The sequence below is a fragment of the Qipengyuania sp. CAU 1752 genome, assembly GCF_054482615.1.
On record NZ_JBTLRE010000001.1, the window covers coordinates 57042 to 284360 of the forward strand.

Genomic DNA, 227319 nt, shown 5'->3' on the forward strand with positions numbered 1-227319 from the left:
CGGCCATGCGTGCGGCGATCGCCGAGAAAGAGCTCGACGAGACCTTTTCCGGCCAGGGCCGTGCCGCGATCGAGCTTGACGTGCGCGAGAGAATGCAGGCGACTCTCGATGCCTACAATGCCGGCATCCAGGTGCTTGGTGTCGAAATCGAGAAAGCCGACCCGCCGGCCGAGGTCGTCGACGCCTTCCGCGATGTTCAGGTGGCCGAGCAGCAGGCCGATGCTGCACGCAACCAGGCGCGCGGCTATGCCGAGCAGCAGCTTTCCATCGCAAAGGGTGAAGCTGAAGCCTTCGACAAGGTATTCGAACAGTACCGGCTCGCCCCCGAAGTCACCCGCAAACGGCTTTATTACGAAACAATGGAGCGCGTTCTGAGTCAGACCGACAAGACGATCGTCGAACCCAGCGGCGTGACGCCCTATTTGTCGCTGCCCGAGATCCAACGACGCTCGCAAAGGCCCGCTGTACCCGCCGTCACCACGAATGGAGGGCAGTGATCATGCAGGACATCTGGCAAAATTATAGGCTGGTCTTCGTTGCCCTTGCGATTGTGCTGATAGCGTTTCTTTTTAGCGCCTTCGTGGTCCCCGAAGAAGAGCAGGTCGTCATCGTTCGGACGGGTGAACCGAAGTACGTGATCAACACGCCCGGTGGCACCACCGGCGCCGGCCTCTATCTGCGCGTGCCGTTGATCGACCGCGTTGTGCGGATCGAGAAACGCCTGCTCGACCTCACGATGACCGACGAGGAAGTGCTGTCGAACGATCAGCAGCGCCTGCTCGTCAATGCCTATGCGCGGTTCCGCATTACCGACCCTGTCCGGATGGTCGAACGCGCCGGCTCTACCGACGGCGTGCGCACCGCCCTGCAGCCGATCCTCAATTCGGTGTTGAGGCAGGAACTCGGCCGCCGCACCTTCCAGGCGATGCTGACTGCAGAGCGCGGTTCGGCACTGGCAACGGTGCGCGAGAACCTGGACCGCCAGGCCCGCCAGTACGGCGCCGAGGTTGTCGATGTGCAGATCAAGCGCACCGATCTTCCCGACGCCCCCCTGCAATCGGCCTTCCGTCGCATGGAATCGGACCGCGAGCGCGAAGCGCGCGCAATCCGCGCCGATGGCGAGCGTGATGCCGTGGTGATCCGCGCCGAAGCCGATGCGGAAGCTGCCCGGATCTACGCGCAGAGCTTCGGCAAGGATGCGAATTTCTACGATTTCTATCGCGCAATGAAGAGTTACGAGACGACATTCGTCAGCAACAAGGACGCGGGCGAAAGTTCGATCATACTGGCGCCGGACAACGAATATCTGCGCCAGTTCCGCGGTCGCTGACGAACGTCCCTTGTCGCTCGACGAGGGACTTCGACTACAGCCGTCGTTAAAGGCCCGTTCAGTGGCGAAACGCTGAATTGGCAGGTCTAGGCTGACAGGCTGAAACCAGAGACGCACGCTGTGCGTATCTGCATGCGAGAAAGAAGAGGAACGAGAGAAGGTGAAACCCGTGCGATATGCATATGGCCTGAGCACCGCGCTGCTCCTGGGTGGCGCAACGATTTCCCTGGTGACCGGACAGCCGGCAGGGGCGCAGGTTGCGGTCAACGACGATCGCGCCATGGCGACAATGGTTCCGCGCGCCGGTGCACCGGCGAGCTTTGCCGATCTGACGGCACAATTGCAGCCGGCGGTGGTCAATATCTCGACCCGCCAGCGAGTGCAGGTGGATACCAGAAACCCCTTCCAGGGTACCCCCTTTGCGGACCTGTTCAACCGCCGCGGCCAGTCCCAGCCGCAGACCCGCGAGGCACAATCGCTAGGGTCCGGCTTCTTTATTTCGGCCGATGGCTATGTCGTTACCAACAATCACGTCGTCAGCCCGACTGGCCGCGGTACGGTTGAAGAAATCACCGTAACCATGCCCGACGGTACCGAATACGCAGCCGAACTGGTCGGGGCCGATGCACAGTCGGATCTGGCAGTACTCAAGGTCAGCCGCGCTGCGGACTTCCCGTTCGTCAAATTCGGTGATTCGACCAAGACCCGGGCCGGTGACTGGGTGATCGCCATCGGCAATCCCTTCGGCCTCGGCGGCACGGTCACCTCCGGCATAGTCTCGGCGCAATTGCGCAACACCGGTGGGGGCGCCTACGATCGCTATATCCAGACCGATGCCAGCATCAATCGCGGCAATTCGGGTGGCCCGCTGTTCGACATGCAGGGCAATGTCATCGGCATCAATAACGCGATCTTCTCTCCGTCGGGTGGCAGTGTCGGGATCGGCTTCGCCATTCCCGCCGAAATCGCGGCCCCGATTGTCGATCAGTTGCGCAAGGGGGCCGTGATCGAGCGCGGCTATCTCGGCGTGCAGATCCAACCGGTGACCGAAGATGTCGCCGATTCGCTCGGGCTGCCCAAGAACCGCGGCGAGTTCGTGCAGATCGTGGTCGAAGGCGAGGCCGCTGCGCGTGCCGGATTGCGTCCGGGCGACATCGTGATGAAGATCAACGGGCGTGAGGTGACGCCCGACCAGACCTTGTCCTTCCTGATCGCCAATATCTCTCCAGGCACAACCGTGCCGGTCGAGATCATTCGTGACGGCAGCCGTCGCACGCTCAACGTAAAGGTTGGCAAGCGACCCAGCGAAGAGCAGATTCGCCAGGCGCAAGTCTTCTCGCAAGACGAATCTGAAGATTCGACGGGTACGCCCGACATGAGTGAAAGCGAGATGATCGCGGACCGGCTTGGCCTTGGCGTCATCCCCGTCTCCGAGGAAATCGCCCGCCAGCTGGGCATCCCCGCCAATACTTCCGGCCTTGCCATCGCGGTTGTCGATCCCAATTCTGATGCTGCCCGCAAGGGCTTGCGCCGGCGCGACATCGTGCTCACCGCCAACTACCAGCCGGTCCCAGACGTCGCGGCGCTCGAGCGGATCATCAGCGAAGCTCGTGCCGCCGGACGCGGCTCGGTCCTGCTCCAGGTCAAGCGCGGGGCACAGCCTGCTCGCTATGTCGGGATCCGCCTGCAGGACTGACCCCAAACTTTTGCCGTTGAACGAAAACCCCCGCCGGATGTCCCGGCGGGGGCTTTTTGTTTGATCGCCGCAACGCCCTGCGAGGTGCCGATGGTCGGCTAACGAGGAGGCGGGTTTTGCCGTGGCGGCGGCGTTTGCTGCGGCTGCGCGGGAGTGATGATCCGCGGCCCGGGCGGACGAGGTGTGCTACGCGGCTGGGCCGGTTCCCCCCCTGTCGCCCGGTTCAGGAAATCGTCGCTGGCGGCCTGGGGGCCGCCATCGGCCGACGAGTCTGCAGGCTGGCGCGGCCGGATTGCTTCACCCGGCCGGCTAGCTTCGGAGGGCGCGTTCTCGCTCGGCCCTTCGATCCGGCCTGGCTCGATCAGATTGCCCTGCTCATCGATGTAGTAATAGTCTTCCGGGTCGCCAAAGTAGAATTCGTCATCGGGCTCGAGCTGCCATTCAGGCAGTTTTAGATCGGTGTCGAATTTCTCAGGGGGGCGATCTTTCACGGCATAGCGCATGTAGGCGGCAAAGGCCTGCGCCGGTGCCCGCCCGCCCTGCAGGCCGGCAACACGGGCATTGTCATCGCGCCCCATCCAAACGCCGGTCGTGATACCGCTGGAAAAGCCGACAAAATAGCCGTCCTTGTTCGAACTGGTGGTCCCCGTCTTGCCCGCCACCGGGCGCCCGATCTGGGCCGCACGCCCGGTGCCGGTGGCCACTGCTGCCTGCAGGAGATCCGTCATCCCGGCCGCGACATAGTCAGGCACCAGCTGCACGCTGCGCGATCCCTCGTGCTTGTAGATCGTCTCTCCATCGGCGGTTGTCACCTTGACGATGCCAAACGGTTCGACGCTCTTACCCTTGGCAGAAACGCCGGCAAATGCGCGCGTCATGTCGATCAGCCGCACCTCGTTTGATCCCAGAACCATCGACGGATAGGTCGAAATCTCGGTGGTGATACCAAACCTCCGGGCCATCGAGGCAACCGTGCCGAAGCCTACTTCGTAGCCGAGTTGCGCGGCCACGGTGTTGCGCGAAGTTGCAAACGCCGTCCGCAAGTTCATTTCCCCGGCATAGCCGCCGCCCGAATTGCGCGGGCTCCACCCGTCGATCGTGGTCTCGGTATCGACCACCCGGTCCTCGGGCGTGTAGCCGGCCTCGAGCGCGGCGAGGTAGACAAACAGTTTCCATGAAGAACCGGGCTGGCGCAGTGCAGTGGTGGCGCGGTTGAAGCTGGTCTCGACATAGTCGCTGCCGCCGACCAGGGCGAGCACCGCTCCGTCGCGGTCGAGGCTGACCAGCGCACCTTGTGCACCGGCGGGAGCATTTGCCTCGATCGCGGCCTGTGCCGCTCTTTGCATCCCGACATCGATCGTCGTCCAGACCGTAATCGGTTCGAATGTTTCGGGCAGCAGGATGTCGAGCTGTGGCAGGGCCCAGTCGGTGAAATAGCGCACCGAGTTCTGGCCCGCCTCCTGCTTCAGCTTGACCGCAGCGACATCGACTGAAGCTTCGCTGGCCGAGATCCGGCCCTGTTCGCGCATCAGCCGCAGCACGACCTTGGCGCGGTCCACAGCAGCATCGACATCCGCGGTCGGCGAATAACGGCTCGGTGCCTTGACGAGACCGGCGATGATAGCCGCTTCGGCAACGCTCAACTCGGTACCCGGATGGCTGAAGAATTTCCGGCTGGCGCTATCGATGCCGTACGCGCCGCCGCCGAAATAAACCTTGTTGAGATAGAGCTCGAGGATTTGCTCCTTGGAGAACTTGGTCTCCAGAGCAAGCGCCAGCACTGCCTCGCGCAGCTTCCGGTCGAGGGTGCGGTTGGAATTGAGAAAAATGTTGCGCGCGAGCTGCTGGGTGATGGTGGAGGTGGCGGAGATACGTCCATTGCCCGAGGCCGCATCCCACACCGCACGGGCAAGGCCGTAGGGATCAATCCCGATATGCGATTGATAGCGGCGGTCCTCGACCGCGATCATTGCATCTTTCATCACCGCAGGAATCTCGCGATGCGGGATCCATTGGCCGAAGCTGGGTCCGAGCTCGAGAATTTCGCTGCCGTCGCGAGCACGCACGACGATTGTCTGCGCGGTCTGCGTTGCTTTCAACTGGCTGAAACTGGGCAGGGATCGAGCTGCGAACAATACTGCAAGGGCCAGGAACAATGCGGCCAGGATGGCCGATGCACCGCCCCATAAGACGATCCGCTTTACCACCCTGCGGAACCGGCCCTGCGGATTGGCGGCGGCGTGCCTTCTTGCCTTTTGCGCCGCTTTGCGGCGGCTGCCTCTCTTGGCCATGCGGTTACGCTATCCCGTCACGCATGCGACGCGCATGCAATTGCGATATACCCTGCATAGGCGATGCGTAACGTGCCGTGAACGGTCTAATCGCCTTTGTTGTCAGTTGTATCATTCGAGAATTCGAGCGCTGCACTGTTGATGCAATAGCGCAAGCCGCCCTGATCGGCTGGACCATCGGGAAACACATGGCCAAGATGGCCGTCGCATTTTGCACAGGTAACCTCGGTGCGGATCATGCCGTGCGCGGTGTCCCTGTGTTCGGCCACGGCATCGCCCAAAGCGGGCTTGGTAAAGGCCGGCCATCCGCATCCACTGTTATATTTGGCATCGCTCGCGAACAGCTTCTGGCCACAACCTGCGCAGACATATTCGCCCTGTTCGAAGAACTCGTCATACTCACCACTGAAGGGGCGCTCGGTCCCTTTCTCGCGCAATACGTGATATTGCTCGGGGGTCAGTTCCTCGCTCCATTCGCGTTCGGACTTTTGTTTGGGATCGGTCATCGAGCAACTCCTTCGCCAAGGATATGGTGTCCGGCCGTCCGCGCCTCAAGCATCGACGGTCAGGCGTCGAGCATGGCGTAGTGCGTGGGCGGCTGAATCACTTCCATTCGTTCGCTCAACAGCGGACCGAAACTGGGGCGGCTCTTGAACGCAGTATACCAGTCGCGGGTCTGATCATGCCCCTTCCAGTCGATCCCGCCGAGATAATCGGCGACCGAGATTTGCGCCGCCGCGGCGAGATCGGCCAGGCTCATCTGCGGCCCGGCGAGCCACGGCCGCGTGTCGATTAGATAGTCGATGTAGTCGAGATGTCCGTGAGCCAGCTTCATCGCTTCACGCAAGGCGCGGCTATCGGGCGGCTGGCGCAGGATCAGCCGCTTCTTCATCCGTTCGTGCAACAGCGGCAAGGTGACATCGCCGAAGAAATTCTCGTCGAACAGAGCGACCAGACGGCGGATCTCGGCGCGGTTGGTGGCGGTGCCGTTGATCATCGGCGACTTGTCGACTGTCTCTTCGAAATATTCGCAGATCGCGCGGCTGTCGGCGAGCGATAAGCGGCGCTCCGGATCGTGCAGAACCGGGGTTCGACCGGCCGGGTTCATGGCCCAGAATTCATCGTCGGCCGCCCACGGATCGGCGCGCCACAACTCGTAGCCCACGCCTTTTTCGCTCAGCAGCAGGCGCACCTTGCGGCTGAACGGGCAGAGCGGGAATTGATAGAGGCGCCACATGGGATACGTCTTTGCCGCAATGCTGACGCTGCGTCCATACGGCGGAGCAGCTTATCGGACGGAATCGGCACCATCTTCGATGGCAGTCTCCATCTGGGCTGCCATGTCGCGCAAGGCCGGCAGCATGGCCGCCAGGGCGCCGCTCATTCCAGCAAGCCTGTCCATCGCTTGTGGCACTTCGCGGTGAATATCCTGCGGCAAATATTCCGCCTCCGGAGCAAGGTCGCGCACCGTCTGGTCGGGATCGATATCATCGATAGGTTCGCCTGCGATTTCCGCCATCGCTTCGGCCAGCGGCGCAACCTTCAGGTTGAGCAGGACCTGCGACATCGCCGCCAGCATCTCGCTAGCTTGCACCTGCACGACCGGATCGCGCAAGGTTTCGACCATTGCGCCGAGTTCTGCGTCGGATTCAGGCGCAATCTGGGCCAGGGCGGGAGTGGGAACGGCGAGCGACAAGGCCGCGCCGAAGGCTAATATGGTTCGCATGGGCTTTCCTCGGTTGGAAGAAGAGGAACCCACCTCCTAGTTCATCTGCAGTGACCCGAAGCTGAACGGTCGGTCAGAGACCCGAGGCGTCAAGCAGCAGCAGGCAGCCGGGCATGACATTGGCGAGGGTGCCGTCATCCCACAATGTGTGCGCTTCGGCCGACAGGACGGCGCTGATCTGGTCGCGGGTCAGGCCAGCCTCTTCCATCGTTTGCGCGCTGGCGCGAACGAAGAACTCCTTCCCGCGCTCGGAGAGATCAGGATAGGCCAGCGCCTCGCTGTTGCCGGCCTCCTGCCCCTTGGCCACGATAGCGAAAGCAGCCGAACAGCGAATGCTTGTCCGCTGTTGCAGCGAAAGTTGCGGTTCGGCAGGAGCCTGCGCCGTGAAAGCCAGGGTCGAAGCGATGAGGGTCGTTATCATGGGTCGGCCCTATAGCTGACAATCTGAACGGATGCTGCCCCCTCGGCAATTTCATGCAAGGCTTTACCGAATCACATCCTGTCCCCAAACCGACCAGACATATTCAAAGGACCCCAGATGACCGATTACCCCCAATTGAGCCTGCTGATCGGCGGAGAAATCATCAACTCGGGCCGGGAAGCCGTTGACGTGCTCGATCCGGCCACTGGTGAAGCCTTCGCTGCCCTGCCCCGCGCCACCCGTGACGATCTCGACACTGCACTCGGTCACGCAGAAGCAGGCTTTGCCAGATGGCGGGCGACTTCGGCCGACGAACGCGAAGCGATTTTGCGCAAGGCCGCGGGCCTGATCCGCGAGCGCGCCAAGGATATCGGTACGGCCATCACCCGCGAGCAGGGCAAGCCAGTCAAGGAAGCGATTGGCGAGACGATCTATTGTGCCATGCTGCTCGAATTCTATGCCGGCGAGTGCAAGCGCAATTATGGCCGCACGCTGGTGCGCCCGGATGGTCAGCGGGCCGACGTCCGGCACGAACCGGTCGGCCCCATCGCCGGCTTCAGCGCTTGGAATTTCCCCGCCTTGAACGTGATGCGCAAAATCGGCGGAGCGCTGGCAGCGGGCTGCTCGGTCATCGTCAAACCGAGCGAGGAGACCCCTGCTGGCGGGCTGGCGATGGTCCAGGCCATGCTCGATGCGGGCGTGCCGGGCGATGCCTGCCAGGCGGTGTTCGGCGTCCCTGACGAGATCAGCCGTCACCTGCTGGGCTCGCCTGTCATTCGCAAGATGACCTTCACCGGCTCAACCGCGGTCGGCAAGCACCTCGCCGCGCTGGCGGCCGAAAACCTGCAGCGCGCAACGCTCGAACTGGGTGGCCACGGCCCCGTGCTGGTGTTCGAGGATGCCGATATCGACAAGGCGCTCGACACAATGGCGGCGAACAAGTTCCGCAATGCCGGCCAGGTTTGTGTCAGCCCGACCCGCTTCCTGGTCGAAGAAGGCGTGTTCGAACGCTTCCGTGACGGCTTTGTCGAGCGTGCGAAAGCCATCACGGTCGGCAATGGCATTGACAAGGAAACCCAGATGGGGCCGATGGCGAGCGAGCGCGGTCCCGACGGCATCCAGTCCAAGATCGCCAACGCCAAAGACAAGGGCGGCAAGTTGCTGGCCGGTGGCGAGCGGATCGGTAACCAGGGCTTCTTCCACCAACCCACCGTGCTCGCCGAAGTGCCAATCGATGCCGAGATCATGAACGAGGAGCCGTTCGGCCCTGTCGCCATCATCAACTCGATGCCGGGATATGATGCGATGATCAAAGAGGCCAACCGCCTGCCTTACGGCCTCGCCGCCTATGCCTGGACGCGGGACGCTGGCAAGCGCGCGCAGCTCGCCAGCGAAATCGAGAGTGGGATGATCGCCATCAATGGCGGCGGTGTCAGCGCCGTCGATGCTCCGTTCGGCGGGGTCAAATGGTCGGGCTATGGGCTGGAAGACGGTGCCGAAGGCGTCGCCGCCTGCATGGTCTCAAAGACCGTCCACGAAACATTCTGAAGGAGACGCAAGCGATGAAGACTCGCGCCGCCGTCGCATTCGAAGCCAACCAGCCGCTCGAGATCGTCGAGCTCGATCTCGAAGGTCCAAAGGCAGGTGAAGTGCTGGTCGAAATCATGGCGACCGGCATCTGCCATACCGATGCCTACACGCTCGACGGGCTCGATTCAGAGGGGATATTCCCTTCTGTGTTGGGGCATGAGGGCTGCGGCGTGGTCCGTGAAGTGGGTGCCGGAGTAACATCGGTGGTACCGGGCGATCACGTCATCCCGCTTTACACGCCCGAATGTCGCCAGTGCAAAATGTGCCTGTCGGGCAAGACCAATTTGTGCAACGCGATCCGTGCGACGCAAGGCCAGGGGCTGATGCCCGACGGAACCAGCCGGTTTTCCTACAAGGGCGAGACAATCTACCACTACATGGGCTGCTCGACCTTCTCCAACTTCACCGTCCTCCCCGAAATCGCTGTCGCCAAGATCCGCGAGGACGCGCCGTTCGATACCACTTGCTACGTCGGCTGCGGAGTCACCACGGGCGTAGGCGCGGTGGTCAACACCGCCAAGGTCCAGCCAGGCGACAATGTCGTGGTCTTTGGCCTCGGGGGGATCGGGCTCAATGTCTTGCAAGGCGCGAAGATGGCCGGGGCCGACCGGATCGTCGGCGTCGACATCAATCCCGATCGCGAGGAGTGGGGCCTCAAGTTTGGCATGACCGATTTCGTGAATCCGAAAGAGACCAGCGACATCGTGGGTCATCTTGTCGAAATGCTCGATGGCGGGGCCGATTACAGCTTCGACTGCACCGGCAACACCGATGTGATGCGCCAGGCCCTTGAATGCTGCCACAAGGGCTGGGGCACCTCCATCATCATCGGCGTGGCCGAGGCGGGTAAGGAAATCGCTACCCGACCGTTCCAGCTGGTGACAGGACGCAACTGGCGCGGGACCGCTTTCGGCGGGGCGAAGGGACGCACCGACGTGCCCAAGATCGTCGACTGTTATATGAACGGCAAGATTGCCATCGACCCGATGATCACCCACCGGCTCAGCCTCGACGAGATCAACAAGGGCTTCGACCTGATGCATGCCGGCGAGAGCATCCGGGCGGTCGTTGTATATTGACGGTGCAATACGCAGACTCGCAGTCTCTGGACGACGAAGTTCGTTTGCCCGTCACCAAAGCAGGCGATACGGCCCGTACCGATAACCACCAGACCGCCACCAAGGCAGTCGATCTAGAGGAGAATGGATGATGTTCAGTCACGTGATGTTGGGGGCCGACGATATCGATGCCGCCAAGAAATTCTACGATGCCACTTTCAAGGCGCTGGGCGGTCGTGAAGCCTCGGTCGATCCCAAGGGTCGGCTGATCTACATGCACAACGGCGGCGTTTTCCTCGTCTCCAAACCGATCGACGGGCAGCCCGCCACATGCGCCAATGGCGGCACGATCGGCTTTGCGGTTGATAGCGAGGAGCAGGGCCAGGCCTGGCACGATGCCGGGGTCGCCAATGGCGGCACCGCGATTGAAGACCCGCCCGGGATCCGCGAAAGCGAGATCGGCAAGATGTACCTGGCCTACCTGCGCGATCCGGCGGGCAACAAGATCTGCGTCATGAAGCGCATGGGCTAACACTGCGCACCATGGAAAGACTGATTGAAACCCGCAGCTTCGGCGGAGTGCAGGGAGTTTACTCCCACGTCTCCGCCGAAACCGGCACCGAGATGACGTTCTCGGTCTTCCTCCCGCCGCAGGCGCAGGAAGGCGCGGTCCCGGTTCTGTGGTTCTTGTCCGGCCTCACCTGCACACATGCCAATGTCACCGAGAAGGGTGAATTCCGTGCTGCCTGCTCTAAAGCCGGGATCGCCTTCATTGCGCCTGACACTTCGCCGCGCGGCGACGATGTGCCCGATGCCGATGGCGAGTATGATTTCGGCAAGGGTGCGGGCTTCTATGTTGATGCGACGCGTGAACCGTGGTGCAAGAACTACCGGATGCGCAGCTATATCGAGCGCGAATTGCCTGAACTGATCGCGTCCGAGTTCCCCTTGGATATGGATCGGCAATCGATCTCGGGCCATTCGATGGGCGGGCATGGCGCGCTCACCATTGGCTTGCGGAACCCCGAGCGGTTTCGTGCCATCAGCGCCTTTAGCCCGATCGTCGCGCCGAGCCACGTTCCGTGGGGCAACAAGGCGTTGGGCCGCTATTTGGGGGAAGATCGCGATAGCTGGCGCGAATATGATGCTATCGCGCTGATCGAAGGCGGTGCTCGCCACGAGCATTTGCTAGTCGACCAGGGCACAGCCGACGATTTCCTGCATGAACAGCTCAAGACCGGCTTGCTGGCGCTCGCTGCCAAGAAAGCCGGGATGAATGCGACGATCCGGATGCAGGAGGGCTACGACCACTCCTACTACTTCATCTCGACCTTCATGGCCGAGCATGTCGCGTGGCACGCCGAGCGGTTGAGTTAGATCAGGGACACCTGGTGTAGGTCCGCGCCCCAAGGACCGCATCGTCGCCAAATTCTTCCAGCACCAGTTTCCGGTCTTCAGGCTGAGCTTCGAGCGAAAGCTCTCGCGTCCATTCCATACCCTCGCCTTTGAATGCGAAATCGCCGCGCAAGGCGTGGTCGCCCGTTTGCCTGGCATAGCCAAGTGTCGCCACCGATTCGTAGAAGCGGATGGAATTGGCAGAGATTTCCGCCAACCCCTTGGTGTCGCCTCTGCGGGACGTACAATCGGCGGGCACCAGGCCCCACCGACCCTGCATCGCCGCAGGAATTGTCGATAGGGTCTCGCTATCCGTTTGCGGTGGTGCGCCGGCATTTTCGGCATCTGCAGTAATGGTCTCGCTGGCGCCGGTTTCGTCAGTCGAGACCTGCTCGTCCGATTGCGGCGAGCACGCCGCGACGGTCAGTGTGGTCGCTGCCAGCACGATGATTGATTGTCTCATGGGATCTGTCCGCTTGAACCGCTACGAGCGCGACGGGCTGTCTGCACTCACCTCGAAAAGCGCGTATTCCGCGCGCCAATTGGCTCCGCTTGCGCTCACTTCACGCTCATTGGTGAAGAACCATTGGCGCTCGATAGAAACGCCAAGTTCGGCGGCCAGTTCCACGAAATCGGTTACCGTCACGTGGTGGATATTGGCGGTTTCGTACCAGCTCACCGGCAGGTGTCGCGTTACCGGCATTCGGCCGCTGCTCGCCAGCGCCCAGCGCATTCGCCAATAGGCGAAATTGGGAAAGCTGATGAAGGCGCGGCGGCCCACGCGCAGCAATTCTGACAACATGTGATCGGGCCGGGCTGCTGTTTGCAGGGTCTGGCTCAGGATCGCGTAGTCGAATGCCCCGTCGGGATAGAAGGCAAGGTCGCGGTCGGCATCGCCCTGCACCACGCTCAGCCCCCGCGCGACACAGGCCGCGACGCACCCCCCATCAATCTCGATCCCGCGCGCGTCGACACCCTTTTGGTCTCGCAAGGCCGCCATCATCACGCCATCGCCGCATCCCACATCCAGGGCGCGTGTGTCCGGCTCTACCCGGTGGAGGATCGCGGCAAGGTCGGGGCGAAGCGTTTCAACCATCGAGGAATCCCTTTACGACCCGGTCGAGCGCGGGCACATCGAGCAGGAAGCTGTCATGGCCATAGGGCGCTGCAAGTTCGACGAAGCTGACCGGCGCGCCAACCGCGTTGAGCGCGTGGACTACGTGCCGGCTTTCCGCAGTTGGGTAGAGCCAATCGGTGTCGAAGCTGACCAGGCAAAAACGCGATGATGTGCCGTGGAACGCGTCAGCCAGCCGCCCGCCGTGTTCCTCCGCCAGGTCAAAATAATCCATCGCGCGGGTAATGTAGAGATAGCTATTGGCGTCGAACCGTCGAGTGAACCCGCTGCCCTGATAGCGCAGGTAGCTTTCGACCTGGAAATCGGCATCGAAGCCAAAGGTGCGAGCGCCGGGCGTGCCATCGGGGCGATCCTGCAGCCGTCGGCCAAATTTCTCGGTCAGCCCCTCTTCGGAAAGATAGGTGATATGCGCCGCCATCCGCGCCACCGCGAGGCCGGCGTCGGGTGAAAGCTCGCCGCCGTAATAATCGCCGCCTTGCCAGTTCGGATCGGCCATGATCGCCTGGCGGCCCAGTTCGTGAAAGGCGATGTTCTGGGCCGAGTGGCGGCTCGTCGACGCGATCGCCAGCACCCGCGCAGCGCGATCGGGGAAATTGGCCGCAAGGCTCAGCGCCTGCATCCCGCCCATCGATCCACCCACCACCGTGTGCAAGCGCGCGATCCCCAGCGCATCGAGCAACGCCACTGTTGCCCGCACCATGTCGCGAATAGTGATGACCGGAAACCGCATGGCGTAGGGCGCGCCATCGGGTGACGCGCTGCCCGGCCCGGTCGATCCAAGGCAACTGCCGATGACGTTGGGGCAAATAACGTGATAACGCGCGGTATCGATCGGCTTGCCGGGGCCAACCATCCGTTCCCACCAGCCGGGCTTTCCGGTTACGGGATGCTGCGAGGCAACATATTGATCGCCGGTCAGTGCATGACAGACAAGCACCGCGTTGGACCCGTCCGCGTTGAGCTCGCCATAAGTCTCATATGCTATCTCAACGCCGTCCAGCGCCTGCCCGCTGTCGAGCGGCAACGGGTCTGGAAGCGCAAGGGTTTGGGGCGTGTGAGACACTTGAGATATTGCCACGAGAGGGAGGGGAAAGACTTTCTCGTCTCTTACCGCGTCGCCTAACGCTTGTCGAAGGGCGGTATTTCTTTAAGGCCCCATAGCCGAGATGACACAGCGCCCGACAATGAAACCCTGGATCGAAGCGATCCACGCCTATGTGCCGGGCCGCGCCACCAGCAAGGGTGGACAGGTTCTGACCAAGCTGTCGGCCAATGAAAATCCACTTGGCTGCTCGGACAGGGCGCTTGAAGCACTGGGGCAGCCGGCCGGCCCTGCGATCTATCCCGATCCCGATGCTACGGCTCTGCGCGCCGCGCTCGGAAAGATGCACAGCCTCGCGCCCGAGCGGATCGTGTGCGGCACCGGGTCGGACGAATTGCTCAACCTGGCGGCACAAGCTTTCGCGGGGACCGGTCCCGACGGTCCCGACGAAGTCCTGTTCAGCCGCTACAGCTTCGCGGTCTATGATATCGCCGCCCGGCGCTGCGGCGCGGTGCCGGTCGAGGCACCCGATGCCGATTATGGCGCCGACGTCGATGCGTTGCTGGCAGCGGTGACCGAGCGAACCCGCGTCCTCTTCCTCGCCAACCCCAACAATCCGACCGGCAGCTTCCTCCCGCGCGAAGAGATCGAACGGCTTCATGCGGGCCTGCCGTCCGACGTGCTGTTCGTGCTCGATCAGGCTTATGCCGAGTATCTTGGCCCTGACGAGGACGATGGCGGGTTTGCGCTGGCTGAAGCGCATGACAACGTGCTCGTCACCCGCACCTTTTCCAAGGCCTATGGTCTGGCCGGTGAACGGATCGGCTGGGCCACCGGAGCTCCGCACCTGGTCGCTGCGCTCAATCGCATTCGGGGCCCCTTCAATGTCACCGGCAGCGGTCAGCGCGCGGCGCTCGCCGCGCTGGAGCACCAGGGATTCCTTGCCGAGACCCGCGCTCACAACACGCGCGAACTGGCGCGTTTCAGCGAAGCGATGCGGGCCCTCGGCAACCATGGCATCCGTCCCCTGCCGAGCAAGGCCAATTTCGTCCTTGTCCTGTTCGAAGGGTCTCTGACGGCCGAAGTTGCACTCGAAGCGCTAGTCGAGGGGGGCTACGCCGTCCGGCATCTTCCCGGCCAGGGCTTGCCGCAGGCATTGCGCATCACGGTCGGCATGGCTGACGATATGAACGCGATCGCTGCGATCATTTCCGCCGCAGCCGAGGAAGCACAATGAGTTTCTCGCGGGTAGCCATTATCGGACTTGGCCTGCTAGGCGGTTCGCTCGGCCTGGCGCTGCGGGAAAGATTGCCTGGCGTGGGAACCGTCGGATACGACCGCGATCCTACCACCAGGGCTCGCGCTGCCGAGCGTGGATTGGTGGCGCAAATTGCCGAGAGCGCGGAGGAGGCAGTCCTCGGCTGCGATCTCGTAATCCTGTGCGTGCCCGTTGGTGCAATGCAGGAGGCGGCCCGCGAAATTGCGGCATCCTTGCCCGCAGGAGCGATCGTCAGTGATGTCGGCTCGTCCAAGCGATCGGTCCAGCAGGCCTTGGCCCAGGCGCTGCCCGACCATGTTGCCATCCCTGCACACCCGGTTGCCGGGACCGAGCAAAGCGGTCCCGATGCCGGATTTTCAAGCCTGTTCGATGGGCGCTGGTGCATCCTGACCCCGCCCGCGGATGCGCCAGAAGACGCGGTCCAGCGGCTGGCCGAGCTATGGCGTCTTCTGGGTGCGCGGGTCGAAATCATGGACGCCGAACACCACGACCTGGTGTTGGCGGTGACCAGTCATATCCCCCATTTGATCGCTTACACGATCGTCGGCACGGCGTCGGACATGGAAGACGTGACCAGGAGCGAAGTCATCAAATATTCGGCCGGTGGTTTTCGCGATTTTACCCGCATCGCCGCCAGCGATCCGGTAATGTGGCGCGACGTGTTCCTTAACAATCGCGACGCAGTGCTGGAAATGCTCGGCCGCTTCACCGAGGACCTCACCGCTTTGCAGCGCGCCATCCGTGCAGGAGACGGCGACACGCTGCACGATCTGTTCAGCCGGACCCGCGATATCCGCCGTTCGATCATCGACGAGGGACAGGACGACGCGGCGCCCGATTTTGGCCGCGATCACTGATCAGACGCTGTTCAGCGCGTTGATCGCTGCCTCGGTCCGTCTTTCTACTTCGTCGCGTGGCAACCCGGCGGGGATTGGCTCGCCGAAGCGGTAGGTAATGGTGCCGGGTCGTTTCCATGTCCGGTGGTAAAGCGGCCCGCTGTTCACCGCGACCGGGATTACCGGCAGCTTGACCATCTTGTAGATCCCCGAAAACCCCGATTGCAGCTTGCCGTGGTGGCCGTGCGGGACACGGGTGCCTTCTGGGAAGATCACCAATGGGCGCCCTTCCTCGGCTTTGGCCCGAGCTTCACGCATGATCATCATCAGCGCTTTGGCGCCTTCGTTGCGGGCGACCGGTACAAGGCCATAGCGGCGGGCGAGATAGCCCCAGACCGGAATGGCAAACAGTTCCTTCTTGGCGAAGACCACGGGGTTGGTGAACATGTAAGGCGCATCAAGCGCCTCGAAAAAGCTTTCATGCTTCACCGCATAGAGGGTCGGCGTATCGACCGGTCCGCTACCTTCGATGACGATCCTGATGCCGAGGATATGGCGCAGGCACCAGCGATGCCAGCTCCCCCAGTTCTTCACCGCGCGGCGAAAAGCCGCCTTGCCGACGAAGGCACCCAGCAGCGAGATCAGCACGCAGATTGTGCTGCCGATATAATAAACCGGGTAGAAAACGATATTGCGCAGCGTAATCATGGCCGGGCCTTATAGCGGGACGAACCGCGAGAGCCAGCTTGCCAGCAGCTTGTTGTATTCGAGGAACAGGGTGAACAGCGATGGCTCGGTCGCCACTGCATCCTCGACGATGCGGATATTGGTCGGCAATTGCCGCCGCAATTCGGACGCCGCACGGCGCATGTGCCAGTCGGAGGTTACCAACCGCAATGAGCGGATCTTGTTGCGGGCGACCCAATCCGCGGTTTCCACCGCATTGCCGCGGGTATTCATCGCCTCGAAGCCGAGCACGACGCAGCACTGCATCTGGTCCATCGAAACGTTGAACTCTTCCGCAAACTCTACCGGCCGGACATCGGTATCGACACCGGTCACCAACACCAGCCTCGCCTTACCCTGATCAAGGATCTGCAATCCGTGCGCGATCCGCCCGGCTCCGCCCGTCGGCACTATGACTGCATCGGTTTCCTGCTCGGACAATGGCTGCGGCAGGGTCACGGCAAACCACATGAAGCCGAGCACCCAGCTCACGAAGAGAAGGAGGAAAAGTCGCCAGATCACAGCATCTTCCTCAGTGCAGCGACAACGGTCAGCCGCGCGGTCACCATGGCCAGCAATACGGTGATCAACGGCACAAGGGCGATTGCCAGCCAATCATGCCAACCGAGGCCGCCACCGGCCACCATGCCGCTATCGAGTGCGGCAAAACGTTGCCCAAGGAACAGCACTGCCGCCGCCCCCAGAACCAGCCCGACCGCTCCGCCAAGCGCCGCATCCGCCGCCACGGTCCGCTGGAATACACGCGCGATCTGGGTGTCGGTCCCGCCCAGCAGGTGGACGACCTCGATTGTCTCGCGATTGCTGCCGAGCGCACTACGGGCAGCAAGGAACACCGCTGCAAGGCTGGTCGTGGCAAGCAGCACGACCAGCGCCAGAGCCAGATATTGCAGCGAGGCAATCGCCGAGAAGACCGGGCCGAGCCATGTCGCCTGGGCATCAATCCGCGCATCGGGCGCAACTTGCAGGAGGGCCGCGCGCATCCGCCGCAACTTGTCCGGAGTTGCTTCTTCACGCAGGCGGACGTCTATCAACGCGGGCACCGGCACCGTCTCGCCATCGATCCCGGCACCAAGCCACGGCTCTAGCAGACCTTCCAGCTCGCTCTGGGGTACGCGCCGAATGGTAGCCACCTCCGGGAATCCGGCCAGCACTTCTTCCACCGCCTGCGCCTGTCGCGTGCGTTCGGTTGGGTCAGCCTCGACCACTTGGATCGTGGCGCCGCCCGAAAGCTCCGCCTGTGCGCCATCGGCAAGATTGCTCAAGGCCAGCCCTGAAGCAGTCGCGATGACCGTCAAGGCGACCATGATGGCGATGACCCACGGCACCGGTCCGGCCAGGCTGCCCTGCGGCAACAACTGGCTGGCCCGTTCGCCCCGAAACGGTACCAACCCACGACCCAGACGGCTTTTGACAGGCGGTGTCTTGCTCATCGCGGGCGCGCCTCTGCCGCCTTGTGGCGCGGGGGATTGCGCAGCATTCCCGTGGGATCGGACAGGCGCCCCTTGTCGAGCCGCATGATCATCGATTGCGGCACTTTTTGCAGCAGGTGCAGGTCATGGGTCGCCACCACTACCGTGGTTCCGAGGCGGTTGAGCGCCTCGAACAGGCGCAGCAGCTTGACCGCCATCTCCGGATCGACGTTACCGGTTGGCTCGTCCGCCACCAGCACGTCGGGCCGACCGATCACCGCGCGGGCGATGGCCACACGCTGTTGTTCACCGCCGGAAAGTGTCGCTGGTCGCGCTTCGGCACGGTGGGCAAGGCCTACCCATTCGAGCATGTCGGCGACGGGCTTGGCCAAATCCGCCTCCGAGACGCCTGACACCCTGAGCGGCAGAGCAATGTTGTCATGCGCCGACATGTGCGGAACCAGCCGGAAGTCCTGGAAAACCACGCCGAGCCGACGGCGATAGCTGGGCAACCGGGCGCGGGGCAGAGTGATGACATCGGTACCGAACATGCGGATGACCCCGCGCGAGGGACGCTGGGCCAGATAGAGCAGCTTGAGCAGAGAGGTCTTGCCCGCGCCGCTGGCACCGGTGAGGAAATAGAAACTGCCCGGCCACAAGGTGAAAGAGATGTCGCTTAACACCTCCTTGCCCTGGCCGTAGCGTAGGCCGACGTTGTCAAAGGTCACGACCTCTTCGTCACCTTCGGACATCGGCAGACCTTTCGAATGGGGGCATTGTGGCGGAAAACATCAGTACTCGAGGGCTATAGCGGCCCTTCGATGTGGAAAAAAGCGGCAAGCGCAATTGCTTCCCCCACAAGCGACCTTGCCAGTGATTCCCCAGCAGGCCTAAGGCTAGGCTTCGATGATCATCGCCTGTCCAGCCTGTTCAACCCGCTATGTGGTACCCGATAGCGCTATCGGCGTGGAGGGACGCACGGTCCGCTGTGCCAAGTGCAAGCATAGCTGGTTCCAGGATGGGCCGCAGATCGACACTGGGGAAGATGCGAGGCCCGCCCCGCTGCCGACCCCTCCACCCGCGCCGCCCCCTCCGCCACCTGTGCCCGAGGATGAGACCCAGCCGGAGAATCAATCGACTCCTGCGACCGATCCCGCTGCTGAGAGCTCTGAACAAGCTGAGGTGGACGAAGCACCCAAAGCGGCGCCGCCGCCCGTTCCGTCGCAGCAATTTCCTGCCGATGAGGCAGCCGAAAGCGATCCCTACGCGGACACTTCTCTTGAGGGGCCTCCTCCGGTCAGCGAGGCGGCTCCCACTCCGCCACCCGTAGCCGAATCCGAAGACGATTATTCGCAGTTCGACTACGAACCACCGTTCCGGTCGCGCCGCAACCCGCTCAAGATGTGGACTGCGGTTGCGGCGGTCTTTGCGCTGCTCGCTGTCGGGGTCATTGCGACACTATCCTATTACGGCACGCCTGACTGGTTGCCGGTTCAGCAGCCGACCTTCGGGGTCGAGCAGCCCGATCTCGTGCTCGATTTTCCCGAGGATCGACAAGATCGGCGCACCTTGCCCGATGAAAGCATCCTGTTCGCCGTCAGCGGGACGATAACCAATGTCGGCCGCGAATCCCGCCGGGTCCCCGATGTGCTGATCGCCTTCTACGACGAGACCGATACCCGCGTCTGGCGCTGGGTCATCGATCCGGAGAAAGACACGCTTGCCCCCGGCGAAAGCCTGACCATCAACGAGGCCAGCAACGAGATACCCAAGCGGGCCCGGAAAGCCCGCATCGGCTGGAGCCCGAGCTGACTGATCGCGCCAAGCGCCAAGGAAGCTCTCGCCGCCTGTGTGAAAGCGTCTTGCAGGTGCCTCCACTCGCTGCTAGTGGCGCGCTCCTACCTCCCCGGGGCCGCTGATTTGAACGGCCCTGACTGTGTGCGGTCGTGGCGGAACTGGTAGACGCGCAACGTTGAGGTCGTTGTGGGCTAACGCCCGTGGAAGTTCGAGTCTTCTCGACCGCACCAACAGGTCCCTTTCAAAGCCGATACCGCCTCCATGTGGAGCGACGCCGTCGAAGGTCCTGCCGTTCCGGCTGGTCATCATCCCCTGCATTCGATTACCGCTGTCCACTTTGTTTACGACAATCTGGCGCTGGGGGATTGATTCGATACAAAAGGGAGCGGAACCCGAAAAGAATGGCAGATTCGTTTGAAGAGAAACTGACAGCCGTCCTCGCGCACGCGATCGCCGGGTTCGAAACACTTGTCAGCTGTGTCCGATTGAGCGGCGGTGCCAGTCAGGAAACGTACCGTATCGAAATCTTGAGTGGCGGCAGGAAGCGCTTGCTGGCAATGCGCCGGGCGACAGGCGGTGAAGACGATGCCGGATTTTCCGGTGCTCCCGGTCTCGCAGTCGAGGCCATGCTGTTCGACATCGCCCGCAAGGCAGGCGTGCCTGAGCCTGAGGTTCACTACACTCTGAAACCCGAGAACGGCCTGGGCGCAGGCTTCATCATGGAGTGGCTCGACGGCGAGACACTGGGCGCGCGGATCAACAAGCTCCCCGAGCTCGATCAAGTCCGCCCGAAGCTCGCTCGTGAGTGCGGACGGATTCTCGCGCGTATCCACGACATCGATCTCGACGCTTCCGGGCTGCGCGATGTCCTGACCGAAACAGCGACCGGTGAGCTGGTCCGGAAGATGTGGGACGAATACCAGACGTTCGAAACACCGCAGCCCATGATCGACTTCACTGCACGATGGCTGCTGGACAATCTTCCCCCGCAAACGGGGCATTGGCTGACGCACAGCGATTTCCGCAATGGCAACATCATGGTAGCACCCGAAGGCATCGTCGCCGTGCTCGATTGGGAATTGGCCTATATCGGCGATCCGGTCCGCGATCTGGGCTGGATCTGCACCAATTCATGGCGCTTCGGTCGCTACGAATTACCCGTCGGCGGGTTCGGCACTCGCGACGAATTGCTGGCCGGCTATGAAGCGGAATGCGGGCGAAAGATCGACCCGAACCACCTCCGCTTTTGGGAAGTCTTCGGCTCTTTCTGGTGGGCTATCGGCTGCCTCAAGATGCAGGACAGCTGGCGGCACGGGCCGGAGCCGAGCGTCGAGCGTCCCGGCATCGCCAGGCGATCCTCCGAATGCCAGACCGATTGCGTCAATCTGATAATCCCCGGACCTGTCGAACTGCTGCGACCGAGCATTGCGACCACGACCGTCGACATGCCCAGCAGCGAGGAATTACTGGCCAGCGTCCGCGACTTCCTGCGCAAGGATGTCCGGGGCGCTCTGGATGATCGCAATGGATTCATGGCACTGGTGGCTTCCAACTCGCTCGACATAGTCATTCGCGAACTCAAGCTTGGTCGCATCACGCGCGAAGCCGAGCAGGACAGGTTGTCGAGGCTCGTCGGTTCGACCGGATCGCTCGATGAGCTTCGCTGGCAGCTCGTCATGGGCTTGCGCAGCGGCGAGATAGCGCTGGACCATCCCGGACTGGCCGACCATCTCCGAAATACGGTGGTCAACCAGCTTGCGATCGACCAGCCGAAATATTCGGGCCTTGCTGCAGCGCTTGGCCAAGGGGGGATTGCAGATGATGAACTTCGACATTCCAGCGAGCACGCAAGCCTATCTCGACCGGCTGGATGCCTTCATCGAGGCTGAGATCATGCCGCTCCAGATGCAGGACGACAACAATCGCTTCTTCGACCATCGCCGCGAGGATGCGCGCACCAATTGGGAGGACGGCGGCCGACCGATCGAAGACTGGGAATCGCTGATGGCCAAGGCGAAGCGCATAGCCGACAGGGCTGGGTTCTATCGTTTCGCACTGCCCGAAAAATGGGGCGGCCAGAACGGCAGCAATCTCGACATGGCGATCATCCGCGAGCATCTGGCGGCGAAGGGGCTGGGTCTTTTCAACGATCTCCAGACCGAACACTCGGTTGTCGGTAATCTGGTCGGGCCGCTGCTGATGGATGCCTATGGCTCCGATGTGCAAAAGGAAGAATGGCTCGAACCCATGCTGAAAGGCGAAGGCGGCTTCACCTTCGGCATCACCGAGGCTGCGCACGGGTCCGACGCAACCCACATGGAAACCACTGCTGTGCGCAACGGCGACGAGTGGATCATAAATGGCGAAAAATCCTGGAACACGGGCATCCACAAGGCATCGCATGCGATGATCATGGCCCGAACCAGCGGCAAGGCCGGCGACGGGGCAGGCATCACTGCATTCCTGGTGCCGACCGACGCGCCCGGTTTCAAGCTCGAGGAACTGCTCTGGACCTTCAACATGCCGACCGATCATGGCAGCATTTCGCTGAAAGATGTGCGCGTTCCCCACGGCACCATCTTTGGTGAAGAGGGACGCGGCCTCGAGATCGTCCAGCATTTCTTCAATGAAAACCGTATCAGGCAGGCGGCCTCTTCGCTCGGAGCGGCTCAGTTCTGCATCGATGAATCTGTTAAATACGCCCGGGAACGCAAACCCTTCGGCAAACCGCTAGCGACGAACCAGGGCATCCAGTTTCCACTGGTGGAGTTGCAGACCCAGTGCGAAATGCTGCGCGCGCTGATCCACAAGACCGCTTGGCAGATGGATACTTACGGCGCGTTCTCGGTGTCGGACAAGGTTTCCATGTGCAATTACTGGTCCAACCGGCTGTGTTGCGAAGCCGCCGATCGGGCAATGCAGGTACATGGCGGCCTCGGCTACTCTCGCCACAAGCCGTTCGAACATATCTATCGCCACCACCGCCGCTATCGCATCACCGAAGGCGCGGAAGAAATCCAGATGCGCCGCGTGGCTGGCTATATGTTCGGCTTCATGGACCAACGTGCACCCAAGGGCGTGCGCCAGTAGTTTTCAGGTCTGGCCCTGGGCGCGCAAGGTGCCGCGGCCGATCACCTGGGCCTGGATCTCTCCGGCTCCTTCAAAGATGTTGAGGATCCGCGCATCGCACAGCACCCGGCTGATGGGGTATTCGAGCGCGTAACCATTGCCGCCGTGAATTTGCAGCGCATTGTCGGCATTGGCCCAGGCGACGCGGGCGGCGAGCAACTTGGCCATGCCAGCCTCGATATCGCAGCGTTCGCCCTTGTCCTTGTGGCGGGCGGCCGAATAGGTCAGCTCGCGCGCCATCACCAGTTCGGCAACCATCAGCGCCAGCTTGTCCGCCACCCGCGGGAAGGCAATCAATGGCTTGCAGAACTGCTTGCGTTCGAGCGCATAGGACAGGCCGAGGTCGAAGGCGTTCCATCCCACCCCTACTGCGCGCGCAGCGGTCTGGATGCGCGCGCTTTCAAAGGTCCGCATGAGCTGTTTGAATCCCTGCCCCTCGACCCCGCCCAGCAGGCCGTCGGCGGCGACCGGGAAGCCGTCGAAGCCAAGCGCATATTCCTTCATTCCGCGATAGCCGAGCACCCCGATCTCGCTGCCCTCGATACCGGAATCGGGAAACGGTGCGGCATCTGTTCCGCGGGTTTTCTCCGCCAGCAGCATCGATAGTCCGCCATATCCGGGGGTGCCGGGATCGGTGCGGCACAGCACCGTCATCAGATCGGCCCGGGCGGCATGGGTGATCCAGGTCTTGGCACCGCTAATCTGCCAACCGCCACCCGCCTGCCGCGCAGCGCGGGTGGCGACTGAGGCAAGGTCGGAGCCGGTATCGGGCTCGGTGAAGACAGCTGTTGGCAGCACTGAGCCATCGGCCAGCCGCGGTAACCACGTCGCTTTTTGCTCCGGCGTGCCATTTTCCCCGATCAACTCGGCGGCGATTTCCGATCTAGTCCCAAGCGAGCCTGCGCAGATCCACCCGCGAGAAAGCTCTTCCGAAACAAGGCACATGGCGGTCTTGCCCAGTCCCAGTCCGCCGAATTCCTCGCCAATGCAAACGCCGAACACGCCAAGATCGGCCATCTCGCGCACGGTTTCGATCGGTATCAACGTATCTTCCAGATGCCAGCGATGCGCGTGTGGTGCGATCCGATCGGCTGTGAATGCGCGGAACTGCGCGCGGATCATGTCGAGAGTTTCGTCGCCGAAAGCCTCGTCCGGCACGGTCCTTTCACCGAGCGCACGAGCCAATGCAGCGCGGTTGGCGGCGATGTTCCCATGCTCGAGAAAATGCCGCACCTCGCTGTCGGCGGCCAGCGTCTCGGCCGCCTCGCGAATGCCGAGATCGGCGGGACGCACCATCTCGTTTTGGCTCATCGGCAGGGCGCTGACTAGCTGGTGCAGGTACTCACCAAAGCCGATCTGCAGGACCAGCGCCTCGACCTCGCCGAACCGACCGCCGGCGGAACCGCGCGCAGCCCAGTCGGCTGTGGCTTCGAGCGCGGCGACGAGTGTACCGATCCATCCGAAGCCGTGGACCTGGCGCTGTTCGCGCTCAACCAGCGCTGGGACGGGCGTGCCATCGGGCGCAACTTCGCGAGCGACAGCTTCGCGGGCGACATCGCGATAGGCGCTGGCCGCCCGGCAAGCCGCTCTGGCTCGCTCGATCCACTCGCTCATTACTGCTGCTCCTCACCGCCCGCGCCAGCTTGGGCCTAGCGTGATCTGGTAACCGCTGTGCATGGCGGGTCAACCACGGCTTCGGTCGGTATGGCGCGGTGAACCCCGGTCATGTAGCACTGGCCATGTAATGCGAGGGGGATGACCACATGAATGGCAAGTCGATCAAGAGCCTGGTGACAGTTTTCATTGCCGCCGCAGGCGGGCTCGTATTCGGCTGGCTGGCGGGAACCGACAGCCTGCGGGTGGCAGGGATGACCGTGTTCTTCTTCTGCACGCTCGTTGCACTGGCAGTGAACTGGCTTGCTTTCATTCCTGCCGCCGCCGCGCAGACCGAGAAATATTACGACCTGACCGGTTCAATCACTTACATCGCCATGGTCGTCACCGCGCTCGTGCTGGCCCCACCTCACGATATCCGCGCGCTTGTGGTCGCAGGCATGGTGCTGGTCTGGACCGGTCGGCTCGGCATCTTCCTGTTCCGGCGGATCAGCGATACCGGAGGCGATTCACGCTTCGACAAGATCAAGACCCATCCGGCCCGCTTCCTCGTCGCCTGGACGCTGCAGGCGTTGTGGGGCATCTTCACCGCCGCTGCCGCCATTGCCATCATCACCACCAGCGACCCGGAGCCTATCGGCGCGTTCTTCTGGATCGGCGCAGGCCTGTGGCTGACCGGCTTCGTCATCGAAATCGTTGCCGACGGACAGAAATCCGCCTTCCGGAAAGACAAGGCCAATGACGGCGAGTTCATTTCCAGCGGGCTGTGGGCATGGTCTCAGCACCCCAATTATTTCGGAGAAATCCTGCTGTGGACCGGCATCGCGGTAATGGCGCTCCCGCTACTGTCAGGGTGGTCGTGGCTGGTGCTTATCTCGCCCGTCTTCGTCTACGTCCTGCTGACCGGGGTCAGCGGCATCCCGATGCTCGATGCGAAGGCCGAGAAGCGCTGGGGGATGCGCGAGGATTTCCGCCGCTATCGGGCGCAGACCCCGAAGCTGATCCTGATGCCGCCGAAAGCTCAGTAATCAAAGCGGGCGGTGGTGCACAGCCGCCCGCCCTGGCTGACCTCGGCCTCGATCGAAGTGGCGGCATCGGTCCCTTCGCTCAGGCTGACGGTGATCGGCACACCCAGCTCCACATAATGGCTGAAGCGCATCTCGCCGCTCTTGGGTAATCGCTTCTCGCCGCCTCGCAGCAGCGTGTCGAACTGACGTATGACTTCAGCAAGGTGGGTCGCGTTTACATGGTCGCCCGAGCCGCTGAGATAGGGATTGGCAGGTGCGAGCCCATTTTCCGGAGTGATAAGACCACGGGTCGACCGCGCCTCCGAGCCATCCAGTTCGGCCAGCAGGCTGCCTTTATCGCTCGCAGCGCCCACCTTTTCCGTTGACGCGAAAACGAATTGGCTTGTCGGACGCTCCCCGGCCAGGCGTTCTTTTTCCTTCGCGCGCCAGCCTTCGAAATCTCGGTTGCGGAAGACCACGCCGGTCCCGCTCATCCGGGCAACCAATGCGCCGGCATCGTCGAAGAAGGTCAGGCGATAGGTTTGCTTGCCCTCACTCTCGAAGACATCCTCGACACCATGAGTAGCGTGGCCGCAGCCTGGCTTGCCTGTTTCCCATTCCATGAAGGTCAGCGCGGTCCACTGGCCCGGCTCCCAACCGCCGCGTGCCTGCCCGGCCTGGTAGCTGGCCCAGAAATTTATCGTCTGGATGACAGCCGGTTCGTGCGGATCGAGCGCTAGCCAGGGCCACTGCTTTCGGTCGCGCGAGCAGGTGAAGCTCACCGCGCCGTCCGCCAGCACATCTTCTGCCTGCGCCCATGGCGCCATTGTCACCTGTGCCATGGTTCAGGTCGTCCTTTGCGCCTTGTCCCTGGCATTGGTGCCTTTGATGGATTCGCGCATTCGCTGCCAGTCCTCATCTCCCATCGGGGCGAGCGACTGGTAGAAATTGCCCGAATTGGCCTGATAGCCCGCGCCGTCGATAGCGATGGTCTGTCCGTTCACCCACTCCGCGCCGGGCCCCATCAGGAATATCGCCAGATTGGCAAGCTCATGCATCTCGCCATGGCGCCCCATCGGGTTCATGCGATCGACCGAATTGCCGCCGCGTCCTTCCGGACTGAGCCGTGCGCTCATTCCCTCGGTCGGGAAAAGACCCGGCGCGATGGCATTGAAGCGCAGGCCATAGCGCCCCCATTCGACCGCGAGGCTCTGCGTCATCACGTTGATGCCGGCCTTGCTCATGGCAGAGGGCACCACGAACGGCCCGCCATTCCAGATCCAGGTGGTGAGGATCGACAGGACATTGCCGCGCAGCCCCTGCTCTATCCAGCGCGTGCCGCAGGCATGGGTCATGTAGAAGGTGCCCCGAAAGACCGTGTCAGCGATAGCGTTGAAGCCATTGACCGAAAGGTCCTCTGTCCGGCTGACGAAATTGCCCGCGGCATTGTTGACAAGGCCGGTCAACGGCCCCTCCTTCCAGATTTCCGAAATCATCTCGTCGATCGATTCATGGCTGCGAATATCACAGGCGTGGCTCGAAACGTTGCCGCCGTGGCGGCGCATCAATTCGTCCGCAGTCTCCTGCAGCTTGCCTTCGCGCCGGCCGCAGATGTGGACATTGGCGCCCAGCTTGAGGAAGGCTTCGGCCATAACCTTGCCAAGTCCGGTGCCACCGCCGGTCACAAGGATTCGCTCCCCCTCCATCAGCCCCTCGCGATACATCAGTTTCGCAATATCCATGCAGCATCCCCTCGGTCCCGGGTTCGAATATTGCCCTCAGGATAGCGTGTCAGCCAAGGCTTGGCGACTTCTCTTGATTGATAGTCGCAACGGGTCCAACGCGAGCCCCATCGACCCCGAGTCACCTTTCCCGGAAACAAATCGAAGCATTCTATGAGCACGCTGGCCCCCCTGAACCGTACGACTTTTCGCCAGGCCTACCGCCAGGACGAAGATGCCTGCATCGCCGAACGCCTGCGTCAGGCAGCACCCGCATCTAAAGTGCATGACGAGGCACATGACCTGGCCGTCCGCCTGGTCGAGGATGCGCGTTCGCGCAAGGCCAGTGGGATCGATGCGTTCCTGCACACCTATGGCCTCGCAACTGAGGAAGGTATCGCGCTGATGTGCCTCGCCGAGGCACTCCTGCGGGTGCCCGATGCGCATACCGCGGATGCGCTAATCCGCGACAAGTTGGGCGAAATCGACTGGAGCGAACATCTGGGCGAGAGCTCGTCCACCTTCGTCAACGCCGCGACGTTCTCGCTCATGCTGACCGGCGAAGTCCTCGAAAGGCCCGAGCAGCACCAGCGTGGCATGGGCAAGACGCTCAAGCGCACGGTCAACCGGCTCGGCGAACCGGTGGTCCGCAAGGCGACGTTGCAGGCCATGCGCATCCTGGGCGGTCAATTCGTCTACGGCCGCACTATTGGCGAAGCGCTCAAGCGCGCCAAGCCCGAGCGGGCCAAGGGGCTAACCCACAGCTTCGATATGCTCGGCGAAGCCGCCATGACCTTTGCCGACGCCGAGCGTTATCGGCGCGCCTACGAAAACGCCATCGAGCGCCTGCAGGGCGAGACCGACGGCACCGTGCAGTCGAGCCCCGGCATTTCGGTCAAGCTGTCGGCGCTCTATCCGCGTTACGATGTCTTCCACCAGCAGGAGGCGACCGATGCGCTGGTGCCGATCCTGCGCGATCTCGCCGCCAAGGCGCGCGACGCCAACATGCACTTCACTATCGATGCCGAGGAAGCGGAACGGCTCGAAATTTCGCTCGACATCATCGAACAATTGATGGCCGACGACGGGCTGTTCACCAAGCCCGACGGTTCGCCCTGGAGCGGTTTCGGCATTGTAATCCAAGCCTATCAGAAACGCGCCGCGCCGCTTTGCGACTGGGTCGTCAAGCTCGCCCGCCGGCACGATCGGCGGCTGATGGTGCGGCTGGTCAAGGGTGCCTATTGGGATACCGAGATCAAGCTTAGCCAGGTGGGCGGCTATAAGGATTTTCCGGTCTTCACCCGCAAGGTGGCGACCGATGTCTCCTACCTCGCCTGCGCAGCCAAGCTGCTTGAAGCAAACGAGGTGATCTATCCGGCCTTCGCCACCCACAACGCCTATACAGTCGGCGCGGTGAAGGCGCTGGCAGGCGACAAGTCCTTCGAATTCCAGCGCCTCCACGGCATGGGCGAAGAACTTTACGACGCCCTGGCCGCCTACGAGGGCAATGAGAAAACGCCAGTGCGCATCTACGCGCCGGTCGGGGTGCACAAGGACCTGCTCGCCTATCTCGTGCGCCGCCTGCTCGAAAACGGCGCCAACAGCTCCTTCGTCAACCGTATGGCCGATGCCGAGGTCCCCGCGGCCGAACTGGCGGGCGATCCGGTCAGGGAACTGGCTGCGCTCGAACCCAAGCGGAATCCCGACATCCCGCTGCCAGGTGACATTTTTCCGGGCCGTGCCAACAGCGCGGGCACCGACTTGGCCGATCCGTTGGTCCGCGAACCGCTGCTCGAGCGGCTTGAGCGCCTGGAAAGCAAACGCTGGTATGCCGGGCCCACCTTCCCCTCCACCGAAATGGGCGAGGAAGCACCGATCAACGCCCCGCAGGACCTGACTCACGAAGTTGGCACCCGGCGCGACACCACCGAGGAAGAGGTCGCCGACGGGATTGGCCGGGCCTTGGCCATCCAGCCGGGCTGGAACGCGCTTGGTGGAGAGAAACGCGCGCTTATACTCGAGGCAGCCGCCGACCTGTTCGAAGACCATACTGACGATTTCCTGAGCCTGTGCCGGCGCGAAGCCGGCAAGACCGTGCTCGACGGGGTTCTCGAAGTGCGCGAAGCGGTCGATTTCCTGCGTTATTACGCATCCGAGGCGCGGCGCCAGTTCGCCGCCCCGATCATTCTGCCGGGACCGACCGGCGAGGAAAACCGCCTGCATCTTGCCGGGCGAGGCGTCATCGCCACCATCAGCCCGTGGAACTTCCCGCTGGCGATCTTCATTGGTCCAGCCGCCGCCGCAATGGCAGCCGGAAATACTGTGGTTGCGAAGCCCGCCGAACAGACCCCATTGATCGCCGCGCTGGCGGTACGTCTTTGCCACGAGGCGGGGATTCCCCCGGAGGTCTTCCAGCTGATGCCGGGCGCGGGGGATGTCGGACAGATGATCACCAGCGATCCGCGTATCGCCGGGGTCGCTTTCACCGGATCGACCGACACGGCGCAGGCCATCAATCGCTCGCTCGCCGCACGCGAGGGGCCGATCGCGACCCTCATCGCCGAGACCGGCGGACAAAATGCGATGATTGTCGATAGTTCGGCCCTGCCCGAGCAAGTAGCCCGCGACGTCGTCGCCTCGGCATTCCAGAGCGCCGGACAGCGCTGCTCGGCGCAGCGGATGTTGTACATCCAGGACGACGTCTACGACGAAATGCTGGAGATAATCCGCGGCGCTTTCGAGGCGCTGACAATCGGCGATCCTGCCGATTTCTCCTGCGATGTCGGGCCGGTCATTGATCCCGATGCACGCGCCGCACTCGAACGCCATGTCGCACGCCGCAAGAAGGCCGGGCGACAGGTATGGCGACGCAAGCTGCCGCGCGGTGCCGGCAAGGGCTGCTTCGTTGCGCCGACTATCATCGAGCTGGATACGATCCTCGACCTGCGGCGCGAGAACTTCGGGCCGATCCTGCATGTTGCGCGTTTCAAGGCGCACGAGCTCGACCAGGTCGTGGCCGACATCAACTCGACCGGCTTTGGCCTGACCCTCGGCCTGCACAGCCGGATCGAGGCGACAAGGCGCTTTGTCGAGGCCCGTGCGCAAGTCGGCAATTTCTACGTCAATCGCAACCAGATCGGGGCGGTAGTGGAAAGCCAGCCGTTTGGCGGAGAAGGCTTGTCCGGGACCGGTCCCAAGGCGGGTGGACCGCATTATGTCGCCCGTTTCGCCACCGAGCGGGTTGTTTGCATCGACACTACCGCTGCCGGTGGTAACGCAACCTTGCTGGCAGGCTGAGTGCAAAAGACGCCCAAGCGACTAGAATCGGGGGTTATCATACCCCGATTCGCCCGCTAAACACCGCCGTCATGGGTCGATTTCTAAAGCTGTTCGTCGCTGTTTTCGCACTGGCATGGTCGCATGCCGCCTTTGCCGAAGTGCAAATGCATTTCCACTCGGTCAACGGCTCGGTCATGTTCGGTCGTTACCCGCACGCCTTCGTGGTGCTCGAAGGCACATTGAGAGATGGCACACGGATCGACGAGAATTACGGATTCTCTGCCGAGAAGACGACGCCGGCGATCCTCAACGGCCCGGTTAAGCATGCTGTCATCAGCGAAGAAGCCAAGTTCATCCCCAAGACCAACCGGCACTTCACGATGACGCTGACCGATGCGCAATATCGTCGGATCAAACAGGAAGTCGTCGCCTGGCGCGATGCGCCGGGCAAGTATTACGACCTCGAGAAGCGCAACTGCATCCATTTCGTGGGCCGAATGGCCCAGTTGGTTGGCCTGAAGGTCGAATATCCCGACAAGATGCTGCGACGGCCCAAGAAATGGCTCGATTATGTCACGTCGCTCAACCCTCGCATCCGTACCGCCTCGTTGAACTGATCGCATCGATCAGGGGACAATCCGCGCGACGGCTTGCCGTGGCGCTCGCGCTGGGGAATGTTGCCCGTCATGGCAATTCTCAGCGACAAATGGATTCGCGAAGCAGCGACCACCCGGGGCATGATCGAACCTTTCGAGGAAGCGCAGCGGCGCGATGGCTGCATTTCGTACGGACTCAGTTCCTACGGCTATGATGCCCGGGTAGCCCCCGAGTTCAAGATATTCACCAATGTCGACAGCGCCGTGGTCGATCCCAAGGATTTCGCCAGCAACAGCTTCGTCGATCGCGAGACCGACGTGTGCGTCATTCCTCCCAATTCCTTCGCCCTGGCGCGAACGGTCGAATATTTTCGCGTGCCCGAGGACATACTGGTCATCTGCCTTGGCAAAAGCACCTATGCCCGCTGCGGTATCATTGTGAATGTCACCCCGCTCGAGCCCGGCTGGGAAGGGCATGTGACGCTGGAATTCTCTAACACCACGCCGCTGCCGGCCAAGATCTACGCCAATGAAGGCGCCTGCCAATTCCTGTTCCTGCAGGGCAACGAGCGGTGCGAGACCAGCTACAAGGATCGCGCCGGCAAATACATGGGCCAGCGCGGCGTGACCCTGCCCCGACTTTGATGCACGTCGGGAGGCGGTAACAGCCCCGGTTACCGTAGCGGCTTTGACTCAAGACCTTTGTGCGCCCAATCATGCCCACAAAGGAGAAGCTCATGTCAGACCGCGAATTCGATATCATCGTCTATGGTGCCACCGGCTACACCGGACGCCTCGTTGCCGAGCATTTCGTGCGCCATTACGGCGACCGCGACGATGCGCCGAAATGGGCGATGGCAGGACGCAGCCTCGACAAGCTGGAAGCCGTCCGCGACGAGATCGGTGCGCCAGGCACCACGCCGCTGGTGGTCGCCGATGCTGACGATCCCGACAGCCTCGAAGCGATGTGCAAGCGGACTCGCGTGGTCCTGACCACTGTTGGGCCATACCAACTCTATGGTGACGAACTGGTCGCCACCTGCGTCGCCACCGGCACGGACTATGCCGATCTTTGCGGCGAACCCGGCTGGATGCGCGAAAAGATCGACCAGCACCACGAGATGGCCAAGACCAGCGGAGCACGGATCTGTTTTTCGAGCGGGTTTGATTCAATCCCCTTCGATCTCGGCGTCTTTATGCTGCAAAAAGAAGCGCAAAAGCGTTTCGGCAAGCCGGCTTCGCGCGTGAAGGGGCGCGTTCGCGCCATGCAGGGTACGTTCTCAGGCGGCACTGCGGCCAGCCTCACCGCGACCATGAAATCGGTGGCCAAGAATCCCAAGTTGATCCCGATCCTGTCCAGCCCTTTCGGCCTTACTCCTGGCTTCGAGGGCCCCAATCAGCCTAGCGGATTGGTGCCTGAGCATGACGAAGATACCGGCAAGTGGGCTGCGCCATTCATCATGGCGACGATCAACACCAAGAACGTCCACCGCACCAATTTCCTGCTGGGCCATCCCTATGGCGAGAACTTCAAATATGACGAAATGATGCTGACCAGCCCCGGCGATGCGGGCAAGGCCGCTGCCAATGCGGTTGCGGAAATGCTCAAGAACCCGTTCGGGGCCAAGCCGCCCAAGCCCGGCGAAGGCCCGAGCAAGGAAGAACGCGAGAACGGCTTCTACGACATCCTGTTTATCGGCAAGACCGGCCACGATGGCGAGGAAATCCGTTACGGCGTGAAGGGCAAGTACGATCCGGGCTACGGCTCGACCAGCCGGATGCTCGCCGAAACCGGCATGGCCCTGCTCGATAGCAAGGCCGAAGGCGGCGTCGGCACGCCTGGTTCGTTTCTTGGCGAGGACCTAGTCAAGCGACTGGAAGAGAACGCCGAACTGACCTTCTCGGTTGAGAACTAGGGGACCAAAGGCGGGTGCCGGCCAGTGCCGGCACCCGCCTGGACCTAAAGGCTGAATCGGATGCTGGCCTGAATGTTGCGCCCGGCCAGCGGAACGTAATCCTTGGTGAAGCTGGCATGGCGACGACCGGTGACGTCGAAGATGTTCTCAGCCTTGAGCAACACGGTGACATTCTCGTTGCCGCGAAGAGGGCGCCACGCGATCGAGGCATTGACCAGCGTGAATGCGTCCGTGGCGGTTTCGAACGGTGCGGTCTGGTCCTGTCCATCGAACCACTGCACCTCGCCGCGGATGTTGATCGCATCGAAATCGGCGTCGAGGGCGCCCAACAGGCTCAGCGGCGGGATGCGCGGCAACGGGGTACCGTCATCGAGCTCGGCTTCGATAAACTCGCCACGCACATCAGCAACCAATCGCATGGGGCCGCTATCGATTAGCGGCAACTTCAGTTCGCCCTCCAGACCCCAATAGGTGGCGTCGTCCTGGCGATAGAAGAATACCGGCAGGTCATCCTGGTCCAGGCCCGTCCCGGTCAGGTAGATATAGTCGTCGAACCAGCTGTGGAACGCTGCGATGCTGACATCGACCGCCCCAAGCTTACCCCGCAGGAATGCCTCGACCCCCCAAACGCTTTCCGTTCCCAGGTTCGGATCGCCGATCTCGAAGGCCTGGGTGGCGATATGCGGTCCGTTCGACAGCAGTTCTTCAGCGCTCGGTGCGCGTTCGGCGCGGCTTGCGTTGATGCCGAACCGCAGCCCGCTTTCAGTCTCGCGCGCCAGGCTGACAGCGCCCGACAGCGTGCCGAAGGTGCGGTCGAAGCCGGTTGGCGTAGAATCGATGCTGGAGTTTTCATAGCGGCCGGCCAATTCTAGCTGCACGCCGTCAAAATCGAATTCCTGCAGGCTGAAAAGCGCCAGTTGCTCGGTGCGGTTCTTGGGCACGTAGGCTTCCGCCCCGAAGGCATCGAAATCGCGGAAATAATACTGGACGCCGGTGCCCCCGCCCCAGCCGCCGCGGCGGTTCTGGGTGAGTTCGGCACGCGCTTCGAGTCCCTGTACATCGAACACGGTGCCGACTTCGCGGCCTTCGAACTCGGTGTGGGTATAGTTGCTGAACCCCACCCGTGTGACGAAAGTATCGAGGAACCCTTCGCCGAGGTCGAGCTCTCCGCGCAGGTCAGTGCGGAACTGGCGCAGGTCGATGCTGACGAATTCCTCGCCTTCGGCTTCGCCCTCTTCTTCGCCGTGATGGCCGCCGGCGCCTGGGCGGTTAGGCACGCCATAGCGCGTATCGTACCAGCCGACAGCGACCCCGAGACTGCTCTCGCCGGAAAAGAAGGTGATCCCGCTGTTGGCGGTCCAGGTTTCGGTTGCCGTGCTCGGCACCACCTCGCGCTGGTTTGCTGCCGCGCGCAGATCGGCCGCCTCATCCACCGCGCCTTCGCCCTCTTCCTCCGCCGCTAGGTCGAGCAGGTCTTGTCGCAGCCGCGATGCGACCTGGAAGCCGGGGATCTCGAGATCATTCGAGTTGCGATACGAGCCGTCGACATGGAACGCGAAGCTTGGCCCCAACGGCAGGTCGAGCGACAACCCGGCCTCGCGCGTATCGAGCGCGGTATCGGCGCGGACCAGCCCATCGAGGTGGAACGGTTCTTCCAATTGGCGGCGCGGGATGCGCTTGTCGATAATATTGACTGCCCCGCCGATAGCCTGGCTGCCGTAAAGCAACACCGCCGGGCCGCGCAGCACCTCGATGCTTTCAGCGGTCAAGGGATCGATAGTGACGGCGTGGTCGACCGAGGTGTTGGAGACGTCGATTGCGCCCAACCCATCGACCAGCACACGCACCCGCTCACCTGAAAAGCCGCGCAGGACCGGGCGCGACGATCCGGGCGCAAAACCGGTGGCGCTGACCCCGGGTAGCTTGACCAGCGTCTCGCCGATCGTGCCCTCGAGAGAGCGTTGCAATTCAAACCCCTCGACGATGGAAGTGCCCGCGAGAACATCTAACTGGGTCAGGCCAGTCGCCGTGACGACGATTTCGGGTGGCCCATCACGCCGGCGATCGTGAAAATCGTCATCGGATTGCTCGCGCGCAGCCGGCTCCTGTTGTTGTCCGTCCTGGGCCGACACTGGCGTGGCAGCGAGCAAGGTGGCGATGACAACGGACGAAGCGGTAAGGTATGGGGCAAATGACTTTGAAGACATCGTGATTCTGGTTTCCTGACAGGACTTGGCTGCCTCATGCCCGGCCCGACCTGAACCGGAGCCGAAGATCATGATACGAAATATCATTCCTGCTGGTTCCAAGAACAAGGTTGGCAGCGCAATGCAAGCTCGAAACAGCCGAAAGCACCCTGATGCGGGTGATTCGCGCAGTCGCGCTATGATGTCTGGAAGAAAATGGAGCGGGCGAGGCGATTCGAACGCCCGACCCCAACCTTGGCAAGGTTGTGCTCTACCCCTGAGCTACGCCCGCTCACTGGCGCTCAATGACGTGACCTCGAAAATGGTCCTCGTCACTGGGGAAGCGGGCGATTAGCAGCGCCCCCTGCCCCTCGCAAGGGGAAAATTCGATTCCGCACCCGCCCTTCACAAATCCGCCAAAAGCCCCACATTGCCGAGGCACCGAATCGCAATTCAACAGCGCACATCAAGGAGAAGGTTCTTGGCCAGCATGGGTCTCAATATCGACGAACAGAAGGCTGTCGACCGCTTCCGCAAACAGGTGGTCGAACCGTCGATGTCGAAGCTGGTCATCCTCGACTTCTGGGCCGAATGGTGCGGTCCGTGCAAGGCGCTAACCCCGACTCTCGAGAAGGTGGCGGCCGAATATGCCGACAAGGGTGTGGTGCTGGAAAAGGTCAATGTCGACGAGGAACAGTTCATCGCCGCGCAATTCCAGGTCAAGTCGATCCCGACGGTGTATGCAATGTTTCAGGGGCAGCCAGTTGCCGACCTGACACCGGCGCGCACCGAATCACAGTTGAAGCAGTCGATCGACCAGATCCTCGCCCAGCTGCCGATCCAGCCCGGTGAGGATGGCGCCACCCCGCAAGGGCCGTCGGACGAGGAAATCGCGCAGTTCATCGCCATGGGCGAAAAGGCTCTCGGCGATGGCGATGCCGAGCGCGCCGCCGGCATTTTCCAGCAGGTCGTCGAAATGGCTCCGACAAATGCCGCGGCGATGTCCGGGTATTTGCGCGCCCTCATCGAGGCCGGCCATGCCGAACAGGCCCAGGCCATGCTCGACCAGATGCCCGAAGACGTTGCCCAGGACCCGGCGATCGAGCGCGCCCGGGCCGCACTGGAGCTCGCCGGAAAGAAAGTCGATGACGGCGAATTGGCCGCCTTGCGCGAGAAAGCCGCCGCAAATCCGCAGGACATGGAAGTGCGACATGCTTTTGCCGAAGCGGCCTTTGCCGCCGGTGATCGCGACGCCGCCGCCGACGAGTTGCTGGGCATGATCGAAGCCGACCGCGATTGGAACGAGGGTGCGGCACGCAGCCGCCTGTTGCAGATCTTCGAGGCCATCGGGCTGGAGGACGAGTGGGTCGTTGCTACGCGCCGCCGCCTTTCCAAACTGCTGTTCGGGTAGGCGACGCGGCTATGCGCCTGTCCATATTCCCCCTCTCAGGCGCGATCCTGTTTCCCGGCTTGCAATTGCCGCTGCACATTTTCGAACCCCGCTATCGCGCTCTGGTTGGCGATGCGCTGGCGCGTGACCGCCGGATCGCCATGATCCAGCCGCAGGAGGCGCGTGATGGCGCACCGCTCTATACGATCGGTTGCGTTGGCAAGATTGAAGAGATCGAGGCGCTCGACGACGGACGCTACAACCTGATCCTTGACGGCGAGAGCCGCTTCAAGGTTCTGCGCGAACTCGATGTCGAAACCCCGTTCCGCCAGATCGAGGCCGAACTGATCCCCGAAGATGGCGACCAGGTGCTGAGCCACATCGAGCGCGCCGGCTTCGAACGCGAGGCCCGCCGGTTTGCCGATGCGCAGGGCTATTCGGTCGATTGGGATTCGGTCCAGAACCTCGATGACCAATCGCTTATCAACGGGGTTTCCCAGATTGCCCCGTTCGACCAGGCCAGCAAGCAGGCACTGCTAGAAGCGCCCGATCTTGCGGCGCGCTGCGAGTTGCTGATCCAGTTGATGTATTTCTTCGGTCGCCGCGATGGCGATGACGACAAGGTTACCCTGCAGTAGGGTTCAGCCCGAAACTGCCGATAAGACCATCGATAACATATTGGGTGGCCAGTGCTGCAAGCAGCACCCCGAGCAGGCGGGTGATGACTGCCTCCACCCGATCGCCCAGCACACGGATGAGCGGGCGCGCGGCGACAAGCGCGACCGCAGTAAGCAGCAGGACCGCGCCGAGCGCCCCGAACACGACAAGCGACTGGTCCAGTCCGTCGGCCTCGTTCATCAGCAGCATGACAGCCGCGATGGCCCCTGGACCTGCCAGCATCGGCATCGCCATAGGGAAGACCGAGACATCCTCCACCTCGGGTGTGGCGGCTACGCGCTCGGCCCGCTCCTCTCGCCGCTGGGTGCGTTTTTCGAACACCATTTCAAAGGCGATGAAGAACAGCATCAGCCCGCCGGCGATGCGAAAACTGTCGAGCTCGATATGCAGCGCACCGAGCAGGTCTTCACCGAAAAGTGCGAAGATCAGCAGGATGACCGACGCGATCACCGTAGCGCGAATCGCCATGCTTCGCGCCTGCAAAGGCGTCGCGCCCTTGGTCAGCCCTGCATAGATCGGCGCACAACCAGGCGGGTCGATGACGACAAAGAGCGTGATGAAGGCGGAGATGAAGAGTTCGATCATAGCTTACTCAGAAGCCGGAGCCGCGACCGTGCTTTCGAGCATCAGCCGTTTCTCACCGTTTTGCCACAAGTAGACGCGCAACAGGCGCGAAAGATCCGGTTCGACGCTAGCTGCCCATTCGAGCGTACTGTCACGCGATTTGCCTGCATAGGCGCGAAACCCGGTGGCAGGATTTGAGATCGGGTCTGCCATTTCCGCCAGCACTTCGTCGCAGTCGGCAATTTCAGTGGAGATTACATCGGGTTCGACCAGCGGTTCTATCAGCTCGTCGCCCTGGTCCAGAACCCATTTGTATTCGCCGTCTCTCTGGCGCTTCCACAGGGTGGTGAAATAGCCGTGCGTACCATCAGGACGCTGCCATGCGCCCCTGGTCGCGGCGAGCGAACCATCGCAGCTCATCCAGACTTCGTGCGGCTGCCATTGAACAGGGGCTGGTGGATCGTTCTGCTGGCGCAGCCAGTCACGCGCGACGACTGCTTGCGGCACGAACATCACCGCGTCGTCCGTCGCGAATTCGCGGAATGCGGTCCATTGCCCCTTCTCGCGCGCCATCCGGGCGAAGGCGATCTCGGCCGCCACGATCTTGCCCGGCGATGCCACGTCGCGCACTATCCGCTCACGATAATCGCGCGGACCGGCGCAGGCGGCGAGGGCAAAACACGCCAAGAAGGCCGTTAGAATTCTCAAATCGCATCCTCGGGCAGGTCGATGTTTTCGTTGCGATGGGCTGCGACAACGGTGTTGCGCAGCAGCACGGCAATGGTCATTGGGCCTACCCCGCCCGGCACCGGAGTGATCGCTCCTGCTTTTTGCTGTGCGCCAGCAAAATCGACGTCGCCGACCAGCCGACCCTTTTCCTTGCCTGGTTCGGGCGGAAGCCGGTTGATACCGACATCAATGATGGTCGCACCATCCTTCAGCCAGTCGGGCTGGACCATCTCTGCGCGGCCGACAGCAGCGACGACGATATCGGCGCGGCGCACCACTTCGGGCAGATTCTTTGTCCGGCTGTGGGCGATGGTGACGGTCGCATTGGCGTCGAGCAGCAATTGCGCCATCGGCTTGCCGACGATGTTGGAGCGACCGATCACGACCGCCTCAAGCCCCGAGAGATCTCCCAGCCTGTCGGTCAACAACATCATGCACCCCAGCGGCGTGCAGGGCACGAAACTGCGCTGGCCGACCGCTAGCCGACCGGCATTGATCACGTGGAAGCCGTCGACGTCCTTGTCGGGCGCGATTGCCGCGATCACGGCCTGCTCGTCGATATGGTCGGGCAGCGGGAGCTGGACCAGGATACCGTCGACGGCCGGATCGGCGTTCAGCTTTTCGACCAGGGCAAGCAGGTCCGCTTCTTCGGTATCGTCGGGCAGCCTGTGCTCGAAGCTCTCCATATTGGCTTCGATCGTGGCCTTGCCCTTGCTGCGGACATAGACTTGGCTGGCAGGATCCTCGCCCACGAGCACCACGGCAAGGCCGGGCTTGCGACCGGCTTTCTCGGCAAAGGAAGCGGCGAATTCGCCGACCCGCTCGCGCAGGCGCGCGGCGAAGGCTTTTCCGTCAATGATCTGTGCGGTCATAGGTTCGCAATGGCGGCATTCTCGAGCACGATCAACATGACCTGCAACAGAATGATGACGACGAGCGGCGAGAAGTCGATCGCTCCAGTGCTCGGCAGCACGCGACGGATCGGATTGAGAATAGGTTCGAGCAGCGCGTTGATCGATTGATATATCTGCACCACGAAAGCGTTCGACTGGTTGATGACATTAAAAGCCAGCAGCAGTCCGATTACGAACTGGACGATCACCAGCATGATGAAGGCGCTCGCGAGCACGCTGACAATCTGGTAAAGTGTATATAAAACCACGGTTTTTCCTGCCTTTCGAGCAAGTTTCGGGGCGGCTGTTCGGGTAGGTATCTATCCGAGTCTGCCTAGGTGTATCAACCACATAATACGCATGGGCCGCCGGTCAACGGGACAGCTCAGGCCGCCGCCGGACTTTCGGCGCTGATGAGCGTACCAGCGCCTCGTGCAGTGAAGAATTCCAGAAGCATCGCATGGGCGACGCGGCCATCGAGCACCACCGCAGCATCGCAACCAGACTCGACCGCGTGGACGCAGGTTTCCAGCTTGGGGATCATGCCGCCACTGATCGTGCCATCGGCCTTGAGTTCAGCAATCCGCGCAGGTGACAGATCGGTGAGCAATTCGCCGTCTTTTCCCAGCACTCCCTCGACATCGGTGAGGAGAAACAGCCGCGCCGCGCCCAGCGCCGCCGCGATAGCCCCGGCCATGGTGTCGGCGTTGATATTGTAGGTCTCGCCGTCGACCCCCGCCCCGATTGGCGCAACCACCGGGATCATTCCGGCAGTGACGGCGGTATCGAGGATGGTGGTGTCGATCACGCTTGGTTCGCCAACGAAACCCAGATCGACCACTCGCTCGATATTGCTTTCCGGGTCTTTGGTCGTGCGCTGAACCTTGGTGGCGGTAACAAGACCGCCATCCTTGCCTGATACACCCATGGCCTTGCCACCGGCCTGGACGATCCAGCCGACCAGCTGTTTGTTGATCGCGCCCGACAGTACCATCTCGGCGACTTCGGCGGTCTGCCTGTCAGTCACGCGCAGTCCGTCGACAAAAGTGCTTTCAACGCCGAGCTTTTCGAGCATCGCGCCGATCTGCGGGCCGCCGCCATGCACCACCACAGGATTGATTCCGACCGCCTTGAGCAGGACGATGTCCTCGGCAAACTCTCTTGCTGCCTGCGGGTTGCCCATGGCGTGGCCGCCATATTTGACCACGAATGTACGGCCAGCGTAGCGCTGGAAATAGGGCAGCGCCTCGATCAGCACTTCGGCCTTGGCCAGCATCTGTGAATTGTCGGACCGGTCAGCCACGCACATTGCTCCTCGCAAACTCAGGCTGCCCGTAGCCGAGGAATCAGCGTGGCGAAAGTGCGCCCATCGCAACCAGGCGCCGCGGTTAGTCCAGCCGGAAGGGCCGCGAGGACAAGATCTCGCCGGGTTCGTAGGTTGCGAGGCGCTCATCGCGTTCGATCAGGATCGCCTCGATATCCTCGCGGGAGGCTTCCAACGCCAGCGTCAGCCAGCGACCGACCCCGGCAATGCCCTGTTTCTCTCCCGCCCTGTCGAGCCGCAGTTGGTCGAGGCGAGCGATAATGGCTTCAGCGGGCATTGCGTAATCGTCAGTGATCCGGTGGGCAACGGTCGACCATTCGGTCGGAAGCCCGTCAGTGTCGAAACCCAGGCTGGCAACATGAACCACCGCAGGAGCATCGCTTTCCTTGGGTTTCGCCATGGGATTCACCCCCGCAAAGGCGGAAAGCGGGAGGAAGATATGGAAATGCCCGTGCTCGGACTCGCCGCGCTGCTCGGGCGGGTGGGCATGATAATACCAGCGCGCGCCGCTCACCGGGTCGATGGCGTCGCCCGGCGGATAATGCGTCCACTGCTGAAACTTGGAGCGATCTTCCGGCAGCACCCTCGTAATCAGCGGGGTGCCCTGGCGGGCCATGTCCCCGCTGATCGCAAGAAGCGTTTGGCGTGCCCTAGCTGGCATCGGCCCCTGTGCCATCAGCTACCTCTGCCGGGGCTTCGTCCTTGTGAGCCCCGCAGGCTCCGCAACCGGCGCCTTCGCCATTATGCGCCTTGCAGCTATAGGCTGAGCAAGCACCGCAGGCACCGCAAATTGCGTCACACGCGGCAAGGCCGGGGGCTGCAAGCGCGAGACCGCCGGCCACCTTCAACAGTGATGCAAGTTTGCCCTTCGCCATGATCTTCTCCTTTTCGTTTTGATCGTTTGCCGGTTCGTGGCGAGCGCCACGCGGGTTACACCGAGCACCTGGGCCTTGCGGCGCTCCCCAAGGGGTAATGATCTTGCTAGGAAGCTCCCATGCGGCGCAGTTTCAGTTCCAGGGGGCGAGGTCGCCGGGTGAAACCCTGGCTTTTCTGGCTGGCGACAGCGGTGATGCTTGCCGCCACCTGGTGGCTGATTGGGCGTCCAGCCGCGCGAGGAGATGCCACCAGTATCGAACACCAATGGACCATTTGCGGACAAGGCCGCAGCGCCGCCTGTGTCGTCGACGGCGATACGGTGGCCATTGGCAATCGGCGTATCCGCCTGACCGGATATGACGCGCCCGAACTCGACGGTGCCTGCGCCGAGGAAAGCGCCCGTGCCCGTGATGCCCGCGCCCGCTTGGCCGATTGGTTGAACCGGGGTCCCGTCCTTGTCGACGGCGGCAATTCTCCGCCGCGTGATCGATATGGGCGTGAGCTTCGCGCCGCGCGGCGTATCACACCCGATGGCGAGGAATGGCTGGCAGACTGGATGGTTGAGCGCGGTCTTGCCGAGGGTGATGGATGGACCGCCGCTCGAGTGGACTGGTGCGAATAAATCCAGCGCTGAACCGGTCAGTATGCATTCCTGCTTGGCTTGCAGCGAAGCCGGTGCCACGCTGACGCCATGAACAACACGATCCTTCGCTTCGCGGGCATAGCCCCCTTCCTGCTGCTCGGCTGCACGGACACCGAACCTGCCGAAACCGAAAATCCCTATGATGCTTTCTGGAGCAATCTTTCGAGCCATTGCGGCAAGGCCTATAACGGCACCCTGACCAGCAAAGACGAGGTCGATGTTGCCTTTCGCGATGCCGAACTGGTGATGCATGTGCGCGAGTGCAGCGACACCGAGATCAGGGTTCCGTTTCACGTGCGCGAAGCCGGCGGTGAATGGGACCGATCGCGTACATGGGTCTTCACCCGCACCGACAAGGGGCTCCGGCTGAAGCACGACCATCGTCATGCCGACGGTGCACCCGACGCGGTTACCATGTATGGCGGAGATACATCGATGGGCGGCACCGGGCGGCGACATAGCTTTCCCGTCGACCGCGAAAGCATCGAGATGTTCAAGCGCGAAGGCCTCGACGCCTCCGTGACCAATGTCTGGTCAGTGGGCGTCGACCCGGCCAGCGATCCCGAGGCCAAGTTCTCCTATCGACTGCAGCGCAAACAGGCTGGCGGTGCACCAGAGGACCGCGATTTTCGCGTCGAGTTCGATGCTACCAAGCCGGCCACGCCACCTCCGGCACCATGGGGATCTGAAGACGCGCCCAGCAGCTAGGCTGAGGGCGCATCCATCACTGCGTCCAGCTCCGACGCGAGCGACGTGAAATCCGCATGGCCTGTCACGGGTTGCACTCTCTCCACCCAAAGGTTGTCGATCCGCTCGGCAATTGCTGGCGGCAGGACCCGTGAGTCGCTGCCGGCTGCCTGGACCTTGCTGGAATCGCTGCTGGCGGGAATGCCGAGCTTTTCCTCCATGACAGCACAGACCATGGCATCGTCAAAGCGGTCCATGTAATCGCGCATGAAAGCGCGGTCGGTCATGATTTCGATGGTTGCGATTCCCTCTCCCTTGACCGAAAGGTCAAGGAATGCGGCCATGCGTGCGATCATCTCCCGCCTGTTCCTTGCCGCCCAGCGATAGGTTGTCAGCAGCGTATCGGGTTCATCGCGGCGAGCCCACCAACTCAGCAGATGGGTGGCGTAGTCGCATCCGCCGGGGCCGCCGCTCATGAAAAGATCCCAGAATTCTTCCAACGGCAAGGCGCCGCGCTCGATATGCCAACCGTCAAAAAAGCGATGAAAAGAGACGTAGCATTCCTTCGGGTCCCGCAGGGTAACGACATAGCGCTGGCCCGCAGGAAGCCGCTCATATTCGCGGTGCGACTTGAAACCGCGCGGCAATGCCCGTTGTGGGGCCGTCATGTCGAGGTCGAGCATCATCGCCGTATCCTCCCACGGCGTCATACGGCTGATGTCATCGAAATCCATGTCACCCCTGCCGGATGATGCAACCATGCGTAGCTGGTGGAACATCTGCTGCATCATCGTGGTACCGCTCTTGGCCCAACTAGCGATGAAGACATCGCGCGGACCGTCGTCTCCGGGCGGGGCATAGGGCTTGAAATGCACAGGTTCATGCGCGTGCAGCGCGGCCATGTTCTGACCGAACTCCTCGACAGTGCGCGCGCGGCGCCCCAGTCCACCATTCATCGCAGCAAGCTCCTTCATGCCTTCAGGAGCGACCCGGTGGGGATGCTGGCAGACAACGCAACCTCCGGCAAGATAGCGAAAAAGCGTAGGGCAAGCCGGTTTCAGCATCGTGGCAAGGCGCGTTCCCCCTTCCGATGCGCGGCTTCATGTGCAAAGGCGCGCGCAACAAGCCAGGACGTGTGAGTGATGACCCAACTTTTGAAAATCAGCCTGCCCGATGGTTCGGTGCGCGAAGTGGAACTGGGTGCAACCCCGGCCGATATCGCCGCTGCGATCGGCCCCGGTCTTGCGAAGGCCGCGCTTGCCGCGAAGGTCGATGGCGAAGTGCGCGATCTCGAACGCCCGTTCGAAGGCGATGCCGAATTGGCGCTGATCACCGCCCGCGACGAAGCCGATGCGCTTGAACTGGTGCGGCACGATTTCGCGCACGTCCTAGCCGAGGCGGTTCAGGCACTGTGGCCGGGCACCCAGATCACCTTCGGCCCGGCGACCGACGATGGCTTTTATTACGACGTAAAGGCTCCCGAGACGCGCGAACCGTTCGGCATGGACGACCTGCCCGCGATCGAAGAAAAAATGCGCGAGATCATCAAGGCCGACAAGCCGCTGCGGCGCGAGGTCTGGAGCCGCGAGCAATTGATCGAAAAGTGGAAAGCCGAAGGCGAGACCTTCAAGGCCGAATGGGCCCAGGAACTGCCCGAGGACGAGGAACTGACGGTCTATTGGTCGGGCGAACCTGGCTCGGACGGGGCCTGGCTCGACATGTGTCGCGGGCCCCACCTGCCCAGCACCGGCAAACTCGATCCGCAGGCATTCAAGCTGATGCGCGTTGCCGGGGCCTACTGGCGCGGCGACCAGCGCAATCCTCAGCTTACCCGCATCTATGGCACTGGCTGGCTCAACAAGAAGCAGTTGGCCGCCCATCTGCACCGGCTGGAAGAAGCCGCCAAGCGTGACCATCGCAAGCTGGGGCGCGAAATGGACCTGTTCCATTTGCAGGAGGAGGCCCATGGCAGCGTCTTCTGGCATCCGCAGGGCTACAAGATCTGGCGCGAGCTCGAGGCCTATATGCGTCGCAAGATGGACGGTGCCGGCTATCAGGAGATCAAGACCCCGCAGGTCATGGACGCGCGCCAGTGGGAGCAATCGGGCCACTGGGGCAAGTATCGCGAGAACATGTTCGTCATTCCCGACGAGGTGCCCAATACCGAAGACGAGGGCGAACTGGTCTCGCGGGATGTCGACTGGATGGCGCTCAAGCCGATGAACTGTCCGGCGCACGTGCTGGTCTTCAAGCAGGGCATCACGTCCTATCGGGACCTACCGATCCGGCTGGGCGAGATGGGCTGCTGCCACCGCAACGAACCGCATGGTGCGCTGCACGGGTTGATGCGGGTGCGCCAGTTCACGCAGGACGATGCCCATATCTTCTGCACCGAAGACCAGATTGTTGGCGAAGTGCGCCGATTCTGCGAATTGGCCGACCGCGTCTACCAGGATTTCGGATTCACCTATCACATCAAGCTGGCGCTGCGGCCCGAACAGCGGTTCGGGTCCGATGCCGACTGGGACAAGGCCGAGCAGGAGCTGCGTGACGCCGTATTCGAGGCTGGCATGGCGACGGATGATTATGGCTGGGAAGAGCTGCCCGGCGAAGGCGCGTTCTATGCGCCCAAGCTCGAATGGCATCTCACCGACGCCATCGGCCGCACCTGGCAGGTTGGCACGATCCAGTCGGACCGCGTGCTGCCCGAACGGCTCGATGCGGCCTATATCGGCGAGGATGGCGACAAGCATCGCCCTGTCATGCTGCACCGCGCCATCTTCGGCTCCTACGAGCGCTTCATCGGCATCATTATCGAGCATTTCGCCGGACGCTTGCCCGTGTGGCTGGCTCCAACACAGGCGGTTGTGGCGACGATCGTCTCCGACGCCGACGAGTACGCCAAGGACGTGGTCGCTACGCTCGAGAAGGCCGGCATTCGGGTCGAGGGCGATCTGCGCAACGAGAAGATCAACTTCAAGGTGCGCGAGCATTCGGTTGCCAAGGTCCCGCACATGCTGGTGGTCGGCAAGCGCGAAGCGGAAGAAGGCACCGTTGCGGTCCGCACTCTGGGCGACAAGGAGCAACAGGTGATGAGCCTCGACGAGGCTGTCGCCATGCTGAAATCGGCGGCAACGCCGCCCGATCTCGCTTAGGCGCAAAGCTCATGGAACTGCTGGCAGGCTTCAGCGCGCTCCAGATTGTTGTCGCGGCGCTTGCGACCTTTGCGTCGGCTTTCGTGCGCGGACTAACCGGGTTCGGCATGGCGATCCTGCTGGTGCCGGTGCTGGCGCTAGCATTGTCGCCGGTCGAAGCCGTTTTGACGGTCAATTTCCTCGCCCTGTTCATCGGGTTGAGCGAGATACGCTTGTTCCTTCAACATGCCGAGCGTTCGGCCTGGGTCATCGGCGCACTGGTGGTGCTGACTACCGCGCCGGGACTTGTCGCGCTGGCCGCGACTCCGCCCGATATCGCCCGTCTGTTGATCGCGCTGGTGGCGCTGTCTGCGTTCGTGGCCATCCTGTTTCCCACCCGCCCAGAGACGGCACCGGGTCCGCTCACGACCGGTGCTACCGGCATAGCCAGTGGCCTGTTGACGGGGTTTTCCGGCATGCCCGGTCCGCCGGTCGTGCCCTATTATGTCGGGCGCAAGATCCCGCGCATCGTCGCCAAGGCATCCATGCTGTTGATCTTCACGATCGCGGCCATGGCAGGCCTTGGTTCGGGACTTGCCATCGGAGTGCTCGAATGGCGCCTGCTCGGCCTAGCGCTGATGCTGTTCCCGGTCGTGCTGGCCGGCAATTGGGTGGGGGCACACGCATCGGGCCGGGTCAGCGACTTTGCATGGCGTGCGTTCACGGGATTCGTATTGGGGGCAGCCGCAATCGCGGCGCTGGTCAAGCTGGCGCAGTAATCACCCGAGCGATCAGAATGGCTGCCAACTCGCCGCGAAGATGAGGCTGAACGCGCAGGCACACACAATCGCCCCGCGCAGCTCTTCGGCGGCAGTATGGGCGATGGCGATCGCGCGAGCATGTGTCATACCCTGCAAGGTGACGGCTTCGCCCTAACAAGCAGTTAAGAATTCGGCTCCAGCCTGGGCATCTGCTGGCTGGCACAATGGAAGCCACCGCCCCCTGCCAATACCGCATCCGCCGGTAAGCCGATCGTGTGACGGTCCGGAAAGAGGGCGGCCACTGCGGCGACCCCGTCAGTGTCATGCCGCGACCCGAATGTCGGCACCACGACGAGTTGCGTGGTGATGGCAAAATTAGCGTAGCTGGCTGGCTCGATACGGCCTGCGCGCTCGATCCGCCCGGGCGAAGGAATTTCAACCGCCACTACTCCAGCGGCCTCGGCCCGCTCCTTGGCATTGCGATAAATCGCGGCATTGGGATCGTCATCGCCGGTCGCGCGCGGCAGGCACAGGCAGCCCGGGGCGACGAAGCGCGCCAAATTGTCGACATGGCCATCAGTGTGATCATTGACCAGTCCCTCGCCAAGCCAGAGAAGCCGGTCGAAGCCAAGGTCCCTTGCCAGCGCCGCCTCGATATCGGCGCGTGTCATATCAGGATTGCGATTGGAGTTGAGCAGGCATTGCTCGGTGGTAACGGCAAGTCCGGTGCCATCGCCATCGACCGCGCCACCCTCCAGGATCCAGTCGCGTTCGACTACAGGCAAATGAGCTTCGCGCGCCAGGTCGGCACCGATGACCTCGTCGCCCGGCATTTCGTATTTGCCACCCCAGCCATTGAACCCGCAACGCAGCGCCGACCCGTCGCCGCGCACCAGTGGCCCGGTATCGCGCAGCCATATATCGCCGAACCTGCGCCGTTCGAGCTGCACCTTGTCTGAAACGAGGGCCCGGGCGCGCAGCTCGTTGCTCTCGTCACGGACCAGCAACCGCACTTCCTGCCCGCTGTCCGCGACAGCATTGGCGAAAGCCACGATCTGCTCTTGCGCCCGCTCGAGGCTGTCCGGCCATTCCTCGGCCAGATGCGGGAAGCCGATCCACAACCATTCCTGCGGCGCCCATTCGGGCGGCATGAGGATTGACATGGATCGGCTCCCTGCTGTGTTCTGCGAATTCGGTCTTAGCAACCTTGGCTGGCAGCACAGCTTTCGTCGCGCGTGGCCTTGAACTCGTCACCGTCGTTCCAATTGGGCCAGCTCTCGCTCACCGCCAACATCCGACCAATGCGGTAGAACAATTGCAGGTCCTGCATCACGCCCGACCAGTCCCAGTCCTCGCTAAACTCGTCCTTGGGGCCGTGATAACGATTGTCACGATAGTCCTTGGCGAGTGCCTCGCCAGCTTCACGCCCGCCTTCCTTCAGGTCTTCGCCGCCATCGACATAGAGCATCGGCACACCGCGCTTGGCGAAGGCGAAATGATCGGACCGGTAATAATAGCCGGCCTCCGGCGAAGGATTGGGCGTCGCAACCCGGCCATCGGCATCAAGCGCCTTGTTGAGGAAGTCGTCGAGCTTCGACTTGCCTGGACCGACCACGGTCACGTCATTCGACGGACCGCCGATTAGGAAAGCATCCATGTTGATGCCACCAACCGTCTGGTTGAGCGGGAATACCGGGTTGGCGGCGTAGTAATCGGCGCCAAGAAGGCCTGATTCTTCCGCTGTCACGGCCAGAAACACCAGGCTGCGCGCGGGTGCACCAGCCTTGGCGTGAGCCTCGGCGAGGGCAACGAGCGCCGCGGTGCCGGTAGCGTTATCTACCGCGCCGTTGCAGATATCGTCGCCATCGTCGGCCGGGGTACAGCGCCCCAGGTGATCCCAGTGCGCGGTGTGCAGTACATATTCGTCCGGCCGCTCGGAGCCGGGCAGGACACCGATCACGTTCTGCGATTTGAAGGTGCGGATGTCGTTGCGGAAAGCGGTCGATGCGGTCACACCCAGCGGCACCGGCTTGAAACCCGGCTTTTTCGCTGCCTCCATCAAGGCATCGAAATCCTTGCCCGCAGCTTCGATGATCTGGCGCGCAGCATCGTTCTGCACCCAGCCGTTCATCTGCGTCATCTTGGGCGCATTGGCACCGCGCTGGGCGTAGGCTTGCGGCCCTGACCACGAGCTTTCGACCACGTTCCAGCCATAGGATGCAGGCTCGGTGTCGTGAATCACCAGCGCAGCGGTCGCCCCCTGCTTGCCGGCTTCTTCGTACTTGTAGGTCCAGCGGCCATAATAGGTCATCGCCTTGCCATTGAAGGTACCTTCCAGCCCTTCGGTATCGAAATCGGGGTCATTGACAAGAATGAGGGCAGTCTTGCCCTTCATGTCGACGCCTTGATAATCGTTCCACTCACGCTCGGGCGCATTGATGCCGTAGCCGACGAACACGATCTCGCTGTCATTGACCGATGTCTTGACCTGCTCCTGGTAGGTCACACCGACCCAGTCTTTCGCAAAATCCAGCGACAGGTCGAAGCCAGTGCCCTTGATCTTTAGCGGCGAAAAATCCTTACCGGTAATCTCGACCAGCGGCACTTCCTGAACCCAGCTGTCGCCATTGCCCGGCTGCAGGCCAGCCTGCTGGAACTTCTCGATCAGCAGCGCAACGGTCTTCTCTTCGCCTGGTGTACCCGGCATCCGGCCTTCGAATTCGTCTGATGACAGCGTGCGGGTGATGTCGACCATCGTCTGCTGGCTGATATCGCCGTCCTCGACATCGGGCAGGTCGAGTGAAGCGTCGCCGGCGCTAGACAAATCGCCATTGCAGGCCGCGAGCGAAAGCGCTGCCGAAGCAGCAAGTATCAAGCGTTTCATGAAGGCATCCCATGTTCTTGTGTTTGCTGGCGGCCTTGTCGCAAAGCCGCGAAGGCAGCGCAAGAGCGCTTGCGCCTCGTCCGATGCCGAGGCAGGGCATGGTAATGCAAGGCGATTGGCAATCCGCTCTCGAACGGGCCCGGGCACACGCTCCCTTCCTTGCCCGCGGGCTCGAACGCCAGCCGGAGTTGACGAAGCTATTGGAAGCTGGCGAGGGCGAGGCAGCGCTGGTCCGCGCGCTGGAACATGGTGCCCATGACGATGCCGCCATCGGCCTGCGGCGCGAGCGGCTGGCCTATGCCGTCGCACTTGCCATTGGCGACCTGGCGGGCGCGTTTTCGCTGGCGCGCGTGATGGAGGAACTGTCAGCGCTCGCCGACCGCGCGCTCGACCGGGCCATAGCTTCGGTCATCGCACAGCGCGTCGAGGGCGGCGGCACGGACGGCTTTATCGCCCTGGCGCTGGGCAAGCACGGCGCGCGCGAACTCAATTACAGTTCCGATATCGACCCCATTCTCCTGTTCGATCCCGAAACCCTGCCGCGCCGCGAGCGCGATGGACCGGGGGAAGCCGCGCAGCGATATGCCCGCGACATCGTCAAACTGCTCTCTGATGTGACCGACGAGGGCTATGTTTTCCGAGTCGACCTGCGTTTGCGCCCCGCGGCCGAGGTCACTCCTCTGGCCATATCGCGCAATGCCGCCCTGTCCCATTATGAAAGCTCAGCCTTGGCGTGGGAACGGGCCGCATTCATCCGTGCGCGGGCTTGCGCTGGCGATATGGCAGCGGGGAGGGACTTCCTCCATGATATCATCCCCTTCGTCTGGCGACGCAGTCTCGATTTCAACGCAATCGAGGATATCGGACGGCTGACCAGCCGTATTCGCGAAGTCTATGCAGGGCCCAAGACGCCAGGTCCGGGCTTTGACCTGAAAAAGGGCCGTGGCGGAATCCGCGAAATCGAGTTTTTCGCCCAGACCCATCAACTCATCCATGGGGGGCGCAACCCAGCCCTGCGCCAGCGAGAAACCCGCGCCGCGCTCGACGCTCTGGCCGAGGCCGGAATCGTCTCGGTCGACGACGCTGAAAGCTTGGGGTCAGCCTATGACCGACTCCGCGTGATCGAACACCGTTTGCAGATGATCAATGACCGCCAGACCCACAGCCTGCCTGAAGGCGAACGGCTCGATGCGGTGGCCCGGCTCGATGGACTGGCGGATGGACGGGCGCTGGTCGTTGAACTTGCCGAATTGACCGACCGCGTTGGCACCCGGTTCGACCGCCTGCTCGAAACCACCACTAGCCCCGAGCGTGCACGGCCGGTGGCCGAGATCACTGCCGCGCTGAGCGCTGCCGACGAAGATGGCGCCCGCCGGCTGGCAACCCGGATTGAGGGCTGGCTCGATGGTCGCTATCGAACCTTGCGATCGAGCAGCGCACTCGACGCGTTTCGGGCGATCTTGCCGGCCATGGTCAGCGCGCTGGAAACGGCGCCCGAACCGGACCGCGCCCTGTTGCGGTTCGAACGGCTGCTGGAAAACCTGCCTAGCGCGATCAACCTGTTCCGCCTGCTCGATGCCCGTCCGGGCCTGCTCGAGCAAATGTTGCGCATCCTCGCCTTCGCGCCGCCGCTGGCTGATGAATTGGCGCGCAACGCGACGCTGCTCGATACGCTGATCGACCGGACCGTGCTCGACCTGCCGCCTCCCGTGCCGGACCTTGCTGCGGCGATGCGGCGCGGCGATCAGGCCATGCCCTATGAACGCCTCCTCGACCGGATTCGCATCGTTACGGGTGAACAGCGGTTCGCTCTCGGCGTGCAATTGATCGAGGCGGCCAACGATCCGCTTGAAATCGCTGCTGGTCTGTCCCGCGTGGCAGAGGCCGCGCTGCAGGTTGCGGTCGAGGAGACTGCGGAGGAGTTTGCTCGCACCCATGGCAAGGTTGCAGGCGGGGAAATGGTGGTGCTGGGCCTCGGTCGGCTCGGAGGCCGGGCACTGACCCACGCCTCCGATCTCGACCTTGTCTACCTGTTCACCGGAGACACGGCGACCGAATCAGATGGCGAGCGCCCACTTGGCGCAACGCTCTATTTCAACCGGCTGGCCCAGCGCGTCAGCGCCGCGCTGAGCGTGCCCACCGCCGAAGGAGCACTGTACGAAATCGACACGCGGTTGCGCCCGCAGGGAACACAGGGTCCGCTGGCGGTGAGCGTCGAGAGTTTCGCCAAATACCAGCGCGAGGCGGCCTGGACCTGGGAACACATGGCACTCACCCGGGCCAGGGTAGTGGCCGGACCGAACGACGCTGCGGCCGAGGTCGACGCGATTCTGGCAGAGGTGCTGACCGCTCCTCGCGACGCAGCGGCGTTGCGCGACGCGGTCCTGACGATGCGCGGGGAGATGGCGCTCCACAAACCGGCTAAGGGTCCGCTCGATGCCAAGCTGCTGCGCGGTGGACTCGTCGATTTAGAATTCCTGGTTCACTTCCTGCAATTGCGGGATGGCCTTGCCCTGACACCGGACCTGAGCGAAGCCTGCCGCTCGCTAGCCCGAGAAGGGATGCTGAGCGATCCGCAGGTCGAGGCGCATGACCTCCTGACGCGGCTGATCGTCGGTGCCCGCCTACTCGCGCCGGGTCTCGAAATGCCCGCCGGGCGCGGCGGCGATATCCTTGCCGAGGCCTGCGGCTGCTCTGGACCCGAAGCCCTCATGACGGCATTGGGCGATGCTCGGCGCGAAATCGCCGCTGGTTGGCAATCGGTTCTGGGCGAGACATTGGAGATCGACTGATGAGTACGCGACCACACGAAGGTGACCCGGTACCCGATATCGCAATGGAAACGCCCGATGGAGGTAGCGTGCGACCTTCCGACTATCGCGGGCGCAAGCTGGTGCTGTTTTTCTATCCCAGGGACAACACACCCGGTTGCACCACCGAAGCAAAGGAGTTTTCGGCGACGAAGGCCGACTTCGAACAGGCCGGCTGCGCGCTCTTGGGTATCAGCAAGGACTCGCCCAAGAAGCACCAGAACTTCATTGCCAAGCATGATTTGACGGTAGACCTGGCCACCGACGCGCAGGATGGCGGGCTATCCGATGCTCTCGAGGTCTGGACCGAAAAAAAGATGTACGGAAAGACCTTCATGGGCATGGTCCGCACGACCTACCTCGTCGATGCCGATGGTCGCATCGCGCGGGTCTGGGACAAGGTGCGCGTCAAGGGCCATGTCGACGAGGTCCTGGCCGCCGCGCAGGCGCTTTGAGCGCGACCAGTTCCTCGATTGCTGCAGCCATACGTGCTGCGCTGCTGACGGCCGAGCCCGCCGCCAAGGTCTTCGCCACCCGAGATGTCGCGCGCAGCTGGCGGCAAGGACGGCTACATTGGTCGTTCGACATTGCGATGCCGGAACGTCCAGCTTGGCCTGACTGCCCCCAATTGCTTCCGCCCAACCAGATGCCAAGACGCGGACGCGGCGGATCGGTCCGGTCACGCCTGGCGCTGTGGCACGCGCTGGCCCATATCGAATTTGTCGCTATCGATCTCGCGCTCGACATCGTCGGCCGGTTCGGAGCTGGAATGCCACGCGACTTCACCGACGATTTCCTGTCGGTTGCCGCTGACGAGGCGATGCACTTCGCGCTGCTGGATCGCAAATTGCGTTCGCTCGGCAGCCATTACGGGGCTCTGCCCGCTCATGCAGGATTATGGGAAGCGGCCGAGGCAACTAGCCATGACGTCATGGCACGGTTGGCAATCGTCCCGATGGTGCTCGAAGCACGCGGACTCGACGTCACGCCGGCAACCCGTGATCGGGTCGCATCGCTAGGGGACGAACACGGCGCGCGTATCCTCCAGCGCATACTTGACGATGAAATTCGCCACGTCGGGTTTGGCACCAAGCACTTTATCAGATGTGCGCAAGCCCTTGAAGAATCGCCCCAGAATCGCTGGAAAGCGCTGGTCGAAACGCATTTTAGAGGGTCACTGAAGCCGCCATTCAACGACTCGGCGCGTCTTGCAGCCGGTTTGTCGCGAGACTTCTACGCCAGCCTTGCGTCGTAAAACCTTTGTCCGGATAAGCAGGAACACACAAAACGCGGGTTGGTTCCCGACGTTTTTGAACGGGTCAAGGCGGCAGGGGTCGTCGCCAGATAAAGGACGGGTTGTGATCGCTTATTCCAGGATTATCCTGCAACGCGCTGCATTTGCGCTTGCTGCAATCGGCTTGATTGCCACTACTCCGGCACAGGCGAATACCGCCACCGCCGCCGCTCCCGAGGTCGCCGCTCACGCAAATGCAGGTGAGACGCCGCTTGGCCAGGGTGACAAGCAGTTCCAGGAATTGTTCGCTAAATGGGAAAAGCTCGACCGCAATGCGGGCGCTTCCTCAGTGAAGGCCGTTGTTTCGATCCCTTCGCGCATGCCGCTCGAAGATGCCACGCTGACCAGCGATTTCGGCATGCGTGACCACCCGGTCCTGCGTAAGCGCGCCCGGCACAAGGGTGTCGACCTGGCTGCTGCGACCGGAACCCCGGTCTATGCCACTGCCGATGGCCTGATCGAGATGGCCAAGTGGTATTCGAGCTATGGCAACTACATCCAGATCGGCCATGGCAACGACCTCGAGACGCGCTATGCCCACCTGTCGCGGATTGCGGTGTCCGAAGGCGAGATGGTCCGCAAGGGTGACCTTATCGGCTACGTCGGTTCAACCGGTCGTTCAACCGGCCCGCACCTCCATTACGAAGTGCGTATCGCAGGTGCTGCCGTGAACCCGATCCCCTATATGGTCGAAAGCGAATCGCAGGTTGCCTTCGCACGTGCTACCGGCCGCGAACTGGCTGTAGGCGGAGACTGATAGATTTTCGGCCCGCCGTCAGGCGGGTTTCGGACACTTTGGAGAGGGTGTCCTGATTGGGCGGCGGGCAGAAATGTCCCGTCGCCTTTTTTCATGCTTGCCTGACTTCCCGCCGGTCGCGCGGTCGGCCAAGGGCTTCGGGGAATTATGCTTGCCCCGCTTCGGTTGCTGTATAAAACTCGTGTCCCGAGGAGAGGGGACAACTCATGCATCCGATACAGCACGCGAAAACGCGCCCGGACCATCCCGCGATCATCATGGCGAGCTCAGGCGAGACCGTGACATTTGGCGAGATGGACGCGACAGCCAATCGTTTCGCGCAATTGCTGCGCTCTCGCGGGTTGAAGCGGGACGATGCGGTCGCAGTGTTGATGGAGAACAATGCGCAATATCTGCAACTGGTGTGGGGCTCGCAGCGGGCGGGAACCATGCTGGTGCCGATCTCCACTCGCCTCACAGCGCCCGAAATCGCCTATATCCTGAAGGACGCGCAAGCCAAGCTGCTGATAACCTCGACCCAGTTCGACGAGGTGCTCGATGATATCCGATCCGAGTGTCCGGATTTGCCGGTACTTGTCACAGGCGGCACGGGCGAGGCCGGTCTCGAAAGCGCGATCGCCGCGCAGCCTAGCGAACCCATTGCCGACCAGGCCCCGGGACTCGTCATGCTCTACAGTTCCGGCACGACCGGACGGCCCAAGGGCATACGCCCAGCCCCGCCCGAAGATATGGACATCGAGGCTGTCAATCCGCTGGTCGGGCTGGCGGTGATGGGCGCAGGCATGCCGACCGATGGATCGATGATCTATCTGTCGCCAGCCCCGCTCTATCACGCTGCCCCGATTGGCTGGTGCTCGACTGCTCACCGGCTCGGCGCGACCATTGTCGTGATGGAAAAATTCGATCCTGAATTCGCGCTCGCCACGATCGAGAAATACAAGGTCACCGACAGCCAATGGGTTCCGACCCACTTTGTGCGCATGCTCAAGCTCGATCCGGAGCTGCGCGAGAAGTACGATCTGTCGAGCCACCAGCGCGCCCTGCACGCGGCTGCGCCTTGCCCCGTTCCCGTGAAGCAGGCGATGATCGATTGGTGGGGGCCGATAGTGAACGAGTATTACGCAGGTTCCGAAGGGATCGGCATGACGCTGATCCGCAGCGTAGACTGGCTCACCCATCCCGGCTCGGTCGGCCGGGCGATCCACGGCACGCTGCATGTGTGCGGGCCAGACGGCGAGGAAGTTCCGCCGGGTACCGATGGCCTGATCTACTTCGAGAACGACATCCTGCCATCCTATCACAATGATCCCGACAAGACCGCCGATGCGATGCACCCGAAGGGATGGATGACGCTGGGCGACATCGGTCATGTGGACGAGGACGGTTTTCTGTACCTGACCGACCGAAAGAGCCACATGATCATCTCGGGCGGGGTTAATATCTACCCGCAGGAGATCGAGAACCTGCTGGTCACGCATGATAAGGTGATGGACGCCGCGGTGATCGGCGCGCCCGATGCCGACTTGGGCGAAAAAGTGGTGGCGGTCGTCCAGCCGGTCGAGATGGACTATGCTGGCGAGGCACTCGAAAACGAGCTTCGTGACTTTCTTGCCCCGCAGCTTGCCCGCATCAAGATGCCGCGCATGTTCGAGTTTCGCGCCCAACTTCCGCGCGAGGCCAATGGCAAATTGTACAAGCGCGAGCTTCGCGACGAATTTGCTGCACGCGCGCAGGAGCAGGCGTGATGGCTGACAGTAGCGCGCCCGTCCTGCCGTCCGCCGTCGCGCACGAGATTATCGACCCGCACAGCTACGCCGCGTGGGACCCGCTGCTCGACACATTTGACCGGTTGCGCGAGGAAACGCCGGTGGTGCGGATCGTACCCGACGAGGAAGGCCTGTTCGAACCGTTCTGGCTTGTCACACGCTATGACGACGTCATGCGCATGAGCAAGGACAACGCTACCTTCCTCAACAATCCGCGCCCGGTGGTGTTCAGCCTCAATGCGGCGATCGAGTTTTCGCGGAAGGCGACCGGCAGCGACATGCTGGTAGATTCGCTGGTGGTATTCGATGCCCCGGTGCATCCCAAGTACCGAAAACTGACGCAGGAATGGTTCATGCCCCGCAATCTCGCCCGGCTCGAAGGGGAGATCCGCGAACTAGCCAAACGCACGGTGGATCGGTTGATCCAATCGGGCCCGGAATGCGATTTCTGCAAGCTCGTTTCCGCACCCTATCCGCTGCATGTGGTGATGCAGATCCTGGGGGTGCCGGAAGAAGACGAGCCACGCATGCTGATGTTGACCCAGCAGATGTTCGGGGGCCAGGACGCCGATCTTTCAGGTTCAGGCATGGATAACATGACGCCCGAACAGGTGCTGGAACTGGTGGCCGGTGCGGTGAGGAGCTTCGAGGATTACTTCGCTGACATCGCCCGCGCGCGCCGCGCCAATCCTACCGAAGACGTGGCCAGCGTGATCGCCAATGCCGAGGTCGATGGCCAATTACTCCCCGAGCGCGACATGGCCGGCTATTACATCATCGTCGCGACCGCCGGGCACGATACCACGTCGGCCAGCACTGCGGGCGCGATGCGGGCGCTGGCGCAGGACCCCGAGCAATGGGCGCGGGTGCGAGCCGACCGTTCGCTATTGCCGGGAATTGTCGAGGAAGCGATCCGCTGGACAACGCCGGTGCAACATTTCATGCGCACGGCCGCCAAGGATACCGAGCTTGGGGGACAGAAAATCGCCAAGGGTGACTGGTTGATGATGAACTATGTCGCCGCCAATCACGATCCATCTCAGTTCAAAAATCCGCGCCGCTTTGATGCCGCGCGTTCGCCGAACCGCCACCTCGCCTTTGGCGCGGGCGCGCACCAGTGCCTCGGCCTGCACCTTGCGCGGCTTGAAATGCGAATCCTGTTTGAAGAGTTGCTCGACCGGATCAAGACGATCGAACTGGCGGGCGAGCCGCAGCGCTCGGTCTCAACTTTCGTCGGCGGGCTCAAGACCCTTCCCTTGCGTTTCACTGTGGCGGAGGACGAGACATGAGCGAAGCCCTTGATTTCAGGGGCAAGCGCGTCCTGATCGTCGGCGGATCCAGCGGGATCGGCAATGCCATGGCGCAGGCGTTCCGTGCGCGCGGGGCAGAAGTCCATGTCTGGGGCACGCGCGCGACCGCCCAGGATTACGGTGACGAACCAGGCTCCGATCTTTCCGGCCTTCACTATACCCAGGTCGATGTCAGCGATCCTGCGCAGGTCGAGGCTGCACCGGGGTTCGAAAGCCTCAATGTCCTGGTGTGTTGCCAAGGTGCCGTCGAATATCGCCGGGCCGAATTCAATCGCGAAGGCTGGGATCGGGTGCTGGCGGTCAATCTGAGTTCGATCATGGATTGCGCGCGCAAGTTTCGTTCGGCGCTCGCCGAGGCAAATGGCTGCCTGATCGCGGTCAGTTCGACCGCCGCGTTCCACGCGACGCTCGGCAATCCTGCCTATGGCGCGTCCAAAGCCGGTGCTGTAGCGCTGGTCCGCAACCTCGCGGCCGCGTGGGCCGCCGACGGCATCCGCGTAAACGGCATCGCCCCGGGGTTCGTCCCGACCAAGATGACGCAGGTCACCACGGGCGACCCCGACCGGCTCGAAAGCGCGCTGACGAGGATTCCGCTAGGCCGAATGGGCGAGCCGGCGGAAATTGCCGGTGCGGCGTTGTTTCTCGCCTCACCGCTCGCGTCCTATGTGTTGGGCCAAACCATCGTCGTCGATGGCGGGCTGACGCTCAACTAGCCAAGCAAACGCTGCGCCATGGCGCGCACCTCGGCGCCCATGTCATCACGCTCGAGAGCCAACGCCAAGGTCGCCTCGACGAAGCCGAGCTTATTCCCGCAGTCATAACGTTTGCCGTCGAACGTCACCGCGTGGAACGGCTGCGTTCCGATCATCTTGGCCATCGCATCGGTCAGCTGAATCTCGCCACCAGCACCTTTTTCCTGGTCTTCGAGCACACGCATGACTTCGGGCTGTAAGATGTACCGACCGGAGATTATCTTGTTGGACGGCGCTTCTGCCACCGGCGGTTTCTCGACCAGGCCCTTCACCTCGGTCAGTCTGCCGCTCTCGGCCCCCGGATCGATCACGCCGTAGCTCGAAACCTCGTCCTCGGGCACTTCGAGTACGCTGATAAGATTGCCGCCGGTCTGCTCGTAGGCGTCGACCATCTGCTTCATGCAGCCGGTCCCGCCTTTCTTGCCGATCATAAGTTCGTCAGGCAGGAAGATGGCGAAGGGTTCATCGCCGACGATGGCGCGGGCGCACCAGATCGCGTGGCCAAGGCCGAGCGGGACCTGCTGCCGCACGGTTATGATCTCGCCAGGTGTGAAGCGGCTCGAGTCGAGGACGCTCATGTCCTTGCCGCGCTCGCCCATCGTGCTTTCAAGCTCGTACGCGACATCGAAATGCTCGACGATGGCGGTCTTGCCGCGTCCGGTAACAAAGATCATCTGCTCGATCCCCGCCTCCCGCGCTTCGTCAACCGCGTACTGGATCAGGGGGCGGTCGACGATTGGCAGCAATTCCTTGGGGATCGCCTTGGTGGCGGGCAGGAAGCGCGTGCCGAGACCGGCAACAGGAAAAACGGCTTTCTTGATCGGTTTGTGGTTCGTCATAGGTTTGAGGCATTGCGTTGCCCACGCGCCGAGGTCAACCGCCCTGGCCGAACAGGCTGCATGACAGTTGCATTTGCGCGCGCCGACGAATGCGTTAATGCCATGTCCCATGGACAAACTCGTAATTCGCGGCGGCAATCGGCTGGCCGGCACTATCCCCGTTTCCGGCGCCAAGAATTCGGCACTGACGCTGATCCCTTGCGCCCTGCTGACTGACGAGCCAGTGACATTACGCAACCTACCGCGGTTGGCCGATATCGATGGTTTCCAGCACCTGATGAACCAGTTCGGCGTGTCGACCAGCACGCAGGGCAAGCGACCGGAAGATTTCGGCCGGGTGGTCACTTTCGAAGCCTCGCGCGTGACGTCGAGCGTCGCGCCCTATGATTTGGTTCGCAAGATGCGCGCTTCGATCCTCGTGCTCGGCCCGATGCTGGCGCGGATGGGTGAGGCAACCGTATCCCTGCCAGGCGGCTGTGCCATCGGCAACCGCCCGATCGACCTGCATCTCAAGGCGCTTGAAGCAATGGGGGCCGAGATCGAACTGGCGCAAGGATACGTCAAGGCCAGTGCGCCCGACGGCGGCCTTCCGGGCGGCGAGTTCGACTTCCCGGTCGTTTCCGTCGGCGCGACCGAGAACGCGGTGATGGCCGCAGTTTTGGCGAGTGGCACGACCTGCCTCAACAATGCCGCGCGCGAGCCCGAGATCGTCGACCTGTGCAACTTGCTGGTCGCGATGGGGGCCGAGATCGAGAATATCGGCCACTCCGACCTCGTCATCCATGGGGTCAAGCGACTGCACGGCGCGACCTACCGGGTCATGGCCGATCGCATCGAAGCGGGCTCCTACGCCTGTGCTGCCGCTATCACTGGCGGAGACGTGATGCTGGAAGGTGCCAATGGCGCAGAGATGCAAGCCACGCTCGACGCGCTCGAGCAGATCGGCTGCGAAGTCGAGGCCAGCAAGGCGGGGGTACGGGTGGCCGCGAAGGGTCCACTCAAGGCAACCAATCTGACGACCGCGCCCTATCCCGGCCTCGCCACCGACATGCAGGCGCAATTGATGAGCCTGCTGTGCAAGGCGCAGGGCACCAGCGTGCTCAAGGAAACCATTTTCGAGAACCGCTTCATGCACGTTCCCGAGCTTAGCCGCATGGGGGCCGACATCGAGACCGAGGGACGCACGGCCGTGGTCAAGGGTGTCGAAACACTGACTGGCGCCGAAGTGATGGCGACCGATCTGCGCGCTTCGATGAGCCTTATCATTGCTGCTCTTGCGGCAGAGGGTGAGAGTCAGGTGCGCCGGATCTACCACCTCGATCGCGGGTACGAGCGCCTCGAGGAAAAACTGCAGCTCGTCGGCGCTGATATCGAACGGGTTACCGACGACTAGGCGCTTCGCCGTGGACCCTTTCGGTTGCTGCGACGTTTGCGCATTTGAAAGGGAGACACGCCATGCTTATCCAACTCGCCGCCATCAGCGCCATCGGATATTTCGGTTACCGCTATTACGACAAGCATCGGGGGCAAAAACATGCCGCCTTCGACGCAAACCAGACCCAGGACGGCCCCAACGCGGTGCGCGATGCTGGCCCAGAAGCCATGCGCGACAAGCCGGTGATGGATTGGGACAAGACCGACGAGGAAAGCGATGAAAGCTTCCCCGCGAGTGATCCGCCCGCCAATTATTGACCTGCGCGCGCCCGAGAGCGGGGCGGGCTCAAGCGTCTGTCCTGCTCTCGGCGCGCCAGCGCGTTACCAGCCAGACCCGGATAGCGCTCGCCAACCCCGGCGGGGTTTCCGCTCGGATCCGGTCCTCGTCGATCCGGGCCACGATGGCGTTGATCGGCAAGCCCTCCTGTTCCGCCACGGCCCGCAACATATCCCAGAACACCGGCTCCAGGCTGATCGAGGTCTTGTGCCCGGCGATTTCGACCGAGCGTTTGACCGGGGGGTGATAGGGCACTGCCATGCAAGCAACCTGGGAACGCGTCTGACGCGTGCGCCAGCTATCAATACATGTGCTGGCCGCCATTGATGCTCATGGTCGACCCGGTCACGAAACCGGCATCGTCCGAGCACAGGAAACTGACGCCGCGCGCGATTTCTTCGGCCTGGCCCAAACGTCCGACCGGAATCTTCGCGATAATCTTCTCCAGGACCTGTTCAGGGACCGCTGCAACCATGTCGGTATCGATATAACCGGGCGCGATGGCGTTGACGGTGATATTGTAGCGCGCGCCTTCTTGCGCCAGCGCCTTGGTGAAGCCGTGGATGCCTGACTTGGCGGCGGCGTAATTGACCTGGCCGTATTGTCCGGCCTGGCCATTGATCGAACCGATATTGACGATCCGGCCCCAGCCGCGCTCCTTCATTCCAGGGAAGCAGGCCTTCGCCATGTTGAAGCAACCGCCGAGATTGACCCGCATGACGTCTTCCCAGTCCGCGTAGCTCATCCGCTGCAAGGTCCCGTCACGGGTGATACCGGCATTGTTGACCACCGCGTCGATCGGCCCGACCATTTCCTCGACCTTGCGACAGCCTGCCAATGTCGCCTCGTGATCGCCGACATCCCATTTGCAGGTATCGATGCCCAGCTCTTCGGCGCAGGCCTTGGCCGCCATGTCATTGCCCGCGTAATTGGCAACGACGGTGAATCCATCAGCCTTCAATGCCGCGCAAATGGCCTTGCCGATCCCTCGGCTCCCGCCCGTTACCACTGCTACACGTCCCATGATCCACTCCCTCTCACGCGGTTTATGCTCTCCAGCTTGCCGTAGCGTCAGCCGCGAACGCGGGCAAAGAAAAACCCCGCCTGGGCGGGGTCATGCAATCGAATTCAATCTGCGAGAGCTGATCAGAAACGCAATTGCGTGCCGACGTAGACGGCCTGGTCGTCTTCGACTCCGTTGGTCAACGGCGCCAGCTTGCTGCGTTCTTGCGAAAGGCGGACCCCCGCGGTCACGTCCAGGTTGCGGGTTACGCGGTAGGAGCCGCCGACATTGACGCTTTGCTCGCCCGAACCTTCGAGCGTACGCGGAGCGCGGCCCACTTCCCGCTCATTCTCGAGCGCGATTCGCGGCTGGAAACGACTCGGCTTGTCAGCCGCGGTCCCGGCACTGGGACGGAACTCCGCCAGGTCGGGCATTTCGATCTTGGAGATGCCGCTGGGCAATTCGCTAGCCGGCTTGGCAAAGCTCTGGATGCCGCGCGCGATACCGAGATCGAACCGCGTCGGTGCAATCCTGAGATCACGCCTGCCCGTCCCCTGATCAACCCGATCCATTGCCGAGCGAATCGAGATGGCACGCGCCGTCTCATCGTCGAGTCGGACCGCAACAGTCACCGTGCGATCAGCTGCTGCAGCGTTCGCTGCCGGGGTGAACCGCATGGCCTTGCGCGCTGCGGCATAACGGTTGTTGACCCGTTCCGCGAGCACGGGATCGACGCCTGCAGGAGTAAACCGCGGAGCAATTTCCTCGAGCGGGGCGAACACGGCACTGGTAAGAGCGAGACCGGCAGTCGGTATCGCCAGGAAAGCCGCACCAACGACCAGCGCCGGCACAAGGCCGCGCTTGAAAGTCGAGATGGTGTTGCGTTTCATGGCCTCTGCCAAATCCCCTAACGAGTCGGAATCACTTACCAATTCCCGACTGAACCCAGAATGAAACTAGGACTTTTCAGTTCCCATTGCCAGCTTTTCTGCACTGCCGGACTCAATCACTCGCTGGTGTTGCATCCGGCACACAAGAATCGCCGTGCTCGTGTGTTCACCACAGATACACGGGCGCGCGCCATTAACGCAGCAACCGATCTCTTTGCTCCAACCTTGTTACAGGCCAACTGCAACCCTTGTCGCACGCGGCGGGGCGACTATAGAGGCTTCAACACCAGAATGAGGATAGCAGACCCTTCCATGACAAACCCCGCTTCCCGCTTTCGCATGATCGCCCGTATTGCTCTTGGCGGTGCGTGCCTGGCCTCTCTGGCGGCCTGCGGCGGGCGCGACCGTCCGCGAGCCGACCTTGCTGCCGCCCAGATCACCACGATCGGGGTCAATTCCTATCTCTGGCGCGCGGCGCTGGAGACGGTAAGTTTTGCCCCGTTGCTGCAGGCCGACAGCGCCGGCGGCGTGATCGTAACCGACTGGTACGCAAACCCCCAGAACCCGGGCGAGCGTGTAAAGCTCACTGTTTCGATCCTTGACCAAGACCTGCGTGCCGATGCGCTGCGCGTCGCCGCCAGCCGCCAGGTCACCCAAGGCAACGCCTGGGTCGATGCCCCGGTCCAGGCTGCCACAGTTCAGAAGCTGGAAGACATTATCCTCACCAAGGCACGCGAATTGCGTCGCCAGGCAGTAGCCAGCTAGACCACCTTTCCCTAACTGAGACCCATGACCGAAACACGCTTCGATCCGTCTTCCGCCGACGGGCGCTGGCAACGCGCATGGGACGGAGCTGCCTGCTTCGCAGCCGATTCGCACAGCGCCCGGCCCAAGAGCTACGTGCTCGAGATGTTCCCCTATCCCAGCGGACGCATCCATATCGGCCATGTCCGCAACTACACGATGGGCGACGTACTCGCGCGCTACAAGAAGATGCGCGGGTTCGAAGTGCTGCACCCGATGGGGTGGGACGCCTTCGGGATGCCGGCAGAGAACGCAGCGATGGAAAAGGGCGTTCATCCCGGTGGCTGGACGCGTGACAACATCGCCAGCATGAAGGCGCAGCTCAAACGGCTCGGCTTTGCGCTCGACTGGACGCGCGAGTTCGCCACCTGCGACCCCGAATACTACGGCCACGAGCAGGCCCTTTTCATCGATCTGTACGAGTCTGGCCTGGTCTATCGCAAACAGGCGCAGGTCAATTGGGACCCGGTCGACATGACCGTGCTCGCCAACGAGCAGGTGATCGACGGGCGCGGCTGGCGCTCCGGTGCACAGGTTGAAAAGCGTCAGCTCGATCAGTGGTTCGTCAAGATCACGGATTTTGCCGATGACCTGCTCGAAGGTCTGGAAACGCTCGACAAGTGGCCGGAGAAGGTCCGGTTGATGCAGGAAAACTGGATCGGCAAGAGCCAGGGCCTCGAATTTTCCTTCGCCCTGTCCAATGGCGACACGCTGCCGGTCTATACCACCCGCCCGGACACGATCTTCGGCTCGACTTTTGTTGCGGTCGCGCCCGATCACCCCTTGGCGCAAGGCATCGCCGCGCAGAATTGCGATGCGGCGAAATTCATCGAGCAATGCAGGCGCGGCGGGACCACCGCGGCAGAGCTGGAGACAGCGGAAAAGCTTGGCTTCGATACCGGCATCGGCGCAAAGCACCCCTTTACCGGCGAACACCTTCCTGTCTTCATCGCCAATTTTGTCTTGATGGATTACGGCACCGGGGCGATCATGGCAGTGCCCGGCCACGACCAGCGCGACTTTGAATTTGCCAACAAGTACGGCCTGCCAATCCCGCGCGTCGTCGCGGCGAACGCAGAAGAAGCGGATAAGCCCTTCGACGGCGAAGCAGAGCCCGGCGAAGGCATCATCGTCAATTCCGATTTCCTGACCGGAATGGCGGTCGACGAGGCCAAGGCCGAAGTCATTGCCCGCGCACAGGCAGAAGGCTGGGGCAAGGGGACCACCGTCTGGCGCCTGCGCGACTGGGGCGTTTCGCGCCAGCGGTACTGGGGCACTCCCATCCCCTTCGTCCACTGCGAGACCTGCGGCGTGCTGCCGGTGCCCAAGGACCAGCTCCCGGTCGAACTGCCCGAGGATGTCGATTTCTCTGTTCCCGGCAATCCGCTGCTGCGCCATCCAACCTGGAGACATACCACCTGCCCGTCATGCGGGGCCGATGCCGTCCGTGAAACCGACACGCTCGATACCTTCGTCAACAGCTCGTGGTATTTCCTGCGCTTCGCCAGCCAGCCACATGACAAGCCGTTCGACCGCGACGAGCTCGCCAAGTGGTTGCCGGTCGAGCAGTATATCGGCGGGATCGAACACGCGATCCTGCACCTTCTCTATGCCCGCTTCTGGACACGCGCTCTCGCGCAGATGGGACAGATCGACTTCGCCGAGCCCTTCGCTAGCCTGTTCACGCAAGGCATGGTCACGCACGAGACCTATTCGCAGCGCAGTACCGATGGATTGCAGGATATTTTTTACACGCCCGACGAGGTGAACCGAGCGAGCGAGGGTGCGACGCTCAAATCCGATGGCTCGCCCGTGACAATCGGCCGCGTCATCAAGATGTCCAAGTCGAAGAAGAACGTCGTCGACCCGGATGCCATCATTGCCCGTTACGGCGCCGACGCGGTGCGCTGGTTCATGCTGTCCGATAGCCCGCCCGAGCGCGACCTGCCGTGGTCGGAAGCCGGGATCGAGGGCTGCTGGCGGTTTGTCCAGCGGCTATGGCGGCTGTTCGGTCACTACGATGCATCGGCCACGGGTGAGGACAAGGCGCTCGCTCGCAAGACTCACCAGACCATCGCGACGGTCGCCGATGACATCGAGGCCCTCAGCTTCAACAAGGCGGTAGCGCGGCTCTACGAGCTGACCAATGCCGTCGAGAAGGCCCAGCCGTCGGCCACCCGCAGCGAAGCGGTCCGCGCGATCGTCCAGATGGTCGCCCCGATGATGCCGCACCTGGCCGAGGAAGGCTGGCAACGGGTTGGCGGCGAAGGCCTGCTTGCGCGGGCATCCTGGCCCGAGGTCGATCCGGCACTGCTGGTCGATGACGAAGTGACTATCGCGGTCCAGCATATGGGCAAGCTGCGCGATACGCTGACCGCGCCCAAAGGGGCTGCGAAAGAGGATCTCGAAGCGCTTGCGCTGGCGAGCGAGAAGGTCCAGCGTTCGATCGATGGAGCAGACATTCGCAAAGTCATCGTCGTGCCCGACCGGCTGGTGAACATCGTCACCTGATGCGCCGGCTGCTGCCCCTTGTCGCCCTCACGGCATTGTCCGGCTGCGGACTGCAGCCGATCTATGGTGGCGGCCTTGGTAATGCTGCTGTGCAGGGCTTGGCAGCGATCGAAGTCTCGCAAATGCCGGGCCGTGCCGGCTGGTTGATGAGCAACGCCCTGAAAGACCGGTTGGCCGCCGCAGGTTCGGACGCAGCCCGCTATCGGCTTGACGTGCGGCTTGACGATGAGCTCGAAGGACTCGGCCTCCTCAACGATGACACCATCGGTCGCGAACGGCGGACTTTGCGCGCACGCTACCAACTCGTCGAACTTGAGACTGGCGCGATCCTGCTCGACGCGACGGCTGGTTCCGACGCCGGGATTGATGTCGTTTCCAGCGAGTATGCCACCATCGCTGCTGAACAGAGCGCTCTTGAGCGGCTGACAGATGAAGTGGCTGACCAGATCGTGACCAGCGTATCCCTTGCCCTTCGCGACGCGCAATAGCGGGCGGCCCTGTGAAAGCGACCCAGCGCGATTTTCCCGGGATAGCTGCAAGGGCAGCCCGACAGTGTTCAGTTTTCTTCTTTTGCGGGCCGGACGAGGCAGGCGCTTCTGCTGCTGCCGAAGCGGTCCTTGCAGCGCTGTCCGACCCGGGCGAGCGGATCGAGATGCAGGGGGCCGACCTGCGGCGCGACCCGGTCCGGTTGGGAGACGAGGCTCGCTCCAGTTCGCTGTTCGGCGACACAAGACATATATTCGTGCGGGCCAGCGGCGACGAAGCGCATGATGCGCTCGCCAACCTCCTCGACGGCGAGGGCGAGGGCTGCCCGGTGTTGGTGGTGGCGACGTCAGCGACGGACAAGTCACGCACCGCCAAGCTGCTGTTGAAACGCGACGATGCGTTGGTGGCGATGTTCTACCAGCCGGACCTGCCCAGCATGACGGGTATCGTGCGCGACCTTGCCGACGCTGCCGGGGTGCGGTTGAGCGGCAATTTGGCCGAACAGATTGCTCAGGCCTCCAGCCTTGACCAGCGGCTGGCCTCGTCGGAGGTCAGCAAGCTTGCGATTTACCTCGATGCCAGCGTTGATGCGCCAAGGACTGCCGAGCAGGACGACTGGGACGCGATCGGGGCCCGCACCGAGGAGGACGGCTTCATGCCGATCGTCAACGCGGCCCTTTCCGGACAAGTTCGGCGTTTGCCAGCCGAACTGAACAGGATGCACGAACTCGGAATCAATCCGGTAGGCGTGGCGTTGGCGGTAGAGCGGCGCACGGCACAATTGGCGCAACTGGCGGCAAAGCTCGGTCGCCGCGGTGATATCGCAAGTCTTATCCAGGCGGAAAAACAGGCGCGGCGAATTTTCTGGAAAGACGAGCGCGACCTTCGTGAGCAATTGAAAACCTGGCGCGGCAAACGGCTGGATAGACTTGTAAGCCGCGTTACGGCCCTGCACCGCAGCTTGCTGGCCAACAGCCAATCGGCGGAATGGCTGCTCGCGCAGGAGCTGGCGGAGATTGCGAGCCATGCTGCGCAGGTCGGTGCCAAGCAAGCGCCTCGTTGACCGACTGGCGGATTAGCGGGTAAGCGCGCGACAACTATAACAAAGATTTCTTTGCGAAAGCAGGTTTACGCGTGAACGCACCCCAGTCAGTTGCGATACGTTCGGGGCCGACCGTACCACAACCCGCGCCTTCCCTCGAACGACGAAGGATGCGGGCTTACCTGCTGATGATCGTGATAGATATCGCGCTGATTGTTGCTGGTTTTCTCGTTGCGGGCGGCCTTTACCTCGGCAATTGGCCAGAAGAGCAAGCGCTGCGCCAGGCCTACCTGCTGCTCCCGATCTTCCTCACCATCGCTTTCTATCAGGGCACCTATTGTCTTCGCGCCCTCATCGATGCGCGCTTCGCCGCCATGCGGGTTATCATATCCCTGGTGATTTCCGCGGCCATCCTGGCCTTCGTCGCATTCTACCTTAAGACCAGCGCCACGTTTTCGCGCGGCACTCTCACGCTCGGGCTACTGTTCGCTGCAATCATGATGATCGGCGCCCGGTTTGTCGTCGTCTGGAGTGTCGAGCGGCGCTGGCATGGCTTCGTGCGTAACCGCCTGTTGCTGCTTGATGATGGACCGGAACTCAACCTGTCGGCCAACAAGATTATCGTCGCCGCGGATTTCGGACTCGATCCGGCCGCGACCGAACCGCACGATCTCGATCGCTTGGGGCAATTGCTGCTAAACCAGGACGAGGTCATCGTCAGCTGTCCGCCAGAAAGGCGCGAACAATGGGCCTGGGCCTTGAAAGCGAGCGGCGTCCATGGCGAAATAATCAGCGATATGGCGCACAACCTTGGTGCGCTCGGTGTCCGGCACTACGAATCCGACGACTGCACTTCGCTTGTCGTGAGTTCGGGGCCTCTACCGTTGCGAGCACGGGTAGTGAAACGCATTTTCGACATCATCGTCGCATCGACAGCGCTCGTCGTTCTTTCCCCCTTGCTCGTGACAGTGGCCCTGCTGATCTGGCTTGGAGACCGGGGACCGGTGCTGTTTGTGCAACAACGGACCGGGCAGCAAAATCGATTTTTCTCGATGCTCAAATTTCGATCGATGAAGGTGGAATCGTCGGATGCCGTGGGAGTACGTTCGACCGCGCGCGAGGACGAACGCGTAACGCGCCTGGGTCGCTTCATGAGGCAAACCAGCATCGACGAGCTACCGCAGCTCGTGAACGTCCTGCGTGGAGAGATGAGCATCGTCGGACCACGGCCCCATGCCACCGGCAGCCGGGCAGGCGACAAGATGTTCTGGCATGTCGATGCGCGCTATTGGCGTCGCCATGCGCTCAAGCCCGGGCTAACCGGCCTCGCCCAAGTGCGCGGATACAGGGGTGCAACCGATGAAGAACGGGATCTCAGCAACAGGCTGCAGGCCGACCTGGAGTATCTCGCAAACTGGTCACTGGTGGCGGATATTGGCATCCTTTTCCGCACGCTGATGGTGCTTCGCCACGACCGGGCCTACTGACCGGTTGCACACACCTCACGAGATACGCCGTCCAGCCAGCAACAACAAAAAAAGGGCCGCCCCTAAGGGCAGCCCTTTTTTGCAATCTCTCTACGGATTAGCGCGGGCTGTTACCGTTGCCACTGGCCAGTGCGAGAATAATCCCGATCAGCGCAGCACCACCAAGAAGCAACAGAACCCCGAGATCGTCTTCATCACCGAGCTGGCTTTCATCAGCAATCGGCTGATTGAATTCGGTCGGCTGCGGTCGTGTAGCTGCATTCGCAACGGTCGAGCTGAGCGCCATTGACGCTGCTGCAAAAACCATCAAACTCTTCTTCATTGTGACCGCTCCAAAAATGTATGGCGCTCTACTTACAACACTCGCCTGTCCGGTCAAGGCCGGAATGAGTTGCTGGCGACTAGCAAGTGCGTGTTACCAAAATGTTTCTTTGCCGGATTGTCACGGGCAAATACTTGCAAGAACGGTCGATTCCAGCAAAGGAAAGCGGCCTCTCGCGAATTGCAGCGCAGAAAGCTCTACGTACCCCATGGCCTCGATCTGTCTTGCCAGCCTTAATTATGCGCCAGAACCGATAGGCATTGGTCCGTATAGCCAAGGATGGGCAGAGGCCCTCGCCGCGCGCGGGCACAAAGTACAGGTCGTCTGTGGCGAGCCGCACTATCCAGATTGGAAAAGAGACCCTGCTACGCCGCGAAAGTTCGCCGAAACCACCGAAAACGGCGTGAAGGTGTTGCGGGTGCCGCTCTATATCCCGCGCGACCCCTCAGGTCTGACACGGCTCGCGCATTACGGCAGTTTCGCGGTAAATCTCGCGCGAGGTCTTGCGAAGACTGCAAAGACCTGCTCGCCTGACGCAGTGATCGCCACCGCTCCTTCCTTGTTGGCCGCACCCGTCGCATTGCGTTTCGCCCGGCGGCACGACGCCTTGACATGGCTCCATATCCAGGATTTCGAGATCGAGGCGGCCGTGGCGACGCGGATTCTGCCGGGTTGGATCGCGCCTGTCGGCGCACGGTTCGAACATGCGGTCCTCAGCCGGTTCGACCGGGTTAGCTCCATCGCACCGCGAATGGTCGAAAAGGTCATTGCCAAGCGCGGTTCGCGCGAAGGCGTCGCGGAAATGCGCAACTGGGCCGAACCCACCGTGGGCACCAGCGCAGCCGACCCGGATGGAATGCGCCGCAAGCTCGACCTTCCTCCCGGAAAGATCGCGCTTTATTCAGGCAATCTGGCCCGCAAGCAGGGGATCGGGATCATCCTCGAAGCTGCCGAGATCTTGCGCGCGCAACCGGGGCTGCAAATCGTGATTTGTGGTGACGGCCCAGCAGCGGAAGAGACTAGGGACGCTGCGGCGCGCCTGCCCAACCTGCACTTCCGCGGACTGCAGCCGCGCGAGGATCTGCCCAGCCTTCTGGCCATGGCGGACATGCATTTGCTTCCGCAAATATCGGCTGCCGCCGACCTGGTCTTGCCGTCAAAGCTGGCAAATATGCTGGCATCGGGACGGCCGGTGGTCGCCACTGCAGATCCGGGAACCTCGCTGGCTCGGGAGATCGAAGGCTGCGGTTCGGTAGTTGCCGCTGGCGATGCTGCCGCGCTGGCGGCGGCCATGCTCGAGCTGCACGAAAACCCCTCACGAGGCCGAGAATTGGGTAGCTTTGCTCAATTGAGTACGCGGGACCGTTGGTCGAAAAAGAAGCTGGTCGAAGACTTTGCCGAGGATCTCGAACGGGCGATCGAGGAGCGCGCAAGGTGAGCTTGGTCAAGCGGGGACATCTCGCAAACGCAGCAGCATTGAACCCGCCAGTGGCACAAGGGCATGCTGGCAAAGTCTATGGATTCGACGCATGGGCGATCCTTGCGTTTCTTTATCCATTGAGCCTGATGATCATGTTCGATCTGGTCGGCCAGCTTTACCTGATCGACCTGCTATCGGTCCCCCTGCTCGCGCTGTTTCTGACCTTGCCGGATACACGCGGACGCCTGCAGCGCATCTGGCCAGTGCTCGCATTACTCGGGGTATGGTTTGCAGGTCAGGTGGTGACCGACCTAATCCGCGGATCGGCCATAGAAGATCTGCTGCGCGGCTGGTCGAAGATTGTGTTTTTTGCCCTTCACCTGCTCGTCATGTGGCTATGGCTGTCTCGAAGGCGGGTCTATATGGCAGCCTTTGCGATCGGGCTCGGTATTGCGTCGGTCTACACCATTCCGCCCGAATTCGAAGGTTACGCCTGGAAATTCGGCTATGCGATTGGGCTCAGCCTGACGACGATCGGGGTTTTGTACTTTCTGACCCGCCTGCTTCCGTGGATGCGCTACACTGCGCCGGCAATCTTTACTGTCCTCGCATTGATCGTCCTGCTGCAGGCTGCGCGTGCAAATTTCGGCATCCTATTCCTGGCGGGTGTCATCATGACCGGAGTGTTGGTGCTCACCCACATGCCGCAATTGAGACGACGGCTGAGTGCTGGAATGTACGTCATCCTGCTCCTGGCTGGAACGCTGGCCGCCTCCGGTGGCATCGCCATTTACGAATATGCCGTCGAGTCTGGGGCTCTCGGCCGCGACGCCCTCGAAAAATATCGTGACCAGGCTTCCGGAGATGTGCCTTTGTTGCTTGGAGGGCGCACCGAAAGCCTTGTTTCGGTGCGGGCGATCGCCGACTCGCCGATCATAGGACATGGCAGCTGGGCCCGCGATTCCTACTATGTCGAGCTACATCGTGCGATCAAGGTGCGGCTGGGCCTGCCTATCGACGATGCGCATTTCGGCAAGCGTGACAAGATTCCCACCCATAGTCACTTGATGGGCGCGTGGGTGGAAGCTGGTGTGACTGGCGGCCTGTTCTGGCTATGGGTCCTGACATTGCCATTTGTGGCTATCTTTCATCTTCTCAAGAAGGATGAGATCCTCGCGCCCCTTATTGCCTTTTGCGCCGCCGACCTGGCCTGGTCGGTCATGTTCAGCCCTTTCGGTGCAAGCCAGCGTGTCAGCGTCGCTTTTGAAATTGTGGTGATGATCTGGGCCGTGCGTGCCAGCGGCCACTCGCTGACACTGCTGTCTCCGGCGCGCCGATTCATCGGCGGACGAAAGGTCCGTTCAGCTTGAAGATCTTGCACATTCTCGGCGATTGCAATCCGGCCAAGGGTGGTGTGATCGAAGGCGTATTGCGACTGGGTGGAGGCTACCGGAAGCTGGGCCACACGCAGCACCTTCTGACTATGGACGATAATGCCGATCCGTGGGTGGCCGATTTCCCCTCGCGGGTTTTTGCACGTGGCCGGAAAGGCAATGCCAAGCGGTTCTGGCCAGGCCAGGCCATCGCCTGGCTGCGGGCCAACGCCAGTAGTTACGATGGCATCGTGGTTGACGGCTTGTGGAACGCATCGACACTTGCAGCGGCACGCACTCTTCCAGGCATGAGTGTCCCCTATGTCGTTTTTCCCCATGGTATGCTCGACCCGTGGTTCCGCGAACTTCAACCGATGAAGGAATGGATAAAGCGGCAGCAGTTCCGGTTCGTGGAGCGCCCACTTTTGCGCGGCGCCCGCGCAACTCTCTTCACCAGCGAACAGGAGCGGGTGCTGGCAAGCCGTTCATGGCCGGGCTGGACCAGAATAGACGAGAAAGTCGTGGGTTACGGCACAGGTGAGCCGCCACCAGAGGCCCCTGCAATGGCCGAGGCATTCAAGGCCGCCGTACCGAAGCTCGGCGCCAGCCCTTACCTGCTGTTTCTCAGCCGCATCCATCCCAAGAAGGGCTGCGAAATCCTGCTCGAAGGATTCGCGCGCCAATATGCCGGGACCGATATGCGGCTTGTAATTGCCGGCCTCGCCAGCCCTGCATATCTGGACGAGCTAATCCAGCTCGCGCAGCAACTCGGCATCGCCGGACAGGTCGAATGGCCCGGCCACCTTGGTGGAGATGCAAAATGGGGCGCGCTCTATGGTTGCGAGGCCATGGTGCTGACCTCGTATCAGGAAAACTTCGGGGTCGTGGTTGCCGAGGCGCTGGCCTGTATGCGGCCCGTTCTGATTTCCGACCAGGTAAATATCCATGATGCAGTTACGGCAGCGAATGCAGGGATCGTTTGCGAGACTGATCCAGCCTCGATCCACGCAGCTTTGAGTCGCTTCTCGGGCATGGACGAGAAGGCGCGGGACGAAATGGGCAAACGCGGCCGAGAATTGTTCGAGGCGCGTTTTAGCATGGACCGTGTTGCCATGCGTGTAGCCAGCATCTTTCAAGACCAGGACGGATAAATACTTTCCTACATATAACCAAAAGGGTTAGCAGCTTCGCTCGAAAGGAGTTGCCATGCCCGATACCCTACCACCAATCCGCCATCCTGCTCGATTCGTCCCGCTCGCCGGAATTGCCACCGGCGAACCGGGTGATCCTGCCCTTGCGGTCAGCCCCGCAAACCCCGTTCCCAGCCGAGAGCAGCCCTTGCGGGGAGCCCGGGTCCTTGCGCCCGACACGGTGACGTCTGCCGGCACCGCGCTGCTCATCGACTGCAGCGCTCAAGGAACGGCAGAATTTGTCCTGTCCGACGGCTCATCGCTTACGCTGACGATGGCACCGGGGCTCACCCTGCTACCCTTCGCTGTCACCCAGTTGACGTCGGTCGACACGTCAGCAGTCCTCAACGCCTGGGTGCTCGACTGATGTTGGCCCTGCATGCACCCCGCTCCGCCCCGAAGGCCCTCGGCTTCCAGCCCTCGGCACTCGGAACGCTCCGACTCGCTTCACCTGCGCCGGCCATGTCCGAAGCGACTGCGGCAACCTTGCCCCGATTTTGGCCGACTTCGAGCGGTACGCAGTTCTTCCAGATCGCTTCCGCACCGCAAGGCGGGGCTTTTACCTTCTCCCGCGGGTTGCCGGGCTCTTTTCCCAGCAGCACCTCGCTGGCCGAGGAGCCAGTCAGGACCTCTGGGCAAGCGGATACAAGGTCTAGGCTCGGCCAGCAGTGGTCCTTTACCTTTGAAGGTAGCCGGATCGAACTTCACATTCGCCATAACCCCCATGGCTTCCTCATCCGGATCGACAACCAGTTCGTCTCTCTCGAACCCTACGAAAGCACCGGCAACGTCTTCGTCACGCTCGATTTCGGCAGCGCGGACACCCGCCGTATCGATATCATTTCCTATCAACTCAGCTTTGGCGGGGCCTATACCAGCCCAACCGACGCCATCGTCGCGGCCGAGTTACGCGGCCCGCGAACGATTGTCCTGGGTGACAGCTTTACCACCCCCGATCCGTCAAACTGGGTGGTCTGGTTCTCGCATGCCATGGGCTGGGATGATGTCTGGGCCAGCGGCGTGGGCGGAACCGGGTTCGTGGCCGATGCGGGGGGACAGTGCCTGCCCTTACCCGACCGGGTCATGACCGATGTTGTACCCTACCGGCCCGAGGTCGTCTTCCTGTCGGCCGCGCTCAATGATTTCGGAGCGAGCCCATCGAGTATCGAATCGGCTGCGGCGCGCACCGTTCGCCAGATTCGCGAACACCTTCCCGACTCCCTCGTCGTCGGAGGTACCAATACGGCTTTCGGTATCGAGTGGTGGCGCTCGGTTGACCTCGACTTGATGGAGGCGATCCGGCGCGGGATCGAATCCGCCGGCGGCCACTACATCTCACCGGTGGAAATGCCGTTTGCATTCGGGGGCCAGCCCGTTGGCATCACGGGTGCTCTTCTCAGCGCAGTGAGCGCTGGGACGCCCGGAAACGACGGGACGCCGGATGTGATCAGCTATCCCAATGGCTTTTACTGCGACACTTCCACCAGTGATCCGCTATCCTACCTGCGAGTGGGATCGACAGTCGAGATCGGCACCGGCGCCACACGCGAACGAGTGGTGATCACCAGCACATCGCAAGCCTATGCAAACACGGTTTATGGCTTCGATGGCACGATGCGATATTACCACGCCATCGGCGAGCCGGTTCGCGAGGTATCCCGTTGCGCGATTACCGGCCAGGGCACATCGGTCAACCCCACGGGTTGGGGCACGACCGATCGCTACGTTGGAGCGGACGGTTTCCATTACGGGCCCGAAGGACACCGTGCGCTCGGCGCAATCAATGCCTCGCTCCTGCGGCACCTGCTGCGGGGCCGCCCCTTGCTCTAGCGCGATATCGGAGAGGCGGCTAAGGCCTTGCAATGGCTGCCTCTCCACCCTCTCTGACCGTCGTAATCCTGACCCGCGACGAGCAGCGTCACATCGGACGCGCAATCACGTCGATCCGGCCTTTGGCCCAGCGCGTGATCGTGGTGGATTCAGGATCAACCGACGCCACTCGCGAGGTCGCGGCGAAGCTGGGCGCCGACGTGTTCGAACGGGCCTGGATCAATTACGCCGACCAGTTCCAGTGGGCGCTCGACCATTGCGCGATCACGACCGAATGGACCATGCGGCTCGACGCCGATGAGTGGCTGGGACAGGATCTGGTCGCACGCATCGCCGAATTGCTGCCCAGCCTGCCACGCGAAACAACTGCGCTCAGCCTTGATCGCCAACATCATTTCATGGGCCGCTGGATCCGCCACGGGGGTCGTTACCCGCTGCGGCTGCTGCGCATCTGGCGGACCGGCCTGGGTCATATCGAACAGCGCTGGATGGACGAACATATAGTACTGCGTGAGGGTCAGTTGCGCCATGTCCCCGGCACCTTCGTCGATGAGAACGACCATGGGCTTGGTTACTTCACCGACAAGCACAATGGCTATGCAACGCGCGAGGCGCTCGACACGCTGATCAGCAAATATGGGCTGTTCGAAGCGCCCGAAGACGACGGCTTGGCAAGCACCGACCAGGCACGCAGGGTCCGCTCAATCAAGACCGGCTGGTACAACCGCCTTCCCACCGGCCTCGGTCCGCTGGCCTATTTTCTGTATCGCTATTTCTTCCAACTCGGCTTCCTCGATGGCAAGCCGGGCCTCGTCTACCATGTCCTGCAGGGCTTCTGGTATCGCTTCTTGGTCGATGCCAAGCGGCTCGAATTCGAGCGTGCGCTCATCGATTGCAGCACTGCCGACGAAAAGATTGACCGGCTCAGCGCGCTTTCTGGACATAATTTGCGCCAATTCGCCGCCTCGGCGCTGGCTCACCGCGGCTGAAGCTAATCCTGACGGCCGGACATCGGACCGCGCAGGATACGCTCGAGGCTGCGGGTCGGCCAGCGCGCATGCTTCGCAAGACGCAGAACCTGCCCGACTATTACATCGGAGCGCCGAAAGTCCCGACCAAGCAAGAGCGGGGCGCGCTCCTTCAGATTATGCGTCTGCTGCTGTGCAAGGCGACCCGACATGGTGATGGACTGGCTGTGTAGCCGGTACGCACTCAGGAACATCCCGACTGTCGTAAAGCGTCCGCCAGCCGCGTGCATCCTTGCCAACAGGCCGGCATCCCAGCTCGAGCGGTCGCTTACCTCGAACCCTCCGCTTGCGCGGAAGATGTCTGCCGTGAAAAAGGTGCTTGGCTGGATCTGGATATAGGCTCCGCGCGCAACAGCCGGTGGCCAGTAAGGCTCCGACCAGGCCCGGCGAAGGAGAGCGCCGTTTTCGTCGATCACTTCGGCATGACCGCAGGCAACATCGACATCACTTTTACATTCGAAGAAGGACTGCATCTTCGCGAAGGCGCCGGGCAGGGCGAGGTCGTCTGAATTGAGATAGTAAAAAATCTCGCCAGTGGCTCGGGAGAATCCCTTGTTCAATCCGTCAGCAGGTCCATCATCGGGCTCGAAAACGCGCACGATGCGCGGATCGTCATAGCTCGCGATAATCTCGCGGCTGCCATCCGTAGAACCGGGATCGCAGATAATGTACTCGAATTCGGGCCCCTCCTGCGCCAGCACCGAATCGATCGTCGCCGGCAGGAACTGCGCCTGGTTGAAGGAAATGGTGACAACGCTGAACTTCGGCATCGGTTCAGCCCGCATTTCCGCCGAATTCGCGCTCGGCCACATGGCGGGCAGGGTTTCCCGCCCACACGGTGCCGGCTGGAATGTCCTTCATCGTGCATCCACGCGCACCCAGAACCGCCCCGGCACCGACGGTGACGCCAGGCCCGACGAACGCTTCTGCAGCGATCCAGGCATTGGCTCCGATCGTAATGGGCCGCGCCACAAGCTGATGAGCCGGGTCACGATGGTCATGGTCGCCCGAACACAGATAGGCCCGCTGTGAGACGATGGCTCGCTCGCCCAATGATATGGGCGCCTGACAGTAACAATCCGCACCGGGCCCGATCGAACTCCAGGCTTCCATCGTGAGATTGCGAGGCAACCATATCCGCGTTGAAGGGTAAACCTTGGCCCCTTCCCCGATGCGGGCTCCGAACAGGCGCAGCAAGACGCGCCGCCAGCCCCAGCCGATCGGCGGAGGCAGGACCCATGCCAGCAGCCTCCAGACCAATTGGAAAGCGAACCTTTCGAGCCGGTTGCCGAGCGAAAAACTGGGCCCGCCGCGAGCCGAGTTGGTTTCTCGCGCGTCGAGCGGGTCGGTCACGACTCGGGTTCCATGCGAATGTGGGCAAGTTGGTCGAGCGATCCTTCCGCCGGTCCCTTCCGGGCGCGAAGTTGCAACGAAGCCACCGCGCAACCCTCGGGCACCCGGACAGTCCATTCGCCTACCGCACCCTCGCTCGTGAAGAATGGTGACGAGCCCTTGCAACCAATCGTCCACGCAAGACGCCCGGTTCGATCTTCACCTTCAACATGCACTCGATAGCGCCCGGCTGGGGCGACGAAATCTTGCGTCAGAACCACGCCGGCCGATCTCGATACAGGGGCGAGGCTGACCCCATTACCGGTTCCCAGGCCATTGTCTTCGGAGCGAAACGGAGAGGTCGACGGCATCTGCCATTCCCCGCCTGCGGCCGGTCTGGCCGCGTCCATCCGGGCAAATTGCGGATCGTACAAGACGCCTTCGAAAGCCCGGGGGTCGGCCAGGGTAGCGCGCCAAAGCGCGAATCCGTCGGCCGCCGCAGTCTGGTGCTGCAGGCCCGCAATTACGGTAGTGATTATTGTCCTACGCCACGGTCCGTCATCAGCGTCCAGAGAACGTGCAAAGGCCAGCCGTCCGGCGATAACCTGCGGATTTTTGGCCGGGGTGTGTAGATAGGCGATCCACCAGCGTCCGCCCGAGCGGTTGGCAGCCCGAGCCGCAAGCGCTTCTGGCCCACCGCTGCGGGCGACCAGCAGGTCAGCAGCAGCGGCAGCAAATTCGCCGCCCTGGGTCCGACCTATCGCATCGACACGCTGTGCCGCAATTTCCGGCGCATTCTGCTCCAGCGCCAATTGGCCGATCCGAGCATTCGCCAGCGCATCGCGCCAGCCTAATGCCGCGGCCACATTGGCCGCTTCGACCCGCTTCGCCAACGCATTGCTTTCTATCGCCACCGACAGAGCCGGTTGGTTGTATGGCATCGCCTGCAATGAACGCAGCGCATAAGCTGAGGCAAGAGACTTCGAATTAGGCGTCTCGCTGGCGAACGAGTCGCGGGCCGCGAGCAATTGCAATCGCGTATCCTGCGGCGCAAACCCGGCTGCCAGCGACGGCTGAACTGCAGCCGCCGGCGGTCCCAGCACCGCGACTCCGGCGACCGCTATGAACGCTGCACCGACAAGCGCGAGCGAACGGCGCATCAGGTCGTCTCCGTACCGTAACTGTAATAATAACCGTATTCGTAGCCATACCCGGCGCTGTGCGGATCGAACTTGTTGAGGATGGCACCATCGACGACAATTTCATTGTTGTTGAGCCGCCGAATGGCTGCCGCCGTACGACCGTGGCTGGCCCGACCGGCCTCGATCACGAAGACGAGATGTTCGATCCTTTGCGCCAGCAAGATCGTGTCGGCGAGTCCCATCACGGGTGGACCGTCGAATACGACCACATCATAGGTCTGTCGCGCCCAGTTGCGGAACTCGTCGAATGACTCGCCTGAGAAATATTCCGGAACCGAAGGCGGCAACGGCCCCGAGGGGATCAGGTCGAGGTTGTCCATCAGCGCGATGGTGGCCTCTGCCGGCGGGATCTGTCGGGTGAGGACGTTGGTGAGGCCAACCTCGCGCGAAACCTGCGAAATGGCGTGCTGCGACGGACGCCGCAAATCGGCATCGACCACCAGCACGCGGCGTCCCTCGCGGGCAAAGCTGCGGGCGATGCCGTAGGCCGCAAGGCTCTTGCCTTCAGACTGCTGGCTGCTCGTGACAAGGATATCGCGCTCGCCGCCGGTGCCGAGCAAGCCAAGCGATGTTCGCAACGCGGCAAAGGCTTCCGAAATACTGGATTTCGGATTGGTAAGCACATCTTCGATGCCCTGGCCGGTGTCGAGCCTGGGCACACTGCCGAGGAACGGCAGGCCGAAACGCTCTGTAACATCCTCCGGCGTGCGGGCAGCGTCATCGAGGAACTCGCGCAGGAAAACATACAGGCCCGCGAGCGCGAGGCCGGCCAACAGTCCAAGTGCGACGTTTATGACGGGTCGCGGCCGGATCGGCGCAGCGGGTGCCTGCGCCTTGTCGATGATCGAAATATTGCTGTTGGCAACCCCAGCCGAGGCACTGACTTCCTGGAAGCGTGCCATCAGCGCATCATACATCTCGCGCTGCGTCGCCGCCTCGCGATTGAGGATATTATACTGCACCCGCAGACTTTGCTCCGCCGAAGAACCCGACCGCAATTGCGACACGTCTGCAGCCAGGCGTTGCTCATTGCGCAAGGCTGCCTGGTACCGCTTCCGCAGCGAACCGGTAATATCGCTGACGGCGCGATTGAGGCTGGTCCGCAACGATTCAATCCGACGGTCGTATTCCTGCATCACCGGATGTTCGGCGCGGTAACGCGAAGAATCGCGGCTGCGATCGGCGATGACTTCACCCAGTTCGCGCTGGAGCTGGTTTACGTAGGCGCTTTCCTGGACCTCCGGGATTTGCATCACATTGCCCGACGTTGAAGCGCGATAGCGTTCCTCCGCTGCAATCCTTTCTGCCCGGGCACGGCCCAGCACATCATTGGCATTGACGAGGGTACGCTGCGTCAGCGACATCGGCGCTTCATCAGCTGCTGCACCCGTGTCCAGGTTTACCAGATCGTTCGCGCGGGCATATTCGACCTGCGCCCGCTCCGCCTCTTCGAGCGCAGTCTTGGCCTCGGCAAGCTTCTCAGCCAGATATTCGCGCGCGTAGGACGAGGTATCGAAGCGCCGCTCCAGCGTGCCGGTGATGAAGGCCTCGGCATAGCCATTCGCGATCTTGGCCGCATATTCCGGATCGGGGCTGGTGAAGGTCAGGTCCAGGATGCGGCTATAGCGCGGCATATCTGCCGCGACATTCGCCAGCACGATGGCCGCGATCCTGTCGCGCCGGGTCTCGGCCATGGTCTTGCCGGGATCGGCCGCAACAGGAGCAGGCACCTGCATCCGGTCGAAGAACTGGTCATTGGCGGCAAGGTTCTCGCGCTCGATCAGGGTCATGGCCGTATCACGGCTCAGCAACACGTCGATCTGCGTCTGCAGGAAACGCTCGATGTCCCAGTCCACCGAGCGGAAGCTGGCTTCGTCCTCAAGGACTTCGTTGGTCTGGCTGTCGATCTGCAATGTCGACTTGGCAGCAAAGATCGGCGTGGTGATCAAAGTCAGCACGATAGCCGCGGCCAGCGCCAGCGCCACGATACCGCCGACGACGTAACGGTGGCGAAAGATAGCCGAATACACGCGGCGAAGGTCGATGCCGAAATTGGGCATGCCCCTTTCTTCCGCAAAGGTTTCCTTCTCGGCATTCATGGCTGGAGATCGTCCGTTCACTGGGTGAAAGTCCTGGTCAAGATTGCACCCTGATTTTAATTACCTTCGGTGACGGTGGTTGTGCCGCCGCGATCAACAAGGGCCAGGGTCGAGAATACGTTGAACAGGGGGGCAGCCTGCAACGCATCGCGATAGGCCTGCTTGAGCCCGTCAGTGCCGACAATGACCTGGTCGCCCGGCAGGATCTCGATATCCGGCATGGAACCCGCATTGATGGCGCCCAGGTCGAACAGGCCGCCGACCCGCTCGCCATTGAAACGGCGGAACACCACGACCTGGTCGAACTTGGCAACATTGGTCGGCCCCCGCGCCAAGGCTACCGCGTCGACCAGGGAAATACGCCCCGGGATTGCATAAACGCCGGGAATGGTCACCGCGCCTGCCACGGTTACCCGCTGTTGCGATGCCTCGGTAATGGCCACGGTCACACTGGGATCAACTAGGAAACGGGCGGCGAACCTGCGTTCGAGATCGCGGGCAAACTCTGCTGCCGTCAACCCGACGGCATCTACCGTGCCGAGCAAAGGCACCTGGATATTGCCGTCGGGGTCGACAATGACGCTTTCGATCGACAATTCGGGTTCGCGGTAGACCGTGATGGAAAGCGTATCGCTCGGCCCGATCTCGACCCGGCGCGGAGCGAAGATATTGCCTTCCGGGATGTTATCATATGCAGCCGCGCCGCTCGGCACGACCGGTTTCGGGCCGGTGCCACAGGCGGCAAGCGCCGCCATCAGGGCGACCGCCATGGCATGCCGGAGGCCTGTTACCAACATGATTTTCCCTTTTTCGCGTTCATGGCGCACCTAGTCCGTAGTGCCTTGTTCTGGCAATGCCTTGCGATGAATTTCCTGTGCGGCGAAAGCCAGTGCGAGCACCGTTGCAAGAGCCGTAGTGCGGAGCGGATAATCAACCGCTGAATGCAGCAGTAGCAAACCAGCCACCCACCACAGGCTCCAAGCCCCCGGAGCCGCCTTATGCCCCCAGCGTCGCAGCACCAGCAGCAGGAGCGCGCCTGGCGCAGCCCAGGCGATCACCAAGCCGAGAAGCCCGCCTTCAAGCGCAAGCTGCACATAGTCGTTGTGCGCGGCCACCACGTATCGCGCGGCCATGGTGTCGAGGTCCTCGAACGCCATGTAAACAGGCACGAAGCTTCCCCAGCCCGATCCCCACGGGAAAAAGGCACGTGTAGCTGCCCAGCTCGTCTCCAGCATGATGATACGCTGATCCTCCCCCAGCATAGCAAAGCGGGCAAACACGCTTTCAAGCGCAGGCGCCTGGCTGAGCGCGACCACCGCGAGGACGACGACTGCACCGCCGGCAAGGATCGACCGCGCACCCAGCCTGACGCTCATTGCGAAAACTACCACCATCGCCAGTGCGCCCAGCGCAATTCCGGCCCGCGATGTGGTCGCCAGCAGGCCCGCCAGAAGGATTGCCGCCGCGCCGATGCCGAGCAGGCGGCCGCGTGCCTTGCTTGCTTCGCCGACTAGCGTGGGCAGCAATACGAGCGCGCAGGCGAGGAATACAGCGTGGTGGTTGCGATTGGCAAACACTCCGGTGGCATAGCCGGCATGTTCGGTACCGTAGGGGGCCAGTCCGCCCGTGACCCGCTGAATCAATCCGAGGAAGGCCGCGATGAGCGCCAAGGCGACCACGCCTTGCAGCAATCGCAACTGTTCAGGCCAGGTAAGCCGGGCAAAGGCGACGAGCATAACCAGCGGTGCTACGATTGCCACAAGCGCACCGAGTGCCGCTCCGGGGTCGAGCGCCAATGGTCGCCAGCCGAGCGGCAGGCCAACGACGTCAAGTACCTGTGCGGCCAGCCCGCGACCAGCCAGCGCTGTCCATACGGAAGGGGGCAGCGGAACGAGTTGCAGCCATGACAGGCCATAAAGCGCCAAGGCTATTCGCGCGAACCAGCCCAATTTTCTTCCGCGCACCCCGGCCAGCAACAGGTATAGGGTCGGCAGGCTGGCGAGGAAGCAGACTAGCACATTGGCTGGACGGGCCGTTCCCCCCAGCAACAACGCAACCGCCATCTGGAATGCCACCGCTGCGAACAGATGATCGGTGTTCGCATTGCGCGCATCGCCCACGCCTGTTGTCATGATATTACTCTTCCCCCTCGAGCCATGTTCCGAGCCGCGCCGAACTGCTGGCCGCCTGACGAACGTCGGTCCGCGCAAAGCCAAGCACAGTTTCAAGCAATCTGCGCACCAGCCAGCGGGCAAACCCTTCGCCCCTGCCAGCACCGCTTTCGTCGTGTTCGTCAGGCGCATGGGTTGGACGGTCGCCACCACGCAATCGACGGGTCACGTTCTGGATCGCGCTTGTCCAACCTTGGCGATGGACCCCGCCGGCGATTCCTGCTGCCAAATGGATCCCCTTGCGCTGTCGCAGGTCTTGCAACAGCAGGTCCGGCGCCCGCTCCAACAGATCTGAATCTACTTCGACGGGGCAGCGCGACAGTGCAAGCACCCCGGGGCTGCGCCAGCGTTCGACGAGGTGGAACAGCAAAGCTGCGCCACGAGTGAAATTGCCGCGCTCGGCCCTTGTCCAGAAGCTGTCCCAGTCGATCCCGCCCTGTTGCGCCAGGTAGTCGATATCGGCCAGCACCAGGGGCCCCCCATCGAGACGGTTGCTATAAGCGCCGTGGATGACGAAATGCACCAGCATGTCCTCGGCCGCGAGGTAATGAACCGGATCCTCGGAGCCATAAGGTCTGGCGCTGGCGAACATGACCGCGCTTTCGTCGGCCGGCATGGCCCAGCCGACCGCCTCGTGCCTTTCCCATAACCGCATGTGCAATTCGACCCGCACATCCCCGGGCGAGAGCAGTGGCGGCAAGTGCTTGTCATGCTGGAGCGATTGCTCGGGCGATCGGGGGCCCGGCTCCTCCTGGTGGAAACCGTTTTCGCGCAGCAATTCGAACGCTTGCAGGGCTTGACCGCTCGCTACCAGCAGGTCGAGGTCACGCATGGGTCGCTCGGCTGCGGCCGGGTAGAGATGCCACGCGCACCAAGCCCCCTTCAGGGCAACTGCAGCTACGCCATGAGCTTCGAGCAGCGCGGAAATCTCGAACAAGGTCCGGCGCATGGCAAGCGCTCGCAGGGCAGAGTCACGATGGGCATCGCGCCAACCACCTGCAATTCTGGTCGGCACTTCGATCCCGATCTCGCCGCGGCCAAGCCGACCGTGGAGGTGGGGTTGCAAGCGGTGCTGGGCCGCCATCGCATCGACGAGTTTCCAGTCGGAATGCGACAATTGCGATGGGCGTTCGGCGTCCTGCGGGCCGAGCAGGCCCAACAGCAGGCGGCGTAGGTCGCCGGTTTTCATGAGGGCGTCAGGGTCAGTCTTGCGGAACGGTGAAGGTGCCCCTTACCCGTCCCCCCGATTCACTGGTTCCGGGGCTGGCCGAGCTGCCACCATCGACGCTGGAAACACCTGAATTAAGGTCGATCACCAGCCTTCCACCGCTCAACCGGTTGGCGCTCTGATTGAGGCGCACATTGCCGACCATGGTGATGATCCGCCGGTTGAGGTCATAAATCGCGGTGTTACCTTGGGCCCGTTCGCTACCGCGGGTCACGGTCACGCCGCCGCTGGCGATGATGCGGTTGATATCGACCCCCGCTGTACTGCTGTAAAGTAGGGTCACGCGGTCAGCCCTGACGGTGAGACCCGCCTGCTGGACCACCACCCCGCCCGAAAACACCGCGCGATCCTGGCGATCCTGGATCTCGAACCTTCCGGCATCGACATTGATGGGCGCGCGCGAATTGTGTCCGGAGATGGCCTGGGCGTGCAGCTGGATCCCGCCAGCTATCGCACAGGTGGCAGCAAATGCGATAATGAAGCGCTGCAATGCGCGGGTGGACGAAAGTTTCATCACTGCATCCTCAATTCGCTGGGCATCGCACCGGGTATGATGCGCATCTTGACGTTACCAATCAGCGTTGTCGTGCGGGCGGCCAAGTCTATTCGCATTTGGTTGGCGGAGAAGGTCCCGGCGGGGATCGCACCGCGCACTCCGCCTGACCCGGTGACGACCTTGTCGGCGAGATTGATGGCCACTCCTTCGGCCACGAAGCGATATCCATTCGCAGACGACATGCGCAACGGCCCATCAACCTCCAGCATGTCTTTTTCGATCGTGTAGGCCCCGCCCTCGGCGGTCAATTGCCCAGGCCCGTCCTGCAACAGGATCCGGGCCACGACATCGCGCAATCGCACGATGCCTTCGGCGCTCGACTGCTGGACCGCCTCGTCGGCGGTGAGCGAGAATGGCCGCCCCTGGTTGTCAGTCCCGCGGTACAACGCATTGTCGACCCGCAGGCGTTCCTCGATCACGGCGACCTTGTCACGGTCGAGCAAGAAAGAAATCTCGCCGCGCGGGCTCAAGGGTGTGATGACCATCAGGGCCGCTACGACACCAACCGCCATGGGCAGTGACCAGCCGAGGAACCGCACCAGCCTGTCATGGAAACCACCGGGCGCGGCGAAAGCCTGGCGGCCCTGCCGCAACTCCTTCGCGTCCTGCGTCTCGATCCGGTGATGCTTGGCCATGACAGCGCGCGCAGAGGTCCTAGGTGTGGCTGAAGATATCGTGGTCTTCCCAACCGGCAATGTCGAGCCTCGCGCGGGTAGGAAGGAAATCGAAACAGGCCTGGGCGATGTCCATCCGGCCTTCGCGTTCGAGCCGGGGAACAAGCGCCTCGCGCATGCGATGCAAATAGCGCACATCGCTGGCCGCATAGTCGCGCTGCGCATCGTTGATATGAGGCGCACCCCAATCGCTCGACTGTTGTTGCTTGGACAGGTTCTCGCCAAGCAGTTCCTCGGCCAGGTTTTTCAGGCCGTGGCGATCAGTATAGGTGCGCACCAGCTTGCTGGCGATCTTTGTGCAGAACACCGGTGCCGCCATGAGGCCCAGATAATATTCGATCGCGGCGAGGTCGAAGCGGGCGAAATGATAGAGCTTAAGACGGCTTTCATCGCCGAGCAGCGCCTTGAGATTGGGTGCATCGTAATTACTGCCAGGCGCAAAGCGTACGAGATGTTCGTCGGGTCCGCCGTCGCTGATCTGCACGATGCACAACCGGTCGCGCCGGGTGACGAGACCCATGGTCTCGCTGTCCACGGCCAGCGGGCTGTCCCCTGCAAGGACGCCTGCAGGAAGGTCTTCTTCATGAAAATGCACTGTCATATGTGGCTCGCTCTAGGCGCATTGGGGAAAGAGGAAAAGGGGTGCTGGTTCAGGGAGCCAACGCAAGCTACCCGATAGCCATGCCCTATCAAGTTCCCGGCAGCTGGAAAGAGGCTCTTGCCGAAGCGCTCGCGTTGCCGGAGACGCGCCGGCTGGCAGACTGGCTTGCGGCCCAAGAGGTGGCCGGAAAGTCCATTTTTCCTCCCGCCAATCAGCGAATGGCTGCGCTCGAACTGACTCCTCTAGAGGGCGTGAAGGTCGTGATACTTGGACAGGATCCCTATCACGGACCGGGGCAGGCCCGCGGGCTCAGCTTCTCCGTGCCGCGCGGAATGAAACTACCGCCAAGCCTGCGCAACATTTACCGCGAACTGCACAGTGATCTCGGCCTGATACCGCCGACACACGGCAATCTGGAAGCGTGGGCACGGCAAGGAGTGCTGTTGCTCAACACCAGTCTCAGCGTGGAAGCGGACCAGGCCGGGAGCCACGCCGGCAAGGGCTGGGAAGCGATCACCGATGCCGCCGTCGCCGCGGTGGCGCGTGCGGATCGACCAAGCGTGTTTATTCTGTGGGGCAAGCATGCGCAGAAAAAGGTCGGGATCATTCCAGAATTGCGAACTGGGCCACACCTCATCCTGTCATCGGCCCACCCCAGCCCGTTATCCGCCCATCGCGGCTTTTTCGGATCGCGCCCATTCAGTCAGGCGAATACCTTTCTCGAAAGCCGTGGACGCGGGCCGATTGATTGGTCACTCTGAAGCCATGACCGAGGAGGAAGCCCGCACCGCCTTGCTCGCCCGACAGGCCGAACTGGCCGAGGAGGACCGGATGAGTGCGGAGGGGCGCGAACCGGTGACATTACAGCAGGACAGCGTGGGACGGCTAAGCCGGATGGACGCCATGCAGCAGCAGGCCATGGCGCAGGCGCAGGAGCGGCGCCGCCATGCCGAGCGGGCGCGAATCGCCGCAGCGCTGGTGCGGATCGAGGAGGGGGAATGGGGCTATTGCGTCCATTGCGGCGAGGAGATCGCCGAACAGCGCCTGCGCAATGATCCGAGCGTTCCCCGCTGCGTTGGTTGCGCGGGCGGTGCCGAGCGTTGACAGCGCTCGAAAGCTAGAACCGGGTGACCGCGCGCAGGGACATCGCCCAGCCCGGGCGGCGAGCTGCAATCGAACTGTCGATGTATTGCACATCGGCCGTCATGCGCAGCGGCTTGGCAACCTGAAAAGTGTAAAAGGCCTCGATGCCTTCCTCGTCCTCAAGCGCAATGAAGGGGGCAAGCTCGTCGACCAGCCCATCGCTGAGCGAATAGCGAAACCAGGCGACGCCAAAATGGTCCTGCGGCCGGTTGGGGACGTTGCCCGAAACGCCGAAAAATCCGCTCACGTCCAGCGGCGTGGGATCGCCGTCAGAAAAGAACACCTGCCCGAACACGCCCCAGCCCGCGTCGGGCGTATCGGCGTAAGTCTCCACGAATTGGTATCCAGCCAGCACAATGCTGGCCGTACCCTGCTTGCGGCCAAAGTGCGAACCGGGGGGCGGGATGAGAGGGGCGGGCAGAACCTCGACCGGCGGACCTGTTCGTGTCGTACCGGCCAGCTTCACCGCGTAATAGCCCGGCTGGCCGCCCAGCTTTACCGGTACAGTGACCGAGGCCAACATGCCAACGCCAGTGGCGAAAGGGTCTTCAAAGCCGGTGTCCTGCGTGCGCAATTCGGGGTCATAGACCCACAGTCGGAACAGCGCGTCCTTGGTCGGGACCGTCAGCATTGCGCCGACCAGTTCCTGCGGCACAATCGTGCTCGGCGGCAGCGCGAAAGCGAGGTTCTGGAACCCTTCTATCCCACCCCCGCCGATGATCGGCAAGCCTGCTGCAAGATCGAGCACATTTACCTTGCCGACTTCCAGCGACGTGCCCGATTTCCAGGTCTTGGTGACGCTGAGCGAAAGGTCGAATTGCTCCCCTTCGTCCTTGGGATAAAACAGGCCGGTCTGCACTGGCAGCAAGCCTATCTGGCCATTGATGGACTTACCGTAACGCAATTCAGGGTGGAGCTTGATGGCAAAGCTGTCATCCAGCCCGACCGCCGAACCAGCCAACTCGGCATAGACATCAAACCGTCCGCCATATGCAGCCTCATCCTCCACACCCTCGCGCACAGAAGTGGCAAGAAATTGAGTCCAGGCAATCTCGATATCGAAGGGTTCTTTTTTGTCGCCCGCAGGTTCGTGTGCACTTGCAGGTGCCGTCGTCGCAATCGGTGCAGCTTCGGCCTGAGCATCGGTTGGCGCGACGTTGTCCTGCGCCGAGAGCGTAGTGCTGGTAAAAAATACGCTGCCCACCATGGCAGCTTCGCGCAAACGCAATGCCTTAGCCTTCCAGAATTGGCCTACCCTTCACGGGCAGGCCATATGCGCGATCGAGATTGGATGTACCGCATAATGACTGGCGAGCAATAGCAATGGGTGACGTTTTCGGCAGGTAAATCATCGGGGTAGGCTGCTTGCTCCCATCAATGCCTCGTCCACGGCGCGAGCGCATTGGCGACCTTCGCGGATCGCCCAGACCACCAGGCTCTGCCCGCGACGCATGTCACCACACGTATAGATGCCCGGCTCGCTGGTGAGATAGACCTGTTCATCGGCGCAGACATTGCCGCGATCAGTGAGGGCCACGCCCGCCTTGTCGAGCAGGCCGCGCTTCCTTGGGCCAGTAAAGCCCATTGCAAGCAGGATCAGGTTGGCCGGCAGGGTGAATTCGCTGCCCTCGACCTCGTGGAACTTGCCGTCCCTCCACTCGATCCGGACACATTCGAGCCCGGTCATGGTTTCGCCATCGCCGACAACCCGCTTGGTCAGCACCGACCAATCGCGCTTGGCACCTTCTTCATGACTGGAAGAGGTACGCAGCTTCAACGGCCAGTCGGGCCAGGTCATGGCCTTGTCTTCCTTTTCTGGTGGCCTGGGCATGATTTCGAGCTGGGTCACGCTCTTGGCGCCTTGGCGATTGGAGGTACCGACACAATCGCTGCCGGTATCGCCGCCACCAATCACGATGACATGCTTACCCTTGGCGGTCAGCGTTCCGCGCGGTGCGGCGCGCACTTCGTCATCCCCGGCATTGCGCTTGTTCTGCTGGGTAAGGAATTCCATCGCGAACCGTACGCCGGCCATTTCTGCGCCGGGAATATGGAGCGGGCGCGGCTCTTCCGCTCCGCCGGCCAGCACCAGCGCGTCGAAGTTCTCGCGCAGCGCCTGGAAACTGACCTCGACACCGACCTCGGCGCTGGTCTTGAAGGTCACACCCTCGGCTTCCATCTGCACGCAGCGCCGGTTGATGAGGTGCTTCTCCATCTTGAAGTCGGGGATGCCGTAGCGCAGCAAGCCGCCGATCCGGTCGCTTTTCTCGAACACCGTCACCGCATGGCCAACCCGCGCCAGTTGCTGCGCGCAGGCAAGCCCGGCCGGACCGCTGCCAATCACCGCGACCGACTTTCCGGTCTGCGTCTTCGGCGGTTCGGGCTTGACCCAGCCTTCGCGCCACCCACGGTCGATAATGGCGGCCTCGATGCTCTTGATGGTGACCGGCTGGTCGATGATGTTGAGCGTGCAGGCCGCCTCGCACGGGGCGGGGCAGATGCGCCCGGTAAATTCAGGGAAATTGTTGGTCGAATGCAGTACGCGCAGCGCACTCTTCCAATTGTCTTCATAGACCAGGTGGTTCCAGTCGGGGATGATATTATTCACCGGGCAACCGGTGTGACAGTAGGGAATCCCGCAATTCATGCAGCGGCTGGCCTGCGCGGAAAGCTCCTCCACCGGAGGTTCATTGGTGAACTCGCGCCAGTTCTTGAGCCGCTCTTGCGGATCAATGTAATCGCGCTCGCGGCGATCCAGTTCGAGGAACCCGGTTTCCTTGCCCATTGCGTGTGCCCTTACTCTGCCGCTTCCATTGCCGCTTCGCGCCGTTCGCCCTCAAGAGCTTTCAGCGCACGGCGGTAATCGGTCGGCATGACCTTGATGAATTTCGGTAGGCTCGCGTCCCAATCATCGAGCAGTTGCGAGGCCTTGGCCGAACCGGTGTGCAGCTTGTGCCGTTCGACCAGGATGCGCAACCGTTCGGCATCGTGGTGCAGCATGTCACCGAGGCCGAAATCATGGACGCTGGAAGGGCGCTGGCGGGGTGGATTATCGCTCTCGAGATCACCATCGCTTGCGACGATCCGTTCCAGTTCGACCTGCGCCGGATTGACCAAGTCGGCAAAGCTGCAGTCTTCATCGAGGACATAGGCAATCCCGCCGCTCATCCCGGCGGCAAAATTGCGCCCGGTCTTGCCCAGCACCACCACGACCCCACCGGTCATGTATTCACAGGCATGGTCGCCAGTACCTTCGACGACGGCGATGGCGCCTGAATTGCGGACCGCGAAGCGCTCGCCCGCAACCCCTTCAAAATAGGCTTCGCCAGCGATGGCGCCGTAGAGCACGGTATTGCCGACGATGATGTTCTCGCCCGGCGCCCTAGTGGATACCTCAGGTTGGCGTACGATGATGCGTCCGCCGCTCAAGCCCTTCCCGACATAGTCGTTGGCATCGCCGGTCAGGTCGAGCGTGACGCCGTGCGCGAGCCAGGCACCAAAGCTCTGCCCGGCCACGCCGTTCAGGTTTACGCGGATGCTGTCTGGAGCCAGTCCTTCATGCCCGTATCCCCTGGCGATTTCGCCCGACAACATGGCGCCAACCGTGCGGTGGACGTTGCGGATCTCTCGCTCGAGCACGACTGGCTTGCCATCGACCAGCGCTGGCTTGCAGGCGGCAATCAATTCATTGTCCATGGCCGCGCCGAGACCGTGATCCTGTTCCTCGACATGGCGCAAGGATGCACCTTCGGGAAGGTCGACCTGGTGTAGCAGGCGAGCAAGATCCACGCCGGATGCTTTCCAGTGCCGCTGTGCACGCCGCATGTCGAGCCGGTCGACCCGTCCGATCATATCCTCGACCGTCCGGAAGCCCATGTCAGCCATGATCTGACGCAATTCTTCGGCCACGAAGAAGAAGTAATTGATGACATGCTCGGGCGTCCCGGTGAAACGCTTGCGAAGCTCGGGGTCCTGTGTTGCTACGCCAACCGGGCAGGTGTTGAGGTGGCACTTCCGCATCATGATGCAGCCAGCCGCGATCAGCGGGGCCGTGGCAAAGCCGAACTCGTCGGCGCCGAGCAGCGCACCGATGGCAACGTCGCGCCCGGTCCGCAAACCGCCATCGACCTGGACCGCGATGCGGCTCCGCAGATCATTGAGCAGCAGCGTCTGCTGGGTTTCAGCCAGGCCGATCTCCCACGGGGAGCCGGCATGGGTCAGGCTGGTCAGCGGGCTCGCCCCGGTACCGCCTTCATAGCCTGAAATGGTGACGTGGTCGGCGCGCGCCTTGGAAACGCCGGCGGCAACTGTGCCGACGCCGACTTCGGACACCAGCTTGACCGAAATCCGGGCCTCGGGCTGAACATTCTTGAGATCGTGGATCAGCTGCGCGAGATCCTCGATCGAATAGATATCGTGATGCGGTGGCGGCGAGATCAGGCCCACGCCAGGGGTCGAGTGGCGCACCGCGCCGATCCGCTTGTCGACCTTGTGGCCGGGCAACTGGCCGCCTTCGCCGGGCTTTGCGCCCTGTGCCATCTTGATCTGGATATCATCGGAATTGACCAGGTACTCGGTTGTCACCCCGAAGCGTCCGCTCGCAACCTGCTTGATGCGGCTGCGCATCGAATCGCCATTGTCGAGCGGCAGGAAGCGGAACGGCTCCTCGCCACCTTCACCGGTGTTGGAGCGGCCGCCGATCCGGTTCATGGCGATGGCCAGCGTCGAATGCGCCTCGTGGCTGATCGAACCGAAGCTCATGGCCCCGGTGCTGAAGCGCTTGACGATTTCGACCGCCGGTTCGACCTCGTCGATCGGGATCGGCTTATCCGCCTGCTTGAGCTCCATCAGCCCGCGGATTGTCAGCAGCCGTTCGGACTGCTCGTTGATCGATTGTGCGAACTCCTCGTAATTGGCCGCGTCGTTGCCGCGAACAGCGTGTTGCAGGGCGGCGATATTTGTCGGCGTCCAGGCATGATCTTCGCCGCGCAGGCGATATTGATAGATGCCGCCGATATCGAGCATCTCGCGGTGGACCGGATCGTCGCCATAGGCGATTTCGTGCCGCCGCACGGCTTCCTCGGCCACTTCCTTCAGGCCGATGCCTTCGATGGTGGTGGCTGTGCCAGTGAAATAGCTATCGATTAGATCGGTCGAAAGCCCGACCGCGTCGAAGATCTGCGCTCCGCAATAGGACTGGTAAGTGCTGATGCCCATCTTGGACATGACCTTGCGGATGCCCTTGCCGACAGCCTTGATATAGTTCGTCTGCACATCAGCGGGTGCGAGCGAGGCGAACTTGCGTTGCCGCAGGTCCTCGAGCGTTTCGAAGGCAAGATAGGGATTGATCGCCTCGGCGCCGTAGCCGGCGAGCACGCAATAGTGGTGCACCTCGCGCGCTTCACCCGTTTCGACGATCAGCCCTGTCTGCATCCGGAGACCTTGGCGGACGAGGTGATGGTGCACGGCGGCCGTTGCCAGCAGAGCCGGGATCGGAATGCGATTCTCGCTTTGCCCGCGGTCGGACAGGATCAGGATATTGGCATCCTGCAACACCGCCTCGGTCGCGGCCCAGCACATTTCCTTGAGCGCATAGGCAAGCCCCTGCGCTCCGCTGACAGCATCCCACGTGATATCCACCGTGGCAGTTCGGAAGGCACCGTCGAGCGCATTTTCAACCGAACGAATTTTGGCCAGATCCTCGTTGGTGAGGATCGGCTGGGTGACTTCCAGACGCTTGTGTGTGCCCGCATCGCGGCCGAGAAGGTTAGGGCGCGGACCGATCATCGACAGCAGGCTCATCACCAGTTCCTCGCGGATCGGATCAATCGGCGGATTGGTGACCTGGGCAAAGTTCTGCTTGAAATAATCGTAGAGCAGCCGGCTTTTCTCGCTCAGCACCGCAATCGGTGTGTCGGTGCCCATCGAGCCGATCGGATCGTCGCCGTCGACTGCCATTGGTTCGAGGAAGCGGGTGATGTCTTCCTGGGTGTAGCCGAACGCCTGCTGGCGCTGCATCAACGAAGTCGTACTTAGGGTAACCTCGGCCAGCTCGGGATCGATTATGTCGAGGTCGGCCAGCTTGTATTGTGCCGCGTCGAGCCAGTCGGCGTAGGGATGCGCCTGGCTCAGTTCTGCCTTGAGCTCGGCATCCTCGATAATGCACCCCTGTTCGAGGTCGATGACGAACATCTTGCCCGGCTGGAGGCGCCACTTGCGGATGATGTCCTCCTCGGCAAACGGCAGCACGCCACTTTCCGAAGCGAGGCAGACAATATCATCCTTGGTCACGCAGAAGCGGGCGGGGCGCAGGCCGTTACGGTCGAGCGTGGCCCCGATCTGGCGACCATCGGTAAAGGCGACCGCGGCCGGGCCGTCCCAAGGCTCCATCAGCGCAGCATGATACTCGTAGAATGCGCGGCGGCCGGGATCCATCAGCGGGTTCTTGGCCCAGGCTTCCGGGATCAGCATCATCATCGCATGGGCCAGGCTGTACCCACCCACCAGCAACAGCTCGAGCGCGTTGTCGAGGCAGGCGGTGTCGGATTGTCCGTGCGGGATAAGCGGCCACATCTTGTCGAGATCGGGGCCGAGCAATTCGCTTTCCATCGTCCGCCGGCGCGCATTCATCCAGTTGACGTTGCCGCGCACGGTGTTGATCTCGCCATTATGCGCCATGAAGCGATAGGGGTGGGCGAGCCGCCAGCTGGGGAAGGTGTTGGTCGAGAACCGCTGGTGGACGAGGCCGAGTGCCGAACGACAGTCAGGATTGCGCAAATCGTCGTAAAAAGAACCGACTTGGTTCGCCAGCAATAATCCCTTGTACACAATGGTTCGTGACGAGAAGCTGGGAATATAGCTTTCGGTTAATCCCGGCAGGTCATGTTTGATCGCCAACCGCGCAAGCGGATTGAGCGTCTGCTTGCGGATGACCACCAGCTTGCGTTCGAAGGCGTCCTGATCGGCGCAATTGGTCCCACGCGCGATCACGCATTGGCGGATTACCGGCATCGAATCGATGACCGCCTTGCCGAGGCCATCGCTGGTCAGCGGGACATCGCGCCAGCCGACGATGCGCTGACCTTCCTTGTCCGCAAATTTCTCCAGCTGCTCGGCAACGAAATCACGCGCCGCCTCGTCCTGCGGCAGGAAGCACATGGCCACGCCGTAATCGCCCGGCTGGGGCAAGTCGTGGCCATGCTGGTCGGCCCACTTGCGGAATATCGCATCGGGTATCTGCAACAGTATGCCAGCGCCATCGCCCAGCAGCGGGTCCGCCCCCACCGCGCCGCGGTGGTCGATATTCTCCAGGATCTGCAAAGCCTGAGTGACGATATCGTGGCTCCGCTCACCCTTGATATGTGCGACGAAGCCGACGCCGCAGGCGTCATGTTCATTGCGCGGATCATACAGGCCCTGCGAAGCGGGAAGGTCCATCAAATCTATTCCTGTCAGATGCCGCACGCACACCGGGGGCAGCGGGGCGCGGCAATGAAGCACGCGTCTCGACGGGCAATGCCGGACCGAAACTTTCGCGAGCTGCCCTTTTGGCGACAGGAAATATGGATGGCAAGGGTGTGGGCTGCAAGAAAGTCTTGGCCCGACGCAAGCCGAAAATCCAAAACACCCCGGCTCTATGCGGGGTGTTTTGTCAGAGGTCGGCGCTCGCGCGCCGGATTGTTTGGAAAATCAGGCGGCTCCGCTCATGCGTTGCAGCTTCTCCAGCGCTTCACGCAATGCCTTTTCCGTCTCGGCCGGATCGCTCTGTTTATTTTTCGGCGCCGTCGGCACAGCCGGGGCCAGTCCACCCGTCGGGGTAGCTTCGGGCGGAGCATCAAATGGGCGCATTGCCGAGGCCGGCTCGGGGGTGACACGACCAATTCCCATGCCGGGGAATGTCACAACTGGCTCGGGTCCGACATCGGAGCCGTCCGGCTGATCTGCGGCAGAATCGTCCTCGTCATCGATGCGGACGAATTCGGGCTGCCCGGATAGCGGACGTTTCATGCTCAGCAGCGAACTGAAGCCGACATTGGCATCATCCGAGCCAATTTCGTCCTCGTCACCGGCGTCGGAATCGTTGCCACGAGCGAAAAGCTGCGTCGCCACGTCGTCAGTGTCAGCCTCGACCGGCTCCACACTGTCCTCAGCACTTTCGCTGGGGCGATGGAACATCCGGCCATCTTCCGACTGCGCAGGAGCCAGTGTAAATCCATTCTGGAAGGGGTCCTCGTCATCTTCCTCCACACTTTCGAACTCAGCCAGGTCGAGCGGGCGCAAGGCCATCGGCACGGCAGCTTCGCGGCGCGCAGCGAATTCGAAGTCGACTTTGACCGGGCGGTCGCCAGTCGACGTGTCGCCATCGGACTCCGTGTCGGCGTGAGTATTGCCGAACTCGATTTCAGCCGACGGCGCCGGGCTTTCCGCGCCACCGCGCTGAAATGTGAAGGGGACTGCTTGGTCCTCGTCAAAGTTCGGTTCGGCAATGTCCGCGGCCAACACGGCTGTGGACGCCGCAGACGTCTCCTCTGCCACTTTCAAAGCCTTGGCGAAGCGTTCGATCAGGTCGCTCATAGCGAGGTCGGCCAGGTCGCCCTGACTCTCTTGCGCTCCAGCTTGCTCACCGTCCTCGATCTGCTCGACAAACTCCTCCGACAATACCTCCTCGTCTGCGTCCTGGGGCAAATCCTGTTTCGCAAAAGGATTATAGCGTTCGGTTTCAGGGGTGGGTTCAGGTTTCGTGAAGTTCAAGTCTTCATCCTCCGGCATGGTCAGTTCCAAGGGGGAGTGGGTAGCCGCTTCGGAAGCGCCGGGATCAGCGTCTGTTTCCGCATAGTCGAGCGTATCCGGGTGCCGCGCCGGCGCATCGAACAATCGATTACCAATGACGGCTCCGAAAACTTGTGCTTCGCCCTCTCCACCCTGCGTGGCAGGCGCGTCCGGTTCATCGATCACATTGCTGCGATCAGCGCGCTCATTGGGATCGGCCGGACAGAAGCTTCCCAGGTCGAGCATGCCCTCTACGGAGCTATCCTCATGGTTTTCGGCGACCTGGTCGCCATGGCTGGAGGCGTGGTCGATATCTTCGTGGAAGTCTTCGCCCGGAACCGGGACCGAGGCGAGATACTCGCTGGGTCCGGATTCGTCGGTAATCGAAAGCGCGCGGCGGCGGCCCGGGATCGGAACGCTTCCATGCTCGTCTTCAGGCTCGTCAAAGCCGGTATGGGTATCACTGGCCGGTCCCAGGCCTTCGGCGCCCAGTTCTTCGGTCGCGACGATGGGCCGCTTGGCCAAGGCAGGTTCGCTGCGGCGTGCAGGCCGCACCGAGACACTCGCTTCGGCACCCGATTGCGCGGCGGCAACCTTGCGGGCGATTACCAATCCGGCGAGCGCGCCGAACACTGATGCCGCGACGGCGAAGGCAAGCTTCGCGGTCACGCCTAGCGGAGGGGCAGCGGCGGAGAAAAAGCCTGGCAAGCCGATGGCAACCACGATCCGCTCCATCAGGACAATGGGCATAATCAGGCTACCAATGCCAAACAGCGCGGCAAACCACAGCGCAACGATGGCCGGGAAAACCGGATGGGCGCTGATCGGCGCTTGGGTACCGCCCGTGCGCTTTGCCGTTTGTGCCATGGTCGAGCCTTCCGTCATTAGTGTCCGGTTCCGGGTGCAGGCATGCTCATGCAGCCTTCGACACCGGTCCATGAGACACACTAGCTATCAAATGATGGTAAACGCTTTGATAACGATGAATATTGCGCGCCCAGTCATGTGCATGCGCCACGTGGTCCGCCCCGCATTGACGTATATCGTCCCAGCGTGAACGGCGGTCGATGAAGTCAGCCAATTCCTCGGCCAACGCTTCCGGATTGTCGGCCGGAAACAGGATGCCGGTGACCCCGTTCTCGATCAGTTCGTGGTGGCCGCCGACATCGGATGCTGCCACCAGCCGCCTTTGCGCCATCGCTTCGAGCGGCTTCAGCGGCGTCACCAGTTCGGTCAGGCGGCTGCGCTTGCGCGGATAGGCGAGGATATCGATCAGCGAGTAATAGCGTTCGACCTCCTCATGCGGCACGCGGCCGGTAAAGATGACGCCGTCGGCTGCGGGGCCCGCAGCTGCCTGGCTTCGCAAGGCTTCCTCGCAAGGCCCGCCTCCGACAAGCAGCAGGCGTGCCTGTGGGTGCCGTTGGCGCAGGATCGGCAGGGCTGCGATCAGATCGTCGAGCCCCTCGTAATCGTAGAAACTGCCGATGAAACCGATCAGCGGGCCAGCGCCGGTCCCCAACCGCTTCGCCAGTTCATCGTCACGCTTGGTGGGCTGTCCGAACAGCGAAAGGTCGACCCCATTGGGCGAAAGGCCGATCTTGCCCGCAGGATGTCCGCGGCTGACCAGGTCGTCACGCAAGCCCTTGCTGATAGTGAACACGGCATCGGCCTGTGCCACCACGCGATTTTCCAGCGCCCGGGTCAGGCGATATTTGAGCGAGCCTGCGCTGCCGGTGCCGTTTTCGACCGCAGCATCTTCCCAGAAGGCGCGAATTTCGTAGACGACGGGAATCCCCAGCCGCCGCCCGGCGCGGACTGCAGCCATGCCGCACAGCGCCGGAGAATGGGCGTGCAGAACGTCAGGCCGCCAGCGCTTGGCCAAGGCAACGATGCCATCGGCGAGCCGTGCGATCTCGCTCAGTTCACGAAGGCCTGGAGGTCCTGAAATCTCGCCGCCAGCGCGGTGAAATGTCAAACCCTCGATCGTTTCCTCGGTCCGCACCTTGCCTTCGGTCCGGTGATGCGCCCCGGTGATCCCACGTACTTCGAGCCCGCTTGCCGCCTGCGCCTTGAGGATAGCACGCGTACGAAAAGTATAGCCGCTGTGTAGCGGCAGCGAATGGTCAAGGACGTGGAGAACGCGGGTCATGCCTGCCGCCATAAGCCGATTGTGCTTAACGGGCCGTCAACTCGCCGGTGCTAACCGCATGGATCAGGTGTGGGGAATAGCGCCCACCGCAGCCAGGGATACTACCACAGCAACCATGATCGACATGTTCACCCTCCTATTGGTGCACGGCTTGTTGCTGGTGGCGCTCTATCGCCTGATGGGTGATGAAGTGCTCGACGCGGAGGAATCCGCCGCGCCTTTGCCGGATGAGCGATCTGGCGAATGACTGATCTCTTCTTCCTCGGTTTCTTCGGACTGTTTCTCGCCATGGGCCTGCGCCGCCCGTTTCTGTGGGTGCTGTCCTATCTGTGGATCGACATCCTGGCGCCGCAGAAGATCGCCTTCGGGTTCTTTGCCGGCATTCCGGTCTCGCTGATCGCATTTTGCGCGGCATTTGGCGGCTGGCTGATGACCGACCGCAAGAAGGACGTGCGCCTCACATTGCGGCAGGCATTGCTGGCATTCCTGCTGGTGTGGTGCTTCTACACCTTGCAAGGCAGCCCCTTCCCCGAGCCTGCGACCACCAAGTGGGAGTGGGTTTGGAAAGCGCTGTTCTTCGCCATCTTCCTCCCCTTCACCCTCTTCACCCGCCGGCGGATAGAGGCAGCGGCGCTGGTCATGGTGCTGAGTGTCGGGGCGATCATCATCTCGGGCGCGCTCAAGACCGTGTTCGGTGGCGGCGGATATGGCGTGCTCGCGCTGTTCGTGAACGACAACAGCGGCATCTACGAAAGCTCCACCCTGGCCACTGTCGCGGTTGGCATCATCCCGCTGATCATCTGGTTTACGCGCCACGGCACGATCTTCGCGCCCGACTGGCGGGTGCGGCTGTTCTGTTACGCGCTGATCTTCGCCTGCCTGCTGATTCCCTTCGGGACGGTAGCGCGCACCGGGCTGGTGTGCATCGCGGTGCTGCTGGTGCTGGCACTGCGCGACGTCAAGCGAAGGGCGATGTTCCTGCTCGCGGGGGCCATGCTCGGCTTGATGGCGCTGCCTTTCATCCCGCAAACCTATTACGACCGAATGGCAACCATCGGCAGCCACGAGGGCGACCAGTCAGCCTCGACCCGCGTCGCGGTGTGGGAGTGGACCTGGGATTACGTGCAGGAGAACCCGCTCGGCGGCGGGTTCGACATCTACCGCGCCAATCGTTTCGAATACCGCATGCCGGTGCAAACCGGCGAAGGAAACTCGGTCAGCGTCGAATACAAGCAGGTGGTGGACGAGGCCCGTGCGTTCCACTCGGCCTTCTTCGAAGTCCTGGGCGAGCAGGGCTGGCCGGGCTTTATCGCCTGGATCTGGCTGCATGCGCTGGGCCTTTGGCAAATGGAAAAGATCCGCCGCCGTTGGCGCGACCGAACGGGCGATGGCGAACAGTGGCAGGCCCCGCTCGCCACCGCGCTTCAGTATGCGCAGATTATCTATCTCGTCGGCTCGCTGTTCCAGGGCATCGCCTATCAGCCGTTCATCCTGCTGCTGGTCGGCGTACAATGCGGCCTGTGGAGCTATCTCAAGCGGTTCGAGAAGCCGGTTATGCCGTACGCCAAGAAAGCCCGGATCAAGCGGCAAGCGCTAGCCGCAAAGCACGCCAGCCAGCCGTAGCAGCGATATCCGACTAGTTGCGCGCCCTACGCGATCGCAAGGCCCAGCGTTCCGATCCCCAGCGCGCCACCAGCCGGTCAATCGCCCTGCGCTGTGTCGGCTCCAGTCCGGCATAGTCGGCACAGCTCCCGTCCTTCTCGAAACATGCTTGCTCGCGGTCGAGGCGCAGAGTGACGATACCGAAGGCGGGATCAACCAAGCCAATGGCTGCCGGGCTGTCGAGCGGACCGATATGCATGAACGGTGCAAATACAGGGGCCGCGGTCAGATCGACGCCCAGTTTTGCGAGCAGGATGCTGCGTATGTCGCTTTGCGCGATAGGAGCGGACACACCCTCGAGCGTGCGATTGCTGACGAGGAATGTGCCGTTCTGCAGCCGGTTGATGACGTGGCCGTGGCCGAGGAAACCGTTTTCGAACAATGCTTCGCCGTGGTCGCCAGTGACCAGCAACAGGGTATTGTCCCACGCCCCGACCGCTTTCAGCTTCGCCACCAGCCGACCTAGAGCGGCATCGGCATGAGCCACCGCATTCCAATAGGTCGCTTGGACCCGCGCGGCATTTTCGGCCGCGATCTCTCCGCGTGCGACCGGCGGATGGGCCAGCCGCTGAGAAATGGCATCATGGTGATAGGGGAAATGCGGCGACTGGAAATTGAAATAGACGAATTGCGGGCTCAACCAGGCATTTCTCTGCCCAAATACGCGCTCGAATTCGTCGAGAACGATCCCTTCGTCAATCAGCAGTGAGCCCTGCGCGGCAAAACCGAAGGCGCGCTTGTCCTTGAGGGTTTCAGCATCGACGAGGACATCGGCGCTTTCGCGCATGCCCGTCGCCGTGGCGATGCCGCCGAAGTCTTCCGGTTGGCCGGAAAACACCCCGACACCGTAACCGCTTCGCTTCAGGTCATGGAACAGGCTTGGCGCACCCTGCTCGACTGTCAGCGCGCCGCCAAACAGCGACTTGAGCGATTCGGTAGTGAAGCCGACGTGGCTGAAAACCGGCGTTATGGCGGAGCCCTGCGCCGCAATTGCTTCGAGATTGGGGGCCACGGGCCGACCGTCGATCCGTTTGCCCAGCACGTCGAACCGGGTGCTTTCGAACACCACGATCACGATATGCGGCTTCTCGCCCGTGAGCGTGGCGTCCGGAACGGTTCGCGGAATTGCGACCAGTTCCAGATCGCCCCCGAACCCGTCCTCGTCCACGCCGTTGCCCGGAATATCGAGTGCAAGCGGGTGGCGCGAGGAATCGAATGGGTGTCGATCGATCTGGCGACCGGCAAGGCCGTAACCGTCTCGGTCGAAATCACTCGCCTGCGCCACGACCGAAGTGACGCCGTTCCAGACGAGGATATGCTCCAGACCGCGCGCACCGTCGCTGCCTGTCCGGGGAACCAGAACAACTGCTGCCACGAGCCCGGCCCAGGCGATCGCGACCCACCGCCAAGGCGGTCCGCGATGCGCATGAGATTGCTCGCCAGCCATGATCTTTCGCACCAATCGTCCGGCGATCCACCAGGCGATGCCAAAGCCCGCGAGAGCGGCGACGCCCAGTGCGATCTCGTTCCTGGCGAACAGCAGGGCGTCGGCCGCGCTGCCTCCGCCAAGCTGGGTCAACAGCGCAAAGCTCACCGCATCACTGAAATAGGAATGGAGCTGGTATTGCAGGGTCAGCGCCAGCAGGCTGAGCCCGCCATAAAGGAAGGCGAAATGGACCACTGCTATCGCTCGGTCTGAACCGCGCGCCAGCCAACCGGCCACGCGCCATGCAACGAGGCTCGCCGCCACCTGCGATATCGCAAAGCCCATAAGGAATAGCGCCATTTCACCAGCCGTATCGACCGCGCTCGACTGGCCGAAACCGCCACTGAACAGCCCGTATTTGCGGTCCGCGACAGCCAGCTCGACCGCGCTGACCACGAACACCACCAGCGGCACGGACAGCGGCGGGGCGAGCAAGCGTTGGAACGCTCTGGCGAGCATGGTTTCTCCACGAACAAAGGCGCACACCGCGCGCGCCTGCCCGCATTAGCGTGCGCCGGTTAAGGGGCTGTTAGGGTCGGTCTGAAGTTCCGCACGGCCTTTCTTCAACCGATGCCGTAGCGTCAGCTTGACGTTTACGGAAAGCAGCGTTGCGCTACCCCGTTTGATGCTGCATGACCGGCTACGAAAGGCGCGGTGCCTACCGGAGTCGCGCTCGTGACAACACATGCAGGAGGAACGGCCAATGACCCCCCAGGAACTCGCAGAAAAAGTCGGCGAACAGCTTGGTAGCAGCGAATGGGTGGAGATGAGCCAGGAGCGCATCAACCAGTTTGCCGATGCGACCGGCGATCACCAGTTCATCCATATCAACGAAGAAGCCGCCAAGATGACGCCGTTCGGCGGGACCATCGCGCACGGCTTCCTGACATTGTCGATGATCCCCTATCTCGGCGCCAATTCGGACATGGAGAAGCTCGACGGCGTGAAGATGGGCGTCAATTACGGAGGCAACAAGACTCGTTTCATCGCCCCCGTGCGGGCCGGCAAGCGTATTCGCGGCCACTGGAAACTGCTCGAAATGACCGAGAAGCGTCCCGGCCAGTGGCAGCAGACGGCCGAGATCACCATGGAGATCGAGGGCGAGGAAAAGCCTGCCCTGATCTGCGAGTGGATTACCCAGTACTTCGTCTGATCCTGTCCTCCCCCGGCGATATTCGACACTTTCAAACAGACAACGCAGCAAAGGACATTCCCCATGCGTGATGCAGTCATCGTTTCCACCGCCCGTACCGGTATGGGCAAGGCCTACAAGGGTGCCTTCAATTCGACCCCGGGCGCGACCCTTGGCGCCTATGCGCTCAAGCCCGCCATCGAGCGCGCCGGCATCGAGCCCGACGAAGTCGACGACGTGCTGTGGGGCGCCGCGCTCCAACAGGGCGCGCAGGCCGGCAATCTCGCCCGCCAGGTCGCGCTGCGCGCCGGCTGCCCGATCGGCACAAGCGGCATGACAATCGACCGCCAGTGTTCTTCGGGCCTGATGACTATCGCCACCGCCGCCAAGCAGGTCGTGATCGACCGCATGGACGTGGTCGCTGCCGGTGGACAGGAATCGATCAGCCTTGTGCAGACACCTGAAATGCGCGTGATGCCCGATCCCGAGCTGATGAACATGCACGGCGCGATTTACATGCCCATGCTGCAGACGGCCGAGACCGTGGCCCAGCGCTACGGCATCAGCCGCGAAGCGCAGGACGAATACGGCCTGCAGTCGCAACAGCGCACTGCCGCAGCACAGGAAGCCGGCAAGTTCGATGACGAGATCGTTTCGGTCACCACCACCCACAAGGTGAAGGACAAGGAAACCGGCGAGGTTTCCGACCAGGAAGTCACCATCGCCAAGGACGAAGGCAATCGCCCCTCGACCACGCTCGAAGGCCTGTCGCAGCTCCAGCCTGTCATGGGCCCCGGCACGACCATCACTGCCGGCAATGCCAGCCAGCTGTCGGACGGTTCCTCTGCCGTGGTCATAATGGAAGCCAAGCTTGCGGAACAGAAGGGCCTCCAGCCGCTCGGTCGTTATGTCGGCATGGCGGTCGCCGGTACCGAGCCTGACGAGATGGGTATCGGCCCGATTTTCGCCATCCCCAAGCTGCTCAAGCGTTTTGACCTGTCGGTCGACGATATCGGCCTGTGGGAACTGAACGAGGCCTTCGCAGTGCAGGTGATCTATTGCCGCGACAAGCTGGGCATCGACAACGACAAGCTCAACGTCAACGGCGGCTCGATCTCAATCGGCCACCCCTATGGTATGACCGGCGCACGTTGCACCGGCCACGCGCTGCTCGAAGGAAAGCGTCGCGGCGCGAAATACGCTGTCGTCACCATGTGCGTGGGCGGCGGTATGGGCGCTGCCGGCTTGTTCGAGATCTTCTGAGTTCGTGAAGCCATTTGCCTTTCGCGAGGCAACACAGCATCCTCCCGCTGCCCGACAAGGGTTAGCGGGAGGTTTGCGTTGGGGATCATGGAAATCATCGGCATCGCCGGCAGCGTCAGCCTGCTGGCTGGCTGGCGGCTCTATCTCAGCATCCTAGCGACCGGCATCGCCATGCGCTCCGGCGTTGTGCCACTGCCCGAACATCTCGACAGCCTATCCGTGCTCGCAAATCCCTGGGTGATGGGCATCGCCGGTTTCGCCGCGCTGGCCGAGTTTTTCGCCGACAAGGTGATGTGGCTCGATTCGCTGTGGGACACCGTGCACACTGCAATACGACCGGTCGGCGGCGCCTTGCTGGCGCTGGCCATCGTCGACCCCTCCGATCCGGCACTGCAGGTCGTCGCTTTCTTATTGGGCGGCGGCGCGAGCTTTATCGCCCATGGTGGCAAGGCCAGCGCACGCGCCGTGGTCAATACTAGCCCCGAGCCGGTCAGCAATGTCGCGGTCTCCACGGTAGAGGATGTCGCCACTGCAGGACTGCTGTACCTCGCGTATGAGTACCCGCTGATTGCAGGGGGGATTGCGCTGATGCTGCTGGCACTGGTCACCGCGTTGCTAATCTGGGCGCGCCGGGTCATCCGGCGGATCTTTATGCGCGCACCCAAGATCGAACGCGACGCTTTGCGTTAGCCCTTCGCCTGTTTAACGCGATGCTCGGCCATGAACTCCTCGACTACAGGAGCAATGATTTCGCGCCACTTGCTGCCGTTGAAGATGCCGTAGTGACCGGCTCCCTCGGCGAGGAAATAGCGTTTCTTGCTCTTGGCCAATGCCGGCGTCAGGGCGAGCGCAGCCTTGGTCTGGCCAACACCCGAGATATCGTCGCGCTCGCCTTCGATGGCGAGCAACGCGGTATCGTCGAGCGTTTTGAGATCGACCAGTTCGCCCCGATGGCGGAAGGTGCCATTGGGGATGGCGTGGGTCTGGAAAACTTCCTCGACCGTCTGCAGATAGAATTCCGCCGTCATGTCGCACACGCTGCGGTATTCCTCGTAGAAGTCCTTGGTCATCTGCGCGCTGGTCTCGTCCCCAACGGTCAGGTGCTTGAACATCTCGTAGTGGCTCTGGATATGCGCGCCCAGGTTCATGCTCATGAAGCCGGCTAGCTGCATGAAGCCGGGATATACCCGGCGACCGGCGCCAGCATAATTCATCGGCACTGTGGCAATCACGTTCTGCCGGAACCAGCTGATCGGACGCTTCATCGCCAGGTCGTTGACCGTGGTCGGACTCTCGCGAGTGTCGATCGGGCCACCCATCATGGTCAACGTAGCGGGACGGTGCGGATCGCGCCGCGCATTCATCAACGCAGTCGCTGCGAGGGCTGGGACCGATGGTTGGCACACCGCCATCATATGCGCGCGCCCGCCGCGTGCTTGCGGGCCGATCAGGTCGAGAAACTCGATCAGGTAATCGATATAATCGTCGAGATCGAATTGCCCTGCGCTTTCGGGAACTGTCCGGGCATCGGCCCAGTCGGTGATGTAAACCACGCTGGATTCGACCATCCGCTCGACCGTGCCGCGCAGCAGTGTGGCATAATGTCCACTCATCGGTGCGACGATCAACAGCGAGGGCGCGTCGTCGGGCAGATCTTCGCGGGCGAAGCGCAGAAGATCCCCGAAAGGCTTGGTCAGGACGGTGGATTCACTGACAGCGCACGGCGCGCCGTCTACCATTACCTTGTCGATGCCGAATTCTGGCTTGCCGCGATCCTGGGTCGCATGCGCAAACACTTCGAGCGCGCTGGCAGAGACCGGACCCATGGTCGTGTAAGACATCGGGTTGAGCGGATTGGTCAGCCATTCGGCCGAAATGGCGGCAAGCGAGCTGGCCCCATGAAGCCACGAGCGTTGGAGCTCATGTGCGTGGTAAAGCAATGCGTATCCCCTGCATTGGGGCTCTCTCGACCCCTCTATCGGGCTCTCCCGGCCCTTGATTTCGATGGTTCTGACCGCAAATGGGTAATTGTGCAACGCACAATCCCGTAAATCGGTCCCGGCCAGTGGATTTCGCCGGGGCACCACGCTAGGCGCGAGCTTTCATGGCCCAAACAGACCCAGCCCCCCTCTCCGCTCAGGCGCCGGCTCCACCGCCGCGGCTGTTCGAGGGCGAGCCCGACGAGAACGCCGCGCCCAAGCGCCGCTCGTTAGGGCCGCTGCGGATGATCTATGCCGAGGCGGCGAAATATCCGGACAAGGTGGCGATGGCAGTGCTGGCGCTGTTCATCACCGCCGGCGCGACGCTGGCGATCCCGGCCGGTTTCAAGCTGATCATCGACAACGGCTTTGGCGCTGGCGGCGATGCTGGCGATATCGGACGCTGGTTCCGCTATCTGTTCCTGATCGTCGGCGTGCTCGCCATCGGCACTGCGCTTAGGTTCTATTTCGTCAGCTGGATCGGTGAGCGGGTGGTCGCCGATATCCGGCTCAAGGTCCATGCCAACCTGTTGCGGCAGGAACCGGGCTTCTACGAAGAGAACAGCCCCAAGGAAATCTCCAGCCGGATGACCAGCGACACCTCGATCATCGAACAGGTCGTCGGCACGACGGTCTCGGTGGCGCTGCGCAACGTGCTGATGGCGATCGGTGGCACCATCTACCTGTTCTATCTCGCGCCCTCGCTGACAATGGGAATGGCGCTGGTCATCCCGGCGGTGGTCATACCGATCACCGTATTCGGGCGGCGGCTGCGCAATGTCTCGCGCACCAGCCAGGACCGGGTGGCCGATGTCGGCGCGATGGTGACCGAAGTGCTGTCGGCGATGAAGATCGTCCAGTCGTTCAACCAGCAGGGTCGTGAAACCAGCCGGTTCGGCGCTGCGGTGGAGAGCATTTTCACGGTCGCCAAGCGGCGCATCCTGCTGCGCGCAGTCATGACTTCGGTCATCATCCTGCTGATCTTCGGGTCGATTACGCTGCTGATGTGGCGCGGAGCGATGGGGGTGAGCGAAGGCGCCATCTCGGGCGGCACCATCGCCGCATTCGTCATCACTGGCGGACTTGTCGCCGGTGCGTTCGGAGCGCTTACCGAAGTCTACGGCGACCTGCTGCGTGGTGCCGGTGCCGCCAGCCGCCTGAATGAACTTCTGAGTGCCGAACCGCAGATCACGGTTCCTGCCCGGCCGCAGTCGCTGCCCAAACCAGCCCGTGGCAGTCTTTCGTTCCGCAACGTCACTTTTCGCTATCCGACCAGGCCCGAACACGCCGCACTGCGCGACTTCACACTCGAGGTCGAGCCCGGCGAAACGGTTGCCATCGTAGGTCCGTCAGGCGCGGGAAAGTCGACAATCTTCCAGCTCGCCGAGCGCTTTTACGATCCGCAGGTGGGGACGGTGCGGCTCGATGGTATCCCGCTGGTGCAAGTCGATCCGCACGAGGTTCGCGAACGGATCGCTTTCGTGCCCCAAGACGGGGTCCTGTTCAGTGCCGATGCGCGCGACAATCTGCGCTATGGCAATTGGGACGCGAACGACGAGCAGGTCTGGGAGGCAGCCCGCGCCGCCCATGCCGACGAGTTCTTGCGCCGCTTGCCCGATGGGCTCGACACCTTTCTGGGAGAGGACGGCACCCGGCTTTCTGGCGGCCAGCAGCAGCGCATTGCCATCGCCCGAGCGATTCTGCGCGATGCGCCGATCCTGCTGCTCGACGAGGCGACCAGCGCGCTCGACGCCGAAAGCGAGCGGCTGGTGCAGGACGCGCTTGATCACCTTATGCGTGACCGGACCACGCTGGTCATCGCCCACCGTCTGGCGACCGTGCGTGCAGCCGATCGCATCGTGGTGATGGAGGACGGGCAGATCGTCGAACAGGGCACACATCGCGAACTTAGCCGTGCCGGCGGGCTTTATGCCCGTCTTGCACAGTTGCAATTCGACGCGGTTCAGCCCGGCACCGACTGAGAAACCGGGGCGCGGACTGCGCCCATCTTTTCGACCAAGCGCAACTGAATTCGACCAATGACTGCCAATTATCCGAGAATTGGCTATGGCAGACGGCAGAAATCCCGGAAGGTCGCTCCGGAATAGCCTGCATCGAGAGGGGTCTCTCCCATGATCCGTACTGCTTTCGCCATTTCCGCGAGCGCGCTTGCGCTTGTCCTTGCTTCGCCTGCCGTCGCGCAGAGCGGGGAAACCGATCCCAACCAGGCAAATTACCTGCAGGAAGACCGCATGCCGACTATGAGTTTCGGCACCTGGGGGGTCGACACCGAATTGCTGTCTGACAGCATCGATCCGGGCGACGACTTCTTCGCCTACGTCAACCAGCAGTGGCTCGACGCCAATCCCTTGCCGGCAGAATTCAGTCGTTTCGGCGCGTTCAACCTGCTGCGCGAAAAATCGACCACCGATGTCAAGGCTCTTCTCGATGAACTGGTGGCGAAGGATCCGGCCGCGCTGACCGCCGACGAACGGCGCATCGTCCAGTTCCACGATGCCTTCCTCGATACCGATTCCATCGAAGCGGCCGGCCTCGCGCCCGTGCGGCCCTATCTCAACGCGCTGACGACAGCGACCACGCTCGACCAGCTCGCGGCGCTGTGGGCCAAGCCCGGTTATGCCAGCCCGCTCGGCGGCTTCGTCAATGTTGATGCCAAGCAGCCCGACCGCTATGTGTCCTATCTCGGCTTTGACGGCCTCGGCCTGCCCGACCGCGACTATTATCTCGATACCAGCGAGAAGGGCCAGCAGATCCAGGCCGCCTATCGCGACTACATGGCGCTCATGCTGGAGGCCGCGGGCTACGCTGATCCAGCTGCCGCTGCAGCCGCGGTTTACAACTTGGAAGACCGTATCGCTCGCCACATCAGCTGGGACCGCACGGTCCAGCGCAACCGCGACCTGACCTACAACGCGGTGACGATGGCTGAGCTGGAAGCCATGGCCGGCGAATTGCCGGTGGCCGACATGCTGGGCACCATCGGTCTCGACAAATCGCCGATCTTCGTGGTCGCCACCATGCCGCCGAGCGACGAAAAGGCGGCCGAACTGGGACTGAGCAAGGAAACGCTGGCAAAGATCGGCACCGGGATGCCGGGCATGATGGCACTGATCAACGAAACGCCCGTATCAACCCTCCAGGCGTGGTCGATCAAGCAGTTCCTGTCCGACCGTTCGCACCTGATGCCAAGCAAATACGACACCGCACAGTTCGAATTCTACGGCAAGCTTTTGCGCGGCACGCCGGAACAGCGCCCGCGCTGGAAACGCGCCATCAGCGCCGTCGAAGGCGGCCTCGGAGAACTCATCGGCAAGTCCTACGTCGCGCGCTATTTCCCGCCCGAGAACAAGGCGGCGATGGAAGATCTGGTCGAGAACCTGCGCAAGGCCGTCGCCCAGTCGATCAACGAGATCGAGTGGATGGGCGATGCGACCAAGAAGCAGGCGCTGGCCAAGCTAGATAGTTTCGATCCCAAGATCGGCTATCGCGATAATCTGGAAACCTATCCCGGCCTCGAGGTGAGCGCCGACAACCCGCTCGCCAACGAGATTGCGGCCGAGGCTTGGGCGCAGGCCGACAACGTCGCAAAGCTCGGCCAGCCAATCGACCGAACCGAGTGGTTCATGCTGCCACAGACGGTCAATGCCTATTACAATCCCACCAAGAACGAGATCGTGTTCCCGGCGGCGATCCTGCAGCAGCCATTTTTCGCGCTGACCAATGATCCGGCAGTCAACTACGGTGCTATCGGCGGCGTGATCGGACACGAGATCGGCCACGGTTTCGACGACCAGGGCTCGAAATACGATGCCACTGGCGCGCTGCGCAACTGGTGGACCGATGCCGACCGCGGCAATTTCGATGAGCGCGGCGATGCGCTGGTCGAGCAGTACAACGCGTTCTGCCCGCTCGATAATGGCGAAACCTGCGTCAACGGCCGCTATACGCTGGGCGAGAATATCGGCGATCTCGGTGGCCTGAGCCTCGCCTATCGCGCCTACAAGCTGGCGACAGCGGGCAAGGAAGTGCCGGTAATCGACGGACTGACCGGCGATCAGCGATTCTTCATCGCCTGGGCGCAAGTCTGGCGTTCGCAACAGCGCGAGGAAAATTATCGCCAGCGCCTGCGCACCGATAGCCACAGCCCGGAGGAATATCGCACCAACGGCGTCGTGCGAAACATGTCCGAATGGTACGAAGCCTTCGGCATCACGCCCGAGCATGAGCTTTACCTGCCGCCTGAGCAGCGTGTCCGCATCTGGTAGGAAACGCAGTCACATTGCAGGATAAAATGAGCCGGGGGCGGCCAAGTTTCTTGACTTGGCCGCCCCTTGGCCTTTGAGGCTCCCATCCATGGACAATACCATAACGGCCATCCTGCTTGGCATCCTCGAAGGATTTACCGAGTTCCTGCCGATATCCTCGACCGGGCACCTGATCCTGGCACAGGGGTTTTTCGGTTACGACCCGGAAGAATGGCGGCAATTCAACATCGTCATCCAGCTCGGCGCGATCCTCGCCGTGGTGGTAAGCTATTGGACTACCTTCTGGACAATGGGGATGGGCCTGCTGCGGTGGGACCCGGAATCGGTTCGCTTCGTGCGCAACATCCTGCTCGGTTTTCTTCCGGCGGCCGTGATCGGCCTGATGGCCAAGGACGCCATCGACGCAATGCTGACCAGCCCGCTGATCGTCGCCACCGCGCTGGTGATCGGCGGAATCGCCATCCTGGCGCTGGAAAGAATCATCCCGGCGCGGCCGGATACCGGCGTTGCCTCGCTTTCCTGGAAGGCCTCCATAAGCATTGGGCTGGTTCAGTGCCTCGCCATGGTTCCTGGTACCAGCCGATCGGGAGCGACCATCATGGGGGCACTGGCGATGGGCGTGGGGCGCAAAACCGCTGCCGAATTTTCCTTTTTCCTCGCTGTGCCGACCATGCTCGGCGCCGCCACGGTCAAGATCCTCGATGAGCCCGCTCTGCTGGCCGGCGAAGCCTTGATCGGCTGGGGTGAAATCGCGCTCGGCTTCGTCGCGGCCTTTATCACCGCGCTGCTCGTGATCCGGGCCTTCGTCGCCTATGTGTCGAAGCGTGGTTTCGCGCCCTTCGCATGGTATCGAATCGTATTGGGCCTGGTGGCTCTATGGTGGTTCGCCAGCACCTGATCGGCCTGGCGCGACAGGAACGTTCACGCCTACGCCCCGTTGGTTAGAGTGCAGACAATCCGGGCCCTTAAGCCATGGCGCTAGTTGTCCTCCTGACCGTGGGGGCCGTCATGGGATGGCTTGCCTCGATCTTGTGGAAACAGGACACGCTACGGCTTAGCCTGGTCAACATGGCGCTCGGTGCGGCCAGTGCCTTACTTTGCAATATGGCCCTTGGATTCCAACTGGAATCAACGGCGATTCACTCAGAAGCATTGTGGGTCGGTGCTGCCTGTGCGGTGGTCGCGGTGTCGATCACCGCCTTGCTGCGGCGACGGTTCGGGTGAGGCGAGCCGCAGGCCGAGAGCACACCGTCACATTTCGGACATTTTTTGCTTCGCAACTTCAATCGGCGTTGCTATGCGGGTGCTCCGATCCACCAAGGGGAAGATGAAATGAAGACGACTTTCAAGACCGCCATGTTTGCTTCGGTTGCAGCTCTGGGCCTCGGCCTCGCCGCTTGCGACAGCCCGGCTGAAGAAGCTGCTGAAGAAAATGCAGAAGCCATGGAAGACAGCGCTGACGCGATGGAAGACGCTGGCCAGATCACCGACGAACAGGCCGACGCCATGGAAGCCAAGGCTGACGACATGGAAGACGCTGCTGAAGGCGATACCGACGCCCTCACCGAAGGCGCTGAAGAAGCCGTCAACTAAGCGGTTCTTTTCAAGACAAGCAAAACCGGCGCGGGAGCGATCCTGCGTCGGTTTTTCTTTGTCAGCTGCCTGTGATCGTCAGACCGGCGCCGCACCCGAGCCGCGACCGCCCCGCAACAGATATTCCTGCGTCCCGCGATGGATGACATTGTCGACATCGATGACAGCGGAGTTGGCGTAGGTGAAAGATGGCGGCAGATTGCGATAGAGGCGATCGAAATCGCGCTCGACAGTCTGCCGGAACAGGTCCTGAAAGCTTTCGATCACGAAGTAGGTCGGCTGCAGATCGCTGATGACGTAATCGGTACGCATGACCCGATCGACGTTGAGCATGATGCGGTTCGGACTTTTCGCCTCGACCGCAAAAACAGCCTCCGTCGGACCGGACAGGATCCCGGCACCATAGGCCCGAATATCTCCCGGCCCTTCCTGCACCAGCCCGAATTCGACCGTGTACCAGTACAGCGCACCCAGCGCTTTCAGCCGGTTGTAGCGCATCGCCTTCCACCCGGCCTTGCCGTATTCCTGCATGTAATCAGCAAACACCGGATCAGTCAGCATCGGAACGTGGCCGAACACGTCGTGGAACACGTCGGGCTCTTGGATATAATCGAAAGTTTCTCGCGTGCGGATGAAATTGCCCGCCGGGAAACGCCGGTTGGCGAGGTGCCAGAAAAAGACGTGGTCCGGGATCAACATCGGTACCGGTACCACACTCCATCCGGTCAACCGGTCCAGTTCCTCAGACATTTCGGCAAAGTCGGGCACGCCGCCCTTGCCCAGGTCGAGTTTTTCCAGCCCGGCCAGAAACGCACTTGCCGCGCGACCGGGCAACACCTCCATCTGCCGCGCGAACAGGTCGTCCCAAACCGCGTCGTCCTCGCTCGAATATTCGGTCTGCGCCGGTTCGAGCCAGTCTTCTCCGACATGGTCGGGCCGATTGAGCGGGGCGGTAAAGACATCCGCCGGCATTTCGGGCAGGACCCGGAAGTCCTGTGATGGTTCTGCGAGAGTAGCCATGGTTTCAGCTGTAACCATTACCATGCAGGCGCGAGAGGTTCAAATCGGTACTTCATGACTGGAGATTGGGTATGAGCGAGCTGAAGCGCAAGGATTACGAGGATCTGATCGAGCCGCTCGAAGAGGAACTGGTTCGCATGGCCCGGTGGGCGCGAACCACCGGGGCGCGCATCTGCGTTGTCTTCGAAGGGCGCGATACGGCCGGCAAGGGCGGAGCGATTCGCGCGGTCAGCCAGCGTCTCAATCCGCGCCAGTGCCGGGTGGTGGCGCTGCCCAAGCCGAGCGACACCGAGCGCACCCAGTGGTATTTCCAGCGCTATGTTCCGCATTTGCCGGCCGCCGGTGAGATCGTGCTGTTCGATCGCAGTTGGTACAACCGCGCCGGAGTCGAAAAGGTCATGGGATTTGCCAGCAGCGAGCAGATCGACAGTTTCCTCGCCGAGGCCCCCCGGTTCGAGCGGATGCTGGTCGATGATGGCATCCTTCTCTTCAAATACTGGCTGACAAGCGATCAGGCCCGGCAGGAGGAACGTCTACGCGAGCGGCTGGAAGATCCCCTCAAGCGCTGGAAACTTTCGCCCATCGACCTTGCCGCGCGCGAGAAATACGAAGCCTATTCCCAAGCCCGCGAAGCCATGTTGGCAGCGACCCATACCCAGCACGCCCCGTGGACCTTGGTCAATTTCAACGACCAGAAGCACGGTCGGCTTACGCTGATACGCGACCTGCTCGACCGGCTGCCCGATACGCATATTGCGACCGACACGCTGGAATTCCCGGAACTAGGGCACGAGCCTTTCAGCGAGCAGTACAGCGTAATTGAACCGATTGCAGATTACCCGCTCGGCTAGGCGAGCGTGGCAGTGGCCTTTGTCACTTGCCGCCCATCATCGGCAAACGCACCCATTTCCACTTCGCCACTTCGCCGGTCCCGCCGCATAGCCAGGTGAAGCACTTCACCAGCAATGGCCGGACTAAGTGCGCGAAACGCGAAACGGGCAAGACTGTTCTCGCCACACTGCAGCGCAGCGAGCCGCAGCAACATCGATGCGATCAGAGGCCCGTGGACGACCAGTCCGCGATAGCGCTCGACCTCGCGCGCGTAGGGCAGATCGTAGTGGATACGATGGGTGTTGAAGGTGAGCGCAGAATATCGGAACAGCAAGGCGCTGCTGGGTGCCCGGGTTTCGACCACATCCCAAGCCGTCCCGTCAAAGCGTCCTGCGCCAGGCTCGGGCGGGCTAAGGGGAGCCTCTGGCGCGGCCGCATCGCGATAAACCAGCGTCTGGGTCTCGCGCACCGCGTTGTTACCGTTGGCCGAGGTGACATGCTCGATGTCGACAAAGCCCAGCGGGCCGCTGCTGCCCTCTTTCTCGGCGATCGAAACGATCCGGCTGGTTCGTTCGATGCGGGCCCCGATGGGAATGGGAGCAACAAATGCCGTGTCGCTGGCGGCCCACATCCGGCGCGGCAAGGCGATCGGAGGCAGGAAGCTATCAGGCCTGTCATCGCGCACCGGATGCCCGTCGCTCCCGAGCCGGGCGGTCGGCGTGTCAGGGGTACACAGGCACAGGTGAACACCCTGTGGCATGGGGCCATCCGATCGGGGCGGCAGGTCGAAGGTCGCCAGCCAACGCTGCGCCAGCCCCGTGTCGAGCCGGTCGTTCACGGTGATCTCGCGGCCGATCCAGGCGTCCCACGCGCCCATCAGCTTGCGCGCTCGAAAATTGCCGCGATGCCCTGGCCCCCGCCGATGCACATGGTTTCGAGGCCATAGCGTGCCTCGCGGCGGTGCATCTCGGCAGCCATGTCGGCAAGGATGCGGCCTCCGGTCGCGCCAATCGGGTGGCCCAGTGAAATGCCCGAGCCGTTGACGTTGAGCATGTCGCGGCGCGAATCATCCTCGCTCCAGCCCCAACCCTTCAGCACCGCCAGCACCTGCGGGGCGAAAGCCTCGTTGAGCTCGACGAGCCCGATGTCGTCCCAGTCCATGCCTGTGCGCGAAAACAGTCGCTCGACTGCCGGGACCGGACCGATCCCCATGCGCGAGGGGTCGCAGCCGGCCGCAGCCCAGCCCCCGAACCACAGCGAAGGCGTGAGGCCCAGCTCCTCGAGCTTGTCTTCGGCCACCACCAGGCACGCCGCCGCGGCATCGTTCTGCTGGCTGGCATTGCCGGCGGTGACGATGGCGTCCGCATCGCGTTTCACGTCGAGCGCGCGCAAGCCGCCGAGGCTCTCCATGCTGGCATCAGCGCGATAGCCTTCGTCATGGTCAAAAATGACCGGATCGCCGCGCCGTTGCGGCACTTCTACCGGGACGATGTGATCATCGAACTCGCCCTCGGCCCAGGCTCGCGCCGCATTCTGGTGGCTGCGCACGGCAAAGGCGTCGGCCTCCTCCCGCGTAATGCCGTAGTCCTTGGCCAGATTCTCGGCGGTCTCGATCATCCCGGTGATCACGCCGAAACGCTCGATCGGCTGGCTCATCAGCCGGCCGCGGGTCAGTCGGTCATGGAGCACCATGTCGCCCATCCGCACTCCGCCGCGCAGATCGGTGGTGTAGTGCTCGACATTGGACATGCTCTCGCATCCCCCGGCGACAACCATGTCGGCCATGCCGGTTTCGATCATCATTGCCGCGGTCGCGACCGCCTGTACGCCCGAACCGCAGCGGCGGTCGAGCTGGAAGCCGGGCACTTCGAGCGGCAGGCCAGCAGCGAGCCAACTCCAGTGACCGATGGCGGGCGCTTCGCCACTTCCATAGCCCTGGCTGAAAACCACATCGTCAACCCGCGCAGGATCGATCCCGCTACGCTCGACCAACGCCTTGAGGATCACCGCGCCCAGCGCGCCGGCCTCGAGCGGGGCAAGAGTGCCGCCAAAGCGTCCGACCGGCGTACGAAGGGGGGTGCAGATGGCTGCGCGGCGTTTGCTCATAGTTCAATCCTTGTCAGACAGGCGGACAGTCCCGGCATCGACCAGACGGGCGATGGCTCCGGACGAGAGTCCTAACCGATCGGCCAAGACTTCCTCGCTATGCTGGCCGAGATAGGGCGCAGGGGCGGGATCTCCGGGAGTGGTCTCAGGCAAATTGGCAAAGCTGCGGGTGGCCGGGTATTCGAAACCCGAAGGGTTGGCGGGCGAAGGACCGAACAACGGATTGTCTCCCACCAGTTGGGGATCGTTCGCCGCCTCGTGCATTGTGCGGTAGCGTTCGTAGGTGGTCCCGGCAGCAGCCATGTGCCGTTCAAGCTCCGCCCAATTGAACCCGTCGGCAGCGGCCTGGAACAGGTCGAACAATGCATGGCGGTGTTCGAAACGCGGGGTATCGCCATCGGCAAAACGGACTTTCAACTCGCTTTCAAGCAAGGCGATTTTGTCCTCGACACCGAATGCCGCAACCAGTCCGTCCCACTGCTTCGCCGTCAAGGCAGCGACCATGAACCGCACGCCGTCGCGGGATTTGAAATCACGTCCGAACGCGCCCCAGATGGCATTGCCGAGTCGAGGACGGTCAGCCCCGCGATAGAGCATTTCCGCCAGCGCGCCCGAATTGGCCATGGTGCCGATGGCAACATCTCCAAGCGGGATGCGGACCTCGCTCCCTTCGCCGGTGGCGTCGCGGTGGCGCAATGCGGCGAGCAGCGCGAAGGCGCTATAAGCGCCGGTGATGAAATCCCACGCTGGCAGCACCTGGTTGACCGGCGGCGCGGTCGCCATGTCCCAGTCTTCGGGCCCGCACATCAGCGGATAGCCGCTCGCAGCATTGACGGTGAAGTCCATCGCCTGACGCCCATCGTGCCAGCCCATTATGCGCACGGAGACAAGATCGTTCCGCCTCTCACTCATGGCTGCATGGCTGAGGAAGCTCTTTTCGGGCAAGTTGGTGATGACCTGTCCCGTCTGGCGCGTCAGCTCGACCAGCAATTCGCGCCCCTCTCCGCTGCGCAGGTCGAGTGCCACCGATTTCTTGGCCCGGTTGAGGTTCTCCCAGCTAAGCGAGCGCCCTTCGCTCGTCAGCATGTAGCGGTCGTAATCGAGCCCGCCTTCCTTGTGATCGACGCGGATCACCTCGGCTCCCATTTGCGCGCAATAGAGCCCGGCGGTTGGCGAGGCGACGAAGCTCGAAGCCTCGATGACGGAAAGGCCCTGGAGGAGGTTATACACCCGCGCTTAGCCGTTCTGTGCAGCGAAATCGCGCAGCATGTGCTTGGCAATCTGCAGGTAGAGAATCTGCGTCGTACCCTCGTAAATGCGGTAGATGCGGGCATCGCGGAAGAACCGCTCAGCATCATATTCAGCCAGATAGCCTGCACCGCCGTAGATCTGCACCACCCGGTCGACCACGCGGCCGCACATCTCGCTGGCGAAAACCTTGAAGGCGGCGGCTTTGCGCAGGATGTTCTCTCCCCGGTCGGCGCGCTCTGTCACGTCCTTCATCATCGCCTCGGCCGCGTAGATCTCCATGTCGCTTTCGGCCAGCATCTGCTGGATCAGCTGGAAATTGGCGATTGGCTCGCCAAAGGCCTTGCGCTCGGTCGCGTAGCGCAATGCGCTGTCGAGCGCGCGGCGGGCATAGCCGGTGGCCGCAGCGCCAACCGAAATGCGTCCGTTGTCGAGGCTCATCATGGCGAAGCGGAAACCCTGACCGGTCTCGCCGCCGAGCAGCGCGTCGCCGGGCACCTTCACATCGTCGAGGATGACGTCGGAGATGTGGCTGCCTTCCTGCCCCATCTTCTTGTCCGGGCTGCCGGTCGAAACGCCCGGCGTATTCATTGGCACGAGGAAGGCGCTGACATGAGCGTTTTTGGGCAAGGCCTCCTTCTCGGTCCGCGCCATGATCAACGCGACGTCGGCATGGGGCGCGTTGGTGATGTAGCGCTTGGTACCGTTGAGGATCCATCCATTGCCACCGGGATCGGCGGTCGCGGTGGTCGCCATCGCCGCACTGTCGGAACCCGAACCCGGTTCGGTCAGGCCGAAACAGGCGATCTCGCCGGCGGCAATACGCGGCCACCATTCGGCCTTCTGCGCATCGGTCGCGCCGTTCTTTATCGCCGAGTTGAACATGCCGACGTTGATCGAGAAGATCGAGCGATAGGCCGGTGCGGCATAGGCCATGGTGTGGACCACCCGGGCATATTGCGAGGCGTTGAGCCCGGCCCCGCCAAAGTCTTCGGGGACGGTCAGGCCGAACAGGCCCATCGCCTTCATTTCCTCTACGATGTCGGCCGGGATGGCGTCGTTTTCGATCACTTCGCGCTCGGCCGGGATCAGCCGCTCGTGGACGTAACGTTCAAGCTGTTCGATGAATTGTTCGAAACTCTCGGCATCCATCCCGGTGTCGGTCATCAAGGGTGTCCTTTTTCTATTGTTCGACAGGCGGCGGGTCGCCCTCCCCAGTTTCGGCTGCGCCCGATCCAATGGCATCGGCCGGCAATTTCCGGTCCTCGAGCATGGCAGCTGCCTCGTCGAGTGCCTGCGCTTCCCCGACGGTGACGCCGCCAGGGCCGGGATCATTCTCACCAGGACCGCACGCAGCAATTGCGAAGGCGAGGGCACAGGCTGACAAGACGCGCTCTCGGGTCCGGGATTTAGTCATATCTTGATCCCTGCGACGGGAGAGCGCGCCATTCATGGCCTATTCGGCTGGCTGTGCAGGCTTGGCATGGTCAGCGTGGTCTGCACCTTGCCTGCTGGCATCCACCATGGCCTGGATGTCGGCCGCCACCTGGGTCGCATTATCGGCCTGCGCGGCAACAGATTTTTCTTCCACCTTGCGAGCAGTCTCGCGGCGCTCTTCGGCCTGTTCGTCGACACGCGCGGCGGTTCCTGTATCATCGGCGACCGGCTCTTCGACGACCGGCTCCATGACCTCGTCGGCCACCGTCTCGACATTATCGCCTTCATCCTCGATCGCGGCTTCGTTGGAACCTCCGCAGGCTGCCAAAGCCAGCACACTCGCTGCGGCCATGGCGAAACGCAAACCGGTCTTCATATCGTATCTCCGAGAAAGTCGTTGGTTGCGCCCCGACGGGCGCGTCACGGTCAGTTTAGCGTGGCGACGGCGCGCGGGCCAAGGGAAAACTTGCAAGCCACCGTATGCTGTCATCGCTCGCTATGCCATGGCGGCGGGGTGAACGCACCTGTCACCACCATCCCCGACCTTGCACCTGCACGCGAGCAACTGCGGGCCGTGTTCGGATTCGACGATTTCCGCGGACGGCAGCCCGAGGTGATCGAGCGCGTTCTGGCCGGACAATCGACGCTGGCCGTCATGCCAACCGGCGCAGGCAAATCGCTGACCTACCAGCTGCCGGCAACCATGCTAGCGGGCACCTGCATCGTGATCTCCCCGCTGATCGCCCTGATGCACGACCAGTTGCGATCGGCACATGCCAACGGGATTCGCGCCGCTACGCTCACCAGCGTCGACGAAAACCGGCGCGAGACCATGGACGCGTTTCGCAATGGCGAGCTTGACCTGCTCTATGTCGCGCCCGAGCGGGCCAGCCAGCAATCCTTCTGCGACCTGTTGACCGCCGCACCGCTATCCCTGTTCGCTATCGACGAAGCACATTGCGTTAGCGAATGGGGCCACGACTTCCGGCCCGACTATCGCCAGTTGCGCCCCTTGATGGACCGGTTTGCCGATGTGCCCCGGCTGGCCCTGACGGCAACTGCAGACAGCCACACGCGTGCCGATATCCTCGACCAGCTCGGCATTCCGGCCCAAGGGCTGGTCGTGGCAGGATTCGACCGGCCCAACATCCGCTACTCCATCCGCCATCGCGACAATCCGGTGCGCCAGTTGAAGGCGTTGATGGAGGACCAGCCTGGACCGGGCATCGTCTACGCCCCGACGCGGCGCAAGGTGGAGGATATTGCCGACAAGCTCGCTGCCGCCACGGGGCGCGACGTGCTGCCCTATCACGCCGGGCTCGAACCACGGGTGCGCGCCGAGCACCAGGCCCGCTTTGTCGCCAGCGAGGACATGGTCATCGTCGCAACCATCGCCTTTGGCATGGGGATCGACAAGCCGGATGTCCGCTTCGTCGCCCATGCCGGCATCCCCAAGTCGATCGAGGCCTATTACCAGGAAACCGGGCGCGCCGGACGCGATGGCGATCCTGCGCTGGCACTGATGTTATGGGGGGCCGAAGATTTCGCCAAGGCACGCATGCGCCTGAGCGAGGTGCCCGCAGATCGGCGCGATGGCGACCGGCAGCGGCTCGATTCGCTTTCCAACCTGGTCGAGACTGCCGGCTGCCGGCGAGCCATTCTGCTCCGGCATTTCGGCGAGGACCCGCCTCGCCAATGCGGCAATTGTGACAATTGCCTCGAGGCCCCCGAAGTGATCGATGCGACGGAGCTGGCGCGCAAGATATTGTCCGCCGCCTATCGCACCGGACAAAGTTTCGGCTTCGGCCATCTGCAAAAAGTCCTGACCGGGGCCCAGGATGATCGGGTTCGCCAACGCGGGCATGACCGGCTGAGCGTTTTCGGCATTGTAGAGGGCGAGGAGACGGCCATGCTGCGGCCGGTCGCTCGTGCATTGCAGGCGCGCGGCTCACTGGTGGCGACCGAGCATGGCGGGCTGATGCTGGGCGGCGATGCCCGCGCGGTGTTGAAGGGCGAAGAGGCCGTGCTGATGGTCAAGCCGCCCAAGACCAAGCGCGCGAGCCGCGGTCGCGGTCGTGGGGACGGCGGCGTCAACCCGGTCGGTGATCCGCTGTTCGATGCCCTGCGCGAATTGCGCCGCGAATTGGCGGTCGAACAGCAAGTGCCGCCCTATGTCATCTTCCACGATGCAACTTTACGCGAGATGGCGACCGCCCGTCCTGACAGCCTCTCTGCACTCGGGCAGGTAGGCGGTGTCGGAGCGAAGAAGCTCGATGCCTATGGCGAGCGCTTTCTCGACTGCATCAGGCGCCACTAACCACCAATGCAGCCTGGCCCGATTGACTTTCGAGCCCAATCATATAATGATGATATCATAATAATATTGGAGGGGGTGTGGTCATGGTGGAAGCGATCAAGGGTATGAACATCAGCCGGGAACGTCCGGCGGCAAGCTACAATGGCTATATAATGCTGCTCGTGCTTGCTCTTGTCGCCGTCCTGGCGGGTTGGGTGGTGAGCCAGGGCTTCCCGGAGATTGGAACGAGCAAGGCGGCCAAGCTTGGGTTCGTCGGCCTGTTGATCGGATCGCTCGTAGCCTTTCTCGCCGTGGCCATCGGTTTCTTCATGATCCAGCCGAACCAGGCCGCGGTCATCACCATGTTTGGCGAGTATCGCGGGACCGAACGACGCGAGGGACTGCGCTGGGTGTGGCCGTGGATGGTGCGCAAGAAACTCAGCGCGCGTGCCCACAATATCCATTCCGACAAGGTCAAAATCAATGACCTGCGCGGCAACCCGATCGAGATCGCCTGCAACGTGGTGTGGCGCGTGCAGGATACGGCGCAGGCCGTGTTCGATGTCGATGATTACAAGGAATTCGTGAACATCCAGATCGAGGCCGGCCTGCGCACGGTTGGCTCGCGGCATCCGTATGATGACATGAGCGAGGACGACAAAACGACGTTGCGCGGCAGCGCCGATGTGGTCAATCGCGAGCTGTGCGAAGAACTCAACGAGCGACTGCACGTGGCCGGGATAATCGTCGACGAGGCAGGTCTCACACACCTCGCATATGCACCCGAAATCGCCGGGGCGATGCTGCGTCGGCAACAGGCCGACGCGGTGATTGCTGCGCGGAAGAAGGTCGTGATCGGTGCTGTCAGCATGGTTGAAGACGCGCTGCAGAAACTCTCGGCCGACGGCATTGTCGAGCTCGATAACGAACGCCGCGCGGCAATGGTTTCGAACCTGATGGTGGTGCTGTGCGGCGATCGCGATGCGCATCCGGTGATCAATGCCGGCACGCTGTATCAATAGCTCGATAGACTGAGGAGGCAGCCGTGGCTGCACCCCCCAAGAAAGCCTTCGCCCTGCGCCTCGATCCAGCGGTTCACGCCGCGATCGAGCGGCTGGCTGCGGCCGAACTACGCAGCGCGAATGCTCAGATCGAGATGCTGTTGCGCGAAGCGCTCGAAGCGCGTGACATAGCGGTCGGTAAGACCGCCCGGCCGAGGCGCGGTCGCCCGCCGAAAAACGCCTGGCAAAGGGGCGAACGTTAGCGGTGCGTTAACCCTTTTTGCCTAGCCGTGGACGAATGGATAATTCTGCCCGTATCTCGTTCGTCCCGGCCCCGCTTCTGCGCCCATCCAGTTGGGTGGTCGGCGTCGTCTTTGCGGCGGCGATCGCGCTTATCCCGCTGGGCGCTGCGCTGGCCCAGGGGCAAGTCCGCCCGTTCACCGTGGTCCAGACTGGCCAGGGTTTCGGCACTTTGCAGCACGCGGTCGATGCCATCGGCTCGGGCACCGGCACAATTGCCATCGCCCCGGGCAATTACCGTCAGTGTGCGGTGCAGGAAGCAGGCAGTATCGCATTCTTCGCCAGCGAACCGGGCACTGCAGTGCTCGACGGCGTCGCCTGCGAAGGCAAGGCGGCTCTTGTTCTGCGTGGCCGCGAATCGAGCGTATCGGGACTGGTGTTCCGCAACATCGGCGTGCCCGATGCCAACGGCGCCGGAATCAGGCTCGAGCAGGGTTCGCTGACCGTGGCCAACAGTTGGTTCGTCGACAGCCAGCAAGGCATCCTTACCGCGCATGACGACGCCATCCGGCTGGTCGTTGATCGCTCGACCTTCTCCGGCCTCGGCACTTGCGAGGGGGACGGCGGCTGCGCCCATTCGATCTATACCGGGACCATCGCGCATCTGCGCATCACGCGCAGCCGCTTCGAACGCGGCACCGGCGGACATTACGTCAAATCGCGTGCCCGCCGCACCGATATCGCTGCCAGCAGCTTCGACGATAGCGCCGGCCGCAAAACCAATTACATGATCGACCTGCCGCAAGGCTCGGTCGGCCAGATCACCAACAACTGGTTCGTACAGGGGCGCGACAAGGAAAATTATTCCGCCTTCATCGCGGTTGCCGCTGAAGAAGGCGACCAGAGTTCCAGCAGCCTCGTGATCGCTGGCAACGATGCCCGGTTCGTTCCTGCTCTCGAACGCCGATCCGTCTTTGTCGCCGACTGGAGCGGCGAACCGCTCGTTATCGAAGACAATGTGCTCGCCCCGGGTCTTGCCGCTTTCGAGCGCCGCTAGTTCGCCTGGAACGCGGCCGCGAGCCTCAACGTTCCACTTGGCATCGAACCACTGAGAAGCAAGATCTGCAGGAACGGGTCGAGCTCTTCCGAGAGCGTGACCTCGTGGTCACCGCTGAAGCCGAAGCGTGAATAATATTCCGGGCTGCCAACCAACGCGATCCCGCTCGCGCCGCGCTCTTTCAGCAGGGTCTTGCCAGCTTCGACAAGCCGCGAGCCAATGCCCGATTTCTGGCCGCTGGGGATCACCGATACCGGCGCGAGCTGATACCAGTTCCCTTGCGCATTCTCGATTGCGATCGGCGAAAAGCCGATGTGGCCGATGATCGCCTTGTCGGCATTGACTGCGACCAGCGACAGCGCCAGGTCGCCGTCAGCACGCAACCTGTCGACCAGTTCACCTTCGTCCCCATCGGCCCAGGCAGCCTGATGAAACGCGGCATCGACCAGGGCTCGGATCGCGCGCTCGTCACCCGGCTGTTCGGGCCTGATCGTAACGCTCACGGAAGAAGATGTCCGGCGCGATCGCGCTTGGTGGCGAGATAGCGGCGATTGTGGCTGTTGGAACCGTGCGCGTGCTCGACCCGCCGCGCGACGACAATGCCCTGTTCCTCCAGCGCCCGGACTTTCCGCTCGTTATTGGTCAGCAACGCAACCTCCTCGATCCCGAGCAGCCTAAGCATTTGGGATGCCGTTATAAAATCGCGCGCTTCGTCAGGCAAGCCGAGACGTTCATTGGCCTCGATCGTGTCGAAACCCTGGTCCTGCAGTCGATAGGCGCGCATCTTGTTGACCAAGCCGATCCCGCGCCCCTCCTGCCTTAGATAGAGCAATACGCCATAACCGCCACTGGCAGCTTGCCCGGCCATTTGCTCCAGCGCAGCATCAAGCTGCGGGCCGCAATCGCATTTGAGACTGCCGAGGATGTCGCCGGTCAGGCATTCCGAATGCAGCCGCACCAGCGGAACAGTCCCAGCCATCTGCTGGCCGATGATCAGCGCGCAGTGTTCGCGGGTGTCGTCGGGCTTGCGAAAGACGACCAGCTCGCCCTCCTCGCTGGCGGCAACGGGTAGACGGGCGCGGGTAGCGATTTTGAGCCGTGAAGGGTCGGACCAGGCGGCCAGATCCGATGGCGCAACGGGTTGCGCTTCGCCGGCACCTGCGGGAGCGACCATAAAAGCCGGCAGGATACCTGCCAGTCGCGCAAGTTCCAGCGCGGCTGCGGCGGCTTCTTCCCAATCAAGCGGCTCGGCCCGGAATGGCCCCTTGAGCGGGCTGTTCAGATCAAGCGATGGGTCCGCGACGGCAGTGGCCAGATCGAGATCGAAAGGGTCTGCACCGCGGATCAAAACCGGCGCGTGAGGAACAGCTGCTTCGCGCTGATTGGCCAGTTTGAGCGTGGCGGCCCGGGCAGCCGAGATCAGCAACCGTTCGGAAGTCGCCCCGCGTGCAATCGCGGTTTCGACCGGCAACAGCACGCCCGCCCCTTCCAGCGCCAAAGGCCAACCGTGGCGCAGCGCATCGATCGCCAGGGCCGCGCGGCGTGACGGCGACGGCGATGCAGGGGATGGGGCAGGAGTATCGTTCAGAAGGCGAACTCCGTCGTCAACGGGACATGATCGGACGGTTTCTCCCAGTCGCGCGCATCCTCGAATACATGGTGTGCATGCGCCTGCGCCGCCAGTTCCGGACTGGCCCACATATGGTCCAACCGTCGCCCGCGATCATTGGCGCGCCAATCCTTAGAACGGTAACTCCACCAGCTGTAATAACGCTCGGGAGCGGCAATGTGTTCGCGACCGATATCGCTCCAGCCATGCGCATCCATGAAGCGTTGCAGTGTTTCGACTTCCAGCGGGGTATGGCTGACGACCTTGAGCAATTGCTTGTGGTTCCAGACATCGCTTTCCAGCGGGGCGATATTGAAATCGCCGACAATCAAAGTGGGGCGATCAACCCGGTCGGCCCAGCGCGTCATGCGTTCGAGGAAATCGAGCTTCTGACCGAACTTGGCATTGATTTCACGATCGGGCTCGTCGCCGCCGGCGGGGACATAGACGTTCTCGATGACCGTCCCCTGGCCCGGCCCCGAAGTCAGTTCCACGCCGACGTGACGGGCCTCGCCATTGTCCTGCCAATCATGGCGCGAGAACTCCGCAAACGGCACTTTCCCGACCGTAGCCACCCCGTGATAGCCCTTCTGCCCGTGGACCGCGAAATGCTCGTAACCCAGCGCCCGGAATGCCTCATAAGGAAACTGGTGCTCCTGGCACTTGATTTCCTGCAGGCAGAGTATGTCGGGCGCGTGTTCGGTGATGAAGCGCGCGACAATCGGCATGCGCAAACGCACCGAATTGATATTCCATGTTGTAACTGAAACCATGGCGCCTGCCTTAAATGCGCCGGTGGTGAGCGGCAAGGGGCGGCGGGATCTGATGTAACTTCGCCAGCTTTCGCTTTGCGCTTACGTCAACTAGGGGATAGGCAAAGCCATCCAATCAATTCGCAGCCGATCCCAGCGGAGACAAACCATGCGCATGCGCCCCTTCCACCTGTCCGCCCTGTCTGCCTTCGCTGTGTCACTGGCCGGCTGCGGCGATGCCTACGCACAAACCAGTGTCCGCAGCGCATCCAGCGGAGCGGTGCAGGCTTCCGCCCAGGCCGAGAACCGGAAGGCGAAGAACGTCATCCTGTTCATCGGCGACGGGATGGGCGTTTCCACTGTAACCGCCATGCGTATCTACGCTGGCCAGAAGCGCGGAATGAGCGGCGAGGAGTATGTCCTGCCGTTCGAGAAATTCGACAACGTTGCGCTGGTCAAAACCTACAATGTCGACGCCCAGGTTCCCGACAGCGCCGGAACCGCTACCGCCATGCATTCAGGCCAGAAGACCAATATCGGCTATCTCGGAATCGGGCCGGGTGCCGCCCGCGCCGATTGCGAAGACGGCAAGAAGCATCACCTGCCGCTCCTCGGCGAAGAGGCTAAGAAGCGCGGACTTGCGGTCGGGATCGTCTCGACCGCGCGGATCACCCATGCGACGCCGGCCTCGGTCTATGCCCGTACAACCGAACGCGGCTGGGAAACCGACGCCTGGATCGAAGAAAGCCAGCGCGGCCTTGGCTGTCGTGACATCGCCCGACAGTTGATCGATTTCGATTTCGACGTCGCCCTGGGTGGCGGACTCGCGCCCTTCTATGGCAGCGCCGTGGGCGGCGCGCGTCTCAACCCGGCGGACGATTTGCCCACCGAATGGGTCAAGCGCACGGGCGGCAGCTTCGTTGTCGATACCGCCAGCCTCGCCGCAGCGCCGATGAACAGGCCGGTACTCGGGCTGTTTTCCCCCAGCCACATGGGCTGGGTGGCGGAACGCGCCCCCGACAGCAAGGAGCCGACCCTTACGCAAATGACGCAGGCCGCCGTGCAACGGCTGGCGCGCGATCGTGACGGATATTACCTGATGGTCGAAAGCGGCAAGATCGATCATGGCCACCACGCCGGGCGCGCCGGACTTGCGCTCGAGGAGGCAGTCGAATTCGCCAATGCCATCCAGTGGGCAGTCGATAACACCGACCCGCGTGAGACGCTGATCCTGGTCACCGCTGATCACAGTCACGTCTTCACAATCGCCGGCTATCCGCGTCGCGGGAATGACATCCTGGGCCTGGTGATCCCGCCGCAGGGCGCCGGGGAAGAGGTCGCCCAAGCGTCGCTTGCAACGGACGGCAAGCCCTACACCACGCTCGGCTACGCCAATGGTCCGGGCGCGATTGTCGCCGAGCGCGAAACGCCCGACACGGGTGTCGGGGCAACGCAGCAGGCTGCAATCGCATTGGATAGCGAGACCCATAGCGGTGAGGATGTGGCCCTCTACGCCAACGGCCCCGGATCGGAAAAGGCCCGCGGCGTGATCGAGCAGGACGTGATCTACGACATCATCACCAACGCGTACGGCTGGTAACAGGAGCGCGGCGAGCTGGATCCTCGGCGAGGGCAAACAAAAACCCTCGTGCCGGGGGCAAGTGGCACGAGGGTTCCTTGTTAGCGTTCGTCACGCTGTTGCAAAGCGAACCTTGTTGAAAGGGCGAGGCAACAGGGGGGAAACCCGCCTTCCGTCCGCTTTGTGATCAAAGATTACGGCTATCCTGCTTTCCGCCGAATGAACGAATCGTCGCACTTTGTCGCAATTCGCTCTCTTTCGGTGGCTGAAGCGTTCAACCAGGGCGACGGCTGGTCCGGCGCGGATCCTTGTAACGAAATGCCGTGTCGCTGACGGACACGCCATAGCGCTGATTCGAAAGACGAACCGTGGTGCGGTTGTTCTGCGCATCGAGCGCAACCCAGTTGGTCAGCTGCCAGCCGCCCGGCGCGTTCGCGTTGCGCACGAACACCAGCGTGATGATACCGAATTCCGGTTTCTTGGGATCGCGCACTTCGACGCTCATCACCGCCGGATTGCCGCTCGGAAGAATTTTGCCGTATTTCTTTACGTCGCGGCTGGGATCCAGCAGCGCGCCCAGCGGCGAGTTGGAGATCGGCCAGCGCTGGACCTGGTTCACCTCGTAATCGATCAGCGTCATCGACTTGCCGTTGGAAACCAAAAGCAGCGGAACGCCTTTTTCATATTCGAAGCGAATCTTGCCCGGGCGCTTGAGCGTCATCACGCCGCGCACGGTCTGGCCCTTGCGATCTTCCTGGCTGAAATTGGCCTTCATCGTCGAGATGCCGCGCAAGGCGGCAACCGCATCGTCCAGTGAGGCACGGCTTTGCGCCGCCACCGGAGTTGGCGCGGCGACCATGGTCGCAGGCACGCTGATGGCAAGCGCCGCGGCAAGCGCGACGCCAGAAACCCTGCCGGCCCCGGTAAAGGGGCGGGCAATGGAGCGAAATGTATCGATCATTGCGTTCATGCCTTCGTGATTAGAGACGAAGCACTGAACCGTCACTGACGGCAGGCGGTTCCTGCCGTTCAGGAAGCTTACTTGATCTTCGCTTCCTTGAACTCGACATGCTTGCGCACGACGGGGTCGTATTTGCGGAAGGTCATCTTCTCGGTGATGTTGCGCGGGTTCTTCTTCGTCACGTAGTAGAAGCCCGTGTCTGCGGTCGAGACGAGCTTGATCTTGACGGTAGCGGGCTTCGCCATAGTGCTTTCCTAAAGTGTCCGGTGGGCCAGCAAGCGGCCAAAAAACAACAGGCGGCGCGCGGCGTAAAATTACCGGCGCACCGCCATATCGGGCGCGCAATTGGGCGATTCACTGTCGAAAGTCAAGCGCCATGCGCCCTACCAATCGCTGCGCGAGACCTTGCCGCGCTTGGCCTTCACCGCTCCGCGCGCTTTTTTTGACTTCAATCGCTGGACCTTGCCGATCCGGTTGACCCGGCTCTTGGCCCGTTTCTTGGGCTCCCGATGGGCGGCTTCCAGCAATTCCTCCAACTTTTCGCGTGCCAGCTGGCGATTCGCCTCCTGCGTGCGGTGCTCGCGGGCAGTCACCAGCAGTTCCCCGGCCGTGGTGATCTTGCTGCCCGCCAGCTTGCGCAAACGCGCGAAGACCGAAGGAGCGAGGCGCAGGCGATAGATGTCGACCCGTAGCTGCACCTCGGTCGCGACCTTGTTGGCATTCTGGCCACCCGGCCCCGACCCGGCGAGGAAGCTTTCCTCGGCCAGGGCGTGGGCCCGGGCGATCAGTTCGCTATCCATCGCTTGCGCCCAGCGCCGCAAAATCGGCGGGCAGCGGTGCACTCGCCTCGATCCGGGGCTTGCCATCGCGCTCGATGGTCAAATTGGCTGCGTGGAGCATGGTGCGGGGGCCGGATTTGGCGTCGCCGTAAACTGGATCGCCGAGCAGCGGCAACCCCAGCCCCGAGGCGGCATGGACCCTGATCTGGTGGGTGCGCCCGCTTTCAGGGGTGAATTCGAGCAGGGTGCCGCGCTCGAGCTGCTGCAACACGCGCCAATGGGTCACCGAAGGCTTGCCCTTTTTCGCCGGGATCATCCGCCAGCCCTTTTCAGCGCTGCTGATTTTCGCCAGCGCGAGCTCGATCGAACCTTCTTCCTGATCCGGAATCCCGGCGACTATGCCAAGGTAGCGCTTCCCGACCCGACGCTCTTCGAATGCCATGGCGAATCGCTTCAGCGCCTTCGGATTGCGCGCCAGCAGAAGGCAGCCGCTGGTATCGGTGTCGAGTCGATGGACCGGCACCGGTGGACGCTGGAAGCCCAGCTTCAACGCCTCGAAATGGTCTTCGAGCGCCGGCCCGCCTTTGCGTGGACGTTCGATCGGCAGGCCGGCCGGCTTGTCGATCACCAGGGCCTCGCCGTCTTCATACAGGATCGAAATTTCACTCATGCGACTAGCTGTGCCTTTGTCAGCCCGCGAAGGGCGTTGCCGATGTAAAAACCTTGCTCGAGATCGGCGAGGCGCACTTCGCCTTCGCGGGCGCGACCTTCGGCAATCAGCGATGCGCGCAGCACTCCGGGCAACAAGCCGAGAGCGAGCGGCGGCGTGACGAGGGTTCCGCCACGCTCGACGAAGATGTTGGTGCGGCTGCCTTCGGTCAGCAAGCCATCGTCGCGCAGCAACAGGGCTTCGTGCGCACCAGCGCCCTCAGCCGCTGCCAGCGCCTCCTCGTAAAAACCGCGGTCGCTGGTCTTGTGGCGCAGGCGCCAGTCACCCGGGTCGACCGGCAGTGCCAGGACGGCGCATTTCACCGGAGCGTCCCACCCTTCGCCAAGCGGCGCAGCTTCCAATGTCGTTGCGCCCGAACGGGCACAGACCAGCCGCAAGCGGGCCGGTCCATCAAGATCGAAGCAAAGCGCCTGGATCTGGTTGCGCGCGGCGTGGCGGTCGAAAGAAAAGCCGAGCACGCCGGCGCTGTCCTTCATCCTTTCCAGATGCGCCTCGAGCTGCGCCACCCCTGTTTCGGGGTCGAACCGCATGGTCTCGATCAGGTCGAAGCCGGGTGCCACCAATCCCGGCCCGCTGGCCCGCGCAAAGCCACCCTTGAGGATTGTTTCGCACCATTCGGTGCCAGCCTCGCTGTCGGCAACGATGGCCGAGCCGACACCGAGCACCGCCTTGCCGCGCTCGTTTTCGACCGGAGTCAGCCTGAGCGTGCGAATGGCCACGTTGAACGCGGCATTGGAACGGCCCTGTTCGTCGGGCGCATCGATCCGCCCGATTGCGCCGCAATAGGGGCCGCGAGCATCGCGCTCGACTGCATTGATCAGCTCCATCGCCCGGATCTTGGGTGCCCCGGTGATCGAACCGCACGGGAAGATCGCGCGCATCAGGTCGAGCGCGTCGTGTTCCGGTTCCAACGTGGCGTGCACGGTGGTCACCATCTGGTGCACCGTTGGATAGCTTTCGACCGCAAAAGGTTTTTCGACCGTCACGCTGCCGGGACTTGCCACACGGCTCAGATCATTGCGCATCAGGTCGACGATCATCAGGTTCTCGGCCTTGTCCTTCTCCGACCGGGAGAGATCCTCGCGCAGCGCGGCATCGTGTGCAGGATCGGCGTCGCGCGGCCGCGTGCCCTTCATCGGCTTGGTCCGTGCTTCGCCTTCCTTCAGCGAGACGAAGAGTTCAGGCGACAGGCTCAGCATCCAATGCGTGCCGTCGAAGATCAATCCGCCATAGCCGGCCTGCGCCGCCGGGCGCAGCGCGGCATAAAGCGCTACCGGGTCCCCGGCATAGGCACCCGCCAAAGGCAAGGTCAGATTGGCCTGGTAGATGTCACCAGCCTGGATCGCGTCCTGCAACGCGGCGAAGGCCTCCTCATAGGCGCCTTGCGAGAGCTGGGGTTCGAGCGGGCCGAGGCTGGTCCGGCCGGAGCTGCCCCTTTCGGTGAGCCAGGCCGGAACTTTGTCGGGCGCGATAACCAACTCATGCTCGAACAGGCCGAGCCACACGAGCGGGCCGGCCCCGCCGCTGCGGCTTGGTGCCAGCGCGGCCAGTCTCGGCTCAAGGGCCAGCCCGGCCTCGTATCCGATATAGCCCGCCAGCGTACCGCCTGCCTCCGCCTGCGCTGTGCGCGCAGCCTCAAGCACCGGTTCAACTTCCTGCGGGCGATGGGCGATGAAGAATTGCTTGGCGTTCTCGTATAAATGCGCCTGCGCCGCCCCAACGTCGCGGGCATCGTCCAGCAGGACGAACGGTGCCTGTGCTTTCGCGCTTTCCGCCATTCTTCGGCCATAGACTCCTGCGCGCGAAATGGAACCGTGCTTGACCGTGCGGGGTGCAAACCGCCACACAATGGGCAGAACAGACATCTCGGGGGCCAGTTACGCTAATGAACCAGATTTTCCTCGGCCTCGCCGGCAATGGCGAGAACCAGTATCTCGACCTGTCGCGGGCCAACCGCCACGGCCTGATCGCCGGCGCCACCGGCACTGGCAAGACGGTGACGCTGCAGGGCCTGGCCGAGAGCTTCTCCGCCAATGGCGTCCCGGTGTTCGTGGCCGATGTCAAAGGCGACCTGTCGGGCATCACCATGCCCGGCTCGGCCAGTTTCAAGCATGCCGACAAGCTCGAGGGGCGGGCCGCAGAACTGGGCATGGATGACTACGGCTATTCCGACAATCCCGCCATTTTCTGGGATCTTTACGGCGAACAGGGCCACCCCATCCGGACCACGGTCAGCGAGATGGGGCCGCTGTTGCTCGCCCGGCTGCTCGATCTCAACGATACCCAGGAAGGTGTACTCCAGATCGTCTTCCGCCATGCTGACGACAACGGGCTGTTGCTGCTCGATTTCGGTGACTTGCAGTCGATCCTCGCTTGGGCGGCGAAGAATGCGAAGGAGCTTTCGGGCAAATACGGCAATGTTTCGAAACAATCGGTCGGCGCGATCCAGCGACAACTGCTCAGTTTCGAAAGCCAGGGGGCAGACCAGTTCTTTGGCGAACCAGCGCTGGAAATCGATGATTTTCTTCGGGTGGACGAGCAGGGACGCGGTTACATAAACGTGCTCGCCGCCGACCAGTTGATGCGCAGCCCCAAGCTCTACGCCACGTTCCTGCTGTGGCTGCTGGCCGAGCTGTTCGAAAGCCTGCCCGAGGTCGGCGATCCGGAGAAGCCCAAGCTGGTGTTCTTCTTTGACGAGGCACACCTGCTGTTCGACGACGCGCCCAAGGCGCTCGAAGACAAGATCGAACAGGTCGTGCGGCTGATCCGGTCCAAGGGCGTTGGCGTGTATTTCGTTACCCAGAACCCGATCGATATTCCCGAAGAAGTCGCGGGCCAGCTCGGCAACCGGGTCCAGCACGCCCTGCGCGCCTTTACCCCCCGAGACCAGCGAGCGATCCGCGCCGCCGCAGAAACCTTCCGCATCAATCCCGACCTCGATGTCGAGGAAGCGATCACAGAATTGAAGGTCGGCGAGGCGCTGGTTTCTACGCTGGACGAGGACGGCGCGCCCACCGTGGTCCAGCGCACCTTGATCAAGCCTCCCCGCAGCCGACTCGGGCCGGTTTCAAAAAAGGAGCGCGCGATCATCCGCTCGATCAGCCCGGTCGAGGGTAAGTATGACCAGCTTGTCGACCGCGAAAGCGCCGAGGAGGTGCTGGCAGCCAAGGCTGCGGATGCTGCCGCCACCGCAGAAGAAGTTGAGCAGAAGGGCGAGACGGAGGTGCGCAAGCGTCCCCGCAAGACCAGCTCGATGTGGGAGAAGGCCGGCAAGGCGGCAGCCGGCGCTGTGGCGAGCTCTGCGGCCAGCGTTCTTGCGGCCAAGATCCTTGGCAAGAAATCACGGGCGGACCCCACCCGCAGCGCTGCGACTTCGGCCGCCGGATCCATCGCCACCAGCATGGGCGGGGCGGTGGCCGGGCGCTTCGTGCGCAATCTGATCGGCGGCCTGATGCGCTAGGTCGCACGTCCCGACTGCTGCTCGGGGAGCGTCGAAGGCAAGCGAATTTCTGCGCGCAAGCCGCCTTGTGACCGGTTGGCGACGACCAGTCGCCCACCGTGCTGCTCAGCGATCGCACGAGCGAGGGTCAACCCTATGCCAGCCCCGCCCGTAGCGCGATTGCGGCTCGCCTCTCCCCGCTGGAACGGCTCGAGCATGGCTCCGATCTGCTCGGCGGGGATGCCCGGGCCATCATCATCGACCCGCATCACGACCTCGTCGCCATCATGTAGCAGCGTCACCTGCGCCGAGCCGCCGTAACGCAGCGCGTTGGAGACCAAGTTGCGAAGGCCCCGCCGCAACCAGGTGACATGCACCGGTCGAACGATCTTGTCTTCGGATGTGAAACTGACCGGTTCGCCCAGTTGCTCGAATTCCTCGACCACCGCTTCCACCAGCGCGCCCAGTTCAGCGCGTTCTGCAGGCTGGTCTGCCCGGCCCACACGAGCGAGCGAAAGAATGTCATCGAGCGAGCGGGTGATGTCCTCGATACCGGCCGCCATCTTGGCCCGGCGATCTTCGTTCTCCACCCCCTCGATCCGCAGCCGCAGCGCGGCAAGTGGGGTCTTCAAGTCGTGACCTATGGCACCCAGCATCACGTCCTTTTCATCGAGCATGGTTGCAATTCGGCTTTCCATCGCGTTGTGCGCCGCGATCAGCGCGCTGATGTCGCTTGGCCCGGTCGGCACAAGCGGCTTGGCCAAGTCTTGTGTCCGGGCGAACTGCGTGGTGCGCCGCGTCAATGCCGCCAGTGGCTGAGTGATGCGGCGCAGCAGCAGAAAAAGCACACCCATCAACACGAAGAAGAACACCAACGTCTGCGCGACAATGCCGCCTAGCACACGGGGTTCGCGCTCCGGAATGGGGACGCGTGCGACTTGCCATGGCGATGCGGCATCGAACCGGATGGCCGCGACAAGTATCTGCCGATCGGCTCGTAAGAGCCTCGCTATCCGGCGCGAGTTGCCTGCCAACCGCTGCTGCAGGACCGGATCGCGCGTGGCGCGGCGGACGGTTACCACGGTCTGGGCCGGGTTGAGGCCGAGAGCGTTTAGGCGCTCGCTAAGATCCTCGGCCCACCCAGCATCGATATTCTCGCCAGGCAGCAGCGGATCGTCTCGAGTGACCTCTCCGCGCAAGGGGCGGCCAAGTCCGCGCCGCATCCCTGCGGGGCGCATGTCGAGGGGCGCAGCCCCTGCCGCGCGGTCAAATGCCGGGTCGACCAGCAGGGCAATGGCAGCGATGCCGAGGATCGCGGCGGTGCGCCGGTTTTCGGCCGCGCGGTAGAGCAAGACCGCAGACACCGTCTGCGCCACCAGCAGCGCCAGCGCCACGGAGACCAAGGTTTGCCCGAGCAGGTTGCGGGGCCACATGCGCATGGTCAGTTCTGCGCCTGGCGGGTGACATTGGCAGCAAAACGATAACCGCCTCCGCGCACGGTCAGGATCAGGCGCGGATCGCGGCTGTCAATTTCGATCTTGCGCCGCAACCGGCTGACCTGGTTGTCGACCGCGCGGTCGAACATGTGCGCCTCGCGGCCCTGCACGATGTCGAGCAGGCGATCACGGTCGAGCACGCTGCGAGGGTGTTCCAGGAAAGCCATCAGCAGTCGAAATTCGGCGGTTGAAAGCGAAATTACTGTGCCGTCGGGATCGGTCAGTTTGCGCTTGAGCGGATCGAGCTGCCACCCTTCGAACTGGTAAAGCGCGTCCTCTTCCAATCCTGCTGGCGAGCGTGTCGCCCGGCGCAGGACCGAACGGATGCGCGCCACCAGCTCGCGTGGCTCGAACGGCTTGGTAACATAGTCGTCGGCACCGATTTCGAGCCCGACGATACGGTCGGTCGCTTCGCCCTTGGCAGTCAGCAGGATCACAGGAAGATCGCGGTTCTCGGTCAGATACCGGGTAAGCGACAGCCCGTCTTCGCCTGGCATCATGATGTCGACCAGGGCGATATCCGGGGTCTCGTTCAACAGGACCGTGCGCGCCGCCGCAGCACTTTCGGCCTCGGAGATACGAAACCCCTGGCCGAGAAGATACTCGGCCAGGGGTTCACGCAGCGTCTGCTCGTCATCGACCAGCAGTACATGCACCGGTGCGTCGGGGTCAGTCGTTACCATCGAAACGCCAGCTCCGATCAGTTGCCGCGATGCTGGCCGCGCATGGCCTTATGGGCGGCACGCCGTTCCTCGGCAGTCACGGTGCCGTTTCCATCGGCATCGGCCTTATCGAAACGGGCCAAAGCGGCAGCCTGGAATTCGGCCTTGGTGATCTGGCCGTCTTGGTTGGTGTCGGCCATCTTCAGCATCATCATGCCATGGCCTTTGCCACCACGTCGTCCACCGCGGCGCATCATGCGTTCACCACCACGCTTTTCGGCGCGCGCTTCGCGACGCTCCTTGCGCATTTCACCGCGCGCTTCGGCGGCGGCGATGAACTCGGCCTGCGTGACCGCGCCGTTGCTGTCGGCGTCAATCTTGGCAAAGCGTTCTGCCACCCGGGCCACGCGATCGGCGTCGTTGAGCACGCCGTCGCCATTGGCGTCCATCTTGGCAAAGCGGGCTTCGGTCCGCTCGACCACGGCATCGCGGGTCATCGGGCCGCGCTCGGCACGCTCACCGGTCGGCTGGGCCAGCACTGCACCGCCTGCAAGCAGCGAGCCGGTGGCGAGGATAAGGGCAATCTTTTTCATCTTGGATACTCCGTTAGTAAAAATAACGGAGCTGCGAAGCAGGCAGGGGGGAGGGGGAGAATTCAAAAGCCTGCCTCGCAACTCACAATGTTTCTTATAAGGGCCCGATGTCGCAGGAGTTTGCCCGATATGGCTATAAATGTCGCTGTTTGTATCAGCCGCCGGTGTTCATTAATCCACCGGAAAGTCTGAACGCTCGCGCATTTCGGTTCCTTCGCCTGCCGTCACGAAGACCGCCGTGGCATGTGTCGCCACGTCGGCAATGTGCCAGACGCCAGGTGGATTGATGGCATACTCACCCGCCTCGAGGCGAAGTTTCGCACGCCGACCGTCGGGGAATTCCTGCGTCAACAGCATTGACCCCTCGGTACACAGCACGATCTCGGCACCTTTGGGATGCATCTCCCAGCTCGACCAATCCGCATCGAAGCTGTGCAGCGAGACCAGCCGCCCCTCGGCCCCGTCGCTGGCGTGGCGCGCGCCATAGTGCTCATACCAGTCGAGCCCGTCGAAGGGCGGCTGGGGAACAGCGCTCGCCCCCAGCCCCAGGTGGATAAAGCTGTCGGCCAGTCTGGTTCCGTCACCCATGCCCTGCTCCCTGTCGGCTGGCGGTCATTCCGCTTGCGTCATGCAGAAGGCGTTGAGCTTGTTGCCATCGGGATCGCGAAAATAGGCGGCATAGAAGCCCTCGTCGCCGCGCGGACCCGGCGCGCCTTCGTCGGTGCCGCCGTTGGTGAGCGCGATTTCGTACAATTTCTTGACCTTGTCCGGTCCATCAACCTGCAGGGCAACCATGGTGCCGTTGCCGACAGTCGCCTTCTCGCCATCGAAAGGCTTGGTCAGCGCCACGCCGGGCGCACCGCCCATTTCGCCCCAGGCGATGAAGCTGTCGAACTCCATCATCCGTCCTACGCCTAGAGCCCCGGCGAGGGCGTCATAAAATGCCGCGTTCTTCTCTAGATCGTTGGTACCCAGCGTTACATAGCCAATCATGGTCCTGTCCTCCTCATGCCGGGCCGCGGATTGGCGACTCGGAGCAGGAGAACATTACTGGAACATTTATCCTGTCACAAGCGGCTCCATGACCGCTGGATCATAGCGGTTCAGTCTGCTCCATAAGCCATTGAAGCGCGTCGCCTTCCAAACGCGACGCAAGCAATGCGCGGGTATCGGCGTGGTAGCGATCGAGCCAGGAGCGCTCGGCCTCGGTCAGCAGCGCCGGTTCGATCAATGTGCGATCAATCGGCACCCAGGTCAGGTTCTCGAACCCGAACCAGCGACCGTCGTCGGCACCCTCGATCTGCTGTTCCTGTGTCAGGACCAGATTCTCGATCCGGATTCCGAATTCGCCGGCCTTGTAGTAACCCGGTTCGTTCGACAGGATCATGCCAGGCAGCAGCGGCTCGAGCGTGCCGGCCTGCGCGCCGTTGATCTTGGCAATCCGCTGCGGCCCTTCGTGAACCGCGAGGAAACTGCCGACGCCGTGGCCGGTGCCGTGGGCGTAATCGGCACCAGCCGCCCACAGGAACTGGCGTGCCAGGCTGTCGAGCTGGCCACCATTGGTGCCTTCGGGGAAGATCGCCTCGGCAATCGCGATGTGGCCCTTGAGGACCCGTGTGAAACGGTCCTTCATCTCCGCTGTCGGCTCGCCCGGCCCGATCCACACCGTGCGGGTTATATCGGTGGTGCCACAAGGATATTGTCCGCCCGAATCAACCAGGAAGATACTGCCAGGGGGGATCGGGATATTGCTGTCTTCATCGACCTTGTAATGCGGCAGCGCGGCGTGACCGGCAGCAGCGGAAATGGTGTCAAACGAGGTATCGCGCAGGTCGCCATAGTGCTGCCGGAATTCGAGCAGCTTGGCGGCGGCGGTCAGCTCGTCGATTCCGCCTTCGGGCGCGGTCGAGGTCAGCCAGTGCAGGAACTTGCACACTGCGACCCCATCGAGCGCCTGGGCATCACGGTGTCCCTGCGCCTCGACCGAATTCTTGACCGCCTTGGCCAAAATGGTCGGATCGCGCTCGCTGACCGGCGTTGCACCGCCTTCTTCCAGCGCCAGTGAGATCGCTGCCACGCCATAGTCGGGGTCGACCGCCACGCGCTTGCCCGTCAGCGCCTTGAGCGCGCCTTCGAACTCGGTCCGCTCGCGAATGGTGACCGCATTGCCGAGATGCTTTTGTACCTCCGGCGTGATCTTTTCACCGGAGATGAACAGCTCGGCGGTCCCGTCCTGGTGGGCCAGCACATAGGATAGGGCGACTGGCGTGTGGCTGACATCAGCGCCGCGGATGTTGAGCAGCCAGGCAACCGAATCGAGCGCCGAGATCACCGCTGCATCAAGCTTCTTGTCCTTGAGCCACTGCGCCACCTCGCCGCGCTTATCCGCGCTCGAGCGCCCGGCCAGATCGTCTGTCTGGATCGTCGCCACCGCGTCCGAGGGGGCCGGGCGATCCTGCCACACCGCGTCGATCGGATTGCTGTCCACGGCGACCAGTTCGGCGCCGGCTTCGGCCAGCATCTTGCTGGCTTGCTTGGCCCAGCCGCGCGAGTGCAGCCAAGGATCAAAGCCTATTTTGGCACCTTCTCCGGCGTTCTCGGCCAGCCACTTCGCCGGGCTCGTCGCCGGGACCGACTGATAGTCGAACAGCCGCCCGTCGACCTGCTCGCGCACCTGCACGGTATAGCGGCCGTCGGTGAAGATTGCCGCGGTATCGGTCATCACCGCCGCACTGCCAGCCGAACCGCCGAAGCCCGTCAGCCACGCCAGTCGCTGGGCATATTCGCCGACATATTCGCTCATGTGCTCGTCGCTGATCGGTACGACGAACCCTTCGAGCCCGCGTTTCTTCAATTCTTCGCGCAAGGCGGCGAGGCGGGATTCGTGGGTTTGCATCAGCATGGCGGTCGATCCTTCAGGCATTCTCGTGTGAGCGCACTTGTGCGCGTGTTGCCTCTATCATAGGCCTTGCATCGCAGGCTTTCTACCCGACCTTACGATGACACGGGATTCCCGAGCGATGAAATTGACCATGTCCGCCCTCCTTGCCCTTGCGGGGAGCCTTGCCGCGATGCCGGCATTTGCGATGGAGGACCCCAACCAAGAGGATATCACCAGCGTGAGCCAGGCCGCTCCTACGACCCCTCCTGTCGCCGAGAAGCGCGACCATAGCTACACCCGCCACGGGATCACGATCGAGGACCCCTATCATTGGCTCAAGGATCCCTCCTACCCGACCGTCGATGACGCCGATGTGCTCGAATACCTCAAGGTCGAAAACGCCTGGTTCGAGACGCAGATGGGACCGCGAAAAGGTCTGGTGGAAGAGCTGTTCGAGGAAATGAAGGGCCGCATCAAGGAAGACGATTCTTCGGTCCCGCAAAAGGATGGCGACTGGATCTACTGGACCGAATTCGAGGAGGGTAAAGAATACCGCAAATGGTATCGCAGGCCCGCCGCTGGAGGCGATGCCAGCCTGATCCTCAACGAGAACGAGCTGGCCGAGGGTAAGGATTACTTCCGCCTCGGCGCATTCTCGGTGTCGGATAATGGCCGCTATCTCGCCTATTCCACCGACGACAATGGCTCGGAACGCTACACCGCGCGGATCAAGGACCTCGACAGTGGCGCGTTGCTCGAGGACGCCATTCCCGAGACGCTGTCAGGCTTGAACTGGGTCGCGAACGACACCATGCTCGCCTATGGCAAGGCCAATGAGAACTGGCGCGTCGACAATGTCCGCCTGCACCGGATCGGCACCGATGCCGCCGACGACATCGAAATCTACAACGAGGAAGACGAAGGCTTTCGCGTCAACGCCGGCCTTTCTGCGCAGGATGACTGGCTGATCATCGCCAGCGGCGACAACGAGACGAGCGAAGTGCGTCTCGTGCGGGCCGAAGATCCGACCGGCAAGCAGATCCTTGTCAAGGAACGCCGCAAGGGGGTCGAATATGATGTCGACCTGCGAACCGAGAGCGGCGAGACCACGCTCTTCGTCCACACCAATGACGATCACATCAATTTCCGCCTCGCAACGGCTCCGCTTGCCAGGCCCGGCGAATGGACGACGCTGATAGAAGGATCGGACGAATTCTATCTGACCGATTTCGAGCTCTACAAGGACTTCTACACGACCGAGGGGCGGCTCGATGGTCTCGACCAGGTCCAGGTCCGTTCCTATTCCGATCCGGCGCAGGTGCGCCCGATCCGGTTTCCCGAAGCGAGCTATGTCGCCGGGCTGTCGAACAACCCAGAATACGACGTCGACAAGCTACGGCTGTCCTATGAAAGCATGGTCACGCCGGACTCGGTCTATGACTATCACCTCTCCGACGGACGGCTTGAACTGCTCAAGCAGCAGGAAATCCCGAGCGGTTATGACGCGAACCTCTACAAGACCGAGCGGCTGACCATTGCTGCGCGCGACGGCACGCAGGTGCCGGTCAGCGTCGTCATGCGCAAGGATCGTCCCGCGGAAGCCGGCCCGCTGCACCTCTATGCCTACGGTGCCTATGGCTATGCCGTTCCGCCGGGCTTTTCGACCACGCGACTGAGCCTGGTCGATCGCGGCGTGGCCTTTGCCATCGCCCATATCCGCGGCGGTGACGACCTGGGACGGCGCTGGTACCTGCAAGGCAAGCTCAACGAGCGCACCAACACGTTCGAGGACTTCGTCGACGTAGCCAAGGGGCTGATCGTGAAAGGCTATACCGAGAAGGGCAAAATCAGCGCCAGCGGTGGTTCCGCCGGGGGCGAACTGATGGGAGTGATCGTCAACACCGACCCTGACCTGTGGGGCGCAGTGGTTGCTGACGTGCCCTTTGTGGATGTCCTTAACACCATGCTTGACGAGAGCTTGCCGCTGACGCCAGGTGAATGGCCCGAATGGGGCAACCCGATCGAGAGCAAGCAGGCCTTCGCCTATATTCTCAGTTACAGCCCCTATGACCAGGTCGTGGCGCAGGACTATCCGCCGATGCTGGTTACTGCGGGTCTCAACGATCCGCGCGTGACCTATTGGGAACCGGCCAAGTGGGTTGCCAAGCTGCGCGACACCAAGACCGATGATAACGTGCTGTTGCTCAAGACCAACATGGGGGCCGGGCACGGTGGCAAATCAGGCCGGTTTACCTCGCTTTACGAGACCGCCGAAGCCTATGCCTTCATCTTGTGGCAACTGGGCCTGACCAACGAATGAGTAAGCGTTTTTGCAAGACCTTCATCGCAAGGGTCGAGCACATCGACGAGATGGGCCACGTCAACAATGCGGTCTGGGTACAGTGGATCCAGGATATGGCGACCGCCCACTGGGACGCGGTCGCCGCACCCGATCACGCACGCGATTTTGTCTGGCTCGTGGTCCGGCACGAGATCGACTATCGCGGCAATATCGACGCTGGCGAGAGCGTGACCGGCGAAACCTGGATCCCTGGCGAGCCGCGCGGGGCGACCTCGCTGCGGCGGGTGGATTTCACCAATGCAGCGGGCAAGGTGATCGTTTCGGCGAGCACGACCTGGGCCATGCTTGACCGGCAGACCCAGCGCCTGGTGCGCGTCCGGCCCGAGGTAATAGCACCTTTCAGGGCCTGACGCGCAAACCGCTCGACTAGTTCAGGAGGTCTTCCACCGGCATGTAATCGTAGCCGAGTTCGCTGGCGACCGCTTCGTAAGTGACCTTGCCGCCATGGACGTTGAGACCAGCCGCGAGATGCGGATTTTCTCGCATAGCCTCTTTCCAGCCCAGCTTCGCAATGCGCAGCGCATGGGGCAGCGTCACATTGTTGAGCGCATAGGTGCTGGTGCGTGCAACGGCACCGGGCATATTGGCCACGCAATAATGGACGATATCGTCGACGATATAGGTTGGATCGTCATGCGTGGTTGCCTTCGAAGTCTCGAAACAGCCGCCCTGGTCAATTGCCACATCAACCAGCACTGCACCCGGCTTCATCTGCTTGAGCAGTTCGCGCGTCACCAGCTTGGGTGCGGCTGCGCCCGGGATCAGTACCGCGCCGATGACCAGGTCGGCGTGCCTCACAGCGTCTTCGAGGTTGGTCTTGTTTGAAAAGCGGGTGCTGGCGCGCGCTTCGAAGAAGGTGCCGACCTTTTCCAGTACTTCGGGATCACGGTCGAGAATCTCGACATCCCCGCCGAGGCCGACCGCCATCTGCGCAGCGTTGAAGCCGACCACGCCGCCGCCGATCACGACGACCTTGCCCGGCAAAACGCCTGGAACGCCGCCGATCAAGACACCGCGTCCGCCATGCGCTTTTTCCAATGCCGAGGCGCCGGCCTGGATGCTCATCCGGCCAGCGACCTGGCTCATCGGCTTGAGCAGCGGCAGCGATCCGCCCTGGCCTGTGACCGTCTCGTAGGCGATGGCCGTCACGCCCGACTTGACGAGATCGGCAGTCTGCTCGGGATCGGGGGCAAGGTGGAGGTAGGTGTAAAGGATTTGACCTTCGCGCAATTTGGCGCGTTCGACAGCCTGCGGCTCCTTGACCTTCACCACCATCTCGCACTCGGCGAAAATCGGATCGGGTCCGTCGACGATCTTTGCGCCGGCGGAAACATACTCTTCGTCGGTGGCACCAATGCCCAGGCCGGCACCGCTTTCGATCCAGACCTCGTTCCCGCGCACGATCAGTTCGCGAGCGCTTTCAGGCGTCAGGCCGACGCGATATTCGTGGTTCTTGATTTCCTTGGGGCAACCGATGCGCATGGGGGTCTCCTTATCGGCGCGCTCGTTACAAGTGAAACCAGTTTGCCGCAACCGTTCGATCCGGCATGTTATGCCGGGTGTAGAACGGGGCATTGTAACACAATTGCAACGCGCGCGTAGCGGGGCCGACACAAATGCGCCCTAGTGCATGGCCAGCCAAACTTGGATTCGAAAGGTTTCCTCCCTTGAACAAACTGTTGCTGTGCACCGCCTCGCTCGCGACCCTTTGCATTTCCGTTCCCGCCCTGGCGCAGGACGTTGATCCTGCCGCAATGCAACAGGAGCTCGCCACAATGCGCGCCCAGATGCAGGCCATGGCGCAGCGAATCGATGCGCTCGAAGGCGATCTCGCCGAGGCGAAGGCGGTGGCTGAGGTGGCCAATGCGACCGCGGAAGCCGCCAATATCAGCGCCACACAGGCGGTTGAGCGCGGAACCGCCGCCAAGGCCGATTCGGTGGTGACAAGCTGGAAGGGCGCACCGCAAACGACGAGCGCAAACGGCTGGAGCTTCAAGCCGCGCGGTCGCCTGCAATATGACGCGGGCTTCGTCTCATCGCCCGACTCGACTGGCCGCGAAGACGGCTTCGGCAACGAGGTCCGGCGCGCACGGCTGGGAGTGCAGGGCGGGATGCCCGGCGGATTTGGCTACAAGTTCGAACTCGATTTCGACGGCACCGATGTCTCGATCACCGATGCCATCATTATTTACGAGACCGGCAATGTCGGTTTGACGGTAGGCCAACACAACAATTTCCAGGGGCTGGAAGAATTGACCAGCAGCCTGTCGACCTCGCATCTCGAACGCGCTGCCTTCACCGATGCGTTCGGTTTCGAGCGCCGCGTGGGCGCCAGCCTCGAATACTCCGCAGGCGACGTAATCGTGCAGGGCGGCGTCTTCACGGACAACATCTCCGACCTGTCCAACAAGAACTGGGGCGCCGACGGGCGCGTGGTTTTCGCGCCCAAGCTTGGAACCACCCAACTCCACTTGGGTGGCTCGGTGCACTTTGCCGATCTCGAAACAGGAATGAACGTTCGATACCGCCAGCGGCCCGCAGTTCACTTTTCGTCAGAACGCTTCATCAATACCGGCAGCTTCGGAGCCACCAGCGAACTGGGCCTCGGCGGCGAAGCGGCGATCATCCGGGGCCCCTTCCATGCTACGGGCGAAGTGTTCTGGCAGACTGCCAATCGACCCGGCGCGCTGGCCGATCCAACCTTCTTCGGTGGCTATGCCGAAGTCGGCATGTTCCTGACCAAGGGTGATTCGCGCGGCTACAAGGGTGGCAAGTTCGACCGTATCAAGCCAAAGAGCCCCGTCGGCGACGGTGGCGCAGGCGCGCTACAGGTCAATCTGCGCTATGATCGGCTCGACCTCAGCGACAGCGGCATCGTCGGCGGCACGCAGGACGGCCTGCTCGCCTCGCTGATCTGGTCCCCGACCGACTACACCCGCTTCATGGTCGGCTACGCCCACCTGGAATATTCGGACGCGGTCTATCCCGCGGCGGGGGGCGACACATCCTATTCGGTCGACTCGCTCGGCGTGCGGGCGCAAATCGATTTCTGACGGTTTCGCAATTGTAACTTTCCTGTCACGCACGGCACCTAGTAGCAGTGCGCAGGCCCAACCAAGGACGCAGATCATGAAATTGCTCAAGACCATTGCCCTGACTACCGCTGCCGGCCTCACACTGGCTGCTTGCGGGGATGCCGGTGGGGGCACGCGCGACACCATTCGCGCGGTCGGCTCGTCGACCGTCTACCCCTTTGCCAAGCTGGTTGCCGAGACCTTCTCACGCAACAACCCGCAATATGGCTCGCCGCTGATCGAATCGACCGGCACTGGTGGCGGCATATCGCTTTTCTGTGGCGGCATCGGTCCGCAATCGCCCGACATGGCCAACGCCTCGCGGCGGATGAAGGTCAGCGAGTTCGAATCCTGCGCGGCCAATGGTGTCACCGACATCATCGAATTGCAGGTCGGCCTCGACGGTATCGCCATCGCCAGCGCCAAGAATGGCATCAGTATGAACCTGACGCCGGACATCGTCTATCGTGCCATCGCCGCCAATCCTTACGGCAAGAAGCAGACGGCCGAGAAATGGTCCGATCTCGACGCATCGCTGCCGGACCTGCCGATCCTCGTCTACGGCCCGCCCTCGACGTCTGGTACACGCGACGCGCTCAAGGAACTGATCCTCGAAGCAGCGTGCAAGGAAAATGCCGAAATGAAGGCGCTCAAGGAGAGCGACGAGGACGCCTATGACCGGACCTGCACCGAAGTGCGGATGGACGGCAAGTATGTCGACCAGGGCGAGCAGGACAATTTGATCGTCCAGAAGATCCAGGGCAATCCCAACGCGGTCGGCGTGTTCGGCTATTCCTATCTCGAAGAGAATACCGACAAGGTGAAGGGCCTGGCGATGAACGGGGTCGAGCCGACCTACGAGAACATCGCCAGCTTCAAATATCCCGGCGCCCGTCCGCTGTTCGTTTATGTGAAGAAGGCGCATGTCGACGCCATTCCGGGCCTTGCGGCCTATCTCCAACAGTGGACCAGCATGTGGAACAAGGACGGTCCGCTGGCCAAGATCGGCCTCGTCGCGTCACCCGACGCGGAACGTGCTGCCAATGTCCAGAAGGCTACCGCGCTGACGCCGGTCCTGGCAAAAGCCGACCTCGAGAAGAAGTAACCTCGGCCAGGGCGTCTCCCGCCTCAGCCGACCGCATCGATCAAGGCCGGGTGCGCCGTCTCGCAAGAGTGTGCATCCGGCCTTCTCATCTCGGGGTCACGGCTTGTCTTCAGATGACCAGGATACGACGATCCGATCGCGCGGGCCGTTCTCGCCGATGATCACCGTAATGCCAGCCTTGCGATAGCGCTCTGCCAGCGCAGCAACCGGCTCTTCCGGGCCCGACATTGTAATCGGCAGCCGGATCCGCCTTGCAGCCCATTGCACAAGATTTGCCTGCGATGTGCCCGCCTCACCCATGGCGCCCTCTTCATCGAGCTCTATATCTGGCAGAGCGGCCAACGGCGGCCGCAGGCGCACATCCCACCCCTCCAAATCGGCGGCAGCGCGCCGTTCGAGTGTGCGATAGCCGGCCCAACCAAGCCCCGGCAGATTGCGTGCATCGGCAAGCGCCCGGCGATTGTCGCGATCGATAGTGACTTCGTTCACCTTCACGCCCGCAACCAGCGCCAGGCGTTCAGCCAGCCGGGCAATTTCCTCCGCGCTCTGCCGGGCCTGCTCTTCCGCCCTCGCCCGCTCCAGTTGCGCCTTCTCGGCCGCGCCGGGGTTGGTACCGACACGGAATTGGTCGATCTCAATATCGACCGGCTGCTCCAGCAAACGTTCGAGCCGACGCGAAACTTCGCGCTCGGCATTGGTTTCGAACTCCGGGGTGAAGACCGAGGCCTCGATCTTGAGCGGCTCGGTATCGAAGATGATTTCCAGCTGGTCGACCCGGGCATCCTCCACGAAGGCTTCCTCGATCGTCGCCTTGACCTGGTTGGTCGCCCGCGCTTCCCAGGTAATCTGCTGTAACGACAGGCCAAGCGGGATCGCCAGCGCGATGAAGGCCACGAGTATGCTGACATCCTGGACCCGTGTCTGCTTGTGGCTCAGCCGCGTGTCGAAGCCATACAACCGCGCCATCAGGGTCGCGGTTAGGGCGATGGTCATCAGATTGGTCACGAACAGCATCAGCGAACCGCCGAACACGGTCCAGTTGAAGGTCGCGAGGCCGAAACCGACCACTGCCAGCGGCGGCATCAACGCGGTGGCGATCGCAACACCAACGATCGTGCCCATCTTGCCGCGAATCATGGCGTATGTGCCAGCCAGGGCGGAGAACAGCGCGACCAGCAGGTCGAACAAATTGGGACGGGTGCGGGCAGCAATTTCCTGCGTGACCGTCTGCAAGGGCGACAGAAACACGATCAAGGCACAGAACAGAATCGCGATCACGGATCCGTACAACAGGGCCCGCCCACAGCTCCGCAGCCAATCGAAATCGCCGGTCGCCAGCGCAAAACCGGCACCGATTATGGGGCTCATCAATGGCGACAGGAGCATGGCACCAATCACCACGGCCGGGCTGGAAAGTAGCAGGCCGAGCACCGCGATGCCCGCCGACATGCAGATCATGAAGACATAGCGCGCCGTATAAAGAGACTCGTCGCGAATCTCCTTGATCACCTCGTCCTGGTCGACGTCCTGGGTGACCGCCTCGCGCCACCAAATTCGCACGTTCGCGAGCGCGCGCAACAGCGTAAAGCTGGTGGTGCGACCCGCATCGGGCTCGGCCGCACCGGCGGAGGTTGCGGGGGTGGGAGAAGGTGTTGGAGTCATAGCCATGTCTCGCGTTTCTTCGGCACTAGCCAACTGCCAAAGGGATGCTTGATCACGCGACTAGAGCGGATTGCCGTCGCTGTCGCGATAGATGTCGCGGCGGCCGACATGGTTGGCGGGGCCGACCAGCCCTTCGCTTTCCATGCGTTCGATCCACTTGGCGGCAGTGTTGTAGCCGACCCCCATCTGCCGCTGCAGCCAGCTGCCGCTGGCCTTCTGGTTCTCGATCACGATCTGGCAGGCCTGGCGGTATTTGCGCTCCTCCGGGCTGTCGCTGGCAGTGAGATCGTCCTCGAAATTGAGGCCGCCGCCATCTTCGGGCTCTTCGGTCACGGCATCGACATATTCGGGCGAGCCTTGCGCGCGCCAGTGATCGGCGACCAGTTCGACCTCCTCGTCGCTGACGAAGGGTCCATGGACGCGGATCATCGCGCCCGTATTGGGCTTGTAGAGCATGTCGCCCTTGCCCAGCAGCTGTTCGGAACCCTGCTCGCCGAGGATCGTGCGGCTGTCGATCCGGCTCGTCACCTTGAAACTGATGCGGGTCGGCAGGTTGGCCTTGATGACGCCGGTTATGACATCGACGCTGGGGCGCTGAGTGGCCATGATCAAATGGATGCCGGCGGCACGCGATTTCTGGCTCAGGCGCTGGATCAGCACCTCGATCTCCTTGCCGACGGTGACCATCAAGTCGGCCAGCTCGTCGACGATCAACACGATCTGCGGCAGCGGCTGGTAATCGAGCTGCTCTTCCTCGTAGATTTCCTCGCCCGAATCGGGGTCGAAGCCCGTCTGCACCCGGCGCCCCAGTGGCTTGCCCTTGGCAGCGGCAGCGCGCACCTTCTCGTTGAAGCCCGAGATGTTGCGCGAATTGACGCTGCTCATCATGCGATAACGCCGTTCCATCTCCTCGACCGCCCATTTGAGAGCGCGCACGGACTTCGCAGGCTCGGTCACCACCGGGCTGAGCAGGTGCGGAATATCGTCATAGGTCTTGAGTTCGAGGACCTTGGGATCGATCAGGATCAGGCGGCACTCGTCGGGCGTGAAGCGGTAGAGCAGCGAGAGCAGGATAGCGTTGAGGCCGACCGACTTACCCGAGCCGGTGGTCCCCGCGACCAGCAGATGCGGCATCGCTGCCAGGTCGGCCACGATCGGTTCGCCAGCAATATCTTTGCCCAGGATCATCGGCAGCGCGCCGCGGGCGTCGGCAAAGGCGGCGCAGGCAGCCAGTTCCTTGAAATTGACCATCTGCCGGTCCTGATTGGGCAGTTCGATACCCATGACGGTCTTGCCCGGGATCGGCGACACGCGGGCCGAGATCGCCGACATGTTGCGAGCGATATCTTCGGCCAGGCCAATGATGCGGCTGGCCTTGATACCAGGAGCCGGCTCGAGCTCGTACATGGTGACAACCGGACCGGTCCGGACCGCAGTGATCTCGCCTTTGACGTTGAAGTCGTCGAGCACGGTTTCGAGTAAGCGGGCGTTGCGCTCGAGCGCCATCTTGTCGAGCTTGGGCGTGGTATCGGGTCCTGGATCGGTCAGCAGGTCGAGGCTCGGCAATTCGTAATCGGCGAACATGTCGCGCTGCTTGGCCTTGGCTGCACTTGCCTTTTTCGGCGGCGCACTCGGATCGACAATTTGCGGTGCGCGGCGAGCGGCAGCGGCTTCGGGCACCGCTCGGCCTGTCGCTGCATCTTCGAGCACGCCGGAGGTGCGCTTCGACTCGCCGACATCTGCCGACACCGGTTTGGGCTTGGGCAAGGCGAAGCTCGGCATCAGCGGGACATGGCGTAGGAAGGCAGGCAAAGTCAGCAGGGCGCGCCAATCGATAGCGAAAACGCGGGTCACAAGCGCGGCGCCGCCAAAGAACGCCAGCAGCGCAAGCGCGAGCGTGATCCACCCCGACGCCCCTTCGCCAAACCGCGCGGCAACCGCCTCGATTGCGCCAGCGCCCAGCAGGCCGGTTATGCCGCCCATCGATGCCGGCAGCGTCCCGCCCGGCCCGTCGAACACCAGCGCCAGGACGGTGGAAAGCAGTGCCATGGCGAGCGTCAGCAGCAACACCGGCCGCCACCAGCGCGTTTCGGTGTCGACCTCGTCTTCCTCGACGTCGCGCCACAATTTGCGGGCGAAAACATACAGTAACGGCAGCAGCAGTATTGCGGTCCAGCCAAAAAGGAACAGTGCGCGCTCGGCCACCCATGCTCCGCTTGCTCCCATCCAGTTGGCGATCTCTGCCCCTGAAGCGGCGGTTGAAGGGCTCGGATCGGTCTGGGTGTAGCTCGCCAATGCGAGCGCCAGAAACAGCGTGGCACCGGCAAGCACCACTGCTCCGCCCATCTGCGCGGCACGGCGAAGACTGCGCCGGAATGCGGCGCGCCAGTCAGCCTGCGCTTTGCTCATTGCCCGTGATGCCATGGGTAATCCCTTCCTGAGCTGGCACCATGAATCCTCGGCGACTCCCGGTCAAGCAGGCAAGCGGCAGGCCGCTCGATCATGACAATCCGTCGATCGCCGCCCAACGTGGCCAATCGAGCGCTTCTGCACCTGAAGGCGTCACCCCGCCAAGCGCGATGACCGGCATTTGTGCGTGACGCGCAAGCAGGCGGAAGCGCGTCTTGCCGAGCGCCGACGCGTCTGGATGCGAGCGGGTGGTATAAACAGGGGAGAGCATGACCGCATCGGCGCGGGCGCGGTTGGCCTCGCCAATCTCGGCGAGGTCGTGGGCGGTGGCAATGCAGATCATGTCGCGCCGGGTCGGGTAAAGTGCGCGGGCCGCGCCATAGATTCCGTCCGCACCCCACTCGCGTGCGGTCTGGGCGCTGTCGGCCAGCACCAGGCAATGCCCTTTGGCGCGGGCGGTTCGGCGCAATTGAAAATACCTGTCGATCCGCGCAGCCGGTGACAGGTGGTAGTGGCGATAAATGAAGCCCGAGCCGCGCGGCATCGCTCGGAGCCGTTCGTCCAGGACCGCGTCGTTGCGCTCGTCTGACAGCAGCCACACTGCCGGTAAGGTCTGGAACTGTTGCACCGCGCCGCTATAGCGCGCCAGCATGGATGAACCAGCCACTCCGCTCGAAGAAACCGAGGCGCGCATTGCCCGGGCCTGCAAGATCGCCCAGCGCGACCGTGACACGGTGACGCTGATCGCCGTCAGCAAGACCCACCCCGCAGGCGCAATCGAACCCTTGCTGCAAGCCGGTCATCGCGTTTTTGGCGAGAACCGCGTGCAGGAAGCAGAAGGCAAGTGGCCGGCATTGCGCGAAGCCCATGCCGATACCGAGTTGCACCTGGTCGGCCAGTTGCAATCGAACAAGGCCGAAGAAGCCGTCGCCCTGTTCGACTGTATCCATTCACTCGACCGACCCAGCCTGGTAAAGGCGCTGGGCAAGGCGATGGAAAAGGCCGGACGACGCGTACCGTGTTTCCTCCAGGTGAATATCGGCGCCGAGGATCAGAAAGGCGGTTGCGCCATTGCCGATGTGCCCACGCTGCTGGAACAGGCCCGTGCGGCAGACATCCCGGTGGTCGGCCTGATGTGTATCCCGCCGCTCGAAATCGAGCCGGCCCCATTCTTCGCCCTGCTCGACAAGCTGGCCCGCGATAACGGACTGGAGGGTCGCAGCATGGGTATGAGCAGCGATTTCGAAACCGCCATCATGCTCGGCGCGACCCATGTGCGCGTGGGCACTGCGCTGTTCGGGAAGCGGGGGTAGCTCCGCGGCGGCTCGTCGACGACGCCTTGGGAAGAGGGGCCGTGCCCGTGCACGACCCCTCGCTCGTTCAAAGCCCGTCGACGCTCTTGCTGACGAGGATGTTGACCGAAACGCGGCGATTCTGCGCCTTGCCGGCTGCAGTCGAATTGTCCGCTTGCGGGTCAGCCTCAGCCATGCCGGTCGGGGTTAGCATGCGCCACGGCTTCCAGCCGCAAGCCTGCTGCAAGTAGTTGACCACCCGGCCCGCGCGGCGTTCGCTCAGCACCTGGTTGTAGTCCTGACTGCCAACCGAATCAGTGTAGCCGACCACCAGCAGCAGCGCGTTCTGCATCGCATCTGCATCGGCCGCGGTCTGGCACAGCTCACGCTCTGCCTGCGGCGAGAGCTTCCACTTGCCGGTGTCGAAATAGACGTTGGTGACGCCCTTGATGTTATACTTGTCGATATCGCCGACGCGGCCCCGCAGCGCCTCGGTCGCGGCGGTTTGCTCGGCAAAGCCCTGGGCGGTGCCGGTGCGGATCATGTTGGCGGTTTCGAGGTCATTGTTCGAGAAACGTACGCGCGATGCGACCAGGTTCTCGCCCCATTGAACCGTGTCGACCGTCACGGGCAGGCCGTTGAGCAGTGATTCGGCACCGAGCCTGGTACGTTCGAGGCCAAGGAAGCCGCCCTTGGCACGAACTTCGGTCGCCTGGCTGAGATGGATGACGGTCTTGCTACCGCCGGGAGTGGTCACTTCCATCCTTTCGCCGCTGCGGGCCGAGATAAAGCCGTCGATCTCGGGACCCTCGGGCATATCGGTCAGATCCGCCGGCACCGTCCCGGTGACGATCACAGTGCGATCATCGCCCGGCGAAGGTGCCTGGGCTGCTACGCTGGCAGGTGCAGCCATGGCAATCGCAGCAAGCGCGATGAGACCCTTGCTGGCGTTCGAATTGAATTGCATTTCCAGTCCTCCAAAGAAAAATCCTGCGGGTCGTGCCACGAATGGCCTGCCCGGCAAAGCTATGCGTACGTGGCCTCACTGTCCAAGCGGGCGGTTATGTGACGCAGATGGGCGGGGGGGGGCGAAAGCGCCTGTTGGGGAGCGCCTGTCGCCTGCGTGAACGCGTAAGTCAGGATCGGCTTGGATTGGGCCAATGCGAGCCTGATCTGCGGTGAGGCGCCTCTAGGCCGGCTCGAGTTCGGCTTGCCGTTCGTCGCTGGCAGCATCGAGCAGTGCCTGGCGGATTGTCCGCTTTCGCGCCTCGTCGACCACTTTGTCGCCCGTCAGATCGGTCACGTAGAACGTGTCCGCTGCGCGTTCGCCGTAAGCGGTTACATGCGCCGAGTGGACGACCAGCTGGTTTTCGAACAAGGCCCGCCCCAGCCGGTTGAGCAGCGCCGGACGATCACGCGCTGCGACTTCGATGACGGTAAAGCGGTTTGAGGCCTGGTTGTCGAACTGGACCAGTGGACGCACATCGAAAGCCGCGGCCCTGGTGCGAGGAAGCGGTCGCTTGGCCAGCTTGGGTACCAGTTCGCCGCGGTTGGCGATGGCATCGTCGATGCTGCGCTTGATTCGGGCCAGTTGCTCGTCTTCAGCAAAGTTTCTGCCGACTGGGTCCTGAACGAGGAAATTGTCGATCGCCCAACCGTTGCGCGTGGTATGGATGCGGGCGTCAATGATATTCCCGCCGGCCAGGTGAATGCCGCCGGCGATGCGATAGAACAGGCCCGGATGGTCGGATGCGATCACGGTCACCAGGGTGGCTCCGCGTTCGGCATCGAATTCGCAGTGAATCGATAATTCGTCGCGAATTTCGCGGGCGACATCATACTGGACGATGTTGCGGGCTATCACATCGTCGGGCTCGGCGATCCAATAGGCGTCGGTAAACAACTGGGCGTGGGTTTCGAGCAAGCCTGCCTTGTCGGCCAGTGCCTCGCGCACCGCTTCCTTCTTCGCCGATACGCGCTGCTTGCGGCCATACCGCATGTGGCCGAGCCGCAGGCGCTCGTGTGCCACGTCGTAAAGCTCGCCCAGCAACTGCCCCTTCCAGCTGTTCCAGGTACCCGGGCCAACAGCACGAATATCGACGCTTGTGAGGATGGCGAGATGGCGCAGCCTTTCAAGGCTTTGCACCTCGGCAACGAAATCCTCGATAGTCTTGGGGTCGGTCAGGTCGCGCTTTTGCGCGGTCGAGCTCATCAGCAAGTGCTGCAGTACCAGCCAGGCGACGAGATCGGTTTCGTCCTCGTTGAGGCCGAATCGAGGGCACAGTTCGCGGGCCACCTCGGCACCGAGCACCGAATGGTCGCCGCCGCGCCCCTTGGCGATGTCGTGCAATAGCGCCGCTACATAGGCGCTCCGACGACTTTTGATCTTGTGAATCTGCCTGGTGGCGCGCGGGTGTTCGTCGGCCAGCTCGCCCTTCTCGATCTTGTTGAGAAAGCCGATCGCGCGGAGCGTGTGCTCGTCGACAGTATAATGATGATACATATTGAACTGCATCTGCGCATTGACGCGCCCGAAATCGGGCACGAAGCGGCCGAACACGCCAGCCTCATGCATCCAGCGCAGCGCGCTTTCGGGATCATTGCGACCGCATAGCAGGTCGAGAAATACCGCGTTGGCGCGCCTGTCTTCGCGCACTTCGTCGCGGATCAGCGGACTGTCGCGATTGGCCTGCCGCATGGTGTTGGGCTCGATCTCCAGCCCATTGGACTCGGCAATCTGGAAAATCTCGATCAATCGCACCGGATCGTTGCGGAACCAGTCATCCGATGGTGCCGCGATCTTTCCGCCGAATACGCGATAGCCCTTGAGTTCGCGCGGGCGGGCCTTGAAACCGGCAAAAAAACCGCGCCGGGCGCGGGTCTTGTCGAATTGCTGGTCGAGCTGAGCCAGGAACACGCCGGTCAGCGACCCGACCCGTTTTGCCTGCAGGAAATAATACTGCATGAACCGCTCGACCGCGCTCTTTCCGCGCCGGTCGGCAAAACGCATTCGTTCGGCGATCTGCTTCTGAAAGTCGAAGGTCAGCCGGTCTTCGGGCCGGTCGGTCAGTTCGTGCAAGTGGCACCGGACAGCCAACAGGAAGCCCTCGGCGCGGCGAAAGCGCTTGTATTCGGCGCGGCTGAACAGGCCCGCATCGACCAGGTCGGCGGCATTGCGGGCGCGATGGATATATTTGCCGATCCAGTACAGCGCCTGCAGGTCGCGCAAGCCGCCCTTGCCTTCCTTCACATTGGGTTCGACCACATAGCGTGTACCCCCCATCCGCTCGTGCCGGGCCTCGCGTTCGGCCAGTTTCTCGGCCACGAACTGCCGTTCGCTACCGGTCACCACCTCGGCAAAGAAGCGCGCGCCGGCCTGTTCGTAAAGCTCCCGGTCACCCCATACGAAACGCGATTCGAGCAGCGCGGTTCGGATCGTCAGGTCTTCCTTGGCCATCCGGATCATTTCTTCCGGAGTGCGGCTGGACTGGCCGACTTTGAGGCCGAGGTCCCACAGGAAATAGAGCAAGGCTTCGGTCACCTGTTCGCACCACGGATTGCGACGCGCCGGATGAATAAAGGCAATGTCCACGTCCGAGTGCGGCGCCATTTCAGCGCGGCCGTAACCGCCGACTGCAACCACGCAGATCCTCTCGGAAGTTGAACGATTGGCCACCGGGTGGACGTGATTGACCACATGGTCGAACAACAGCCGGATCAGCTGGTCGATCAGGAAGGAATGGCCGGCCGTGATGGCGTGTCCAGAACTGGGGCTATCGACCAGCCGCCGACTCAGCTCCTTCCGGCCATCGGCGAGGGCTTCGCGCATCAGGGCCAGTATCTCGGGCCTGGCTGCGGCTCCGGCATCGCCCGTCTGTTTCTCCACCAGCGCATCGATCGCCGCGCTCAAACGGCGGCGATCGATTATGGCGCGCTGACAGGAGACACGCGCCTTGCTCAAGCCGCCCCCATCTTGGCAGTATATTCCTCAGTATAGCGATCACGCAGCGTGCGCTTGTCGACCTTCTGCGTACCGAGCCGAGGCAGGGTACCCGTCGCTTTCCAGTAAACGGTCGGCTGCTTGAACGAGGCCAGCCGGTCCTTGAGGAAATCGCGCAGGCCCTCCTCGGTCAGGTCGCTGCCTTCCTTCGGCAGGAACACGGCACCAACGATTTCGCCATAACGCTCGTCGGGCAGACCGAAGACCGAGCATTCGGCCACATCGTCGTGAGCGTAGATCGCTTCCTCGACCTCGATGCAGGTAATGTTCTCGCCGCCGCGGATGATGATATCCTTCTTGCGGTCGACGATGAACAGGTAATCGTCCTCGTCGAGCCGTCCGAGATCGCCGGTACGGAAATACATGTCGTCGGTGAAAGCGGCCTTGGTCGCGCCTTCATTGTTCCAGTAGCCGAGGAAGTTGCAGATCGAGCGGATGCAAACTTCGCCGACTTGGCCCTTTGGCACCGGCTTGCCCTGATCGTCGAGGATGGCGAGGTCGACCAGTGGACGGCTGGCCTTGCCCGTGCTCGACGGCTTGGCGAGGTAATTTTCGTTGAAATTGCCGCAGCCAACACCGTTGGTTTCGGTCAGGCCATAGCCGAGCAGCGGGTTACCGGTTGGGAACGCTTCCTTGATCTTGGTGACATGCTCTGGTGGTCGCGGCGCGCCGCCGGCAGCCCAGCCTGAACAGGTCGAGACATCGTATTTGTCGCGCTCGGGATGGGTCGCCATTTCATAGGTCATCAGCGGAACGCCGGCGAAGTAGCTCACCTTTTCGTCCTGGATCAGCTGCAGCGCGGTTCCTGCATCCCACTTGGGCATCAGCACGACCTTGCGGCCCAGCGCATAGCTTTGCAGCAGCAGCGGCACTTCGCCGGTAACGTGGAACAGAGGCACCGCCAGCAAGGCACAGGCCTGGCTGGTCGGGGCATCGCCGGTGCTGTCGAGATAGGAGAAAGCCATCAGCGATTGCAGCGCATAGCTCATCGCTCCGTGGACGACGCCGCGATGATCCGAATAGGCACCCTTGGAGAGCCCGGTCGAACCCGAAGTGTATAGCACGGTGCACAGATCGTCCGGCCCCAGGTCAAGCGGATTGACGGTGGAAGGATCGCCCCACGCCACCTTGAGACCGGTAGCAGGATCGCAACCGTGATCGAACAAGACCACCTTGGCGCCATGGTCGGTTCCGTCGAGACGTTTGGCCCGGCCAGCATCGGCAAACACCAGCTTGCATTCGACCAGGTCAATCGCGGCGGCCAGTTCATCGCCATTGGAAAAGCCGTTGAGCAAGGTAGCGCAGCCGCCACCCATGATGATGCCCATGTACAGGACGATCCAGTTGGCCGAATTGCGTGCAGCAATACCGACTGGGTCGCCCTTCTTCATGCCATGTTCGGCCTGAAGGCCGGCTGCCACGGCCAGTGCCGCTTGCCAGGTCTCGCCAAAGGTCAGTCGGCAGTCCCCATCGACGAGGAATTCGGCGTCCTTGTGCTCGTTGCAATAGTGCGCGAAATAATGCGCCAGGCTGGGCGGAGCGGCCTTCAGCGCCGGCATCTCGGTGCCGTTGCGGGTGAACGGCACCGTTTCCGCGGGCGCGCCCTCGGCGGTCAGCTTGTCCATGATCGCGTCGAGGGTCTTGTCGAGCTCGGTAGGCATCCTTGATCTTCTCCAGTATGGCTTTGGGCAAGCGTAGCTCTTGGGGTTTCGTCCGGTCGTCGCCTGTGCCAAAGGCTGCGCCGAGCAGATAGAGGTCGCGTGCTCTCCTTGTGCGACATCATGTAAAAGGGTTTGCCCGTGCTGTCACTATTGGCCGAAGCGGCCTCGCAACCGATCCAGTTTGCCGATCTCGGCCTGACGAAAGGGATCGATCTCGGCTTTTTTTACCTGCGATTCTACTCGCTGGCCTACATACTCGGCCTGTTCCTGGCCTATTGGCACCTGTCGAAGATGATCAAGGCGCCCGGGGCGCCGATGGCCCAGGCCCATGTCGACGACCTCTTCTTCTACTGCACGCTTGGCGTGATACTCGGTGGCCGGCTGGGTTACGCCGCATTCTACACCGGCGGCGATTCGTCCAAGGCGAACATGTTTACCAGCTTCACCCCGTCCGAAACGGTGAGCTGGGACCTGTTGCGACTGTGGGACGGCGGCATGAGCTTCCATGGCGGGGTCATCGGCGTTGTCGTCGCGATCCTGTTCGTCGCCTGGCGCAACAACCTCAACTGGTTGCGCGTGTGTGACTATATCGCGGTCAACGTGCCGTTCGGAATGTTGCTCGGTCGGCTCGCCAATTTCGTCAACGGTGAGCTTTACGGCCGCGCCACCGAAGTGCCGTGGGCGATGGTCTTCCCCGAGGATCCCGAGCAGATCGGCCGTCATCCGAGCCAGCTTTACCAGGCCGGGCTGGAAGGCCTGTTGATGATGGTCATCCTGCTGCTGCTGTTCTGGAAGACCAAGGCCCGCTGGCGTCCAGGCGTGCTTGTCGGCGTCTTCACCATCGGCATCGCTGCGGCTCGCTTCATAAACGAGTTCTTCCGCGCACCCGATGCCCACCTGTCCAACGTCGTGGTCGAGACCGGGCTGAGCCAGGGCCAATGGCTGTCGATCCCGCTGTTCGCGGTAGGGCTGGCGGTGGTCCTCTATGCACTGCTGCGCAAACCATCGCCTGCGAGCCCTGCGAAAACTGCGGCGGCGAAACCGGAAGCGCCGGTTAGCTGAAGCGATGCCGAGCGAGGGGGCCAGCGAAGATCTCGGGGCGATATTCCGGCGCCTGATCCGCAACACCGGACCAATCTCGTTGACCCAGTTCATGGGCGAGAGCAACGCGCGCTATTACGCCTCGCGCGATCCGCTAGGCACAGACGGGGACTTCGTGACCGCGCCTGAAATAAGCCAGATGTTCGGCGAGCTCATCGGGCTGTGGGCGGCAGACATGTGGATCCAGGCCGGGCGCGACGATTACGTCCAGTTTGTCGAACTGGGACCGGGCCGGGGCACGCTGGCCAAGGATGTCCTTCGCGCCGGAGCGAAATATGGCTTCACCCCGCAGGTCCATTTCGTCGAAAGCTCCACCACGCTACGGCAGGAACAGGCCAAGGCGGTGCCGCAAGCGCAGTGGCACCATGATCTCTCGACCCTGCCGACTGACGTGCCGCTGGTGTTCGTGGCCAATGAATTCCTGGATGCGCTGCCGGTGCGGCAACTGGTCAAAGCCACGCCAGGGTGGCGCGAGCGCAAGGTCGGGCTGGACGGAGAGGCTTTCGTGTTCGTCGCTGGTGAGCAGCCGATGGACGCGGCGGTTCCGGCAGACTGGCTGGATGCGCCCGAAGGCACAATCCTCGAAACCTGTCCCGGCGCTGCAGCGACGGTTTACGAAGTGGCCGGGCGGTTGACCCACCAGGGCGGCACCGCGCTGTTCATCGACTATGGCCACACCGAACTCAAGGCAGGTTCCACGTTGCAAGCCGTGCGGGCGCATAAGAAAATCGATCCTTTCGAGGCGCCCGGCGAAGCCGACCTCACGGCGCTGGTCGAGTTTGAAACCCTGGCACGCATCGCCCAGTCGCGCGACGCGCGGCACGTCGGAACGGTCGAGCAGGGCGCCTGGCTCAGGGCGTTGGGGATTGAGGCGCGGGCCGAGGCACTGGCCGCCAGGGCACCGCATTACGCCCGCGAAATTCATGAAGCGATGCAGCGGCTTGTCGCAACTGACCAGATGGGCAGACTGTTCAAGGTCATGGGACTGGCCGGCCATGGTTGGCCTGGCGGCGCAGGCTTCACCGGCGATTAATCGCTCCGCCCGCACCCATTAAGCGCGCTAGTGCGTTGAAGGACGACAGGAGATATCCATGCGCCCAATAGCCACCTTTGCCGCTGCACTTGCCGCCACCGCCTCTTTCGTGGCCGCGACGCCCGCAGCAGCAGCTGACCCGATTGCGGGGCGCTGGGTCACGCCGGAGAAGGATGCCGTGATCACGATTGATCTATGCGGCACAGATTATTGCGGACGCTTGAGCAAGTATCTCGTCATTCCCGACGATGGCGTGAACCAGAAAGACGTCAACAATCCCAATCCTAGGCTGCGCCAGCGCAAGCTGCTCGGCAGTTCCTTGCTGACCGGGTTGAACGAGGACGGCGATTTGTGGCGCGGCACCATCTACGACCCGCGCAATGGCAAGAGCTATCGCTCGGTCGTGCGCCGCAAGAGTACGAACGTGCTGGAGGTCAAGGGGTGTATTGGTCCGTTCTGCCAGACCCAGATCTGGCGCAAGGTCGGCTAGGGGGCGGAGCTAGGGTTCGAGGCCGATCCGGCGGGCGATCATCGCAGCAGCTTCGCGCGGACTTTTCTTTTCGCCATCGGTCCGGTCGACAGACAAATTGGCCTCGCGCATCAGTTCGACATCGATCGCGCCGAGCAGCGGTTCGAGCGCAGACAGAAGCGGGGTATCGCTCGCCCGTCCGGGCGCGATCATGATCAAGGCATCGTAACTGGGGAGTGCACCTTTGGGATCATCCAGAATGCGGATATTGTCAGCCACGATCCGACCGTCGGAAGTATAGGCGCTGATGACGTCGGCTTCGCCGGACTTGAGCGCGTTATACATGAAGGTCGGCGAGAAGTTGCGCTGGCGGGCGAAGCGCAGGCCATAGGCATCGCGCACCGCCTCCCATTCGGGCCGTTCGAACCATTCGGGATCGCCGCCGGTGACCAGGCGCGGCGCCGCTGACGCGAGGTGGGTAATGCTGGCGATGCCCAGCTCGCGCGCGCGGTCCTCGCGCATCCCCAACCCATAGGCATTTTCGAAGCCGAGCTTGCCGAGCACCAGCGTGCCGGTCTGCTCGGCCTCCCAGTCCTTGATCGCGCGGTACATTTCCTCGCGCCCGGGATTGTCGCTGCGGCCGAGATTATTGGTCCAGATGGTGCCGGTGTAATCGATCGAGATATCGATCGCCCCGGTGCTGACGGCGTTGTGAACCACCGCCGAGCCGAGCCCGTCGCGGTATCTGACCCTGTATCCGGCCTTCTCCAGCTGTCCGCCGATCAGCCGGGCGAGGATATATTGCTCCGAGAAAGACTTGGCGGCGATGGTGATCGTATCGTCATCATCGCCGCCACCTCCATAAAGCGTCCAGGCCGAGACCAGTATGCCGAGCGCCGCCACCGCTGCCCCGCCCCACACCAGCACGCGCCGACGCTGCCCAAACCCACGCTCGATTGCACCCAGCAGCGCATCGGCGACCAGTGCGAGGGCTGCCGAGGCAAGACATCCTGCCAGCACCAGCGACCAATTCTGCGTCTGCAGGCCCGCGAAAATCGGATCGCCAAGGCTCGGCTGGCCGATGGTGGTCGACAGCGTTGCCGCGCCGATGGTCCACACCGCCGCCGTGCGGATGCCTGCCATCACATATGGTGCGGCAAGGGGAGCCTCGACCATCCGCAGCTTCTGCCACGCGCTCATCCCGACCGCGTCGGCAGCCTCGAGCACGCCCGCCTCCATATTGTCGCGCGCAGTAACGGCGTTGCGCAGGATCGGCAGCAGGGCATAGAGGGCGAGTGCCAGCAGCGACGGCAGGAAACCGAGCGTCGGCAGCCCTTCTCCGAATACCGCGCGCAAGCTCAGAAGGATCGGGAAGAACAGCGCCAGCAACGCCAATGCAGGAATGGTCTGGACAAGGCTGGCAAAGCCCAGCGCTGCGCGTTGAACCGTTGAATTGCGGCTCGCCCACACTGCGAGCGGCAAGGCCACGAGAATACCGAGAGCGATGGCGCTGGCCGCCAGCAGCACATGGGCGGCGAGCTTGTCACCAAGGCCCAACATGATCTGCCAGATCGCGCTCACTTTTCCAGCTCCGCCAGCGCTTCGGCCTGCGCCCGGGGCACCGCGACCAGGCCCTGCGCGATCTCTCCGCCAGCACCGGCCAGCAGGGCGCGCGGCGTTTCGTCGGCGACGATCTTCCCGCTATCCATCACCAGCACACGATCCGCCAGCAGCATCGCCTCGGCCATGTCGTGGGTAACCATCACCGTGGTCAGCCCGAGGCTGCGATGCAGTTCGCGCACACGCTGGCCGAGTGCGTCGCGGGTGATCGGGTCGAGCGCCCCGAACGGCTCGTCCATCAGCAACAGGTGCGGATCCCCGGCCAGCGCGCGGGCGACACCGATGCGCTGGCGCTGCCCGCCCGAAAGTTCGTCGGGCATCCGATCTTGGTAGGAGGCATCGAGATCGACGAGTTGGAGCAACTCGGCAATGCGAGACTGGCTCAGCGCCTCGCCAGCCAGCCGCGAGCCAATGGCAATGTTTTCGGCCACGCGCATATGCGGGAACAGGCCGATCGACTGGAAGACATAGCCGATCCGGCGGCGCAAGGCGGGCAATGGCAATGTTGCCACGTTGCTACCCTCGAACAGGACCTTGCCGGATGTCGGTTCGACGAGGCGATTGACCGTCTTGAGCAGGGTCGACTTCCCGGATCCCGATGCTCCGACCAGCGCGACGAAACTGCTGGCGGCAATCTCCAGCGAGACGCAGTCGACCGCTACGAGTTCACCATAGGACTTGCTGACGCTGTCGAAGGTCAGTGCCGGAACAGGATCTTGAGCCATCGCGCGCGAGCCTAGGGCTGCCACGCCGCAAACGGAAGAGCGCTAGTTTTCCAGTGAAGTGGCAGGGATCACCATATGCACGCGCAGTCCGTCTTCGGCCCATTCCTGCTCGATCGTTCCGTTGAGCTGAGATTGCACGCTCAGTTGCAGTAGGCGCGAGCCGTAACCCGAAGAAGTAGGCTTGCTAACGGCCGGTCCACCACTTTCAATCCAGTCGACGCGGATCGATGTTCCGGTGGTTTCGAGCTTCACGTCGATGCGCCCGTTTGCCAGGCTGAGCGCTCCGTATTTGGCCGAATTGGTGGCAAGCTCGTGAAAAACCAGGGCCATCGGAGTCGCCGAGTGGAAGCCGATCTTCACGGTATCACCACTGACGTGGACCTGGCGCTCGTCGTTCGAACCATAGGGGGCGGTAAGGATGTCGAGCAGCGCGCGGAGGCTGTCGCCCTTCTTGGCACGCAGGGGCATGACGAAATCCTGTGCGCGCCCAAGGGCGCGGATCGTATCTTCCAGCTCCTCGGCATAAGACTTCACTTCCGGCTTGCCGCGACTGCGCAGTTTTACCAGCCCGGCAATGACCGAGAAAATGTTCTTGATGCGATGCGCAAGCTCGTTGGCGAGCATTTCCTGCCGCTCGGCTTCGCGGTAGGTATCGTCGATATCGGTGACCGTGCCGAACCAATGCGCCCGCTCCGGATCGTCGTTAGACGGCACGGCGCGCGACAGCACCCAGCGCCAGGTCCCGTCGGTCTGTCGCAAGCGCCATTGATCCTCGTGATCCTTGCACTGTTCGACCGCCTCTTTGAATTTCGCCAGGCTCGCATCCCAATCATCGGGATGGAATGCGGCCTGCCAGTCCTGTGTACTGCGCGGCTCTTCCAGGCCCGTCACTTCTCGCCAGCGCGCATTGAACTGGTCGAACACCAGCCCCGGTTTGGCCGACCAGGCAATGTCGGGGACACTATCGATGATAGAGCGCAACCGGCGGTTCGACCGCATCAACTTGCGCTCGCTGCGCTGGTCCTGCCGACGAGCCTCGAGGCGCCGCATCACTGCCGTCGCCAGAACTATCAATCCCTGCTCTTGCGTCTTGCTAAGACCTTCAGGGCGCACCTTGCCGTCAATGATGCAGAGCGAGCCCATCGGCGCGCCTTCAAGGCTGACGAGAGGGGCGCCGGCGTAGAAGCGTATATGCGGCTCGCCGGTAACCAGCGGATTGGTGGCAAAACTGGGATGGGTGGTGGCATCGTTGACCACAAAGATCTTGTCGCCCAGCATGGCGTGGGCGCAAAAGCTGTACTCGCGCGGGGTCTCGAGAACAGTCAGGCCGCGCCGAGCCAAGAACCGCTGCCGCTCTTTCTCGACCACCGACACCAGTGCAATCGGCGCATCGCACAGCGTAGCAGCAAAGCGCGCGATCTCGTTGAGCTCGGGGTCATCCTGCAAGCCATCGACGCCGAATCCGCTGAGCACGCGCAAACGCTCGCCATCCTCGCACAGTTCGGGTGCAGGCAACTTGCCATGGGGCCAATGAGGTGGAGATGCATCGTTCACTGAAAGGGGAGTCCAGTCACTTATGTCGCGAAATACCCCAACATATCGGCAATCGTTTGGCAAGCTGCCCCCGCTGTCGAACGACGATTTCACTTGCAACCGGTTTGCGCCGCCCGTGCAGCTTGCTATGCGCGCCAGCAAGGAGACGATGACCGATGCGAGCCACCCCCCAGTTCGACTTCCAGCTTGGCGAAGCCGCCGAGATGATTCGCGAGAGCACCGCACGCTTCGCTGATGAGCAGATCGCGCCGCTGGCCGAAAAGGTCGACCGCGAAGACTGGTTCCCGCGAGAGCTGTGGCGGCAGATGGGAGATCTCGGCCTGCATGGCATCACTGTCGAGGAGGAGCATGGCGGACTGGGGCTCGGCTACCTCGAACACGTCATCGCGGTTGAAGAAGTGAGCCGGGCGAGCGCTTCGGTCGGTCTGTCCTACGGCGCACATTCGAACCTGTGCCTCAACCAGATCCGCCGTTGGGGCAATGACGAACAGAAGGCCAAGTACCTGCCCGGCCTGATTTCTGGCGAGCATGTCGGCAGCCTCGCCATGAGTGAGGCGGGCGCCGGCTCTGACGTCGTTTCGATGAAATTGAAGGCCGAGAGCGTCCAGGGCGGCTACGTGCTCAACGGCACCAAGTTCTGGATCACCAACGCCACCGAAGCCGATACGCTGGTCGTCTATGCCAAGACCGACCCAGAACAAGGCAGTCGCGGCATTACCGCCTTCCTCATCGAAAAGGACATGCCCGGATTCTCAATAGGGCAGAAGATCCAGAAGGTCGGCATGCGCGGTTCGCCCACCGCAGAGCTGGTGTTCGACGATTGCGAAGTTCCCGAGAAAAACGTGATGGGTCCGCTGCATGGCGGGGTCGGCGTTTTGATGAGCGGGCTCGATTACGAGCGCGTGGTCCTGTCGGGCCTGCAACTGGGCATCATGCAGGCCTGCCTGGATACCGTCATTCCCTATCTGCGCGAGCGCAAGCAGTTCGGCAAACCCATCGGCAGCTTCCAGCTTATGCAGGCCAAGGTGGCCGACATGTATGTCGCACTGCAATCCGCGCGGGCTTATACTTATGCCGTCGCCAAGGCCTGCGACGCGGGTAATACAACCCGCTTTGACGCCGCAGGTGCGATCCTGCTGGCAAGCGAGAATGCCTTCCGTGTCGCCGCCGAAAGCGTCCAGGCGCTGGGCGGTGCCGGCTATACGCTCGACTGGCCGGTTGAGCGTTATATGCGCGATGCCAAGCTGCTGGATATCGGGGCCGGGACAAACGAGATCCGGCGAATGCTGATCGGCCGCGAGCTGATCGGGGCGGCGGGGTAATCTGCGCGATGCGCTGGCACAGGGGAATTGCGCGATGAGCGAAACGCTGCTCGACATCTTCCAATGGTATGGCGCGGCCGCCGGCTTGCTTGCCGCTTTCATCGTCTCGCTCAACCTTGGCACACGGCCGACCGGCTGGGCCTTTGTGATCTTCGTCACCAGTTCCATCGCGCTGATTGCCTGGGGATTCCTCAATGACGAGGGCTCCGGGATCGGCTGGCAGAACGTTGGACTGCTGGTGATCAACGTTATCGGCGTCTATCGCTACCTGCTCGCCAAGCCCCGCCAAACGGGCAAGACCGACCAACCGGAGCCCGCATGACCGCACCCGTCCTCACCTCGACGCTCGACCGCGAAAGCCCGGAAGCGCGCGCACGCTTTGACCACAATCAGGCGCTGGCCGAAGATTTGCGCGCCCGCGTAAAACAGACCTCGCTCGGCGGCTCCGAAAAACACCGGGAGCGCCATGTGTCGCGCGGCAAGCTGTTGCCGCGCGAGCGGGTCGAACGGCTGCTCGATCCCGGCAGTCCTTTCCTCGAGATCGGCCAGCTTGCTGCCAACGACCTGTATGGAGGTGATATCGCCGGGGCCGGCCTGATCGCCGGGGTCGGCCGGGTGTCCGGTCGCCAAGTGATGATCGTGTGCAACGATGCCACCGTGAAGGGTGGCACCTACTATCCGATGACGGTCAAGAAGCACTTGCGCGCGCAGGAAATCGCGCAGGAAAATCGGCTGCCCTGCATCTATCTCGTCGACAGCGGCGGAGCCAATTTGCCGCACCAGGCCGAGGTGTTTCCCGACCGCGATCATTTCGGGCGCATCTTCTTCAATCAGGCCAATATGAGCGCGATGGGAATCCCGCAGATCGCCTGCGTGATGGGCAGCTGTACCGCGGGCGGTGCCTATGTTCCGGCCATGAGCGACGAAACGGTCATCGTCCGTAACCAGGGCACGATCTTCCTCGCCGGACCGCCGCTGGTGAAAGCCGCGACAGGAGAGGAAATCACTGCCGAGGATCTTGGCGGCGGCGATCTCCACGCGAAAAAATCGGGCGTGGTCGACCATCTGGCCGAGAATGACGAGCACGCGCTGACCATCGTGCGCGATATTGTCAGCCATCTGGGCGAGAACACGGGCGCGGCAGCGGAAATTGCCATTCGCGAACCGAGCCCTCCCAAATTCGATGCCGACGATCTCTATGCGCTCGTCCCCGACGACGTTCGCGCACCCTATGACGTGCACGAAGTTATCGCCCGGCTGGTCGACGGATCCGAGTTCCACGAGTTCAAGCAGCATTTCGGCAGCACGCTGGTGTGCGGCTTCGCCCATATCTGGGGGATGCCGGTGGCGATCCTTGCCAACAATGGCGTGCTGTTCTCCGAAAGCGCGCAAAAGGGTGCGCATTTCATCGAGCTGGCCTGCCAGCGGCGCATCCCGCTGCTGTTCCTGCAGAACATTTCGGGCTTCATGGTCGGCGGCAAATACGAGGCCGAAGGTATCGCCAAGCACGGGGCAAAGTTGGTGACTGCGGTCGCGACCGCCACCGTTCCCAAGGTCACCGTGGTCATCGGCGGCAGCTTCGGGGCCGGCAATTATGGCATGTGCGGGCGCGCCTATGGCCCGCGCTTCCTGTTTACCTGGCCCAATGCGAGGATCAGCGTAATGGGTGGCGAACAGGCCGCCAGCGTGCTCGCCACGGTCCACCGCGATGCGGACAAATGGGACGAACGTGAGGCCGAGGCCTTCAAGGCTCCGATCCGCCAGAAATACGAGGACGAGGGCAATCCCTATTATGCCACTTCGCGGCTATGGGATGACGGGGTCATCGACCCGGTCCAGACCCGCGATGTCCTCGGCCTTGCCTTCGCCGCAGCGCTCGAAGCGCCAATCCCCGAGAGGCCGCAATTCGGCGTTTTCCGAATGTAATCGGCGCCATGTGGAAACATTTGGTTGGCCAGCGCGTTGCCCCTCCATCCCTACACCAGGAGGAAACGCAATGAGATTACCGATGATTTTTGCCGCCGCAGCGCCGCTGGCTCTGCTGGCCGCATGTGGTGACGATGTCGAGAACGTCGACGCTGCAGCCGCCGATACCGCAAACGTTGTCGCGGCCGATGACGTGGACGCTGCGAACACCGACGACAGCGAGTCGACCGCCGCTACCAAACTGGACGAAGCCAAGGACGCTTCGGGCACCTACACCGTTACCGATGCTGACGGAACGAGCCGCCGCATCACCCTCGACACCTCGGCGGGTACTTACGAATACAAGACCGACACGGGTGAGACCAAGACCGGCAGCTACACCCGGGCCGACGATGGCTATCGCTTCATCATCAACGATTACAATGGCCGGATCGGATATTTCGCCTTCTCTAACGGCGATCTCGTCCGCCTTCCCGTTGATGCGACGCTCAGTCCCGACGACAAGGGCGAAGTCGTCGTGTCGGGCGAACGCTACCGCCGTGACGACAAACCGTTCACGCGCGAACCCGAACTGGGAAGCCCGGTGGCTCCGCAGGACCTCAATAACTGACGCATCGTTCGGGTAAGAACAGCAGCAATGCAACGAGGGGCGGCTTGGCAAGGGCCGCCCCCTTTTTGCGCCGCTATGACCCGTCAATTGCTTCGCTTTTCCGTCCAGCGCTGCTAGGCGCGTGGAAGGAGAGGAAATGACGAACGAGCCGCCCCATAATCATCGGCGCAAACCCAATTTGCTGTCGCGGATTGTGCGCCGGATCATCATCGGCATCTATCGCCTCAAGGGGTGGAAGATCGAAGGCGACCTGCCACGTGGGCTGAAGAAGTTCGTGATCGCCGGTGCGCCGCACACTTCCAACTGGGATTTCGTGTTCTTTATCGGTGCAACCGAAGCCCAGGGCATCCACCCCAGCTTCATGGGCAAGCACACTTTGTTCCAGGGCTTCATGCGCAATTTCATGCTCGACATGGGCGGGATTCCGATCGACCGGACCAAACGCGCCAATGCCGTCGAGCAAGTGGCTGAGGAGTTCGCCCGCCGTGATGAGCTGGCGCTGGTGATCGCTGCAGAAGGCACCCGGTCAACCGACGGAAGCTGGAAATCGGGCTTTTATAACATCGCCATGGCTGCCGGTGTGCCGATCGTCGCCGCATGGGTATGCAATGAACGCCGCGCACTGGGTTTTAGCGAGCCGATAATGCCGAGCGGAAATTACGGCGAGGACCTCGGCAGGATCGCCGCCTTCCTGCGCTCCAATATGCCAGATTACGAGCGCTACAAGGTACTGGAGAAACAGGCCAAACAGATCCGGGAAACAACTTTGAATGAGGGCACAGCCGGAACCGATTGATGCTGGTGGGCCTTGGTCAAAGGTCCTGCGCGCAGGCCCAGGCGCTCGCCCAAGCCCATTGGAAATTATAGCCACCTAGCCAGCCGGTCACATCGACCGCTTCGCCGATTGCGTACAGTCCCGGCACCTTGTTCGCCGCCAACGTCTGGCTCGACAATTCTGCCGTGCTGATGCCGCCGGCAGTCACTTCGGCCTTGGCAAATCCCTCGCTGCCATTGGGATGGAACTGCCAACGCGCCAGCCGGTCCTGCGCACGGCGCAGCGCCTTGTCGGCGGCGCCCTGTAGCGGTCCCGGCAAACCCACCCGGTCGGCCAGCGCCGCCGCCAGTCGCTCGGGCATGTTTTCGCGTAGCACTCCGGCCAGGGTCGCATTGGGCGTGGCTTGCTTGCGCGCAATCAGCCAGTCGCCTTTTTCGACGGGGCAAAAGTTGATCCAGATCGCTTCACCCGGTTTCCAATAGCTTGATACCTGCAAGATTACCGGACCGGAAAGCCCACGGTGGGTCAGCAGCGCCGCCTCGGCGAAGCGCGCCTTGCCCGCACCCGCCACAACGTCCGTTGCCACGCCCGAAAGTTCGCGGAACAATACGTCCTCCCCGCCCAGCGTCAGCGGCACCAGCGCTGGTCGCGGCTCTACGATCTTGAGCCCAAACTGGCGCGCCAGACGATAAGCAAAATCTGTCGCCCCCATCTTGGGGATCGAGGGGCCGCCGGTGGCAATAACCAACCGGTCAGCAGTGTGGGCCGTACCGGAGGCCATCGCGGCGAAACGGCCGTCATCGCGCACCACCTCAGTCACGTCTTGTCCGGTGAGGATAGTGACCTCGCCGCCAACTTCGCGGGCCTTCTCGCATTCATCGAGCAGCATCTGCACGATCTGCTGGGCCGAACCGTCGCAGAACAATTGGCCGAGCGTTTTCTCGTGCCAGTCGATGCCATGGCGATCGACAAGAGCAACGAAATCACGCGCCGTGTAACGACGCAGAGCGGACTTGGCGAAATGCGGATTGGCCGAGAGGTAATTATCCGGCCCGGCCCCGATATTGGTGAAATTGCAGCGTCCACCGCCCGAGATCAGGATTTTCTTGCCGACTTTCTCCGCGCGCTCCAGCACCAGCACCCGCCGCCCGCGCTGCCCGGCGATTGCAGCGCAAAACAGCCCTGCCGCCCCACCGCCGAGGATGATTGCATCATATGCCATGCGCCAACCCGGTCAGCTTTTGTCGTCGGCTGGGATATCGCCTGCCGGGATGCCGCGCTGTTCGGCCAGGACCGACCAGCCGGCGATGAACAATCCCGCGAGCAATGGGCCGAGCACTATCCCCGACAGGCCGACCACGCCGATCCCGCCCAGGGTCGTCACCAACACGACCCAATCGGGGATGCCGGTATCGCGACCGACCAGGATCGGCCGTAACGCATTGTCGGCCACGCCGATCACTGCCACGCCGGAAATAATGACCACCACGCCTTGCCAGATCGCTCCGGTCGCCAGCAGCCAGACTGCGGCGGGGGCCCAGACGATGGCTGGACCCACTGCTGGCAACAGCGAGAATATGCCCATCAGCACACCGAACAAGGCCACCGAGGGCATCCCCACGATCCAAAAGGTAATCGCTCCGAGCGCGCCCTGCACGAGCGCCACCACGCCCGAACCCTTCACGGTCGCGCGCACCACAGCGAGAAACTGCGTGGCCAGCTTGTCGGCGATGCTCCGCTCGATCGGGAGCGCGCGGACGATGGCTGCGCCGGTGCGGCGCCCGTCGCGCAGCAGGAAGAACGTAGCGTAAAGTCCGACGCCAAAGGCAAGGAACCAAGCCAGCGCGCCACCACCGATGGCAACCGCTTGCTGGGCGATCAAACCAGCACTCTGCGTCGCCAGTTCCTGCAACCGCGCCTGGACCAGCGTATAATCGCCCAGTCCTTCGTTCTGGAGAGAGTCGCGGATCCGCTCCGGCAAGGCGTTGAAGATTTCTGCAAACCAGTTGGCGACATCGATATCGCCATCGCGAAAGGCGACAAAGACGCGCGCAGCCTGCCCAATCACGATTGATCCGATCCACAAGGCCGGGATCAGGATTACGACGGTTATGATCAGCAAAGTCGCGAACGCGCTGCTGCTCGGGCTGCGTGGATTGCGGTCATGAATCCAGCGATAAAGTGGCTGGAACATGATCGCCGCCAGCGCCGCCCACATTACCGGGACGATAAATGGCCAGGCGACCCAAGCCAGGGCAATTGAAACAAGCGCCAGGAACAGCAGGAAGCCGAGCCTTTCGACATCGCTTCCTAGCGGAGTAGCGGGCGGGGGCGAGCCCGATGGCGGTGGAGTCATCGTCGCGAAATCCGTGCTTGCCAGTTGGTGGGAATACGCTTCTCGGAAAGCGCATAGCGCAGGCTGGCCCCTATCATCAGCGCTGCAAGGCCAATGATCAAGCCCGCCCACAGCCAATGCGGCAAAAGCAGGTAGGCTTCGATAGCTCCGGTATCGGACAATTGTTCGCGGCCGGCAATCACAGCGCCCTCCACCATCAGGTAATCCCACTGCTGGAACATGCTCAGGGCCGCCTGCAAGCCGAGAAACTGAAGGGCGAATCGCTCGAGAGCCGGCGAGCCGCGGGTGGCGATCACAATGAGCAGGAGCGCGATACCGGGCAAGACGATCCAGCCCAGCAATGAACGGACCCAGATCGTGGTCGACAACGCGATGACCGCGGCGAGCGTGTAGAGCGCGGGCTTCCACAATTTCTCGTGCGGGGATGCGAGGATCAGCGCCGAACCGACCAGCGCTGGCCCCATCGGCCCCGAGGCGGCGACGACGGCATGGGCAAACCGGCCTGCGCTTTCGGGGAAGCTATATTGCGCGAAACCCGAACCGTCTGGCAGCAGCACTAGGCGTTCGAAATCGAAGCCCATGGCCATCGCGGCCAGGCCGTGCCCCATCTCGTGGAACCAGGTCGACAGGATCATGAAAGGATAGAGCACAAAATTGCCGAAAGGCACGAATGGCAGAATCAGCAACGCGCCCGCCGCCAGGGCGAGGTAGCGGATATGCTCCTGCCGCGAATGGATGGCCAAGGCGCTCGACGACATCAGGACAGGTTCCCTCTTGGACGTTACAAGGTGATATAGGTGAGCAACACAGCGAACGCCAGCGTGGGAAACGCGATCAGCCGATATCCACCGCGCGGGATCCGGTGAGCCCACCAAACTGCGTAGGCATTGTGCCAACGGCGCGGCAGCGCCAAGATCACCAGAGAGCTGACGAGCAGAAACCATCCGCCCACCTCCAGAGCTTGCGGCGCTTTGGAGAGCGGCGCACGTCCGATCATCGCGATACCGACCACGGCCCGGGGGATATGTTCACCCAAATGGATGGCCCAGCTGCTGCCCATCGCCGCCAGCCCTTGCTGGGCACGCTCGGGCCAAAACAGGCAGATCAGGCCAACAATACCGAGCCATGCGACCGCCAGCAGGATCACCAACAAGGCGACGCCGGCGATCACCGGCGATCAGACGTCGAGATTGGCGACGTTAAGAGCATTGTCCTGAATAAACTCGCGCCGCGGTTCGACCACGTCGCCCATCAGCCGGGTGAATATCTCGTCGGTGACGTCGGCATCCTCGACCTTGACCTGCAGCAGCACGCGGTGATCGGGATCGAGCGTGGTTTCCCACAATTGCTCGGCATTCATCTCGCCCAGACCCTTGTAGCGCGCGATCGACAGGCCTTTCCGGCCCGCCGCCATCACCGCGTCGAGCAGCTGGGTCGGGCGGGTAATGGCGTTATCGTCGGCAAAGGAAGGGACCTCTGCCTCGGCATCATCATCGCCCTCGGAGGTCGCACCGGAGCTATCTGCGCCAGTCTTCACCAGCCTCGCGGCTGTCTCGTAACTGCCAGCTTCCTCTCCGGCGACCCGGTGCAGCTTGCGTGCCTCGGCGCTTTCGAGGAATTTAGGCTCGATGACATGGGCGTCGGTCACTCCGCGCCAGACGCGCTCGAACGCGATGCCGCCATCATCGGTTCGCCGCGCGCTCCAGCGTGCTTCGGGATCACCCATCTGCAATCGTGCCGCCGCCGCCTCGAGCGATTGCGATGAAGCCAAGTTCTGTGGATCGAACACGCCTGCCAGTGCCATCACTTCGATGATATCAGTGTTGTACTTGCGCGGCGCGTAAGCGATCAGATTGCGGACCCGCAGCCCGTGTTCCACCATCGCTTCGAGGTCGGCACCGCTGCGCTGCGAACTGACGGAGTCGAGGACGCGACCCTGCAGACCGGCGTCGATCAGGTAGCGATCGAGTTCGCGCGCGTCCTTAAGATAAACTTCGCTGCGACCTTTCGATACCTTGTAGAGCGGCGGCTGGGCGATGAACAGATGCCCGGCCTTGACGATTTCCGGCATCTGCCGGTGGAAGAAGGTCAGCAGCAGCGTGCGGATATGTGCGCCGTCGACATCGGCGTCGGTCATGATGACGATCTTGTGATAGCGCAGCTTGTCGAGGTTGAATTCGTCGCGCAGACCCGTGCCCATCGCCTGGATCAGTGTGCCGACTTCCTTGGACGAGATGATCCGATCGAACCGGGCGCGCTCGACGTTGAGGATCTTGCCCTTGAGCGGCAGGATCGCCTGTGTCTTGCGGTCACGGCCCTGCTTGGCGCTGCCGCCAGCGGAATCGCCTTCGACCAGGAACAACTCCGACTTGGCCGGATCGCGTTCCTGGCAGTCGGCCAGCTTGCCCGGCAGGCTGGCGACACTCATCGCGCCCTTGCGGCTCATTTCGCGGGCCCTTCGGGCCGCCTCGCGGGCAGCGGCAGCGTCGATGACCTTCTGGATGATCGACTTCGCATCGCCGGGATTTTCTTCGAGCCACTCGCCCATTTTCTCGCCCATCAGGCTTTCGAGCGGCTGTCGCACTTCGGAACTGACCAGCTTTTCCTTGGTCTGGCTGCCGAACTTGGGATCGGGTAGCTTGACCGAGACGATCGCGGTCAGGCCTTCGCGCATGTCCTCGCCCGACAGGCTGACCTTTTCCTTCTTCATCAGGCCCGAGCTCTGGGCGTAATTGTTGAGCGTGCGGGTCAGCGCGGCGCGAAACGCGGCAAGATGTGTACCGCCATCGCGCTGCGGGATGTTGTTGGTGAAGGTGAGGACGTTCTCGTAATAACTATCGTTCCACTGCAGCGCAACATCGATGCCGATACCGTCCTTCTCAGCCGAGACCGAGATCGGCTCGGCCACCAGCGGCTGCTTGTTGCGGTCGAGATACTTGACGAAGGCGGCGATCCCGCCCTCGTAATACATGTCATGCTCGCGCACGTCCTCATGGCGAAGGTCGCGCAACAGGATGCGCACGCCTGAATTGAGGAAAGCCAGCTCGCGATAGCGATGCTCGAGCTTCTCGAAATCAAATTCCAGGATGTTCTTGAAGGTATTTTCGCTGGCCTTGAAGGTGACCCGCGTGCCCTTCTTCAACCCGTCCTCGTCGCCATTGCTCGTCACCGGCGGCGCGTCGCCGCGCACTTCGAGCGGATTGACGGCCACGCCGAGTTCGAAGCGCATCCAGTGCTCCTTGCCGTCGCGCCAGATAACCAGTTCGAGCCATTCCGACAGGGCGTTGACCACCGAGACGCCAACCCCGTGGAGGCCGCCGGAAACCTTGTAAGCATTGTCGTCGGAGGTATTCTCGAATTTCCCGCCGGCATGGAGCTGGGTCATGATGACCTCGGCCGCGGAAACGCCTTCGCCCTTGTGCATGCCCACGGGGATGCCGCGTCCGTTATCCTCGACCGAGACCGATCCATCGGGGTTGAGTTCGATCAGGACCAGGTCGCAATGACCGGCCAGTGCCTCGTCGATAGCATTGTCGGATACCTCGAACACCATGTGGTGCAGGCCCGAACCATCGTCGGTATCGCCAATATACATGCCCGGGCGTTTGCGCACCGCGTCGAGGCCTTTGAGAACCTTGATCGAATCGGCACCATATTCGCCGTTCTGACGCTGTTTTTCGGGGGGCTGGCTGGCGTTGCCGCCGCCATTTTCAGAAGTGTTCTCGTCCATGCCCACGATATAGGCGCGAAGAGGGCATTTCCCAAGGTTTGAGAGCCCGGTGAGGCGCTTTGTCCACGACTTGGCCCAACCCGTGCTGCAGAGGGTGTTGTTGCGCGCAGCTGCTGGTCAAAGCCATCCCGTGATTCTAGTCTCCCAGCGACGTCCTCATTTACCGGAGCCAGCCAGCCATGCTCGAAATCCTGCAACAGCCGTTTGGCTCGTTTCCTGCAGCTCTGTCCGGCTGGGCGAGGCTGCAACCGCAAGCGATCGCGATGCGCGACGACGCCGGTGAACTGAGCTGGGCCGAATTGGACGACAAGGTCGAGCGCTTGGCAGCCAGACTATTAGACACTGGTCTCGAGCGCGGACAATCGGTCGCCATCCTCGGCACCTCGAGCATCGGCTACGCGCTCGTATTCCTTGCTGCGGTCCGAGCCGGTGGTGTGGCTGCGCCACTCACCACCAGCGCCAGCCGATTGCAACTGGAAGGCATGGGGCGCGATTCGGGGGCTCGCCACCTGTTCATCGATGCCACCAAGAGTGCTGAACTGGGCGCAGATTTCCTTCGCGATCTTGACCATGTGGCGCTGGAGGAAATCGACAGCTGGATGGCGCCCGAAGGCACCGAGGCCCCGGCATTTGACCCCGCGCCGCAGGATGAATTCAATATCATCTATTCGAGCGGGACCACCGGTGTGCCCAAGGGCATCGTCCATTCGCACCAGATGCGCTGGCGGCAATTTGCCTCGACTGCGCTGTCTTATCGTGAAGCCGAACTCGACGTCCGTGCGCTCGCATCGACGCCGCTCTATTCGAACACAACGATGGTCGCCTTTCTCGCGCCGCTGCTGGCCGGCGGGATGGTGCGGATCATGGGCAAGTTCGACGCCGCCAAATGGCTTGAACAGGCCCAGGTTGATCGCACCAATGTGACCATGCTGGTGCCGGTGCAATATCAGCGCCTGATGGCTGAGCCAAGCTTCGACACTTTCGACCTTTCGTCGCTGAAGCTTAAATACTGCACCTCGGCACCGTTCTCCGCCGAGCTCAAACGCGAGGTTCTCCAACGGATGCCAGGCGGGTTGATCGAGATCTATTCGATGACCGAAGGAGGGGTCGTTTGCCTGCTGGCGGCGCACGAATTCCCCGACAAGCTGCACACGGTTGGACGTCCAGCTCCCGGCAGCGAACTCAGGGTCCTCGACGACAACGACCAGCCGGTGGCAGCGGGAACTCCCGGCAATCTGGTAGGGCGTTCGCAAACCATGATGGCCGGCTATAAGAACCGTCCCGAGCAGACCCGTGAAGTCTATTGGACCGATCCGCAGACCGGCGAAGTCTGGCAGCGGATGGGAGATATCGGCCGGGTCGATGGAGACGGCTTTGTCGAGTTGGTCGGGCGGGCCAAGGACATGATCATCTCCGGTGGTTTCAACATCTACCCCAGCGATCTGGAGGCGGCGCTCGAGGCCGAGCCAAGGGTGGCGGAGGCCGCCGTCATCGGGATACCCAGCGAGAAATGGGGAGAGACCCCGCTAGGGTTCGTCCGACTGGAAGATGGGGTGGCCGAAGCGGAGGTCCCCGATATCCTGAACGCGGTCAATGCGCAGCTTGGCAAGACGCAGCGGCTTTCAGCCCTCCACCGTGTCGAGCAGTTGCCTCGCAGTCATATCGGCAAACTGCTAAAGACCGAACTGCGCGAGCGGGCCGCGCAACTGGCACACTAGCAATCTGGCGAAAACGGGGTGGCAGGAGCGACGAACCGGTCGGGGGGGTATCATTCGGCCCCTCGCCCCTGCTGCGGCTGGATCGGATAATCGATCAGTCGCCACCGGGGTTCGACGCGGATGCTCTCACGGTTACAGGGGCAGCGGCAGGCTTCGACCGGCGATATCTCAGAAAGGTGCCGCGAGATGCATGCCGCCGGGGGATTGGGAGAGGAGTGGCGGCCGCATCTCGCGGCTTTATCGATCGTGGCCTTGCGCTCTTGAGAGCGGCAATGGTTTCAATCGCAAGGCTGTCGCTTGGCGATCCAGCCTCATTATCAATCAGGAGCAAAGCGGGCCTGAGCGCGCTGGCTGCCTGTGATGAGAACCGGGGGCGAACACATCGTTCGGGGGGGGAGAGAGGAGGGGTCCGCCGCCCGGCTTGACGATTAAATAGGGAAACCCGGGTTCGCGCGAAAGTGACAAAAGCCGGATTGGTGTTGCACAAAGCGCAACAGTCAGGCTGATTTTACCCGTTTTTCTTGCTTTCTTTCGCACAGATGAACGGGGCTTCGGCTGGTCCCAGACAAAAAGGATATAGCGGCCCGCGCCAAAGCCAAACGCTTTGCGACGTGTTCGAGGCTGCGCCAACAGCAGCAACTGGACAGTCCACTGGCGGCAGCCTACCGCACCGCGCCATGGACGAAACACACCTCCCCGATTCCATTCTGGTCGTCGATTTCGGTAGCCAGGTGACCCAGCTCATCGCCCGCCGCGTTCGCGAAGCCGGCGTCTATTGCGAGATCGCCCCGTTCACCCTCGCCGAAGACGCCTTCGACCGGCTGAAGCCCAAGGGCATCATCCTGTCCGGCAGCCCGGCCAGCGTCTGCGACGAAGGCAGCCCTCGCGCTCCGCAAGTGCTGTTCGACAGCGGCCTGCCGATCCTCGGCATCTGCTATGGTCAGCAGGTCATGACCCAGCAGCTTGGCGGTGAAGTGCGCCCGGGGCACGAAGGCAGCCACGGTATCGACGGACTGGGCGAAGGATTTCGTGGCGGCGAATTCGGCCGCGCTTTCCTGACCGTGACCGAGAATTGCAGCCTGTTCGACGGATTGTGGGCCATCAACGAGCGCCACCAGGTGTGGATGAGCCATGGCGACCGGGTGACCAAATTTGCCCCCGGTTTCGAAATCGTCGCCACCAGTGACGGCGCGCCTTTCGCGGTGATCGCCGACGAGTCCCGCAAGTATTACGGCACCCAGTTCCATCCCGAGGTCTTTCATACTCCGGACGGCGCCCGGCTGCTGGCCAATTTCGTGCGCCATGTCTGCGGACTGGCCGGCGACTGGACCATGGCTGCCTATCGCGACACCAAGATTGCCGAAATCCGCGAACAGGTGGGCGACGGCAAGGTCATCTGCGGCCTGTCTGGCGGGGTCGACAGCTCGGTCGCCGCGATCCTCATCCACGAGGCCATTGGCGAGCAGCTGACCTGCGTTTTCGTCGACCATGGCCTGTTGCGGCAGAACGAGCGCGAGCAGGTCGAGACCATGTTCCGCGACCACTACAATATCCCGCTCATCACGGTCGATGCCGAAGAGCTGTTCATGGATGGCCTTGCCGGTGTCACTGACCCGGAAGCCAAGCGCAAGTTCATCGGCAAGACCTTCATCGACGTGTTCGATGCCGAGGCCAAGGCCATCGGCGGGGCCGATTTCCTCGCCCAAGGCACGCTCTACCCCGACGTGATCGAAAGCGTTTCCTTCACCGGCGGGCCGAGCGTCACGATTAAGAGCCACCACAATGTCGGCGGCTTGCCCGAGCGGATGAAGATGAAGCTGGTTGAGCCCTTGCGCGAGCTGTTCAAGGACGAGGTCCGCGAGCTCGGTCGCGAGCTTGGCCTGCCCGACATGTTCGTCGGCCGCCACCCCTTCCCCGGCCCAGGCCTTGCGATTCGTATCCCCGGCGAGGTCACGCGCGAACGGTGCGATATCCTGCGCAAGGCCGATGCGATCTATCTCGAGGAAATTCGCAAGGCCGGACTCTACGATGCCATCTGGCAGGCCTTCGCCGTACTGCTGCCGGTCCGCACCGTTGGCGTAATGGGCGATGCGCGCACCTATGACAGTGTGTGCGGATTGCGCGCGGTTACCAGCACCGATGGGATGACTGCCGATGTCTATCCCTTCGACGCCGGATTCCTGACCAATGTCGCCACCCGCATCGTCAACGAAGTGCAGGGCATCAACCGCGTGGTCTACGATTATACCAGCAAGCCGCCGGGAACGATCGAGTGGGAATGATAAGTAGCTAACCTGGCTCTAAATTCGAGACCGCCGGTAATCTCGTCCCTCAGGGAACGCGTGCACCTCCCCGGCCGTTGCAGCGGACATGGGTGGGTTTTTACGACGAACCCCTGAGGAGAAAAAAACATGACCAAGGCACATCTCATCGCGCTGGGGGCGGCATCATCGTTGGCGCTGGCCGGTTGCGCCACGCTGGAGGAAGGTTTTGCAGAGGAAACCGGCGATACCTATTACGCCACGCTAACCGGCGCGGCCGAAGTCGGCGGCGGCGACACCGATGGCTACGGCGAAGCCGAGATTACGGTTGCCGACGAATTCGGCCAGATCTGCTGGGACCTCAACAAGATCAGTGGCATCGGGCCGATCACTGCAGCGCATGTCCACATGGGCGCTGCCGGGACCAATGGTCCGCCCGTCTTTACCCTGCGCCCTGCCAGGGAGGGCGGCTACAAGGGTTGCACCGACGGCAGCGAGTGGAAGCAAAACCGCATCGAGGACAATCCGCGCATGTTCTATGTGAATGTGCACACGGCCGAATTCCCCAATGGTGCCATTCGCGGACAACTCAACGAGGACGAGTAGGCTTCGAGCGCCCCGGCCAGCGAGGGCCGGGGCATTAAATGACCAACCGCGTCGGACGAGGCCCGGACTTTGCCTTGGGCAGATCGCGCCGTTTTGAAAGCCGGCTACCAACTGAAGCCGGCATCAATCGCCCGCTGCTCGGCCGGTGTGGTTTCACGGCCAAGCACGCTGTTGCGATGGGGAAAGCGCCCGAACCGCGCGATCATGCGATGGTGGTTGCGAGCAAAAGACAGCGCTCCGGGCACATGGCGGCCAAAAATGGCGACGCAGCGCGCCTGGTCGCCCACATCTTCGCTGTGCATCAGTGGCATGGCGAGGAATTGCACTTGCTTCGCGCCTAGAGCGCGATGCCAACCCGCGTTGAGCGACCGGCGGCAAATTTCCTGCGCCAGCAAATCGCTAGCGAAGGCGCGCGGGTCGTTGCGGAACATGTTGCGCGGGACCTGATCAAACAACAGGATTGCAGCGCGGGCCAATTCAGGCGAGGCGAGAAACTCCCCCGCCGGTCGATGACGCAGGCCATGCCATTCGCGCGCAAACCGCTGAGTAAGCATGGCGTCGACCTGATCGGAGCCACGAAACCAGTCTGCCGGTCCCAGCCTGCGGAACCAGATATGCAGCATTTCAGCAGCCCATGGCCGCGCCGTCAGCGCCATCGGCTCCCCGAAATCAGTAGAATCAGGAATCGCTCTCCGGCAGGCGATAGGGAATGAAGTCCGACAGGAACACGTTGCCGGTGTAGAAACCGCTCAGCGGGTCCATCGTGGTGACGATGTCGGAACGACATATCTGCGAACCGAAGCGGCGGAATACCAGCGTATCGCGATCATCGAGCGATTGCGGGTTGCGGGTGTAATTCACCCACATCGTGCGGCCGATGCGATAGACGATGGCGGTGTCGTCGATGACGTGGAAACTGCGGACCGGGCGGTCGCGAATGCAGCTTTCGGGTTCGCCGGCAACGCGGCCATCGAGCAGCTTGGCGAGCTTCTCTTCGCCCTTGGTCATCGCGACACCCTCTGGGTCACCCGCGTCGTCGGCTTGCGCCGGCATGGCTGTGAAGGCGGCCAGGGCAATGGCCGCTGGGGTGATGGCGGATAGCAATGTCTTGGTCATGACGCTTCTCCTAGGTGCAGGCACTATAGCATATTCGCCTGAACCGTGGCTGACGTTACAACACCCGCACGGTTCGGCGGGACCGCGAACTTTTGCAATCACCGGTGGCCGGGATCGGCCCCTTCGGAGATGTCGGGCAGTTGTGCCTGGTCAACACCGTCGGCCGGCCCGCCTTCGAGCACGAAGCGGCGGTCGCAATATCCGCAATCGACATAACCATGCTCGTCGATTTCCAGATAGATGCGCGGATGGCCGAGTGCCGCCGGGCGGTAATTGACACCAGTGCGAATATCGCTGGCGCCGTCACAGCTGACGCGGCGGGTGGGAACCTTGATCACTTCGGGCGGTGGGACGTTCATGCAACGGCCGATAATCCGTTTTTACCGCCGCCTCAAGCATTCGGACACGACCCACGCATGATAACGGCCAATATTGCCAGTCTCGCCGGCAAGCCTTAGTGGCTTCGCCCATGACCCAACCCCCCGCCATTTCCATCCGCGATCTCCGCAAGACCTATGCCGGGGCCAAGGGAGAGCCGGGTAAAGAGGCATTGAAGGGGGTCAGCTTTGACGTGCCGCAGGGCGGCGTGTTCGGGCTGCTCGGACCCAATGGGGCTGGAAAATCGACGCTGATCAACATTCTTGCCGGACTGGTCACCAAAAGCGGTGGCGAGGCGGAGGTTTGGGGTTTTGACATCGACACCAACCCGCGCAATGCCAAACGCTCGATCGGCATCGTACCGCAGGAAATCGTCTTCGATCCGTTCTTTACGCCTTACGAAGTGCTGGAAAACCAGGGCGGCTTCTACGGCGTTCCGCGAGCCGAGCGCCGCAGCGATGAACTGCTCGAGGCAGTCCGGCTGGCCGACAAGCGCGACGCCTATGCCCGCACGCTTTCGGGAGGGATGAAGCGACGCCTGCTGATTGCCAAGGCCATGGTCCATTCCCCGCCCATCCTGGTGCTCGACGAACCGACTGCCGGGGTCGATGTCGAACTGCGTCGGCAATTGTGGGAACTGGTCAGCGAACTCAATGCCCAGGGCGTTACCATCGTGCTGACGACGCACTACCTCGAGGAAGCCGAGCAATTGTGCGATCGGATAGCCATCATCAACCACGGCGAATTGATCGCCAACATGCCGACGCAGGAGATGATCGGCATGGCGCGCGAAAAGATCGTCAGGGTCACCGTCGATAAAGACCTGGCCGGGCCGATGATCGAACAAGGCTTCGTCAAGGCCGACGTCGTCGAGCCGCGCACGCTCGAGATCACCTATAATCGCGATGCCACCAGCGCCGGGCAGGTGCTTGCACGGATCCAGGAACATGGTTACGCGATCGAGGATGTCACCACCCGCGAAGCCGATCTGGAGGAAGTGTTTGTCCAGCTCACCGGAGCGGGTTAAGCCAGCCGCCCGACGCAATGTTGATCCTGAACATGACTCATGGCCCGCTTCCGTAGCAGGCTAATTGTGCAGTTCTGTATCGGCTGGTGCGCCCCGAGCTAGGCTAGCGCGGCCATGACCCGAGCCCTGCATCGTGCAACGGCGGCACAACCCAGTGACCTGGCGCTTCCTGTTCGACCGCTTGCCTGCAATTGCGGCATCGGCCCACTTCGCGGCCAGAAACCTTGCGTGTATTTTCCTGTTCGACCTGGTGGCGACCCAGAGCGCAGCTGATCATTCCGAATGGCATCGGATACGACCCTCCCGTCCATTGTATTTTTCCCTGTTGAGCAATGGCCTATCGCCAGGTTCGGCGTGGTTAAAGGCATCCGCGACGAGTCGTTCCGCGCTTGTGCCAGCGCGTTTGCAACGGCATGAGGCTGGCATGACGCACGCGACCCATGACGTATTGGTTATCGGCTCTGGGGCCGCCGGATTGACCGCGGCGCTCGAACTGGCAGAAGAAAAGAAAGTGCTGGTGCTGGCCAAGGGCTCGCTTACTGGCGGATCGACCGCTTGGGCACAGGGCGGCATCGCGGCAGTGCTCGACGCTGGCGACACTTTCGAAAATCACGTCCGCGATACGATGATCGCCGGTGCCGGCCTCAATGACCGCGAGACGGTGGAGTTTGTCATCGAACGCGCGCCACAAGCGATCGACCGTTTGTGCGAGCTTGGGGTGCCGTTCAATCGCGACGAAGACGCACTCCACCTCACCCGCGAGGGCGGACACAGCCATCGCCGCATCGTCCATGTCAACGACGCCACCGGCTGGGCCGTACAAGAAGCCCTGCTCAAGGCAGCAGGGGCTAACCCGAACATCACCCTATTGCCGGGACGAACCTGCATCGACCTCATCACCGACCGCAACCGCCAGGAATTTTCCGGCGCCGGCCATGTCTGGGGCGCCTATGCGCTCGACGAGGCGACCGGTGCGGTCGAGGCGCATATTGCCCGGGCCACAGTCATGGCGGCTGGCGGAGCTGGCCGCTGCTACCTGTTTTCAACCGCGCCGCGCGGAGCGACCGGAGACGGGATCGCCATGGCCTGGCGGGCCGGCGCGCGTGTTTCGAACATGGAGATGATGCAGTTCCACCCGACCTGCCTGTATAATCTAGAGGTCAAGAACTTCCTCATCACCGAGGCGGTGCGCGGCGAAGGCGGGCGACTTTTCCACCCGGAAACGGGCCATCGCTTCATGGCGGATTACGATCCCGAACGGATGGAGCTGGCGCCGCGCGATGTCGTCGCCCGAGCGATCGACGACCAGATCAAGCGCTATGGTCTCGACTATGTCCACCTTGATATCAGCCACCAGCCACCGGAATTCGTGGCCGAGCATTTCCCCAACATCCACGAAAAGCTGCTCGGCCTCGGCATCGACATGACCAAGGGACCGATCCCGGTCGTGCCCGCACAGCACTATACGTGCGGCGGGGTCCTGGTGGACCTGTTCGCGCGAACCGACCTGCCGGGCCTGTGGGCCGCCGGGGAATGTACCGAGAGCGGCCTGCACGGCGCCAACCGGCTGGCGTCGAACAGCCTGCTCGAATGCTTCGTTTTCGGCGACGCGGCAGCGCACGACATCCTCACCATGTGGGACGAATTGCCCGAGCCGCCGGAAATCCGCGAATGGGACGAGAGCCGGGTCACCGACTCGGACGAGGAGGTCGTCATCAAGCAGAACTGGACCGAGATCCGCCGCTTCATGTGGAACTATGTCGGTATTGTGCGGACGACCAAACGGCTCGAACGCGCCGCCCATCGTATCAAGTTGCTGCGCGACGAAGTCGACGATTATTACGGCCATTTCCGGGTGACCACCGACCTGATCGAGCTGCGCAACCTGCTGGAGGCGGCGAACCTGATCGTGCGCTCGGCGCTGGCCCGGCACGAGAGCCGCGGACTGCACTTCACACTCGACTATCCCGAAACCGATCCGATCGCCCGCGACACCGTGTTGATACCCTGACCAAACACTAATCGGTCGTCGTCACCCGTTCGTCGGGAAGCTTGTTACGCCGATAGAAGCGTGATTGCAGCTTTCGTGCCGCCACGGCATCTGGACTGTCGGGAGCGGCGCTCAGACCCCCTTTTTCCCGCGTCGCTCCCGATCGACCACCAATGCCCCCGGCACGAGGAATTTTGGGACTGTGCTCGGCTAAGGCGGTCAACACGTGGCCGATCATCCAACGAAACTGATGGAGGATGATCCGATGAATACCCTTGTAAGCAAAGCCCTTATCGCAACTGCCGCCATGGCGCTCAGCGCCACTGCCTTGACCCCCGCCATCGCCCAGAGCGCTGACGAAATCCTCGTCACCCCGTCGGGTGCGATGCAGAACTGGCGGGCCGATGTCAGCCGCGACCTGAGCCGCCAGCTCGACCAAGCCGAACGGTTCGCCAAGTACAATCCCGAACCCGGGATCGTGCAGGTGCGCTTCACCCTTGACGAGAATGGCCATCCTGTCGGCATGAAAACCTATCGCAGCTCGGGATCGATCAGTTCCGATCGCGCCGCACGGTGGGCTGTTCGTCGCCTCGCTAATCTCGATGATGTGCCAGTTCGGGTGAAGTCGGGTACGACCTTCCAGGCCAATGTCATCTTCGCCGAAACCCCGGCGCAGCGTGACCAGCTGGCCAAGAAGCTCGCCTGGATCGAGAGCAAGCGCCTGGCCAGTGCATCGGCCGAAGCCGGCGTCATTGCCCTCGGTTCCTGATCCCCGCGAAGAACTGAGCCCCCCGCATCGCCGCGTTGCCTGCCCGGGCAGCGCGGCGTTGTACGTCTGGCTGCACTCGCGCGGCCATCCGGCGCGACTTGCCGCGGTCTGGCTTGTGGGCCATGCAGTGATGGCTGCGAAGCCATGCAAGGGAAAATGAGACACCATGCCCGAAGTGACCGCCAACAACATCACCATCCATTATGATGACCACGGCCCTGCCGATGCGGAGCCGATCCTGCTGATAATGGGGTTCGGCGCCCAGATGACCCTGTGGCCGATGGAGCTGGTCGAAGCGCTCACCGGGCGGGGCTTCCGGGTGCTCCGTCACGACAATCGCGATATCGGCCTCAGCCACAAGTTCGACGGGGTGAAGGCGCCCGGCCTGCTCAAACTGACCATCCTGGGCAAGCTCGGCTTCACCCCCAAGGTGCCATACACGCTGGCCGATATGGCGGACGACAGCGCCGGTCTGCTCGATGCGCTGGCTATTGAGCAGGCGCATATTGTCGGCGGGTCGATGGGGGGCATGATCGCGCAGCATTTCGCAGTGCGCCACCCCACCAAGACCAAGACGCTGACCTCCATTTTCTCCACCACCGGCAATCCGAAATTGCCGCCGGCCAAGAAGGAAGCTTTACAGACGCTCATCACCCGACCCAAGTCGATGGAAGAGGACGTGCTGGTCGAACACGGCGTCAAGCTGGCCCGCGCGATTGGCAGTCCAGGCTATCCAGCCCCCGAGGATCGTCTGCGTGAGCGGACCCGGGAAGCGGTCCGCCGCAGCCTCTACCCCGAAGGGCCTACGCGGCATCTGTCGGCGATCATCGCCGATGGGGACAGGCGTGCAATGCTGAAAGATATCACCGCGCCGACCCTCGTGCTGCACGGTGAAGACGATCCGCTGGTTCCGGTCGAGGGCGGCCACGATACCGCCAAGCATATCCCGGGTGCCAAAATCCGCACAATCCCCGGTTGGGGTCACGACCTCCCGATGGAACTGGTCGATGATATTGCCGATGCCATCGCCGGGCATGCGCGGGACGGTTCCTAGGAAAAAATTCGGAACAGCACCTGCCCTAGCGCGTTTTTTGGGTGACCTGCGGGACAGAGCCCGCAACGCAACTTGGGGAAACCATTATGAAGAAGTTTATTGCAGCCACCGCTATCCCGGCCCTGTTTCTTGTCGCTGCTTGCGGCCCTGACAGCGCGCGCGAGGAAGCTGGCGATTCGCTGGAAGAAAGCGCTGACGCAATCGAAGATATCGGCGACGATCGTGCCGAGGCTCTCGAAGAAGCTGCCGATGAAGCATCGACCGATGCCCGCGAAGACCGGCTCAACGCCAAGGCGGAACGGATCGATGACGTGGGCGACAATGCCGCCGACGCGATGAACGAGAAAGCCGATGAAATGGAGTAATCGGTCAATGTCGGCGAGAGCCGGCCCCGATTGAAAATGGAAACGGGCTTCGCGGTAACGAAGCCCGTTTCTTTGTGCAGGGACGGTCTGCGGATCGGCGTTTCATGACGTGGCTTGCCGGGGGTGGACAGTCACGCGAGCCGATGGGGTCCGCCGTCTTCCCTCACAATTCTGGCGGTTGGGCTCAAAGTGCCCGGCATCGCCTGCGATCCTTCCGCAGGTTGGACCGCCAACGATGCCGGTGCACACCCGCCGGTCGTCAACCGCCCGGCGAATTGGCGATGAAGCCAATGGCGACGTAGGTCGCAGCGGGGGTCTTCGACGCAATGCGTGCGCGTTCGCTCTGCGCAAGCTCTGCTTCCAGTTCGCGCATTTCGACGTTGCTTGTGGCTACGATGATATTAGCCAGGAACCGCTGGTTGCGCCCTCGCTGTCCATTGATCGGCTCCAGCTTGCGCACCGAGCGCATGGCGATACGATCCAGTGATGCAGACCCGGACTTGCGATAGAAGTCCGCATTCACGGGCTCGCCATTCTCATCGGTTGCGAAGGTCACCTGGACGATACCTCCATTGGCGCTCGAATAGTCGTAAAACTTGAGCGTCCGGTCCAGGGTGCGGTCGAGATCGGCCGACACTTCAGCCACGACGTTGGGAGAAACCCGCTCCGGCTGGACCAAGATTTCCGGGGTCTGCGCGAATGCAGCGAAAGATGTGATGGCCAGCGTAGCGGCGGTGAACGATGTGAGTAGAGTCTTCATTTCGATCATCCTTTTGTTTGGGGGGGGATGATCGGCTATTTGGCGCCCGACTGTCGTCACAAGGCATATTATGAATCTTGCTCGCAACGACCTAAACAGTCGATCGAGAATTCCATTACCTGCGGATCGTGGGATTCCTGCTGCGAAGAATAGGTGGCGACCCAGCAAAGTCAATGTTCGCGACTAACGGTTCACCGTAAAATCGAGCAAGATCATGAATTATCGGTAATAGTGCGAGTATCTATTTTCGTTATGAAATCAATGCAGTTTCACTTGATACCATTCGACTCGCCACTTGCCCGCCATATCGTTCATACATAGTCGGCGGAGAAGCGCGGCACACTTGGCACGGCTTGCCCGAGGGCACGCGCGACAGGCCGCGAGGGCAGCTAAGGGTGACCATGGCCGAGTGATCCCCGCCAAGCTACTCAATGCGTGGTCGGGACATGACGGGGGTTCAAAAAGTCCAAAAATTGCTTGCAGACATCACGATCGGGCGCACATTGATTCCGAAGCTGCAATCACCATATTTTTCTTCACAGTTTGATTTAGGGGCTTGCGCATCACAGGACCCAAGCATTTCCCATGCGTCGCGGCGTATCGACCGGCTAACACACCGCGGCGGATTGCCTTGAAGCAGCTTAAATCGGCATTTACCCTCTTGCGTGTGTGACCCGGCTGATTCAGTATCTAGTGGTTCGCTTCGCAGGTGAACCCCAAAACCTAGTCTAAACGGTCCGCCAGCACGCATTTCCGCGAGATCCGGCGAATCACCGAAAGATCTAGGTCGGATGAATTGCCTGTGGGTGAAACGGGGGACAGTCAGGGGACGGGAAAACCCAGCACGACTGGCTTCGTGGCATAGCGCGACGGCGAAACGGAATCGTCCTCGACTGTGTGGAACGAATGTGGAACAAAGGGCGACCTACGAGTCGCCTTTAATAACGAGAGCGGGGCGAGAGACATGGATTTCAAGGCTGGAGACGACCGGGCAATGGCTACCGAGACGCTGGACACAGACGAAAGCGACACCGATGCCACTGGCACGAAAGCCTCCGGCAAGAACGAAGCGAAAGCGGTTGCAATGAAGCAGAATGATCAAGGTTCGGACGAATTGGTAGCGGATGCCGCTGCCGGGGCCATGGCCGAAGTGGTCAAGGCTGCAGCCAAGCCCGAGGTAGACAGCAAGAAGGTCAATGATCGTCGCTTCACCATCGTCACCGACGAGACGCGCGATGCCAATCTGACCGAGTTCGGCAAGGAAACGCTGATCGATCGCTACCTGCTGCCGGGCGAGAATTTCCAGGACCTGTTTGCGCGTGTGGCCGATGCCTATGCCGACGATCAGGATCATGCCCAGCGGCTCTACGATTATATTTCGAACCTGTGGTTCATGCCGGCGACCCCGGTGCTTTCCAACGGCGGCACCAATCGTGGCCTGCCGATCAGCTGCTATCTCAATTCGGTGTCCGACAGCCTCGAAGGTATCGTCGGCACCTGGAACGAGAATGTGTGGCTGGCCTCCAAGGGCGGCGGCATCGGCACCTATTGGGGCAATGTTCGCGGGATTGGCGAGCCGGTCGGTCTCAATGGCAAGACCAGCGGCATCATCCCCTTCGTGCGCGTGATGGATTCTCTCACCCTCGCCATCAGCCAGGGTTCGCTGCGGCGCGGCTCGGCAGCCTGCTACATCGACGTCCACCATCCGGAAATCGAGGAGTTCCTCGAGATTCGCAAACCGTCGGGCGACTTCAACCGCAAGGCGCTGAACCTGCACCACGGCGTGCTGCTGACCGATGAATTCATGGAAGCGGTCCGCAATGGCGACGAATTCGAACTGAAATCGCCCCGGGATGGCAGCGTGCGCGGCAAGGTCGATGCGCGCAGCCTGTTCCAGAAGCTGGTCGAAACCCGACTGGCGACCGGTGAGCCCTATATCGTGTTCTCCGACACGGTGAACCGGATGATGCCGAAGCATCACCGCGATCTCGGCCTCAAGGTTTCCACCTCCAACCTGTGCTCGGAGATCACCCTGCCGACCGGGATCGACCATCTCGGCAATGATCGCACCGCGGTCTGCTGCCTGAGCTCACTCAATATTGAAAAATGGGACGAGTGGAACGGCGACAAGCGGTTCATCGAGGATATCATGCGCTTCCTCGACAACGTCCTGCAGGACTATATCGACCGGGCCCCGGACGAAATGGCACGGGCCAAGTATTCGGCCAGCCGCGAACGCAGCGTGGGGCTGGGCGTGATGGGCTTCCACTCATTCCTGCAGGCCAAGAACCTGCCGCTGGAAGGGCCGATGGCCAAGGCCTGGAACCTCAAGATGTTCCAGCACATCCACGCCAAGGCGTGCGAGGCATCGATGATGCTGGCGCAGGAACGCGGCGCCTGCCCCGATGCCGAGGAAATGGGTGCGATGGAGCGTTTCAGCTGCAAGCTGGCAATCGCGCCGACCGCCTCGATCAGCATCATCTGCGGTGGCACCAGCGCCTGCATCGAGCCGATCCCGGCCAACATCTATACCCACAAGACGCTGTCGGGCTCTTTCGTGGTGAAGAACCCCCACCTCGAAAAATTGCTCAAGAAGAAGAGCAAGGATTCGACCGCGATCTGGAACTCGATCCTCGAACGCGGTGGTTCGGTGCAGCATCTCGACTTCCTCGACGTGGAAGAAAAGGCGACCTTCAAGACCAGCTTCGAGATCGACCAGCGCTACCTGCTCGAATTCGCGGCTGACCGTGCGCCCTATATCGACCAGGCACAGTCGCTGAACCTTTTCATCCCGGCCGATGTCGACAAATGGGACCTGATGATGCTGCACTTCCAGGCTTGGGAGAAGGGCATCAAGTCGCTCTACTACCTGCGCTCGAAATCGATGCAGCGAGCCGGTTTCGCTGGCGGGGTGGAAGCCGACAACACGACCGATGCAACCAAGTTCGAACTGAGCGCCAACGCCGGCGAGCAGACCGATTACGAGGAATGCCTCAGCTGCCAGTGATGCGGCAGCACGGTTCGTGATTTGACGTCAGCCCCGGCCAAGGGGCGGTAGCTCGCGCAGGGTCTGGAATTCACGTGAATGCGATTAGTTCAGGCGCAAGCCGAGAGGGCCGGTCACTGGGCTTGAAGCATCGGGTGCGCGATGCGCTCGCCCCCTATCCACGCCTGTTTTTGCCCATCTACCGCACTCTCGCTCCCGAGAGCCACGCTCGTTTGGCAGTGTCACATGACACCCAGATCGTGATCGAAGGCTTCCCGCGCTCGGCTAACACCTTCGCAGTTGTCGCCTTCAGCCAGGCACAGGGCGGCCGGCAAGTGCGCATCGCCCATCACCTGCATGCCGAAGCGCAGATTCTGGCCGGGGTTAAGCGCAAACTACCGGTCATCGTCCTGATCCGAAGGCCCGAGGATGCTATTCGCAGCCTCAAGATCGCTTTTCCGGATCAGGATGAGAACCGGATGTTGCGGCTCTACTTGCGCTTCTACCGCGCTATTGAGCGCGTTCGCGAACAGGTGGTGATCGCAGAATTCACGCGCACGACCAAGGATTTCAGCGCGATCCTGCGGCAAGTGAACGAGCAGTTCGGCACCGATTTCGCGCAATTCGAAGATAACGAGACATCGGTGCAGGAGGTGTTCGACCGCATCAGCGCCATCAACGCAGGCGGCCATCGCAATAGCAACCTTATCGCCAGGCCGGCCGCCCACAAGGACGAGGCCAAGGATAAGATTGCGCTCGACCTGGACCCTGCCAGGCTTGCGCAAGCGCAAGACCTGTTCGCCAGGCTCATCGATGAGAATGGGCCGTCCCGGTCCTAGCTGGCCAGCCGGTCGACCCGCAACTCGATCCGCTCTGAAGCAACGACGCGGTTCCGCCCCTCGCGCTTGGCCTGGTAAAGCGCGCGGTCGGCGCGCGCTGTCAGATCGGACAAGTCGACCGAGGCCTGTGAGCCGGTCGAAGCGATCCCGATGCTGGTGCTGATGCGTTGCCGGGTGCAGTCGCGGATCGGGATGTCGAGCCTCTCGATGGCGCGGCGGACCATTTCGGCCACCTGCTCCGCTTCAGTGACCGAGCGACTGCGGAACGCGGCAATGAACTCTTCGCCCCCGAACCTCGCGACCAGCCCGCCGATGTCGCGGAATGCACTTTCGAGGCATTGACCCACTGCGCGCAAAGCGCGGTCACCGGCCTGGTGCCCATATTGGTCATTGAACCTTTTGAAATGATCGAGATCGATCATCATCACCGTTACCTCTTCCTGCTCGCCAATGTTGGCTCGCTGATAGGATCGCGCAAACAACTTGCTGAAAGATCGCCGGTTGCTGAGGCCCGTCAGCGCATCGCGTTCCGACAATTCGCGCAACACCCGGATGTTCTGTTCGAGCTCGGTCTGGGTGAACCGGTCGCGAATATCGAACAGGAATGCGCGCTCGTTCTCGGTGGTATGGCGAAAGGCAATCGCCAGCGCGGCACTGCAGACGAGCAGCGAGATGAGAACATGCTGCAACATGACCATGCCCGGCAGGGCGTGGGGCCACAGACCCGTAACGAAAATTGCCGCGCAAAATCCAATCGCAAAGCCAAGCTTCTCATTGCGCAACAGCGGCAAGAGCAAGAGTGCCATGCCCAGCAACAGCGAACTCGACATGGTATAGCGCGTGGCAGTCGCCGCATCGGCGTAGCTGGCGAGGTGCACGACGATGGTGCCGAATGCGATTATGGTGCACGAGACGCCCAGTTTGAGAGCCCTGATCTTGATGCGGTAGGCATTGGCAATCAGGATCAGTCCCGGCATCAACACCAGCGCGACGCGCAGGAACATACCCCTGATCATCTGATCCGGAAGAGCGATGGCATCGAGCAGCATCGTGATGACGGCGATAGCGAGAGTCACGATCAGGAAGTATCGAAGTTCGCGGGCTGTTGCCCGACGACTTTGGGTGAGATAGGCGCGTTTCAGGGCGTCCGGCCAAGTGGCGAACCCGTGCCGACCGACAATCGCCTCGGCAAGCGCATCCTGCAGTTCAGAATGCTCCAGCGATGTCCCAAGGACGGTCAACTTTCCTATTCCCCCTGCCCAATAGCCCTTCGCCCGTCGTAACGCGGGCCAAGCACAGTCTTGGCATAAAAGCCTTAATGAGCCGTTTGCCAGGCTGGATCGACCGCGATCACGCCCGGATCTGGCGCTGCGCCATAGCGGTGAAATGCCGCGCGATCGGCCGACTTTTGGCAAGTATCGACAGAGCTTGTTCGTGCACGATCCCGGACAAGACCAAGGGTAGCTGGCTGGCCAGGATTGGTGTATGGAACGAATAGAGAACTGCCAACATTCCACAGGCTGAACCTCGGCGCGCTGCGGGTCGGGGCCAAAGCGGGGGATAAGCCCCGGACTTTGTGGCGGGATTGCTATCGAATCACCTTCGTGATTCATACAGTGGGAGTTCACGTCATGGCTGCCAGACACAAGATGTCGTTGTCTGGAGCCTGCAATACAGCCGTATTGTCTACTATATATTGATTGCCAGAACCCGCACCGGAGATTCGTCCATGTCCCTTCTCGAAGCCCGCAAGACCTACAAGCCCTTCGAATATCCGTGGGCCTACGACTTCTGGAAACGCCAGCAGCAGATCCACTGGATGCCTGAAGAGGTGCCGCTGGGCGAAGACTGTCGCGACTGGGCGCAAAAACTGACCGAGCACGAGCGCAATCTGCTCACCCAGATCTTCCGCTTCTTCACCCAGGCCGATGTCGAGGTGCAGGATTGCTACCACGACAAATACGCCCGCGTGTTCAAGCCGACCGAGATCAAGATGATGCTGACCGCCTTCTCCAACATGGAGACGGTGCACATCGCGGCCTACAGCCATCTGCTCGACACCATCGGCATGCCCGAAAGCGAATATTCCGCCTTCCTCGATTACGAGGAAATGGCTGACAAGCATTCCTACATGCAGCAGTTCGGCGTCGACACGGACGAAGATATCGCCCGCACGCTGGCGATGTTCGGTGGCTTTACCGAGGGCATGCAGCTGTTCGCCAGCTTCGCCATGCTGATGAACTTCCCGCGCTTCAACAAGATGAAGGGCATGGGCCAGATCGTGTCATGGTCGGTCCGCGATGAAAGCCTTCATTGCGAAGGCATCATCCGCATGTTCCACGAATTTGTGCGCGAACGGGACTGCTACACCAAGGCGGTTAAGGAAGACATCATCGACATCTGCCAGAAGTCGGTGCGGCTGGAAGACAATTTCATCGACCTCGCCTTCGAGATGGGTCCGGTCTCCGGCATGACGCCCAAGGAGATCAAGAAGTACATCCGCTACATCGCCGACTGGCGGCTCGGCCAGCTTGGCCTGCAGCCGATCTACATGGTCGAGGATCACCCGCTGCCTTGGCTCGCCCCGCTGCTCAACGGCGTTGAGCACGCCAACTTCTTCGAACAGCGCGCCACCGAATATTCCAAGGGCGCGACCAAGGGCAATTGGCAGGACGTGTGGGGCACCTTCGACAAACGCCACGGCGCCAAGGCCGCCAACGAGGAAGTAGCGATCGACGAAGGACCCGACATGTTCGGCGATGAGAACGGCAGCGTCGCAGCGGAGTAGGCCAGGCCTAAATACAAGGAAAAGGGGCCCGCGCTTTGGTGGTGCGGGCCCCTTTTCGTTTTCTGCGATGTTGCAGGGTTAGGCGGCGACTGAATCGGCCTTGCTGTTGGTCGATGCCTTCTTCGAGTTGTTGTTGCTGGCGCTCGTCCTGCTGCTATCGGCCTTGGTACTGCTCTTGGCACGCTTGCCGCTGCGGGACTTCCCGGACGACTTGCTGCTGCTGTCGTCCTTCTTGTCCATGTACTTCTTCACCGCGTAACCACCCACGCCCATGACGAGCATGGCCGGAATGCTGAGACGGCTAAGGACCATAGGCACAGCCGCACCAATGGCAGCACCCGTGGGTCCACCGATACCGCGTGCGTTCTGGGCCATTTTTCCGCCCACCAGGGCGCCAATCATCTTACCAATCATGAAATTTGTCTCCTTTGCCCAACCAACGGAAAGACAGGGCATTCGTTCCAGCCAGTCGCATACCGCACAGCAAGTTTGCTCAGCCGGCGTCGAGCACACGCGAGTCTGCCTGCGAGACCATCACCTTGGACGCGGCAAGCTCGGTCGAATGCTGCCGGACGGTATCGAGGAAGCGGAATTCGGCGCTCGCACGGGCTGGCGTCAGTTCGACCGCGAGGTAGCCGCGCTGCGAAGTGTTGGCCCATCGCAACTGCGGGTTCTCCTCGACCAATGTGCGGGCAAGGCCGGTCTGGTCGATCGTGCCGAGATAGGCCTCGTAACCGGGCGAGGTTACGCTTTGCCCGGCGAACTCCACGCCGACCGGCGTGCCGCCGTGGTCGAGATCGAAGGCCCAGGCATTGTGGCTGTCGCCGGCCAGCACCAGCAAATTGGCATCGGCTTCGAGAGAGGATTGGAACAGTCGCTGGCGCGCGGCGGGGTAACCGTCCCACGCATCCATGTTGGTCGGGATACCGGCCGATCCTGCCAGCACCGCCGCGATGACCCGTTCGCGTACAAATTGCGGTATCGCCTCGGTCATCGCTGCCATCAGCGTGGGCGAAGCTTTGGTGCTGCCCATGATCACCTGCTGGGCGAGCACCTGCCAGACCTTGCCTTCGGCCCGCGAGCGCTTGAGCCCCTCGGCAAGCCAACCCTCCTGCTGGAGCCCGAGCATGGTCCGATCGGGATCGAAATAGGCACCGTTGCGAAAGGCCAGCAGCGCCTGCCGCGCCGCTTCGGGCGATGTCTTCCCCTTGAGGACGCGACCAATGCTGAAGGGTTCGTCGCGCGCGCCCAGACGCGTTTCCAACCGGAAGATCGTGGCAAGATTGCCAATCTCATAGGCAGCGTAGTCGGCATCGCTTACCGGCAACCACTCGCGATAGGCGCGCATCGCGGCACGCTTGCGTACGCTCCACTCTCCCTCGGTTTCTGGCTGATGGTTCTCGGCCCCTGTGGCGTAACTGTCATTGGCGCTCTCGTGATCGTCCCAGCCCATGATCATGGGGTAAAGCTGGGTGAGGCGCTGGAGATCGGCGTCGCGTCGATAATTGGCATGGCGGAGGCGGTATTCTACCAGGCTGACGATTTCCGATGCCGGGTCGAGGAAGCGGCCGGGCAAGGCCTCCGAGCGCGACGGATAGGTTCCCGGCTCGTATTCGTAGAAATAGTCACCGGTATGCACGACGAGGTCGAACCCGTCGGCGGCTGCGGCATGGGCATAGGCATTGAACCAGCCGAAGCCGAGATTGGCGCAGGAAAATACCGCCAGCCTGAACCGGTCGATCGGGCCGACCGGCAGGGTCCGGGTTCGCCCCTCGGCCGAGGAATTGCCCTGTGCGTCGCGGAACCTGTAGGTGTACCAGCGCCCCGGCTCGAGCCTGGTCGCAATTGGCTTCACGCACCAGTCGTTTTCAGGTGAGGCCTCAACCTCGCCGCCGCCGACAATCTTGCGCGCATCGTCGCGGATTTCCCATTCGACCGTCGTCGGCTGCTCGGCGACATAGCGGCTCCACAGCAGCACCGATGACGCGCTTGGCTCGCCGCTGGCGACCCCCCATGCGAAGCCGCGATCTCCCGCGTGTGCGGCGAGCGGCGCGGCAGCGAGGCCTGCGCCCAGCGCCCCCGCCTTGAGTAAACTGCGGCGGTCAAGCGAAGGGATGGCTGCCGCCCCTGGCGGCTCGGTTGGATTCATCAGACATTCCTCTCTCCCGATGTGATGCGCGGAAACGCCAGCAGCGACAAGTCGGTCGATCGCCCTAGGAAAGCGTGCTTGGCGTTGTGGAAAGCGAACTTGACTTCCATCCTTATCGGTGTCAATTAAACTTTACATAAAGCAAAGGGAGCTTGAATGATGTCTATCTCCAAACCCCATCTCGCCGCATTCTTGTCGGGACTGTTCCTCGTTCTCGTCGTCATTCTCACTCGCGGCGATATCCTCTCGGCCAGCCAGGTGGAGGCTGTAGTGCTATTTGGGCCGATCCTGATTTTCACCATGCTGCTGCCCCGCAGCTCGTGTCGCCTGACCCATGGAGACGCATCGTGAGCGCGCCATTGCAGACCGGCGTGCTGGGCCGGGGACCATGGTTCTGGGCCGGGATGGCGCTGATAACGATGGCGATCATCACCGCGCTCGGAATTACCGGCGCTGTCGAGCAGAAGCCGCTCCTGCTTCTGATGCTGCTGGTGCCCGTGTCGCTAATGGTGCCGCTGTTCGTGGCCGCATCGCGCCGTGCAGAGGCGGGTGCGCAAGGTTGCGGCAAGGGCGTGGCGCAAGCCCGCTATATAAAGCGCGTCGGCCTGTTCACCGGGCTCTACCTCGTGGCTATTGCCTCCATGACCTATTTCACCAAGACCGCCGAGGCACAGGGCGCGGTGCGGGTGGTTCTGGCGTTGCTGCCCGGCTTCGCAATCGTCGGGGTGCTATGGGCGGTCGGAAGACTGATCGTCGAGGAAAGCGACGAGTTCATGCGGATGCTGGTGATCCGGCAAACGCTGGTCGCAACCGCCGTTGCACTGTGCGGGGCCTCGATCTGGGGTTTCCTCGAAGCGGCAGATATCGTCCCGCACCTCGATGCCTATTGGGTGGTGGTCGCATGGTTTGCCGGACTTGGCGCCGGAGCGGTGGCCAACCGCATCCAGTTCGGTACTTGGGACGCTATATGAAAAACCGCCTCAAGGTGCTGCGGGCCGAACGCGACTGGAGCCAGCAGGACCTGGCCGAACGGCTCGGCGTCTCGCGCCAAAGCGTCAATGCGATCGAGACCGGTCGCTACGATCCCTCGCTGCCGCTTGCGTTCAGGATTGCCGGCCTGTTCGGCCTGCCGATCGAGCAAATCTTCGAGCCTGAGGAACACGTCGCCGGACGCGATTGACTTTGAGCCCTCGCTGCATGACCAAGTGACAGAAAACCGGGGGAACTACTCAATGCATGGAAATCTCGACGAGCAGGGCGCGCCCAGCGCCTTCGCTTTCGAAGGCAACTGGCGCGAATTCGCGCCGATCGCCTTCACCAACCTGCTGCTGACCATCGTTACGCTGGGCATCTATCGCTTTTGGGCGACCGCGCGCGCGCGCCGCTACCTGTGGTCGCGCAGCCGCTTTGTCGACGAGCATCTCGAATGGGCCGGCACCGGCAAGGAGCTGTTCGTCGGTTTCCTGCTCGTCCTGCTCCTGTTCGGCGTCCCCTATTTCATAGTCAGCTTTGGTGTGCAGGCGCTGATCGCGCGAGGCCACGAGACGGCCGGCGCGGTGATCGCCTTCGCCTCGCTGCTCGCCATCTTCTACCTGTTCGGCGTCGCACGCTTCCGGGCGCTGCGCTACCGCCTCTCGCGCACGCGCTGGCGCGGGATCCGCGGCGGCAGCGACGACAAGGGCTTCCGCTTCGCGCTGTCCTATATGTGGAAGAACCTCGTCGGCTGGATCCCGCTCGGCCTGCTCATCCCGTGGTCGATGACCAGCCTGTGGAACGAGCGCTGGAGTCGGATGAGCTTCGGCCCGCACCAGTTCGAAGCGCATGCCAAATCCGGGGGCGTGTTCGCGCGCTTCCTGCTGTTTTACCTGACGCCGCTGATCTTCTTCATCGGCGCTATCGCGCTGGGCGGCATGGGCATGTTGGCAGGCTACGGCATCGGCGGCGAGGATGGCATGGCCATTGGCGGGGTACTTGGGATCATCGGCCTCATCCTTTTCTTTTATCTCGGCCTCGGCCTGATCGCGGTCGCCTTCTACGCCAAGTTCTATCGCGAGGTCGTCGGCGCCACACGCTGGGACAATCTCGAATTCAGCTTCGAGGCTTCGACCATGGACTGGGTGAAGCTGCTTGTCGTCGACGTGATCCTGGTCGTCTTCACCCTCGGTATCGGCGCGATCTTCCTCTCCTATCGTCACTGGAAGTTCATGATGACCCATCTTGAGGCGAGCGGCGAGATCCTGCTCGACGAGCTGACCCAGTCGACCACCACCACCGCCAGCCACGGCGAGGGCCTGCTCGATGCCTTCGACATGGGAGCGATCTGAGCCGATGGAAGACAGCTTTCGCCTCGCGGCCAGCTGGTATGACGGGCGCACCGCAGTGCGTCACGAGGGCCAAGGCGTCTGGGACGGGGCCGACACGCTGGTCCTGTCGTCGCCCACTGCCGACGATGTGGTGGCCTTGTCCGAGCTGGTCTTTGCCGAGAACCGTGGCGGGCAGGCAGTCTATCGCAGCGAGGCGAAGCTCGACTTCCGGCTCTTACTGCCCGGCGAGCTGCCGCCGGGCCTCGCCCACCATCTGCCGCGCGAGAGCAAATATGGCGACTGGATCGACCGGCTGGGCCTCGGCAAGGCGGTGGCGATCTTCGCCGTGGCCAGCGCCGCGGTGGGGGCACTGTTCCTGACCGCGCCCGAGTGGCTCGGCCCGCGCATCCCGGCCAGCTGGGAGCGCAATCTGGGCGAGGCGATGATCGGCCATTTCGGCGGTCGCCTGTGCCATACGCCGGCAGGTGACGCGGCGCTGCAAAAGCTGCTCGACAGGATGGACCCGGAGAACGAGCAGGTTCGCGCTGGCATCGCCAATATCGACATGGTCAATGCAGTTGCCCTGCCCGGCGGGCAGGTGCTGCTATTCGACGGGCTGGTACAGCAGGCGCAGAGCCCTGCCGAGCTCGCCGGCGTGCTCGGCCACGAGATCGGCCATGTGCGCGAGCGCCATGTGATGACTGCGCTACTGCGCCAGTTCGGGCTCTCGATCCTGCTGGCCGGAGCCAATTCGGGCGTGTCGGACACGATCTTCGGCGTCGCGGCCATGGGTTATTCACGCGACGCCGAGCGCGAGGCCGATACCTATGCGAGAGCCCGGATGAAGCAGAGCAATGTCTCCCCGCTCGGGGCAGCCAGCTTCTTTGAGCGCCTGTCAGAGCAATATGGCGACGCCGAGGACCAGCCGGCGCTGGTCGGCTGGATCGCCAGCCATCCCGCGCCAGGCGAACGGGCCGGTGCCTATCGCGCCGTTGCCAAGAGCGGTGCCGATTATCCGCCGGTTCTGACCGACGAGGAATTCGCAGCCCTCAAATCGATGTGCCGCGACGATCCCAATGTTGAAGAATTCGAATTCTTCTGAGCCTTGTCATTCGGGCTCCCGAACCGCATCACCGCAGCCCATGACCGAACCACTCTTCCATACCATGCCCGACGGTCGCCGGATCGCCTATCGCCACACCGCAGGCGCAGGACCGGCGCTGGTCTTCCTGCCCGGCTACATGTCCGACATGCAAGGCGGCAAGGCCACCGCTCTGTTCGCCTGGGCGCGCGAGCAAGGCCGTGCCTGTTTGCTGCTCGACTATTCCGGTTGCGGCCAAAGCGACGGCGCATTTGCCGACGGCACGCTGAGCCGATGGCGTGATGAAGTGCTGGCCTTGATCGAGGCGCAGATCGACGGGCCGGTAATCGTCGTCGGGTCCTCCATGGGCGGTTGGCTCAACCTTTTGGTCGGGCTCGCGCTTGGCGACCGGCTCGCAGGACTGGTCGGCATCGCCTCTGCACCGGACTTCACAGATTGGGGGCGCAGTGAAGCGGACAAAGCTGCGTTGCGCGCTGGCCAGACTGTCCTTGACCCCAATCCCTACGGCCCCGAACCGACCCCGTTACATCCTGGTTTCTTTGCCGATGCCGAGACCCATCGCCTGCTCGAAAGCAGCATTGGGCTGACCTGTCCTGTGCGGCTGATCCACGGCCAGCGCGATGCCGACGTTCCGTGGGAGATCACAATGCGGCTGGCCGAAGCACTCGATAGCGAAGACGTGGTGGTCACTCTGGTCAAGGACGGAGACCATCGGCTATCGCGTCCGCAGGATGTCGACCGGCTGATTTCCCTGGTGGAGAATATCGCATGACTGCTCTTTCGGTCCTCGACCTCGTCCCCGTGCGCGAAGGCGGCACTCTGACAGAGGCATTCGCGGCAACCGCCAGGCTGGCGCAGACTGCCGAGCAGGCCGGCTACACCCGCTTCTGGATTGCCGAGCATCACGCAATGGAGGGGGTGGCCGGCGGTGCCACCTCGGTTGCCATCGGCCATGTCGGGCACGCCACCAACACCATCCGTATCGGTGCGGGTGGTATCATGTTGCCCAATCACACCCCGTTCCAGATCGCCGAGCAGTTCGGCACGCTCGACGCGCTGTTTCCAGACCGGATTGACCTCGGACTTGGTCGCGCGCCGGGTGCTGGCCCCGAACTGCAGCGGGCGTTGCGCAAGGATCTGCGCGCTGCATCGGAATATTTCCCGCAGGACGTTGTCGAGCTGCGCGCCCTGCTGGACGGCGATCCCGACCTGTCCATCACAGCCACGCCGGGACGCGGTGCGAATGTCGAATTGTGGATGCTCGGATCGAGTCTGTTCGGCGCGCAATTGGCTGCAAGGCTGGGCCTGCCCTATGCTTTCGCCTCGCATTTCGCACCCGATCATCTCGATAGCGCGCTCGAAGTCTATCGCCGCGATTTCAGGCCCTCCGAGGCACTCGACCGGCCTCATGTCATGGCCGCAATGCAGGTGATGTGCGCCGAGAGCGACGAGGTAGCCCAATTTCTTGCCAGCAGCCAGGCCCAGGCATTTGTGCGGTTGCGGACCGGCAATCCGGGTCAATTGCCGCCGCCGGTGCGGGACTACCGTTCCACCCTGCCGGGCCAGGCCCAGGCCATGCTGGCTCACCTTGAACAGGCAGCGGCAGTCGGATCGCCACACACGGTGGCGCAGCGGATCGAGGACTTCGTTACCCGTACTGGCGCCGATGAAATTATCGTTGCCGGATCGACCTACGACCCTGACGCCAGATGCCGTTCATTGACGTTGACCCGTGAAGCAATGCAGGCAAGGGTCGGAGCGTCATCGCCCTAGCCGCCGGTACGGCTAGCGAGTGCTTGCGGCGAATGTGCCAAAAGCCTAACGGCGAAACAATCCTACGTGGGACGGCAATCAAATAATAGCCGAGGACGTGGGGAAGGCGCAGCAAGGGAGCGCTCGCAGGATGAGCACCACGACCAAGACCGTCGGAACCAAGGCCGACCCGAAACTTCTCCAAGCGTTGACCAGCCGGCTGCGCGATTCATTGCTGCCAGGCGACGATCCCTTCGCCAAGGGCGCCATCGAGGAGGCCGCGCGCTTCATCCTTGCCACTGCCGATAGCCGCGAAGCGGGCGCGCCGGCCATCGCCTTGCAGTCCGAACTCGGCGAACGCCGCGTGCTGCGCATTGCGTTGAACAATGACGACATGCCGTTTCTGGTCGATTCTGTCGCCGCGACCATCGCCGCGCATGGGCTGTCGATCGAACGACTGCTGCATCCGGTGCTGCGGGTGGAGCGTGACAAAAACCACAAGATTACAGCTTTTGCGGCAAAGAACAGCTCTGCGCCCGCCGAATCGCTGATCTATCTGGAAACCGAACGGGTCGATGCCAAACAGCGCCGTGCGCTGGAAAAGGCACTGCGCGTCACACTTTCCGATGTTCGCGCCGCTGTGGCCGACTGGCCCAAGGCGCAGGAGCTGATGACCCGCGACGCCGAATCGATTGCCCCGCATGATGCCGAAGGTGCGGCGCTGTTGCGTTGGCTCAATAGCGGGATGCTGACCCAGCTCGGTCACGTCACCCGCACCCGCAGTGGCGAATTGCAGGAAGTGACCGGCATCTGCCGCAAGAGCGCGCGGCAGATCCTTGCCGATGCCTCCTTTGATCGGGCCTTCGCCTGGTTCGACGATGCCAAGCCGAGCGAACGGCGACTGCCGTTGATCGTCAAGGCCAATCGCGCTTCCAACGTCCATCGCCATGTTCCGCTCGACCTGTTCATCGTCCCGCTAATGAAAGGCGGCAAGCTGCATGCGCTGTCGGTCCACGCCGGTGTCTGGACCAGTGTCGCTCTGACGACCAAGCCGGCCGGAGTCCCGCGGCTGCGCAACCAGCTCGAACAGTTGATGGAGCGCTTTTCTTTCGACCCCGCCGGCCACGCTGGCAAGGCCCTGGTGCACGCGCTCACAGCGCTACCGCACGACCTCGTCATTGGCTTCGAACAGGACGATATCAGCCGGCTTGCCACCACCATGATGGGGTTGGTGGACCGGCCTCGTCCCCGCCTCGCGCTGGTGGAAGCCCCGCTTGCCCGCCACCTGTTCGCCTTCGCCTGGCTGCCGCGCGACATGATCTCGACCGATCTGCGCGGCCGGGTGCAGGAGATGCTTGAAACACATACCGGATCGAAACTGCTCGACTGGAGCCTGGAGGTCGAAGGCGGCAATCTGGCAATGCTCCGGTTCGTTCTCGACTTCCGCGAATCTCCGGGCCGGATCGAGGAGTCAGAGATCGAGGACCGCTTCCTCGATATGCTGCGTGGCTGGAACGAGGCGGTGGAGAAGGCGCTCGGCAAGACCCACGAGGCCGGGCGCGCGGCAGCGCTGGCGACGCGCTATGCCGATGCCTTCCCCCCGTTCTACCGCAATTCCTACGGGGCGCATGAGGCTGCCAAGGATATCGACCGGCTGCGCCAGCTCTTGAGCCATGCTTCGAAGGACGAGGATGTCGCCGACCAGCGCGATGCACGGCTCTATCACCTGACAGGCGATCCGGCCGGGCAAATGCGGCTCAAGGTCTATCAGAACGAAGGCGCGCTGCCGCTGTCCGATGCCGTGCCCGCGTTGGAGAATTTCGGCTTCCGTGTGCTCTCCGAGGTGCCGGCCCCGCTCGACAAGGGTGCGCTCGGGACCGTTCACGATTTCGTGCTCTCGCTGCCAGAGGGCACCGATACCAGCCCCATTCTCGAGCGCGCCGAAACCATCGAGCAAGCCATCGCGGCGGTTCTCAACGCTGGCGCCGAAGACGATCCGTTCAACCGCCTGGTGGTGTCGACCGGTCTTGAAGCGTCCGAAGCAGAACTGCTGCGCGCTTTCTATCGCTATCTGCGCCAGACCGGCATGGGCTTCACGATCTATACCGTGGTCGACGCGCTGGCCCGAGCACCCGAAGTTACCAAGGCGCTGGTTGCCTTGTTCACCGCTCGGCATGATCCGGAGTTTGACGGCAATCGCGACGAGCGCGCCGCCAGCGCCCGATCGGCAATCAAGTCCGGCCTCTCGCGGGTTTCCGCAATCAATGATGATCGCCTGCTGCGCCTCTACCGCAGCGTCATCGATTCGATCCTGCGTACCAATGCATTCGCTCCAGCAGGCCGCGAGGCACTCGCTTTCAAAATAGATTCCGCGCTGGTCCCCGGGCTGCCCAAGCCGGTGCCATGGCGTGAAATCTTCGTCTATTCGCGCCGCGTAGAGGGCATTCACTTGCGTGCCGGACCAGTTGCCCGCGGCGGGCTGCGCTGGTCGGACCGACGCGACGATTTCCGCACCGAGGTGCTGGGCCTGATGAAGGCGCAGAAGGTCAAGAATGCGGTCATCGTGCCATCGGGCGCGAAAGGCGGCTTCTATCCCAAGCAACTGCCCGATCCTGCGCGAGATCGCGACGGGTGGGCGGCCGAGGGTCAGGCCAGCTACGAGGTTTTCATCCGCACGCTGCTTTCAGTCACCGACAATATTGTCGACGGCAAGGTCGTGCACCCTGATAGAGTGGTTATCCGCGACGGCGAAGATCCCTATTTCGTGGTTGCCGCCGACAAGGGCACCGCGCGCTTTTCCGATGTGGCCAACGCCATCGCCCAATCACGCGACTTCTGGCTCGATGATGCCTTCGCCAGCGGCGGCTCGAACGGCTACGACCACAAGGCAATGGGCATCACCGCCAAGGGCGCGTGGGTTTCGGTCCAGCGACACTTCCTCGAAATGGGCACGGATGTACAAACCGACCCGATCGAGGTCGTTGGTTGCGGCGATATGTCAGGCGACGTGTTCGGCAATGGCATGTTGTTGTCCAAAGCGATCAAGCTGGTCGCTGCTTTCGACCACCGACATATCTTTATCGATCCCGACCCCGATCCTGCTGCCAGCTGGAAAGAGCGCAAGCGCATGTTCGATCTGCCGCGATCGAGTTGGGAAGATTACGACAGCGCATTGATTAGCAAGGGCGGCGGCGTGTTCCCACGCAGCGCGAAGGTCATCAAGCTGTCCAAGGCCGCGCAAAAGGCGCTCGGCATAGAGCAATCCCAGATCGAACCGGACGCGTTGATTTCAGCCATTCTCAAGGCCCCGGTGGACCTGCTCTGGTTCGGCGGAATCGGCACCTATCTCAAGGCTTCGCACGAGAACAACGTCCAGGTCGGCGACCCGTCGAACGACGCTTTGCGCGTCGATGCCCGCGATCTCCAGGTCAAGGTTATCGGCGAGGGCGCAAACCTGGGCGTCACCCAGGCGGCGCGGATCGAATTCGCGCTGAGGGGCGGGCGCATCAACACCGACTTCATCGACAATTCGGCTGGCGTCGATTGCTCGGACAACGAGGTCAACATCAAGATCGCGCTGGCCGACGCCAAGCGCAGCGGCAAGCTCTCGGAAAAGCGGCGGGTGGCCCTGCTGGCCAAGATGACCGACGAAGTGGCCGAGATCGTGCTCGAGGACAATCGCCTCCAGGCGCTCGCCCTCTCGATCGCCGAGAATGGCAGAAGCGATGCGGTCGGATCGTTCCTGCGGGTTGCCGACACCCTCGAGGAGATGGGGTATCTCGACCGCCGGACCGAGGGGCTGGGTGATAACGAGACCCTGCTCCGGCGTGCGACCGATGGTGCCGGGTTCGTTCGCCCCGAACTCGCCGTGCTTTTATCGTCTGCCAAACTGGCACTGCAAGACGCAATCGAGGCTAGCACGCTGCCCGACGACCCTGAGCTCGAGCGCAATCTGGTCCAGTATTTTCCTGCCCCGATGCGCGACAGCTTTGGCAAGCAGATCAGGGACCATCGCCTGCGGCGTGAGATCATCGCCACCGACCTTGCCAACCGTGTCGTAAACCGGCTCGGCATCGTCCATCCATTCGAGCTGGCCGAGGAAGAAGGCGTAGGGCTCGGCGAAGTCGCCACCGCATTCGTAACGGCCGAACGACTGTTTCATGCCCGGGAGATCTGGGATGAAATCGACGCCTCGCAAATGCCCGAACAAACGCGGATCATGCTGTTCGACAAGGCTGCTGTCGCCATGCGTATGCAAATGGCGGACCTGCTTCGCGTTTGCACCGGACTGGAAAGTCCGAGCGAAGTCGTTGAGGACCTGGGTGCAGGGATCGCCATCTTGTCCGAGGGAACGGCAACCCTGCTGGCCGAAGAGAGCCAAGCTCTGTCCGACCGGCTGCGGGACAAGTTTTCCGAAGGCGGCGCACCTGACCGGATTGCCCAGCGCATCGCCCACCTGTTCGATCTCGACGGCGCAGTGGGCTTGGCCCAACTGGCCGGCCGGGCAGAGATGGACCCGCGCAAGCTGACCCTTGCCTTCACCGGGCTGGGAACCAAGCTCGGCCTGACATGGGCGCAGGGCACGGCGGCACTGATGACCCCCTCCGACGTGTGGGAGCGGTTGCTCGTCGCCGGCCTGGCCCGCGATTTCCAGCAGATGCGGCTCGATTTCCTCGAACGCATTTCACGCCGCAAGGGGATGAAGGAAAACCCCATGCAGGTGGTTGATACCTGGATCGAGCAGAACAGCTCCGCCATCCGCCAGTTCAACTCCATGGTGACCCGTGCGCAGGCGCATAATCCGGTGGCCCCTGCCATGCTGGCCCAGATAGCCAGCCAGGCACGCAACCTGTTGTCACGCTAGTCACACAGCGGGAAATCGGCAGCCGGCGAGTTCACCCTTGACGGGTGTGCTCGCCGAGCCGCATCCGGTCAGCCATGGAACACGCGGATATCATCATCGTCGGAGCTGGGCATGGCGGAGCACAAGCCGCAATGGCTTTGCGTCAAAAAGGGTTCGAGGGCTCCATCGCGCTCGTTACGCGCGAGAAGGACCCTCCGTACGAGCGCCCGCCATTGTCAAAGGAATACCTTGCCGGAGAGAAACCCTTTGAGCGGATCCTGATCCGTCCGCAGGCTTTCTGGGCGGACAAGGACATCGACTTGCGGTTGGGCCAGGCGGTCACCGGCATTGATGCCAAGACCCACCAGGTCAGCTTCGCAAATGATACTACGATGACCTATGGCAAACTGGTCTGGGCTGCCGGGGGCGACCCGCGCATGCTCTCCTGCACTGGCACAGACCTTGCCGGAATCCACGCCATCCGGACTCGCTCCGATGTCACGCGCCTCCAGTCCGACCTTGAAGGCGGGGCGCGGCGGGCAGTCGTGGTCGGCGGGGGGTACATCGGCTTGGAAGCGGCGGCAGTGCTGCGCAAAATGGGCTGCGAGGTAACTGTGTGCGAGGCGATGGACAGGGTGCTCTCAAGGGTTGCCGGGGAGGAGCTTTCGGACTTCTATCAGGACGCGCACCGTGCGGCAGGGGTCGATGTTCGACTTGAGGCGCAGGTCGCCGCAATCGAAGGGGCTGATGGACACGTCACCGGCGTCCAGCTTGGCGATGATGAGACCATCCCTGCTGATATCGTAATTGTCGGTATCGGTATTGTTCCGGCCATCGGCGCGTTGATCGAGGCCGGAGCATCGGGTTCCAACGGGGTCGATGTCGATGAATTCTGCCGCACATCGCTCGATGACATCTACGCCATCGGCGATTGCGCCGCCCACGCCAACGATTTTGCTGGCGGCGCAGTCATCCGGCTTGAATCGGTACAGAACGCCAATGACATGGCGACAACGGTGGCGCTTCACATCACCGGTCAGGCCAAGCCTTATCACGCGACGCCGTGGTTCTGGTCCAACCAGTATGATCTGCGACTCCAGACGGTTGGTATCTCTGCCGGATACGACAAGACTGTATTACGCGGCGATCCGGCCGAGCGCAGTTTCTCGGTGGTATATCTGAAGGAAGGCCGCGTCATCGCGCTGGATTGTGTCAATCGCACCAAGGATTACGCGCAAGGGCGCAAGCTGGTCGAAGCCCGGCTGGAAGTGAGCGAACAGCAGTTGGCCGACGGTGAAACGCCGCTCAAGGAATTGCTCTAGGCGAATTTTAACGAAGCCGTACCGCGGCCCAGTCCGCGGCCTCGGCGACGACAGGATCCGGGTCGGACCGCAACGCCTCGACCTGCTCCACCAGCGATGGATCCGCGCTGTTCCCGGCCGCGATCAGGCAATTGCGCACGAAACGATTGCGGCCGATGCGCTTGATCGGCGAGCCGGAGAAAAGCTGGCGGAACGTCGCGTCATCCAGTTGCAACAGGTCCTCAAGCAACGGCGCGACCAGCTCTGCGCGCGGGGCGAACGCCTTGGCCCTCGCCGCGGTGTCGGCGAACTTGTTCCACGGGCACACCGCCAGGCAATCGTCGCAGCCGTAGATGCGGTTGCCCATCGCCGCGCGGAACTCTTCCGGGATCGGCCCGGCATGCTCGATGGTGAGATAAGAGATGCAGCGCCGCGCATCGAGAACATAGGGTTGCGGGAAGGCATCGGTGGGGCAGGCGGCCTGGCAGGCATTGCAAGAACCGCAGCGATCTTCGTGAGGTTCGTCCGCCACGAAGGGCTGCGTGCAATAAATTGCGCCGAGGAATAGCCAGCTGCCATGTTCGCGGCTGACAAGATTGGTGTGTTTCCCCTGCCAGCCGATCCCGGCTGCCTCGCCCAGCGGCTTTTCCATCACCGGGGCGGTATCGACGAAGACCTTGAGTTCGGTTTCCGGAGCCTCAGCCACCAGCCATCGCGCCAGCGCCTTCAGCGCTTTCTTGACCGTATCGTGATAATCGCGCCCCTGGGCATAGACCGAAATCCGCGCCCGGTCAGATACTCCCTCCAACGCGAGCGGATCGATATCGGGTGTGTAAGCCATGCCGAGCGCGATGACGCTGCGCGCTGCTGGCCACATCGAATGTGGACCTTGTCGCACATCGGCGCGGTCCTCCATCCAACCCATCGATCCGTGATAGCCGGCCTCGATCCACTCATGCAGCCGGTTTGCCCGCGCCGGATCATCGGCGGCGGGGGCGAAGCCGATGCTGGCAAAACCCAGCTCCTTCGCCTTCGCGACGAGGCGTTGCTGCAAGTCAGGGGTTGCGGCGGCGTTAACCACGCTTAGGGTACCTCGCATTCAGACCCGGCGGTTAACGCGCCGGAATGGATATGGCGCTAGGCGAAGCCTCTTTCCCGGGCAATGGTATGGATGGAACCTTATTGGCGGCGAGCATGACCGCACCGACCCGGCCATTGGCGATCGAGGCCAAGGGGCTGGTCAAACGGTTCGACGGCGTGCTGGCGGTCGACGGTGTCGACATCGCCGTTCCTCAGGGCGCCATTTACGGGATCCTCGGCCCGAATGGCGCCGGCAAGACCACCACCTTGCGGATGCTGCTGGGCATTATCGATCCCGATGAAGGGGTGCGCCGAGTTTTCGGGCATGACCGTCCGCACGAAATCGGCCGCCTGATCGGCTATCTCCCCGAGGAGCGCGGATTATATCCGGCAATGAAAGCCTATGAAGCGATCGGCTTCATGGGTGCCTTGCGCGGCATGAAGGTGTCCGAAGCGCGCCAGCGCGGACGCGAACTGCTCGAAGCGCACGGCCTCGGCCACGCGGTCGACAAGCAGATCCGCCAGCTTTCGAAGGGCATGGCGCAAACCGTGCAACTGCTCGGCACGCTGGTGCATCGTCCGAGGCTCGTGGTGCTCGACGAGCCGTTTTCTGGCCTCGACGCGATCAACCAGGGCAAGCTGGAGCAGCTGATCCGGCAACTCGCCGACGATGGTACCACGGTGATTTTCTCGACCCATGTGATCCACCATGCCGAGCGACTGTGCGACGATGTCGCCATCATCGCCGGTGGCAAGGTGCCCTATGCCGGCAGCGTTGAAGAAGCGCGCGATCGTATCCCGGCGCAGGTCAAGCTGGAGACCAAGGCTCGCGAAGGTGCCTGGCGCCAGGCCTTGCCGGCCGATGCGCGGCGGGTCGGCGATTTCTGGACCTTCTCGCTGCCTGAAAGCGGAATCGAGCCATTGCTACGGGCGCTGATCGAAGGCGAGGCCGGCATCCTCTCGCTCGCCATCGAGCGGGCCGGGCTGCACGATGCCTTTGTCCATATCGCCGGCGAGGCGGCAGCTGCCGCGCTCGACGCCGAGCCCCAGAATGTGAGCGCGCGTTGATGGATACCCCTACCGGCAATTCGCGGCTCAGCCTGTTTGCAGCGGCAATGGTGATCGCCCGGCGCGATTTCGTCGCTGTCCTGTTCAGCCGCGCCTTCCTGTTCTTCCTGCTCGGACCGTTGTTTCCAATCGTCGTCGGCGGACTCGCCGGTGGTATCGGCAGCCAGGTGAAGCAGGAAACCGCCAATCCCGAACTCGCGGTTCTGCTGACCCCGGCCGAGAGTGGACGGATTGCCCGCGCCCACCTGGCGCTGACCGATCGAATTGGCGGCGCGCTGCCGCCGCTTATCATCCTTGATGAGCCGCCCGGCGCCGATCCGTCGGCGATCCTAGCCGAAAAGCGCGGAAATATTGCTGCTATCGTCTCCGGTTCACTGGCCGCGCCGGTCCTGACCGGGCCACCCGATCAACTCGCCCGCCTCGAAGGCCGCGTCGCTTTACTCGCCGCGACAGCGTTGGAAGACGCGCCAACCCGATTTCCCGAAATCGCCAAGCAGAGCGTAGTGACCAGCGGCGCTACCGAGCGATCGGGCCGGATCATTACCGCCCAGGCGGGACAGATGCTGCTGTTCCTGCTCACCATGCTGCTGGCTGGCATGGTCCTGTCCAACCTGGTCGAGGAAAAGGCCAACAAGATCATCGAAGTCCTCGCCGCTGCCATTCCCATGGACGCGGTTTTCTTCGGCAAGCTGTTCGCCATGCTGGGCGTGTCCTTTGTCGGCATCGCGGTGTGGGGAGTGGTCGCGCTCGGCATTGTCGAACTGGCGAACGTCGATCTCGACCGCCTGCCCGAACCGGCGGTCGGCTGGCTGCTGTTCGTCACTCTGGGGGTGGCCTATTTCGCCATGGGCTATCTGCTGCTTGGCTCGCTGTTCCTGGCGATCGGTGGATTGGCGACGACCGTGCGCGAAGTGCAGACGCTGTCGATGCCGGTCACAATGCTGCAACTGCTGGTGTTCTTTGCCGCCAGCCTGGCCGTGGCCGACCAGGGGTCGACCTATGAATGGGCGGCGGTCATCATTCCCTTCAGTTCGCCCTTTGCCATGCTTGCACGCGCCGCGATGCAGGAAGGTCTCGTGCAGCATCTCGTCGCACTAGTTTGGCAGGGAGTGGCGGTCGCGCTGTTCGTCAAGGCCGGTGCCATGCTGTTCCGCAAACGGGTGATGCAATCCGGCAGCGGCGGCCGCAAGGCGAAACGTCGCCTGTTTCGGCGCCGTACCGAAACAGCTTGAGCCTCGGTCCGTCAGAGCAACCGGCGCGGCCCGATCTAAGTCCATTAAGTCGCGAAACGCAACCTACTATTGACACACCTGTCAATACGCGCAGGATGGCAGGCAATGACGGGCTGGCCGACCAGAGTCGCCCGCGACAGGAGGATTAGGCTGATGGCGACGATCGCACCCCCGCGCGAAATGGAGAAAACCGAGTGGACCCGTTCGCCCCAGGCGCATGAGGCGCTCGACCAGCATTTTCGTGAGCATCCCGACGCCAAGCCGCAGCACCCCCACAAGTGGGATACCAGCCGCTCGGACATCTATGCCGAGAATCGGTGGGAGCCGATCTTCAAGGAAATGCGCGCCGCCGGGCCGCTCCACTACATCCCCGAAAGCCCGTTCGGCCCCTATTGGAGCGCAGTCGGGCACAAGGCGATCCAGCATATCGAGGCACTGCCCGAGCTGTTTTCATCGAGTTGGGAGCATGGCGGGATCACCATTCTCGACCGGCTCGACGAGGACGACATGGAAGAAGGGCAGGAGCGGTTCGAACTGCCGATGTTCATCGCCATGGATCGGCCCAAGCACACCGGCCAGCGCCGCACCGTTGCCCCCGCCTTCGCGCCGACCGAAATGAAGCGGCTCGACGACGACGTGCGCAAGCGCACCGGCGACCTGCTCGACCAGCTTCCGCGCGGCGAGACTTTCGACTGGGTGCACGAGGTCTCGATCCCGCTCACTACCGGGATGCTGGCGCTGCTGTTCGATTTCCCCTGGGAAGACCGTGACCTGCTGACCTTCTGGTCCGATTGGTCGGGCGATACCGAGCTGATGCTGGCGGGCAAGAGCATGGAAGAGACCCGGCGCGGTATCCAGCGCGAGATGGCAGCCTATTTCCAGCAATTGTGGGCCAAGCGTTCGCAAGAAGAGCCGGGGCCGGATCTGATCTCGATGATGATCCACTCGCCGGCGATGAACCAAATGAGCCCGCAGGAATTTATGGGCAATCTGGTGCTGCTGATCGTGGGCGGGAATGACACCACAAGGAACACGATGAGCGGGATCATCCACGCGCTCGACAAATTCCCTGACCAGCGCAAACTGTTTGAGGAGCAGCCCGACCTCATCCCCAACGCGGTGCAGGAATGTATCCGTTACCAGACCCCGCTCAAGCACATGCGGCGCACCTGCACCGAGGATACCGAGGTCTTCGGCCAGCAGATCAAGGCCGGTGACAAAGTGGTGCTATGGTACAATTCCGCTAATCGCGACGAGGAAGTGTTCGGCGAGGATGCCGACAAGCTCGATATCACCCGCGAGAACGCGCGCCGCCACCTGGCCTTCGGCTACGGTATCCACCGCTGCGTCGGGGCCCGACTGGCAGAACTGCAGTTGCGCATCCTGCTGGAGGAAATGCACAAGCGCCGGATGCGCGTCCACGTAGCCGGAGACGTCGAGCGCGTGCGCGCCAATTTCGTCGAGGGCTTTCGCAAGCTCGAGGTCGAAGTCACCGAGTTCTGAGCAGCCGATAATGTGAGGTCGGTGCAACCATTGGCGTGGTTGCGTCGTATTCAGAGGCGTTGGGCTATAAATTGCCCTCTGCAAGCTGGAGCCTGTCATGAATGTCACCACCAACCGTCGCACCATGCTGGGCTGGATTGGAACTGGCGTTTCGCTGGCCACGTTGGCGGCTTGCGGTGCGCACCCGGCCGAAGCGAAGAGCTTTCCAGTCAGCAAGTCGGAGGCGCAATGGCGCAAGCAGCTGAGCGCGCAGGAATTCAGCATATTGCGGCAGGAGGCGACCGAACGCCCCTATTCCTCGCCCCTCGACAGCGAAAAGCGCAAAGGCACCTTCGTTTGCGCTGGCTGTGGCAACGCGTTGTATTCCTCGCGCCACAAATATGACAGCGGCACTGGTTGGCCGAGCTTCTGGCAGCCCATCGATCGCGGCGCGGTTGGCACGGCGCGAGACTTCAAACTCGGCTATCCGCGTACCGAGGTCCATTGCGCCGATTGCGGCGGGCATCTGGGACATATCTTCAATGACGGCCCGGCGCCAACCGGCAAACGGCATTGCATCAATGGCGGGGCAATGGATTTCAGGCCCGCGTAACGGGTGCCTAGTCGGTAATCCGCCAGATGCGGAAACTCTCCGGCGTGCCCAGATCTACCGGTTCGAGCCAGGATGGCGGGGTTCCGTCGCGCAGTCGCGCAGCGAGGCTCCCTTCCACTCCTCGGCGGACGTAAATTTCGGGTTCGAACAGGTCGGTGCACATCACCATGTAGCGCGCCCCATGCTTGGCTATCAGTACTCGCGCATCATCCGGCGTTGATGTGAATGCGCTGATAACGTCGCGCATGGCGGCTTCGGCGCGATGGTGGCCCGTTGCCACCACGGCATGCGGCGATTTTTGCAAGATGGCCGGTCCGATATCGAGCGGGGCGAACACCGTCGCAGGCTCCAGTTCACCCAGCGCCTCGGCACTGGAGAACAGCTCGCAAGAAGACTCTTTGGAACTTCCGCTGGCATCGCCTCCGGATTGCGCCATCAGCCGCTGAATGCCGAGATAGGGTGCCGACGGCACCAGAACCAGCATCATGCCGAGCACGACTCCCATGCGTTGGAGCAAGACCGGCGAACTGCGGAAAGTTTCGAGCCCGCGCTTGAGCAAATAGCCAAGCGGCAGGGCCGCCAGCATCGAGGCAAACGCCATCGAGCGCCAAACCAGCAGGCCGAGCACAAAGGCACCGCCAAGGACGAGCAGGTAGTCGCTCCACCAGCTGCGTTTCCATCCGGTCGACCGACTGAATAGGTAGATGGCAACCCCGATACCGGCTGCGACCTGCATCAACTGCGGATAGATCAATGACGGCTGGAACCAGATCGGGCGGCCTTCGAGCACATTTTCGTACCAGTAATCGCGCACCATCGGGTCGAGCGCGCCAAAAGGAGTTCGCAGGCATTGCGGAGAGGCCAAGCCGAATACGGCAAGTCCCGATGCGCCTGCCAGGCCGAGGCCGAGGACGACCGCAGGCCAGGGAATCGGAGGCGCCCAGGCGAGGAATGTTACACCAACTGCAACAGCAGAGAAGAAGCCGACATGCGGCAAGGTCAGCGCGTCGCAATACAGCACCATGTCGCTCGTACCACGGGTCGCGACGAAAAGCAGGGCGAGCGAGGTGGCGAGCGCCTGCAGGTATCCGACCAGCCAGAACCTCTGCTTGCAGTCGCGCAGCCAGCGCAACGCCAGCACCCCGCCGAACAAGGCCGCTATCGGCAGCAGTTCGAGCGAAACGGCGATGCCCAGCCCCATGGCTAGACCGGCCAGAGCGCCGCCCTTCCAGTCCTGGCGGTGCAGGATTGCCCACATGGCCGCCGCCACTGCACAGATCTGCCACCCGTGGTGATCAATCCGCAAAGGCTGGAATTGAAACACCAGCGAGGGAAGGAAGCCAAGCATAATACAGGCCAGGCCTGCGGTTTCGACATCGAACAGCCGCCACGTCATGCGGCCGAGAAACAGCATGGTAACCAGAAGCGCCAGTAGCGGTACCAACACGACGGCGACCTGCTCGGCCGGCGCGGTGCCCAGGAGCGGGGCCAGGCCCGCGACCACCAGCACCAGTGGCAGGTCGACCAGGCGCGACCAGTGCATCGGCACCGATCCAAGCGGGTCGACGCGGTATTGTTTGAGATCGAACCAGTCCTGCCCGGCCAGCAGGTCTCGCACCTGAACCAGCCGCAGGACGTCATCGGGATCAGGAAAGCGTCCGATGGTAATATTCTTCCACGCCGTCAGCAGCAGCAATACGCTGATCGCCAGCCACACCAGGAAGACCCGGCGCAGCGGAAACTCGCTTGTGCGCAGACGCCGGTCTTCGGTCGGATAGGTCATCGCATCAGCCCCCGTGGCGGAATACGACCTTGCTGCGCAGCAGCCAGGTCAGGGCAAAGCTTGCGCCCACCGCCAACAATTTGGCAATTCTCGGATCAATACCGGCAAGCTCTCCCATGCCGACAATGGCTGTCGTAAGCGCCAGTCCGGCCAATGCCGACCCGACGAACAGTGCCTTCTGGCGGGTCCTTCCGGCTCCGCGCTCTGCAACCCTGCCGGTAAAGACAGTGCGGCTGGAGAGCAGCCAATGGGCCAGAATGCCGAGCGAATAGCCGATCGCCGAGGCCAGGACCGCTGGCACGCTGCCCGCCAGCAAGGCGAGGAAGCTGCCGATATCGACAGCAAGGGCACCGACACTGGCAAGCAAATAGCGCACCAGAACGATATCCTTGAGGCGATGGAGCAAGGCCATTGTCGGTTGTATCTCCCTGCGTCGCGCAGTGTCAGGCGACACGGCGCGAACCGTCTTCTGCAACTTCTTCATCGGCGACGATACGTTCGGGCACATCGCGCATCGAATTGAGCGCCGCAGCCTGGTCCGGGCTCACTTCGTGGCTTGCCTCGCGAGCCGGGATCGCCTTCTCGGCACCCTCGTCCCCGGCTTCATGATATTCGGCATCCTCGTTAACACACCAGATATCGTAGACCCGTTCCCCGGCGAGGATGTTCTCGACCGTGAGCATGGCCGTCATCATCGCGTGATCCTGGTTGTTGTAGCGGTGCATGCCATTGCGTCCGACAAGGTGAAGCGAAGGATATTTGTGCTCCAGTTCGCCGCGCATGGCGGCGACATTGGCAGCATAGTCCTCGTCATAGACAGGATAGGCCTTTTCCTGCCGCACCACTGCGCCGCCCTTGACCTTCTTGGGGTCGAGCAGACCCAGCGTATTCATCTCCTTGGTGGCGAGTTCGACCAGGTCGTCATCGGCCATGTCCCAAAGTCCGTCGCCTTCGAAGCAGAAATATTCCAGGCCGACACAGGCCATGTCCTCGTCCGGGATCATCTCGGGCGACCAGCTGCGGAAGTTCTGCACCCGGCCCACCTGGACCTTCGAATCGTGGATGTAGATCCAGTTGTCGGGGAACAAGTCCTCGCCTTCGACCATCAAAGCCACGGTGAGGAAGTCGCGATAACGTAGGTTTGAACCGTTCCAGCTCGTCTCGGGCAACGGGTGGAGGCGGGCCCCCAGCTCGCGCATCGGGGCCGAACTAATCGCGTGGCCAGCCTTGATGACGATCTTCTCGCCATCCTTGTTGACCGCGCTCATGCGCCAGCCGCCGTCGCCATCGCTGGCAAGTTGGTCAAGCCCGTAGCCCATGATGACTTGGCCGTTACCGCTGGCAATGATCTTGTCTCGGGCGGCTTCCCACATCATGCCCGGGCCCTGGCGCGGATAGCGGAAGCTTTCGAGCAGGGTCTTCACTTCCTGTCCGTCATTGGGCTTCTTGTTGAGGCCGAGCGAGCGCTTCAAACCGTCGGTCACCGCGTTCCAGAGCGAAAGCCCCTTGATCCGCTGGGCTGCCCAGTCAGCGCTCATCTCGTTGCAGGGCATGCCCCAAACCTTCTCGGTGTAGGTCTTGAAGAAGATTGAATAGAGCTTGTGGCCGAACTGGTTGGTGGTCCAGTCCTCGAAGCTCTTCACGTTCTTGAGCGGGAATACCTTGCGCCACAGATAGCTGGCCATGCAGGCGGTCGAACGCAGAATGCCGAGGTTCGACAACGCCTCGAATGCGCGCAGCGGATAGCTGTAGAACTTGCCCTCGTAGTAGATGCGGCTCATCCGCGGACGCTGGATGAAATCGTCAGGCAGGATCTCGTTCCACAGGTCGACAACCTGCTGGCTCTTCGAAAAGAACCGGTGTCCGCCGATATCGAAGCGATATCCCTCATGCTCGACCGTGCGGCTGATGCCGCCGACATAGGTCTCGTCCTTCTCGATGATGGCGACCGACTTGCCGGCCTTGGTCAGCAGATAGCCGGCGGTCAGGCCAGCCGGGCCTGCTCCGACAATGGCAACATCGACATTCAGTTCAGAAGAATTAGCGGTTTTCATCAAGGCCCCCCGGGTGTTGATCAGTTGACCGGGGAGTGAAGGAAATTGGTTAGGGAGACGTTAAAATGCAGGGTTCGTCGCCTGTAACCGACCAATTTCGGCCGTAAATCAGGCGTTGCCGTCGATCTGCGCCAGAAAATCGGCGAACTCGCGCAGGGAAAAGGTTTCCTCGAAAACCAGCCCGTGACTTTGGTCGTGCCGCCAGCGCACCTTGGCATAACGAGGCGCAAGGCCGGGCGCGGCGACACGCATCAACTGGCCATGCGCCCATGCCCGGTCAGCCTCGATCCGCGCACCCTGCTGCGACAAGTTCGTGATGAGAGCTGTTCCACGGTCCGGTCCAACCATGACGGTGGCGGGCAGTGTGACTGCGACCCGCATCGGGCGCCGTGGAAAGCAGGCGTCCTCGGCCAGGATTTCCTCCAGCGCGACAGGATCGCGAAACTTGAATCCGGCTTCGCCATCGCGTTCCCAGACCTTCTCGATCGAATAGGGATGACCATCGCGCAACTCGACAGTGAAGCAATCTCCCGGAGGAAGCGGATGGAATGTCCGGATGCTGATGCCGGAGACCGACAAATCGCGCACAACGCACAAGAACTCGCTCTTGGCAGTGCGCAGCTTGGCCTGCCGCATCATTAAAGTATAGCGCGGCGCCTTGCGCTCTTCGATGCGCGTGGCCGGCTTACTTCGATGAAACGGTAATGATGGCGTAACTTCGCCCTGCATGCGTGCCTGCTCCGCTCGAATGGAGCACAAGGTGTGGCAGGGTCCGGCTAGGAATTGCTGATCGTGCGACTACGCAGAGACACTTAGCTGCAGGACCGCAGCAGCAGCCGAAGGCAAGTGGTGCGGGTGGTGGGACTCGAACCCACACGAGCAAAGCTCAGGGGATTTTAAGTCCCCGGCGTCTACCATTCCGCCACACCCGCACAGCGCGACACTCGCGTCGCGAATGGGTGCTCTAGCGATCTCGATGCGGATGGGAAAGCGGCAGCTCAGGGATTGAGCGCGTTGCGCATTTCCTTGCCTGGCTTGAAATAGGGAACGCGCTTGGCCGGGACGTCGACCGGCTCGCCAGTCCGCGGGTTGCGGCCCTGCCGCGCCTCTCGCTCGCGCGTGGAAAAGGCACCGAAGCCGCGTAGCTCGACGCGGCCGCCTTCGGCCAATCGCTGCGTGATTTCCTCGAAGAAAATATCGACAACCTGTTCAACCTCGTCTGCACGCAGATCGGGATTGTCATTCGCCAGCAACTGCAGAAGTTCTGAACGGATCATATGAGCCTCCGGTGCGCCCGGGCGGGCGACCTGTCCAAGATTTCAGCCCGACCCCATCGGGCAGCGATGAAACGATCCCGCACCGCTACGGCGATAATGTCAGAATTAACTTAAACGCGCAATTGGGAGAAAAATATCGGCAAAAGGGCCCCAAAATCAAACAGTTTGAGCCGAAGATCTTTGCAAAAGTTGCTCAAGATCAATATCCAGCCGCTGAATTTTGTCCCTGATTTCAGGCCATTCCTCGTCAAGGAAGGTCTCACGCTCGGCCTTGCGGAGACGGTCGGTCGCACCCTTCACCACATACATGCCCACACCGCGCTGGACCTCGACCAGCCCATCAACCTGAAACTGCTGATAGGCCTTGGCCACGGTGAGGGGATTGGCTCCCTGCTCGGCAGCGAAAGCACGGACCGAGGGTAGCATTTCACCCTCGCGGTATCGCCCATCAAGAATGGCGGCAGCGATGATATCGCGCAAACGCAGATAGACGGGGCGGTTGGCTGTGCTCATAGGTGCAGTAGTGCCATAATACAGCGGGGCAGGTCAAGCCCACGCGATTTCGCTTAATCGTCGGTAAAGGTGGTTTCGTCTGCAACAAGTTCTTCACAATGCAAAATCAGGCGCTAGGGTGCGCCGCCATGAGAAAGCTGCATGAGCAGCCGTACAGTTCGGGGAACATTCGATGAAAGATTTCGCTCTTTGGAACGAGGGTGACTGGATCGCGGCGATCGCGTCAGTCGTCCTGGTGATATTTCTGGCCGCGGGGGCATTCGCGGTAACGCGCAGAACCCCAGAAGTCGGCGGTCATCCGAAGGGGCTCTACATCCTGTTTTTCGCCGAGATGTGGGAGCGCTTCTCCTACTACGGCATGCGTGCCCTGCTGATTTTCTACCTGACACAACATTGGCTGTTCAACGATAGCGCGTCGAACATCGTCTACGGTGCCTATGTCAGCCTGGTGTATATTACGCCGGTGCTCGGCGGCTGGCTCGCGGATCGCTATCTCGGGCAGCGCAAGGCGGTGCTGTTCGGCGCCGTGCTGCTGACCTTCGGCCACTTCCTGATGGCCTTCGAAGGAACCGGCGGGCAGAACGATCCGACGATCAACATCTTCTGGCTCGCGCTGAGCTTCATCATCGTCGGCTCGGGCTTCCTCAAGGCCAATATCTCGGTCATCGTCGGCCAGCTCTACCCACGCACCGACGTCCGCCGCGATGGCGCCTACACCATCTTCTACATGGGCATTAACGTCGGCGCTGCAATCGGTACGATCATCGCCGGTTATCTCGGCGTCACGCTGGGCTGGGCCTATGGCTTCGGCGCTGCCGGTATCGGCATGTTGCTGGGCCTGATCGTCTTCATTCTCGGCAAGCCCTTGCTGCTCGGCCAGGGCGAGCCGCCCAAGCTGCTCGGCAAGAGCACCGAAATGTCCATGTATGCCATCGGCGTGGTCGGCGTGGCGATCATGTGGTTGCTGATCCAGTACCAGTCGGTCGTTGGCGGGCTGATGCTGGTCGCAGGCGTGGCCCTGCTCGGTTATGTCCTGTTCGAGGCTTTCAAGCTCGATAAATACCCGCGCGAGCGGATGTTCGCGATCCTGTTCCTGATCGCGCTGCAGCCGCTGTTCTGGGGCCTGTTCGAGCAGGCCGGCGGTTCGCTCAACCTATTCACCGATCGCTATATCAGCCTGGGCGGCGTTCCGGCGCCGATCTTCCAGTCGATCAATCCGATCTACATTATTCTGCTGGCGCCTCTGTTCGCCTGGCTGTGGACCTTCCTCGGCCGCAAGGGGCTCGAACCCTCGACCCCGGCGAAGTTCGGACTCGGCCTCGTCCAGCTGGGCTTCGGCTTCCTGGTGCTGGTGTGGGGCGCGGCGACTGTCGGCGTCGATGCCAAGGTTCCGGTGATCTTCCTGTTCGGCATCTACCTGTTCCACACGACCGGCGAGTTGTGCCTGTCGCCCGTGGGACTGTCGGCGATGAATCGGCTCGCACCGCGTCACCTGGCATCACTGATCATGGGTGCATGGTTCTTCGCCACGGCAGGCGGCAATTACGTTGCCGGCATGATCGGCGCTGCAACCGGTGGTGAAGATGGTGAGATGACCCGCGAAGGCACGCTGGCGGTTTACCAGCAGATCGGCTGGGTCGCGATCGGCGTGGGTATCGTGGTCATCCTGATTGCCCGTTTCGTCAAGAAGCTCATGCATCTCGATACGCTCGCCGACGACGGTGCCGGCGACCATCTCGAGGGTCAGGCTGAAGCCGGAATGGAAGCGCAAGAAGCGGGTATTCACCCGACGAGCCGCTCGTCCAACTGATAGCAAGCAAGAGGTTTACTGCCATGCGTCTGCGCGCCCTTATTACCTGCGGGGGCGCGCTGGCGCTGGCCGCTTGCTCCACCAGCGGATCGTCCGATGACGTAGCCTCGGCATCCGATGTGTCCGGCGAAACGCCGTTTGCCTCGACTTATTCACCCTATCCCGGCGCCGCCACGGCGTTGGTTGGGGCGACGATATTCGACGGCGCGGGGGGCCGGATCGAGAACGGTACCGTGCTGTTCGCCGATGGCGAAGTGGTTGCAGTCGGCGATGCCTCGCTCACAATCCCGGCCGGCTACACGCGGCTCGATGGGACCGGCAAGTTCGTTACCCCCGGCATCATCGACATCCACAGCCACCTGGGCGATTATCCGACCCCATCTGTTGACGCCCATTCCGACGGCAACGAGGCGACCGACCCGACCACGCCCGAAGTCTGGGCCGAACATTCGGTCTGGCCGCAGGACCCTGGCTTCAGCCGCGCGCTCGCCAATGGCGGGATCACCAGCCTGCAAATCCTGCCCGGCTCGGCCAATCTGATGGGCGGCCGCTCGGTCACGTTAAAGAACGTTCCAGCGCGCACCGTGCAGGGGATGAAGTTCCCCGGTGCGCCCTATGGCTTCAAGATGGCCTGCGGCGAAAACCCCAAGCGCGTCTATGGCGGCCGCGGGCGGATGCCGTCGACGCGGATGGGCAATTTCGCGGTTAACCGCCAGACCTGGCTCGACGCCAAGGCTTATGACGGGAAGAAACGTGATCTCGGCAAGGAGACGCTCAAAGGCGTGCTCGACGGCGAAATCCTGGTTCACAACCATTGCTACCGCGCCGACGAAATGGCGCTGGTGATGGATATGGCCAAGGAGATGGGATACCGGGTCAGCGCCTTCCACCACGCGGTCGAAGCCTACAAGATCGGCGACCTGCTGCGCGAAAACGAAGTCTGCAGCGCGATCTGGGCCGACTGGTACGGCTTCAAGATGGAAAGCTATGACGGCATCCCCGAGAACGCTGCCATGCTCCAGCGCGAAGGGGCCTGCGTGGTCATCCACTCGGATGACGAGAACGGCATCCAGCGCCTGAACCAGGAAGCGGCCAAGGCGCAGGCCGCGGGACGCCGTATGGGGATGGATATTACCGATGCCAGCGTGATCGGCTGGATCACTCTCAATCCGGCCAAGGCAATGGGTGTCGACAGCCTCACTGGCAGCCTCGAAGCAGGCAAGATGGCCGATGTGGTGCTGTGGAACGGTAATCCGCTAAGCGTCTATTCCCGGCCCGAAAAGGTCTGGATCGACGGCGCATTGATGTATGACGCGCTCGATCGCAAGCGTCGACCGGTGAGCGACTTCGAACTCGGCCAGCCGGGTGAAGGAGACGTCAAATGAAGCGCCTCGTGACCTCCGCACTCGCCCTCGCCACCTCGGCCCTTGCCCTGACCGCAACGCCCGTCGCCGCGCAAGACGTCGCCATCACCAACGCCACCCTCGCCACCGGAGATGGAAGCGCGCCAATCGAGGGCGCGACCGTGATTGTACGAGGCGGCAAGGTGACCGCCGCCGGCAGCGGGGTCAGCGTTCCCGCCGGGATGCAGGCCATCGACGGCACCGGGCTGTGGGTGACGCCGGGCATCTTCAGCGCAATGACTACGCTGGGCCTGTGGGATGTCGGCGCGGTCAGTGAAAGCAACGACCAGGCGGGCGGTAGTTCGCCCTTCAGCGCGGCGCTCGACGTGGCACCTGCGCTCAACCCCGCTTCGCAGCACGTGCTCGTGTCGCGCGCCGCTGGGGTGACGCGGGCGAGCATATACTCGCGCCCGTCGAGCTCGATTTTTGGCGGCCAGGGCGCGGTGATCGATCTCGGCGCCGATCCCGACATGGTTGTGCGTCCGCGTGCATTCCAGCTGGTCGCACTTGGCGAGAGCGGAGCCCGGATCGCCGGTGGGAGCCGCACGGCTTCGCACGCCCTCTTGCGCAATGCCCTGCGCGAGGCACGGCAATATGGCACTGACGCCCGCATACCGGGCCGCCCGGCACGCCCTGCCGAACGGACATCGGGCGACGAGATTCCCCTCGACCCGCGACTGTTCGACAACCGGACCGAGCGTGGCGACGATGCGCTGCTGACCCGCTTCGATGCGGCGGCGCTGGTTCCCGTGGTGCGCGGCACGCAGCCGCTCTACGTGGAGGTCGAGCGTGCCGCAGATATCCTGCAAGTGCTGGCCCTTCGCGCGGAATTCCCGCAGCTCGACCTCGTCCTGGTGGGGGTCAGCGAAGGCTGGCTGGTGGCTGATCGTATCGCTGCGGCCGGAGTGCCGGTAATCGCCGATGCGCTCGACGACTTGCCCGAGCGCTTCGAACAGGTCGCCGCAACGCAGAGCAATGTCGGACGCATGGTCGCTGCCGGGGTCAAGGTGGCAATCGGCAATCTGGGCGGGAGCACAGGTGACCAGCCGCGCCTCGCCCCGCAATTTGCCGGCAACCTCGTCGCTCTGTCGCGGGTGCCAGGCGCCAGCGGACTGACCTGGGGCCAAGCCTTCGCGACCATCAGTTCGATCCCCGCCGAAATCGCCGGATTCGGCGGCCGCTTTGGCGTTCTCGCGCCCGGCGCGGCCGGGGACCTGGTCGTGTGGGATGGTGATCCGCTGGAAGTCTCGAGTGCTGTCACCCGCGTCTTTATCGACGGTGTCGAGCAGCCTCGTGACAACCATCAAACGCGCCTGCGCGAACGGTACCGCGATCTCGATGAAAGTGACCTGCCCAAGGCCTACGACTGGTAGTACAGGCCGATTGGTGAACCGGGCGCGATAGGGTAAAACCGCCCCTCTTTGGGGAGGGGAAGGCCATGGATACCGCAATCGTCTCGCTGATTGCTGCCAGCATCACATTTGTCGGAAGCCATTTCGCGCTGTCGCATCCGCTGCGCGCCCCGCTGGTCGGCGTGCTTGGGGAAGGCGGCTTCCAGGTTCTCTACAGCCTCGTTGCAACGGCGGCGCTGGTATGGATGTATCTGGCTTTCACTGCCGTCGATGCACCACGTCTGTTGACGGGGTGGGGGTTCGGCGACGCAGCATGGCTGGTCGCCTCGGCCCTGGTCCTGATGGCGATGGTTCTGCTGGCCGGATCGCTGAGCTTGCGAAATCCCGCGCTGGCAACGCCAAAGGCCGAACTGGCCGCTCGCGCCGCTCCCGCCGGTGTCTTCGTGTTGACCCGCCATCCGATGATGTGGGGCTTTGCGCTTTGGGGAGTCGCGCACATCGTCGCCGCCCCGACCGACCGGACCTTTATCGTCGCGCTGGCGATAATCGTGCTCGCGCTGGTTGGCGCCCATTTGCAGGACCGGAAGAAGGAGATTCTGATGGGCGACGCGTGGAAGGAATGGGAACGGCAGACCAGCTATTTGCCGCGGCTTGCCGGCATTGCCGCAATCGGACCCGCAACATGGGCCATCGGGTTCGCCCTGTGGCTCGGTTTCAGCTGGCTGCACCTCCCGCTCGGCGGAGTGCCCGCCGGCATCTGGCGCTGGCTCTAACGCGCCCGCACTCGGTCGAGAAAACGCAGCGTCCGTAATTCGGCCTCGTCGACCCAGGCCAATTCGTGCCCGGCATCGGAATAGGTTTCGAGTTCGGCTCGCGGATTGTTTCGTGCCAGTTGCTTGGAATGGGCGACAGGAATCACCCGGTCGGTCTCGCCGTGGAGAATCAGGATCGGTGCCTCGACGCGCGGCAGCCTATCGTCGCTGGGATACTGGTCGCGCAATAGGAACGCTGTCGGAAGCCAGAACATCTTCTCGGCGACCAGTTGACGCAAGCTCGCAAAGGGCGAGATCAACACCAGCGCCGCGGGCTCTGTATCGATCGCGACCTCGATCGCAACCGCGGCTCCAATCGAATTGCCGATGACGACCAGGTCCTGCGCCTCGATCCCTTGTTGCGCCAGCCAGACTACCGCTGCGCTGCCATCGGCAAAAAGGCCTTGCTCACTCGGGCGCCCCGGATTGCCGGCGTACCCGCGATATTCGGCCGCCAGAACTCCATATCCTGCCGGCACCAGCCGGTCGGTGGCCACCACGCTTGATTGCCAGTCGGCGCCGTTGCCGTGGAAATAGACAATCGTAGGCATCCCACGTTCGGCTGCGCGATAACCGGCGCGCAGGGTCAGGCCGTCATAGGTGGGATATTCTACGATCTCGAACCCCGCAGGGACAAGCCGCGAGGGGGTCGGAGCTGGATAAATCAAGCTGCGCTGGAAAATCGTCAAACCGAGAGCGACGAACCCATACAGTGCAACCGCCAAGAGCAGGATGCGTATCATCCTGCGTCCGCGCCCGAACTAGGCCCGCGCCTCTTCCACGCCTGCACTGTTGTGGCGCAGGGCCTTCAGCACGGTGTCGACGATCTGCGGAGCGTTGAGCCCGGCCTCGTCATATTGCCGCTCGGGCGAATCCTGTTCGATGAAGGCATCAGGCAGGCGCATGGTGCGGATCTTGAGCCCAGTGTCGCTCAGGCCTTGATCCGAGGCAAAGGTGAGAACATGGGCGCCGAGTCCGCCGATGCTGCCTTCCTCGATCGTGACCACGACCTCGTGCGTTTTCATGAGCCGCTCGATCAATTCGGTGTCGAGTGGCTTGGCGAAGCGCATGTCGGCAATGGTGGTGCTTAGCCCCTTGGCTTCCAGCTGGTCAGCCGCCTTGCGGGCCTCTTCGAGCCGCGTGCCAAGGCTCAGCAGTGCTACCTTGCTGCCTTCACGCACGATTCGGCCCTTGCCAATTTCGAGCTTCTGCGGCGTTTCGGGCAGGTCGAGACCGAGCCCACCGCCCCGCGGATAACGCAGGGCGATCGGGCCATCGTCATGTTCGGCCGCAGTGTAGGTCATGTGGACCAGTTCAACCTCATCGGCGGCAGCCATGACCACGAAGTTGGGCAACGTCGCCAGATAGGTGACGTCGAAACTGCCGGCGTGGGTCGACCCATCGGCGCCGACCAATCCGGCACGGTCGATGGCAAAACGCACGGGCAGGTTCTGGATCGCGACGTCATGGACGACCTGATCGTAAGCGCGTTGGAGGAAAGTCGAATAGATCGCCGCGAACGGCCGCATCCCCTGCGCGGCAAGTCCAGCGGCAAAGGTGACGCCATGCTGTTCGGCAATGCCGACATCGAATGCACGCTCGGGATGGGCGGCAGCGAACTTGTCGACCCCGGTGCCGCTGGGCATGGCTGCGGTAATGGCGCAGATGCGCGGATCGGTTTCCGCCAGCTTGGCCAAGGTTTCCCCGAACACGTTCTGATAGGCCGGCGGCCCCCCGCTCGGCTTGTTCTGCTTGCCGGTGATGACATCGAACTTGGCGACGCCGTGATACTTGTCGCTGGCGCTTTCAGCCGGGGCATAGCCCTTGCCCTTGACCGTGCGGACATGGATCAGGATCGGCCCTTCCTCGGCATCGCGAACATTTTCCAGCACCGGGATCAAATGGTCGAGATTGTGTCCGTCGATCGGACCGACATAGTAAAAGCCCAGCTCCTCGAACAACGTCCCGCCGGTGACCATGCCGCGGGTATATTCCTCTGCCTTGCCGAGTGACTTGTGGACCCGGCGACTGAGCTTGGCGGTCATTTTCGACGCCATCGAACGCAGGCCGAGATACTCGCTCGAGCTCATGAGCCGAGCGAGATAGCCCGACAGGCCGCCCACCGGCGGCGCGATCGACATGTCGTTATCGTTGAGGATGACAACCAGGCGATTGCCCGCGCCCTCGGCATTGTTCATCGCCTCGTAGGCCATGCCGGCACTCATCGCGCCGTCACCGATCACAGCAATGGCCTTGCCCGGCTGTTTCTTGAGCTTGTTGGCAATAGCGAAGCCGAGTCCGGCACTGATCGAGGTCGAGCTGTGCGCCGCGCCGAACGGGTCGTACTCGCTCTCGCTGCGCTTGGTGAAGCCCGACAGACCTCCGCCCTGGCGCAAGGTGCGAATACGGTCTCGCCGCCCGGTCAGGATCTTGTGCGGGTAGCATTGGTGCCCGACATCCCAGATCAACTTGTCATCTGGCGTATTGAAAACATAGTGGATCGCCACGGTCAGTTCGACCACGCCGAGACCCGAACCCAGGTGCCCACCGGTCACCCCGACCGCGCTGATCATCTCCTCGCGCAGTTCATCGGCCAGTTGCCGCAACTGTTCGGGCGCAAGCCTGCGAAGATCGGATGGATACTCGACAGTGTCGAGAAGGGGCGTGTCGGGACGGGCGCTCATGGGCCTGGGGGTTACACTCTCATCATTGGCTTGTCGATGAACCAGTTACGGCTGAAACGGTCGTGACGCTCCCCGCGTCAGGCGCAATCGGGGCACAGGCCGCGAAGTTCGACCACCGGCTTGACGTCGCTGAAGCCGGCCGAGCGGCCCGCCTGACGCAGAGCGCCTGTCAAAGCATCGTCGTCGAAATGGTCAGCCTTGCCGCAATCGTCGCAGATCAGGAACACGCAGTCGTGGCGGCACCCGGGATGGGTGTTGACCAGGAAGGCGTTGGCGCTTTCGATGCGGTTGGCAAGGTTGTTGCGCACGAACAGGTCGAGGATACGATAGACGCTGTTGGGGGCCACGCGGCTGCCGCGCCGGGCCGAGAGGTTGTCGGCAATGTCATAGGCGCTGACTGGGGCGCTGTGGCGGGCCAGTTCCTCGAACACTTCGGACCGCATGCCGGTCCAGCGTTCGTCCTTCGCCTCCAACGCCTCGCGCGCAGCGGTCACCAGCGCGTCGCCGTCATGTTCGTGATGTTTGTGCGCGTGCGCGGTCATGCCGGTCGATATAGCGGCATGCGCAGCCGCTTACCAGTCAGCCGCGCTTGAAAGTGGCGCGATAGTGCTGCGGGAACATCCGCGACAAGGCCTGCACCTTGGGCTTGTCCCAGCGGCGGATATAGCCGTGCCCGGGGTTCTTCGCCATGAAATCCTGGTGGTATTCCTCGGCCGGGTAGAACGCCTTGTAGGTCTCGATTTGCGTCACGATCGGCTTGGACCAGGTGCCCGAGCCTTGCATCTGCTTCAGGTAGGCTGCGGCGACCCGCCGTTGTTCCCCGTTCATCGGCACGAGCGCGGCGCGGTAATGGGCACCGACATCGGGTCCTTGCCGGTTCCTGAGCGTCGGGTCCGCACCGACGGAGAAGAAGATCCGCACCAGCTCGTCATAGCTGACGACGCGCGGATCATAGACAACCTTCACGCTCTCGGCATGATCGGTCACGCCCGATGTGACGATCGAATATTTGGCCTGGCGCTTGGTCCCGCCATGATATCCCGCAATCGCGCTTTGCACGCCGTTTACGTGGCTGAAGACAGCTTCGATGCCCCAGAAACATCCACCGGCAAAGACCGCTGACTTTAGACCGGCTTTTTCCGTAGCGGTGATTTTGGGGGCAGGGGCGAGGACGTGGTTTTCGCCGGCGTTGGCCGGTTGGCCGCAACTCGAAAGCGCCAATCCGAATGCGACAAGAATGGGGAGGCCGAAACCTAGAGCGCGACGGTTGCGGCGAGCGCCTGTGGAATCGCGGTCAACTGGTCGGAGCCGAGCTGGATGCCCACAATCGCTGCGCCGATCAGAAAACCGATGGCAAAATTGCGCGAAATATCCGATTTCAACAGGCTCATATCCGTTACCAGTCATTGTCCAGCTTTCAGTCCGTCACAGCCTATAGAACACGACCGTTTGCGGCCGGGTTAACGCCGTGGTTGTCTTCCGTTCATTCGGACACACTGCTGCAGAGGTTACATGCTGGATGGCGCGAGCGGGTTGCCTGGGTCAGTGGCGGAAGTGGCGCATCCCGGTGAAAACCATGGCCAGGCCCGCCTTGTTGGCAGCCTCGATAACTTCCTCGTCGCGGATCGAACCACCCGGCTGGATAACCGCGGTTGCCCCTGCTTCGGCGGCAGCCAGTAAGCCATCGGCGAAGGGGAAAAACGCGTCTGAGGCAACTGCGCTGCCAACCGTGCGAGGCTTGGCCCAGTCGTATTTCTCAGCCGCTTCAGCCGCTTTCATGGCGGCAATGCGCGAACTGTCGCGCCGGTTCATCTGGCCTGCACCGATACCCGCGGTCGCGCCATCCTTGGCATAGACGATGGCGTTGGATTTGACGTGCCGGGCCACGGTCCAGGCGAACAGGCAGTCCTGCAGTTCCTGCTCGGTCGGCGCGCGCTCCGTCACCACCTTTAGCTCGTCGGCCGACAGGGCGCCGTTGTCGCGGCTCTGGACCAGCAGTCCGCCTGTGATCGGCTTGATCGACAATCCGCCGCGGCGCGGTTCGGTCATGTCGCCGGTCAGCAGTAATCGCAGGTTCTTCTTCTTGGCAAAAACCGCGCGTGCTTCGTCGTCGGCAGCGGGCGCAACCACCACCTCGGTAAAGATCTGCGCAATGGCCTCGGCCGTGGGTCCGTCCAGCGTGCGGTTGACCGCAACAATCCCGCCAAAAGCCGAAACGCTGTCGCAGGCGAGCGCCGCTTCCCACGCCTCCAGCAAGCTGCCGGCCTGGGCCACACCGCATGGGTTGGCATGCTTGACGATCACCACCGCTGGATCGCCATCCCTGAACTCGGCACACAGTTCCAGTGCGGCATCGGCGTCGTTGTAATTGTTGTAGCTAAGTTCTTTGCCCTGGACCTGCTCGGCTTGCGCAATGCCGCGCGCATGGGGGCCGACGGGAGTATAGAGAGCCGCCTTCTGATGCGGATTCTCGCCATAGCGCAGTTCGACCGGGCTCTTGCCGTTGATCGCCAGCATTTCGGGAAACAGCTGGCCCTGGTCGGCAAAGGCAAACCACTGGCTGATCATCGAATCATAGGACGCGGTTGCGGAAAAAGCCTTGGCCGCGAGCCGCTTGCGAAATTCGAGCGTAGTCGCGCCGCCGTCGGCCATTTCTTCGAGCAGCGTATCATAATCGGCTGGGTCGGTGACGATGGCAACGAAAGCGTGGTTTTTGGCCGCACTGCGAACCATGCTGGGGCCGCCGATATCGATATTCTCGATGATCTCGTCACGTCCGGCACCGCGCATCACGGTGGCTTCGAACGGATAGAGATTGACCACCACCAGGTCG

208 protein-coding genes and 3 tRNA genes (2 of these 211 running past the window's edge) are annotated in these 227319 nt (G+C 62.4%); 105 read left to right on the forward strand and 106 right to left on the reverse strand.

All coding sequences use genetic code 11. The annotated features are described in order from the left end of the window. The 3 genes from hflK to ACXYL9_RS00260 form a co-directional block, all read left to right on the forward strand. Positions 1–497 carry the 3' portion of a protease modulator HflK gene (gene hflK / locus ACXYL9_RS00250; protein ID WP_459037583.1) on the forward strand. 619 nt of this gene lie to the left of the window's left edge, so only the last 497 of its 1116 coding nucleotides appear in the window; the start codon falls outside the window, past its left edge; the stop codon is at positions 495–497. A gap of 2 nt (positions 498–499) precedes the next feature. Further along, positions 500–1330, forward strand: a complete 831-nt coding sequence (hflC, locus tag ACXYL9_RS00255) for a protease modulator HflC (protein WP_459037584.1) — start codon at positions 500–502, stop codon at positions 1328–1330. A gap of 169 nt (positions 1331–1499) precedes the next feature. After that, entirely contained in the window at positions 1500–3026 is a 1527-nt protein-coding gene (locus tag ACXYL9_RS00260) for a Do family serine endopeptidase (RefSeq protein WP_459037585.1), read from the forward strand. Positions 3027–3124: 98 nt separating this feature from the next. Here the strand turns inward: ACXYL9_RS00260 and ACXYL9_RS00265 are convergent, their stop codons facing one another. From ACXYL9_RS00265 to ACXYL9_RS00285, 5 genes are all read right to left on the reverse strand, one after another. Continuing rightward, positions 3125–5317 carry a transglycosylase domain-containing protein gene (locus tag ACXYL9_RS00265; RefSeq protein WP_459037586.1) on the reverse strand — a complete coding sequence of 731 codons (2193 nt, stop codon included), beginning with the start codon at positions 5315–5317 and terminating at the stop codon, positions 3125–3127. An 86-nt stretch (positions 5318–5403) separates the two neighbouring features. Further along, positions 5404–5823 (reverse strand): peptide-methionine (R)-S-oxide reductase MsrB, encoded by a 420-nt coding sequence (msrB, locus tag ACXYL9_RS00270; RefSeq protein ID WP_459037587.1) that lies wholly within the window; start codon positions 5821–5823, stop codon positions 5404–5406. A gap of 59 nt (positions 5824–5882) precedes the next feature. Further along, entirely contained in the window at positions 5883–6554 is a 672-nt protein-coding gene (locus ACXYL9_RS00275) for a glutathione S-transferase family protein (RefSeq protein WP_459037588.1), read from the reverse strand. A 51-nt stretch (positions 6555–6605) separates the two neighbouring features. Next, the gene (locus ACXYL9_RS00280; RefSeq protein ID WP_459037589.1) at positions 6606–7043 is read right to left on the reverse strand and encodes a hypothetical protein; all 438 of its coding nucleotides are present in this window, start codon (positions 7041–7043) and stop codon (positions 6606–6608) included. A gap of 73 nt (positions 7044–7116) precedes the next feature. Continuing rightward, positions 7117–7464 (reverse strand): hypothetical protein, encoded by a 348-nt coding sequence (locus tag ACXYL9_RS00285; RefSeq protein ID WP_459037590.1) that lies wholly within the window; start codon positions 7462–7464, stop codon positions 7117–7119. A 117-nt stretch (positions 7465–7581) separates the two neighbouring features. Between ACXYL9_RS00285 and ACXYL9_RS00290 the strand changes: the two genes are divergently transcribed. From ACXYL9_RS00290 to fghA, 4 genes are all read left to right on the forward strand, one after another. Continuing rightward, positions 7582–9012, forward strand: a complete 1431-nt coding sequence (locus ACXYL9_RS00290) for an NAD-dependent succinate-semialdehyde dehydrogenase (RefSeq protein ID WP_459037591.1) — start codon at positions 7582–7584, stop codon at positions 9010–9012. 14 nt (positions 9013–9026) lie between these two features. Next, entirely contained in the window at positions 9027–10133 is a 1107-nt protein-coding gene (locus ACXYL9_RS00295) for an S-(hydroxymethyl)glutathione dehydrogenase/class III alcohol dehydrogenase (protein WP_459037592.1), read from the forward strand. Between the two features lie 130 nt (positions 10134–10263). Continuing rightward, a complete protein-coding gene (locus ACXYL9_RS00300) occupies positions 10264–10644 on the forward strand; it encodes a VOC family protein (protein ID WP_459039827.1) in 381 nt (126 codons plus the stop codon). Between the two features lie 11 nt (positions 10645–10655). Continuing rightward, positions 10656–11489: an S-formylglutathione hydrolase gene (fghA, locus tag ACXYL9_RS00305; RefSeq protein WP_459037593.1), complete on the forward strand. Its 834-nt coding sequence runs from the start codon at positions 10656–10658 to the stop codon at positions 11487–11489. 1 nt (position 11490) lies between these two features. Here the strand turns inward: fghA and ACXYL9_RS00310 are convergent, their stop codons facing one another. From ACXYL9_RS00310 to metX, 3 genes are read right to left on the reverse strand one after another with little or no spacing between them, the layout of a single operon-like run. Then, positions 11491–11970 carry a hypothetical protein gene (locus ACXYL9_RS00310; protein ID WP_459037594.1) on the reverse strand — a complete coding sequence of 160 codons (480 nt, stop codon included), beginning with the start codon at positions 11968–11970 and terminating at the stop codon, positions 11491–11493. A 21-nt stretch (positions 11971–11991) separates the two neighbouring features. After that, complete coding sequence (metW, locus tag ACXYL9_RS00315; protein ID WP_459037595.1) at positions 11992–12603, reverse strand: methionine biosynthesis protein MetW; 612 nt, start codon at positions 12601–12603, stop codon at positions 11992–11994. Further along, positions 12596–13705 carry a homoserine O-acetyltransferase MetX gene (gene metX / locus ACXYL9_RS00320; RefSeq protein WP_459037596.1) on the reverse strand — a complete coding sequence of 370 codons (1110 nt, stop codon included), beginning with the start codon at positions 13703–13705 and terminating at the stop codon, positions 12596–12598. The genes metW and metX overlap by 8 nt, the downstream gene beginning before the upstream one ends. A gap of 121 nt (positions 13706–13826) precedes the next feature. On the opposite strand from metX, the gene ACXYL9_RS00325 reads away from it, so the two are divergent. Next, the gene (locus ACXYL9_RS00325) at positions 13827–14921 is read left to right on the forward strand and encodes a pyridoxal phosphate-dependent aminotransferase (protein ID WP_459037597.1); all 1095 of its coding nucleotides are present in this window, start codon (positions 13827–13829) and stop codon (positions 14919–14921) included. Continuing rightward, a complete protein-coding gene (locus ACXYL9_RS00330) occupies positions 14918–15820 on the forward strand; it encodes a prephenate/arogenate dehydrogenase family protein (protein WP_459037598.1) in 903 nt (300 codons plus the stop codon). Before ACXYL9_RS00325 ends, ACXYL9_RS00330 begins: the two co-directional genes overlap by 4 nt. On the opposite strand, the gene ACXYL9_RS00335 is transcribed toward ACXYL9_RS00330, so the two are convergent. Genes ACXYL9_RS00335 through ftsE form a run of 4 tightly spaced genes read right to left on the reverse strand, consistent with a single transcriptional unit; the run spans position 15821 to position 18707 of the window. Then, on the reverse strand, positions 15821–16507 hold the full coding sequence (locus tag ACXYL9_RS00335) for a lysophospholipid acyltransferase family protein (protein WP_459037599.1): 687 nt from the start codon (positions 16505–16507) through the stop codon (positions 15821–15823). Between the two features lie 9 nt (positions 16508–16516). Beyond that, a complete protein-coding gene (locus ACXYL9_RS00340) occupies positions 16517–17047 on the reverse strand; it encodes a YdcF family protein (RefSeq protein ID WP_459037600.1) in 531 nt (176 codons plus the stop codon). Further along, complete coding sequence (locus tag ACXYL9_RS00345; protein WP_459037601.1) at positions 17044–17976, reverse strand: cell division protein FtsX; 933 nt, start codon at positions 17974–17976, stop codon at positions 17044–17046. Before ACXYL9_RS00345 ends, ACXYL9_RS00340 begins: the two co-directional genes overlap by 4 nt. After that, positions 17973–18707 carry a cell division ATP-binding protein FtsE gene (gene ftsE / locus ACXYL9_RS00350; protein WP_459037602.1) on the reverse strand — a complete coding sequence of 245 codons (735 nt, stop codon included), beginning with the start codon at positions 18705–18707 and terminating at the stop codon, positions 17973–17975. Before ftsE ends, ACXYL9_RS00345 begins: the two co-directional genes overlap by 4 nt. A gap of 154 nt (positions 18708–18861) precedes the next feature. On the opposite strand from ftsE, the gene ACXYL9_RS00355 reads away from it, so the two are divergent. The 4 genes from ACXYL9_RS00355 (at position 18862) to ACXYL9_RS00370 (ending at position 22842) form a co-directional block, all read left to right on the forward strand. Further along, a complete protein-coding gene (locus ACXYL9_RS00355; protein ID WP_459037603.1) occupies positions 18862–19767 on the forward strand; it encodes a zinc-ribbon domain-containing protein in 906 nt (301 codons plus the stop codon). A gap of 128 nt (positions 19768–19895) precedes the next feature. After that, positions 19896–19982 (forward strand) — tRNA-Leu (locus ACXYL9_RS00360). A gap of 171 nt (positions 19983–20153) precedes the next feature. Beyond that, positions 20154–21641 carry a phosphotransferase family protein gene (locus ACXYL9_RS00365; RefSeq protein WP_459037604.1) on the forward strand — a complete coding sequence of 496 codons (1488 nt, stop codon included), beginning with the start codon at positions 20154–20156 and terminating at the stop codon, positions 21639–21641. Beyond that, complete coding sequence (locus ACXYL9_RS00370; RefSeq protein ID WP_459039828.1) at positions 21574–22842, forward strand: acyl-CoA dehydrogenase family protein; 1269 nt, start codon at positions 21574–21576, stop codon at positions 22840–22842. Before ACXYL9_RS00365 ends, ACXYL9_RS00370 begins: the two co-directional genes overlap by 68 nt. 3 nt (positions 22843–22845) lie before the next feature. Here ACXYL9_RS00370 and ACXYL9_RS00375 read toward each other — a convergent pair whose 3' ends face one another. Continuing rightward, a complete protein-coding gene (locus tag ACXYL9_RS00375; RefSeq protein WP_459037605.1) occupies positions 22846–24495 on the reverse strand; it encodes an acyl-CoA dehydrogenase family protein in 1650 nt (549 codons plus the stop codon). A gap of 149 nt (positions 24496–24644) precedes the next feature. On the opposite strand from ACXYL9_RS00375, the gene ACXYL9_RS00380 reads away from it, so the two are divergent. Next, positions 24645–25523 carry a DUF1295 domain-containing protein gene (locus tag ACXYL9_RS00380; RefSeq protein ID WP_459037606.1) on the forward strand — a complete coding sequence of 293 codons (879 nt, stop codon included), beginning with the start codon at positions 24645–24647 and terminating at the stop codon, positions 25521–25523. Here ACXYL9_RS00380 and ACXYL9_RS00385 read toward each other — a convergent pair. Continuing rightward, positions 25517–26344, reverse strand: a complete 828-nt coding sequence (locus ACXYL9_RS00385) for a hypothetical protein (RefSeq protein ID WP_459037607.1) — start codon at positions 26342–26344, stop codon at positions 25517–25519. The two genes, ACXYL9_RS00380 and ACXYL9_RS00385, sit on opposite strands and share 7 nt — an antisense overlap. 3 nt (positions 26345–26347) lie before the next feature. Further along, positions 26348–27244, reverse strand: coding sequence for an SDR family oxidoreductase (locus ACXYL9_RS00390; RefSeq protein WP_459037608.1), 897 nt, complete (start codon positions 27242–27244; stop codon positions 26348–26350). Positions 27245–27397: 153 nt separating this feature from the next. On the opposite strand from ACXYL9_RS00390, the gene putA reads away from it, so the two are divergent. The 4 genes from putA to ACXYL9_RS00410 all read left to right on the forward strand — a co-directional run bounded on the left by putA (position 27398) and on the right by ACXYL9_RS00410 (position 33014). Further along, a complete protein-coding gene (putA, locus tag ACXYL9_RS00395) occupies positions 27398–30520 on the forward strand; it encodes a bifunctional proline dehydrogenase/L-glutamate gamma-semialdehyde dehydrogenase PutA (protein WP_459037609.1) in 3123 nt (1040 codons plus the stop codon). A gap of 71 nt (positions 30521–30591) precedes the next feature. Further along, positions 30592–31119: a hypothetical protein gene (locus tag ACXYL9_RS00400; protein ID WP_459037610.1), complete on the forward strand. Its 528-nt coding sequence runs from the start codon at positions 30592–30594 to the stop codon at positions 31117–31119. Between the two features lie 69 nt (positions 31120–31188). Further along, entirely contained in the window at positions 31189–31743 is a 555-nt protein-coding gene (gene dcd, locus ACXYL9_RS00405) for a dCTP deaminase (protein ID WP_459037611.1), read from the forward strand. 92 nt (positions 31744–31835) lie between these two features. Then, positions 31836–33014 carry a saccharopine dehydrogenase family protein gene (locus ACXYL9_RS00410; protein WP_459037612.1) on the forward strand — a complete coding sequence of 393 codons (1179 nt, stop codon included), beginning with the start codon at positions 31836–31838 and terminating at the stop codon, positions 33012–33014. A 44-nt stretch (positions 33015–33058) separates the two neighbouring features. On the opposite strand, the gene ACXYL9_RS00415 is transcribed toward ACXYL9_RS00410, so the two are convergent. Both ACXYL9_RS00415 and ACXYL9_RS00420 read right to left on the reverse strand, forming a co-directional pair. Further along, on the reverse strand, positions 33059–35308 hold the full coding sequence (locus ACXYL9_RS00415) for a TonB-dependent receptor (protein ID WP_459037613.1): 2250 nt from the start codon (positions 35306–35308) through the stop codon (positions 33059–33061). 109 nt (positions 35309–35417) lie between these two features. Further along, positions 35418–35492: transfer RNA gene (locus ACXYL9_RS00420), tRNA-Gly, on the reverse strand. 198 nt (positions 35493–35690) lie between these two features. Here ACXYL9_RS00420 and ACXYL9_RS00425 point away from each other — a divergent pair. After that, entirely contained in the window at positions 35691–36611 is a 921-nt protein-coding gene (locus ACXYL9_RS00425) for a tetratricopeptide repeat protein (protein WP_459039829.1), read from the forward strand. 11 nt (positions 36612–36622) lie between these two features. After that, positions 36623–37228, forward strand: a complete 606-nt coding sequence (locus tag ACXYL9_RS00430; protein WP_459037614.1) for an LON peptidase substrate-binding domain-containing protein — start codon at positions 36623–36625, stop codon at positions 37226–37228. On the opposite strand, the gene ACXYL9_RS00435 is transcribed toward ACXYL9_RS00430, so the two are convergent. From ACXYL9_RS00435 to ACXYL9_RS00465, 7 genes are all read right to left on the reverse strand, one after another. Beyond that, positions 37215–37853 carry a MarC family protein gene (locus ACXYL9_RS00435; RefSeq protein WP_459037615.1) on the reverse strand — a complete coding sequence of 213 codons (639 nt, stop codon included), beginning with the start codon at positions 37851–37853 and terminating at the stop codon, positions 37215–37217. The genes ACXYL9_RS00430 and ACXYL9_RS00435 overlap by 14 nt on opposite strands. 3 nt (positions 37854–37856) lie before the next feature. After that, on the reverse strand, positions 37857–38540 hold the full coding sequence (locus ACXYL9_RS00440; RefSeq protein WP_459037616.1) for a Cif family virulence factor: 684 nt from the start codon (positions 38538–38540) through the stop codon (positions 37857–37859). Next, entirely contained in the window at positions 38537–39433 is an 897-nt protein-coding gene (folD, locus tag ACXYL9_RS00445; protein WP_459037617.1) for a bifunctional methylenetetrahydrofolate dehydrogenase/methenyltetrahydrofolate cyclohydrolase FolD, read from the reverse strand. The genes ACXYL9_RS00440 and folD overlap by 4 nt, the downstream gene beginning before the upstream one ends. Then, positions 39430–39723, reverse strand: coding sequence for a YggT family protein (locus ACXYL9_RS00450; protein ID WP_459037618.1), 294 nt, complete (start codon positions 39721–39723; stop codon positions 39430–39432). The genes folD and ACXYL9_RS00450 overlap by 4 nt, the downstream gene beginning before the upstream one ends. A 116-nt stretch (positions 39724–39839) precedes the next feature. Next, positions 39840–40763, reverse strand: coding sequence for an acetylglutamate kinase (gene argB / locus ACXYL9_RS00455; protein WP_459037619.1), 924 nt, complete (start codon positions 40761–40763; stop codon positions 39840–39842). Between the two features lie 79 nt (positions 40764–40842). Next, a complete protein-coding gene (locus ACXYL9_RS00460; RefSeq protein ID WP_459037620.1) occupies positions 40843–41454 on the reverse strand; it encodes a DUF6969 family protein in 612 nt (203 codons plus the stop codon). Next, positions 41429–41653: a hypothetical protein gene (locus ACXYL9_RS00465; RefSeq protein WP_459037621.1), complete on the reverse strand. Its 225-nt coding sequence runs from the start codon at positions 41651–41653 to the stop codon at positions 41429–41431. Before ACXYL9_RS00465 ends, ACXYL9_RS00460 begins: the two co-directional genes overlap by 26 nt. 158 nt (positions 41654–41811) lie before the next feature. Here ACXYL9_RS00465 and ACXYL9_RS00470 point away from each other — a divergent pair, with 158 nt between their 5' ends. Then, positions 41812–42276 carry a thermonuclease family protein gene (locus ACXYL9_RS00470; RefSeq protein ID WP_459037622.1) on the forward strand — a complete coding sequence of 155 codons (465 nt, stop codon included), beginning with the start codon at positions 41812–41814 and terminating at the stop codon, positions 42274–42276. A gap of 69 nt (positions 42277–42345) precedes the next feature. Further along, positions 42346–43005 (forward strand): hypothetical protein, encoded by a 660-nt coding sequence (locus ACXYL9_RS00475; RefSeq protein WP_459037623.1) that lies wholly within the window; start codon positions 42346–42348, stop codon positions 43003–43005. Here the strand turns inward: ACXYL9_RS00475 and ACXYL9_RS00480 are convergent. After that, on the reverse strand, positions 43002–43958 hold the full coding sequence (locus ACXYL9_RS00480) for a sulfotransferase domain-containing protein (protein WP_459037624.1): 957 nt from the start codon (positions 43956–43958) through the stop codon (positions 43002–43004). The genes ACXYL9_RS00475 and ACXYL9_RS00480 overlap by 4 nt on opposite strands. 168 nt (positions 43959–44126) lie before the next feature. On the opposite strand from ACXYL9_RS00480, the gene thrS reads away from it, so the two are divergent. Continuing rightward, entirely contained in the window at positions 44127–46139 is a 2013-nt protein-coding gene (thrS, locus tag ACXYL9_RS00485) for a threonine--tRNA ligase (RefSeq protein ID WP_459039830.1), read from the forward strand. Between the two features lie 11 nt (positions 46140–46150). Beyond that, positions 46151–46897: a TSUP family transporter gene (locus tag ACXYL9_RS00490; protein ID WP_459037625.1), complete on the forward strand. Its 747-nt coding sequence runs from the start codon at positions 46151–46153 to the stop codon at positions 46895–46897. Between the two features lie 164 nt (positions 46898–47061). On the opposite strand, the gene ACXYL9_RS00495 is transcribed toward ACXYL9_RS00490, so the two are convergent. Then, positions 47062–48042: an agmatine deiminase family protein gene (locus tag ACXYL9_RS00495; protein WP_459037626.1), complete on the reverse strand. Its 981-nt coding sequence runs from the start codon at positions 48040–48042 to the stop codon at positions 47062–47064. A gap of 35 nt (positions 48043–48077) precedes the next feature. Continuing rightward, a complete protein-coding gene (locus ACXYL9_RS00500) occupies positions 48078–49763 on the reverse strand; it encodes a M28 family metallopeptidase (protein ID WP_459037627.1) in 1686 nt (561 codons plus the stop codon). A 104-nt stretch (positions 49764–49867) separates the two neighbouring features. Between ACXYL9_RS00500 and glnE the strand changes: the two genes are divergently transcribed. The 7 genes from glnE (at position 49868) to ACXYL9_RS00535 (ending at position 58413) form a co-directional block, all read left to right on the forward strand. Further along, a complete protein-coding gene (gene glnE / locus ACXYL9_RS00505) occupies positions 49868–52555 on the forward strand; it encodes a bifunctional [glutamate--ammonia ligase]-adenylyl-L-tyrosine phosphorylase/[glutamate--ammonia-ligase] adenylyltransferase (protein ID WP_459037628.1) in 2688 nt (895 codons plus the stop codon). Beyond that, positions 52555–53028: a peroxiredoxin gene (locus ACXYL9_RS00510; protein ID WP_459037629.1), complete on the forward strand. Its 474-nt coding sequence runs from the start codon at positions 52555–52557 to the stop codon at positions 53026–53028. The genes glnE and ACXYL9_RS00510 overlap by 1 nt, the downstream gene beginning before the upstream one ends. Further along, positions 53025–53828 carry a ferritin-like domain-containing protein gene (locus tag ACXYL9_RS00515; protein ID WP_459037630.1) on the forward strand — a complete coding sequence of 268 codons (804 nt, stop codon included), beginning with the start codon at positions 53025–53027 and terminating at the stop codon, positions 53826–53828. Before ACXYL9_RS00510 ends, ACXYL9_RS00515 begins: the two co-directional genes overlap by 4 nt. Before the next feature lie 103 nt (positions 53829–53931). Continuing rightward, the gene (locus ACXYL9_RS00520; protein ID WP_459037631.1) at positions 53932–54624 is read left to right on the forward strand and encodes a M23 family metallopeptidase; all 693 of its coding nucleotides are present in this window, start codon (positions 53932–53934) and stop codon (positions 54622–54624) included. 206 nt (positions 54625–54830) lie between these two features. Then, the gene (locus tag ACXYL9_RS00525; protein WP_459037632.1) at positions 54831–56369 is read left to right on the forward strand and encodes an acyl-CoA synthetase; all 1539 of its coding nucleotides are present in this window, start codon (positions 54831–54833) and stop codon (positions 56367–56369) included. Next, on the forward strand, positions 56369–57679 hold the full coding sequence (locus tag ACXYL9_RS00530; protein WP_459037633.1) for a cytochrome P450: 1311 nt from the start codon (positions 56369–56371) through the stop codon (positions 57677–57679). The genes ACXYL9_RS00525 and ACXYL9_RS00530 overlap by 1 nt, the downstream gene beginning before the upstream one ends. Continuing rightward, complete coding sequence (locus tag ACXYL9_RS00535) at positions 57676–58413, forward strand: SDR family NAD(P)-dependent oxidoreductase (protein ID WP_459037634.1); 738 nt, start codon at positions 57676–57678, stop codon at positions 58411–58413. Before ACXYL9_RS00530 ends, ACXYL9_RS00535 begins: the two co-directional genes overlap by 4 nt. Here the strand turns inward: ACXYL9_RS00535 and galU are convergent. Continuing rightward, positions 58410–59291 carry a UTP--glucose-1-phosphate uridylyltransferase GalU gene (gene galU, locus ACXYL9_RS00540; RefSeq protein WP_459037635.1) on the reverse strand — a complete coding sequence of 294 codons (882 nt, stop codon included), beginning with the start codon at positions 59289–59291 and terminating at the stop codon, positions 58410–58412. The two genes, ACXYL9_RS00535 and galU, sit on opposite strands and share 4 nt — an antisense overlap. A gap of 109 nt (positions 59292–59400) precedes the next feature. On the opposite strand from galU, the gene murA reads away from it, so the two are divergent. Then, positions 59401–60684, forward strand: a complete 1284-nt coding sequence (murA, locus tag ACXYL9_RS00545) for a UDP-N-acetylglucosamine 1-carboxyvinyltransferase (protein ID WP_459037636.1) — start codon at positions 59401–59403, stop codon at positions 60682–60684. 62 nt (positions 60685–60746) lie between these two features. Continuing rightward, positions 60747–60983, forward strand: coding sequence for a hypothetical protein (locus ACXYL9_RS00550; protein ID WP_459037637.1), 237 nt, complete (start codon positions 60747–60749; stop codon positions 60981–60983). A 28-nt stretch (positions 60984–61011) separates the two neighbouring features. On the opposite strand, the gene ACXYL9_RS00555 is transcribed toward ACXYL9_RS00550, so the two are convergent. From ACXYL9_RS00555 to ACXYL9_RS00565, 3 genes are all read right to left on the reverse strand, one after another. After that, entirely contained in the window at positions 61012–61263 is a 252-nt protein-coding gene (locus ACXYL9_RS00555) for a ribbon-helix-helix domain-containing protein (protein WP_459037638.1), read from the reverse strand. Positions 61264–61303: 40 nt separating this feature from the next. Beyond that, positions 61304–62026 carry an acetoacetyl-CoA reductase gene (gene phbB, locus ACXYL9_RS00560; RefSeq protein WP_459037639.1) on the reverse strand — a complete coding sequence of 241 codons (723 nt, stop codon included), beginning with the start codon at positions 62024–62026 and terminating at the stop codon, positions 61304–61306. 122 nt (positions 62027–62148) lie between these two features. After that, on the reverse strand, positions 62149–62895 hold the full coding sequence (locus ACXYL9_RS00565) for a hypothetical protein (protein WP_459037640.1): 747 nt from the start codon (positions 62893–62895) through the stop codon (positions 62149–62151). Positions 62896–63234: 339 nt separating this feature from the next. Here ACXYL9_RS00565 and ACXYL9_RS00570 point away from each other — a divergent pair, with 339 nt between their 5' ends. The 5 genes from ACXYL9_RS00570 to ACXYL9_RS00590 all read left to right on the forward strand — a co-directional run bounded on the left by ACXYL9_RS00570 (position 63235) and on the right by ACXYL9_RS00590 (position 69225). Continuing rightward, positions 63235–63660, forward strand: a complete 426-nt coding sequence (locus tag ACXYL9_RS00570; RefSeq protein ID WP_459037641.1) for a DUF3576 domain-containing protein — start codon at positions 63235–63237, stop codon at positions 63658–63660. A gap of 24 nt (positions 63661–63684) precedes the next feature. After that, entirely contained in the window at positions 63685–66210 is a 2526-nt protein-coding gene (gene leuS / locus ACXYL9_RS00575; RefSeq protein ID WP_459037642.1) for a leucine--tRNA ligase, read from the forward strand. Further along, on the forward strand, positions 66210–66698 hold the full coding sequence (lptE, locus tag ACXYL9_RS00580) for an LPS assembly lipoprotein LptE (RefSeq protein ID WP_459037643.1): 489 nt from the start codon (positions 66210–66212) through the stop codon (positions 66696–66698). Before leuS ends, lptE begins: the two co-directional genes overlap by 1 nt. Before the next feature lie 11 nt (positions 66699–66709). Further along, positions 66710–67759 (forward strand): DNA polymerase III subunit delta, encoded by a 1050-nt coding sequence (gene holA / locus ACXYL9_RS00585; protein ID WP_459037644.1) that lies wholly within the window; start codon positions 66710–66712, stop codon positions 67757–67759. Between the two features lie 167 nt (positions 67760–67926). Next, positions 67927–69225: an exopolysaccharide biosynthesis polyprenyl glycosylphosphotransferase gene (locus tag ACXYL9_RS00590; RefSeq protein WP_459037645.1), complete on the forward strand. Its 1299-nt coding sequence runs from the start codon at positions 67927–67929 to the stop codon at positions 69223–69225. Between the two features lie 97 nt (positions 69226–69322). On the opposite strand, the gene ACXYL9_RS00595 is transcribed toward ACXYL9_RS00590, so the two are convergent. Continuing rightward, entirely contained in the window at positions 69323–69547 is a 225-nt protein-coding gene (locus ACXYL9_RS00595; protein WP_459037646.1) for a hypothetical protein, read from the reverse strand. Positions 69548–69755: 208 nt separating this feature from the next. On the opposite strand from ACXYL9_RS00595, the gene ACXYL9_RS00600 reads away from it, so the two are divergent. The 6 genes from ACXYL9_RS00600 to ACXYL9_RS00625 all read left to right on the forward strand — a co-directional run bounded on the left by ACXYL9_RS00600 (position 69756) and on the right by ACXYL9_RS00625 (position 76349). After that, positions 69756–70985: a WcaI family glycosyltransferase gene (locus tag ACXYL9_RS00600; RefSeq protein WP_459037647.1), complete on the forward strand. Its 1230-nt coding sequence runs from the start codon at positions 69756–69758 to the stop codon at positions 70983–70985. After that, positions 70982–72337, forward strand: a complete 1356-nt coding sequence (locus ACXYL9_RS00605; protein WP_459037648.1) for a hypothetical protein — start codon at positions 70982–70984, stop codon at positions 72335–72337. The genes ACXYL9_RS00600 and ACXYL9_RS00605 overlap by 4 nt, the downstream gene beginning before the upstream one ends. Further along, entirely contained in the window at positions 72334–73491 is a 1158-nt protein-coding gene (locus tag ACXYL9_RS00610; protein WP_459037649.1) for a glycosyltransferase, read from the forward strand. The genes ACXYL9_RS00605 and ACXYL9_RS00610 overlap by 4 nt, the downstream gene beginning before the upstream one ends. Before the next feature lie 55 nt (positions 73492–73546). Beyond that, on the forward strand, positions 73547–73897 hold the full coding sequence (locus ACXYL9_RS00615; RefSeq protein WP_459037650.1) for a hypothetical protein: 351 nt from the start codon (positions 73547–73549) through the stop codon (positions 73895–73897). A gap of 95 nt (positions 73898–73992) precedes the next feature. Continuing rightward, on the forward strand, positions 73993–75360 hold the full coding sequence (locus ACXYL9_RS00620) for an SGNH/GDSL hydrolase family protein (RefSeq protein WP_459037651.1): 1368 nt from the start codon (positions 73993–73995) through the stop codon (positions 75358–75360). Between the two features lie 32 nt (positions 75361–75392). After that, positions 75393–76349: a glycosyltransferase family 2 protein gene (locus tag ACXYL9_RS00625; protein ID WP_459037652.1), complete on the forward strand. Its 957-nt coding sequence runs from the start codon at positions 75393–75395 to the stop codon at positions 76347–76349. A gap of 2 nt (positions 76350–76351) precedes the next feature. Here the strand turns inward: ACXYL9_RS00625 and ACXYL9_RS00630 are convergent, their stop codons facing one another. The 10 genes from ACXYL9_RS00630 to ACXYL9_RS00675 are packed head-to-tail and all read right to left on the reverse strand — an operon-like array spanning position 76352 to position 86251. Further along, on the reverse strand, positions 76352–77158 hold the full coding sequence (locus tag ACXYL9_RS00630; RefSeq protein ID WP_459037653.1) for a glycosyltransferase family 2 protein: 807 nt from the start codon (positions 77156–77158) through the stop codon (positions 76352–76354). 4 nt (positions 77159–77162) lie between these two features. Beyond that, the gene (locus ACXYL9_RS00635; RefSeq protein WP_459037654.1) at positions 77163–77741 is read right to left on the reverse strand and encodes an LbetaH domain-containing protein; all 579 of its coding nucleotides are present in this window, start codon (positions 77739–77741) and stop codon (positions 77163–77165) included. Next, a complete protein-coding gene (locus ACXYL9_RS00640; protein WP_459037655.1) occupies positions 77738–78880 on the reverse strand; it encodes a hypothetical protein in 1143 nt (380 codons plus the stop codon). The genes ACXYL9_RS00635 and ACXYL9_RS00640 overlap by 4 nt, the downstream gene beginning before the upstream one ends. Then, positions 78880–81021 (reverse strand): GumC family protein, encoded by a 2142-nt coding sequence (locus tag ACXYL9_RS00645; protein ID WP_459037656.1) that lies wholly within the window; start codon positions 81019–81021, stop codon positions 78880–78882. Before ACXYL9_RS00645 ends, ACXYL9_RS00640 begins: the two co-directional genes overlap by 1 nt. 56 nt (positions 81022–81077) lie before the next feature. Next, positions 81078–81818, reverse strand: a complete 741-nt coding sequence (locus tag ACXYL9_RS00650) for a polysaccharide biosynthesis/export family protein (protein ID WP_459037657.1) — start codon at positions 81816–81818, stop codon at positions 81078–81080. 30 nt (positions 81819–81848) lie between these two features. Next, on the reverse strand, positions 81849–83153 hold the full coding sequence (locus tag ACXYL9_RS00655; protein ID WP_459037658.1) for an O-antigen ligase family protein: 1305 nt from the start codon (positions 83151–83153) through the stop codon (positions 81849–81851). Positions 83154–83157: 4 nt separating this feature from the next. Continuing rightward, positions 83158–84381: a nucleotidyltransferase domain-containing protein gene (locus tag ACXYL9_RS00660; RefSeq protein ID WP_459037659.1), complete on the reverse strand. Its 1224-nt coding sequence runs from the start codon at positions 84379–84381 to the stop codon at positions 83158–83160. A gap of 13 nt (positions 84382–84394) precedes the next feature. After that, positions 84395–84934 (reverse strand): LptA/OstA family protein, encoded by a 540-nt coding sequence (locus ACXYL9_RS00665; RefSeq protein WP_459037660.1) that lies wholly within the window; start codon positions 84932–84934, stop codon positions 84395–84397. Continuing rightward, positions 84934–85611 (reverse strand): LPS export ABC transporter periplasmic protein LptC, encoded by a 678-nt coding sequence (lptC, locus tag ACXYL9_RS00670; protein WP_459037661.1) that lies wholly within the window; start codon positions 85609–85611, stop codon positions 84934–84936. Before lptC ends, ACXYL9_RS00665 begins: the two co-directional genes overlap by 1 nt. A 19-nt stretch (positions 85612–85630) precedes the next feature. Further along, the gene (locus tag ACXYL9_RS00675) at positions 85631–86251 is read right to left on the reverse strand and encodes a ribonuclease D (protein WP_459037662.1); all 621 of its coding nucleotides are present in this window, start codon (positions 86249–86251) and stop codon (positions 85631–85633) included. 80 nt (positions 86252–86331) lie between these two features. Here ACXYL9_RS00675 and ung point away from each other — a divergent pair, with 80 nt between their 5' ends. After that, positions 86332–87012, forward strand: a complete 681-nt coding sequence (ung, locus tag ACXYL9_RS00680; protein WP_459037663.1) for a uracil-DNA glycosylase — start codon at positions 86332–86334, stop codon at positions 87010–87012. Positions 87013–87016: 4 nt separating this feature from the next. Then, entirely contained in the window at positions 87017–87355 is a 339-nt protein-coding gene (locus ACXYL9_RS00685) for a TraR/DksA C4-type zinc finger protein (protein WP_459037664.1), read from the forward strand. Positions 87356–87368: 13 nt separating this feature from the next. Here the strand turns inward: ACXYL9_RS00685 and ACXYL9_RS00690 are convergent, their stop codons facing one another. The 5 genes from ACXYL9_RS00690 to ACXYL9_RS00710 all read right to left on the reverse strand — a co-directional run bounded on the left by ACXYL9_RS00690 (position 87369) and on the right by ACXYL9_RS00710 (position 98312). Beyond that, positions 87369–88616 carry a carbohydrate porin gene (locus ACXYL9_RS00690; protein WP_459037665.1) on the reverse strand — a complete coding sequence of 416 codons (1248 nt, stop codon included), beginning with the start codon at positions 88614–88616 and terminating at the stop codon, positions 87369–87371. Positions 88617–88742: 126 nt separating this feature from the next. Next, positions 88743–90179, reverse strand: coding sequence for a glutamate synthase subunit beta (locus ACXYL9_RS00695; protein ID WP_459037666.1), 1437 nt, complete (start codon positions 90177–90179; stop codon positions 88743–88745). A gap of 11 nt (positions 90180–90190) precedes the next feature. Then, a complete protein-coding gene (gene gltB, locus ACXYL9_RS00700) occupies positions 90191–94831 on the reverse strand; it encodes a glutamate synthase large subunit (RefSeq protein ID WP_459037667.1) in 4641 nt (1546 codons plus the stop codon). A gap of 252 nt (positions 94832–95083) precedes the next feature. Further along, positions 95084–97030: a hypothetical protein gene (locus tag ACXYL9_RS00705; RefSeq protein WP_459037668.1), complete on the reverse strand. Its 1947-nt coding sequence runs from the start codon at positions 97028–97030 to the stop codon at positions 95084–95086. Between the two features lie 46 nt (positions 97031–97076). Then, positions 97077–98312, reverse strand: a complete 1236-nt coding sequence (locus ACXYL9_RS00710; RefSeq protein WP_459037669.1) for a TIGR04063 family PEP-CTERM/XrtA system glycosyltransferase — start codon at positions 98310–98312, stop codon at positions 97077–97079. A gap of 115 nt (positions 98313–98427) precedes the next feature. Between ACXYL9_RS00710 and ACXYL9_RS00715 the strand changes: the two genes are divergently transcribed. Together ACXYL9_RS00715 and ACXYL9_RS00720 are read left to right on the forward strand one after the other, a co-directional pair. Then, entirely contained in the window at positions 98428–98559 is a 132-nt protein-coding gene (locus ACXYL9_RS00715; RefSeq protein WP_459037670.1) for a hypothetical protein, read from the forward strand. Next, entirely contained in the window at positions 98556–99935 is a 1380-nt protein-coding gene (locus ACXYL9_RS00720) for a putative O-glycosylation ligase, exosortase A system-associated (protein WP_459037671.1), read from the forward strand. The genes ACXYL9_RS00715 and ACXYL9_RS00720 overlap by 4 nt, the downstream gene beginning before the upstream one ends. A 13-nt stretch (positions 99936–99948) precedes the next feature. On the opposite strand, the gene ACXYL9_RS00725 is transcribed toward ACXYL9_RS00720, so the two are convergent. Beyond that, positions 99949–101919 carry an LTA synthase family protein gene (locus ACXYL9_RS00725; RefSeq protein WP_459037672.1) on the reverse strand — a complete coding sequence of 657 codons (1971 nt, stop codon included), beginning with the start codon at positions 101917–101919 and terminating at the stop codon, positions 99949–99951. Between the two features lie 244 nt (positions 101920–102163). Here ACXYL9_RS00725 and ACXYL9_RS00730 point away from each other — a divergent pair, with 244 nt between their 5' ends. The 3 genes from ACXYL9_RS00730 to ACXYL9_RS00740 all read left to right on the forward strand — a co-directional run bounded on the left by ACXYL9_RS00730 (position 102164) and on the right by ACXYL9_RS00740 (position 104545). Then, a complete protein-coding gene (locus tag ACXYL9_RS00730) occupies positions 102164–102613 on the forward strand; it encodes a MaoC family dehydratase (RefSeq protein WP_459037673.1) in 450 nt (149 codons plus the stop codon). Between the two features lie 63 nt (positions 102614–102676). Next, a complete protein-coding gene (locus tag ACXYL9_RS00735; RefSeq protein ID WP_459037674.1) occupies positions 102677–103855 on the forward strand; it encodes an acetyl-CoA C-acyltransferase in 1179 nt (392 codons plus the stop codon). Positions 103856–103933: 78 nt separating this feature from the next. Next, positions 103934–104545: a DUF4126 domain-containing protein gene (locus ACXYL9_RS00740; protein WP_459037675.1), complete on the forward strand. Its 612-nt coding sequence runs from the start codon at positions 103934–103936 to the stop codon at positions 104543–104545. Here ACXYL9_RS00740 and ACXYL9_RS00745 read toward each other — a convergent pair. Continuing rightward, the gene (locus ACXYL9_RS00745; RefSeq protein WP_459037676.1) at positions 104542–105795 is read right to left on the reverse strand and encodes a polyhydroxyalkanoate depolymerase; all 1254 of its coding nucleotides are present in this window, start codon (positions 105793–105795) and stop codon (positions 104542–104544) included. The genes ACXYL9_RS00740 and ACXYL9_RS00745 overlap by 4 nt on opposite strands. A 164-nt stretch (positions 105796–105959) precedes the next feature. Here ACXYL9_RS00745 and ACXYL9_RS00750 point away from each other — a divergent pair, with 164 nt between their 5' ends. The 5 genes from ACXYL9_RS00750 to ACXYL9_RS00770 all read left to right on the forward strand — a co-directional run bounded on the left by ACXYL9_RS00750 (position 105960) and on the right by ACXYL9_RS00770 (position 111713). After that, positions 105960–107816: an ABC transporter transmembrane domain-containing protein gene (locus tag ACXYL9_RS00750; RefSeq protein ID WP_459037677.1), complete on the forward strand. Its 1857-nt coding sequence runs from the start codon at positions 105960–105962 to the stop codon at positions 107814–107816. 150 nt (positions 107817–107966) lie between these two features. Further along, positions 107967–110120, forward strand: coding sequence for a M13 family metallopeptidase (locus ACXYL9_RS00755; protein WP_459037678.1), 2154 nt, complete (start codon positions 107967–107969; stop codon positions 110118–110120). 88 nt (positions 110121–110208) lie between these two features. Next, a complete protein-coding gene (locus ACXYL9_RS00760; RefSeq protein ID WP_459037679.1) occupies positions 110209–111018 on the forward strand; it encodes an undecaprenyl-diphosphate phosphatase in 810 nt (269 codons plus the stop codon). Between the two features lie 74 nt (positions 111019–111092). Beyond that, complete coding sequence (locus ACXYL9_RS00765; protein WP_459037680.1) at positions 111093–111344, forward strand: hypothetical protein; 252 nt, start codon at positions 111093–111095, stop codon at positions 111342–111344. 108 nt (positions 111345–111452) lie between these two features. Further along, positions 111453–111713, forward strand: coding sequence for a hypothetical protein (locus ACXYL9_RS00770; protein WP_459037681.1), 261 nt, complete (start codon positions 111453–111455; stop codon positions 111711–111713). A gap of 78 nt (positions 111714–111791) precedes the next feature. Here ACXYL9_RS00770 and phhA read toward each other — a convergent pair whose 3' ends face one another. After that, positions 111792–112733, reverse strand: a complete 942-nt coding sequence (gene phhA / locus ACXYL9_RS00775; RefSeq protein ID WP_459037682.1) for a phenylalanine 4-monooxygenase — start codon at positions 112731–112733, stop codon at positions 111792–111794. Positions 112734–112804: 71 nt separating this feature from the next. On the opposite strand from phhA, the gene ppk2 reads away from it, so the two are divergent. Then, complete coding sequence (gene ppk2 / locus ACXYL9_RS00780; RefSeq protein WP_459037683.1) at positions 112805–113584, forward strand: polyphosphate kinase 2; 780 nt, start codon at positions 112805–112807, stop codon at positions 113582–113584. Here the strand turns inward: ppk2 and ACXYL9_RS00785 are convergent. Genes ACXYL9_RS00785 through ACXYL9_RS00810 form a run of 6 tightly spaced genes read right to left on the reverse strand, consistent with a single transcriptional unit; the run spans position 113581 to position 118731 of the window. Next, positions 113581–114441 carry an HTD2 family dehydratase gene (locus ACXYL9_RS00785; RefSeq protein ID WP_459037684.1) on the reverse strand — a complete coding sequence of 287 codons (861 nt, stop codon included), beginning with the start codon at positions 114439–114441 and terminating at the stop codon, positions 113581–113583. The two genes, ppk2 and ACXYL9_RS00785, sit on opposite strands and share 4 nt — an antisense overlap. After that, the gene (locus tag ACXYL9_RS00790) at positions 114441–115670 is read right to left on the reverse strand and encodes an acetyl-CoA C-acetyltransferase (RefSeq protein WP_459037685.1); all 1230 of its coding nucleotides are present in this window, start codon (positions 115668–115670) and stop codon (positions 114441–114443) included. Before ACXYL9_RS00790 ends, ACXYL9_RS00785 begins: the two co-directional genes overlap by 1 nt. A 3-nt stretch (positions 115671–115673) precedes the next feature. Then, positions 115674–116900, reverse strand: coding sequence for a CoA transferase (locus tag ACXYL9_RS00795; RefSeq protein WP_459037686.1), 1227 nt, complete (start codon positions 116898–116900; stop codon positions 115674–115676). A gap of 6 nt (positions 116901–116906) precedes the next feature. Beyond that, positions 116907–118085: an acyl-CoA dehydrogenase family protein gene (locus tag ACXYL9_RS00800; protein ID WP_459037687.1), complete on the reverse strand. Its 1179-nt coding sequence runs from the start codon at positions 118083–118085 to the stop codon at positions 116907–116909. Positions 118086–118101: 16 nt separating this feature from the next. Then, complete coding sequence (locus ACXYL9_RS00805; RefSeq protein WP_459037688.1) at positions 118102–118335, reverse strand: hypothetical protein; 234 nt, start codon at positions 118333–118335, stop codon at positions 118102–118104. A gap of 39 nt (positions 118336–118374) precedes the next feature. After that, a complete protein-coding gene (locus ACXYL9_RS00810; RefSeq protein ID WP_459037689.1) occupies positions 118375–118731 on the reverse strand; it encodes a hypothetical protein in 357 nt (118 codons plus the stop codon). Positions 118732–118869: 138 nt separating this feature from the next. Here ACXYL9_RS00810 and recQ point away from each other — a divergent pair, with 138 nt between their 5' ends. The 4 genes from recQ to ACXYL9_RS00830 all read left to right on the forward strand — a co-directional run bounded on the left by recQ (position 118870) and on the right by ACXYL9_RS00830 (position 122949). Further along, complete coding sequence (recQ, locus tag ACXYL9_RS00815; protein WP_459037690.1) at positions 118870–120672, forward strand: DNA helicase RecQ; 1803 nt, start codon at positions 118870–118872, stop codon at positions 120670–120672. 83 nt (positions 120673–120755) lie between these two features. Continuing rightward, positions 120756–121673: an SPFH domain-containing protein gene (locus ACXYL9_RS00820; protein ID WP_459037691.1), complete on the forward strand. Its 918-nt coding sequence runs from the start codon at positions 120756–120758 to the stop codon at positions 121671–121673. A 23-nt stretch (positions 121674–121696) separates the two neighbouring features. Further along, positions 121697–121915: a type II toxin-antitoxin system antitoxin gene (locus tag ACXYL9_RS00825; RefSeq protein WP_459037692.1), complete on the forward strand. Its 219-nt coding sequence runs from the start codon at positions 121697–121699 to the stop codon at positions 121913–121915. 35 nt (positions 121916–121950) lie between these two features. Next, on the forward strand, positions 121951–122949 hold the full coding sequence (locus ACXYL9_RS00830; protein ID WP_459037693.1) for a right-handed parallel beta-helix repeat-containing protein: 999 nt from the start codon (positions 121951–121953) through the stop codon (positions 122947–122949). On the opposite strand, the gene ACXYL9_RS00835 is transcribed toward ACXYL9_RS00830, so the two are convergent. The 3 genes from ACXYL9_RS00835 to ACXYL9_RS00845 form a co-directional block, all read right to left on the reverse strand. Continuing rightward, complete coding sequence (locus tag ACXYL9_RS00835) at positions 122946–123452, reverse strand: GNAT family N-acetyltransferase (RefSeq protein WP_459037694.1); 507 nt, start codon at positions 123450–123452, stop codon at positions 122946–122948. The genes ACXYL9_RS00830 and ACXYL9_RS00835 overlap by 4 nt on opposite strands. Continuing rightward, the gene (gene ribA, locus ACXYL9_RS00840) at positions 123449–124447 is read right to left on the reverse strand and encodes a GTP cyclohydrolase II (RefSeq protein ID WP_459037695.1); all 999 of its coding nucleotides are present in this window, start codon (positions 124445–124447) and stop codon (positions 123449–123451) included. Before ribA ends, ACXYL9_RS00835 begins: the two co-directional genes overlap by 4 nt. An 86-nt stretch (positions 124448–124533) precedes the next feature. Beyond that, positions 124534–125331, reverse strand: coding sequence for an exodeoxyribonuclease III (locus tag ACXYL9_RS00845; RefSeq protein WP_459037696.1), 798 nt, complete (start codon positions 125329–125331; stop codon positions 124534–124536). Positions 125332–125479: 148 nt separating this feature from the next. Here ACXYL9_RS00845 and ACXYL9_RS00850 point away from each other — a divergent pair, with 148 nt between their 5' ends. Next, a complete protein-coding gene (locus ACXYL9_RS00850; protein ID WP_459037697.1) occupies positions 125480–126910 on the forward strand; it encodes an alkaline phosphatase in 1431 nt (476 codons plus the stop codon). Between the two features lie 253 nt (positions 126911–127163). Here ACXYL9_RS00850 and ACXYL9_RS00855 read toward each other — a convergent pair whose 3' ends face one another. From ACXYL9_RS00855 to pabB, 5 genes are all read right to left on the reverse strand, one after another. After that, a complete protein-coding gene (locus tag ACXYL9_RS00855) occupies positions 127164–127850 on the reverse strand; it encodes a LolA family protein (RefSeq protein ID WP_459037698.1) in 687 nt (228 codons plus the stop codon). Positions 127851–127927: 77 nt separating this feature from the next. Continuing rightward, entirely contained in the window at positions 127928–128095 is a 168-nt protein-coding gene (gene rpmG, locus ACXYL9_RS00860) for a 50S ribosomal protein L33 (RefSeq protein ID WP_010233410.1), read from the reverse strand. A gap of 138 nt (positions 128096–128233) precedes the next feature. Beyond that, entirely contained in the window at positions 128234–128650 is a 417-nt protein-coding gene (gene arfB / locus ACXYL9_RS00865) for an alternative ribosome rescue aminoacyl-tRNA hydrolase ArfB (protein ID WP_459037699.1), read from the reverse strand. Further along, on the reverse strand, positions 128643–129299 hold the full coding sequence (locus ACXYL9_RS00870) for an RluA family pseudouridine synthase (protein ID WP_459037700.1): 657 nt from the start codon (positions 129297–129299) through the stop codon (positions 128643–128645). The genes arfB and ACXYL9_RS00870 overlap by 8 nt, the downstream gene beginning before the upstream one ends. After that, entirely contained in the window at positions 129296–131137 is a 1842-nt protein-coding gene (pabB, locus tag ACXYL9_RS00875; RefSeq protein WP_459037701.1) for an aminodeoxychorismate synthase component I, read from the reverse strand. Before pabB ends, ACXYL9_RS00870 begins: the two co-directional genes overlap by 4 nt. A gap of 107 nt (positions 131138–131244) precedes the next feature. Between pabB and ACXYL9_RS00880 the strand changes: the two genes are divergently transcribed. Beyond that, positions 131245–132819, forward strand: coding sequence for a helicase HerA-like domain-containing protein (locus ACXYL9_RS00880; protein WP_459037702.1), 1575 nt, complete (start codon positions 131245–131247; stop codon positions 132817–132819). Here ACXYL9_RS00880 and ACXYL9_RS00885 read toward each other — a convergent pair. From ACXYL9_RS00885 to ACXYL9_RS00910, 6 genes are all read right to left on the reverse strand, one after another. Then, positions 132816–134237, reverse strand: coding sequence for a sensor histidine kinase (locus ACXYL9_RS00885; RefSeq protein ID WP_459037703.1), 1422 nt, complete (start codon positions 134235–134237; stop codon positions 132816–132818). The genes ACXYL9_RS00880 and ACXYL9_RS00885 overlap by 4 nt on opposite strands. A 2-nt stretch (positions 134238–134239) precedes the next feature. After that, positions 134240–134977, reverse strand: coding sequence for a response regulator (locus ACXYL9_RS00890; RefSeq protein ID WP_459037704.1), 738 nt, complete (start codon positions 134975–134977; stop codon positions 134240–134242). Positions 134978–134994: 17 nt separating this feature from the next. Next, positions 134995–135549: an EF-hand domain-containing protein gene (locus ACXYL9_RS00895; RefSeq protein ID WP_459037705.1), complete on the reverse strand. Its 555-nt coding sequence runs from the start codon at positions 135547–135549 to the stop codon at positions 134995–134997. Positions 135550–135720: 171 nt separating this feature from the next. Then, positions 135721–136137 (reverse strand): cupin, encoded by a 417-nt coding sequence (locus ACXYL9_RS00900; RefSeq protein ID WP_459037706.1) that lies wholly within the window; start codon positions 136135–136137, stop codon positions 135721–135723. Positions 136138–136161: 24 nt separating this feature from the next. Beyond that, positions 136162–136542, reverse strand: a complete 381-nt coding sequence (locus ACXYL9_RS00905; protein ID WP_459037707.1) for a VOC family protein — start codon at positions 136540–136542, stop codon at positions 136162–136164. A 100-nt stretch (positions 136543–136642) separates the two neighbouring features. After that, positions 136643–138451: an aminopeptidase P family protein gene (locus ACXYL9_RS00910; RefSeq protein WP_459037708.1), complete on the reverse strand. Its 1809-nt coding sequence runs from the start codon at positions 138449–138451 to the stop codon at positions 136643–136645. A gap of 130 nt (positions 138452–138581) precedes the next feature. Between ACXYL9_RS00910 and ACXYL9_RS00915 the strand changes: the two genes are divergently transcribed. Together ACXYL9_RS00915 and ACXYL9_RS00920 are read left to right on the forward strand one after the other, a co-directional pair. After that, positions 138582–140750, forward strand: coding sequence for a S9 family peptidase (locus tag ACXYL9_RS00915; RefSeq protein ID WP_459037709.1), 2169 nt, complete (start codon positions 138582–138584; stop codon positions 140748–140750). After that, positions 140747–141142 (forward strand): acyl-CoA thioesterase, encoded by a 396-nt coding sequence (locus ACXYL9_RS00920; protein ID WP_459037710.1) that lies wholly within the window; start codon positions 140747–140749, stop codon positions 141140–141142. Before ACXYL9_RS00915 ends, ACXYL9_RS00920 begins: the two co-directional genes overlap by 4 nt. Positions 141143–141158: 16 nt before the next feature. On the opposite strand, the gene ald is transcribed toward ACXYL9_RS00920, so the two are convergent. Continuing rightward, positions 141159–142274, reverse strand: a complete 1116-nt coding sequence (ald, locus tag ACXYL9_RS00925; protein WP_459037711.1) for an alanine dehydrogenase — start codon at positions 142272–142274, stop codon at positions 141159–141161. Positions 142275–142459: 185 nt separating this feature from the next. Here ald and ACXYL9_RS00930 point away from each other — a divergent pair, with 185 nt between their 5' ends. After that, positions 142460–143845, forward strand: coding sequence for an OprO/OprP family phosphate-selective porin (locus ACXYL9_RS00930; RefSeq protein WP_459037712.1), 1386 nt, complete (start codon positions 142460–142462; stop codon positions 143843–143845). Positions 143846–143921: 76 nt separating this feature from the next. Continuing rightward, entirely contained in the window at positions 143922–144971 is a 1050-nt protein-coding gene (locus tag ACXYL9_RS00935) for a substrate-binding domain-containing protein (RefSeq protein ID WP_459037713.1), read from the forward strand. A gap of 96 nt (positions 144972–145067) precedes the next feature. Here the strand turns inward: ACXYL9_RS00935 and ACXYL9_RS00940 are convergent, their stop codons facing one another. The 3 genes from ACXYL9_RS00940 to ACXYL9_RS00950 form a co-directional block, all read right to left on the reverse strand. After that, entirely contained in the window at positions 145068–146639 is a 1572-nt protein-coding gene (locus ACXYL9_RS00940) for a DUF389 domain-containing protein (protein WP_459037714.1), read from the reverse strand. Positions 146640–146693: 54 nt separating this feature from the next. Then, positions 146694–149057: an FtsK/SpoIIIE family DNA translocase gene (locus tag ACXYL9_RS00945; RefSeq protein WP_459037715.1), complete on the reverse strand. Its 2364-nt coding sequence runs from the start codon at positions 149055–149057 to the stop codon at positions 146694–146696. Positions 149058–149133: 76 nt separating this feature from the next. After that, on the reverse strand, positions 149134–149709 hold the full coding sequence (locus tag ACXYL9_RS00950) for a thiamine phosphate synthase (RefSeq protein ID WP_459037716.1): 576 nt from the start codon (positions 149707–149709) through the stop codon (positions 149134–149136). Between ACXYL9_RS00950 and ACXYL9_RS00955 the strand changes: the two genes are divergently transcribed. Then, positions 149693–150355, forward strand: coding sequence for a YggS family pyridoxal phosphate-dependent enzyme (locus tag ACXYL9_RS00955; RefSeq protein ID WP_459037717.1), 663 nt, complete (start codon positions 149693–149695; stop codon positions 150353–150355). The two genes, ACXYL9_RS00950 and ACXYL9_RS00955, sit on opposite strands and share 17 nt — an antisense overlap. Before the next feature lie 67 nt (positions 150356–150422). On the opposite strand, the gene ACXYL9_RS00960 is transcribed toward ACXYL9_RS00955, so the two are convergent. From ACXYL9_RS00960 to ACXYL9_RS00970, 3 genes are all read right to left on the reverse strand, one after another. Continuing rightward, positions 150423–151301: an OmpA family protein gene (locus tag ACXYL9_RS00960; RefSeq protein ID WP_459037718.1), complete on the reverse strand. Its 879-nt coding sequence runs from the start codon at positions 151299–151301 to the stop codon at positions 150423–150425. 222 nt (positions 151302–151523) lie between these two features. Beyond that, complete coding sequence (locus ACXYL9_RS00965; protein WP_459037719.1) at positions 151524–154295, reverse strand: [protein-PII] uridylyltransferase; 2772 nt, start codon at positions 154293–154295, stop codon at positions 151524–151526. Beyond that, positions 154292–155995 (reverse strand): class I adenylate-forming enzyme family protein, encoded by a 1704-nt coding sequence (locus ACXYL9_RS00970; protein WP_459037720.1) that lies wholly within the window; start codon positions 155993–155995, stop codon positions 154292–154294. Before ACXYL9_RS00970 ends, ACXYL9_RS00965 begins: the two co-directional genes overlap by 4 nt. A gap of 138 nt (positions 155996–156133) precedes the next feature. Between ACXYL9_RS00970 and lgt the strand changes: the two genes are divergently transcribed. From lgt to ACXYL9_RS00985, 3 genes are read left to right on the forward strand one after another with little or no spacing between them, the layout of a single operon-like run. Continuing rightward, entirely contained in the window at positions 156134–157057 is a 924-nt protein-coding gene (gene lgt / locus ACXYL9_RS00975; RefSeq protein ID WP_459037721.1) for a prolipoprotein diacylglyceryl transferase, read from the forward strand. A 4-nt stretch (positions 157058–157061) separates the two neighbouring features. Further along, on the forward strand, positions 157062–158129 hold the full coding sequence (locus ACXYL9_RS00980) for a class I SAM-dependent methyltransferase (RefSeq protein WP_459037722.1): 1068 nt from the start codon (positions 157062–157064) through the stop codon (positions 158127–158129). 58 nt (positions 158130–158187) lie between these two features. Then, positions 158188–158619, forward strand: a complete 432-nt coding sequence (locus ACXYL9_RS00985) for a DUF2147 domain-containing protein (protein ID WP_459037723.1) — start codon at positions 158188–158190, stop codon at positions 158617–158619. A 9-nt stretch (positions 158620–158628) separates the two neighbouring features. Here ACXYL9_RS00985 and ACXYL9_RS00990 read toward each other — a convergent pair whose 3' ends face one another. Genes ACXYL9_RS00990 through ACXYL9_RS01000 form a run of 3 tightly spaced genes read right to left on the reverse strand, consistent with a single transcriptional unit; the run spans position 158629 to position 162458 of the window. Continuing rightward, the gene (locus ACXYL9_RS00990) at positions 158629–160179 is read right to left on the reverse strand and encodes a glycine betaine ABC transporter substrate-binding protein (protein ID WP_459037724.1); all 1551 of its coding nucleotides are present in this window, start codon (positions 160177–160179) and stop codon (positions 158629–158631) included. Next, on the reverse strand, positions 160176–160943 hold the full coding sequence (locus tag ACXYL9_RS00995; protein WP_459037725.1) for an ATP-binding cassette domain-containing protein: 768 nt from the start codon (positions 160941–160943) through the stop codon (positions 160176–160178). The genes ACXYL9_RS00990 and ACXYL9_RS00995 overlap by 4 nt, the downstream gene beginning before the upstream one ends. A 42-nt stretch (positions 160944–160985) precedes the next feature. Next, positions 160986–162458 carry an HWE histidine kinase domain-containing protein gene (locus ACXYL9_RS01000; protein ID WP_459037726.1) on the reverse strand — a complete coding sequence of 491 codons (1473 nt, stop codon included), beginning with the start codon at positions 162456–162458 and terminating at the stop codon, positions 160986–160988. A gap of 194 nt (positions 162459–162652) precedes the next feature. Here ACXYL9_RS01000 and ACXYL9_RS01005 point away from each other — a divergent pair, with 194 nt between their 5' ends. From ACXYL9_RS01005 to ACXYL9_RS01025, 5 genes are all read left to right on the forward strand, one after another. Further along, positions 162653–163819, forward strand: coding sequence for an isovaleryl-CoA dehydrogenase (locus tag ACXYL9_RS01005; RefSeq protein ID WP_459037727.1), 1167 nt, complete (start codon positions 162653–162655; stop codon positions 163817–163819). Positions 163820–163853: 34 nt separating this feature from the next. Next, a complete protein-coding gene (locus ACXYL9_RS01010; RefSeq protein WP_459037728.1) occupies positions 163854–164141 on the forward strand; it encodes a hypothetical protein in 288 nt (95 codons plus the stop codon). After that, positions 164138–165745 (forward strand): carboxyl transferase domain-containing protein, encoded by a 1608-nt coding sequence (locus ACXYL9_RS01015; RefSeq protein WP_459037729.1) that lies wholly within the window; start codon positions 164138–164140, stop codon positions 165743–165745. Before ACXYL9_RS01010 ends, ACXYL9_RS01015 begins: the two co-directional genes overlap by 4 nt. A 70-nt stretch (positions 165746–165815) precedes the next feature. Continuing rightward, on the forward strand, positions 165816–166355 hold the full coding sequence (locus ACXYL9_RS01020) for a hypothetical protein (protein WP_459037730.1): 540 nt from the start codon (positions 165816–165818) through the stop codon (positions 166353–166355). Positions 166356–166491: 136 nt separating this feature from the next. After that, positions 166492–167151, forward strand: coding sequence for a lysophospholipid acyltransferase family protein (locus ACXYL9_RS01025; protein ID WP_459037731.1), 660 nt, complete (start codon positions 166492–166494; stop codon positions 167149–167151). 16 nt (positions 167152–167167) lie between these two features. Here the strand turns inward: ACXYL9_RS01025 and ACXYL9_RS01030 are convergent, their stop codons facing one another. From ACXYL9_RS01030 to gyrB, 5 genes are read right to left on the reverse strand one after another with little or no spacing between them, the layout of a single operon-like run. Further along, positions 167168–168352 carry a BaiN/RdsA family NAD(P)/FAD-dependent oxidoreductase gene (locus ACXYL9_RS01030; RefSeq protein WP_459037732.1) on the reverse strand — a complete coding sequence of 395 codons (1185 nt, stop codon included), beginning with the start codon at positions 168350–168352 and terminating at the stop codon, positions 167168–167170. Between the two features lie 12 nt (positions 168353–168364). After that, positions 168365–169486, reverse strand: coding sequence for an AI-2E family transporter (locus tag ACXYL9_RS01035; protein WP_459037733.1), 1122 nt, complete (start codon positions 169484–169486; stop codon positions 168365–168367). Beyond that, entirely contained in the window at positions 169483–170244 is a 762-nt protein-coding gene (locus ACXYL9_RS01040) for a M50 family metallopeptidase (RefSeq protein WP_459037734.1), read from the reverse strand. The genes ACXYL9_RS01035 and ACXYL9_RS01040 overlap by 4 nt, the downstream gene beginning before the upstream one ends. 23 nt (positions 170245–170267) lie before the next feature. Next, positions 170268–170657: a hypothetical protein gene (locus ACXYL9_RS01045; protein WP_459037735.1), complete on the reverse strand. Its 390-nt coding sequence runs from the start codon at positions 170655–170657 to the stop codon at positions 170268–170270. A gap of 6 nt (positions 170658–170663) precedes the next feature. Then, positions 170664–173216, reverse strand: coding sequence for a DNA topoisomerase (ATP-hydrolyzing) subunit B (gene gyrB, locus ACXYL9_RS01050; RefSeq protein WP_459037736.1), 2553 nt, complete (start codon positions 173214–173216; stop codon positions 170664–170666). 179 nt (positions 173217–173395) lie between these two features. Here gyrB and ACXYL9_RS01055 point away from each other — a divergent pair, with 179 nt between their 5' ends. From ACXYL9_RS01055 to ACXYL9_RS01065, 3 genes are all read left to right on the forward strand, one after another. Beyond that, positions 173396–174934 carry a class I adenylate-forming enzyme family protein gene (locus tag ACXYL9_RS01055; protein WP_459037737.1) on the forward strand — a complete coding sequence of 513 codons (1539 nt, stop codon included), beginning with the start codon at positions 173396–173398 and terminating at the stop codon, positions 174932–174934. 677 nt (positions 174935–175611) lie between these two features. After that, positions 175612–177216 carry a glutamine-hydrolyzing GMP synthase gene (gene guaA, locus ACXYL9_RS01060; RefSeq protein WP_459037738.1) on the forward strand — a complete coding sequence of 535 codons (1605 nt, stop codon included), beginning with the start codon at positions 175612–175614 and terminating at the stop codon, positions 177214–177216. Positions 177217–177345: 129 nt separating this feature from the next. Then, a complete protein-coding gene (locus ACXYL9_RS01065) occupies positions 177346–177801 on the forward strand; it encodes a CHRD domain-containing protein (RefSeq protein ID WP_459037739.1) in 456 nt (151 codons plus the stop codon). Positions 177802–177905: 104 nt separating this feature from the next. Here the strand turns inward: ACXYL9_RS01065 and ACXYL9_RS01070 are convergent, their stop codons facing one another. The 3 genes from ACXYL9_RS01070 to ACXYL9_RS01080 form a co-directional block, all read right to left on the reverse strand. Then, positions 177906–178457: a DUF924 family protein gene (locus ACXYL9_RS01070; RefSeq protein WP_459037740.1), complete on the reverse strand. Its 552-nt coding sequence runs from the start codon at positions 178455–178457 to the stop codon at positions 177906–177908. A gap of 22 nt (positions 178458–178479) precedes the next feature. Further along, positions 178480–178917 carry a hypothetical protein gene (locus tag ACXYL9_RS01075; protein ID WP_459037741.1) on the reverse strand — a complete coding sequence of 146 codons (438 nt, stop codon included), beginning with the start codon at positions 178915–178917 and terminating at the stop codon, positions 178480–178482. A 98-nt stretch (positions 178918–179015) separates the two neighbouring features. Next, on the reverse strand, positions 179016–179276 hold the full coding sequence (locus ACXYL9_RS01080) for a zinc-finger domain-containing protein (RefSeq protein WP_459037742.1): 261 nt from the start codon (positions 179274–179276) through the stop codon (positions 179016–179018). 110 nt (positions 179277–179386) lie between these two features. Between ACXYL9_RS01080 and ACXYL9_RS01085 the strand changes: the two genes are divergently transcribed. The 5 genes from ACXYL9_RS01085 (at position 179387) to ACXYL9_RS01105 (ending at position 184500) form a co-directional block, all read left to right on the forward strand. Next, positions 179387–180322 carry an ABC transporter ATP-binding protein gene (locus ACXYL9_RS01085; protein WP_459037743.1) on the forward strand — a complete coding sequence of 312 codons (936 nt, stop codon included), beginning with the start codon at positions 179387–179389 and terminating at the stop codon, positions 180320–180322. A 424-nt stretch (positions 180323–180746) separates the two neighbouring features. Then, complete coding sequence (gene nadB / locus ACXYL9_RS01090; protein WP_459037744.1) at positions 180747–182333, forward strand: L-aspartate oxidase; 1587 nt, start codon at positions 180747–180749, stop codon at positions 182331–182333. Positions 182334–182538: 205 nt separating this feature from the next. Then, positions 182539–183081 (forward strand): energy transducer TonB, encoded by a 543-nt coding sequence (locus tag ACXYL9_RS01095; protein WP_459037745.1) that lies wholly within the window; start codon positions 182539–182541, stop codon positions 183079–183081. Positions 183082–183247: 166 nt separating this feature from the next. Next, entirely contained in the window at positions 183248–184135 is an 888-nt protein-coding gene (locus ACXYL9_RS01100) for an alpha/beta fold hydrolase (protein ID WP_459037746.1), read from the forward strand. 86 nt (positions 184136–184221) lie between these two features. After that, on the forward strand, positions 184222–184500 hold the full coding sequence (locus ACXYL9_RS01105; protein ID WP_459037747.1) for a hypothetical protein: 279 nt from the start codon (positions 184222–184224) through the stop codon (positions 184498–184500). Between the two features lie 259 nt (positions 184501–184759). Here ACXYL9_RS01105 and ACXYL9_RS01110 read toward each other — a convergent pair whose 3' ends face one another. After that, a complete protein-coding gene (locus tag ACXYL9_RS01110) occupies positions 184760–185260 on the reverse strand; it encodes an energy transducer TonB (RefSeq protein WP_459037748.1) in 501 nt (166 codons plus the stop codon). 964 nt (positions 185261–186224) lie between these two features. Here ACXYL9_RS01110 and ACXYL9_RS01115 point away from each other — a divergent pair. Next, positions 186225–188267, forward strand: coding sequence for a ribonucleoside-diphosphate reductase subunit alpha (locus ACXYL9_RS01115; RefSeq protein ID WP_459037749.1), 2043 nt, complete (start codon positions 186225–186227; stop codon positions 188265–188267). Positions 188268–188341: 74 nt separating this feature from the next. Next, on the forward strand, positions 188342–189085 hold the full coding sequence (locus tag ACXYL9_RS01120) for a hypothetical protein (RefSeq protein WP_459037750.1): 744 nt from the start codon (positions 188342–188344) through the stop codon (positions 189083–189085). Here the strand turns inward: ACXYL9_RS01120 and ACXYL9_RS01125 are convergent. Beyond that, the gene (locus ACXYL9_RS01125) at positions 189082–190326 is read right to left on the reverse strand and encodes a GGDEF domain-containing protein (protein WP_459037751.1); all 1245 of its coding nucleotides are present in this window, start codon (positions 190324–190326) and stop codon (positions 189082–189084) included. The two genes, ACXYL9_RS01120 and ACXYL9_RS01125, sit on opposite strands and share 4 nt — an antisense overlap. Before the next feature lie 77 nt (positions 190327–190403). Here ACXYL9_RS01125 and ACXYL9_RS01130 point away from each other — a divergent pair, with 77 nt between their 5' ends. Then, complete coding sequence (locus ACXYL9_RS01130; protein ID WP_459037752.1) at positions 190404–190583, forward strand: hypothetical protein; 180 nt, start codon at positions 190404–190406, stop codon at positions 190581–190583. 231 nt (positions 190584–190814) lie between these two features. Beyond that, entirely contained in the window at positions 190815–191873 is a 1059-nt protein-coding gene (locus ACXYL9_RS01135; RefSeq protein ID WP_459037753.1) for a ribonucleotide-diphosphate reductase subunit beta, read from the forward strand. Between the two features lie 78 nt (positions 191874–191951). Here the strand turns inward: ACXYL9_RS01135 and ACXYL9_RS01140 are convergent, their stop codons facing one another. Both ACXYL9_RS01140 and ACXYL9_RS01145 read right to left on the reverse strand, forming a co-directional pair. Next, complete coding sequence (locus ACXYL9_RS01140; protein WP_459037754.1) at positions 191952–192287, reverse strand: hypothetical protein; 336 nt, start codon at positions 192285–192287, stop codon at positions 191952–191954. Positions 192288–192366: 79 nt separating this feature from the next. Further along, the gene (locus tag ACXYL9_RS01145) at positions 192367–194022 is read right to left on the reverse strand and encodes an alkaline phosphatase D family protein (RefSeq protein WP_459037755.1); all 1656 of its coding nucleotides are present in this window, start codon (positions 194020–194022) and stop codon (positions 192367–192369) included. 156 nt (positions 194023–194178) lie between these two features. On the opposite strand from ACXYL9_RS01145, the gene ACXYL9_RS01150 reads away from it, so the two are divergent. The 9 genes from ACXYL9_RS01150 to ACXYL9_RS01190 all read left to right on the forward strand — a co-directional run bounded on the left by ACXYL9_RS01150 (position 194179) and on the right by ACXYL9_RS01190 (position 205344). Then, the gene (locus ACXYL9_RS01150; RefSeq protein WP_459037756.1) at positions 194179–194373 is read left to right on the forward strand and encodes a hypothetical protein; all 195 of its coding nucleotides are present in this window, start codon (positions 194179–194181) and stop codon (positions 194371–194373) included. Beyond that, positions 194370–194993 carry a hypothetical protein gene (locus ACXYL9_RS01155; protein WP_459037757.1) on the forward strand — a complete coding sequence of 208 codons (624 nt, stop codon included), beginning with the start codon at positions 194370–194372 and terminating at the stop codon, positions 194991–194993. The genes ACXYL9_RS01150 and ACXYL9_RS01155 overlap by 4 nt, the downstream gene beginning before the upstream one ends. Continuing rightward, a complete protein-coding gene (locus ACXYL9_RS01160; protein ID WP_459037758.1) occupies positions 194990–195202 on the forward strand; it encodes a helix-turn-helix transcriptional regulator in 213 nt (70 codons plus the stop codon). Before ACXYL9_RS01155 ends, ACXYL9_RS01160 begins: the two co-directional genes overlap by 4 nt. A 52-nt stretch (positions 195203–195254) precedes the next feature. After that, positions 195255–196346, forward strand: coding sequence for a YjgN family protein (locus ACXYL9_RS01165; RefSeq protein WP_459037759.1), 1092 nt, complete (start codon positions 195255–195257; stop codon positions 196344–196346). Continuing rightward, complete coding sequence (locus ACXYL9_RS01170) at positions 196321–197427, forward strand: M48 family metallopeptidase (protein WP_459037760.1); 1107 nt, start codon at positions 196321–196323, stop codon at positions 197425–197427. Before ACXYL9_RS01165 ends, ACXYL9_RS01170 begins: the two co-directional genes overlap by 26 nt. A 40-nt stretch (positions 197428–197467) precedes the next feature. Continuing rightward, positions 197468–198199, forward strand: a complete 732-nt coding sequence (locus tag ACXYL9_RS01175; protein WP_459037761.1) for an alpha/beta fold hydrolase — start codon at positions 197468–197470, stop codon at positions 198197–198199. After that, positions 198196–199200 (forward strand): LLM class flavin-dependent oxidoreductase, encoded by a 1005-nt coding sequence (locus ACXYL9_RS01180; RefSeq protein WP_459037762.1) that lies wholly within the window; start codon positions 198196–198198, stop codon positions 199198–199200. Before ACXYL9_RS01175 ends, ACXYL9_RS01180 begins: the two co-directional genes overlap by 4 nt. A 130-nt stretch (positions 199201–199330) precedes the next feature. After that, positions 199331–204043, forward strand: coding sequence for an NAD-glutamate dehydrogenase (locus ACXYL9_RS01185; protein WP_459037763.1), 4713 nt, complete (start codon positions 199331–199333; stop codon positions 204041–204043). 74 nt (positions 204044–204117) lie between these two features. Beyond that, the gene (locus tag ACXYL9_RS01190; RefSeq protein WP_459037764.1) at positions 204118–205344 is read left to right on the forward strand and encodes an NAD(P)/FAD-dependent oxidoreductase; all 1227 of its coding nucleotides are present in this window, start codon (positions 204118–204120) and stop codon (positions 205342–205344) included. 7 nt (positions 205345–205351) lie between these two features. Here the strand turns inward: ACXYL9_RS01190 and queG are convergent, their stop codons facing one another. After that, positions 205352–206404, reverse strand: coding sequence for a tRNA epoxyqueuosine(34) reductase QueG (gene queG / locus ACXYL9_RS01195; protein ID WP_459037765.1), 1053 nt, complete (start codon positions 206402–206404; stop codon positions 205352–205354). 86 nt (positions 206405–206490) lie between these two features. On the opposite strand from queG, the gene ACXYL9_RS01200 reads away from it, so the two are divergent. The 4 genes from ACXYL9_RS01200 to msrB (ACXYL9_RS01215) all read left to right on the forward strand — a co-directional run bounded on the left by ACXYL9_RS01200 (position 206491) and on the right by msrB (ACXYL9_RS01215) (position 210798). Next, on the forward strand, positions 206491–207471 hold the full coding sequence (locus ACXYL9_RS01200; protein WP_459037766.1) for an ABC transporter ATP-binding protein: 981 nt from the start codon (positions 206491–206493) through the stop codon (positions 207469–207471). Beyond that, entirely contained in the window at positions 207471–208703 is a 1233-nt protein-coding gene (locus ACXYL9_RS01205; protein WP_459037767.1) for an ABC transporter permease, read from the forward strand. The genes ACXYL9_RS01200 and ACXYL9_RS01205 overlap by 1 nt, the downstream gene beginning before the upstream one ends. Positions 208704–208856: 153 nt before the next feature. Then, positions 208857–210206, forward strand: a complete 1350-nt coding sequence (locus tag ACXYL9_RS01210; RefSeq protein WP_459037768.1) for a cytochrome P450 — start codon at positions 208857–208859, stop codon at positions 210204–210206. A gap of 97 nt (positions 210207–210303) precedes the next feature. After that, complete coding sequence (gene msrB / locus ACXYL9_RS01215; protein WP_459037769.1) at positions 210304–210798, forward strand: peptide-methionine (R)-S-oxide reductase MsrB; 495 nt, start codon at positions 210304–210306, stop codon at positions 210796–210798. A 7-nt stretch (positions 210799–210805) separates the two neighbouring features. On the opposite strand, the gene ACXYL9_RS01220 is transcribed toward msrB (ACXYL9_RS01215), so the two are convergent. The 7 genes from ACXYL9_RS01220 to ACXYL9_RS01250 form a co-directional block, all read right to left on the reverse strand. Next, positions 210806–212581 carry a hypothetical protein gene (locus ACXYL9_RS01220; RefSeq protein WP_459037770.1) on the reverse strand — a complete coding sequence of 592 codons (1776 nt, stop codon included), beginning with the start codon at positions 212579–212581 and terminating at the stop codon, positions 210806–210808. 4 nt (positions 212582–212585) lie between these two features. Beyond that, on the reverse strand, positions 212586–212993 hold the full coding sequence (locus ACXYL9_RS01225; protein ID WP_459037771.1) for a GtrA family protein: 408 nt from the start codon (positions 212991–212993) through the stop codon (positions 212586–212588). Between the two features lie 31 nt (positions 212994–213024). Then, a complete protein-coding gene (locus ACXYL9_RS01230; RefSeq protein WP_459037772.1) occupies positions 213025–214635 on the reverse strand; it encodes an NAD(P)/FAD-dependent oxidoreductase in 1611 nt (536 codons plus the stop codon). Between the two features lie 108 nt (positions 214636–214743). Beyond that, positions 214744–215364: a PilZ domain-containing protein gene (locus ACXYL9_RS01235; protein ID WP_459037773.1), complete on the reverse strand. Its 621-nt coding sequence runs from the start codon at positions 215362–215364 to the stop codon at positions 214744–214746. A gap of 118 nt (positions 215365–215482) precedes the next feature. Then, a tRNA-Leu gene (locus tag ACXYL9_RS01240) sits at positions 215483–215567 on the reverse strand. A 66-nt stretch (positions 215568–215633) separates the two neighbouring features. Continuing rightward, positions 215634–215912: an integration host factor subunit beta gene (locus ACXYL9_RS01245; protein WP_459037774.1), complete on the reverse strand. Its 279-nt coding sequence runs from the start codon at positions 215910–215912 to the stop codon at positions 215634–215636. Between the two features lie 156 nt (positions 215913–216068). Continuing rightward, positions 216069–216425 carry a GntR family transcriptional regulator gene (locus ACXYL9_RS01250; RefSeq protein ID WP_459037775.1) on the reverse strand — a complete coding sequence of 119 codons (357 nt, stop codon included), beginning with the start codon at positions 216423–216425 and terminating at the stop codon, positions 216069–216071. 172 nt (positions 216426–216597) lie between these two features. Here ACXYL9_RS01250 and ACXYL9_RS01255 point away from each other — a divergent pair, with 172 nt between their 5' ends. The 4 genes from ACXYL9_RS01255 (at position 216598) to ACXYL9_RS01270 (ending at position 221763) form a co-directional block, all read left to right on the forward strand. Further along, complete coding sequence (locus ACXYL9_RS01255) at positions 216598–218235, forward strand: peptide MFS transporter (protein WP_459037776.1); 1638 nt, start codon at positions 216598–216600, stop codon at positions 218233–218235. Between the two features lie 23 nt (positions 218236–218258). After that, complete coding sequence (locus tag ACXYL9_RS01260) at positions 218259–219620, forward strand: amidohydrolase (RefSeq protein WP_459037777.1); 1362 nt, start codon at positions 218259–218261, stop codon at positions 219618–219620. After that, entirely contained in the window at positions 219617–221011 is a 1395-nt protein-coding gene (locus ACXYL9_RS01265) for an amidohydrolase family protein (protein WP_459037778.1), read from the forward strand. The genes ACXYL9_RS01260 and ACXYL9_RS01265 overlap by 4 nt, the downstream gene beginning before the upstream one ends. Positions 221012–221076: 65 nt before the next feature. Next, on the forward strand, positions 221077–221763 hold the full coding sequence (locus ACXYL9_RS01270) for an NnrU family protein (protein ID WP_459037779.1): 687 nt from the start codon (positions 221077–221079) through the stop codon (positions 221761–221763). Here ACXYL9_RS01270 and ACXYL9_RS01275 read toward each other — a convergent pair. The 6 genes from ACXYL9_RS01275 to purH form a co-directional block, all read right to left on the reverse strand. After that, positions 221760–222545 (reverse strand): alpha/beta hydrolase, encoded by a 786-nt coding sequence (locus tag ACXYL9_RS01275; RefSeq protein ID WP_459037780.1) that lies wholly within the window; start codon positions 222543–222545, stop codon positions 221760–221762. The two genes, ACXYL9_RS01270 and ACXYL9_RS01275, sit on opposite strands and share 4 nt — an antisense overlap. Before the next feature lie 18 nt (positions 222546–222563). Further along, on the reverse strand, positions 222564–224486 hold the full coding sequence (dxs, locus tag ACXYL9_RS01280; protein ID WP_459037781.1) for a 1-deoxy-D-xylulose-5-phosphate synthase: 1923 nt from the start codon (positions 224484–224486) through the stop codon (positions 222564–222566). Positions 224487–224563: 77 nt separating this feature from the next. Beyond that, the gene (locus tag ACXYL9_RS01285) at positions 224564–225028 is read right to left on the reverse strand and encodes a Fur family transcriptional regulator (protein ID WP_459037782.1); all 465 of its coding nucleotides are present in this window, start codon (positions 225026–225028) and stop codon (positions 224564–224566) included. A 37-nt stretch (positions 225029–225065) separates the two neighbouring features. Beyond that, a complete protein-coding gene (gene msrA, locus ACXYL9_RS01290) occupies positions 225066–225707 on the reverse strand; it encodes a peptide-methionine (S)-S-oxide reductase MsrA (protein ID WP_459037783.1) in 642 nt (213 codons plus the stop codon). Between the two features lie 32 nt (positions 225708–225739). Further along, positions 225740–225877 (reverse strand): hypothetical protein, encoded by a 138-nt coding sequence (locus ACXYL9_RS01295; RefSeq protein ID WP_459037784.1) that lies wholly within the window; start codon positions 225875–225877, stop codon positions 225740–225742. Positions 225878–226028: 151 nt separating this feature from the next. Continuing rightward, positions 226029–227319, reverse strand: the 3' portion of a protein-coding gene (gene purH, locus ACXYL9_RS01300) for a bifunctional phosphoribosylaminoimidazolecarboxamide formyltransferase/IMP cyclohydrolase (RefSeq protein ID WP_459039831.1). 296 nt of this gene lie beyond the right edge of the window; the window shows 1291 of its 1587 coding nt (coding positions 297–1587); its start codon lies beyond the right edge, outside the window; its stop codon occupies positions 226029–226031.

Excerpts from the sequence above, each read along its gene's own strand:
- hflC (WP_459037584.1), top strand. The coding sequence starts at position 500 with ATGCAGGACATCTGGCAAAATTATAGGCTGGTCTTCGTTGCCCTTGCG.
- ACXYL9_RS00265 (WP_459037586.1), bottom strand. The coding sequence starts at position 5,317 with ATGGCCAAGAGAGGCAGCCGCCGCAAAGCGGCGCAAAAGGCAAGAAGG.
- msrB (WP_459037587.1), bottom strand. The coding sequence starts at position 5,823 with ATGACCGATCCCAAACAAAAGTCCGAACGCGAATGGAGCGAGGAACTG.
- ACXYL9_RS00275 (WP_459037588.1), bottom strand. The coding sequence starts at position 6,554 with ATGTGGCGCCTCTATCAATTCCCGCTCTGCCCGTTCAGCCGCAAGGTG.
- ACXYL9_RS00280 (WP_459037589.1), bottom strand. The coding sequence starts at position 7,043 with ATGCGAACCATATTAGCCTTCGGCGCGGCCTTGTCGCTCGCCGTTCCC.
- ACXYL9_RS00285 (WP_459037590.1), bottom strand. The coding sequence starts at position 7,464 with ATGATAACGACCCTCATCGCTTCGACCCTGGCTTTCACGGCGCAGGCT.
- ACXYL9_RS00290 (WP_459037591.1), top strand. The coding sequence starts at position 7,582 with ATGACCGATTACCCCCAATTGAGCCTGCTGATCGGCGGAGAAATCATC.
- ACXYL9_RS00295 (WP_459037592.1), top strand. The coding sequence starts at position 9,027 with ATGAAGACTCGCGCCGCCGTCGCATTCGAAGCCAACCAGCCGCTCGAG.
- ACXYL9_RS00300 (WP_459039827.1), top strand. The coding sequence starts at position 10,264 with ATGTTCAGTCACGTGATGTTGGGGGCCGACGATATCGATGCCGCCAAG.
- fghA (WP_459037593.1), top strand. The coding sequence starts at position 10,656 with ATGGAAAGACTGATTGAAACCCGCAGCTTCGGCGGAGTGCAGGGAGTT.
- ACXYL9_RS00310 (WP_459037594.1), bottom strand. The coding sequence starts at position 11,970 with ATGAGACAATCAATCATCGTGCTGGCAGCGACCACACTGACCGTCGCG.
- metW (WP_459037595.1), bottom strand. The coding sequence starts at position 12,603 with ATGGTTGAAACGCTTCGCCCCGACCTTGCCGCGATCCTCCACCGGGTA.
- ACXYL9_RS00325 (WP_459037597.1), top strand. The coding sequence starts at position 13,827 with ATGAAACCCTGGATCGAAGCGATCCACGCCTATGTGCCGGGCCGCGCC.
- ACXYL9_RS00330 (WP_459037598.1), top strand. The coding sequence starts at position 14,918 with ATGAGTTTCTCGCGGGTAGCCATTATCGGACTTGGCCTGCTAGGCGGT.
- ACXYL9_RS00335 (WP_459037599.1), bottom strand. The coding sequence starts at position 16,507 with ATGATTACGCTGCGCAATATCGTTTTCTACCCGGTTTATTATATCGGC.
- ACXYL9_RS00345 (WP_459037601.1), bottom strand. The coding sequence starts at position 17,976 with ATGAGCAAGACACCGCCTGTCAAAAGCCGTCTGGGTCGTGGGTTGGTA.
- ftsE (WP_459037602.1), bottom strand. The coding sequence starts at position 18,707 with ATGTCCGAAGGTGACGAAGAGGTCGTGACCTTTGACAACGTCGGCCTA.
- ACXYL9_RS00355 (WP_459037603.1), top strand. The coding sequence starts at position 18,862 with ATGATCATCGCCTGTCCAGCCTGTTCAACCCGCTATGTGGTACCCGAT.
- ACXYL9_RS00365 (WP_459037604.1), top strand. The coding sequence starts at position 20,154 with ATGGCAGATTCGTTTGAAGAGAAACTGACAGCCGTCCTCGCGCACGCG.
- ACXYL9_RS00370 (WP_459039828.1), top strand. The coding sequence starts at position 21,574 with ATGAACTTCGACATTCCAGCGAGCACGCAAGCCTATCTCGACCGGCTG.
- ACXYL9_RS00375 (WP_459037605.1), bottom strand. The coding sequence starts at position 24,495 with ATGAGCGAGTGGATCGAGCGAGCCAGAGCGGCTTGCCGGGCGGCCAGC.
- ACXYL9_RS00380 (WP_459037606.1), top strand. The coding sequence starts at position 24,645 with ATGAATGGCAAGTCGATCAAGAGCCTGGTGACAGTTTTCATTGCCGCC.
- ACXYL9_RS00385 (WP_459037607.1), bottom strand. The coding sequence starts at position 26,344 with ATGGCACAGGTGACAATGGCGCCATGGGCGCAGGCAGAAGATGTGCTG.
- ACXYL9_RS00390 (WP_459037608.1), bottom strand. The coding sequence starts at position 27,244 with ATGGATATTGCGAAACTGATGTATCGCGAGGGGCTGATGGAGGGGGAG.
- putA (WP_459037609.1), top strand. The coding sequence starts at position 27,398 with ATGAGCACGCTGGCCCCCCTGAACCGTACGACTTTTCGCCAGGCCTAC.
- ACXYL9_RS00400 (WP_459037610.1), top strand. The coding sequence starts at position 30,592 with ATGGGTCGATTTCTAAAGCTGTTCGTCGCTGTTTTCGCACTGGCATGG.
- dcd (WP_459037611.1), top strand. The coding sequence starts at position 31,189 with ATGGCAATTCTCAGCGACAAATGGATTCGCGAAGCAGCGACCACCCGG.
- ACXYL9_RS00410 (WP_459037612.1), top strand. The coding sequence starts at position 31,836 with ATGTCAGACCGCGAATTCGATATCATCGTCTATGGTGCCACCGGCTAC.
- ACXYL9_RS00415 (WP_459037613.1), bottom strand. The coding sequence starts at position 35,308 with ATGATATTTCGTATCATGATCTTCGGCTCCGGTTCAGGTCGGGCCGGG.
- ACXYL9_RS00425 (WP_459039829.1), top strand. The coding sequence starts at position 35,691 with ATGGGTCTCAATATCGACGAACAGAAGGCTGTCGACCGCTTCCGCAAA.
- ACXYL9_RS00430 (WP_459037614.1), top strand. The coding sequence starts at position 36,623 with ATGCGCCTGTCCATATTCCCCCTCTCAGGCGCGATCCTGTTTCCCGGC.
- ACXYL9_RS00435 (WP_459037615.1), bottom strand. The coding sequence starts at position 37,853 with ATGATCGAACTCTTCATCTCCGCCTTCATCACGCTCTTTGTCGTCATC.
- folD (WP_459037617.1), bottom strand. The coding sequence starts at position 39,433 with ATGACCGCACAGATCATTGACGGAAAAGCCTTCGCCGCGCGCCTGCGC.
- argB (WP_459037619.1), bottom strand. The coding sequence starts at position 40,763 with ATGTGCGTGGCTGACCGGTCCGACAATTCACAGATGCTGGCCAAGGCC.
- ACXYL9_RS00460 (WP_459037620.1), bottom strand. The coding sequence starts at position 41,454 with ATGGCACAGGGGCCGATGCCAGCTAGGGCACGCCAAACGCTTCTTGCG.
- ACXYL9_RS00465 (WP_459037621.1), bottom strand. The coding sequence starts at position 41,653 with ATGGCGAAGGGCAAACTTGCATCACTGTTGAAGGTGGCCGGCGGTCTC.
- ACXYL9_RS00475 (WP_459037623.1), top strand. The coding sequence starts at position 42,346 with ATGAACAACACGATCCTTCGCTTCGCGGGCATAGCCCCCTTCCTGCTG.
- ACXYL9_RS00480 (WP_459037624.1), bottom strand. The coding sequence starts at position 43,958 with ATGAAGGAGCTTGCTGCGATGAATGGTGGACTGGGGCGCCGCGCGCGC.
- thrS (WP_459039830.1), top strand. The coding sequence starts at position 44,127 with ATGACCCAACTTTTGAAAATCAGCCTGCCCGATGGTTCGGTGCGCGAA.
- ACXYL9_RS00490 (WP_459037625.1), top strand. The coding sequence starts at position 46,151 with ATGGAACTGCTGGCAGGCTTCAGCGCGCTCCAGATTGTTGTCGCGGCG.
- ACXYL9_RS00495 (WP_459037626.1), bottom strand. The coding sequence starts at position 48,042 with ATGTCAATCCTCATGCCGCCCGAATGGGCGCCGCAGGAATGGTTGTGG.
- ACXYL9_RS00500 (WP_459037627.1), bottom strand. The coding sequence starts at position 49,763 with ATGAAACGCTTGATACTTGCTGCTTCGGCAGCGCTTTCGCTCGCGGCC.
- glnE (WP_459037628.1), top strand. The coding sequence starts at position 49,868 with ATGCAAGGCGATTGGCAATCCGCTCTCGAACGGGCCCGGGCACACGCT.
- ACXYL9_RS00510 (WP_459037629.1), top strand. The coding sequence starts at position 52,555 with ATGAGTACGCGACCACACGAAGGTGACCCGGTACCCGATATCGCAATG.
- ACXYL9_RS00525 (WP_459037632.1), top strand. The coding sequence starts at position 54,831 with ATGCATCCGATACAGCACGCGAAAACGCGCCCGGACCATCCCGCGATC.
- ACXYL9_RS00530 (WP_459037633.1), top strand. The coding sequence starts at position 56,369 with ATGGCTGACAGTAGCGCGCCCGTCCTGCCGTCCGCCGTCGCGCACGAG.
- ACXYL9_RS00535 (WP_459037634.1), top strand. The coding sequence starts at position 57,676 with ATGAGCGAAGCCCTTGATTTCAGGGGCAAGCGCGTCCTGATCGTCGGC.
- galU (WP_459037635.1), bottom strand. The coding sequence starts at position 59,291 with ATGACGAACCACAAACCGATCAAGAAAGCCGTTTTTCCTGTTGCCGGT.
- murA (WP_459037636.1), top strand. The coding sequence starts at position 59,401 with ATGGACAAACTCGTAATTCGCGGCGGCAATCGGCTGGCCGGCACTATC.
- ACXYL9_RS00550 (WP_459037637.1), top strand. The coding sequence starts at position 60,747 with ATGCTTATCCAACTCGCCGCCATCAGCGCCATCGGATATTTCGGTTAC.
- ACXYL9_RS00555 (WP_459037638.1), bottom strand. The coding sequence starts at position 61,263 with ATGGCAGTGCCCTATCACCCCCCGGTCAAACGCTCGGTCGAAATCGCC.
- phbB (WP_459037639.1), bottom strand. The coding sequence starts at position 62,026 with ATGGGACGTGTAGCAGTGGTAACGGGCGGGAGCCGAGGGATCGGCAAG.
- ACXYL9_RS00565 (WP_459037640.1), bottom strand. The coding sequence starts at position 62,895 with ATGAAACGCAACACCATCTCGACTTTCAAGCGCGGCCTTGTGCCGGCG.
- ACXYL9_RS00570 (WP_459037641.1), top strand. The coding sequence starts at position 63,235 with ATGATCGCCCGTATTGCTCTTGGCGGTGCGTGCCTGGCCTCTCTGGCG.
- leuS (WP_459037642.1), top strand. The coding sequence starts at position 63,685 with ATGACCGAAACACGCTTCGATCCGTCTTCCGCCGACGGGCGCTGGCAA.
- lptE (WP_459037643.1), top strand. The coding sequence starts at position 66,210 with ATGCGCCGGCTGCTGCCCCTTGTCGCCCTCACGGCATTGTCCGGCTGC.
- ACXYL9_RS00590 (WP_459037645.1), top strand. The coding sequence starts at position 67,927 with ATGATCGTGATAGATATCGCGCTGATTGTTGCTGGTTTTCTCGTTGCG.
- ACXYL9_RS00595 (WP_459037646.1), bottom strand. The coding sequence starts at position 69,547 with ATGAAGAAGAGTTTGATGGTTTTTGCAGCAGCGTCAATGGCGCTCAGC.
- ACXYL9_RS00600 (WP_459037647.1), top strand. The coding sequence starts at position 69,756 with ATGGCCTCGATCTGTCTTGCCAGCCTTAATTATGCGCCAGAACCGATA.
- ACXYL9_RS00615 (WP_459037650.1), top strand. The coding sequence starts at position 73,547 with ATGCCCGATACCCTACCACCAATCCGCCATCCTGCTCGATTCGTCCCG.
- ACXYL9_RS00620 (WP_459037651.1), top strand. The coding sequence starts at position 73,993 with ATGTCCGAAGCGACTGCGGCAACCTTGCCCCGATTTTGGCCGACTTCG.
- ACXYL9_RS00625 (WP_459037652.1), top strand. The coding sequence starts at position 75,393 with ATGGCTGCCTCTCCACCCTCTCTGACCGTCGTAATCCTGACCCGCGAC.
- ACXYL9_RS00630 (WP_459037653.1), bottom strand. The coding sequence starts at position 77,158 with ATGCCGAAGTTCAGCGTTGTCACCATTTCCTTCAACCAGGCGCAGTTC.
- ACXYL9_RS00640 (WP_459037655.1), bottom strand. The coding sequence starts at position 78,880 with ATGCGCCGTTCGCTCGCGCTTGTCGGTGCAGCGTTCATAGCGGTCGCC.
- ACXYL9_RS00645 (WP_459037656.1), bottom strand. The coding sequence starts at position 81,021 with ATGAATGCCGAGAAGGAAACCTTTGCGGAAGAAAGGGGCATGCCCAAT.
- ACXYL9_RS00650 (WP_459037657.1), bottom strand. The coding sequence starts at position 81,818 with ATGTTGGTAACAGGCCTCCGGCATGCCATGGCGGTCGCCCTGATGGCG.
- ACXYL9_RS00655 (WP_459037658.1), bottom strand. The coding sequence starts at position 83,153 with ATGACAACAGGCGTGGGCGATGCGCGCAATGCGAACACCGATCATCTG.
- ACXYL9_RS00660 (WP_459037659.1), bottom strand. The coding sequence starts at position 84,381 with ATGAAAACCGGCGACCTACGCCGCCTGCTGTTGGGCCTGCTCGGCCCG.
- ACXYL9_RS00665 (WP_459037660.1), bottom strand. The coding sequence starts at position 84,934 with ATGAAACTTTCGTCCACCCGCGCATTGCAGCGCTTCATTATCGCATTT.
- lptC (WP_459037661.1), bottom strand. The coding sequence starts at position 85,611 with ATGGCCAAGCATCACCGGATCGAGACGCAGGACGCGAAGGAGTTGCGG.
- ACXYL9_RS00675 (WP_459037662.1), bottom strand. The coding sequence starts at position 86,251 with ATGACAGTGCATTTTCATGAAGAAGACCTTCCTGCAGGCGTCCTTGCA.
- ung (WP_459037663.1), top strand. The coding sequence starts at position 86,332 with ATGCCCTATCAAGTTCCCGGCAGCTGGAAAGAGGCTCTTGCCGAAGCG.
- ACXYL9_RS00685 (WP_459037664.1), top strand. The coding sequence starts at position 87,017 with ATGACCGAGGAGGAAGCCCGCACCGCCTTGCTCGCCCGACAGGCCGAA.
- ACXYL9_RS00695 (WP_459037666.1), bottom strand. The coding sequence starts at position 90,179 with ATGGGCAAGGAAACCGGGTTCCTCGAACTGGATCGCCGCGAGCGCGAT.
- gltB (WP_459037667.1), bottom strand. The coding sequence starts at position 94,831 with ATGGACCTTCCCGCTTCGCAGGGCCTGTATGATCCGCGCAATGAACAT.
- ACXYL9_RS00705 (WP_459037668.1), bottom strand. The coding sequence starts at position 97,030 with ATGGCACAAACGGCAAAGCGCACGGGCGGTACCCAAGCGCCGATCAGC.
- ACXYL9_RS00710 (WP_459037669.1), bottom strand. The coding sequence starts at position 98,312 with ATGACCCGCGTTCTCCACGTCCTTGACCATTCGCTGCCGCTACACAGC.
- ACXYL9_RS00715 (WP_459037670.1), top strand. The coding sequence starts at position 98,428 with ATGATCGACATGTTCACCCTCCTATTGGTGCACGGCTTGTTGCTGGTG.
- ACXYL9_RS00720 (WP_459037671.1), top strand. The coding sequence starts at position 98,556 with ATGACTGATCTCTTCTTCCTCGGTTTCTTCGGACTGTTTCTCGCCATG.
- ACXYL9_RS00725 (WP_459037672.1), bottom strand. The coding sequence starts at position 101,919 with ATGCTCGCCAGAGCGTTCCAACGCTTGCTCGCCCCGCCGCTGTCCGTG.
- ACXYL9_RS00730 (WP_459037673.1), top strand. The coding sequence starts at position 102,164 with ATGACCCCCCAGGAACTCGCAGAAAAAGTCGGCGAACAGCTTGGTAGC.
- ACXYL9_RS00735 (WP_459037674.1), top strand. The coding sequence starts at position 102,677 with ATGCGTGATGCAGTCATCGTTTCCACCGCCCGTACCGGTATGGGCAAG.
- ACXYL9_RS00750 (WP_459037677.1), top strand. The coding sequence starts at position 105,960 with ATGGCCCAAACAGACCCAGCCCCCCTCTCCGCTCAGGCGCCGGCTCCA.
- ACXYL9_RS00755 (WP_459037678.1), top strand. The coding sequence starts at position 107,967 with ATGATCCGTACTGCTTTCGCCATTTCCGCGAGCGCGCTTGCGCTTGTC.
- ACXYL9_RS00760 (WP_459037679.1), top strand. The coding sequence starts at position 110,209 with ATGGACAATACCATAACGGCCATCCTGCTTGGCATCCTCGAAGGATTT.
- ACXYL9_RS00765 (WP_459037680.1), top strand. The coding sequence starts at position 111,093 with ATGGCGCTAGTTGTCCTCCTGACCGTGGGGGCCGTCATGGGATGGCTT.
- ACXYL9_RS00770 (WP_459037681.1), top strand. The coding sequence starts at position 111,453 with ATGAAGACGACTTTCAAGACCGCCATGTTTGCTTCGGTTGCAGCTCTG.
- phhA (WP_459037682.1), bottom strand. The coding sequence starts at position 112,733 with ATGGCTACTCTCGCAGAACCATCACAGGACTTCCGGGTCCTGCCCGAA.
- ppk2 (WP_459037683.1), top strand. The coding sequence starts at position 112,805 with ATGAGCGAGCTGAAGCGCAAGGATTACGAGGATCTGATCGAGCCGCTC.
- ACXYL9_RS00785 (WP_459037684.1), bottom strand. The coding sequence starts at position 114,441 with ATGGGCGCGTGGGACGCCTGGATCGGCCGCGAGATCACCGTGAACGAC.
- ACXYL9_RS00790 (WP_459037685.1), bottom strand. The coding sequence starts at position 115,670 with ATGAGCAAACGCCGCGCAGCCATCTGCACCCCCCTTCGTACGCCGGTC.
- ACXYL9_RS00800 (WP_459037687.1), bottom strand. The coding sequence starts at position 118,085 with ATGACCGACACCGGGATGGATGCCGAGAGTTTCGAACAATTCATCGAA.
- ACXYL9_RS00805 (WP_459037688.1), bottom strand. The coding sequence starts at position 118,335 with ATGACTAAATCCCGGACCCGAGAGCGCGTCTTGTCAGCCTGTGCCCTC.
- ACXYL9_RS00810 (WP_459037689.1), bottom strand. The coding sequence starts at position 118,731 with ATGAAGACCGGTTTGCGTTTCGCCATGGCCGCAGCGAGTGTGCTGGCT.
- ACXYL9_RS00820 (WP_459037691.1), top strand. The coding sequence starts at position 120,756 with ATGGTGGAAGCGATCAAGGGTATGAACATCAGCCGGGAACGTCCGGCG.
- ACXYL9_RS00830 (WP_459037693.1), top strand. The coding sequence starts at position 121,951 with ATGGATAATTCTGCCCGTATCTCGTTCGTCCCGGCCCCGCTTCTGCGC.
- ACXYL9_RS00845 (WP_459037696.1), bottom strand. The coding sequence starts at position 125,331 with ATGGTTTCAGTTACAACATGGAATATCAATTCGGTGCGTTTGCGCATG.
- ACXYL9_RS00850 (WP_459037697.1), top strand. The coding sequence starts at position 125,480 with ATGCGCATGCGCCCCTTCCACCTGTCCGCCCTGTCTGCCTTCGCTGTG.
- ACXYL9_RS00855 (WP_459037698.1), bottom strand. The coding sequence starts at position 127,850 with ATGATCGATACATTTCGCTCCATTGCCCGCCCCTTTACCGGGGCCGGC.
- rpmG (WP_010233410.1), bottom strand. The coding sequence starts at position 128,095 with ATGGCGAAGCCCGCTACCGTCAAGATCAAGCTCGTCTCGACCGCAGAC.
- arfB (WP_459037699.1), bottom strand. The coding sequence starts at position 128,650 with ATGGATAGCGAACTGATCGCCCGGGCCCACGCCCTGGCCGAGGAAAGC.
- ACXYL9_RS00870 (WP_459037700.1), bottom strand. The coding sequence starts at position 129,299 with ATGAGTGAAATTTCGATCCTGTATGAAGACGGCGAGGCCCTGGTGATC.
- pabB (WP_459037701.1), bottom strand. The coding sequence starts at position 131,137 with ATGGCGGAAAGCGCGAAAGCACAGGCACCGTTCGTCCTGCTGGACGAT.
- ACXYL9_RS00880 (WP_459037702.1), top strand. The coding sequence starts at position 131,245 with ATGAACCAGATTTTCCTCGGCCTCGCCGGCAATGGCGAGAACCAGTAT.
- ACXYL9_RS00885 (WP_459037703.1), bottom strand. The coding sequence starts at position 134,237 with ATGCGCATGTGGCCCCGCAACCTGCTCGGGCAAACCTTGGTCTCCGTG.
- ACXYL9_RS00890 (WP_459037704.1), bottom strand. The coding sequence starts at position 134,977 with ATGGTAACGACTGACCCCGACGCACCGGTGCATGTACTGCTGGTCGAT.
- ACXYL9_RS00895 (WP_459037705.1), bottom strand. The coding sequence starts at position 135,549 with ATGAAAAAGATTGCCCTTATCCTCGCCACCGGCTCGCTGCTTGCAGGC.
- ACXYL9_RS00900 (WP_459037706.1), bottom strand. The coding sequence starts at position 136,137 with ATGGGTGACGGAACCAGACTGGCCGACAGCTTTATCCACCTGGGGCTG.
- ACXYL9_RS00905 (WP_459037707.1), bottom strand. The coding sequence starts at position 136,542 with ATGATTGGCTATGTAACGCTGGGTACCAACGATCTAGAGAAGAACGCG.
- ACXYL9_RS00910 (WP_459037708.1), bottom strand. The coding sequence starts at position 138,451 with ATGCTGATGCAAACCCACGAATCCCGCCTCGCCGCCTTGCGCGAAGAA.
- ACXYL9_RS00915 (WP_459037709.1), top strand. The coding sequence starts at position 138,582 with ATGTCCGCCCTCCTTGCCCTTGCGGGGAGCCTTGCCGCGATGCCGGCA.
- ACXYL9_RS00920 (WP_459037710.1), top strand. The coding sequence starts at position 140,747 with ATGAGTAAGCGTTTTTGCAAGACCTTCATCGCAAGGGTCGAGCACATC.
- ald (WP_459037711.1), bottom strand. The coding sequence starts at position 142,274 with ATGCGCATCGGTTGCCCCAAGGAAATCAAGAACCACGAATATCGCGTC.
- ACXYL9_RS00935 (WP_459037713.1), top strand. The coding sequence starts at position 143,922 with ATGAAATTGCTCAAGACCATTGCCCTGACTACCGCTGCCGGCCTCACA.
- ACXYL9_RS00940 (WP_459037714.1), bottom strand. The coding sequence starts at position 146,639 with ATGGCTATGACTCCAACACCTTCTCCCACCCCCGCAACCTCCGCCGGT.
- ACXYL9_RS00945 (WP_459037715.1), bottom strand. The coding sequence starts at position 149,057 with ATGGCATCACGGGCAATGAGCAAAGCGCAGGCTGACTGGCGCGCCGCA.
- ACXYL9_RS00955 (WP_459037717.1), top strand. The coding sequence starts at position 149,693 with ATGGATGAACCAGCCACTCCGCTCGAAGAAACCGAGGCGCGCATTGCC.
- ACXYL9_RS00960 (WP_459037718.1), bottom strand. The coding sequence starts at position 151,301 with ATGCAATTCAATTCGAACGCCAGCAAGGGTCTCATCGCGCTTGCTGCG.
- ACXYL9_RS00970 (WP_459037720.1), bottom strand. The coding sequence starts at position 155,995 with ATGCCTACCGAGCTCGACAAGACCCTCGACGCGATCATGGACAAGCTG.
- ACXYL9_RS00980 (WP_459037722.1), top strand. The coding sequence starts at position 157,062 with ATGCCGAGCGAGGGGGCCAGCGAAGATCTCGGGGCGATATTCCGGCGC.
- ACXYL9_RS00985 (WP_459037723.1), top strand. The coding sequence starts at position 158,188 with ATGCGCCCAATAGCCACCTTTGCCGCTGCACTTGCCGCCACCGCCTCT.
- ACXYL9_RS00995 (WP_459037725.1), bottom strand. The coding sequence starts at position 160,943 with ATGGCTCAAGATCCTGTTCCGGCACTGACCTTCGACAGCGTCAGCAAG.
- ACXYL9_RS01005 (WP_459037727.1), top strand. The coding sequence starts at position 162,653 with ATGCGAGCCACCCCCCAGTTCGACTTCCAGCTTGGCGAAGCCGCCGAG.
- ACXYL9_RS01010 (WP_459037728.1), top strand. The coding sequence starts at position 163,854 with ATGAGCGAAACGCTGCTCGACATCTTCCAATGGTATGGCGCGGCCGCC.
- ACXYL9_RS01015 (WP_459037729.1), top strand. The coding sequence starts at position 164,138 with ATGACCGCACCCGTCCTCACCTCGACGCTCGACCGCGAAAGCCCGGAA.
- ACXYL9_RS01020 (WP_459037730.1), top strand. The coding sequence starts at position 165,816 with ATGAGATTACCGATGATTTTTGCCGCCGCAGCGCCGCTGGCTCTGCTG.
- ACXYL9_RS01025 (WP_459037731.1), top strand. The coding sequence starts at position 166,492 with ATGACGAACGAGCCGCCCCATAATCATCGGCGCAAACCCAATTTGCTG.
- ACXYL9_RS01030 (WP_459037732.1), bottom strand. The coding sequence starts at position 168,352 with ATGGCATATGATGCAATCATCCTCGGCGGTGGGGCGGCAGGGCTGTTT.
- ACXYL9_RS01035 (WP_459037733.1), bottom strand. The coding sequence starts at position 169,486 with ATGACTCCACCGCCATCGGGCTCGCCCCCGCCCGCTACTCCGCTAGGA.
- ACXYL9_RS01040 (WP_459037734.1), bottom strand. The coding sequence starts at position 170,244 with ATGTCGTCGAGCGCCTTGGCCATCCATTCGCGGCAGGAGCATATCCGC.
- gyrB (WP_459037736.1), bottom strand. The coding sequence starts at position 173,216 with ATGGACGAGAACACTTCTGAAAATGGCGGCGGCAACGCCAGCCAGCCC.
- ACXYL9_RS01055 (WP_459037737.1), top strand. The coding sequence starts at position 173,396 with ATGCTCGAAATCCTGCAACAGCCGTTTGGCTCGTTTCCTGCAGCTCTG.
- guaA (WP_459037738.1), top strand. The coding sequence starts at position 175,612 with ATGGACGAAACACACCTCCCCGATTCCATTCTGGTCGTCGATTTCGGT.
- ACXYL9_RS01065 (WP_459037739.1), top strand. The coding sequence starts at position 177,346 with ATGACCAAGGCACATCTCATCGCGCTGGGGGCGGCATCATCGTTGGCG.
- ACXYL9_RS01070 (WP_459037740.1), bottom strand. The coding sequence starts at position 178,457 with ATGGCGCTGACGGCGCGGCCATGGGCTGCTGAAATGCTGCATATCTGG.
- ACXYL9_RS01075 (WP_459037741.1), bottom strand. The coding sequence starts at position 178,917 with ATGACCAAGACATTGCTATCCGCCATCACCCCAGCGGCCATTGCCCTG.
- ACXYL9_RS01080 (WP_459037742.1), bottom strand. The coding sequence starts at position 179,276 with ATGAACGTCCCACCGCCCGAAGTGATCAAGGTTCCCACCCGCCGCGTC.
- ACXYL9_RS01085 (WP_459037743.1), top strand. The coding sequence starts at position 179,387 with ATGACCCAACCCCCCGCCATTTCCATCCGCGATCTCCGCAAGACCTAT.
- nadB (WP_459037744.1), top strand. The coding sequence starts at position 180,747 with ATGACGCACGCGACCCATGACGTATTGGTTATCGGCTCTGGGGCCGCC.
- ACXYL9_RS01100 (WP_459037746.1), top strand. The coding sequence starts at position 183,248 with ATGCCCGAAGTGACCGCCAACAACATCACCATCCATTATGATGACCAC.
- ACXYL9_RS01105 (WP_459037747.1), top strand. The coding sequence starts at position 184,222 with ATGAAGAAGTTTATTGCAGCCACCGCTATCCCGGCCCTGTTTCTTGTC.
- ACXYL9_RS01110 (WP_459037748.1), bottom strand. The coding sequence starts at position 185,260 with ATGAAGACTCTACTCACATCGTTCACCGCCGCTACGCTGGCCATCACA.
- ACXYL9_RS01115 (WP_459037749.1), top strand. The coding sequence starts at position 186,225 with ATGGATTTCAAGGCTGGAGACGACCGGGCAATGGCTACCGAGACGCTG.
- ACXYL9_RS01130 (WP_459037752.1), top strand. The coding sequence starts at position 190,404 with ATGAGCCGTTTGCCAGGCTGGATCGACCGCGATCACGCCCGGATCTGG.
- ACXYL9_RS01135 (WP_459037753.1), top strand. The coding sequence starts at position 190,815 with ATGTCCCTTCTCGAAGCCCGCAAGACCTACAAGCCCTTCGAATATCCG.
- ACXYL9_RS01140 (WP_459037754.1), bottom strand. The coding sequence starts at position 192,287 with ATGATTGGTAAGATGATTGGCGCCCTGGTGGGCGGAAAAATGGCCCAG.
- ACXYL9_RS01145 (WP_459037755.1), bottom strand. The coding sequence starts at position 194,022 with ATGAATCCAACCGAGCCGCCAGGGGCGGCAGCCATCCCTTCGCTTGAC.
- ACXYL9_RS01150 (WP_459037756.1), top strand. The coding sequence starts at position 194,179 with ATGATGTCTATCTCCAAACCCCATCTCGCCGCATTCTTGTCGGGACTG.
- ACXYL9_RS01160 (WP_459037758.1), top strand. The coding sequence starts at position 194,990 with ATGAAAAACCGCCTCAAGGTGCTGCGGGCCGAACGCGACTGGAGCCAG.
- ACXYL9_RS01165 (WP_459037759.1), top strand. The coding sequence starts at position 195,255 with ATGCATGGAAATCTCGACGAGCAGGGCGCGCCCAGCGCCTTCGCTTTC.
- ACXYL9_RS01170 (WP_459037760.1), top strand. The coding sequence starts at position 196,321 with ATGCCTTCGACATGGGAGCGATCTGAGCCGATGGAAGACAGCTTTCGC.
- ACXYL9_RS01175 (WP_459037761.1), top strand. The coding sequence starts at position 197,468 with ATGACCGAACCACTCTTCCATACCATGCCCGACGGTCGCCGGATCGCC.
- ACXYL9_RS01180 (WP_459037762.1), top strand. The coding sequence starts at position 198,196 with ATGACTGCTCTTTCGGTCCTCGACCTCGTCCCCGTGCGCGAAGGCGGC.
- ACXYL9_RS01185 (WP_459037763.1), top strand. The coding sequence starts at position 199,331 with ATGAGCACCACGACCAAGACCGTCGGAACCAAGGCCGACCCGAAACTT.
- ACXYL9_RS01190 (WP_459037764.1), top strand. The coding sequence starts at position 204,118 with ATGGAACACGCGGATATCATCATCGTCGGAGCTGGGCATGGCGGAGCA.
- ACXYL9_RS01200 (WP_459037766.1), top strand. The coding sequence starts at position 206,491 with ATGGATGGAACCTTATTGGCGGCGAGCATGACCGCACCGACCCGGCCA.
- ACXYL9_RS01205 (WP_459037767.1), top strand. The coding sequence starts at position 207,471 with ATGGATACCCCTACCGGCAATTCGCGGCTCAGCCTGTTTGCAGCGGCA.
- ACXYL9_RS01210 (WP_459037768.1), top strand. The coding sequence starts at position 208,857 with ATGGCGACGATCGCACCCCCGCGCGAAATGGAGAAAACCGAGTGGACC.
- msrB (WP_459037769.1), top strand. The coding sequence starts at position 210,304 with ATGAATGTCACCACCAACCGTCGCACCATGCTGGGCTGGATTGGAACT.
- ACXYL9_RS01220 (WP_459037770.1), bottom strand. The coding sequence starts at position 212,581 with ATGACCTATCCGACCGAAGACCGGCGTCTGCGCACAAGCGAGTTTCCG.
- ACXYL9_RS01225 (WP_459037771.1), bottom strand. The coding sequence starts at position 212,993 with ATGGCCTTGCTCCATCGCCTCAAGGATATCGTTCTGGTGCGCTATTTG.
- ACXYL9_RS01230 (WP_459037772.1), bottom strand. The coding sequence starts at position 214,635 with ATGAAAACCGCTAATTCTTCTGAACTGAATGTCGATGTTGCCATTGTC.
- ACXYL9_RS01235 (WP_459037773.1), bottom strand. The coding sequence starts at position 215,364 with ATGCAGGGCGAAGTTACGCCATCATTACCGTTTCATCGAAGTAAGCCG.
- ACXYL9_RS01245 (WP_459037774.1), bottom strand. The coding sequence starts at position 215,912 with ATGATCCGTTCAGAACTTCTGCAGTTGCTGGCGAATGACAATCCCGAT.
- ACXYL9_RS01250 (WP_459037775.1), bottom strand. The coding sequence starts at position 216,425 with ATGAGCACAGCCAACCGCCCCGTCTATCTGCGTTTGCGCGATATCATC.
- ACXYL9_RS01255 (WP_459037776.1), top strand. The coding sequence starts at position 216,598 with ATGAAAGATTTCGCTCTTTGGAACGAGGGTGACTGGATCGCGGCGATC.
- ACXYL9_RS01260 (WP_459037777.1), top strand. The coding sequence starts at position 218,259 with ATGCGTCTGCGCGCCCTTATTACCTGCGGGGGCGCGCTGGCGCTGGCC.
- ACXYL9_RS01265 (WP_459037778.1), top strand. The coding sequence starts at position 219,617 with ATGAAGCGCCTCGTGACCTCCGCACTCGCCCTCGCCACCTCGGCCCTT.
- ACXYL9_RS01270 (WP_459037779.1), top strand. The coding sequence starts at position 221,077 with ATGGATACCGCAATCGTCTCGCTGATTGCTGCCAGCATCACATTTGTC.
- ACXYL9_RS01275 (WP_459037780.1), bottom strand. The coding sequence starts at position 222,545 with ATGATACGCATCCTGCTCTTGGCGGTTGCACTGTATGGGTTCGTCGCT.
- dxs (WP_459037781.1), bottom strand. The coding sequence starts at position 224,486 with ATGAGCGCCCGTCCCGACACGCCCCTTCTCGACACTGTCGAGTATCCA.
- ACXYL9_RS01285 (WP_459037782.1), bottom strand. The coding sequence starts at position 225,028 with ATGACCGCGCACGCGCACAAACATCACGAACATGACGGCGACGCGCTG.
- ACXYL9_RS01295 (WP_459037784.1), bottom strand. The coding sequence starts at position 225,877 with ATGAGCCTGTTGAAATCGGATATTTCGCGCAATTTTGCCATCGGTTTT.